This is a genomic window from Paenibacillus sp. EKM211P (assembly GCF_011066175.1).
In the GTDB taxonomy this organism is placed as follows: Bacteria; Bacillota; Bacilli; order Paenibacillales; family Paenibacillaceae; genus Paenibacillus; species Paenibacillus polymyxa.
The window spans coordinates 115,344-346,029 of the sequence record NZ_JAAMNS010000004.1 but is presented as its reverse complement, the minus strand read 5'-3'; the positions used below and the strand labels follow the sequence as shown (position 1 = coordinate 346,029).

The following is a 230,686-nucleotide window of genomic DNA, read 5'->3' as shown; positions in this document are numbered from 1 at the left end:
AACCACATCCGCTATTCCTGCTTCATGACGTGCACGATGATAGTAGCATTTGCGGAACCATGGACAAGAACGACCAAGACAGGACTCGGAATCACTAGCAACCGTTTCCCAAAAATCCCCTCCACGATTGCTCAGGTTTAGTTCCTCATCATCACCGGTTTCTGTCAGAGTCAGCCAGACAATCATTTGAGCCGCTGTAATCAAGTCTTCCTTTGGTGTCGCGAAGTCTCTTCTGTTTATTTTATGTTCAAACTTACGCAGACACAAATAATGCCCCCGTCCCTTAAAGATGGCAGCCCGGAACGGGAAGGGAATCACTTTGGTCAGCATCGGAATATCACGCTCTCGCAATTGCTCCTGCAGATTAATGGTATGCGTGCTTACGGTGACCCTCTGCCCATATTTTACACTGTGATACAGTGACGGAAGCAAATAGCCCAGGGACTTCCCTGTTCCTGTACCCGCCTCGATCAACAAATGCTTATCTTGACTCAGGGCTTGATTTACACTCTCAATCATTTGTATCTGCGCCTCGCGCTCCTCATATTGGCTCAAGGATGAACGCAAATTGTCCCGTACATCATTCATATACTGCTCAAAGGAAACGCCTGACAGTGGATTCGGATCATCTTCTCTGCGTGGAGCAGCCAGTTCAGTCCAATCTTCCACTTTAAGCGCAAGCTGACGAAAAAACTGATGTTTCTCCAAATCCTGAATAGGATCTAGCTCTTTCTCTTCTCGTATGCCGTCAAGAAACCAACCCAGGTCGCTGTCTTCCTCTGCGAACAAATCGCTAAGCCGCTGTATCGTTATCAGAGGCAGTGCTTGAAGCTCACCCAGACACTTTAAAAACACCTCAGCCGTAGCCAACGCGTCGCTGTCTGCTTGATGAGGGCGGTCATGCGCCAGCCCAAACTCTGAGGAAACAAAACCTAACTGATAAGAAGATAACGATGGAAACATAATTTTCAGAAAATCCATCGTATCCAAAATTCTACCGCTAAAAGGTAAATATCCACACCGGTCCAAAGCGCTTTGCAAAAAATTAAAATCAAACGCCACGTTATGACCGACGAGTACGACATCGTCCAGCATAGGCACGAGCTCCATCATCATTTCTTCGAGTGCAGGTGCATCCTTGACGTCATCGTCTGTAATTCCGGTCAATCCGGTGATAAAAGGTGGAATAGATCTGCCAGGGTTTACATAAGAGCCGTAAACACAGGAAATGCTGTTATCATGATCTATAATTGCAAGTCCGACTTGAATGATGTCATCCGCGGACTGGGTGCCTGTCGTTTCAAAATCCAATACCGCAAATTTCATTCGAGCTTAATCCTTTCTTATGACACATACAATGATAATAACTCTGTATAATAGCATAGCAGAAGATTGCGTGTTTGGAAATTAAGACAGCCAAAAAAGACGATGCACACGCCGCCTAAGGAGGTGGGCATGCATCGTCTTACTCGGTGTCTGACAACTACATCCAGGTCAACATGGAGCTGTCGTAGCGAAGCTTTTCGACACCGGACAAACAGGCTTGCATATTGTGCAGTGGCTCGGGCAACGTTGGATCGAACTGATGCGCGAGAGCAAAATATTTTTGCGCCTCTTTTACGTCAGCCTGCTTTGCCATCAAACAACCCAGCGCATTATAGATGACCGCTTTTAGCCCTGGCTGTTCAGTCAGGTGCAGCACCTTTTGAAACTGGCTTATAGCCTCTGCTGGATCATCCAGTTGAAAATGAGCCATTCCCATATACATGTGACTCTGCCAGCTGTTCGGAAAATGCTGTAGCACCTGCTCAAATTGCTGGATTGCCTCCGGGTACATAAGTAAGCGATAATACCCCTGCCCCCTGTTAAATGCCGGTAGCTCCTTTTCAGGCAGCTCAGCGTCAGACATGTCGGCCTCTGCAGAAAATCCTGCTGCACGCAGGTAAACCATTTTTTCCTCAAAGGCCAGCCACTCATCCATAATTCCGTCACTCATTCTCCGCAGCAGACTCCAGTGCTGTAGCAGCTCCTGTCTGCGGGGGCCCTGGGCTGATGGGTAATGCTTCACGATATCATCTAACATGCTGTTCATTTCTGCGAATACATGCTGGAACATGTGCATCCCGCCCTTACGAAAGATGGATTAATACACTCACATTTTTCGCTTAAAAGACGGGTTTCATCCGCATTCCCATTCATTACATGATCGTTGCATGTACTTCCTTGTTCATCGTTTGGGCTGGTTTATTATGTTCATCCACAAATACCACAGTTGGTTTGTATGTTTTGGCCTCTTCATTCGACATGGAAGCATAGGAAATAATAATGACTGTATCACCGGGCTGGACCAGACGGGCTGCCGCACCGTTGAGACAAATCACGCCGCTCCCACGCGGTCCGGGGATCACATAGGTTTCCAGTCGAGCTCCATTATTATTGTTTACAATTTGAACCTTTTCATTCTCCAGTAGATCCGATGTCTCCATTAAATCCTCATCTATGGTAATACTTCCCACGTAGTTCAGGTTAGCTTCGGTAACCGTCGCGCGGTGAATTTTTGATTTCATCATAGTTCTAAACATGGGAAAGTACCTCCACTTTCTGTATTCTTATATTATCAATCAGTCGGGTATTCCCAAATTTTACAGCCAGCGCAACAATGACGTCTTCTTGCACATCACATAGGCGCTGCTCAGGGCGAAGGGGCTCCAGGCCAGGAAATGTTAATATTTCAATATAGTCAATATCTGCCAAAGGAGATGAGGTAATGGTCGACTCCACCATTTGATGCAACTGCTCAATCGTAATAATGTTCTGTACAATATCTTCGCTCACTTCTTGCACCTTGCGCAGTGACTGGGACAGCACTAACGCCTGCTCTCGCTGTTCCGCACTTAAATAGACATTACGGGAGCTAAGGGCCAAACCATCGGCCTCTCTAACGATAGGACAAGGTATGAGGGTCACATTCATATTAAGATCAGCCACCATTTGTTGAAGCACAGCAACCTGTTGCGCATCCTTCATGCCAAAGAAGGCCAAATCAGGACCTACCATGTTGAAAAGCTTGGCTACCACTGTAGTCACACCATCAAAATGGCCAGGACGGGAAGCGCCGCACAAGCGGTCTGTCAAAGCGGATACGCGAATTTTGGTTTGAGTTGGCTGTGGATACATTTCTGCTACAGTCGGCAAAAAGACAATATCCACGCCTTCGCGCCGTGCTACTTCCAGATCACGAGCTTCATCGCGAGGATAGCTGTCCAAATCCTCGGTAGGTCCAAATTGAATCGGATTAACGAAAATACTAAGCACGACCGTATCTGCCATTTCACGCGCCTTTTGCATCAAGCTCGCGTGCCCTTCGTGCAGGTATCCCATTGTTGGTACAAAGCCGACTTTATGTTGTTGTACAGAGGCAGAATCGTGTACCATTTTTGCTCTATTGGCCCCAAGCTGCCGATGCTCGGCAATAACCTTACGCAGTTGAGCCACTTCTCTTACGATGATCATGACTGTGATTCCACCTTTTCCTTAGCTTGTTCCTGCGCTTGTCCTTTTGCCTGACCGTACAAGGACTCCAGGGACTCCACAACGCGATCATCCGCGCTGAACACATGCTCTGCGGCCGGGAATGCCCGCCCTTTCACATCGCTCACATACTGCTCAATGCTGCTGCGGATCAAGCCGCCAACATCGGCATAGGTTTTAACAAAACGTTTGCTGAAATATGGCGATGCATATTGAATTAGATCGTGATAAACAAGTACCTGACCGTCACATCCACGTCCTGCACCGATTCCAATGGTTGGAATGGAAAGTTCTTTAGAGATCGCCGTTGCCACTTCCTCAGTCACCAATTCCAGTACAATACCAAAGGCACCCGCCTGCTCTAACGCCTTGGCATCAGCCATTAACCGGCGTGCGTCTGCTTCGTCCTTACCTTGAATGCGATAACCGCCAATCTGATTAACCGATTGCGGAGTAAGTCCGATATGTCCTAGCACAGGTACACCTGCCTGAACAGTCGCTTTTACGACATCGGCAATTTCAGCTCCGCCTTCCAGTTTAACAGCATGCGCATGCCCTTCCTGCATCAAACGACGGATGCCTTGAAGGCTTTCGGATATGCTGCCGTGATATGTCATAAAAGGCATGTCCGCTACGATAAATGTATGCTCAGCGCCTCTTGCCACTGTCCGGGAATGGTACACCATATCATCCAAGGTCACAGGGATGGTTGAATCGTAACCAAGAACTACGTTACCCAGCGAGTCACCCACGAGAATGATATCAATTCCCGCCTCCTCGGCAATTTTAGCCGATGGATAATCATAGGCGGTCAGCATACTGAGCGGAATGCCCTCTTGCTTCATTTTTTTCATTTTTACAATATTCAGTGCTTGTTTTCCTGCCATTGCGAATGGCTCCCTTCCATCTTTTTTTGGCACAAAAAATAACCTTTTATGAACGCCTGTACATCTGCGTCATCAAAAGGTCCGAACAGCCAAAAAAGACACTCATTTTGAGATCGTCCCTTCTGTCTCGGTCCTGTTCGGCTCAGAGCAGAATCCAACGTAACCTTCAAATGAAGTTATGATGGTCTTACAAACTTACTAAAGTAGAGCATGTGCCCTTGGAGTGCAGCTCGGACCGTCCGATGCCGCCTCCTGCACAGTATAACAAAAAATATCAGCTTTTTCACGTGAAGTTTTACACAGGAAACAGAAAGATTGTGGTCTTATACTCAGCTAGGGGCGCTTCTACAAATGTATATCCCCTGAAATGACCTGAATTCGCTCACCCTGGTCCGTTTCTATTACAAGTGCTCCTGAAGGGTCCAAGCCAACCGCTGTACCTTCTACCGCCATCCCTTGTCCCGTATGTGCCCGTACGCTGCGGTTCATCGTCACGGATAATGCCTCCCACAGCATGGCTATGGGCTGGAACCCTTGCTCGGCATACAGCTTGCTTAGCTGCTCCATTTCTTCCAAAACAGCAGCAATCAGCGCAGTACGGTCAATTTCAAGCCCTGCCTCTATTTTCAAAGATGTCCCTACCTGGGATAACTCTTCCGGGTAATCTTCTACATTCAAATTAACGTCAATGCCAATCCCTGCAATGCAGTACCGAACCCGTTGATCCTCTGTTGCAGATTCCAGCAGAATACCGGATACCTTGCGACCATGAATCAGCAGATCGTTGGGCCATTTGATGCCTGCCTCTACACCCGTCAGTCGGCGAATAGCCCTACACACCGCCACGCCTGTTAACAGCGTTAGCTGGGGGGTAAAGGCCAAGGGCTGGGTGGGGCGCAATACAATGCTCATCCAGATACCTTTGCCGCGAGGGGAATACCATTTCCGCCCCAGACGTCCCCGACCTGCCGTTTGTTCCTCCGCAAGCACTAACGTTCCCTCCGGCGCACCCTCTTCTGCCAAACGCATTGCATCCTGCTGAGTGGATACCGTTGAGTCCAGAACAACGATACGCTGACCAAACGATTGAGTGGTTAACATACCTGCCAATTTGGAGACTTCCAGCCGGTCTGGCTGAGAGATCAGCCGATAGCCCCGACGTGAGGAGGCATCGATATTATAACCCAGCTCACGCAGTTTGTTGATCTGCTTCCATACCGCTGTACGACTAACCGACAATCGTCGGCTAATCTCCTCCCCGGATACGTAATTGGATGAACCCTCCTCCAGTATGCCTAACAATCTTTCATGATTATTCACTACTCATCACCCGTTTCACTTCCTGAAGCAATGTTTCTGTTTCATTCGGGATATCTCCGCAAGCGACCGCTTGTAAAAGCCGTTCCATCATCTGTCCCAGCCAAGGTCCACCTGGTCGATTCATTGCCTGAACCAGTTCATTTCCAGTAATATTTAAATCCTTGATACGAACGACGACAGCCTGCTGTGTCCACGAGTTTGCCAGTTCGGCAATTTTCTTCACATGCTTTTCTACCCATGGCGGTAATCCACGAAACGAAGAAGGCAGTGTCTTGTAAAGCTCCAGCCAGTCTGAAGCTGTGTCCTTTCCCAGCTTAATTAACAATCGAATCCAGCTACGACGTAATTCCTCATCGTTGATACGGTCAGGATCCCTCGAAACTGAGTTGCCAGCTATGGCAACAGCATGACCGATGAGCTCGTTTTCCCATTCCAATAAATGAACCAAACGTAGACGTACAGCGTTGGAGAAAGTCCAAGCTCTTAAAAGCTCGTCCGCTGCCTCTGAGCTAAGTCTACAAGACATAAGAAGCAAACCCCACCGCAGCTCTGCTGGCAGCTGCACGATCTCCTGGAGCGCCTGTGCGTCACATTGTTCCCAAGGAACCGGAACCTTCGTACAGCCCAGCAATCCGCTACGGCCCAGCATCTCCAGTCCACGTAATGGGTCAGGTCCCGCTAGCACCTTTTCTAACTCGACTCGCACCCGTTCCATGGCTATGTATTGAAGTCCCTCTCTGCGACGAATCATACCTTTCCAAGTATTGTAGGCCACTCGGAACCGAAATACAGAGGCAAAACGGATGCAGCGCAGCATTCGCAGCCCGTCCTCCTCAAAACGTTCCTCAGCTCGTCCCACACAACGAACGAGAGAGGCTCGCAAATCTGCTTCCCCTCCAAACGGGTCCACTCGCTCCCCATGTTCAGCCATCGCTATCGCGTTCATCGTGAAGTCCCGCCGCATCAGATCCTCACGGATGTCCTTCACAAAGGATACTTCCGTCGGACGGCGGTGATCGGTATAACCGCTTTCCGTACGAAAAGTGGTCACCTCGAACGCATGACCGTCCTGCATGACCGTTACCGTCCCATGCTGGATTCCTGTCGGAATAACATGAGGGAATAGCGCTAAGACCTCTTCAGGTTCAGCCGAGGTGGTCAGATCCATATCATGAATAGCACGTCCTAATAGCTCATCCCGCACACACCCACCGACCCAATAAGCTTCGTGGCCAGCTGTGGTTAGTGTATGTATGACCTCTCTGCCGCGAAGAGCCATTTCTGGATCAGCATGTTGCCAAGTATTTGTATTCACAGGGTTTCCCCCTTTGCAAGTATTCAATAAAAAAACGGACGCGAGTCCGCCTCCTTAAACGCTGATCGGTTTAAGATCCGGCACCTCGCGTCCCAACACACGGTAATAGATTTCTTCATATTGACGGGTAATCAGCTCATCGCAGAATACGGTACGTGCGCGTGTCAGGCACGCTTCACGGAAACGTTCCGCCATCGCTTCATCGGACAGCAGTTCTACTGCATAATCCGCCATCGCCTCGGTATTCCCGATTTCAGCAAGATACCCCGTACTTCCATGCACGACAAGTTCAGGTACTCCTCCTGCCTGGGAACCAATTGTTGGTACTCCACAGGCCATTGCTTCCAGTGCAACTAGACCAAAACTTTCTTTCTCCGAGGGAAGCAGCAGCACATCTGCCATAGAAATCACTTCTGCGATTTGATCCTGCTTACCTAAAAAGAAGACTTTGTCCTGCAAGCCTAAACTTTCGATTTTACAACGAATTTTTGGAAGATCAGGTCCTTCTCCCACCAACAGCAGCTTCGCAGGTATCTTTTGTTGCATTCTGTCGAATATATCCAGCACATCCCCCACCCTTTTGACAGGACGGAAATTGGAAATATGCATCATAATTTTTTCGTGCGGTTGGGCAAAATCTCTCCTAAGCGCAGCAGCATCTCGTGGATAATATACTCGTTTATCTACAAAGTTGTAAGTCAAATCAATAGGTCGTGTGATTTCCAACGCATCAATCGTCTCACGAATCAAATCCTTAGAGACCGCTGTCACAGCATCGCTTTTGTTAATAGCCAGTCGAATCAGATCCTTTAATGATTCATCCTGTGCCAACACTGTAATGTCTGTACCGTGCAGGGTGGTCACCACTTTCAAATGATCGCCCACCATTTCCTTCGCTAAATAAGCGCATACTGCATGCGGGACAGCATAATGGACATGGAGTACATCCAAATTCTTCATTTGTGCCACCTGGGCCATTTTTGTCGCTAGCGACAAATCATATGGCGGATATCTAAACACATAATAATCGTTAACCTCAACTTCATGATAAAAAATATTCTTCTGGAACGCCCCGCCTAATCTGAACGGAATGCTATTGGCAATAAAATGGACCTCATGCCCTTTTTCTGCCAGCAACTTACCCAACTCAGTAGCCACAACGCCAGAGCCACCCAGCGACGGATAACAGGTAATCCCAATTTTCAGTTTGTCATTCAAGCTAAGCTGCCTCCTTCCGTCCATCCGTAATCACTCGTATGCCCATGTATTTCAGCATTCTACAACATGCGTAAGTATAAAATCCTTATGTGAATAGCTTAACCAGATGTGGCGTTTTGGACGCAAATCCTTCTGCATATGAAATCAGCTTACGTTGACCCAACAACGAGTCCCGAGCTTTTACACGTTCCACGTACCCCTGATTCAGTGGTGTGGATACCATATCCTTCCCAGGCGCTGCCTGAAATTGCGAAGCATAACTCAACAACGACTGCTCCTTGGCTTCATAATGCTCGGTAATGTCCACGATCAAGTCCGTTCTGCCGATGTCATTAATAAAATAAAAATATAATTGCTCTACCTGTACCGCAGGACTTTCTGGCATAAAGCGTCTCAACTTGGCGTTAAACACAGCTTCCTCTACTAACTTGCTGCACATGACATGATCGGGATGCCGATCCTCCCAATAAGGGGCAAATACAACTTTTGGTGCATGGCGCCTGATTTCTGCTGTAACTGCAGCTACATGTTCAGGCGTTACATATAACCCACGATCAGGCAGACCCAAATTCGTCCGCACAGCCAGCCCGAGCACTTTCGAAGCGTGTTCAGCTTCTGCCATGCGAGTATCTACATCACCATTAGATGACATTTCAGCCCGTGTCAAATCGCACACCCCCACCTTTAACCCAGCGGTAGTATGCTTGGCAATCGTGCCTCCCATTCCTATTTCTGCATCGTCGGCATGAGCTCCGAAAATCAGGATGTCCAGCGTCATTTTACATCACCCTGCTGGTCAATGCCCGGTTTATATTTATGTACCAGCTCACGCCATGCAAAATCGCCACGATCCAGCGCTTTAACCAGTATTTCAGCAGTTGCAACGTTGGTTGCCAAAGGAATCCCCTGTACATCACACAGACGTAATAATGCGCTAATGTCCGGCTCATGCGGCTGTGCCATGAGTGGATCACGCAAAAATATAATCAAGTCCATGTCATTTTGCGCAACCATAGCCCCGATTTGCTGATCTCCACCAAGCGGCCCAGACATGAAGCGGTGAATTTGAAGCTTGGTTTGCTCCATAATGCGCTGACCTGTTGTACCTGTTGAATATAATTGGTGATCTGTAAAAACATGCTCATATGCCGTAATAAAATTAACCATTTCATCCTTTTTGCGATCATGCGCTATAAATGCAATCTTTAACATTCGAAATTCCTCCTGCCTCATTCTATAATTCCATTCATCAATTCATTCGTATATTCTTAATCAATGTAATGCTCAAAACCATATACAAGCCCCGGCTGCTCCATTACCTTCTGGATACCGATTTTAACACCAGGCATGTATCCAGCCCGTTCATATGAATCCTGACGAATTTTCAGAGATTGTCCAAATCCTCCAAATATGACTTCTTGCTGTGCGAACACACCGGGAAGACGGACACTGTGAATGCGGAAGCCTTGATAATAACCGCCACGCGATCCTTCTAGCGTTTCTTCCTCTTCCGGGTTGCCTTGTCGTAGCTCCTGACGCTGCTCGGCGATCAGTTCAGCAGTCTTAATGGCTGTACCTGAGGGCGCGTCCAATTTTTGGTCACCATGATATTCGATGATTTCCAGATGTGGGAAATACTTCGCTGCCTGAGCCGCAAACCGCATCATCAAAATGACGCCGATCGAAAAGTTGGGCGCAATTAGACCACCAATTTGTTGCTCACGACACTGCTTGTCCAGTTCATCAATTTGTTCAGGAGTAAACCCTGTCGTACCGATAACTGGACGAACTCCATGCTTAATAGCAAGCGCTGTATGTGCGTACGCAAAACGCGGCCCCGTAAAGTCAACCATGACATCGGCTCGGCTCTCCAGTAAAGCCTGCTCTACATCCTCCATAATAGCGATACCAGCTTCCGGTAGTCCAACGAGAAGGCCGGCATCACTGCCGGCGTGTGTTCTGTTCACTGCGGCTACAAGCTGTAGTTCCTCATCCTGAAGAACCAATTTGACCACCTCACGGCCCATACGTCCTGCTGCTCCAACGACAGCCACTTTTATTGGTTCTGACATATCCCTACAACTCCTTATGCATCCATTTGTGCTAGATTTGTTCATTCATCTGCTGGCATAATTTCTTCATGAGGTTGGCAAGCTGCACATTGTGAGGAAACAGCGCTGCAGCCTCACGAGCAGCCTGCACAGCCAGCTTATATTCATTCAATTCATCATAAATCAATGCGAGCAGCAAAAATGCGTCACCACATAACGGATCAAGGGAAATTGCCCGTTCTAGCAGCAAAATCGCATCCTGGTGTATCTGTGGTGTAGTTCTGTCGACCTCCAGCATTTTTCTGGCTTTTTCTGTATACTGCCTGGCTTCCTGCGCATGCAGATGGAGAACATATTCATCCTGCTGTGGAGCGAGACGGACCGCATGCTCTGCATATGCCAGGGCCTGCTCCAATCGTCCACTGCGAGCATAGGTAACCGAGCAACGGAAATAATGCTCCGCATGATCAGGCTGGGCTGAAATCGCTTTTTCAAACCATTCCACCGCCTGCTCAAAATCGTTCTGCAAAATGCACTGATAAGCTTTCTGAACGTATTCCTCCGCCTTCATGACACTGCACCTCCGGGTAACCGGTTTGGTACAGCATATGTACAAAACGCCTAATCGGTGTCCTTTTTGGTCCAGCGATTCGCGTCACGCGTGTTAAATTTATGCATAACCTTATCATGTGCCTCAGTCAAATTGATACCCAGTGAGTTCGCAAAGCAAACAGTGATGAACAAAATGTCCCCCAGTTCCAGCTCAATGGAATTGTCCGCCTCATCCGTTTTTTTCGGCTTCTCACCAAAGGAGTGATTGACCTCCCTTGCCAGTTCACCGACTTCCTCGGACATCCGGGCCAACATGGCCAAAGGACTGAAATACCCTTCCTTAAATTGAGAGATATACTGGTCTACCTCACGTTGAATTTCATCTAACGATTTTTCCATGAAACACGCAATCCCCCCATGTGCAGGTTTATTCATATGTTATCGTAAAGCACATTTTAAAACAAATTTTTTTTAATTGTGAACTAACGAACCCAATTTGCAGTCATCTGTCTTTTAAAGCTGTCGCAAAAAGGTATACTAAACATAAGGGGCTGCGATTTAGCAAAAATTGCATGTAGTCGCCATCCTTAAACTGCTACTGTGAGGGATCATATGAAAATATCCAAGTCCATGGAACAGCTTAAATTGATTTTGCCCATCGTATTTGGCACCGCCATCTATGCATTCGGTCTGCTTTATTTTATTATACCCAGTAAACTGATGGAAGGCGGTATTACAGGGATCACCCTGCTGCTAAATTATGCTTTTTCGATTTCACCTTCTCTCTCCACTTTGTTACTGAACATTCCATTATTTTTAATTGGATGGAAAATGCTTGGGGGCAAGCAGATTATATACACGGGGGTTGGTATCGGGTCGCTCACATTCTTTTTGTGGTTGTTTGAAAAAATGATTCATCTCGGATGGATGGGGACCTTTCAGACTGAACACGATTTTATACTTTCCTCATTATATGCAGGGGTTACGCTTGGGGCCGGGTTAGGTATTGTGTTTCGCTTTGGCGGCACTACTGGAGGCTCGGATATTATCGCTCGTATTTTAAACCGGAAGTTTGGCTGGAGTATGGGAAGGATTCTGCTGGTCATTGATATTGTCATTATCGGTGCTTCACTACTTTACATACCCAAAGAAAAAATTCTATATACATTAGTGGCTGTGTTCATCGCGTCTAAGATTATTGATTTTATACAAGAAGGGGCGTACTCTGCCAGAGCCTTTATGATTATCAGCGACCACACGATGGATATCGCAGATATTATTACCAGGGACATGGATCGCGGAGTTACCATTATTCCGGCTGTAGGTGCATTTTCCAAACAGGCCAAGCATGTTGCCTATTGTGTCGTGTCCCGTCAGGAAATAAGACGACTGCATCAAATTGTTAAATCAGTTGATCCACGGGCGTTTATCATCATTCAGGATGTGCATGATGTACATGGCGAGGGGTTCAAAGAGGAATAGCCCGGTAATCCGGGCAATGGGCTGACATCTATGAATGGCTCCACAGCCAACGACGCGAATGTTCAACTTTCATCATTACCCAGTGAAGCCAGCCCGATATTTACGATAACCTGCATAGGCCAGCGCCAACAGCACAATCATGCCGATAGTCAATTCAGCCCGGCGCTCACTCTCACGCGGGATAAATGGCGCCAGTGCGGTAGCATCTTTTTCACGTCCAAACAAGGCATTCAACGTCGGGTTGCCCTGGTCCAATGCTCCTCTAATCGCTGAGGCATCTGCATTTTGCTGATCCCCCAATCCTTTGACGTAGGAAATCCAGGAATCAGTCCGCACGACCTCGGTTGTTCTGCCATGGATCAATGCTGCTGTACGGATCGTTTCATAGTGGTCTTCCAGGACTTCGGTACCAGCTTTGAATCCCTTCATGTTCCCTTTAGCAAACTGGTTATTCAAACCGCTAATATCTTCTCTTAAAATCTTATAATACTGCTGCCATAAGGGCTGGCGTGGGTGTGCAATCGCATCTGTCGCAAGCCGTAAATTGGCCGCTGCCTTCACCCACTCATCCGGGGATGCTTGAACCGACTGTGTAGCTTGCTGCACCTCCAGGATGCTGCCGGATAGAGCATGAATGGCCTCTACAGATAACGTGGCCTGTACCTGTCCAGTGCTGAACCATCTGCTCACCTCGGCTACATCCGCACGCGCTTTTTCAATATTCCCGTCCATTACGTCACGGTACAGTGTCGCAGCTGCATGATCCAGTTCTTCAATTTCCTTGCTATTACCTTCGAGTTTTGACTGATCGCGCGCTTCTGCCATACCTGGAGGGACGCAGACGGACAGCAGCAAGACCATGGATAACACAATACTCGAAACCAAGCGTAACGTAATATGAACCCCCCGACCCCTAATCATGGGACATCCCTCCTCACCTTACTGTATGGCAAGGTTAACGGGACTAGAACTGGCTTTAGGTGAATCATTCGAAACCGGCTATGCTCTGGACAAAACAGGAAACATAAGTGGATTTTCATTACATCTGTTTGGGTGCTTAGTCATATAAAACAGTGTAGTATAAGGAATGTCGCCCGCTCCAAAAATATCGTAACAGTTCATCCTATCTCCTTCGAAACCTGCAACAACAATCGTATCGTATTGAGGTATGTGCCAAAAAAACTTGTCTTTAAAAAATAACGTACTATAAAATAAAACCAACCACTCATTGTTTTCCGCAGAAAAAAGTGAATACGGATTGAAGTCAGCACTCTTCATTTTCAACAACTGCAAATCCGGCATTTCTTCCATATTTAATTGATCAATCTTTATGTTTAGGTTGCTGGTAGGTGCCTTCCGACTACATTGATACTCAGGTGCCGAAGCGAAGCCCAATCTAGGATAAAAATCCTTCACACTATCATTTCCAAACAGATAGATACCGTCACAATTGCCATGCCAATCTTTCAGCGCTTGCTCTACTAAAAACCGACTCAAACCTTGATTCCTGTAGTTTGCAATCCCCCAATTGAAACCAGGTTTCAAAATCAAAACCAAAACTCTGTTTTGCTAAATAATTAAAGCTTACTTTTATTTTGTGATCATCACGGATGCCTTTTTGGAATACATATTCCTTCTGATTTATAACGATATGCATCTCTATTTCTCCATTCAAAAGACTCAAGCTAGCTCACGATAAGACGATACCTTTCGATTGCGTGCTAGCATGGCAAGCCATGCCGCTACAATACTAACAAGGGTCAGCATGTAGGTAAAAGTACGCACTTGCGTCACATCATCCGTTAGCGTCCTGGGAAGATAAGGGTATATGCCATAGGTATAATCCATCGTATCATTTAACAATGTCCAAAGTGCGGCTAAGCATAAAGCAATCCATTTGCAGCTAAAAAATCGTACAAACAGTAACGCTTCGACCGCCATTGCTGTGTGAGATGCTATCAGCATCCAATCCTGCCACACCATAGGCCCCCCCTGCGCAACTCCCCACAAAATAATAGCCGAAGCCCAAATGCCGTACTTTACACTCGTAACGACAGCCAACGCTTCCATGATCTGGCGAATGACCTTCAAGCTTTTGAAATGCGGAGGATAGAGCAAAAATGCTATAGAAATTGTAAAAAATAGGCTGGCCGTCGGACTATCAGGCACAAATACAATCTGCCACGCCGGGTGATAATTCAGTGTATATTCCAGCTGTCCCCCATACCATATGTACCCATACACCGTTCCAACTAAATTACACCAGAACAGCAGCCACAAAAAGGGCCGGCTCGTCAAGAACGACCGGCTCCACAAATAAGATAACGACACGTCCTTCATCCTCCGTTCATACGACAGTTGCCTTGTACAGGCACTATCCTACAATGACTATATCATATCCAAGCGTATCAAAAAAACCTGACCGCCGTTACAGTCAGGTTTGATGATATAATCTCGAACTGGCGCTTGGTCAAAATGACCACCTTAAGCTTACCAAAAGCGTTCTAACTCATTGCTTTCAGCTCATCCGTAAGATGACGAAAAGCTACTTCATCTCCGGAGGCTAACGCCTCATCAATATCCTTGTAGAGTTTTTCACTCCGGTGTTTACGTAATGCCTCGTCCAAAACCATCTCAGCAGACAGGCCCAACATTACCTCATAAGTAACCTTCATTTTATCCATAGGATGCACCTCCAACATGAGTTTAAGAGATCCTATATTCTTTTCCTTTCGCCACATAGCTGAGTGTCGTTCGTGACATCCGCTGTAAATCTGCATCTGTCAATTCGCGCACCACTTTGGCAGGTGTACCGATAGAAAGAGTATAGGGTGGTATTTTGGTATTTTCCGTAACGACCGACCCTGCTCCTATTAAAGCATATTCACCAAGCTCCGCTCCGTTGAGTACAATGGCCCCCATACCAATTAAAGTGCCTTTGCCTATCGTACAACCGTGGATAATGGCAGCATGTCCTACCGAAATATCATCCGCCAGCAACAGGGGCTGATTCGTGTTCACATGTCCCACGACACCGTCCTGAATATTGCAGCGTTCACCGATGATGATAGGCGCCATATCCCCGCGCAGTACGGCATTAAACCATACGGAGGAATCTTGGCCGATCGTTACTTTTCCGACAATTTTTACTCCTTCTGCCACATAGACAGATGAATGGAGTTGTGGCAAGTTTCCGTTGTAGTGAATTAGCATCAACTTCACCCTCTCATATTTTGGGTGAAATTCTATCAACATGTGTACTGCTTGTCAATGGAGCTGTATACCCGAGTCGTTTCGCCCAAGACGGCACTCTCCCGCCAACTTCTGCCCCCAGGCCGTCATTTGTACAGAGGGTCCTGTCGAATGTTCACCTTGTCGAAGCATACCCAAGTGAAGCATCATTCGTATAATCCTCTGATCAAAGACCGAACGGGAGGTATCATAGTAAAACGGTCGGATCAGTGGGCCGATATGCACAAAAATCGACTCTGAGGAAGTCCATGGCCTGGCACATTCTCCAATCCAGTAGACTAGTGAAAGCAGATTTGGTACGGCTCCTTTATACAATCTTAACCAAAACCTGAATAGCTGTATCATTTCATCCTCAATTGCGAGTTCCTGTTGTGCCTCCCCTTTTGCGGTCAGCTCAACCCGGTCTCCCTTCTCCTCAATATACTTGGAGTGCCGGGCGTAATCATACAGTAATGCCATTCGATCCGGATAAAACTTAAAAGAGGAACCATAGCCAAAACGCCATCCTCCTTTACCCAATAACGGCTCCGCAATGTGCAAATGCTCCATTAGTTGCTGCTGATTGCGACGGTACCAAGCTCCCTCAGGGTTAAGCAGAACCTCATGCTGCCTCATATATTGAAGGAAAAGCCGTAAATCCTCCGCCAGTAGATGCCCTTCATCCCGGTACGACGACGGTTCACTTACCCGGATCATTCCGTTTTGAAAGTCATGTACCATAACACGCCGAAAGCGCTCCTTCATATCCGAAGGAATTTGGTACAAATATCTCGTATTGTGCGTTGAACCATTGAACAACCAGCCGCTAGAACGTAGACGGGTCACAATATCTCGTGGTCGCTCACCAACATCTCCGTCCTGCTCGACAGACTGTTTGGCAATCGCAATCAATTCCTCCATACTGAAATAAGGTCGGTCATCGAACAATAGCGCATTCAAAAACCTTACCTCTGACAACCTCAGCTCCTTGACCTGCGTCTCAAAAAAACTACTACTGCCGAGCTTTGTCAAAATCCCTTGGATCAACTCATGCTTGGAATTAGGTTTGCAGTCACAATCGTAATACACTGCGATTCTGTTCAAATGCACAATATCCGCAAATGTCAGCATATCCGCCAGATTCATTGTTCCATCGCCTCGTCACTGGACTGTCATCCGGAAATGATTCTTACCTGTTGTACCCACAGCTTTGACGGAATCTTCAGACTCTAAACCTCTTTTTTTGCAAAGGTATAATTAAAAAACAAAAAGACCACGACTATACGATGAGTAGAAGCCGTGGTCTTTCACAAAGTATTGGAGTTGCAGTCACTTTTTCTCTTGCAAATGCTTCGTGCAATTATATAAAAGCGGTTCCCAGTCCGCATCCTCACGCTGGAGTACACTTAGTGACAAATTGCCAATTCGTTCTGTAAATTTTTCCTGATACAGAGCCTTATACAAATTAGCCAAAAAACCGCCGTGGGAAACGATCAACAGATTCTTGTCCCGATTTTCCGTCCAAAGAGCCTCCATAAAAGCTAGCGCACGAAGCTGAAGATCTGCATCGCTTTCCTGCCCTAAATCCAGCAGATGCCAGTCAACTCCCCACTTCTCTTCACGTTCGGCCTGTGTCATCCCCTCGACCTGACCATAAGCACGTTCTCTTAGTCGATCATCAGGTTCCAGCAATGGCAAATGCAGGGCAGAGGCAATAATATCCCCCGTCTCTTTCGCTCTGGAGAGACTACTTGTAATAAGCCCGTCCCATTGATAAGGCTCTTCCTTCAATCGTTCTGCCAGCAAGCGTGCCTGCCGACGCCCTTCCTCATTCAACGGAATATCACTGTGCCCCTGGATTTTACCTACCGCATTCCAATCCGTCAATCCATGTCTGATCAAGCCAATAAGCATTGTGTCAGTCCTCCGCTGTTGTGTTATTCAGGCATATAATGAATTTTATATGGAGCCCATCTGCCAGCTAATTTCTAACTCTTCTCGTCCGATGGATCCAGCCCAGAGAAAATAAAGCAAGCGCAAGTGCCAATACAGACAACAACATCCAGTATTGCGGGTAAGTAGGAACAATGCTTGCAACCAGCGGATCCATAATGCCACTATTCACATCTTTAATGTGGTATTGATACTGTGGAGATGTACTTGTAGTTTCCAGCAGGCCTGTCGGTAAAATACCCGTGTCCATGACAGGAGCCGCTTGGGGGAGATTTTCCTGAGAGGAGCTTCCATTCCAGTTCAAAAACAAAAAGCTGCACAAAAATACGGCCAAAAAGCCGGCGATCCATACAGACATATACTTACGGGCTGCTGGGTTCACACGCGCACGTCGATGCTCGCCCGGAACAAGCCACGGTGATTCTTCATAAATTCGATCCATGACTCTACGATTCATTGCCTCTAGCTTATCATCTGTTATTTCAAAGGAAATATCACGAATAGCCGATCGACTTTCTTTTGACAAATTCCAATCATTCTCTTCCGAACCATGCTCCCACCCGGCAGACGAGCTTTTGGCCCGTCTGCGCTCCGAGTCTTGTTTCGATACATTTTTGCCTGTAGCGAACAAATCCTCAGCGTCCCTGGATTTCATTGGCTGCTCATCCCTTCGTTTTCCTCATAGAGAGGCTCAAAAAAATAAGGCTCCAACTGCGTCTTCACACTGGTTCTTGCCCGGAAAAGCAATGACTTCACCGCACTGACCGTCTGTCCTAAAATAGTCGCAATCTCCTGATAATCTAATTGCTCATATTCACGCAAAATCAGCGCAGATCGCTGCTTCTCAGGCAATCTGTTGATTGCTTCACGAACCATCTCTACCTTCTCACCGCGAAGAACAGCCTGCTCCGGAATTACATCCGATGGAGCTACCGGTACATAACCGCTCTCTTCCAATGGAACCTGACCACTACGGTGCTTACGAAGCTCACTTAGCACCGTATTGCGTGCAATTGTATATAGCCAAGTGGAGAACGATGCATCTACCTCGCGAAAAGAATGCAGGCTCCGATACGCTTTATAAAACGTCTCCGAGCATAAGTCCTCAGCAATCATTTCCAGGTTCGAACTTTTCAGCATATGATAAACAAAAGCTAAAATTTTACGTTGGTGCCGCCTCATTAATTCTGAATAAACCTCAACATTACCTTGTTTGATTTCCTGAATCATCTGGGAATCTGTCATCATCCGAGTGAGACCCTCCTCGCCCATACATGTGCTGTTTTCCCGTCCGATTCTGTCTATATATACCGAACAGGCCAAAAAAAGTTGCGCCCTCTGCGCAAATGGATGAAACAGCATCATGGAACATTTGTTATTTTCTTACCCTATGTAGTGCCAACATTAACGGTGCTATCCCCAACAATATTCAATATCCAAAATGGACTTACCCATTGTACCACAAAATGGCCGCCAGTAAAAAAGTCCAAAATCCCCACGATTTCCATCAAAGGCTCCCTAACGCTGGCAGCTAATTCATTTAAACCGCTTTTCAATGGATTTTAAGTTTATTCAAGATAAATGACAAATCCAATTAAAGTGTTTCATTTAGAGCACCAATAAGGATAATTAAACAAAAAGAAAACGCTTTAAAAAAATATTGACAAAATGAAAACGTATACATATAATAAAAGTACAGTATGGTTTCTCTCCACTCCTATCCTACTCAGCTACTTTACTGAAAGTAGCTACCACCCGGGGCTTTACCCGGGTGGTCTTTTTTTTCTTTATTAATAAGTAGTAAAGGACCATTCCATCGACTCTTGAAATAACAAAAAAGCGGGAAGAGAACCTTCGCCCGCTTTAAATCTTTTCTTACTACTTCACTCCAGAAAGTATGATGCTTTTAAGGCGTCCGTAGCGGAGCGATTCATTTGAATCTGGAGAAGCGTAGCGCTCGCCTTTGCAGGGGGATTCTTTCCTTTAAAGATTTCAAATCGTCCAAAGAATCCCCCTGCAACAGCGATCGTAAGATCAAATGAATCGCGGAGCGGAGTATCTCCTTAACAAACACACATACTTTCTTCACCCTTTATACCACCACTTTATAGCCCATCGAATCCAGTAAGGTTTTGGCACGCTCCCAGTCCTGCTCTTGACGGAAGGAAAGCCTCATGATGCCAGGAACATCCTCCCGACTTTCAATGATTCGCATATTACTCAGATTAATGCTGTGATTTCCTAGTTCCATTGCAATTCTTCCGATAATCCCTGGGGTATCCGGTACATCAATATACAGATCAAACGTAGAGACAATAACTCCTTTACGACGCTCTGGCAGTTCACTACGGAAATGCCCTGCTGTCAAAAATTCGTCAGCAATTCCCTCTCCGTCTTGTGTTCTCAGCAAGTGAGTAAAACGCTCAATCTGCCCATTCCATTCTTCTAACAGGCCCAGTAAAACATCACGATTACTCAGCAAAATGTCCCGCCACACAACCGGATCACTAGAGGCTATCCGTGTAATATCACGAAACCCACCCGCAGCCAATGTACGGTACAACGGATTTTCATCATTGTGCTTTCGTACCTGATTCACCAGCGCTGCTGCAATAATATGTGGAAGATGGCTAATCGCACCGACAATATCGTCATGCATATCAGGTTGGACACGCACAACATGAGCACCGGTATATTTCAACAAGCGCTCCAGCGAGCTGTAAGCTTCCTCAGGCACACCCTCTGCAGGGGAAAGCACATAATATGCATTTTCAAACAACAACGCAGAAGCGGCCTTGACACCGGAACGCTCCGAGCCAGCCATCGGATGACCCCCGATAAAGTAAGCATTGTGCAAAGATATTTCTGATGCCTTTTTGGCAATCGCCGATTTCGTGCTACCTACGTCGGTAATAATACACCCCGCTTTAAGCGGTAACTTGCTTAACAATTCGAGATAATGCTCCAGTAAACCAACCGGTACGCATAAAAAAATAAAATCGGCATCCGTGACCGCCTCTTCAACCGAAAGAGTCGCGGTGTCCACGACACCACGGCTTAGCATCGGTTCTATCAGTTCAGGAAGATGAGCATGACCGACCACATTAATATCCGGCTTCCCTCTAAAACAAAGTGCGAGGGACCCGCCAATCAGTCCCACGCCGAAAATGGCAATCTTCATCTATTATCAAATCCCATCTGCGGAAATTATAGGCGTACTTTCGCCGCTTCCGCCCCCAGGACCTGTTCCAGCGCACGAATAAACAACTCATTTTGCGGCTGTGATCCAACCGACACCCTAATATATGTCGGATATTTGTGATGACCTGCGCGAATAATCACACCTTTACGAAGCAACTCCTGAAATACCTCACCGGATGGACGACGTACATCCAGCATAATAAAATTACCATGTGCGGGGAAAGACTCCAGGCCCAGACGCTTCAGCTCATTTTGCAAATAAGCTCTACCCTCTGCATTACGATCCCGACATTCTTGAACAAATTCCTGATCTTCCAAGGCAGCAATGGCCGCAGCCTGTGCAACCCGTGAAGTATTAAACGGCTCACGAACCTGATTGATCAAGCGAATGGTTGCCTCGGCTCCCATACCATATCCGATACGTAGCGAAGCCAGACCATAGATTTTGGAGAAGGTACGCAGTACAACCAAATTTTCATAAGCTGACAACAAGCGAATGCCGTCTGGATACGAACGATCTATTACAAACTCAGCGTAGGCTTCATCCAGCACCACCATGATATGCTTTGGCACTTGGTTCAGAAACGCAATCAGCTCAGCTTCGGGTACAATCGTTCCCGTCGGATTATTTGGATTACAGATCCAAATAATTTTTGTACGGTCATTGATATGAGACAGCATGGCATCCAAATCATGTACACCGTCACGCAAAGGCACCTCAACTGCAACTGCTCCCTCAATTTCCACGTTACTTTTATAGACGGAAAATGTCTGATCAGCCATGATACTTTCTTCCCCTGGAAGAAGGAATGCACGCGTAATCAACGCAATAATTTCGTCAGAGCCACAGCCATAGATAAATTGTTCTTCTTTTAATCCCGTCCGTTTAGCTAGTGCCTGTGTCAGAGCAACTGCACTTCCGTCAGGATATACACTGATGTTAGCAAACTCCTGCTGAATGGCCTGCAACACTTTGGGAGAGCTGCCATACGGATTCTCGTTTGAGGCGAGCTTGATTACTTCATCGAGTCCCAGCTCACGTTTCACATCCTCAATCGGTTTACCGGGCTGATATACTGGCAAATGTACAATATGCGGTTTAGGTTGCATGCCCCTTCCTCCTCTATCCAATCAGAACTAAATTAAATATTTTATATTTGACACCCATTACTGCTTTAATTGTGCCACAAAATCGCGAATTTGCAAAAGCCCTTCTTCTCTGCGTGCAGAATCCTCCAGCAATGGAATGGCTTCCTCCACCTGTCGCACAATGGCACTGCCAACCACAACTCCATCGCAAATGTCTGAAAACCGGACAACCTGCTCACGATTTGAAATACCAAAGCCTATCGCCACCGGAACATCCGTATGCCGTTTGACCTGCGCGATAAAGCCCTCTATACCTTCAAAAAAAGAAGCTCTTTCTCCGGTTACACCCAGCGAAGATACACAGTACACAAATCCTCGGGCCTGACGGGCAATTCGTTCGATCCGTTGTTCAGACGTTGGGGCTACCAGCGGAATCAGATGCACACCTACCTCTGCTGCCCGTCCTCCCAGTTCCTCTGCTTCTTCAAGCGGAAGATCCGGAATAATCAGACCACTGATACCGTGCTCCTGCAAGCCTGCAAAGAAAGCATCCATCCCCATCTGCAATACAGGATTATAATACGTGAACAGAATAAAAGGCAGGCTTGAACCTGCCGCCCTAGCCAGAGACGCTGTCTCCATACAGGTGCGGATTGAAATTTGCCGTTTCAGTGCACGTTCAGACGCACGCTGAATCACAGGGCCGTCAGCCAACGGGTCCGAATAAGGTACGCCTAGTTCCAATATATCGGCTCCGGCTGACTCTAACTGCCGAATGATCTCTATCGTGGTATCCACATCCGGGTCGCCTACCGTCAGAAAAGGAATTAATGCCGTTTTGCCTTCATGTTTAAGGCGTTCAAACGCCTGATCAATTAAATTCATGACGGATTTCCCCCTAAATACTTGATAATGGAGTCCACATCTTTATCCCCGCGCCCAGACAAACAAATAACGATAATATCATCTGAAGTCAACGTAGGTGCCAGCTTGGCGACCTGTGCAACGGCATGTGCCGACTCTAATGCAGGCAGTATTCCTTCGGTACGGCAAAGGAGCTGAAGTGCATCCAGCGCTTCCTGATCAGTAATCGGGACATATTTGGCCCGCTCAATATCTTTTAGGTATGAATGCTCCGGTCCAACACCTGGATAATCCAGTCCAGCCGAGATGGAATGCGCAGGCTGCACTTGTCCGTACTCATCCTGAAGTAGATAACTCATAGAGCCTTGGAAGACCCCTTGTGTTCCCTTGCTCATGGTAGCTGCATGGAATTCCGTCTCGACGCCTTTACCAGCAGCCTCCACGCCAATCAAAGCAACACCTTGATCCTCTATGAAAGGATAAAACATACCGATAGCATTGCTTCCGCCACCGATCGCTGCCACAACAACATCCGGAAGTCTGCCTTCCTTCTCCAAGATCTGACGGCGTGTTTCATCGCCTATCACACGCTGGAAATCCCGTACCATCATCGGATACGGATGCGGACCGACAGCCGAACCCAAAATATAGAACGTGTCATGAACATGGCTCACCCAATAACGTAAAGCTTCATTCCCGGCATCCTTAAGTGTACGTGTACCCGATGTCACCGGAATCACTTCCGCACCCAAAAGCTGCATCCGAAATACGTTCAACTGCTGGCGAACCGTATCCTCTTCGCCCATAAACACTTTGCATTCCAATCCGAGCAATGCAGCTACGGTAGCCGTTGCGACACCATGCTGTCCTGCACCTGTTTCGGCAATGACCTTCTGTTTTCCCATACGCTTCGCCAGCAATCCCTGGGCCAATGCATTATTAATTTTGTGGGCGCCAGTATGGTTTAAATCTTCGCGCTTCAAGTAAATTTTTGCCCCGCCCAGATGTTGGCTCAGACGCTCCGCATGATAAAGCGGAGTTTCCCGACCCGAATAGTCTTTTAGAAGTCCGTTCAACTCTGCTTTAAATTCAGGATCATCCGCGTATTTTCGGTAGGATTCCTCCAATTCAATCAGTGCGTTCATCAACGTTTCCGGTACAAAACGTCCGCCAAATGTTCCAAAACGTCCGTTGTTATCAGGTAATTGTGTCATGCCTGCTTCACCCTTTCTACGAATGCTGTGATTTTTGCAATGTCCTTGACTCCGTTCGTCTCTACACCGCTGGAAACATCCAGCCCGTCGGGATGATACTCGCTAATCAGCTTTTCTGCGTTATCGGCAGTCAGCCCCCCAGCTACAAACAGAGGGATTCCGTGTTGATGAGTCCAAGCCTGATAGGCGGGAATTCGATCCCACGCAAACGTTTTTCCAGAACCGCCGCCATACAGGGGATCGTATGTATCCAGCAGTAAAGCATCAATTGTTCCGACATAAGCCTCTAATTCGTCTGCTCGGTGTTCGGTCTTCCCCTGATCTGTCTGCCCTTGGCTGTCCACAGACCAAGCCTTGAATATCTGTATGCCAAAACGTTCCTTAAGCTCCCGACAGCGCTGTGGACTTTCCTGTCCATGCAACTGAATGACATCCAATGGTGCTTTCTCCATCACATCGTTTAACAGTGCATCGTCAGGGTTCACAAATACGCCCACGCTGCGCGGTCTGCTGCCCGAGGCCCATTCATCCAATACGCGAAGCAACTCTCCAGCATGTGCGCCGTCAATCCGGCGCTTGCTGTCAGCAAACACAAAACCTATATAATCGACCGGTAAGTTTACCATAGATTTTAGCACTTCAACGCTTTGAAGTCCACAAATTTTTACGCCCGTTTTGTTCATGCTTTAACCCCGTCCATCAATTCGACTACAGCCTGTCCTACATCTTCCTTACGCATCAGATGCTCCCCTACCAGAATGCCGTGCGCACCTACCGAATGCAGATACTTAACATCTTCCGGTCCTGCAATGCCGCTTTCGCTGATGAATGTAACCCCTTTTGGGATCAGTGAGATCAGCTCCTCTGTCGTCTGGAGACGGGTCTCAAATGTCCGAAGATTGCGATTGTTCACACCAACTAAGGTCGCTGTACCCAGATCCAGCACTGCTTTAAGTTCCTCACTGTCATGCACCTCTACCAACGCATCCAGCCCAAGATCCTTGGCGATTTGCAAGAATGACCCTAAAACATGGGGTTCCAATATCGCGGCAATCAACAGTACCGCATCCGCTCCCAATAGACGAGCTTCATAGATTTGCCGTTCATCAATGATAAAATCTTTTCGCAGCAGCGGAATTTTCACTTGATCGCGAATTTGCTGTAAATATTCAGGACTCCCCTGAAAATACGTAACATCTGTCAGTACAGAAATGCAATCGGCTCCTGCTCCCTCATATGCACACGCAATATCCACCGGATGGAAATTGGGTCGAATCAACCCTTTGGACGGAGAAGCCTTCTTTACTTCAGCAATCAGCCCGAGCGGACGGTTGCGTCCGCTGGCGATCGCATTTTCAAATCCTCTCGTCACAGGTAAATCTGCAATTAAGCGTTCGGCTTTATTAATCTCAAAATGCTGCTTAAGCTGCTCCACTTCTTGTCGCTTCGTCACCACAATTTTATCAAGATACATATTGATATTCCCCCGTTGCTTGTATTAATTGATCCAGCTTGGAAAGTGCCAGTCCAGAGTCGATGGCTTCTGCTGCTCGCGCTACTCCGTCTGTCAAGGTAGCTGCTGCGCCTGAGACATAAATACATGCTCCTGCGTTCGCTAACACAACATCACGATAGGCTCCATGCTCTCCGTTCAAAATTCGTCGTATGATATCTGCGTTAACCTGTGCATCGCCGCCTAACACCTGATCTAGAGAATGTGTCTGCAAACCCAGATCGGACGGATGAAGCTCGAACGTGTGAACCTTGCCGTCCTTGAGCTCAGATACTCGCGTCGCAGCCGAAATACTAATCTCATCTAGTCCATCCAAACTGCTGACAACCATGGCTCGTTTGGAGCCGAGCTGGTTCAATACCTCGGCAATCACTTCCGTTTTGCCGGCATCATAAATGCCCAACAGCTGTCGATCCGCACCAGCCGGATTCGTCAATGGACCGAGCATATTGAATACTGTCCGCACACCTAGCTCACGGCGCGGCGCGGCGGCATGCTTCATAGACGGATGATACAGCTGTGCGAATAAAAAGCAAATGCCAATGCGGTCCAGACACGATCGCGCCTGATCACTTGTCAAATGAATGTTGACTCCGAGTGCCTCCAGGACATCAGCGCTTCCGGCACGGCCACTTGCAGACCGGTTGCCATGCTTTGCTACCCGTACGGAAACCGAAGCCGCGATAATAGCAGATATCGTGGAAATATTAAACTTGTGAATACCCGAACCCCCGGTGCCGCATGTATCCAGTAGACGACTGTTCCCTTCTCCAGCTTGCACTGGACTAGCGTAATTGCGCATTGCTTCGGCAAAACCGGTGATTTCATCTACCGTCTCTCCCTTGAGGCGAAGAGCCGTCAGGAGCCCGCCGATTTGCGCCTGTGTAGCACTCCCACTCATAATCTGTTCCATCACGCTACGGGCCTCCGTACGCGAAAGATGCTGTCCCTCAATGATCCGGCTTAACCCTACTTGCATCATGTCATGTCGTTCCATTGTCGTCTCCTCCTCAGAATCAGATTTTTGTGTGTTACGGAGTGTACAAATAATCTTGGTTGATGACGCTGTTGTAAGGCTGTGTCGTTGCTGGGAACATCGCTTCCGCCGTGCGGATTGCTTTCAGCAGTGCCTTTGCTTTGTTCACCGTCTCCTGATACTCGCTTTCCGGTACGGAGTCCCACACAATTCCAGCCCCTGCCTGGACATAGGCCCGGTTCTTTTTAAACACAATTGTGCGAATCGTAATGCAAGCATCCATATTGCCTGAGAAGCCCAAATATCCAATTGCTCCTGCATAGGTTCCGCGTGCTTCCCGCTCCAGCTCAGCAATAATCTCCATCGCCCGTAGCTTTGGAGCTCCGGATACGGTGCCGGCCGGCAGGCAAGACAGGAAAGCATCGAAGAAATCTTTGTCCTCACGCAGTTCGCCCGACACATTCGATACAATGTGCATCACGTGGGAATAGCGTTCAATCTCCATGAATGTATCGCATTTTACGGTGCCAAACTGGGATACACGTCCCAGATCATTTCTTCCCAGATCTACCAACATCAGATGCTCTGCACGTTCTTTTTCATCCTTCAACAATTCTTCAGCAAGCGCCGCATCTTCGGTTTCCGTTACGCCACGCGGTCTCGTTCCTGCAATCGGTCGGGTCTCTACACGGCCGTTTTCCACCTTGACGAGTGCCTCCGGCGAAGTGCCTACGATGATCTCGTCATCCATTTTCAGATAATACATATATGGCGACGGGTTCATCGTGCGCAGCACGCGGTATACCTGTAGTGGAGAGGCCTCTGTATCGATGTGAAAACGCTGGGACAGTACAACCTGAAAAATATCACCGGAGCGGATATACTCCTTTGCCTGCTCCACGTTTGATATAAATTGTTCCTTTGTCACATTGGATTGGATCTCACCCAGTTCCACATCATCAGGAATGGAGGCAGAGCCTAATCGCTCCGGTGGGGACTGCTTGCGCAGATACTGCGCCGTGTTCTCCAACTTGCGTTCCACATCTGCATAAGCAGCACGAATGTCCTCCTCGCGGAACCCTTCACCTATATGAACATTGCCAACCAGCAAAATTTGCTGTTTCACATGATCAAAGACAATGACTTGATCGCAAAACATAAAACGAATATCATCCATATTCAAATCATCTACCGAGTGCTCTGGCAGCTTTTCGTAGTATTGAAGCAGGTCATATCCAAAAAATCCGATAGCCCCGCCTGTAAATGGAGGCATGTCTTTCAGTTTCGGACTACGGTATTTACGAAGTAATGCTTTGAGCGCTTCAATCGGCTTGTCGCTTAATATTTGCCGTTTACCGTGTTGTTCCAAAATCAATCGACCTTTTTTACCTGAGACCATCAGAAATGGGTCTGTTCCGATGAAGGAATGTCGCGCCCACTGCTCGCCTCCCTCTACACTCTCCAGCAGAAAGGCACGGTCCCGCTCAGCATACCGACGGAAAATCCGAATCGGCGTCTCCATATCAGCCAGCACTTTTTTGTACACAGGAATCAGGTTAAATTCATTCGCCATCGCTATCACTTGCTCCACATGCGGCGTTAACATGAGATCACTTCCTTTCCAAATTGGCGCAGAACCCAATGGAGAGAATAAAAAAGCCTCTACCCGTAAGGTAGAGGCTGTCAGTTATTGAAATTATAAGAATGCTCCATATGTAAAATGATCACAGCAAATAGAAAAGCATACACTTATCCCTTTTGCATAACCGCGCAGGTTACCCCAAATAAGCTTCTCTATAGAAGAAGGTCTCTTCATGGACAAAAGCTTACCCGCTACCGCTGGTCTCTGTAATCTCATATGGAATTGGCTAGACTACACTCTTCTCATCTCAACTCTGCTCTGGCTAACTCTACTCTACTCAACTCTGCTACACACACTATATCTCATGGAATGTTACTTTGGCAACCATCAACTTAAAAAATGGACGATTATTTCCCTTGGGAAGCCAGATCCGGTCTTAGCATCTGTGCTCCGTTCAAATATACATGTTTCATTTCACGCTGAGATTTATCGGTATTCACCTGTACCATCAAACGGATGCACTTGGGCAAGCTACCAGCCACAGGAATTTCTAATGCACACATGAGCGGAACCATGTCCCAGCCGTCAAGCTGACGGATGGCCATGGCTGGAAAGGCAGCATCCAGGTCATGGGTCACCGTTATCCATACATTACTAATATCCTCTGGCTGAATTTCATTGTAGGATACAATTTCCTCCAGTAGTTGGCTTGTTGCTTCCAAAATTTCGTTTGCTTCATTATTCGTCACGGTCGTCGCGCCACGAATTCCACGATTGTACATCGTTACGCCTCCTCTTTTAACTGTTCAATGACTTCCCGGATGTAAGAGACGGAAATATCCTTCACAACCTCCACACGCCCAATACTGCGTGGGACAACGAAAGTAATGCTGCCTTCTTTGAATTTTTTGTCATGCATCATCGCTTCGAGCAATCGATCTGTATCGAGATGTGACGGAAGAGAAGTCGGTAAGCGCAGCGATGACAGCATTTCCTTCGTTTCGTTTACCAAAGAAGGATCTGCCCCCAGCTTCACACCCAGTAGTGCCGAGCCAACCATACCAATAGAAATGGCTTCCCCGTGTAAAAACTCACCATACCCCGCAATCGCTTCAATCGCATGCCCAATCGTATGGCCTAAGTTTAAAATAGCGCGCAAATCATTTTCTCGTTCATCGCGTGATACAACTTCGGCTTTAATGGAGCATCCCTTCTCCAGCCCGTACTCCAGTGCCGTCGCATCCAGTCCGAGCAAATCCGTCGAATGTTCACGGCACCACTGAGCAAAATCAGCATCCCAGATCAAGCCATGCTTGATCATTTCAGCAAGCCCCGCAGATACCTCGCGAGAAGGTAATGTTGACAACGTATCTACGTCATACAGTACGAGTTCCGGTTGGTGAAAGGCTCCTATCATATTTTTCGCCAAAGGATGATTGATGCCGACCTTACCACCCACGCTGCTGTCATGGGCAAGGATAGTAGTTGGAACCTGTACGAACTTGATGCCTCTCATATAAGATGCCGCCACAAATCCAGCCAAATCACCCACCACACCACCACCAAGAGCGATAACAGCTGAATTGCGATCCAAACCGCCCTCAATGGCTGCTGTTATGACCTGCTCAAATACAGCAAGCGACTTGGATGTTTCACCTGGCTTAACGACAAATGATACCGTTCTGTATCCCGCCTCTTGAAGATTGCTTTCCACTGTTGCCAAGTAGAATCCCGCTACATTTTCGTCTGAAACAATCAATAATGGGCTTTTTTGTGCAATTCCTCGTTCCTTCAACGACTCTCCGGCTTGATGCAACAACCCACGTCCGATAAGAATAGGATAAGAACGTTCGCCAAGCTGTACCGTCAGCGTGCTCATCTTAGTACCGCTCCAGTTGTTGTTCATAGGATGCAATATTCGCGCGGATTTCTTCAATCGAATCCCCGCCGAATTTCTCTAGTAAAGCTTTGGCTATCTCCCAAGCTACCACATGCTCCATGACTACGCTTGCCGCTGGTACCGCACATGCATCCGAACGCTCAACCTGTGCAGTGAACGCTTCTTTCGTATCAATGTCAACGCTTTGCAGCGGCTTATAAAGTGTGGGAATTGGCTTCATAACGCCACGAACCACCACTGGCATTCCGTTGGTCATGCCACCCTCAAAACCACCCAAACGATTCGTACGACGGTGATATCCACGTTCCTCATCATATAAAATCTCGTCATGCACCTGTGAACCGCGCAATTCTCCTGCTTCAAACCCGATGCCGATTTCCACACCTTTAAATGCATTGATCGACATGACTCCTTGTGCGATACGTGCATCCAACTTCCGATCATACTGTACATGACTGCCCAGACCAATCGGAACACCTTCCACGATACATTCCACTACACCACCGACGGAGTCACCTTCTTGCTTGATCAGGTCAATGTAGGCTTCCATTTTCTTCTCCGTTTCCGGATCGGTTACTCTCACCGAAGAAGCTTCTGTTACAGCAATCAGTTCATCAATCGGCAAGTCGCGATAAGGAGCTTCGATTTCACCAATGCGGATGACCTGACCTGCCACCTTGATCCCGAACTCAGCCAGCAATTGACGAGCCAACCCGCCACATGCCACACGAATTGCTGTTTCCCGTGCACTGGAGCGTTCCAACACGTTGCGAAGATCCTTCAGGTTGTATTTCATTCCGCCATTCAAATCTGCATGGCCCGGACGCGGTCGATGAACCCGACGCTTTTCTTCATCACTGCCTTCAATAGGCTCAATATTCATAATATTCTGCCAGTGCTTCCAATCGTTATTTTCCACAACTAGTGCAATTGGTGCACCTGTGGTATATCCGTGACGTACGCCACCAGCAATCTTCGCCGTATCTTTTTCAATCTGCATACGCCGCCCCCGTCCATATCCTTTCTGACGACGGTGCAACTGAAAATTCAATTCCTCAAAATCCAATTTTAAATTACTCGGCATACCCTCTACAATGGCAGTTAGCTGGGGACCATGCGTTTCCCCCGCGGTTAAATAACGTAAACTCATGACGCGTTCCCCCTTTAAACTGTTAAACTGTGCATCGCTAAAATCTTTAACTGTGCTTCATTATAGTATACGCACCTTTCTTTGACAAGAAAAGCCACGTCTGAGGCAGATAAACAAAAAAACACGTCCCTCAGCCAGAAGAGCTAAAGGACGTGCGCTGTTGATAAGCCAGCCATCCATTACTTAAGAATAGAAATAAGTTCCTACGAAACGATGGATGATATGTACAGGCTTATGCTTTTTTGCGATAAAAAAAGGTTTCAGTCGATTCCAGCCCATATTGGTTAGGAGAAAAGATTTGCTCGGTACTGCCGACAAATAAAACACCGCCGGGACGAAGGCTGGCAGCAAACTTTTGATACAACGCATGTTTGGCCTCTTCTGTAAAATAAATCATAACATTTCGACAGATAATGAGATCATACCCATCCTCAAATCGATCCAGCAGCAAGTTTTGCTTTTGAAACTTCACAGCCTGTTTTAAACGGTCATCAATCCGATACATGGCACCGTCTGGTTTAAAATATTTGCTAGCTACCTGCTCAGGCACATCCTTGAGCGAACGCTCCAAATATTTACCTTCCTTGGCTTTAGCCAATGCACCATCATCAATGTCGGAAGCTGTAATAGAGCAATTCCCTAAAATCCCTTTACCGTCGAGAACCATAGCCAAGCTATAGGGCTCTTCACCAGTCGAGCAGGCCGCACTCCACAGCTTAAGCTTCTGCTTTCCCACAAGCAGCTGTGGCAAAATGATATCCCGCAGCACTTCCCACCGATTGGGATTTCGCCAAAACTCGGAAACATTGATCGTCATACGATCCAAGAATTCATAGAATAGAGGTTTTTCCTTCATCATGGCATCATAAAAAGAAACAAAACTGGGAAACCCGTTTTTGTTGCGAAGCGTCGTTAACCGCCTTTTCATCTGTGCTTCTTTGTATTGTGCAAGATCAATACCTGTGCTGTCCTTGATTTTGCGGATAAACGCTGTGTAATCGGGGTCCGTCTGACCCAGTTCCAGATCCGTCATGCTACCATCCTTCTTCATACGTAATTAAACTTACACCCAGGTCGCTACAGTTTTTTCATACCGAACCAATTCTTCTGGTGTGAAAAAATTTGCAATCTCGCGCTCTGCGCTCTCCGGTGAATCTGAACCATGAATGAGGTTAAACGGTGTATGTGCAGCAAAGTCTCCACGAATGGTGCCCGGAAGAGCCTCTGTTACTTGTGTTTTACCAATCAGCAAGCGGGAAAGCGTAACAATGTTATCCCCTTCCCAAACCATGGCAAATACAGGTCCTGATGTGATAAAGCCTACAAGCTCTTCAAAAAAAGGCTTGCCCACATGCTCCGCATAATGCCGCTCTGCTTGTTCTCTAGATACCTGCACAAGCTTGCCAGCCGCCATTTTGAAGCCCTTGTCTTCCAAACGACTGACAATACGTCCAATCAGTCCGCGTTGTACACCATCCGGTTTAACCATCAAAAACGTACGATCCATCGGCTCACTCCCAATCCAATCTAATGTATTTATACAGTACTAATCTGTATTGTAACAGAAAGATTGGAAACGGTTAAAGTATTTTGTCACAGCAAACCTAAAATACAACTTTAGTAGGAGCGGCGTGTCACAAAATGAGCAATATCGCGCAGCGTCTTTTTTGTTTTGACATCTGGTAGTAAGTCCAGCGCGTTCAGCGCTTTATTAATATATCGGTCGGCGAGAATTTCAGCTTTAGTGATTCCTTCACTTTTTTTGATCATATCCACCGCTTTACGGGCGTCTCCTTGCCCGTCCCCATCCTGAATTCGCCGAATTTCAGCCAGCAGATCATCTCGCAGTTCGGGTTGTTCAAGCGCATAAATGACCGGAAGCGTAATATTGCCCTGTCTCATATCGCTGCCTGGAGGCTTGCCGATCTTTTTTTCTGTTCCACACAGATCAAGCAAATCATCCTGAATTTGAAAAGCCATACCTACGTTATAGCCATAGCTGTACAACAGAGAGTTGACTCTTTCCCGTGCTCCTGCAGCCATAGCTCCCAACTGGCAACTGACCGCAATCAACAATGCCGTTTTGCGCCGAATGCGAAGCAAGTAATTGCGCACACTCTGATCCACATTAAAAAAATCACGTATTTGTTCCATTTCACCAATCGACATCTGCACCAACGCCTTAGACAGCACTCGGTGAATATCGGGATTCGGCAGCCCAGCAGCAATAGATAGTGCGCGTGCATATATGTAGTCTCCGGTGTACATAGCCACCCGATTGTCCCATTTGGACTTCACGGTGGGTTGGCCGCGTCTCATTTCCGCATCGTCAATCACATCGTCATGAACGAGAGAGGCAGAATGAATCAGTTCCAGAGGTACCGCTATGCGCTTGAGCTTGTCCAGATCATATTCTCCAAACTTGCCTCCCAGCAATACAAATACGGGACGCAAACGCTTGCCCCCTGCTTTAAGTAGATGAAGCGACGTATCATTAATCAACGGCTCCCTACTGTCAATGCTACGGTACAGCTCTTCTTCTATGAAGTTCATATCCTTTTTTAATAAACCGAACAAATCCAATCGTTTCATTCTTTCACCCGTGTCAGCGTATTGTCACTCCAGAGAAGCGGCTTCACTCGTCGGTCAAGCAGCCCCAGTTCATATGCATACTTAAAATAAAGCTCTAAACCTTGTTGTTGCTTCTCTCCAAAATCATAACACAGATTCGTAAAGTAGCGCTCCCAATAATCTTCTGAACCTCCAATTTCCTTGCAAGCTTCAGAAATAACAGGTGTCAGGTCAGACAGACTACGCTGCTTGCTTACGCGGAACGCATTCGCAATTTCAGCCACCGCAGCGGGATTCTGAGCAGCAACAGCACGTCGAACTGCCCATACAGCAAAAGTCATACTATAGCCCGTCCAGCGTTTCCACTCTTCCCCGAGGTCGGTTACGTACAGGCCCTCACTCCGCCAGGATGCCTTGATCGCGTGATCTCCAATCAGCAGCCCTGCATCTGCCTGTTCCAGCATCAAATCAAGATCCGGTTCACAATCAAAGTAAGTAGGCTGACCTTCCCATGCCTTTTGCATCAAAATTTTCAACAAGTTCACCGATGTGGCTGAAGTATTCGTCAGTGCAATGGTGCCGTTAATGATTTCATTTAGCGGCTTGCGTGAAAATAGTAAAATGGATTGGACTGGACCGTCTGCACTAACGGATAAATCGGGCAACAGCAGCATTTCCTCAGCACCTGATGCATACGCAAAGGAGGACATCGCACTCATATCCAAACTCCCTTTCAGCATGCCTCGATTCAATTCAGCCGGAACTTTGGAAACCATCTCCGCCGAATGGAGAAGCTCTGAAGGATTAAAGTAATGAAAAATAGGCCAGGCGTTTGTATATTTAATTTTTCCGATTGTGATTGTCTTGGTGTCCGGTATCGGCATCGGAATCCCCCCATCTCGTAAACAATTGATGTTCTATACGCAAGCTGTCTAATACTTTGCCTACGAGGAACAGTACAATATCATCCAGCGTCTTCGGATGAAAATAAAAAGCTGGCATGGCCGGAATCATTTTGACGCCGAGTCTCGCAAGCTTAAGCATATTTTCCAAATGAATGGCATGCAGCGGTGTCTCACGAGGCACAAGGATTAGCGGACGACCTTCCTTCATCATCACATCTGCTGCACGTGCCATGAGATTATCAGACGAACCGTGGGCTACTGCTGACAACGTCCCCATCGAGCACGGCATGATAATCATGGCATCTACTAAATAAGAGCCACTCGCTATTGAAGCTCCAATATCTGTGAACGGATGGTATACAAGAGAACCGGGACGGCCTCCGAATTGTTCATTCAAAGCTCCTTCCCGGTCGGTCACATTCCAGCCCAGCTCCTCTTTCAATACCCGCCAGCCAGCATTAGAAACAATCAGGTGAACTGTATACTGCAAGTCCAGCAGTGTCTCTACTAGTCGTACACCATAAATGCTTCCGCTCGCACCTGTAATGCCAATAACGATTCGTTTGCCTTGATGGTTGCTCACCTGATTATTCATTAGTATTGACGCACCACCAAATCAATCAGTGTAAAAGCAAATACGACAATGCTAAGTACACCGTTCATAGTAAAGAATGCTGTCTGCAAACGACTCAAATCTTTTGGAGATACGATATAGTGCTCATAAAATAAAATAATGTATGAAATAATCATGCCCGCCAGATACCACCAGCTTAAATCTGCGATAAAGAACAGCACAATAAATCCGATCGCCGTAATGACATGGAACACACGGGCGATGTTCAGAGCACCTGCTACACCAAAACGGGCAGGAATAGAATAAACCCCTTCGCTCTGGTCAAAATCAATATCCTGACAAGCATAAATAACATCAAATCCAGCGGTCCAAAATGCAATCGTGAGATAAAGTACGATAGCAGTTAAATCCATTTGTCCCGTCACTGCAACCCACGCGCCTAGCGGCGCCAAACCAATGGTCAAACCAAGTACAAAGTGGCACAGCCAAGTAAAACGCTTGGTGTAAGAGTAAAAAACAAGCATAAAAAAGGCCAGCGGGAACAGCTTGAACGCCAGCGGACTTAACTTGAATGAGGCCCAAAACAACAACAACAAGCTAACGATGATGAAAATCACCACTTCGCTCGATTTGAGCAGCCCTGCCGGAATAGCGCGTCCTGCTGTACGCGGATTTTTCCCGTCAATCACACGGTCAATCATACGATTGAAGCCGAAGGCTGCGCTACGTGCGCCAACCATAGCCAGCAAGATCCAACCGATCTGCGGCCATGAGGGAAGGTTGTCCGTCACGACAACTGACCCCAATACAGCCCCCATAAATGCAAATGGGAGCGCAAATAAAGTATGTTCAATTTTAATCATTTCCAAAAAAATGGCAATTTTCTTAAACATGCTGACTCTCCTTGATTCCAATATGCAATGCCGCAATGCCTCCGGTGAGAGAATGAGCCTGAACATCCTTCAATCCGACTTCACGAAAGATGTCAGCCAGTTCATCCCTTCCTGGAAAAAGCGCCAACGAATCAGGGAGCCATTTGTACTGCTCATAACGTTTGGCGAACAATTTGCCGAGCATGGGCAAGATGTGTTGAAAATATGCGTAGTAAATTCCCTTGAACGGCTGCCAAGTAGGTTTGGACAACTCCAAACATACGACCTGCCCACCAGGCTTGACGACACGTTGCATTTCCTGCAACACGCGGCGCAAATCAGGTACGTTGCGAAGACCGAAACCAATCGTCGCATAATCAAATGAATTGTCTTCAAAAGGTAGATCCATCGCGTTGCCTCGTACAAGCTTGATTTGCTTTTCGCGGGATTCTGATGTAATCTTGCGCTCGCCAACATTTAGCATGTTCTGGCTAAAATCCAATCCTACGATGTGACCACTTTCACTTGCACGCGCCATCGCAAGCGTCCAGTCACATGTCCCACAACAAAGGTCGATTGCCGTATCGCCGTGATGCATGTTCATTTTTTTCATTGTAAATTTCCGCCAAGCCTTATGTCTGCGAAAGCTCAGTATATCGTTCATCAAATCGTATTTACCGGCTATACTTTCAAACACGCCATGAACGAATTGCTCTTTCGGCTTGGTGTCGCTTGATCCCATGACGTTCACCTAACCTTCCCTCACAACCGGGTGCGAACTGTTTAGCAGCTTCAGGAAAGGCTCAAGCATGCATTCAAATTCCTCAATCCCCGTGTTTTGTTCATCTGACAGGGTCTGCCGGATGTGTGTAACAGCCGTGCGAAGCTTGTCCAGTATCGCATCCTCGGCTTTGTATTTCAGCACAAGCTTACGCCAAACTGCTGTTTCATTACCACCCTCTGAAAGCAGTGCCTGCTCATGCTGGTCTCCGTTACCGTAAATATGCCAGAACATATATCCGAAACGGGACTTGTCTGGTTCTGCCCGTTTCTCCCATTCCTCCACCAGCGTGTCACAGAGAGCGAATTCATTAAGAAGCTGCTTCCAGACTTCCTGATCCTGTTCTGCAATAAGTGAAGTCAATGATAAAAAAAGCTCCTGTTTGAAGCAAACCATCTGAGATAAATACTGAGCGGCATTCAATCGAAAATGCTTCATCTCCCAGTATAAGCTCATTTTCCCTGCGTTCACTTCACATACAGCGTCACTCAGCTTCGAAATGGCCTCGATTCGGCCTGCTAGTGCAAGTAGCTGATAAAAACGGCTACTGAAGTAGTCACCTGCTAACACTTTCAGCTGTCTGGATCGCATCTCTTCCGGACTTCGTATACCGGATAAAGTATCAATCATATCATGCGTATCCAGTCCCATCTGCACAAGTGATGTAACCAAAGCGTACAGTTCATCCTCACTGGCATGCAGCCCTTGCGCATTCCGGTTCAAAAACTCAAACAGCAAACGGGTACGGCTGTCAGGAAAAGCCGGCATTTCCGTATGTTGTTGAATCATGTCGTATTCCACATATTTCCTTACTAATTGAGGTACGCGATACGGTTTCATCCTAAGCCTCCGAGCCATGACTTTCTGGTATACTCAAATAATTGCAATGCCTTATATTATATCACAATTTAAAATGATTCGCGACTAAAGTACTGTAGGTCCAGCGGTAGAAACATCTAGTTTGTATATACACCGCTAAACCTGTTTTGCCACATAGGCGTTACTGTAATGCGGAAACGAGATTTCAAATCTTCTGGCAGTTCAGCGCCTTCCCGATTTCTAAGTTGTTCCAATGCCTCGTTCGTCCACTCGTTCCGGCGTATATCGGATGCCAGCAGCAAATGGCGTTCTCCTGACCATTCGTCCTGCGTCACCACCCGCAACAGCAATTGCCGTACATTCGTCGTTCCGTAAAAGCTAAAGGCGGCAAGCTCCGCCATGTTTTGATAAATCTCCAGAGGTGTGGTTTCTTCCTTGGACAGCTTAACATCCAGGGTCAGGACAGAATGTTCCCAGCTTGCACTTGCAATCGGTGTGGTCAATGGAAGCTCGTTTAGTGTATCTACCAGATTGTCATCCGTCAGCAACACTCGTTGCTGGGGCGAGATTGTTGCCTGTGTTTCACGAACTGCTGCGGTACCCGAGTCCAGCATCTGTAAGGACGGCAGCAATATTGCTGCTGCGGTGGTTATGAGAATGGAACCACCGAGTACAATCCAAGGTTTCATCAGAGCCTCCCCTGACCCCTACCCCATAATGTGGGTTTGCTACGGTAAAGGTCCTCACTCTCATTGTACAACAAAAAAAAGCAGGCTATGCCTGCATTTTACTCCTCCGTATCTACAACACCGTGCTTGGTCATCACCATGGCCTTGCCGCGAATTTTGATGGCAGAAGTATGATCCGTAAATTGAACGATCAGTATCTCACCCTTGTCCAATTTTTCTGAATGATGCAGGCGTGTATCCTGACCTCTGGTCAGACCAAAAACCTGACATCCGTTGCTTTTTGCTTTAATTACGACGTACTCACTGCTGCCCGTCACGTTATCTTCCATGTCCTTTTCCTCCCTGAGAGCCGAAGCTATATTTTTATGATGGAGATTTAAGATTGTTTTGTCAACTACATGCTTTCCTCGCGCCTGCAACAATTAGTGCTTCCTGTGCCATACTATCTGTGCAGTCCCATCTATTAACGAAAGGAACGGATCGGATGGAAAACTATCGTCCCGCCAATCTCAGTCCTGCTCAGATAGAGCAGCTTCAACGGCTGGAACATGAATTTGCCGAGCTGACAGGTGAACCCCTGGTGCTGATTGCTTATGCCTCGCGAAACGGCAAGACACCTTCCTCTTCTTCAGTCCATAGCACCTCTACCACAAAGTAAATAGGACAAAAAGAAAAGGCCGTGAATCAAATTCACGGTCCTTTCAGCGCATTGGGAATATGTAAGAAATCTTATTTAATTCCGTCTTTGAGCGCTTTACCCGGTTTGAATGCCGGAATTTTGCTCGCAGGGATTTCGATTTCTTCTCCTGTTTGCGGGTTACGTCCTTTACGTGCGGAACGTTCACGAACCTCAAAGTTCCCGAAACCTACCAGTTGTACCTTGTCTCCGTTTTGCAGTGCTCCAGCGATCGCTTCAAATACTGCATCGATTGCTTTGGTTACGTCCTTTTTGGACAATTCAGTGCTCTCAGAAACCTGATTGATCAAATCCGTTTTATTCAACATATTCACCTCCCAATTCAAGTGTAGTCCAGCATTAAGGTTATCGGTGTGCTCCACCGATAATGAAGTCGCCTGTATAAAATAACCCGGGCGGCATACTGCCTTCCATAATGTTATCATCTGTTTCCGTTTCGTCGTTAAATATACATAGAATATACCTAACCACCGCCATATAGGCCGAAACTGGCGTTTTATGGCACCCTTCTTGCGTGGAACAAGGTTTATAGTAATACAGTCGACAGACAATTTCAAGTACGACGACGGTTCAGTACGTAAAAAGTAACAGCCAGCGCAAGCACCAGCACTACTCCTTTGACAATGTCATGGGCAAAATATTGCACATTCATCATGGTCAGTCCATTAACTAATACGCCGATTAACACCGCACCAATAAATGTACCAATAACATTGGGTTTACCCGCACCAAACACTGAAAAACCGACGAATACTGCAGCTACTGCCTCCATAAGTAAGGGAGAGCCAGCGTCAATTTGACCCGAGCCTACACGCGAGGCATATAAAATACCGGCAATTGCCGCAAATACGCCTGAAGCGATATAGGCCAGTGTACGGACCTTTTTTACCCGTATACCTGACAGACGAGCAGCCTCCTCATTCCCGCCAGTTACATACATTTGACGCCCATGCTTTGTGTAGGTCAAGAAAACATGCACCGCTGCCACAGCTAGCAACAGTAAAATAACCGAAATCGGGATACCCAACCATTTACCCTGCCCCAGTAAAAGAAATGCTGGAGATATCTCGCCTGGCGCCTTGCTGCCATCAGGAAACTGCATATGATTGTAGATGGTATAGCCTTGTGCGTATGTTTGGTGAATCCCGCTAACGATATACATAATGGCTAGAGTTGCGAGCAAATCGGGGATACGCAGTTTAATAATCAAAAGTGAATTCAACAGCCCAACCAAAGCTCCAACAATCAGAGATACAATAATAACCACTGCAACAGGCTGTTCATACCAGACCATCAACGAGGCTGAGACGACCGTCGTCAAGGATACCGTTGCACCAACCGACAGGTCAAAACCGTCTACAATAAGTGATAACGTCACACCAATGGCCACGAAAGTCACAATCGCAATGGAGCCAAGAATATCCATCAAATTATCATACGTCCAGAAATAAGGTAATGTGGCTGAGAAAAACGCCAACACACCTATAATGACAACTACAGCACCGTAACGAAACGAGACATTTAACCATTTTTCCTTCATGAATGCACCTCTTCACCACCGCTGGCGTACAACAGAAGCTGTTCCTGTTCGACTTCGCCTCGCGCAAATTCCCTTATTATTTTACCGTCATACATGACTGCTATCCGATCACCAATGCCTATACCTTCCGCGAATTCACAGGTAAGATAAATGATTGCTTTTCCTTGTGCAGCCAATTCTCCGATGATACGGAAAATATCGCTTTTTGCCCCTATATCCACACCCTTGGTTGGCTCGTCAAAAACGAATACATCCGCACCGGAATGAAGCCATTTTCCTATCGCAACCTTTTGCTGATTCCCACCGCTCAAATACTTAACATTCTGGCGCAGTGAAGGCGTCTTAATACCAAGAGAGGCGACAACCCCATTACCGTTATTACGTTCTTTATGCCGACTGATGAAACCCAGGACACTCAGCTTGCCCAAGAGCGGAAGACTAAGGTTTCGTTCCACGCTCTCCTCAATCAAGACCCCCTGCTTACGCCGCTCCTCGGGTATGGACACAATTCCTTGAGCTACCGCGTCCGCTGGCTCACGCATACGAATGAAGCGCCCCTTGAAGGTCAGCTTCCCCACATCGGGCTTGTCTGCCCCTGTAAGTAGTCGTGACAACTCCGTCTTGCCCGCACCGACCAAACCCACAATAGAGAGAATTTCACCGCGTCTGACCTGCAAATCAACGCCGTGAACTCGCAATCCCTTACGGAGTCCTTTTGCTTCCAATACCGTTTCACCAATAGGTACCTCTGTTTTCGGAAATTCCTCATCAAATATTTTCCCAAGCATATACGTGATAATGTCGCCTACATTTAAATCAGAAGCAGGTCCCGAGAACACGCGCTCACCATCACGCATCACCGTAATACGGTCACTGTGCGCGATGACCTCCGGCAATCGGTGCGTGATGAGAATACATGCTACTCCCTCATCCTTGAGGGTATGAATGGTGCGGAACAAACGCCTCGTTTCTTCCTCGCTCAGCGGTGCCGTTGGCTCGTCAAAAATGATAGTATTCGCCTGCTGTGTCAAAATCCGTGCGATGAGTACAAGCTGCTTTTCTGCCAACGTCAATTCTGACACGTATCGTCGTACATCTATATCAACCTCCAGACGCGCTAATGCCTCACGTGCTCGCCTGCGCATGGACGCTGGTGCAGCCCACCATCGACCATCAGGTACAGACAAATCGTCCATTACAATATTTTCCGCGACGGTTAACTGAGGCACAAGTGCCGAATCGACTTCTTGATACACGCAGTGAATTCCGGCTCTTTTGGCTTCCCACGGTGAACGAATAATCAGCTCCTTGCCATCCACAACGATCGCTCCCTGATCGAAACGATACGCACCTGACAAGATTTTCATTAATGTGCTCTTCCCTGCCCCGTTGGCACCTAGCAGAGCGTGAATTTCGCCACCCTGCACCGTAAAATCCACGGCTCTCAGCGCATCTACACCAGCAAACCGTTTGCTGATCTTCTTCATCTCCAATGTATATACTTGTGTACTCATGAATGTCCCCTCACTCCCGCTTATGATAAAAGCGCGCCGAAGCGCGCCTTTGCATTTGCGTTATGCATCCATTTTATTTGGACGTTTCATATTCCTTCATCCAATCCTTGTAGCCCTGCTCACTCTTGCCCCATCCTTTCACAAATTGAGACAACTCGGATGTGGAAATTTGCTTATCTGGCAACTCTTCGCGCTGTACATATACTGCCTTCAGCACAACTTTCTCCTCAGGGTTATCCCCATGCAACTTCTGGTATGCATAGCGCACTTGTACGCGCCCGATATCTGTTGGATCTACGGCTGCTGAAGCCACCCACGGGTTTTTCGGGTCCTGAATCATTTGCAAATCTTCATCACTCATATCAATCCCATAAACTTTAATTTCCGTACGCCCAGCTTGTTGTATCGCACGAGCTGCACCTTTGGCAAATTCATCCCAAGCCGCCCAAACTGCTGTAATTTCACCCTTAGGATATTGCTTTAGCACAGCTTCCATTTTGGCTTGCGTATCCAAAGCAGGATTCTGAGCCGAACCAAAAGTTGCAATCTCTTTAATATCTGGATTGGCTTTCAAAAATGCGTCATAAGCAACCTGACGGCGCTCCATTGGTGCAAACCCAGCAACCCATACCTTCACAATGTTTCCTTTGCCACCGATGTCCTTTTTCATTTGCTCAAGCGTCAGCTCCGCCATGCTTTGATCATCCTGTGAAAGCACTACCGCACCCGGAACATTGACCGCAGCATCGAACACGATAACTGGAATATTGCGGGAAATTGCTTTTTTGAGTCCTGGCTCCAGCAATGCGTCACCGTGGTCAGTCAAAATAACATCAAACTGCTGGTTAATCGCACTATCTAGCAAAGAAGCCATTTTAGCCTTATCGTTATTGGCAACAAACTTGGTCAGCGTACCGCCAAATTTCTTAACCTCATCTTCCACACCTTGAACATACTGCTGCGAAAACGTACCTGTATTAAACTCCATGATCAAAGCAACCCGTTTACCCTTTAGATTCGAACTATCTGTTTTTCCATCTCCTGTATTCGTTCCTGCAGTGCCTGTCCCTTGAGCGCCGCTTTCTGTTTTCGGCGCGCCACATGCTGTGACCAGTATAATCAGCACCAGCAGCATGATGGCTCCGAGCCCTAGCTTCTTGTTTTTTTGGAGCCCTTTTTGGATATACATGATTTGTTTCCCCCTCGTTCCAAGCACTAATATGTTTTAAATTTGATACTTAATATATCGCGTTAAACCAAGTATGTAAATAGGTTTTATTAAATATAGAAAAATACCGCAAAGAGCAGTCAGCTCTCTACGGTATTTCCCTTACACATTTTTAGTTATAGCTTAGCCTTAAAGAATTATAGCAATAAGACCACCAGAACCTTCGTTAATAATGCGACCCAGCGTTTCTTGAAGCTTGTAGCGTGCATTGTCCGGCATCATGGCAATCTTGCCTTGAATACCTTCACGCACAATAGAATGCAGCGAACGTCCGAAAATGTCAGATTCCCATATTTTGATTGGATCATTCTCAAAATCTTGCATCAGGTAGCGTACGAGCTCCTCACTTTGCTTCTCTGTTCCGATAATCGGAGCAAATTCCGATTCCACATCGACACGAATCATGTGAATGGAAGGGGCTGTCGCTTTAAGCCTCACGCCAAATCTTGTACCTTGTCGAATCAACTGCGGTTCGTCCAGTGCCATCTCGGCCAGTGACGGAGCTGCAATACCATAACCTGTTGTCTTGACCATTTCCAGAGCCTCGGCAAAGCGGTCATATTCACGTTTAGCGTGGGCAAAATCCTGCATCATTTGTAGCAAATGATCCTTGCCACGAATCTCTACCCCAACGACTTCAACCAAAATCTGGTCATACAGCTCATCAGGCGCATACAAATCAATTTCCGCTACGCCCTGCCCCATATTCATACCGCTTAATCCGGCTCTATCGATGAACTCATACTCCATAAACTGGCTGACCACCCGATCTACATCACGCAGGCGTCGAATATCTTTAACCGTATCACGAACGGAATTTTCATAGTTGCTACGCAGCCAGTGATTTTCGTTCAATACCATAACCCAGCTCGGCAGGTTCACATTCACCTCATGCACCGGGAATTCATACAATACTTCACGAAGTACACCCGTAACATCATCTTCCGTCATGGTCGCCGCGCTGAGTGTCATGACTGGAATATCATACTTGGCAGCCAGTTCACTGCGAAGTTGGAGTGTTTCATCACTGCGTGGATGCGTGGAGTTGATAACCAGAACAAATGGCTTGCCAACTTCCTTCAACTCTTCAATGACGCGTTCCTCCGACTCTACATAAGAGCTACGCGGGATTTCAGCAATGGTGCCGTCTGTGGTGACTACCACACCGAGTGTCGAATGTTCTTGAATAACCTTACGTGTACCGATTTCTGCCGCTTCCTGAAAAGGAATGGGTTCTTCAAACCATGGTGTAGAGATCATCCTTGGACCATTTTCATCCTCGTAGCCTTTTGCACCTTCTACTGCATATCCCACACAGTCAACCAGACGTACATTCACGTCCAGTCCTTCCGTTACTTTGATCTGGACGGCATTATTCGGTACGAATTTAGGTTCCGTCGTCATGATCGTCTTCCCTGCCGCACTTTGCGGCAACTCGTCTACGGCGCGGGCACGGTCCGCCTCACTCGTAATGTTGGGCAGTACAATCGTTTCCATAAACCGCTTGATAAATGTTGATTTTCCTGTTCGGACTGCGCCGACGACCCCAAGATAGATGTCTCCTCCGGTGCGTTCGGCAATGTCTTTAAAAATGTCCACTTTCTCCAATGAAATCCCCTCCTCAAAAGTCTCCGAAGGAAAAATGCTTAAAGAGCATCCGCTTCGTGTTCAACCAACTGCTTGATCCCAGATGCGGCAGAACAGCCTTTAAAATGCCCGGAAGTCGTCCGCCGCCGAGATTCAGGAGACTGATGGAATCGGCGAAACGGCGTAAACTCGTACATGCATTTGGACTGATACCATCATATGTATCCCCTCCGTAAAATATGTTTAGTTTTTTAAAAATAGATTACGTCACAGCGATCATTGCAGAAACGATATTTTACGTTTGGGTCCACTCACCTAATATATGCGCAGCAAGATTTCCACATGACTTTGTTGCTAGACTTAAATAAAAAAAGGATATGTCTCTGACCGGTTCTAGCCGTCGAGAAATATCCTTTGTTTTTTGTTCTAATTATTAAAATCGATATTACCACAGTTCGTCATCCAGTGCCTGACGCTCCAGTTGCCGCCTAATAGCTGCCTTAAGTCTATCCTCCGGTATGGTTACCTCTACATCACCTTGAGCGCGGGCCTGACAGGATAAACGTATTCCTTCATTCAGTAAAGGTCCCAGCTTACGCTGTTCTGCATCATTAGGGTGACCTGCGAGCTCAGCCCGTTCCGGTGCTATCTGCACTTTACACATCAGACAGGCTGCTTTTCCATCACAACGAGTGGGAATATACACACCTGCTTTACGGGCAGCCTGGAGCAATGACGTGCCCTGACCGACTTGTACACGCTTGCCTGACGGCTGGAACGTAATCTGTACATTCATAAACGGTCCTCCATTCACCTTTCCTCATAATACGCACGCAACCTATATTTCATTACTCATCCCGATTAAGGAGTGAAGTTCTGGCCAAGGGAGAAGATCTATAAGCTTGCCCAACTGCTCCTTATTCCAAATGTTACGGACCAATAGCTGTGTTAGTATCCCTATGTGTTGTTGGGGGTCTCGCTTCATGACATCTGCAATCGCTTGATAGCGGTCAGGACGATTTCGCAACAGATTGAATAGCAACTCGTGACTGAGAGGCATCAAACGCAATGAGGTATTTTCCAGATCAAGCTGAATCCCAGCCGACCAGAGTAGCCGCTCGACCTCTAAACGATATAAAGCTCCATCACATAAAACCTCAAATCCTCCCACCAATTCGACTGGAAATCCCTCCAGTTCATAGTGGCTTAGCAATGAAACGTAAGATCCGCTACGGTCAACCTGCTGTGGGTCTATACTTACACCCGGCGAACGCGCGTGTAACAGCTTCGCTGCATGAATATCCGCATAAATATCAATGTCCCGAGGCAGACGATCCAGTTCAACTTCTTGCACAAGTAGTGCACAGCTCCCCCCCAGCATCCACGGAACCGACACCGCTGACCAGCTCTCAGTCAAGCTACCCAGCGCAACTGCCAGATCGTGAGGAAGCCTGTCCACTAACACTGATGATATTGCCTCCTTCAACATCGTTTCCTCCTTTGCTGTCTTTCCACCCGTTTCCTGATGGGCATCATTATAACATGTTCGACATGGCAGTTCGACATTTTGTGTACTGAAAAAGCACTTTACTGCCTCAAAATATAAAAAAAACCGCGAACCTTCCCGGTTCACGGTGAATAAAACGAACCATCATACGGCCAGTGTTTTATTTTTTCATCATCATTTTCATTAACGCTTCCATATTGGAAGGATTCATTCCACTCTTTTTGACGGCTCCGACAATATCCCTGACTGTATCTTCCGATACCGGAATGTTAGCCATCGCAGACACCTGTTTTATAAGCTGACGCAACTGCGCTTCACTTTGAAGCGTGTCCGGCTTTACCGTGCCTGCAAGCTTTTTCACTGCATTTTCGGATATGTTTTTGCCGCCTTTTTTGTTAATGGCCTTCAATGCATCTTTCGGAAAGTTTTTACTCACAATCTCCCCTCCTCCGCCATTGCTCAACTCAGTCTATGAGTGACGGAGACAAAAGGTGATTAAGCATACAAAAGACATGCCAAACGCCTAACTAAAAAAGGCTATCTCATCGTAGAAAGATCTACTCATGAGACAACCTTTATACTTTAGAAGCTCCTCTGTACTCTTATGAATGCCATTGCTCCCAAGTTTGAAGCGGCATGACTTCCATCTCGGTTTTCGGATCGCGACCCATTAATGCCTCAACGGCTTTGCGGACGTCACGTCCTTCAAACAGCACTCCATACAACACCTCTGTAATAGGCATTTGCACACCCAATTTTTGTGAGATAGCGTATGCTGCTTTTGTCGTACGAATCCCCTCTACGACCATTCCCATAGATTCCAATACGGCATCAAGCTGTTGGCCCTGTCCCAATAATGAACCTGCACGCCAGTTGCGGCTGTGACGACTCGTTGCAGTCACAACTAAATCGCCTATACCAGCGAGTCCGGCAAAGGTTAATGGATTAGCCCCCATCTCAACTCCGGCACGGGTAATCTCAGCCAATCCACGGGTCAACAAAGCCGCTTTGGCATTATCACCGAAGCCAAGTCCATCCGACATTCCCGCGCCCAGTGCAATAATATTTTTTAAAGCACCGGACAGTTCTACACCGAGTAAATCACGGTTTGTATAGACGCGGAAATAGGAGTTCATGAACAACCCCTGGGCAGCCTGAGCAGCCTTCTCATTGGAAGAAGCTACAACAACCGTTGTAGGACATTTCTTCACTACTTCCTCCGCATGACTCGGGCCTGACAGCACGGCAATATCATCCTCCGCGATTTCCAGCTCTTCCGAGATCACCGTGGACATACGCTTGAGTGTCTCTGTTTCAAAACCCTTAATGGCATGTACTACCAGCATATCCTTGGTGAAATGAGCCTTCAGACTACGTGCAACCTGCCGAGCGGCAGACGAAGGAGATACGATGATCACCGCTTTAGCTCCAGATACCGCAGTCTGCATATCCGTTGTAGCTGAAATGCGATCAGACAAAATAGAGCCTGGTAAATAATGCTCATTCGTATGCTTCTCATTGATCTCAGCAGCTTGTTGTTCGCTTCTCGTCCAGACAGAGACATCGTTGTTATTGGTCGCAAGTACGGAAGCTAAGGCTGTTCCCCAACTCCCTGCCACCAGCACAGCTATTTTCTCAGACAAGACGATCTCCTCCTTTGGAGCCAAGCTTATTCTCATTTCCCCGTGCCAACTTGACTATGTTAGTACGGTGTCTCCACACAGCGAACAGGCAAATGATTAGAGCCGTCCAAAATAACGGCCAAGCAAAACCAAGTACGAGTAATATCCAAGGGGTCAAAATGACAAAAATTAGTGATCCCAGGGATACATAACGCGTTATTACGATGGCAAGTATCGCAATGATTCCGGCATATAATGCCGGCAGCAAGGCAAGAGATGCCAATACACCAATGGCAGTCGCAATCCCTTTGCCTCCGCGAAAGTGAAAATATACCGGCCAGTTATGGCCCGCAATCGCCGCAATGCCACACAAACCCGGTAACCAGGATGATTCTCCACCCAACCAGTGCCCTATCAGCACCGCAATAACCCCTTTAAGTACGTCCAGCAGCAGTACCAGAATAGCTGGGCCTTTTCCAAGCACGCGCAGCGTATTCGTCGCACCGGCATTGCCGCTTCCATGCTGGCGAATGTCGATTCCTTTTAATTTTCCATACAGCAAACTAAAGCTGACAGAGCCAAGCAAGTAACTGAGTACGATGGCAACGATCTGTAAAATCAACCTATTCGCTCCTAACTTTCGTCAGACTTGCGCCGTGTAAATATACGAATTGGAGTTCCTTCAAAATTAAAGGCGGCGCGAATTTTGTTCTCCAGATAACGCTCATAAGAGAAGTGCATTATCTCTGGATCATTTACGAATACAACCATCGTAGGCGGTTTAACAGCAACCTGAGTCACATAGTTAATACGCAGACGACGGCCCTTGTCTGTTGGCGGTGGATTGATGGCAACCGCATCGGAAATGACATCGTTCAGCAGATGTGTCTGAATACGCATGACATGCTGCTGTGCCACATGCTGTACAACTGGAAGCAACTTTTGCAGACGTTGCTTTGTCTTTGCAGACAAGAACACAATCGGAGCATAGGTCATGAACAAAAAGTGGTCACGGATTTTCGTCTCAAACTGATGCATCGTTTTATCGTCTTTATCTACGACATCCCATTTATTAACGACAAACAACGAGGCTTTACCCGCTTCATAAGCATAGCCAGCAATGTGTTTATCCTGCTCAATGATGCCTTCCTCGCCGTTAATAACGACCAGTACAACATCTGCACGCTCAATCGCACGCATCGCACGCATTACACTATATTTTTCTGTCGTTTCGTATACTTTACCACGTTTACGCATACCTGCCGTATCAATCAGTACATACTTTTGACCGTCTTTTTCAAAAGGCGTGTCAATTGCATCACGCGTTGTACCAGCAATGTCACTAACGATAACCCGTTCTTCTCCTAGAATGGCATTAACGAGTGAAGATTTACCTACATTCGGACGTCCGATCAAAGCGACACGTATAACGTCTTCATCATAATGATCTTCTTCTAGTTCAGGTAAATTGGACGTAATTGCATCCAACAGATCACCGATCCCCGTACCATGACTACCAGAAACAGCAATTGGATCACCAAATCCATAAGAATAAAACTCATAGATCAGATCAGCGCGACTGAGATTGTCCACCTTGTTTACTGCTACGATGATCGGTTTACCCGAACGATACAGCATTTGAGCTACCTCTTCATCCGCTTGCGTTATTCCTGCTTTTGCATCGCTCATGAATACAATAACATCTGCTTCTTCTATTGCAAGTTCGGCCTGCATACGGATGGACTTCAAAATAACATCCTCACCATCAATCTCAATGCCGCCGGTGTCAATAATACTGAAGGACTTACCATTCCACTCTGATATACCGTAAATACGGTCACGAGTGATTCCCGGTTTATCTTCCACGATGGACAGACGATCCCCGATAATCCGATTAAAAATCGTGGACTTACCCACATTCGGACGACCAACGATAGCCACAACGGGTCTTGCCATAAATTCACTCCTCCTGTCAATTCTTCCGCTATCATCATAGCAAAAAACATACCTATTGGCGATATAGTGACGTAACAACAATCGGCGAACCCTCTGGGTCCGCCGATGGTGTACGTTATGCTTATTATAAAATGTATTGATTTAAACTCATTTAAATTTGTTCAGCTTATCACCAAAACGCTCGCCAAGCGTAATGCTCAGTCCGGAGTTGTTGAGGGAAACGTTAGGATTATTCAGTTCCTCACGAGGTGCGCGAGATGCACGTGGTGCTCTTTCTGCTTTTGGAGCAGCTTCAGGAGCTTCCTCAGTTTCTTTAATGCTCAGACTAACACGTTTTTCGGAAGGATTCATTTCAAGAATTTTAACTTTAACTTCTTGTCCTTCTTCCAGAACTTCTTGTGGAGTTCCAATGTGTTTGTGGGAAATTTGAGAAATATGAACCAAACCTTCCACACCAGGAGCGATTTCAACGAATGCGCCGAAGTTAACCAGACGTTTAACAACACCAGTTACGATGTCATTGTTATTGAATTGTCCAGCAGCCGATTCCCAAGGACCAGGCTGTGCAGCTTTCATGCTCAGGCTGATTTTTCCTTTTTCAGGATCTACTTTCAAGACTTTCACTTTCACTTGATCTCCTTCGGAAACAGCATCAGAAGGCTTATCAACATGAGTCCAAGCAATTTCAGATACGTGAACCAGACCATCTACTCCGCCAACATCTACGAAAGCACCAAACTGAGTAAGACGTTGAACCGTACCAACGATTTCTTGTCCTTCTTTCAGCTCAGCCATTACTTTAAGCTTGTTAGCTTCAAATTCTGCTTCCAGAACGTCTTTTTGGGAAAGGATCACTTTGTTGTTTTCACGATCCAGTTCTTTTACAACAACACGCAATGTGCGGCCTTTGTAATCACTGAAATCTTCAACAAAATGGCGTTCTACCATGGATGCAGGGATGAATCCGCGCAGACCCACGTCTACTACGATGCCGCCTTTAACAACATCATTCACAACAACTTCAAATACTTCTTTGCTTTCGAACAGTTGCTCCAACTTTTCCCAAGCATTTTCACTGTCGATTGCACGTTTGGACAGAACAAGTTTTTCCTTGCCGTCGTCGATGCTGATAATTCTAGCTTCAACTTCTTGGCCTACTTGTACTGCTTCTTCTGCATTGTCCAGACCAGAAGACAATTCGCGAATTGGAATAACTCCATCGTATTTATATCCAATGCTTACTACCGCTTGGTTATCTTCCAATTTCACAATTGTACCCTTAACGGTGTCACCTTTTTTCAGGGAAACGATTTGATCGAGCTCGTCTTGATTTGCCGCTTCAGCAGCTTCTTGATTTTTAATTTCTTCCGACATGTCAATACCCTCCTCAATTCAAAAAAACCATTTATTTAAACCTGCGCATAGCAGAGTTCAAAACAAAATACATTTTTGTTCTAGTTTTCCAAGCTTAGACACAATTCATGCAAGCCGTTCAATCATTCGTAGGCTTACCCGTTTCCTTCATTGTGCGAATACGTGACATAATTGCTTCTGTTGCCAGTTCAAGAGGATCTCCTTCGACATCGGTACCCTTTTGGTAAGCGTCCAAAATAACAGGTTTACCGTATATCACTTTCGTTTTACGGAAAAGCTTGTAATCACCAATAATGGCGACCGGAACGGCAGCCGCTCCACTACGCAGTGCAAAACTGGCAGCACCCTTTTTACCAATTCCCCCAGCTCCTCTGGAGCCTTCGGGAAAAATCCCCATAACCTTACCTTCACGCAAAATGTTCAATGCCAGCTTAATGGATTCCTTACTCACACCACCACGTTTGACTGGAAAAGCTCCCAGTTTGTCGATCAGTGGTCCCAGTACAGGAACATTAAACAGCTCTGCTTTGGCCATAAAGTGAACCTTGCGCTTCAGCAAAATGCCAACTGTAGGAGGGTCAAGATTACTAATATGATTAGAACACAACAGCACTCCACCCTCAGCAGGAACATTTTCCCTGCCTACCGCCTCAAGCCTAAACAGAACGCGGTAAATGAGACGCAAAATACTGGCGCATACAGTATATATCATTGGCTGATCTCTCCATCCTTCTCCGTTAAGCAATAAGATACGATCGTATCTACGACATCCTGAATGCCCATATGGGTCGTATCAAGCACGATGGCGTCTTCACTGCAACGAAGCGGGGATACCTCCCTCTCCTCATCAAACTTATCACGTGCCGCAATGTCACGTTCAAGCTGTTCCAGAGTGATATCATCAGTTTCGCTCAGTTCTTTAAAACGACGTGAGGCACGTTCCTGAACACTTGCGGTCATGAACACTTTGACTTCCGCATCGGGAAGCACAGTTGTTCCAATGTCGCGTCCGTCCATGACGACACCTTTACGCGCAGCCATTTCACGCTGGTATTCGGTCAAGCGTGTACGTAAACCAGCAATACTCGAATACTGTGACACATTGCTAGTCACTTCCATCGAACGAATCACAGTGGTTACATCTTCCCCGTTACAATAAACCTTTTGGCCTGTGGGGTCCGGTACTAATTCAATCACCAGCTCAGGTACATGCTGAAGCACTTTTTGTACATTTTCTGCAGGAATTTCTTTGCACATCATGTACCATGTTGCTGCTCGATACATGGCTCCGGTATCTACATATACATAGGAAAGTGCTTTCGCCACCAAGCGGGCCACTGTACTTTTCCCTGCGCCAGCAGGTCCATCAATGGCTACATTTATTTTGTTAATTGAAGATGCATGTTGCCTTGCCAACAGGGAATTCCTCCTAACCTAACCTCAAGAAAAAAGCAGGCATTGCCTGCGACGTGAAAATTATACCACACATTTATAGGCGATGCAAAATAAGCGACAGGTTTACTAAAAAAGAAAAGCTTCGGATGTTTACGATTTCCCCCGGAACTCCAACTGTCTTTCAAAACAATATTTAATCAGTTTTTGGCGCTCCTGGTCAGCGATTTTCTCATATTTCAACATAATGAGTTTGCGGCCATTTTCCATCTGCTGAATGCGTACAATTTCGGATTGGAACGGAACATGTTCTTGAGTGCCGTTTTTATATGGAACCAAAATCCAGCAAGACAATGATTCTCCTTCTTCAAGATGATGTGAACCCTGAGTCTGAAAAGATACGCCTCCACCTCCTACATCATGCGTCTCTGCTACAAATCTAGATTCGTTTGCACCATGTTTAACCGCAATTTCCAAGTTGGCCTTTACCCTGAGAAAGTTTCGACGCTGAATTTTGCTGATGCTGTCGGGAGCAGGCTTGTGAATGCGAACCATCCGGAGGACGTCTTCTTTAAAGCCTGTAACGTGGGTATTAAAATAGTTTTTAATCCCACCCTCGCTCATAAAAAATATAGACAGTTCTTCCCCAAGAAACAGCTTTTTCAAATGCCCGCTTGTTTGTGACATGGGAATTTCGATTAGAAAGTTCTGTGGGTCCTCTTCCGCAATACGTGACTTATATTCAAAAGATTCCTCCTTCTGATCGGTACCGGCAACTTGTATGTATAACACATCGTTAATTTTCGGAAACAAACGATTCACCATCCTTGTCCATTCAAAACTATAATTAAGGTATATAATACCACGACTTTGTGCCTATATTAAGCATTATATTTGCTAGAACCATGACTAAAGCACAAAAAACCTCCTTAATAAAGGAGGTTTAGAGTGACTATAGATTCATTTTAGTGTAATCAACTAGGCATTACTTGCCGTAACTTGTGGTTCATCTGAATCTTTTACCTGTTCAATCGTTTCTTCCATTCCCGTGTTCGCGTTAATGTAAATTCGATAAATGGAACCGTTGATTTTACCGCCAAATTCATAGCACAGAACTTCATTTGACAGTTCATTTTCAATTAGTGCTTTGCGGTGGTAAGTTTCGCGAAACTCAGGATTCAACTTCGCTCGTGCTTCATTCAAATTCAGTTTTGCCTGAGGAATGCGACGGAGGCGACTGTGCTCATAGACATAATCGCTGCATTGGAAACCAATCACTTGTCCGTTATCCAAGCCTGATCTGACTGTGATTTTTTCTGGATAGATAATCACATCCCCTTGTTGGCTTGCAAATGTAATGTTGGCTAAATTCCCGCTTTCATCATATGCTACGGGCTTCATTCCTTTGTAGCCCTTTTGTTCAAGATACTCACTTGCATAGCGAACCGCTTCATTACGAGTTGTTTTTTTAGGACCTACTGTTCTCATGTCATGATAAGAAATGAGCTTGCCGCCCTTTTTCGTAAAATCCATCGTGGCTACAGGCTGTTGCTTATTTAACAGCGTAGCCGTATAAGACGCCCATTCTGTTCCTTTGCCATTTTCGTTCACACGAATCTGACTTTCTGGTTTTCCTGTAAATTCAGCGGCATTACGCTTAATTTGTCCAGCATCCACCGCCGGGAGACTCAACTTTTTCACTGAGCGCTTATCATAAATGCTCGCAACAGACGGTCCCCAATCCAGTTCTTTGTAGTTCTCTACTTTTTTGTCCACGGTTTTGAAGCCATCAATAATGGTGTTGTCCTTCGGTCCAGTTTGAGAACCTGCCGCCATATCAACATCCATCCAGCGCAAGTTTTTGCTAATGACCTTTTGCTGCACCTCATGCATGTTTTTCGAAATTTCCTTGGAATTGTTATATAACGTTTTTAGATTCGAAATTTCTTTCTCGTTTAAAGGCTCGTGGTCCAGATCACGAACAGCGGTCTGATACGAGAATGCAGATAGATGTGACAGCAAATCTTTAGCATGATTAAAAGGCATTACATTGAGAGGCAACTGATTAACCTCGTTTTGGGCTTCACTTGCAATCCTCCACACGTTCATCAAGCATTTGCGGTGCATCGCGTGTGAAGTAGTATGGACAGCAACCGCGTTACCGAGTTGGGAATGCAGCTGATCCATATGAAACGACAAATCATGAAATGCACGCTGGTATTGATTTTCCGCTTTAATCGACATGCTATTTGCCTGAGAAGACACCTCTTTTCTCATCTGGTTTTGCTGATAACCCCACACAAATGCTCCTATCATAATCAGGGTAACCACCGGGAACAATACGGCACTAAGTCGTTTATACATATTGGGAGTCTCCTTTCTTCAAATACACTACCGATAGTGTGACAAGAAGAAAGCTCTCTTATGCATGGTTTTCCATGACTTCAACAATAAACTCACAGTTATCGCAAATACAGCGTTTAAAGCCGGTCTGAATCTGTCCTTGCTCCATTCGCCCTCTCAGTACAAAGCGTTCTCCGCATCTTTTACAATGAATTCTTACTTTTATACGCAAAAAAGACACCTCTTTCTCTAACAGGTTTGTCAGATCAGTGTGTCCCATTTCGTTACATATTAACCTTTTCTTCCCGTTTTAACATTCGAAAAGGAGAACGGTTATTCGCTCGACTGATTTTTGCCATCCCTCCATACCATAGAAATGCCATCAACGGAATGATAAACCAGATCCAGTCGTGTGAAAATTTCGTCAAAATTAAATCATACACTCCATGCCAAAACCATGGAAGCACTAATGACAGAAGCAGCATATATTTACTCTTCAGGTCTTTCGAAAACTTGGCTTTCCCCATATAGTAGCCCATCATAACGCCAAACATCGCATGACCGGATACCGGTAGCAACGATCTCATTAACATCATGCTGATCGAAGCATGCCCCGCCCAGGCATATAACAGATTTTCAACTGTGGCAAACCCGAGTGAGACTGCGGCTGCATACAATATACCATCATAAGGCTCGTCGAACTCCGTATGGTTATAGATGATGTGATACAGCAGGAACCATTTAAAAAACTCTTCCACTCCAGCGGAAATACCGAACACCTGAATTAAAGTGTCATCTCCTAGCCAAAGCAGCAACCCACGTTGAAAAATCATGACCGGAAGCACCACCAAAAAACCGAGCAAAAATACTTTAATAACCATGTGCAGAGGCTCCGAATCATATCGATCCTTTAAGTAAAAATACATCAATAAGGCGAGACCCGGCGCTGTAGCTGCCGCTAAAACAGAAAACAGAAGCACCGATCATCCCTCCATAAAAATGAGTCGGCTCTGCTTTCAGCGCAGAGCCGACAAATTAACTTCATTATCACTTTCTAAACCAAATCAAGAACGGCTGTCAAAATGGGTGCAGATGACAGCAACTGCCTGTTCAGGAATGATCAGCTTTCCATACTCTTCGAGCATAGCTGGTGTTACGGATGAACCTTCTCCAAATTCAGCCAGAATCGCGATTAAGGCCGCAAGCTTGGACTCTTCTACTTCTTCTGGCTCCAAATGCAAAATCCATTTTCCTCTATAATGATACAGCTTACCTGCTTCCGTAGTGTTGCTGCGGAGCATATGAGCCGCTTCTATGAGTACTTCGAAATCGCTAAACGCGTAAACGATGGAATCACTGTGCTCCATTGTGACTTCCATTTCGTAGACTTCCTCTGGAAGCTCCTCATCGGGACCCGAACCGTACTGCTGGTGATCGTATTTTCCCCGAGTGACGATAACAACCATTCCCTGAGCAGGAAGCGCAAAGACTTCAACAGCTAACGGTCCCGTGGCGTCGAAGCCCAGTTCGCTGTATGCCTGATCCATCATTTCAGTAAACAGCTCATGAACTCTTGGAATTTCTTGCCACATATCATCTTTTTGGATACCCCGTTCGCTCAAATCGTCAAAGGTAAGGAAAATCCGTATCTTGTCCTGACTTAATCTTTCTATTTTCATACTGGACCCTCCTCCTGGCAGCCGAGTGTTATTAGCAGATTATGATTCAAATATGATGCCTGTGATGAAAATGGTTCTATGTAATCATGTTATCATTTTATAATCGTAAATGCACGAATAAAAATGATAAAAAAAAGAATCATTTGAACGGCTTTAACAAAAAAGCCGCAAAATGATTCGGAATAGAGGTTTCGGGTTACAATCCCGGTACGGCTGTATGAGTTTCTTTCAGTATTTGCTCGACCTCACGTTTAACATCGGGACTTGTGCTAATAAACTCTTTAATCAACTTCATATTCTCTTCTTTGCTCTTGGCAGTTTGGGCGTTATGAACGGTTTTATCTGCTTGTGAACGATGATCATGATCCTTGTGGGTGTCTTGTGTATTCAGCGCAATATCACCCATGCCTGGAAATGCGGCGTCCATCATTTTTGTACGAGCTTTCTGTACCAAATTTCCGCTTTTTTTTCCGCCCATGTCCATGGATAAGCCCAACGCATTGCGGTTACGAGAGATCAGAGAGCTTGCGACAGCCCCCAAGACGATTCCCAGGAAAAATGAAGATGTTTTCACAATTAGAACCTCCCTTTGTGGTAGAATCAAGCATAGTGTTCGTCAGCAGAGACAAACTCATACGGTATAAATACAGGAAGGTGAGATGAATTAATGGGTACAAAAACAGCAGCCATCTTGCTAACAGCATGTCTGCTGCTTAGTGCTTGCACTGCGACGAAGCCGGAATCTGCGGATTCCAGTAACCATCAGGATTCAGTAACTTCTGACTTAAGTAACAGTGCCAAAGATCAGAGCAGTAAATCTTCCCCCAAAGGAAGCAGCAAGCAAGCAGACAGTGATGAGCAAAAATCAGTGAGTACAACAAATACGCAAAATGACAAAACCGCCGTTAAGAGCAACGAGACTACAGTTCCAACAACTGCGGTTACCACTAACAAGATGTATCACTTGGACAAAGCTTACAATGTTATTCCTAATCAACAAGGTGTCGAAAAAAAAGTGGTATTGCTGACTTTTGATGATGGCCCGAAAGAAGCGGTCATGATTAACAAAATCATAGATATATTGGATAAGCACAAAGCAAAAGCGATCTTCTTCGTAAACGGTTATCGTGTAAAAGAACATCCTGAGTTGCTCAAGCTTATCCATGACCGTGGACAGCCCATTGGCAACCATAGCTGGGACCACATCGTTCTCAAGAACAAGTCTGAGGCTGAGGTTAAAAAACAGATTGAAACAGTACAAAAAATCGTTAAAGACACTACAGGCCAAGCCCCCGTATTCTTCCGTCCGCCTCATGGTGCTGGTGGAGACGTAGGTCGCAAGGTAGCTAAGCAAAATGGGCTCTTGTATATGACATGGTCCGTAGGCTCTCTGGACTGGACCATGAAAAAAAACCAACCTCATAAAACGGAGACACTTCTCAAAAATGTAACAGAACAACTTCATCCAGGCAGCAATATTTTGATGCATGAACTGCCATGGACAGCGGAGGCACTGGACAGTCTATTGACGCGCCTTGAGCAGAAGGGCTATCAATTTGTCGATCCACAAAGCATTGAGATTCCTACCAGTTAATTATCACTTGCTCATAGGTCAAATGTAGATGATGTAAAATAAATGATGTAAAAAAGCCCCCCTCTCCGCATATTTTGTGGGAGTTGGAGGCTTTTTTAGCATAATATTGCACGCACGTACTAGACGCAAGCTATCACAATGCCTTTATATCACCAAAGCATTTCACTAATGGGTGGTGCACCCTTAATTCCCCACCATAGTAGTGCTGCTGTAATAAGCACAAAAAGAGTGCTTAAAAAATTCAAAAACCACTTACTCACCCGAATACGACGGGACGGAAACATCTCTGTCCGTGTTCGGTACTCACTGGCAGGAGTGTCCTCCTCCATTGTCACAGCAACTTCTGGTGCAGCGGCAACGTCTGCCAATTCTGGCATGGGCCGTGAAGCACGGGAGCGAACCGGTTTTGGCTTTGGCCTGTCCTCCTCCTTGCCTTTGCGGCCATTTCGGCGGCTACCATAGGTCTGCACCCTGCTAAGTTCCTGGTTCATTCTTCATACCTCCGAAAACGTAACGCTAAGCCAGATATAAGGTCAATCACAAAATGACAAATGATCGGTGCCCACAGGCTACCTGTCTGCACGTATATATATCCCAATCCATAACTGCTAAGGAAAACCCAGCCCGTGGGAATCCAGTGTCGTAAATATCGGATATGAATAACCGCAAACAAAATGCTTGTCCAATAAGGACCAAAGCTGTACTGAATCGCACCTCTAAACAAAAGTTCCTCACAGATGGAAACGATAGCAGCTATACAAATAATATGCCAAACCGGTCGATTTTGAAACAGCATTTGGTTAATACCACCGTCATCCATGGCATCCTCAGGCATGATCCGAGACAGCAGCAAATCCACTAATAGCATAGCGGCTGCCAAACCCAATCCCCACCATAAGACATGTAGCGTGTTGGGCAATGCAAACAGTTCAAACACATTTCTTTTCTGAAATATAATCCAGATTACGCCAATCAGCAGGGTCAGCCCCTGAGTTAGATACAAATTGTAAAGCAGCAAGCGGTCATTCAATTGATGAATTTGCGCTCTTTTCCATTTCACTTTAAGCTTTTTCATAGTTAGTTAGTCCTCTGCTTAGTCTTCTTTAGCATCATAGCCAAAAAGTCGGGCGGATTCAAGAAGACTTAAATCTTAATTTTTCCGCATTCAGTAGCTATGTTTCTAGTCGTCTATCCACACATGCCGCATGTCCTATTGACATGCCCATGTAAGCCATGATACATTATGAAAAAATTATTAGCGACAACAACAATGATGGAGAAAAGGTATTGATTTCGTCCTCAGAGAACCGGTGTTTGGGTGGAAGCCGGTGGCGAAGTAACTACTTTCAGCGCTCCTGAGTTATTGCATCGAGGTCTAGGTAATCATTTTCCGACATTAGATGCAATCGGCAGAAAACCGTTATCCTTTCGGTCATTATATGACCGCTGAAGGCAGTCCATTGCGAAATGGCTGCGAATTAGGGTGGTACCACGATAACTCTCGTCCCTTACTATGGAGATAGTATGTGATTCGGGAGTTTTTTTGATGCCCGAAAACCGTAAAGCAACTCCACATAAGGCCTTTGGTTATCAGTTTGGTGCAAAATACTATTTTATTCCTTTTCTGCGTCAATGCGTTATCACACTAGTATTTAGACCGCTCTCCTGTACTTTTTAGAAGCATTTCAAGTTTTTTTCATGTTCTTTATGGAATGTATTTCAGTTCGAAGTACATCCTGTCCATAAAAGAAGTTAACTTTGAGGAGGAAACCAAATGTTTAAAGTGTTAGTATCCGATCCAATCAGTGACCTGGGCATTCAGCAGCTGATGGATGCAGACGATGTCACGGTGGACAAGAACACAGGTCTCAGTGAGGATGAATTGGTTCAAATTATTGGTGACTATGACGCATTACTCGTCCGAAGCCAAACCCGGGTAACCGAACGCATCATGGCGGCAGGTAAAAACCTCAAGGTTGTCGGACGTGCCGGGGTCGGCGTGGACAACATCGACCTTGAAGCAGCAACACAACGCGGGATTATCGTTATTAATGCTCCTGACGGCAATACAATTACGACATGTGAACACACTTTTGCCATGATGATGGCACTGGCTCGCCATATTCCACAGGCTTACGCTAAAACCATCGGTGGTACATGGGATCGTAAAACATTCCTCGGTGTCGAACTACGTAACAAAACACTTGGAGTTCTCGGCATGGGACGTATCGGCAGTGAGGTGGCTAAACGCGCCAAAGCATTTGGCATGAGCATCCTTGGTTATGATCCGTTTCTGACTGAAGAACGCGCTGAGAAGCTGGGCATCAAGCTAGCCAGCGTGGACGAAATTATCCGCAATGCAGATTTCATGACCGTACACACGCCATTAACACCAGAAACCAAGCATATGATTGCTCGTCCGCAGTTTGAAGTGATGAAAAAAGGAATGCGCATCATCAACTGTGCCCGAGGCGGAGTTATCGATGAAACGGCTCTTGTTGAAGCCATCGATGAAGGTATCGTTGCCGGTGCAGCCTTTGACGTATTCGAGTCGGAACCACCAGCACCGGATCATCCGTTCCTGAGCCATCCAAAAATTATCGTTACACCACATCTGGGTGCATCGACCGTCGAAGCTCAGGAGAACGTGGCGATCGACGTGTCTGAGCAGGTGCTGCATATTTTACGTGATGAGCCGTTTAAAAATGCGGTCAACATGCCTCCAGTACCATCCAATGTCATGACGCAATTGCAGCCATATTTCTCGCTTGGAGAGAAGCTGGGCAGCTTTGCCGCCCAGATCACCAATCAGGCTGTACGTGAAATTCAGGTAGATTATGCTGGCGATTTGTCTTCTGTGGATACACAGCCGCTCACACGTTATATTTTGAAAGGTGTACTTAGCCGTCATCTGGGCAGCGATGTGAACATCGTGAACTCTGTGCATCTTGCCAAAACACGTGACGTCCATCTCATCGTCTCTCAGGCGCCTGCCACCAAGGGCTTCACTAACCTGATTACCGTTACGCTCAAAACACAAAGCGGCGAAGAACAACGTGTTTCCGGCACCCTGCTAGCAGGCTATGGTGAACGTATTGTTCGATTGAACCAGTTCCCGGTAGATGTGGCACCGGAGGCTCATTTCCTGCTTATCTCACACAATGATAAACCCGGCATTATCGGCCGTGTCGGCACCTTGCTTGGGGAGAACAGCGTCAACATTGCTTCTATGCAAGTAGGTCGTAAAATTGTTGGCGGTGAAGCCATCATGATCCTGACCGTTGACAAAGCTGTGCCTAAAGACGTGCTGATTCAACTCGTAGGCTTACCAGAACTGAATACTGCCCAAGAAGTAGTACTGGATTAGTTCCAGTCAGTGTTGAAAAATTCCTTGGTTTTATTTATAAAGAGAGGCGCCGGCTACCGAGGCGCCTTTTCTTATACCCTTATCTAACATAGAAGCATCCATCTTGAAACAGAATGTTCCACGTTGAACAAGATAAATGTTGATTTTTCAACAAAAAGCACCCTCTTCCGAGGATGCCTGCAAACTGGGATATATGAGCCGTCGTTATAAGCTTGTTACAGAGCTCAGCCTTGTTTTATTGGAGATCGGCAACAAAATAGTAAATTCCGTCCCTTCTCCCAGTACGCTAGAAGCTGAGACAGAGCCTCCGTGAGCCTCTACGATGTTTCTAACAATAGCAAGCCCCAGCCCAGTCCCTTTGTCTTCACCACGTACTCTCGCTTTGTCTGCCTTGTAGAAGCGGTCAAAAATATAAGGTAGATCCTCACTGGCAATGCCCACACCTTCATCCTTAATCCGAATGCGGATTAACTCATTCCGTTCTCCCAGAATTTGATCCGCCGCAATGGTAACTTTTTTCCCAGAGGGCGTATGTCTGAACGCATTATCCAGTAAATTGGTCAACACCTGCTCCAGTCTGTCTTCATCTGCCTCAGGCAACACTAAGCGTTGACCTGGCTCATAATAATCGAGTGTTAGTCCTCGTTCCTTGGAACGAACCGTAAATTTCCGGTGAACACGCTCGATCAGTTCATTCACATCCACTTCCTGACGGTACATATCTGTATGACCTGCCTCCATTCGGGCCAAGTCGAGCAGATCCTTGACTAACCTTCCCATACGTAATGATTCATCATGGATGACCTGTACTAGCTCCTCGGACTCTTCCGGTGAACCTGCCATGCCGTCCAGCAAAGCCTCACTGTATCCCTGCATCATAGATAAGGGTGTACGGATTTCATGGGATACGTTGGCTACAAAATCACTGCGCATCTTCTCAAGTTTTACTTCTTCCGTAATATCTCTAAGTACAGCTACTGCACCACGAATAGCGTTATCTGTATACAGCGGCGCCATTTGCACTGACCACGAGCCTTTCTTGACATGGATGTAGTCTCCGACATCCTCGCCTCTGTCCATAACCGTATGGAACAAAGGCAGCAAAGGCTCAGGCACAGAAGCTCCGAATTCCTCCAGATCACGTTCCTGCCACTCCAGCTTTTTCCAAATATCCAGCAAACTTTGTGCAGGCGGATTCGTCAAGATGATTTGTCCACTTCTGTCGAAGGTAATTACGGCATCAGACATACTTCGCAGTACACTGGATAAATGGTTTTTCTCCTCATTCAGACTGCGGATCGTCGCTTCCAGTTCCGTAGACATATGGTTAAAAGTTTTCGCCAGCTCTCCAATCTCATCGCTGGTCACCAGCGAAAGCCGAGTATCATACCTTCCCTCACGGATGGCATTCGCCGCCTGAATCAACAGCTGCATAGGCTGTGTGATTTTAGTAAAAAGAAATAGAGCAAAAAAGGTCGTCAATAAAAATCCGACGATACATGTATAGGTGAATAAATGCTTGATTTCCGTCGATTCATGCGCCGCAAAATTTCTATTGATATATGGCAATAAAAAAAGCCCCAGAAAAATAAGCACAGAACCAACAAGACAAATGATGGTGATCCACAGCTTACCTACCAGCGATCTCCAGAAGTTCACGTTATTTTGGAACCTCCAGCTTATAACCTACGCCCCATACGGTCGTAATCATAGCCGCTGCCTCTGGCGATACCTTATTCAGCTTTTCACGAAGCCGTTTCACATGCGTATCCACAGTGCGGAGATCACCAAAGAATTCGTAATTCCAAACATCTTTCAGCAGTTCTTCGCGTGAGAAGACTTTATCTGGCGACACCGCCAAATAATGCAATAGCTCGTACTCTTTAGGCGTTAGACTGATTTCAATTCCGCCTGCAGTTACCCGGTGGGCATCATGCTCAATAATAAGATTTGGAAAAACAATACTATTGCTTGGCACAGCCTCTTTCGTTAAAAAAGCCGTCTCCGACGATCGTCTTAAAATTGCCTTTACCCGGTAAATGACCTCTCGCGGGCTGAAGGGCTTGACCACATAATCATCAGCTCCAACTTCGAAGCCTTGCACGCGGTTCACTTCCTCACCTTTGGCTGTCAGCATAATCACAGGCGTAGATTTGGTTTGACGTAGACGTGTACACACTTCAATCCCGTCCATACCCGGAAGCATCACATCGAGCAAAATAATACTGTAATCGCTTGCAGTCGCTTTTTGGAGAGCAATCTCACCATCCTCAGCTTCTTCAATTTCGTATCCTTCTTTTTCCAGATACATCCGCAGAAGGCGGCGAATGCGTTCTTCATCATCTACAATTAATATGCGGTTGCTTTGTTCTGACATATTCCCAGCCCCTTCGCTAAAAAAAGCATTCTCTCTATTTTACTATTTTCCCGTGCTTGGTCAAACTTTACTCTCATCCAACAGCCTCTTTACACCAAAAAGGCCGGGGTTATGACCCCCGTCCTGTCCGTTTCTTTTTCGTGTTGTCTGATTTGGCAAGTTGAATGAGACGGTTGATTTCGTCCTTGGTTAGGGGTCTGGTGAGACCACGCTTCAAGTTTTGCAGCAATAGATCCCCAAAGGCAATCCGCTTGAGTCTGATAACTGGGTGCGAAATGGCCTCAAACATCCGTCTTACCTGGCGATTTCTGCCTTCATAAATGGTAATCTGGATCACAGATTCCTTACCGTCCGGATCTACATCCTTATATTCTACCTCGGCCGGTGCAGTAATGCCATCCTCCAGCACGATTCCTTTTTTCAGCTTATCCAGCTCAGTACCGTGCGGAACGCCTTTGACTGTAGCCACATACGTCTTCGGCACATGATGCTTGGGATGGGTGAGCAGATTGGCGAACTCTCCGTCATTGGTAAGCAACAGCAACCCTTCGGTGTCGTAATCGAGACGTCCGACCGGATATACGCGTTCCTTGACGCCTTTCAGATAGTCAGACACAATTTTGCGACCTTCCGGATCGGAAGCGCTTGTAATGACCCCTTTGGGTTTGTTCATCATCAAATAGATTTTTTTCTCAGTTTTGATCGGGCGTCCCTTTACTGTAATCATATCTTGATCAGGGTCTGCTTTCGTTCCCAGCTCAGTTACGGTAACCCCGTTAACTTCCACACTGCCCGCCTGAATAAGCTCCTCACATTTACGTCTGGAAGCTACACCGGCTTGGGCCAATATTTTCTGCAATCTTTCCATGTTCGCTAATTCACCTCATGCTAATGATACCCATCCATGAGCAAAATCACAACCCCCGTTCAAAAAACGATGCAAAATTCAAAATACAAGCAAACAAATGGCAATAGCCGCCACAAAACCAACCACATCTGAAAATAGTCCCACTTTCAAGGCATATCGTCCATTGCGGATACCTACCGCACCAAAGTATACAGTTAATACATACAGCGTCGTATCTGTGCTGCCCTGAATCGTTGAAGCAATCCGACCGATCATGGAATCGGGACCATAAGTGCGAATTAAATCCGTCGTGAACGCGAGTGAACCCGTGCCCGTCAATGGACGGAGCAAACCTAAAGGCAGCACCTCGCCAGGTACGCCCCAGTTTTTAATCCACGGGGTTACCCAGGATATTACATAGTCCAAAGCGCCGGATGCTCGAAAAATGCTAATCGCCACCATCATGCCTACAAGATGAGGAATAATGCTGATGGCGGTAGAAAAGCCGTCTTTGGCTCCATCTACAAAAGAATCGTAGACAGGGACCTTTTTGGCATATGCATATAAAGGAATAAAAGCGAGAATAACCGGGATGGCCCAAGTCGAAACGAGGTTAATAAAATTCAGCATGCCTCCCTCATCCTTTCCAAGTGGTGTCCCTGCCCTTAGTAGCTGTGATTCCCGTTCGCGGTACGGCAGGTGAAGATACGGGCGGTACATGTGAAGAAACTACAGATGTTGGTGCAGGCGAGGTACGTGGCGCCAAGGAAGTCTGGGACGGCGGATTCGCTGGAGGACGGCGACGCAATTCTCGACTACGATACCAACGATCCGCCGCAATGGCGGCAAAGGTAGCTATTGCAGTCGCCACCAGTGTCGTTCCGACGATTTCAGCCGGGTGTGCGGAGTGAAAATTTAGCCGAATGGCGATCAACGTTGTTGGAATAAGCGTAATGCTGGCTGTATTCAGCGCGAGCAGCGTACACATGGCGGGTGTAGCGGTTTGCTTATCAGGATTGAGTGTTTGTAACTCTTGCATCGCCTTGATCCCCATTGGTGTTGCTGCATTCCCCAGTCCGAGTAGATTGGCGCTCATATTGGACAAAATGTAGCCCATAGCGGGATGATTACGAGGAACATCAGGAAAGAGAAAGGCGACCAAAGGAGAAAGCAGCTTAGATATTTTCTGTAAGAGCCCACCGTCTTCAGCCAGCCGCATCATACCCATCCAGAATACCAGCACACTTATCAGTCCAAAGCATACTGTAACACCCGTAGTTGCCCCGTCAAAAGCTGCCTTCGTCACCACCTCTATATTTCCCTGTGCGGCTGCAAATACAAATCCTATACAAATCAAAGCCACCCATATGAGATGAATCATGACTGATTCCCCCTTTTCCCAATGATGTGACACCGCAGCTTTATAACATCAAGCCTACTTGCCTTATGCTCCGAACAGATTTTCAAGAATTTCATTCCATTTGCTCGTCCAACCTCGTTGTTGAGTATGGTTTGCAGGAACTTGTGCAGTCGGAGCCTCCTGCTGTGGCTGCACAATAGTTTGAGCAGGCAGCTTACTACCTTTTTCATATACAGGAACGGAACCGATCAATTTACCTTCCAGTAAAAATTCGATCCGTCCTCGTAAACCAAAAGACACGTCAGCTCTATCTGCCGAAGCGGAATTTTTAAACAATACCAGTCTTTTGTGCAATTGAGTCTTCTCACCCTCATGTAAAGGATAAGAAAAACTCGCACCTGTCAAGAGGGGGTAACCCTCAATAGGCTGCTGCTTGTCCGTAATCGGAATGAGGGGATAATAGCGGAAGCCGTAATCAAGCATACGGGCATGATCATTCCAATCGTCCCCGTCATTCAAGGTAACAGCAGCCAGCTGACGCCCCTCACGTGTGGCCGAGCTGACTAGACAGCGAAACGCTTTTTTAGTAAAGCCTGTTTTTACACCGTCAGCTCCCTCATACAGCCGCAGCATTTTGTTTTTATTATGCCATGAGTAGTCCCAGGAATCGTTGGGGTTCGGTGCTTTTTTCAGTTCTGTTTTTACGATACGGGCAAAAGTTGGATTATGCAGCGCATAAGCGGTGAGCCGGGCCATATCGTTGGCTGAGGAATAATGTCCGTCGGCATCCAGCCCATGAGGATTAGCAAAATGTGTATGGTTTAGCCCAAGCTGAACCGCTTTGTCATTCATTAAATGGACAAATCCCTCTTCTGTTCCACCCACATGCTCGGCAATGGCAGAAGCTGCATCATTACCAGAACGGAGCATTAAGCCATACAGCATATTTTCCAGCGTCATTTGTTCACCCATCTGCAAAAAAAGCGATGATCCTTCTTTGGCATACGCCGTTGAACTCACCTTTACTCGGTCCTGCAAGCGTCCATGTTCAATGGCTACAATCGCGGTCATAATTTTGGTTAGGCTAGCTATACGGAGCTCCCGGTCACCTTCGGCTGAATATATGATCCGTCCTGAAGTGACATCAATTAAAGAAGCAGCCTGGGCATGAGTTCCTAACGTGGGCGGTGTTGCTTCTGTTCTCATTGCTCCCAGAACAGGCTGTGGACTCAGCAATGTAAGCGGCAATGACAAAATAAGCATAAGCGCTAGGGGCAAAACAAATGCGCGTGCCTTATTCTTATAATAGATGTGGTCCGCATGGATATGTTGTTTTTTTTTAAACATTTGGATTCCTCCGGTTTTGAGCAAGTCTTGTACCATTCTATGTCCAAGCTGTTCAAAGTATGTCCACCTTTATAACAGAAAATTCCTTATACAGGACAGTCATTAGCCGCTCCTGTTTTGCTTTCTTTCTACGTTAACCAAGCAACTTGCAATCCTGAACACATATAATATTAGTTACTAACGTTAAATATGAAATCGAGGGGGGGTACAACATGCAGCGATTACAGTTTGAAATGATTTTAAGATCGCGGATTGTAGAGTCCGCACAAGCATTACATCAAAGTGGTGTATCCTTTGCCACTTTTGCTACCGCGCGTTGCAACCCGCAATTTTGGGAGTTAACGGAAAAAGGCGGTTTTCGGATCAAAGCAGGCGTCACTCCGGCGCAGGGGATCAGAGATATCTTTATAAATGGTCAACAATACGCTTTTGAATGTGCAACAGCAATGGTTATTGTGTTGTACAAAGGAGTACTGGATTCCATTCTGGAAAGTGAGTTTAATCAGATTTTTGCAGATATGCTGTTGTATGATTGGCAATATGACAGTGATCTCAGGCTTATACAACAGCAAGGCAGCCATAAAGCAGTACCTGGGGACATCCTGTATTTCAACAATCCAGATGTGTCGTCCGATTCATTGGAATGGAAGGGAGAAAATGTCGTCAAATTGAAGGAAGATTCATTCTATGGCCATGGGATTGGCATCTTGCCAGCTCAAGGTATTATTGATTCTCTTAATCGACATCGTCGCCCCGATGCCACGGTATCTGCTTATTTGACAAATGAAGTGATCTACCCAGACTTCGTTTACCTATCACAGTTCGCACCCGAAGAAAACCGAGAAAATGAACTATCAGTGAATACATTTTATTACCAAGAATTCAGTCACTGTATACATGCTGTCATTGGCGGAAGGCAGTATATTCAGGAATAGGGCTGAGTGCATACTAAAAAGAAGGTATTCCTAGGCCATTCTTTGGCTTGGGGATACCTTCTTAAGAGGACACTTTTAATTTCAATAACTTTTACAAGTAAGCCGGTCCAGATTGACTTTGATCCGTATTAGCATTTGCAGGTACCTGTGGAGGTGGAGTCTGCATGTTGCTGCCTGAATTCTGGAAGATAGACTGAACCTTATCGATCAGGTATGGTGTGGAGTCGATGATTTTCTCAAACAGATGCGTTTGATTGTCCAATGGAACGATTTGTGCTCCCTGTTTGCCGACAACTAGAAAGGCAATGGGATGTATAGATACACCACCACCGCTACCGCCACCAAAAGGATGTACTTCCTTCCCACTATGATTACCCGATGAGGAAGTATGAAGCGACTCTTCATCTACGTTAAAATCACTTCCGCCGGCTGCGAAGCCAAATCCTACCTTACTGATTGGCAAAATAACGGAACCATCGGGTGTTTCCACTGCGTCTCCCACAATCGTATTGACGTCCACCATGGCCTTGATGTTCTCCATCGCGGTTTGCATGAGCCCTTGAATCGGATGATCTGACATGTTTTATTCCTCCTCTGCTTATCTCAAGCGTAGACTGCTTTTCTTTCGCTATTGTGCGCAAAGGTTCAGGAAATATGTATGTCAATCCTCCACACTGTTTATTCTTTACTGTTGGCTTGATGATTCTCGGGAGCTTTGGAAATAACCCGCTTCCATGCCTCTAGGCCTCCCGGAACGCGCCATATGCGGAAAGCTAATCTGAGCATGGAAAAGATTAAATAACCGAACGATATTTTTGCTTCACAATTCAAAATGGTAGTAAAACGTAGCCGGTCCACCCAATAAGGCACCACAAACACCTTTGGGGTACATTCCATGCGCACAATGCTGGAGGCAAAACCGATCAAGCTCGTTTTTAATCCCCACAACATACCAGTTGAGGTCGCTGTATAAGCTGCATCAGCCAGACTAATATTGGTAGACCACTCCATTTTCGACACTGTTACATGGGCCAATGTATGTCTCAGCCATCGCTGTAAGGATTGTGTACCCTTGAGCAAAACCCGTATATCATGTATAAATTGCTTGATTTTTTCGGTGTCAATATTTCCGCTATCCACAGAAGCATCCGTTTTATGTATATTTTTATTGCGGTCAAGCCGATAGAGAAGCCCTTTTTTCAAACCTGTAATGAGAATGGCTGGAATATCGTAATCCATTTTGATCAACCCGTATAGAAATCTGATCTCTAAATGCGCCCGATCATCATTGTCATGCTTGGCAATTTCCAGCTTCAATCGAATACGAGAGAGCAGAATAGCCAGTACAATGAATATAACGATGATGATGGCGATACTGATCCATTTCCACACTGGCGAGTCCTCCCTACCTTTTTGCTATAGAATATCATGGCAAAAATAGTATGACCTTTCAGCGGGAAATCATGCATCTTAAAATGCCAAACAGCCAGCCCTCAACGACGTAAGGACTGGCTGTCTTTTGAATTTTTTGAATTTAAGATTCCGGATCCGAATCGTTCTCCGTAGGCTGGCTACTCTCCAGACGCTCGAACAATAGCTGTGTCTCTTCTTCTAAATTGTCTGAATCCTCGAACTGCTCCGGTTGCGGTAGATCTTCAAGAGAGCCTAGACCGAAATAATCCAAAAATGATTTCGTCGTTCCGTACAATATTGGTCGTCCGATGGCCTCAGCTCGACCTTTCTCTTCAATGAGCTCCTTGTTGACCAGTGTATGTATGGCCCGCTCGGATTTGACACCTCGAATCTCTTCGATTTCAACTCTTGTAATGGGCTGGCGGTAGGCCACAATGGCCAGTGTCTCCAAAGCAGCTTGAGACAATGAGGCACGTGCCGGAGAGTAGGCGAGCTTTTCAAAATAAGGTGCATGTTCGGATAAAGTTGCAAGCTGATAATGACCAGCAATACGGACAAGCTGCAGGCCTCTTCCTCCTTGCTCCATATCCTGTTTCATATCCTCCAGACACTTTTCAACCAGCTCTTGCTGCTGTTCTACAATGTCGGCGATCTGCTTGGTGGACAACCCTTCCTCTCCCGCGAGAAACAGCAGCCCCTCAATAATTGATTTCAGCTTCAGATAATCCATTAACCCGTAAATCCCCTCTCCACTCCATTACAATATCATCGAAAAGCTTCTCCTGATAACAGAAGATTTGCTTCATTTTCATCAATTCAAGGATAGCCAAAAAGGTTACAACCACCTCATGCCGATACATATCCTCATGCATCAGCTTGGAGAACAGCAGCCGTCCTCCATTCCCCACCTTCTCTAACGCCCCGATAACTTGCCGGATACGGTCCTTGACTGAAATTTCGTCCCGATGAACACGGGTTACCGTCGTACGTCGTTCAGCTTTGCGCAATGCACGCTGAAAGGCCGCGACCAAATCGCTCGCATGCAGCCCATGCACCGGATTTGCGGGTTCGGTTGGCAGGAATGCGCTCAAATCTTCCGGCTCCTTGCCATAAATCAGACTACGTTCCCACTCCCGTTCGCTCAGATGGCGAGCAATCCCTTTGTATTTACGATACTCCACCAGCTTGCGAACCAGTTCCTCGCGTGGATCATAGTCTTCTTCTTCATAAAAATCCAAATCGTCATATTCCATCACAGGTGGCTTGGGAAGCAACAATTTACTCTTAATGGATAAGAGCGTCGCCGCCATCACTAGAAACTCGCTTGTAATGTCCAGCTCCAGCTCCTGCATACTGTGCAAAAAAGCCATGTACTGATCAGTAATATCGCTAATCGGGATATCCTGAATGTCGATCTCGGCTTTATCAATCAGATGCAACAGTAGATCCAGCGGACCCTCGAATGTTTCCAGCTTGTAATTTACGACTGTCAATGTGCTTCCCCCTGCCTTACTCCAATCATCATTCAACAATACCTTTCCCCATTAGCACTTATGCTCTACGTTATCAATCCCTCTTTCTGTAGTATATACGTCATCGCCTTGCTTAACAATCTAATCCCTTTTCCACTTTGCAGTTTATGCCGTTCTTTCAGCCATTTATATCATTAGAACTGCTTACCGAGATTGGCCATTTCAATCGCAGCCAGCGCAGAATCCCAACCTTTATTACCAGCCTTTGTACCTGCCCGTTCTATGGCCTGCTCAATATTTTCCGTAGTCACTACACCAAAAATAATAGGGACACCCGTTTTCAGACTGCTTGCCGCCACACCCTTGGCCACTTCATTGCAGACGATATCATAGTGTGAAGTAGAACCACGGATAACCGTGCCAAGCGTAATGACAGCATCATACTTTCCACTTGCGGCCATTTTTTGTGCGATAAGCGAGATTTCAAATGCACCCGGCACCCACGCTACATCAATTTCATCTTCCTGTGCACCATGTCGTTGAAGTGCATCAAGTGCACCGCTCAACAGTTTGCTTGTAATAAATTCATTAAATCTGCCCACCACAATACCATACTTTAAACCATTCGATACGAGATTACCTTCCAGAAAACGTGCCATGCTTATCAACCTCTCTTTTTTTGAATTATTTACAATGACAAACGACGACGGTAGTCGATTAAATGCTGAATGCTAATCAGCTTCAATTGATGTCGCTTGGCGATCACGACCAAATCAGGTAAGCGGGCCATCGAACCATCTTCCTTTATAATTTCGCAAATGACCCCGGCAGGCTTAAAGCCGCTGAGTCGGGCCAGATCGACAGCCGCTTCAGTATGACCGGCACGCTGCAAGACCCCACCATCGCGAGCAATTAGCGGGAACATGTGACCAGGTTTGCGAAAATCGCTGCCCGTGATTGCTTCGTCGGCTAAGGCACGAACAGTCAAAGAGCGCTCGGCCGCTGAAATCCCCGTTGTTGTCTTCATATGATCTACCGATACCGTAAAGGCGGTACCGTGAAAATCTGTGTTTTGCTCTACCATAGGATGCAATTCCAATGCCTTGGCTCGGTGCTGTGTGATCGGCACACAGACCAATCCGCGACCTTCTGTAATCATGAAATTGATCACCTCGGGCGATGCTTTTTCAGCCAAAGCGATAAAGTCGCCTTCATTTTCCCGCTGTTCATCATCCACTACAATAACGACTTTGCCGTTCTTTAAATCCTCCAATGCTTCTTCGATGGAATCCAATCGAATCTCTTCGTCGTGGTGCAACTCATCCTGCTCCATGATGTTTGTCGTTGCACTTGTTTGGATGCCTCTATCCATAACCCTCTCCTCCTTATGTCTTGTGTCACGAATGCTCCTGAACCAATTTTTCTATTATTCTGTAACAGGCTGTATCAGGCAAAGCCGTGTTTCGCCAAATAGTCCAAACTAAGTGGGGCTTGATCGGCTCTCTCCATCGACGCTGAACCTCTGTAATGTAAAAGTTGCTCCACATATTTGCCCAATATATCGCATTCAATATTCACGGTATCTCCCTCACGTTTGGCTTGTAAGGCCGTTTCGGCTAAGGTGTGGGGGATAATAGATACAGCAAAGCTATTTCTCGTCCGCTGCGCGACTGTGAGGCTGATACCATCAATTGTAATTGACCCTTTGAGAAGAACATATTTAAATAATGCTTGATCAGAAGGCTCAACTTCGAACACTACCGCATTCTGCTCTGATGTCACTCCGCGAATCGTACCCGTCCCGTCCACATGTCCCTGTACGATATGTCCTCCGAATCTTCCACTCGCCGCCATCGCCCGCTCCAAATTGACTCGACTGCCGGATCTGAGTTCCCTTAGATTACTGCTGCGAAAAGTCTCAGGCATCACATCAACCTTAAAATCTTTAGTACCAATCTGTATTGCCGTCAGGCAAACACCATTCACCGAGACACTGTCGCCTATTTTCAAATCGTCCAATACCACAGAACCCGAAATACCCAGCACCATCGCTTCACCACTTTTGGAAATACTTTGAATGCGACCCACTTCCTCGACCAATCCGGTAAACATGCTTTCACTCCTTTCCACTACATTTCAGTTTATCCCTAATTCATCAGCTGTAAGCGCAAATAACCCCCAGTCAGGATTCAATCCGTCATGGGGGTGATGAGAGTCACATATGTAGTATACAAGCGCAGTTCATACATGTATTAAAATGACATGAAATCATAGGTCTGCCAAAAGAAAGCATGATGACAATACAGCCAATTACGCTCAGAACACTATCGAAAAGAAAGCTTAATAAAAGCTGTCGTCCGATGCTGTCCTACAACGAAATAAGCCGTACGTACTTTTACGTATGCTAAAAATTGGCACATGTCACGTCATGCACATGCGCTTCGTATCCTTCTCCCATCCAGACTATACTGTCGGTCCCGGAATTGCACCAGGTCCACCTTCTGCTGATTGTTCAGCATCCGGGTCACGGACTAAGCCATGCTGTGTTCGCAGAAGCGATTCACAAACATGTCATCACCGCCGGTGGGGAATTTCGCCCCGCCCCGAAGGATCTTGCTCTTATTTAATTGAATTAACATTAAACTTGTTACGTATATTAGCACCGACTTCTAAAAAAAGCAAGTTATCTAATCGAAGCCCCTGCTTTGCTTTTGACATATTGAGTGGAGAGTTCCTCAAACCAGGTTTTATCATTCATATGAAGCGCCAGGTCAATCAGATCGGCCAGTTCGTCGACTCCAAGCTGCGTATCATGATCAAAGGTAATGACAGCTGAAGCAACAGGTCCTCGCTCTCCCTCAGAACATGCTTCATAATCCAGTCTTACATCCACATGCCCATCAATAAACTCGCATTTTAGAAAATAAATAATTTCACACATTAAAATAGGGCGCACTTGTGTTTCTAACACGCAATCCATCACCTTGGCAGAATAATGCTGGTTCGTCAGCGTGAATTTGTGTTCTGTTGCCGCCAGCGATGCCCGTCCAAAATCATCCGTAAACTTGAGTTCCACTGGCGTGATGTTCATAACCTTGGGGATTTGCTTCTTTATAATTTCAATTATTTCAACTGTGTTCAGCTTAATCATTACCTGCACCTCATTGCATCTTAAAATTCAGAAGAAGACTTTATAACATACCTTCTATAGGCCTCCACTCCTATATCGGAAATCATTACCTGTTTTTTTATGCTTCAACCCATAAACGCAAAAAAAGATTCCTGGCGCAGCAAGCGCTAGGAATCTCAATCGAACCGGTGCCGAAACAGCGGCTAACAATGTTACACGATTATTATGCAAAAAACAGAATTATAACTCCGAAATTTCATGTTTCTTTTTCAGGATAGTCCAGCGACGCTCAATCTCCTGCTCAAAGGTAGCCAGCGTTGCTTCCTCTTTGAGAAGATGCTTCGTTTTACCCATTAATTTTAGCCATTCTGCGGCTGGAATCCGTTTTCCCTTGTCTTCCGGATTGTACGTAATCGTCGTGCTCCCTTGTTCGATTTCGTACAAAGGAAAGAAGCAAGACTCGACTGCGGCGCCCACGATGCTAGTACCCAATCTGTCTTCGGATTTCCAGTTGAGTGGGCAGGCGCACAAAATTTTACCATATGCCGTACCCACGTTGTTGGCGTACCATTGAGCCTTGGCGGCTTTGCGCAGCATATCCTGCGGATGACTTTCGGCTGCTGTAAAGGCATACGGGATGTTACAGGCGGCCATAATTTGCACAGTATCCTTATGATGCCCTTGTTTCCCTTTTTGCATTTTCCCTACACCCGACGTACTCGTCATATGCCCCATTGGAGTGGAGTACGATTGCTGAGAGCCTGTATTCATGTATCCCTCGTTATCATATTCCAGCATGATCAGTTTATGGTTACGCAGAGCCGCACCAATCGCAGAACCCATACCAATATCCATCCCGCCGTCACCACTGATCATGATAAAGGTCGGATCATCCGACATCTCAATTTCATTACGTCGCTTCATCTCCATGTAAGCTTCCAGCGCTCCTGAAAGGGTAGCGGCCCCGTTTTGAAAAAGATTATGGATCATCGGTTGCTTGTGTGATGTGTATGGGTACCCTGTCGTCACCACATATACGCAGCCAGTCTGGAACAGTACAACAATGTCGCCTTCAATCCCTTTAAAAAACAGTTCTAGTGCAGACAAGGCTCCACAACCAGGACAAGCCCCATGACCCGGAGTAAGACGGCGTGGTTTGGTTGTTAACGAACGCAGAGGTGGTACCTTGACTTTGAGCTTCCCGGTCGCCTCATCCGGCGTAACCTGAATCAGACCCGTACGGTATGCATTGCCACGTGGTGGCTGCATGACTTGCGGCATCACCTTGTCCGCTGAACCCGGATTAATCCCGTAATAATCAAAGGGCTTCTCCGCTCGTCCAGCCTCTACCGCCTCAATCGCAAGCTGGAAGAACGCCTCTGCATCTTCCGCATAAAAATCCTTTCCTCCCAAGCCAAAGATACGGCTCAATACGAGGGTTTGATTCAGTGGGTCCTCCTGCAACGCCGCCTTAATTTCGTGCGTCAAATTACCGCCATCTGATCCGTACGAATCTGCACGTTCACCCACCAACAACGCCTTGACATGGCGCAACGCCTCCCGCAGTTGTGCGGCTGGGAACGGCCGGATAATATTCGGACGAATCACACCAGCTTTAATGCCACGCGCACGGAGTTGATCCGCCACATCCTTGGCCGATTCAGCCGCCGAATTCAGCAGAAATACCGCAACCTCAGCATCCTCCATATGATACAGGTCCAAAATCGGATATTCCCGACCGGATAAAGCAGCATATTCTGCTGCTACCTGCTCATATACTCCTTCTGAAAGCTTCAACGCTTCGGACAGTTGAACGTGATTATTCGTCAGGTCATCACCGTTCATATGCGCACCCACAGTGACAGGATGATCAAAATCCGTAATATTCGGATAATTCAGGTTCGGATTGGGGCCTACAAAATCGCGCACGGTCTCTGCATCGGCAAAATATTGCACTTTACGTTTTTGATGAGATGTATAAAAACCGTCGTATGCGACCATTACAGGCAACCGTACATCGCTATGCTCTGCGATTTTGAGGGCCATGATGTTCATATCATACACAGCCTGTGGCGTACTTGCCGTCAAAATGACCCAGCCTGTATTCAAACCATAATACAGGTCCGAATGATCCCCCCGAATATCCAAGGGACCACTGACAGCTCTTGTCACCAGGTTCATAACCATAGGGAAACGGGTACCTGACTGAACAGGCAACTGCTCCAGCATGTACAGGAAACCTTGCGAACTGGTGGCGTTCACAACCCGCGCTCCAGCTGCCGCAGCTCCATAACAAATCCCTGCCGATCCGTGTTCTCCATCGGCTGCAACCAGTTTAATATTATGCTGACCACGCGTTTTCATTTGATCCAGATACTGCGCTACCTCGGTCGATGGAGTGATCGGGAAATATCCCATCATATGATAATTGATCTGCGCAGCCGCCGTAGCTGCCATTTCATTACCGGATTCGAACGTTGTCACTTGTGCGGCGCCCGTCTGTTTGAGTTCCTCCTCCAGTTTTGCCATTACGCACGCCCTCCTTCATATACCGGAAATTGGTGGGCAACACGATGCTGCTCCGCCCAGCCCCATTGCTCGCGACGCGAGCTTAACGCCCCCGATGGGCAAATATCTACACATTTCAGACATCCTTTGCAATACTGGTAATCAATCCCTTGCAAAAACGGCATCATTCTTCCGCGTTTGTCTGCTTGCTCTTCCCATACAAAACAGTAATCCGGGCAGATCGAATCACACTTGGCACAATGGGTACATTTATCAGCTTCATATTCAGGCACATAACCCTGACGTGAACCACTAACATCTTTCGTCATGCTGTTGCCCTGAGTTGCAATAACGCCCCCCAGCAATTGAGTTTCGTACCCTAGCAAAGGCTGCGGACGTTCAAAAACCCGATCCTGCGCATCAGCAGTAACCGGATATACATGTAGTTGCATTTCTTCAAAACCACGATTAAACGTACGCAGATTAGGTTCCACTAATTGTGGATTTTTCTTTTCAAAGGTACTGCGAATAACCGATCTCATTGCTTCCGGGTCCAGGAAATCACAGACACGGAACAAGGCACCTAGCATGGACGTATTTAGTTTGGTCCGCTCTTCCAGTGCGATCCCCATTGCATCGACCACTGCTAATGTACCAGATACCAGTCCCAAATCAGCCCGTATTTCTTCTGCCGGACGTGTGGAATTGACCACTACAATCCCATCCGCTGGCAGTCCGCTGATCACATTTACCGTTTTGTATAATGTTTCATGGAAAATGCCTACCACATGCGGTTGCTCAATCGGACTGTGATCCCGAATATCCACCTCCGGCTCACAAAAGCGAACAAAGCTTTTAACCGGGCTTCCCTTCTTTTCCGAACCATAGGATGAGAAATTTGAAGCATTCAGCCCTAGACCAAGCACCCCGGTTTCGGCTAACATTTTGCCAGCCAGATTAGCGCCGAGTCCACCAATGGATTCCAGCCGGATTTCAAAAAATCCGAGTCGATTTGTGCGCGTTAAAATAGACAATGTGATAAGCCCCCTTCTTTTCCAACTCTTACTGAGCTTGAATACTCATATAAAATAAATGGAAAATGCATTCTTATGAAAAGGCTATCACAACACTTACTTTTCGAATGTGATCTTACGCACTGTAATACCTACGTGATTGTAAAAATCAGCAAACCGTCAAACAAAAGACAACAAAAGCCGCCCTGTCCAAAGACAGAACGGCTTAAGTACAACACTATTTAAAGAAATTTAAATCATGCATGTAATGGTAAATTACACGTCAAATACTTTAACCTCTTTCATTTTGTCGCCTTGTTTTACAGCATCAATGAATTCCATACCTTTGGTTACTTTACCAAATACAGTATGTACTCCATCTAAATGCGGCTGTGGAGCGTAGCAAATAAAGAATTGGCTGCCACCTGTGTTGCGACCTGCATGAGCCATGGACAGAACGCCTTTGGCATGCTTGGTTGTATTCGTAGCTGTTTCACAGTCAATGGTGTAGCCAGGACCGCCTGTACCATTACCGATCGGACAACCACCTTGAGCAACAAAGCCCGGGATGACGCGGTGGAAGCTCAATCCGTTGTAGTAACCGCTGTTTGCCAGCTTTTCAAAGTTAGCAACGGTGTTTGGAGCTTCTTCTGGGAAAAAGTCAATTTCGACGATACCGCCGTTTTCAAGATCTATTCTACCTTTTTTCATTGTTTGTATCTCCTTTTCAACCTGTTTTGAGAACTAAATAACATCAAGTTCCAGTTTACTATGAATTGGCGCGCTTAGCAAAGCCTTGTCCAAAAAAAGGGGCCATTGTCCCCGGTTTATGATTACCGACGCAATGGCCTGCTTGATTTTAGAATTCCACAATCAGGACGAAACCGTAATCTTGGCATTGGGCTGAACCACTGAGCTGGCTTGATCACGAACCAAGCGCTGTGGCAAAACATCGTTGCGAACAATATCCTCGTAGGTTTCCCGACGCACTACCAGCTCAGCCTCACCGTTGTTAACAAATACAACTGCTGGTCGGCGTATCCGGTTATAATTGCTCGCCATGGAGTAATTATAAGCTCCGGTTGAGGCTACAGCGAGCAAGTCTCCGCTATTCGGGCGAGGCAGTTCTACATCCCAAATAAGCATATCGCCGCTTTCACAGCATTTGCCTGCAATAGACACTGTTTCTTCGTTCGCATCTTGTGCTCGATTAGCCAGCATCGCTTCATACTTGGCCTGATACAGTGCAGGACGTGGATTATCTGTCATTCCGCCGTCTACGGAAACATATTTACGAACCTGCGGAATATCCTTGATGCTTCCTACCGTATACAAGGTTGTACCTGAATCACCTACAATACTTCGTCCCGGCTCAATCCAAATTTCTGGAAGCTCATCGTAAAGTCCAGAAAAATGAGTTTTCACCGCTTCGCCGATAGCCTGTACATAGGTGGATAGTTTCAGCGGTGTGTCCTCCTCTGTATAACGGATGCCAAATCCACCACCAAGATTAATCACCTTGAAGGAAAACTGAAGCTGCTCCTTAATCTCTCTGCAAAAAGCTGCGACCCGCTCGGCAGCCATTTGGAAGCCATTGACTTCGAAGATTTGCGAACCGATATGAGAATGTACTCCCAGCAGATTAAGATGATCCAGCTTGATAGCCTGTTCCACCGCTTGACGGGCTGTACCATTCGCAATGTCAAAGCCAAATTTTGAATCTTCTTGACCTGTGGCCATATATTCATGCGTATGCGCTTCAACCCCCGGCGTAACCCGCAGTAAAATATTGACCTGTTGTCCTTTTTCAGAGGCGAGAGCCTGTAACAAATGCAATTCCATCTTGCTATCAACGACGAAGCAGCCAATGTGCGCCTCTAACGCCATTTCAATTTCTTCCGGCGTCTTGTTATTGCCATGAAAATGGATTCGTTCTGCCGGGAATCCTGCTTGCAGCGCTGTGAACAGCTCTCCGCTGGAAACAACGTCAAGCGACATTCCTTCTTCAGCAGCTAAAGCGCACATGGCCATAACACAAAATGCTTTGCTTGCATAAGCCACTTGAAACTTTAAACCGGTCTCACGAAATGCTTCTATAAATTCCCGGCAACGCCGGCGGACTAACTGTTCGTCTACAATATATAGCGGCGTGCCAAAACGCTCTTTCAAAAGCGTGGTATCACATCCACCAATCTCCAAATGTCCATTGCTGTTAATTTTACTGCTTCCATGCAAATACATGTTCTGGCGCCTCTCTTTCTGGAACAAGCTAGTCATATTCCATCGAATGTTTACACCAGTATAGCAAAAAAAACATCAAGAACAATGGATTTTTATGCAGATCATTTATATTAATGCTCCTGTCCATTGCCTGAGTTCGAATCTGTGTTGGCATCCGTATGGGGCATACGCGTATTGTCCCTCGTTTTATTAAATGACGGGCGGTTAGGCGCATCAAGCACAGGCATACGGAACAAGATGGAAGCTAACGCTTTAGCATTAAAAGGAATGAACGGCCACAAATACGAAGAATTATATGACCGATGCAGCGTCAGCATCAAAATGATCAGTGTCGTGCCGACGACAAAGCCTGGTACGTGAAAAATAGCAACAGCAACCAGCAGGAATAGTCGAATCAGTCTATTCGCCAGTCCCAACTCATAGCTCGGTGTTGCGAACATCCCTATGGCAGCAACAGCCATGTACAAGACGACCTCATTTACGAATAGTCCCGTTTGAACTGCTATATCGCCAACCAGAATGGCTGCGATCAAACCCATAGCGGAAGCCAGTGGTGTCGGGGTATGCACAGCTGCCATTCGCATAAGATCGACCCCTAGTTCCACAATGATAAATTGGGCAATCAGCGGAAGGTGAGCTTCCTTCTGAGGACCAATAAAATCGAGAAACGCCGGTTTTAACTCGGGATTGATGACCATTAGCAGCCACATCGGAAGCAGAAACATTGAGGCGAATATGCCTAAAAAACGCACCCAGCGTAAATAGCTACCCATAAAAGCGGTTTGCCGATTCTCTTCTGCATGCTGGCACAGGTCAAAAAAAGTGGTAGGCAAAATCATTACGCTGGGTGAGGTATCAACGAAAATAACTAGCCTTCCTTCCATAATATGCGAAGCCACAACATCTGGTCGCTCTGAATATCGTACTAATGGATATGGATTCCAACCTTTATTGATAATTGTCTCCTCTAATTGCTTATCGGCCAGAGGAATACCATCCAGATTAACATTTTTAATTTTGTCTCGTACCGTATCCACCATGACCTTATCCACAATATCATCAATGTAGCCTAAGCATACATCTGTTCGGGTTCGGCGTCCGACCTGCATAGCCTCAAATTTAAGTCCGGGGTCTCGCAAACGCCGACGCACTAAACCTACATTCGTAAGCATCGTTTCCGTAAAACCATCGCGTGCACCGCGCACGACTCTCTCCAAGGAAGGTTCTTCTGGACTCCGTACCGGGTAATTACGAGTATCCAGAATAACAGAAAAACGCTCGCCTTCCATGAAGAGAGCACTCATTCCCGTCAACACCTTGTTTATGACGACGGACATCTTATCCGTCTTCTCCACCTGTATATGTGGAATAAAATTTTCAAAATACGCTTGGAGTCCAGCTGAAGTCATGTCATCCGGCGTCAGATAGGTAAGCCGCTTTAGCACCTCAAGCATGATCTGATCCTTGGCAAAGGTATTCAGGAACAGATACCCAATATGGCGGCCACCTGTTGTCATTTCCCTGAACACAACATCAAAGGTCTCTCCCAAACCCAATACCATTTTAAGAGTTTCACGATTTTCCTTCATCTTTGGAGAAATATCATCCTCAACCTGCCAATAACGAATGGATTCCTCTACATTATCAGAACGCTCGCTTTCTTTTTTGTGCTTAAGACGAGCGGCTTCCTGCTCCTGCTTTTGCTTCCAGGAGCCCGAACTTTCCCCATCAGTCTTATTTTCCCTTCCTATTGCTCCGTCTCCATGATAATGCTCCTGCTGATCCTGATCCGTTCTGTGATCCATATCTCTTGCCCCCTTCTTCTTCGCTATTAACGGTTGTATACAAACCAATCAAATAAGGAACCCGTTACCTTGCCAAGCACCATTGCCATTAACAGACCGAACATGTATACAGTCATATGGAGTCGCTTGGCCAGTATGGGCAGGAGATTCAGCACCTCTGTCAGAGCCGCGGCGAGCAAGCCAATAAACACTCCGCAAAATAGCCCGGGTATCCATGTAAACATGCCCGGTAATGGCAAGCAAATGTTCCAAAAATCGGCCACGGTTCCCACCACTGAACCTAAAATCATCGCCTTTTCGTATGCACGTGATTTTTTATACGTCCGGGTGAGTTGTGCTAATCGCGGCATGATATCCAGCACAATAAAAAAAGCAATCACACCGCTACCTACCGCCAGCCCCCCAGCGATACCCAAAATAATCTGAAGTGCAGCCTGTACAAATATCATGGTTTCTTATCCTTTGTCTGCAAACGAGCCATCTTTTCATACTCCTCTGCCACAACATACTGATCCACATTTTCCTGATACAGATACATTTCCACCTCCAGGGGGGTCGGCTCCTCATTCCATTTTTTCTTGAACAAGTGATTAAAAAATACGATCATGCCAAAGCCGATGCCGATCGAGTAAGCAATTTGGAACAAGTACGGATGCTCATCCTTTTGTCCCGTAATCATCTCCACAATCCGAACCTGTACCTCCATCATGCTAACGTCAGCATGAAAGTTCATAATCGTCAGCGCAGAGCCAAAAAACAGCAGCAACCATACTAACACGAACAGTATTTTGGATGGCTTACGGGGTCTTTCCACGAGTTCCACAAGTACATGCGGTTTCCCGAGAGATTCAACTATGACTCCCGGAATATGATCTCTAATTTTTGATATGATCTGTAGCATGTCCACCAGTATCAGGTTACCGTCCTGCTTCTGCGGCCGCTTGAGAACAAGCTCAAGCAGATCCTTTTCCCATTCGGGCTCCGTCAGCAGGTGGGCTACATCGCCCAAATGTAAATCCTGCCCTTGGATCATACGCACACGGCTGCGGAGCCGCAAGTAGACAATAGGAGCCGGACTATGATTCATCCGATTCCCTCCTTATCCTCGTAATTACCGATTAGTATGGGGCGAAGCAAGCAAACCTATTCTGTGTATTGTCTTTTGTCACACGCAAAAAAGAGTACTCCTGGCCATTAAAATGGCTTTGGAATACTCTTTAGAATGCGTTAGTATAAGGATTTCACTCACTAAAATCCTGTCTTCATTATTGGGCAATCTGATCGCGGATCAGTTGTAAAATCTTTTTTTCCAATCGTGATACCTGCACCTGAGAAATGCCAAGACGACTTGCAACCTCTGACTGAGTCTGATCCCGGTAATAACGCAGGTACACAATCAATCGCTCCCGTTCAGATAATCCGTCAATGGCCTCATTCAGCGCCAGCTTGTCGAACCATCTTTCCTGCGATTCGTCGGCAATCTGATCCATAAGTGTAATCGGGTCTCCGTCATTTTCAAACACTGTTTCGTGAATCGAGGTAGGAGGCTTATTGGCCTCCTGCGCAAAAACAACATCCTCCGGTGTCACTCCCAGCTCATCAGCAACCTCCTTGACTGTAGGCAGGCGATTGAGCCGTTTGGACAGCTCGTCCTTCATTTTACGGACCTTATTGGCTGTTTCCTTCAAGGAACGGCTAACCTTGAGTGTACCATCGTCTCGAAGGAAGCGTTGAATCTCACCAATAATCATTGGTACTGCATATGTTGAAAATTTGACTTCGTAGCTGAGATCGAATTTATCCACCGATTTTAACAATCCGATGCAACCAATTTGAAAAAGATCGTCAGGTTCATACCCCCGGTTCATAAAGCGCTGCACGACAGACCAGACGAGCCGGATATTACTATTGACCAGTGTCTCACGAGCATCATTATCACCAGATTGACTCAGTGCAATAAGCCGCTTGACTTCTGTATCCTCCAAATAGCTGTGCGAAGTTTTTTTTCCTCCTGCTTCCATAGGATCAACTCCTAATTATATAAAGCTTTCTTGGATTCAATCCTTTTCTTCATCCGGACCGACGTGCCTCCGCCCGGCTCACTGACTGCTTCGAACTCATCCATGAAATTTTCCATAATCGTAAAGCCCATGCCGGAACGTTCCAATTCAGGCTTGGACGTATAGAGAGGCTGCTTGGCTAGCTCCAGATCCTCAATTCCCCGTCCTGCGTCCTCAACGACCAACGTGATCACGTCCGCTTCAATTCCGACCTTAATCGTTACGACACCTGACGGATCACTGTCATAGCCGTGAATAATACTGTTTGTCACCGCTTCAGACACAACGGTCTTCAAATCGCTAAGCTCATCCATTGTGGGATCAAGCCTGGAAATGAAGGCTGCCACAGCCACGCGGGCAAATGCTTCATTTTCCGATTTTGCGGCAAACTGCAAGCTCATGAAATTATTCCCCGTGCCTTCTCTCATGACACAACCTCCAGTTCCGTGAGCGCATTTACCTCGTTGTCATAAATGGGCATGATTTTAAACAAGCCTGACATATCCAGCAGTCGATGTACCGGCGGATTGACATCACAGACTGCCATTTTCCCGCCCTTTTGCTTGATCAGTTTGTATCGTCCCAAGATAACGCCAAGGCCGGAACTATCCATAAACTGAAGATTCTTCAGACTGAGCACGATATGCTCGCATTGCCGGCGCTGAATCGCCTCATCCATTTGCATACGGACCATATCCGACGTATGGTGATCAAGTTCACCAGACAGCCTTACAATAAGTACTCCCCGGTGATGCTCCATTTCAATTTGCAGGTTCATGCTTACTCACTCTCCTCCCGGTCTTGGACAAGGATTTCTACGTAGTCGCAGACGATTCCTGCCCTCCGACAAAACTAGAAGAAAACCCCGTTAAATCTACAAAGAAAATAGGTTCGACATGGTACGTTTAAACAATTTCCACCAGCCGGCCTTCTCGATAGCCACAGGCGAAGTGATATTAAACTCCTTAAGACGTTGTCCATTCTGATAGACGACCAGCTTACCAACGGGGTCACCCACCCGGACAGGAGCTTTAAGGCTTGGGGTCAACTGTAGCTCGTGACGCAGCGTTTGTTTGTTGCCGCCTTTTTTCACCAGCACACTGTAAGAACGGTCAGCCTGAATTTCCAGCTCTGGCAATACACCTTTTTCAACTTTTACACTGCCCAGCTTTTCGCCTGGCTTATATATGGATTTCATTGTATATTGAGAAAATGCATAGTCGAACATGGAAGAAACCTCATTATTGCGTATCTTCGTGTTCGGCTCACCGAGTACGACAGCTATGACACGTAAGCCATCACGCTTCGCCGTAGCGGAAAGACAGAACTTTGCTTCTGACGTATAGCCCGTTTTCAGACCATCTGCTCCGGTATAGAAGCGAACAAGCTTATTCGTATTCACCAGCCAAAAGGGCTTAACCGAGGATTTGCGCAAATAGTCCTGATAGGCTCCCGTATATTTCGTAATGTGCGGATATTTCAACAGTTCCCGGCTCATAACCGCAATATCATGCGCAGAGGAATAGTGATTTTCTACGGGTAAACCGTTGCAATTGGCAAAATGCGTATCTTTGAGTCCAAGCTGCTGCACCTTGGCGTTCATCATCTCGACAAAAGCCTGTTCAGAACCTGCAATTTTCTCAGCCATCGCTACAGAGGCGTCGTTGCCCGAAGCCATCGCAATTCCCTTCAGCATCTCATCAACCGTCATTTCTTCTCCCGGCTCTAAGAAAATTTGCGAGCCTCCCATTGAAGACGCATACTCACTGGCCCGTACTTTATCGGTCAGCTTGAGCTTGCCATCATGAATGGCCTCCATTGTTAGCAGCATCGTCATGATCTTAGTGATGCTTGCTGGAGGAAGCTTTTCACGACTGTTTTTTTCATAGATGACTGTGCCTGTATCTGCATCCATCAAGATCGCCGAAAGGGCCTCGGGAGCCAGCTCAGTTGCTGATCCTACTTTGGTTTTGCTTTCAGGTCTGCTTTCTTCGGCCCAACCGCCGACAGGGACGGCAGTCAAGGCTACCAGACAAGCCAGGATGAACGCCACCACTTTTTTCTTCACAATCGGTCCCCTCCTCAACATATTGGCGTAAAGAGCCGGAGCCCATTTACTGATCTCTCCGGTCTATTCGCGTGCTGCTAACCATTGTCGTCAGAATGAAAGAAAAATATTCCATATGAATAAAAACATCAAATAGCACCAAGCTGAGCCAGCATGGTGCGTATTTCCCGATATATATACGACACAACATCTATCGTCTGTAAAAATGACCTACAAAAATCGTCTAAATCCGGCTAACGGTAAGATATGTAATACCCCCACCCGGTAAAATATCCACTGCATTTTGACTAAATACCCGTATATCAATAAAAGAATTCGCTTCGAGTCTAAGTTCCATTGCTCCACTCAATGCACCATAGTTCAGTCCGCCAATCACCCTGTCATCGAGATAAGCATAGGCAGAACTTCCAGTTAGCTGCTCATCATTCAAGTGAAGTGCCAGCCGTGTCCGGTTACCATCTACTTGGGGATCGGTCGAAATGTAGACTTGTATTCTGTATTTCCCAGCTCGCTTGGCTCGCCATCGGCTATTCGAACCATCGAATTCGGTCAACTCATCATGATTGATTTGATTAAACCTTACTTTCTGCCAGCTACCTGCAGGGATATTTTGCCTTGAACCAAGATAGGCTTTGACAAAGGTTTCATTCAAATGTTCTATACCGTTATTCGAATATTTTTCTACGAGCAACAAAGCTTGCCCTGTCCCATGATTCTCGTCATAACGATGATTGCTATAGCTAAAATCCAAATGTGAGCGAAGTGTCACCTGTTGTGTGGAGGAGCTGCCAGAGAAACAAATAAGCTGTTTGAGATTACGGGGATATCCGCCCACCTCGTCCACCAAAACTTTTTTGCCAATGACCACATCCACAAAATAATTGCACACCGATTGGGTGTCATCGTATTTGTCTGCTATCGCCAAAATAGAGTCGCGCAGGGCAACATTTTTGGTTTCTTTCGTAGCACCAATTTGAATAAAAGAAGGTACTGTCATCTTGTGTTCTCTGCTTAGTCCTTCGAACCAGCAGCCTAAAAATTCTGCATTCATAAAATCATTTATTAAAATGGGAATATCACTGGAGCTCCCATCCTTAATGTGCTGACTAGCCATGAATCTCGCCCCGTTAGAACTATTCAGATCCAGCGCCGTATCGTTCCCGAGCGTAAAAAGCGCAATGCTTGTAAACTGTGAACTTCTATTCTGCAAGTGAATCCCTATTTTATTGTAATTTATCTCCGTGCATTTAAATAAGTTCACATCACTTTCATAGCCCCAAAAAGCCGTTTCAAAATGCTCAATCAACACGTTATCCAGGACAACGCCGCCGCCCTTCCAGTCCTGAATGCCCATAGTCCCTTTGCCATAATACCCGCGCTTCACTGACTGCGAAAACGGATTATTTAAGGTGGCTCTGTCGGTCCCTTCGTACCGGATCGATAAGTCATGGAACTGCACATTTTGAAAGCCACTAAACGATGGCAAACTTTCGTCTCCAATTTGGAAACAAGGACCCGTGCCATAATATTCAATCGAAGTAACTCCCTTACCCTGTCGGTATCTGCCCTTATGAATCCCAAAAATGCGCACACCCTGCTTGCGAATCTGAAGGGTAGATGTTATTTTGTATCGGCCACTGGGGATGTGAAGAATGGAGTAATCGGGAGTCTTGTTAATCAATTCTTGCAAAGCTGCCGTGTCGTCCTGAATACCATCACCAGCAGCTCCAAACCAGCTTACGTTTACACTGCGTTCCATGAATTCTTTTTCAATGGCTTTAAAATTGTCATTTAATTGCTGAGGCGTTAACTCTTTGCCCGTATCACTCAAATTCAACTTCAAACGGTCTGTAAAATCCGCCACCCAAACACCCCCATTGTTAAAAACGTGAAAATACTTTCAGACTATACCGAAGAATTCTTCATTTTCTTAGCATGGACTGAGTATATGCACAATAAGGCTTGCTCTAGGTCGCGAAAAATGAAAATAAATATTTTATTATGATTGTACAAGAAGATACATTTTGTATATTATAGATACATAACGTATCTAGGCGGTGAAACCGTGAAACACATACTCACAGTAGCCGGTTTACTGGCTTTCTCGATTCCCTTTGCCTGTCAGGGTTTGTCTCCCAGAGTGATCACGATTTCCCTGCTTATCTTGTTGTTCAGCTACACCATGCTTCTGCCTTCACTCAAGTCATTAATCGCAATCCTAGCTGATAATCCGTTGCTGACCTTACTTATGATGTACATCGCCGCTTCCTGTTTATGGGCTGAACAAGAGCAAACTTCTTCTGTACTAATGGTTGTTAAATTTCTTGCCTTCTCTACCTTTGGATTCTATCTGGTCACCCATTATACAGCACAGGGCTGCATACGCCTCTTAGTCGTTACATTAAGTATCCTGAGCGTACTCAATCTACTTGCCGTCGTACTCGTTCCTTCCTTTGCCATTCATGGCGGTGTAGAGCATACTGGACTGTGGAAGGGAATTTCTGGTCATAAAAATACACTTGGAACCCTCTCGCTGTTAAGTTTTGTTTCACATGTCATATATTTTTTCAGGGGCACACGCAAAGCCTTACATATTGGCTTCATCTTACTCAATGCCTTATTGCTCATCGAATGCCAGTCTACCACCTCATTGGTGCTGACATCTTCACTCTTCGTATTTATTTTATTTATATTGTTATTTAAAAGAATTCGAAGCATCGCGTTGCGGGGGTTCTTTGTTAGCTGTTCCTGCTTACTTGTTCTGTTGGGTTTGGCACTTACCTTTACCTATGGAGATGCGATTGCCTCGGAATTCGGAAAAACAACAACCTTAACCGGAAGAACGGAAATTTGGCAGGGAATTGATGGTGCTATTCAGAGCCACTACTGGTTCGGACATGGTTATGGCTCCTTCTGGGCAGCCCGGCCCAGCATTTATGCGAACGGCATCCGCTTTGATCTGACAAGCAGCCATAGCGGCTTTCGAGATCTGTGGATCGATGTGGGTCTTATAGGACTACTCGCAACGGTTATACTCGTCGTAACTACCTTATTTAAAATCAGAATCGGCAAAACAGATATGTATACATGGCTGACGGCAGCCGTTTTTTTCCTGTTCATCGTATTGAACAATATAACGGATAGCCGTTTTCTAAACTCATTAGCCATTTACTGGATTATTTTCATGGTCATTGTGATCAAAGTGCAAGAGCGACATAGACTAACTGTAGCAGAAAAAGCGAATACAGCTACTTGGAGCACACGCCCTCTTCACTAGGCGATCATACTCAGTTCAACCGCAGAATGTAAAAAGAACCCCGTATCCCACGCCATTAAAAGGCGCTCGGATATGGGGTTCTTTGGAGATGCCCACCGTTTCGAATGGAAAATTATACTCCATCTACATTTGTGGAATAATCGCCAGTACCAATTTCAAAAATTGTTCACGTACCTTCTCTGCCGTCTCCATCACTTCACCATGAGACAAAGGCTGGTCGAGAATGCCTGCAGCCATATTGGTGATACAGGAGAAGCCTAGTACCTCAATCCCCGCATGACGAGCTACAATAACTTCAGACACGGTCGACATCCCTACTGCGTCTGCTCCCAGTGTACGCAGCATAACGATTTCAGCAGGCGTCTCATAGTTGGGTCCCAGCAATCCGGCATATACACCTTCCTGCAGGCTGAAGCCTTGTTGGGTAGCCGTTTGTTTGGCAATTTCACGTAAGCGGCGGCTGTACGCCTCCGACATATCTGGGAAACGAACACCCAGAGCAGCATCGTTCGGGCCAATCAACGGATTTTGTCCGGTCAAATTCAGATGATCCGAGATGACCATCAGATCGCCTGCTTTGTAGGAAGTATTTACACCACCTGCGGCATTCGTCACCAGCAGGCTTTGAATCCCCAACTGCTTCATTACCCGAACAGGGAAAGCTGTCAGCTGTGGACCGTAGCCCTCATACATATGAAAGCGCCCCTTCATCATGACAACGGCGCGACCTTCAATTGTGCCTAACAGTAACTCCCCCTCGTGGCCTTCTACCGTTGATACGGGAAAATGGGGAATATCCTGATAAGGAATACTAACTCCATCTTGAATCAAATCGGCCAAAATACCGAGGCCCGATCCCAGAATAAGACCAATCTCTGGGCTTATTCCGCTCTTAGCACGGATATAGTCTGCTGCTTCCTGAATTGTAGCTTGGTTGGCTGTTGACATTCATATCTCTCCTGACTTGTACAATCGTAAAGTTATAGTCATTATCACATTTTCTATGACAGCAAAGCGACGTTACGTTTAATCATTGCTTTCATGAGAAGTGCGGTTACCGCCGTGCGGGTGATGCATTTCATATACTTCCTTCATGTTCCGTCTAGCTGTCTGCGCATATACCTGCGTCGTTGACAGATCAGCATGACCCAGCATTTCCTGTACAGAGCGTAAGTCCGCTCCGCCCTCCAGCATATGTACCGCAAAGGAGTGCCGCAGCGTATGGGGCGTGATATCCTTGCTTATGCCTGCTTCCTGAGCGTACTTCTTAATTATTTTCCAAAAGCCCTGTCTACTGAGCCGCTGACCCGATACATTCAAGAACAAGGCCTCCTGCTCTGCTAGAGCCTCTTCACCCTGCCCGGGTCGCAGCAACGCTGGACGCTGCTCGTCCAAGTAGGCTTGTGCCCACTGTGATGCCTCACGACTGATCGGTACAACGCGCTCCTTGCCCGCCTCGCCGCCACAGTGCACAAAGCGCAAATCGATGCGCACATCACAGACGTTCAGGGCAATCAGCTCTGATACGCGGATGCCCGTCGCGTACAGCAACTCTAGCATGGCTTTATCTCGTCCCCCTTGCGGGGCACTCACATCCGGCGCTGCCAGTAAACGCTCTATTTCATCCTGCGTTAACACCGAGGGCTTCTTTTTAGCGGCTTTGGGCAGTTCCACCAGAACGGAAGGATCATGGATCGCGATTCCCTCCCGAATGAGAAAATGAAAAAAGGAGCGTATAGAGGCGACGCTACGTGAAATTGTCGCCGCGGCTTTTCCCTGTTCCTTCAGACGCCCCAAATACAGCACTAGATGTGACCGCTGTACATTATCCGGCTGCTCAAGACCACAGCTTTCTGCAAACTCAGTAAACTGCTGTACGTCCCGTTGATACGCTTCCAATGTGCTGCGTGACAAACCCTTTTCCTCTTCCATATATTGAACGAAAGGTTGAATATACATTTTCATGAGTTCCAAAACTCTCCTTGTCCTGCATACAGCGATTCCGTTGTTGCGCCTGCTTCTTCGTGTGCGACTTCATATCATCATCTCATTAAGATGATTACATAAACTACTCACCATACCAATAAAAGAAACGTAAACGTTCCAACACCGCTACTCGTTGCTCGGACCCATCATTCACTGTTTGTCCGCCAAATACCTTAACTGCATGTCCTTCCGGTATTCGGTAATGATCTACAGGTGATATCCAATCTGTAAACAGCCTGAGGCTATAAAAGAACATACATGCCAACACCCCGAACAAGATCAGCAAGCGCAGCCATTGTAGTCCTCTCCGCAATGATAGTACCATGTGGATCAGCCGCCTTTTCCCAAAATGTAGTCCCTATTTAGGGCTCTCTATGGAAGGGTATGACAAGCTATTCTGTTTTATACCACATGATCCCATACAGCAAATTCCGAACCAAAAAAGCTCTCCCGAACGCGTCTTCGTCGGTGAGAGCTTGGGTAGTCAGCTTATTAATCCTGTGATTTGTTTTTCTTGGTTTTACCCAAGGATTTTTGGGCGGTCGTATCGTTCTTCGCCTTACAACGATAACAAATACCGTGGAAGTCCAAACGATGGTCCACTACAGTAAAATTATATTCCCGTTCCAAACGCTCCTCTAACGGTCCAAGCCAATCTTCCAGTATTTCATCTACACTGCCGCACTGCACACATATCAAATGGTGGTGGTGATGTTTGGTTGTATCGCCGCGCAAATCATACCGCGCAACGCCATCGCCAAAATTAATTTTCTCCACGACATGCAGTTCACTTAGCAGTTCTAGGGTACGGTATACGGTTGCCAGACCGATTTCGGGAGCTTTCTCTTTGACGAGCATAAATACATCTTCCGCACTCAGATGATCATCTTCGTTCTCAAGTAAAACTCTGACGGTGGCTTCCCGCTGAGGCGTTAGTTTGTAGCCCTGGGATTGCAGCTGCTGCTTAATTTTTTCGATCCGTGCTTCCATGTGTCTCCCTCCCCCTGCAAAGCTACTGCCTACTGCACTTTTTTTCACTCCTATTATTATAGGGGGTCTATACAAATAAAGTCAAACATTTTGAAATGAGATCAAGATGTCACGGAAGCCGTCAGCATAGGAGTGACCCATTGCATCATAACCGGGGTGACCCAAGTTTCAAAGGACGCGCTGCCGATAAGCAGCACCATCATCACAGCAGTCAATCCTGCGTAAGAAAGCAACGGACGCAACATCCCGTCTGATGGCCGAGTAGCAAGTATTTTGGTTTTGATCATATGGATGGAAAAAGTCATCGCAGCCACACTACAGACGAGCAGTATCGGAATCACGAGCAGGTTATGTGGGGCAACGGAAACCAATGAAAATAATAGTCCTTTCCACGAATATTGCCCTACCATATAACCTACAGAAAATCCGATCAGCACACCCTTGAGAAAATTCAGCACAAGAATACCTGGGAGTCCAATGACCGAAAGCCCGCATACCCAAATGAGGCCCACCCATTTAAGATGTAGAGATACGCTGTCCCAAAAGGTTGAGGCCGCCTGCGAATCAGCAAAGCCCTGCTTGTTTTGGTTGACCGTCACAAAAAAATCCTTCAGGTAACGGGACAAATCCTGTAACTGTTCTAGGGAGAGTGCATTTACCATGAGTGCGCCAAAAACAACTCCTACAAGAAACAGCACAGCCAAGAAAACGTAATATGACGTCTGGTCCTTTAACGTATGACGAAACCATTGCATCGAGTCCTGCCCCTTTCATCTGCTTGTTTGTCCAAAAAACAACCGTAATCCGACGGCTGATGGCTAGAATGGGGCAGCTTCCGCTGCAAATCTAACATCACGAATGATGCGCCAAGCCAACGGCAGAGATATTTTATGGTTATGAACAAGCAGACGCTGATATGCCTTTTACGGAGACAAGACTTGACTAGGACACTTTACTAGGATTTTGCTATTTTTCCGTATGTTCCACCACCACCGGATACAAGCGCCAGGCGTCCTTCGCGTGAAAGCACAATCTGCTCTGCCAACACTTTACCGACGACCCCTGACAGTTCCTCCTGCGTAACCTCATGTAAAATATTCATTTCTGTTCCGAAGGCTGCTAACAGCTGGTTCAGCTTGGCTTTACCCAAGCCTGGAATAAATTCCAGCGGAATCTGGTAAATGTACGGAGGACGGTGGGAGGGAATTACGGGCTGTTCACGGTCGGCGATGCTCCAGATTCGATCAAGCACACCCCGCACCAGCTTGGTATGGCCACAGTTAGGGCAACGTTCGTCCGCCATCTGTTGCTCATCAATAATCGTACCGCAACTCTGACAGTAAGAGCGATGGTATTTTCCAAGTTTGGGATTCAAACCGTAGTTGGCACACACCCGTCGTCCTTCACGTCGCTCCAAAGCCATCCTGAATTCATCAAAACTCGGCTTCGCCAGTGATAATTTGTTGTATTCTCGTCCAATTTTCCCAAGTGAATGGGCATCTGAATTCGTGAGGAAGCTGAAGCGATCCAGTTCCGAAATCAAGCCTGCCATAGATGAATCTGCGCTCAGCCCCAGTTCCACCCCACTAATGAGCTCCATATCCAGCAGTTCCTCCATACGGGCTGCAGAACTGCCATAAATGCCCTTATGCGGAGTGAACACGTGCGCAGGCACCATAATGCCTCCATGTCCGTAAATTTGCTGCTGCAACTCACGTGGCGGTGCGTAGATCCGTTGTGAGCTGAGATTGACATTTTTCATATGCTTCGTCAGCCATTGGGTAAAATCCTCCATCGCCGCCAGATCAGGAAAATAGGCCAGTACGTGTGCTTCGGGACGACCTTCAGCCCGTATTTCCAGCTCCGTGCCAAGTAGAATCACTGTATCCCTGTATGCGATACCACCACCGCTGATTTCTTCCATTTCACCTGTATGCAAATAGCGACGAATATCCTCCTGTACATTAGGCGCATGGCAGTCAATAATCCCAATGAGCCCAATCCCTTTGCGACCGGATGCTTCCTTGGCTATATTGGCAAACGTTAGGTCACGGCTACCACTAATTTTGACTGGAGCTCCTTTCTCCGTTCTGCCAATATGAATATGCAGGTCTGCAAAGTAGTTGTTAAGTTCTATTATATTGGTGTCCATCCGCTTAGAAGCTCCCTGTTTGTTGGCGAAGTTGCCACGCATAGACGGCCAGAATCGTTTTGGCATCACTAATGCGCCCTTCACGAATAAGTGTGTGTGCTTCTTCCAGCGTCACCTCAAATAGCTCCAGAAATTCATCCTCATCTGGTTCCATTTCACCTCGCTCCAGTTCTTCGGCCACATACAAATGTATGATTTCATCCGCAAAGCCAGGAGAAGTATAAAAAGAGTGAAGCAGCTTCAACGATTTGGCTGTATAGCCTGTTTCTTCTCTCAATTCACGTCCCGCTGCTTCCATCGGGTCTTCACCTCGCTCCAGCTTGCCTGCGGGGATTTCAACCTCACAGCGCCCCATAGCTTGTCTGTACTGGTCCACCACCAGCATTTTCCCCTCGTGCAGAGCCAAAATTGCCACTGCACCTGGATGCTTGACGATTTCACGCTTTCCAGTTGAGCCGTCGGGAAGCTCTACCGTGTCTACCTGTACCGTAATGACCTTTCCTTCAAAGATAGGCTGTGTGGATACGGTCTTTTCCTCCAGCGCAGGATTGGAATAAGGCTTGCGAATTGCATGGCTTGTTGGATTGTTCACTTGTTCGTTCGTTTGGTCGTTCATCAGGCATGTTTCCTCCTTCGTCTTCTATCTTTCTTTCATTATTAATTATCTCCAACATTAGTCTAACTTGTCCACTTGGAACATATGCTGGGGGTAGTATATCAAAACTTCTGTTATAAGGAGATTTCAGAACATGAAAAGCTACCGGACTGAAACCACTCTCCATATCGTCGGCAAAGCCTGGCAGATTCAAGCCCTCCTGCGTCAATGGCAAAAGGAATATGGACCTACAGCTACTATTGCTTCGCTAATTGTTCCAAAAAAGGTTCAGATCTAAAGGAGGAACACCGTTCCTTTCTTTAGCCTGAACCCTTTTTCGTATATTGTAAATGTAAAAAGTAAGTCTTACTTTGTAGTTTCTTGGATCAGAGCTACGACTACTTCAGCAACCTTCACTAGATCATCGGCCTTGATCTTTTCCTCTGTTGTGTGGATGTTCTGGTAGCCCACCGCCAAATTCACCGTTGGAATTCCAAGCCCGTTGAATACATTAGCATCTGAGCCGCCACCCGAATGGAAGATTGATGTTGCCAGTCCCAGCCCTTGAATAGCACGGTGAGCAACCTGTACAACTTCATCATGCTCTGTAAAGCTGAATGCTGGATAGATGACTTCACTACGGAACTCTCCCTGGGCACCAAATTCACGCGTAGTGGTTTCGAGCGCTTCACGCATATGCTGAATTTGATGATTAACCTTTTCCTGTACAATACTGCGAGCCTCCGCACGGATCAATACAAAATCGCAGACCACATTCGTCGCGCCGCCGCCTTCGAAACTGCCGATGTTAGCGGTCGTCTCCTTGTCAATGCGTCCCAATTTCATTTTAGAAATTGCTTTAGAAGCGACTTGAATGGCACTGATGCCGTCTTCAGGATTGACTCCCGCATGTGCAGACTTCCCAGTAATTCTCATCTCAATACGTGCCTGTGTGGGAGCAGCTATACAAATAGAACCCACCTCACCGTTCGAATCCAAAGCGTATCCGAAGTCAGAATCCAGCACTTCCGGCTTCATCGCCCGTGCACCCATTAAACCAGATTCCTCTCCAGCCGTAATCACGAACTGAATTTGACCATGGGGAATGTTCTGCTCGCGCACGACACGAATCGCCTCGAACAAAGCAGCAATCCCAGCCTTGTCGTCCGAACCCAAAATTGTTGAACCATCACTGCGAATCCAGCCATCCTCACCCAACTGCGGCTTGATACCCTTACCTGGAGTTACGGTATCCATGTGACAGGTAAAAAATATTTTGGGTGCTTGCTCCACACCTTCCGCTTTCCAGGTAACAATCAAATTACCCGAACCATGTCCCGTTCTTTCGCGGGAATCGTCTTCTACGACTTCCAGTCCAAGTGCATTAAACTTTTCTTTCAGAACACGTGATATTTCCTGTTCATGCTTTGTTTCACTGTCCACCTGTACGAGTTCCATAAATTCCTGTACGATTCGATCTTTTACTATCTCTACTGTCATTAAACTTTCCTCTCTTTCCCGATTACGTTACAATACGGATAGATGTTCTTATCTATGACTTAAACCTATCCTAAAGGAGTTACACATGTCTAACAAAAAATGGGTTCGTTTTTTCGTCTACGTTATGCTCGCAGCTATGATTGGTTCTACGCTGTTCATGGTGATTGAGCCGTTTATTATGCCACTATAACAACTACACCGCTCAAGCTTGGGCTACCCAAGATCCGTTACAAGCTATGTGTGGACGAGCTGCTGCACAAGCAAACAAACAGGCGGGCTCCCGTGTCAATCACACAATTGCCCGCCTGACCTTTTATTGGAAGGAATGCGTCTGCCATTGCGCAGCAAATGAAAATTGCTGTTCAAAGTACGGCACAATTTCCCTCGCAATCTGCTCTACCGAAAAAGACTGCTGTGTACAGTCCTCTAATGATGTCACACCGTATTCCTGAATTCCGCATGGAACAATGCCTTCAAAACCTTCATGCTGTATTCCTGACTTGATGTTAAAGGCAAAGCCATGGCTGGTTACGAAGCCCCGACGGTGCTTACACTTGTTAAATTTGACACCAATGGCCGCAATTTTAAGATTCCCGATCCATACCCCCGTATATTCAGGCTTACGACTCCCTTCAATCCCATAAGATGCCAGCAACTGAATGATCACTTCTTCCAAACTTCGTAGGTATCCGTGCAGATTTAACGCCTCTCGGTTGCCAAGCACAAGTAAGGGATATCCGACAAGTTGCCCTGGTCCATGATATGTAATGTCTCCCCCACGATCAATTTGAAAGACGCTGATGCCCTGCTCTTTCAGCTGCTCTGGTGTGAGGAGCAGATGCTCAGGATGCCTCTGGGAACCAATGGTGTAGGTTGGCGGATGCTGGAGAAGCATAAGCGTTTCTCTCGCCTCCCCCGCATCCAGCTTTCCCACAATCTCCTTCTGAACATCCCAAGCATGGGCATATTCCATCCTATTCGTATAGGTTACATCAAGCGGTCGTCTGTTCACGGCCTGTCACTTCCTCTCCGTCCATTTACCTAACTGTTCGGATGATTAGTACAGCTTCGTATCCAAGGTGTAGCCTTCTAGATTTTCTTTAACCCGTTGCAGGAATCGTCCGCAAATCACTCCGTCTAAAATACGATGATCCAGCGACAGGCACAGATTAGCCATCGAGCGCACCGCAATCATATCATCAATGACCACTGGTCTTTTGACAATGGATTCAAAGGTAAGAATTGCAGCCTGCGGATAGTTAATCACCGGATAAGATAAAATGGAACCAAAGGAACCGGTGTTGTTGACGGTGAACGTTCCACCCTGCATGTCGTCCAGTTTGAGTGTACCTTCGCGAGTTTTACGTGCCAAATCGTCAATTTCACGAGCTAAACCAGCAATATTTTTTTGGTCGGCTTTTTTAATAACAGGAGTAAGAACAGAGTCCTCCGTGCCTACGGCCAACGAAATATTGATGTCTCTTTTGATGATAATTTTATCGACTGCCCACACCGAATTCATGATCGGATATTCTTTGATTGCATTCACGACTGCTTTCATGAGAAAAGCCAGATACGTAATATTAATGCCTTCTTTTTGCTTGAACTCGTTTTTGATCTTGTTGCGGAGCATCACCAGGTTGGTCACATCCACTTCAATCGTCGTCCAGGCATGAGGAATCTCCGAAACACTTTGCCGCATATTACGGGCAATTGCACTACGAATAGGTGTAACATCAATAAAATATTCCGATCTGTTATTGTTATTACCTTCAACTTCGATCATAGGAACTTTCGGTGCTTCCGTTAAATGAATGCCGCTGTTGCGCACCGGAATTGTAGGGTCCATATTTTGAACAGGCGCACTATGCTGAGCGGCGGACTGCTGTATTCCTGCAAAAGGAGATCCTTGACCTTGGGTCGTCCCAGTCGTTTGGTCAGTCACTCCAGTTGGGGTGGAGCCGCCCTGCTGCACAAAATTCAGCACGTCTTTGCGAGTAATTCTTCCCCCCATGCCTGTTCCTGGCACTCTGCTTAAGTCCACATTGTGCTCAGCAGCCAGTGTTTGGACCGCTGGAGAAAAACGTCCGCGCATGGACTGATCCGATCCAGCACTCTGCTGGGATTGTGCTTGCACGTTGCTTTGAGATGCTGATGCCGCAGGTGTCGCTCCTGTTGATACTGTAGATGCAGCCGACTTCGTCTGGATACGGCAAATCAACTCGCCTACCGCTACCGTCTGACCTTCCTCCGCCAACAGGTCACCCATAATGCCATCCAATGTGGATGGGATTTCAGCGTTCACTTTATCTGTAATAACCTCGCAAATTGGCTCAAATTGCTCTACTGGGTCACCAGGTTGTTTCAGCCATTTGGCAATTGTTGCCGATACGAGCGATTCAGCCAATTGCGGCATGGTCACGTCGTTCCATTGTGTTTGGTCTGACATTTTTTTCAACTCCTTAACATCATAGAAGGGCGCGTTTTATCGCTGCCCCACTACTCTTTTGGAATACTTTCGCCCGAATCTGCTCTATATTAATACATGGCGAGACGGCGCATGGCTTCCTTCACTTTATCCTTGTTTAACATATAAAACTTCTCCATTGGTGGACTGATCGGCATGGCTGGCACATCAGGAGCGCACAGACGCTCAATCGGTGCATCCAGTTCGAACAGACACTCTTCATTAATAATAGCTGATACCTCGGCACCGATACCGCCCGTTTTGTTGTCCTCATGAACGATTAAGACCTTACCTGTATGTCGTGCAACCTCGATAATGGCTTCGCGATCCAATGGCTGGAGTGTGCGCAAATCCACAACATGTGCGGTAATGCCCTCTTCCTTCTCCAATTCCTCAGCTGCCTGCATAACAAAATGCAATGGCTGGCTATAACCGATGACCGTAATATCGTCACCCTCACGCAGTAGATTAGCCTTGCCGATTGGAACGATATAATCATCCTCAGGCACTTCACCCTTAATCAGCTTGTAGGATTTTTTATTTTCAAAAAACAGCACTGGGTCAGGGTCACGAATGGCTGCTTTCAGCAATCCTTTGGCGTCATAAGGTGTAAATGGAGCAACAATTTTTAGACCCGGTGTACCAAAAAAGATAGATTCCGGACACTGAGAGTGATACAAACCACCAAAAATACCGCCACCGATAGGTGCGCGGATCACCACAGGGCAATTCCAATCGTTGTTGGAGCGGTAGCGGATTTTAGCCGCTTCACTAATAATCTGATTCGTCGCTGGCAGCATGAAGTCCGAATATTGCATTTCGGCAATCGGCTTCATTCCGTACATTGCCGCACCAATTGCAACCCCTGCAATCGCCGACTCTGCCAATGGTGTATCCATGACACGTTGCTCACCGAATTGGTCCATGAGCCCCTTAGTCGTTGTAAAAACACCGCCTTTTACGCCGACGTCCTCACCTAATACAAAAACCGTTTCATCCTGCTCCATTTCTTCCTTCATAGCAAGACGTATCGCATCAATATATTCCATCATCGCCATAATTACCGACCCTCCCCATCGCTATCAGCATACACATGCAGTAGCGTATCTTCGGGCTTAGGAAAAGGCGCATTATCTGCATATTCAATGGCTTCCTTGACTTCGAGCAGCAGTTCGGCCGACAGATCTGCATCTTTGGCCTCATCCCAAATGCCGCATTCGATCAAGTAACTCTTCATGCGGGCTACGCCGTCCTTGGCCCAGTTCTCATCCACTTCCTCCTTGGTCCGGTAAGCCAGATCATTATCCGAAGTGGAGTGAGGGGACAGACGGTACATCATGGCTTCGATTAGCGTAGGACCTTCACCGCGGACAGCACGTTCACGTGCTTCCTTCACCGCGGCATATACGGCTAGCGCATCATTACCATCGACACGAATACCAGGGAATCCGTAACCCAATGCTCGGTCACTTACCTTGCCTGCCAACTGCTTATGAATCGGAACCGATATCGCATATTGATTGTTCTCGCACATAATGATGACTGGCAGCTTCTGTACACCCGCAAAGTTACAGCCTTCGTGAAAATCCCCCTGATTGCTGGAGCCTTCCCCAAACGTAACAAACGATACAAAATCCTTTTTCTGCATCTTGGCGGCCAGCGCTACACCGACTGCATGTGGAACCTGTGTGGTCACTGGGCTGGAGCCTGTCACAATACGCAGTCGTTTACTACCAAAATGCCCCGGCATCTGGCGACCGCCGCTATTAGGGTCATCTGCCTTGGCAAATGCCGACAACATCAATTCGCGCGGTGTCATGCCGACTGCAAGCACGAATCCGTAATCCCGGTAATAGGGAAGGAAATAGTCCTTTTCCCGATCTAAAGCGAAAGCTGCACCTACTTGTGCCGCCTCCTGCCCAATACCGGAAACGTGGAAGTTAATTTTTCCTGCCCGTTGCAGGAGCATGTTGCGCTCGTCAAATCTTCTTGCGAGCAACATATATCTGTACATATCAATTACTTGTCCGTGAGTAAGTCCCAGCTGTTCATGTCTGAAGCCAGCGTCTACAGCGCCTTTAGAACTCATTGAGGCACCTCCTTAAATGTCAAACATCCTACTTTCAGCACCTAGTACCATCTTGTCTTAAAACCTGGTACTAAACTCTGACTAACCCCATTATAATCCTTTTCGCCCCAAAAAGAAAAGTACCGATTTATTTGAAACGTTTATATGCCTATCGCTTGTCCATCAACGGCCAGCATCGCTTCTCCTAAAATCTCCGACAACGTTGGATGCGGATGAATAAGCTGTCCGACTTCCCACGGCGTAGCATCCAGCAATTGCGCAAGAGCGGCCTCGCTGATCAGATCCGTTACATGCGTACCGATCATATGTACACCGAGAATATCATTAGTTGTCTGGTCCGCCACCACTTTAACGAAGCCGTCCCGACTACCGTATACTAGCGATTTCCCGATCGCTTGGAAAGGGAACTTCCCTGTTTTCACCTGGTGTCCACGTTCACGGGCTTCTTGCTCCGTCAAGCCGACGCTTGCGGCTTCAGGACGTGTGTAAATACACCGCGGAATCATATAGTTGGGTACGCTGTGAAACTCTTCGCCCGCCAAATGATGAACTGCCTGCAAACCTTCATGACTTGCTGCATGGGCCAGTTGTAAGCCGCCGATGCAATCCCCGATGGCGTAGATATGTGGCTCATTTGTCTGCAAATGCTCATTAACCGAGATAAACCCACGCTCCACGCGGATATCTGTATTTTCCAGCCCAATATTTTCCACATTCGCCTGACGACCTACAGAAATGAGCAGTTTGGAAGCACTGAGAGTTTCGGTTTCTTCTCCTTTTTGCACGTCAATCTGTACGCCTTCCTCATCCTTGCCATAGGTTTCGGCCAACACTTGTGCCCCCGTCAGCACCTTGACACCACGCTTGGTTAACAAGCGCTGCATTTCACGCGAAACGTCCTCGTCCTCCGTAGGAATAAGTCGATTTGCGGCCTCAACCACTGTAACCTCCACGCCAAAATCATTCAGCATGGAAGCCCATTCCACGCCAATGACCCCACCACCCACGATAATCAGAGATGCTGGCAGCTTCTCCATAGTCAATGCTTCGTCACTGCTCAGAATAAATTCGCCATCTGGCTCTAATCCAGGCAGCACACGCGGACGTGATCCTGTTGCAATAATGAGATGTGCAGGAACAATCGTCTCCATCTCACCATCTTCTAGCTCCACAGCCACTGCTCCGCTTTTAGGAGAAAATATAGACGGTCCAATCACGCGTCCCTTACCGCTCAGCACCGTAATTTTATTTTTACGCATCAAAAATTGAACGCCCTGGTGTAACTGCTCCACAACGGCTTCCTTACGTTCCTGAACCTTGGGAAATACAAGCTGTGCTCCCGATGTCTCGATACCATATTGCGCACTTTCTTTAATCGTTGCATATACTTCCGCACTGCGCAGCAAAGCCTTGCTTGGTATACAACCTCGGTGCAGACAGGTTCCGCCAAGCTTGTCCTTTTCGATGATAACCACTTCCTTGCCGAGCTGAGCTGCGCGAATTGCTGCTACATATCCTCCGGTTCCTCCACCCAAAATAGCAACATCACAATGTATAGTCATGTTTCTCCTCCATTAACATTGATTATATATAGCTTATTGTACTCTCTTTATTTCACTGTACAAAATATAGCGTTTAGGCATAGGCTGCAAATCATCTACCTAATCTAGATATCTCTCCATATCATTCATACAGCGCATCTCGTAATTTGGTAGACATTCTTGGACTTTGTGCTGATTTGGCTCGTAACGCCTTGCGGAACGATTCATTTTGCTTGTTCAGAAGATCTAGCTCTGTCTCCAGCTCAATGATTAGCTCCAGAGCTTGCGGGCTGATCAGTCCTTGTTCCAGTAATGCTCTTCTTTTGGCACTATAATCCGTGTTTTTTTCGTCCATGCCTTCCACTCTTCCCTTCATTCCACTACGCTTCACCATATCATGCCCGCGGCGGCAGAGCAATGACGACCCACATTTACGTTTTAAGAATAGACATACAAAAACATGTCGAAAAACAATATATTTTCTCTAGTCTGTATGTGGCTCGTTATGGTAATCTATAATGGCGTTTTCTTTCGGAGATGAAGATTTACAGCGTAATGTACATGTTAAGAGAGGGGAATTCGCTTTGCCTACAGGACGAATTACGATAATTACAGGCCCCATGTTCAGTGAAAAATCCGGCGAATTAATTCGCCGTTGTCAGAAACTAATCCAATACGGGCATCGCAAGGTGGTCGCTTACAAACCAGCTGAAGATAACCGTTATGCCGAGGACGAAATTGTAAGTCGGATCGGATATCGGCTACCCGCTATCTCTATTCCAAGAAAACTTACGGATGAGCTCGTTCAGCATATTTTGCAAGAAACGAAAGATGCCGATGTGGTTGCCTTTGACGAAGTCCAGTTTTTCAGTCGACATATTATGTCGCTCATACAAGAGTTAGCTTATTGCGGAAAGCATGTCATTGCCGATGGGCTGAATCTGGATTACCGAGGCAAGGAGTTTGGCTATGTCGGTGGTCTGCTCGCTATGGCGGATGACATCGAAAAGCTGACTTCCTTCTGCGCTGTATGCGGCAGTTCGGAAGCAGTATTTACACAGCGTATGGTCAATGGGAAACCTTCCACTGTAGGACCTATCGTGATGATCGGTGACTCTGAGGCTTATGAGCCTCGTTGTCGTAAATGTTTTATACCTCCCCATAAAGTGAACTGCGATTAGTAAGCTACATGGGTCAGCAAACTCCATGCGCCTACTTGTTTTCCATTACTTTTTTCTTGCATTTTTTTGGAACGGTTTAAGCTATTTCCCCGTATATCCGGTTAAGCTGTACAGGTTTTTAGTTTTCGTGTGTTTACCATAACCATAAGATTATCGGGGGGACGGAATGATGAGTTTCTTTAACAAGATCTTAGCAAGTGCAGGAATCGGTTCAGCCAAAGTCGATACGTTAGTGGATCAAACTGTATATGTGCCTGGAGAAGAACTTAGCGGCATCATACGTATCAAGGGCGGTAAAATTGATCAGGAAATCGGCAAAATTGATATTGAGCTCAAGACTGAATATATCGTAGAGCACGATGATAAAAAAACCGTCACCACCTGCTGCATTGCGCGGATCAAGGTATCTGATGGCTTTCATCTAAAGCAAGGACAGGAGCTTGAAATCCCCTTTTCCTTCAGATTGCCTTTGGAAACCCCTGTTACTCATGCCAAACAGCCTGTCTGGCTGGAAACAGCATTGGATATTGGCATGGCTTTGGACCCGACCGATCGTGATTCACTTAAAATCGAGCCGCATCCTTATATGAGTACGGTGTTTGAGGCGGTTCACCTGTTAGGCTTCCGATTCCGTTCCTCCACCTGCGAACGTCACCCCAAGCTTGGACGCGGTGTTCCATTTGTGCAGGAGTTTGAGTTTACGCCTGGCTCGGAGTATGCACGGGATATCGAGGAGCTAGAGCTGATTATGCAGTTGGAACCCGAGGGAGTACATGTGCTTGTAGAAGTAGATCGTAGAGGCAGAGGCTTGTCCGGTTGGCTTGAGACTGCCTTCGATATGGATGAGCGTCATGCCTGGTTGAGCTTAAGCAGGGAAGAACTATCCTATGGACCAGATCATATAGCTGATGCGCTAGAGGAATTGATTGACAGGCAACTTCGCTAACAATGTAGTAAATATAGCAAAATACTAACAAAAAACTCCTAACCAATTTATTTACATATGGTTGGGAGTTTTTATGAATTATAAGAATTCTTTAATGATGGTCCTCAATAGTTTGCATAGACTAAAGTGGCAGCATATCCTGTCTTTCCGCCTTATGCTTACACTCTTTACATACTCCATATAGCGAACCATTATCATCAGCATAAAAGGTTAATTTTTCTTCTTTTTTACAAAAGGAGCATTTTTGCTTGCCTGTGCTCTGGATTGAGTCAGACAGTCCAAACCCAGCTTGAGTCTTAATATCTGCCACTTTTGTATTTGTGCGTGTCCCAGAAGACATTTTAGACTTCATTTCATTTGCGGTGCGGGATTGTCGGGCAGGCTTACGAGGACGAAATTCAATGACATTATTGCCCCGATGTTCATTCGCTTGTTTATTGCTGCTACGTCCACGCCATGCCATAACAATCCAACCCAACGCCACTAACAACACGCCGACGATCACCCAAGTTAGACTATTCCACATGCTCTCATCCCCGCCTTTGCTTTAGAATCTTTTGCATCCATACCACTAGCCCGTTCAATACGATGACTTAGCCTATAACATATGATTGTATATATCCGTGTATACAGCCTCTATGTTGGTCATTCGATTGCTACCCATGTAAAAATCTACCCTCCAGTGAAACATCCGACTCGCCTCTTAACGAGACATTGATCATGTTAGGTAAAACATGTTATGCAGAGGAGTAGTTTGAGCCTTTTTACAAATTGTACATCATCCTTTTGAAAAACGATAATATCCACTCTATGGACATCGTGCTCCTTATCATAATGCTTATCTACTTCCCGATAATGAGCACAAAAATGTCTCAGATGGCTAAATTACTCCCCTTGATAATAAAAATCAATGAATCTTTTCGTCAACGGATTAAATTTATCAAAACGTTTGCGATGTGGTAAAAAGCCTGACTTATGTACTTGTTCTGCTAGTGTTTCTACATGTTCAAATCGCTTGAAAAAGGGCAGCGCAAAAGTGTAGATATCTTCAGTAATCTCTTGGATCACTCGTTCTCTTTCTGCTTCTGTGGACACAAGATAATCCCTGTTGCCTGTATATTTCTTGGTTAAAGCGATCAACTCACTGTGAAAACAAGCCCCTGTACTATACTTCTTTTTTATACTTTTAGATTCCACGTTAATGTAAACTTTTAATGCACTATATTTGGTCGCGCCAAAACAAATTTCAAATATAAATTCCTTGTTTTCTTTTTTCAAAACTTTTCTGCTTTTCAGATATTTAAAATCATTCAAAAATGGTACAGCTATGATTTTGTCTATCGCTAACTGACGCAGGTCACTTGCTTTAAGTTCAGTCTTATTGTCCATGATATCACTCCAACTCAAAGAATTTCCCATCATTATATCATATCTTTCCAATTACAGACTCTGCATATCTCCACGATAAAATCGCAATATATTAATTAAAAATGAATAGGAAAAAAGCCCCTCACAATAGAGCGGCTTTTTCCCCTGAGATATAGAGACGGTATACGATTTATACCTTGAATTTACCAATTTGTCCTTGTAGGTCTTCTGCCATTTTGGACAGATTTCTTGCAGAGGAAGCAATTTCCTCCATCGATGCCAGTTGTTCTTGAGTCGCGGCAGATACGTGCTGTGTCCCGGCTGCAGCCTCTTCAGCAATCGCTGAAATTTGTTTAACAAAGCCAACAATCTCATCGGTACTTGCAGACATTTGCTCCGATCCAGCAGAGACCTCTTCAATTTCACTGGCCACTTTATTAACAGTTTCCTGAATAAGCTCAAAGGATGCACCTGCATTTTGCACGACTTCCCGACCTGTCATGACATCTCGCCCATTGGATGCTACCGCCTCAATAGCATGCGAGGTGTCCTTCTGTATTAATCCCACCAGCTCCGTAATTTGTTGAGCAGAATGAGCCGATTGTTCAGCCAGCTTACGCACTTCACCTGCAACTACAGCAAAGCCGCTACCGTGGTCTCCTGCGCGGGCTGCTTCAATGGCAGCGTTCAGGGCAAGAAGATTGGTCTGACTTGAAATATTGGTGATGACATCAATAATCTTCCCAATTTCATCTGAACGCTCTCCCAATCCAGCCATAAGATCAGCCAAGCTATTCATAGAGTCATTCACGCTATTCATCTGGACAACAGCCTGCTGGATCAACTGATTGCCTTCAGCTGATTTGTGAGCTGCATCCTGAGCTGATGCAAAAACATTTTGCGCACGGATTGCAATTTGTTCCACACCAATGGACATTTCCTCAATAGCCTGGGATGACTTGGTCACCATATCTACTTGATCGCCCGTCCCTGTAGCTACTTCTTGCACTGTTTCGGTGATTTGTGCAGTTGCTTGGCTATTTTGCTCTGCGCTGGCCGTCAATTCTTCCGAGGAAGTGGTAACCAACTCAGTCGTATTACTTACAGACTGAATCAGTTGACGAAGGTTTTCAACCATAGTATTAAAGGAATGCGTCAGCGTGCTAATCTCATCCTTGCCCTTCACGACAATAGCTTCCCCAGTAAGGTCACCGGACGCAATGCTTTCAGCAGCACGACTGATGCGCAAAATAGGCTTAGAAATAATTTGGGCTATAATGATCGCCATGATCAATGCTAGTATAACGGCTGCAATACTCAAAACGATAACTAATTGTCTGCCTGAAATAAAGTTGTCAACAGCTTCTTTCGTAATCAGTTTTGATCCATCTGCATTCAACTTAATGAGCTGACTGATCATATCGTTTGAACTATACCATAACTTATAGGATTCTTGGTGAAGGATGCTTGATTGAGTGTAATCATTAGCTCTCCCTGCTGCAATCATTTCTGGTAACTTAGTCAAATACTCCGTATAAGTTTTGGAGAATTGTTCATACATTTCACGTTCCTTAGGAGTAGCAATTAATTTTTCGTATGTTTTTCGGCCTTCTTCAACTTTCTTTAAAACCTTATCATATTCGGCCTGAACCTTCTCCATTTCCTCCGTGTCACGTTCTACAATAATGTTTAATGAGAGCCGCTCTACATCAGATATATCACCATTTAGTGTTCCGAGGATGGTCACACTTGGCATCCAATGGCTATCAATTTCCATTGAAGTATCGCCTAACTTTTTCATTCGCGAGATCGATACTGTACTAATCACAACCAACAGGATTATTACCGCAAGGAAACCCAATAACAATTTTGTTCGAATGTTAAATTTCATATATTCGCTCCTTGTTCTCTTTATAATAGATATTATATCGACAAGAATCGACACATTGTTTATATCAAAATTAAAGAGAATTTCAGAACTGTTTACAAAAGGAAAATTTCTCTTCGTGATCGTTATATAATGATTGACGCTTATTTTATAAACCGCGTGAGAGTATTATTTTTCGTCCATCCAATTCATCCGTTAAAGCATTGCAAGCAAAAAAGAGATATCCCAAAGCGGGTATCCCTTTATGTTTTACTTCCTAGCTATAATCATAAATCGTTCTGCATTTGTCCTAATTCCTTTTGGAGTTTGGTTGTCCAGAATGAATTGTTGGAGTATTTCAAAATCCATTTGTTTTTGTCCAAAGTCAGGAATAATGGGAGTGTGTTTTAAAAGGAAAACTAAGTCTGCAGGAGTCTGATAATATTCGGTTGCATTAAATTCGAATGACTGAATGTCGTTAAAGCCCGCTTCATTTAGTTCTGTAATACATTGAGTTTTCAACGAATCTTTCTTATTACCCAATGCCTGCCCTCTTCCAAACGCTTCTTTAATGTTTAATTTGTCATTTTCGCTTACTTGCTGTGTTAAAAATATACCACCCTTAACTAACACCTTAACTATTTCTTTTGCACAGAAGCACGAATGTCGAGAAGAGACTACATTAAAGAATTCCCTGGGAAAATTCAGATTTTCAGCATCCATCTGTAGAAAACGAACATTCGCTATATCAGATTTGATAGAGTTCTTTGTTGCCGTTTCAATCATTCCAGTAGATTGGTCAATCCCGACTAAAAGTAATGCAGAATTCGCCATTGCTAAAATAGCTTCCCCACCACCCGTGCCGATATCAAGCAATATGTCCGACTTCTCACACGTCTTTGATACTTCATTGTAGAAGTCCCATTTTACTCCTTCAGAGATATATTTCACATTACTGAAATCCCATCCGTTGGTTTTTCCAACCTTATCATAAAACTCTTTATATTCAATTGATTTCATTTTTATCCACCTTCAAATAAGATAATAAACTACAGAATGGCAAACCGAATTTATTCAAAATTTTAGTTTTGTAGTCAACAGGGTAGACTTCCCCCTTAACAGCTGGCACGCGTTTTTTTCCAGCCCGGAAACTAAATACTTCGAACAATATGGAAAGACATCCGATTCACCTCATTTGAAAGTTTGCTTTAATTATATTTCTAATCAGGCATACCAATCAAGAATGATTCGTCGCTAAACTTCTTTGCCCCCTTCTCCTATATGGAGTAGCGTATATCCACTAGAATTAAAGCCCTCCTTAGTGTTAGAGACTTAGTTTAAGGGTAGCAGACAGCAGTACAGGTAGAGGCAAATAGATTGTTAGGTTAAAATTCAAAATTGTTCGTAAAAAAATACCGCTTATTTATCGGTCTGGATGAACCAATAAACAAGCGGTATCCATTAATCATCCTGATCCTTTCAGGACACCTTATTCTCAATCCGCAATTTGTCTGCGACCATCGCTATAAATTCTGAGTTCGTTGGTTTGGACTTGCTGATATTAATAGTGTAGCCGAACAGGTGAGAGATGCTGTCGATATTTCCACGGGTCCATGCTACCTCAATAGCATGACGAATGGCGCGTTCTACGCGGGATGCCGTCGTTTTGAACTTTTCGGCAATTGCCGGATATAGGGTTTTGGTGATGGCTCCCAAAATTTCGATATTATTGTACACCATCGTAATGGCTTCGCGTAGATATTGATAACCCTTGATGTGAGCTGGTACACCAATCTCATGGATGATAGCCGTGATGCTGGCATCCAGGTTTTTCGTCTTACCCATAGGCACAACGTTGGACCGCATAGATGAAACGGTTACCGGACTGTTGCTGACTAATTGCGGTCCTACCAATTGGCGTATACGGTTCGCAAGCACTTCCATATCAAACGGCTTCAAAATATAATAAGATGCCCCGAGTTGAACGGCCCTTTGTGTAATATTTTCTTGACCGAATGCAGTCAGCATAATGATTTTCGGTTGTGGAGTCAGGTTCATTTCTCTCAAACGCTCCAATACACCGAGACCATCCAGATGAGGCATAATAATATCTAAAATAAGTACATCAGGTATGTTGCGGGATTCTGCGATGCGTTGGAGTACTTCTTCACCATTGAAGGCGATTCCTGTAACTTCCATATCCTCCTGATCGGAAATATATTCAGCAAGCAAATTCGTAAATTCCCGGTTGTCATCAGCCAACAATACCTCAATTTTTTGCAATGTACTTCCTCCTTAGTGAGTGTTATTCCATTGGGACATCTGTTTGCATTAAATAAATATTTCTTGTCGGAGTATATGATTTCGACATCGAATTATGAATTCCTTCTGTCGAAAATTATTTTTATTTATTTTTTTTATAAATTCAATTATAATTGAATTTTTATCTTGCAAATCTGAGTTATTCCTCTCCTTTTCGACAAAAAAATCTTAAGGCCACTAGCTCGCCTTAAGATTAGAGGATGACTTCAAGCTCAGTTTATTATGCATGATTCCTGCGTCACGCAACATCCATTCGATAAAACATCCGTAACCTGATTTAGGATCATTAACAAATACATGCGTTACAGCTCCGATCAGCTTACCATTTTGGATAATCGGACTCCCACTCATCCCTTGCACGATTCCGCCGGTCTTATCTAATAGCTTTGGATCTACAACCCGAATCACAAGCCCTTTGGTTGCTGGTTTATCCTGCTGAGAAATGTGTACAATTTCTGCCTGAAAACGCTGAATTTGTTGACCTTCCAGTACAGTCAAAATTTCTGCTGGTCCTTCTTTTACTTCATTCGCAAGTCCCACCGGAATGGGCGTCGAATACAATCCATTTTGCGGCTCATCTGACATTTTCCCAAATATTCCAAAGTTCGTATTTCGTTCAATATTTCCTAAGATCCGATGATCCTTGAGAAAATGAGCACGTTTCTCTCCGGGTTCCCCACTCTGGCTTTTCGCAATTGACGTCACATTGGATTGCACAATCTCTCCGCTGCCCACGACAATGGGAGTTTGAGTATTCATATCAGTAATTACATGACCCAAGGCCCCGTAAACCCCCTGATCCGGTGCATAAAACGTTAATGTACCTACGCCTGCAGCCGAGTCTCTAATATATAACCCGAGCCGCCACGCTTTATCCTCTTGATCATATGCTGGGGTTAACTTGGTGGAGATCGTCTGTTCGCCTCGACAAAGCGTGATGTCAAGCGGCTTTTTGTTTTTACCTGCCTCGTCCACGGCTTCCGCTACCCTGGCGAGACTATTGAGGGGTTTGCCGTTCATGTGTGTAATACGGTCCCCTAGACGAATACCAGCTGTCTCACCAGGTGACACCTTACGATCATTGCTTTCCTGAATGATATGGTGACCAACGACAAGCACTCCTGAAGATTTTACTTTGACCCCGATCGTCTGGCCCCCTGGGTATACTTTCAAATCGGGAACCACGCTTTCCTGGGTTGTTTTCATGCTTTTAGAGCCGAACAAATCCAAAGAAGCTTGTAGAGGCAGCGCTGCTTGCACATGCTGAGCGTTACCGAGAGAACACATAAGAAAAACAAGCAAAAGACCGAGCAATTTGATCCTGGAGAAAAAATTCAATGGCTGTCACGCTCCCTTTGCTTCTTTCGCTTGACGAGTAAAGGTGGTCGCCAATTGCGTACCTATAAGGTAACCTTGCCCCCAGGCTTTTATAACTGTTAATCATTACGCCAGCCGCTCTTTTCAGGCTTTCTTTCCTTCCGCCAAATTCAGCATTTCCTGTGCGTGATGCAATGTTTTCTCGGTAATTTCTACGCCGCCCAGCATCCGTGCCAATTCCTTGACCCGACCTTCCTCCGTTAGTCCCTCAATTTGAGTCATGGTTCGTCCGTCATGCACATTTTTTTCAATCAGGTACTGATGATCTGCCATACACGCCACCTGCGGCAAATGAGTAATGGAAAACACCTGACAAACGGAAGACAAACGATACAGCTTCTCGGCTATAGACTGAGCTGCACGACCACTTACCCCGGTATCCACCTCGTCAAAAATGAGCACCGGTATTTGATCATGACGCGCAAAAATACTTTTCATTGCCAACATAATACGTGATAACTCACCACCAGAAGCGATTTTACCGAGTGGGCGAAGTGGCTCACCTGGATTGGGCGAAATCAGAAATTCCGCATTATCTATCCCTTGCTTGGTAGGTCGTACCTTTAGACCCTTATATTCATATCCCCGTGGATCTTCAATTGGATCAATGCGTACCTTGAGTGACGTTCTTTCCATTTGAAGATCTTTTAATTCCTGCTCTACTTGCTCTGCAAGCTCTTCGGCACAAATTTCACGCGCTTCTGTAAGCTCTTCAGCAATCTCCAGCAAATCCGAAAGCAACTCATCCCGCTTTGCAATGAGCTGCTCCAGCCGCTCATCTTTATTTTCCAACAGATCGGTTTCCTGCTCAATACGGCTATAGTATTCCAAAATCTGTTCTATACTATCACCATATTTTCGCTGTAGTCCGGTAATTTGATTCAAACGTTGCTCCACCTCATGCAGCTTGCCCGGATTAAATTCAATATCCTCACGATAAGAACGTAATTGAAACGCTGCATCCTCCAACTGATAGAAAGCAGACTGAATCTGCTCCGCAATGGGCTGAAGACTTTTACTATCATAGCTCTGAACATCATTTAATCTGGACAACACGTTATTGACCGTATCCAGCCCGCCTCTGCCACTTAACAGCTCATATGCTCCTGATATTCCATCCATCATTTTCTCACTATGGGATAGCTTGACCCGTTCCTCTGCCAATAATTCATCTTCACCCAATTTTAATTCTGCCGCAGCGATCTCTTCCAATTGGAAACGATACATGTCCAATAGCTGATAAGCCTTTTGACTGGAGCTTTGCAATTCCCTTACTTCTTTTTCCGCTTTGACAAAAGCATTGTAGCGCTCCCTGTAAAGCGCTTTGACTGGACCGATGACTGAATCACCGAACGTATCCAGCAGCGCCAGATGTCGATCTGCACGCAGCAAGCTTTGATGCTCATGCTGCCCATGAATATTAACGAGTTGCTCACCTACCTCACGCAACATCGTTAAATTAACCATCTGACCGTTAATTCGAGATGAACTTTTCCCTTGAACCGTAAGTTCTCGACGAATCAGTAAATGCTCTTCTGGGTTAGCCTTAATCCCTTGTTCCTCCAACGTACTCCAAACGGGATGTTTGACCGGCAGTTCAAACAAGGCCTCCATTTCTGCTTTATCACAACCGTAACGCACAAGATCAGCAGAGCCCCTGCCGCCCGCAATCAGCCCAAGTGCGTCAATAATAATGGATTTACCAGCACCAGTTTCCCCGCTCAATACATGAAATCCTTTATAAAAATGAACATCGACAGCCTCTACGACTGCCAAATTCCGTATAGACAAAGTGACCAGCATCGTTCTTTCACCTCTATGATGTACAAATTAAAACGCCTAATATGCGTAGCCTTTATAATTAGGAAATGTAGCCCATAAGACGATTCACGATAGTTTCACTGTTTTCTTCCGATCGGCAAATAATCAAAATGGTGTCATCCCCGCTAATCGTACCCATGACTTCAGACCATTCAATATTATCTAATAAAGCAGCAATCGAGTTAGCTGTTCCTGGCAGGCACTTCATCACAATCAGATTGGTTGTGTAGTCAATATGCAAAAAGTTGTCAACCAATGTACGTTTCAGTTTCTGCGTCGGATTGTAACGCTGATCTGAAGGCATCGAATATTTATATCTGCCGTCGTCCATTGGGACCTTTATGAGCAGCAGTTCTTTGATATCCCGGGATACAGTGGCCTGGGTGACCTGAAAACCAGCCTCACGCAATGCTTCAACTAGATCATCCTGCGTTTCAATCTCATGTTGTGAAATAATTTCCCTGATTTTAATATGTCGTTGACCCTTCATATAATCCTCCTATGGATTAACCTTCATATTCCTCTTCTTCGAGGTCTTCCACTAATGTAATAAGGCGAATACTTTTCTCGTCCGTATCAACGTACAATACCCCCGCACAACCCGGATAGAGCAGCAAATAAGGCATAAGCCTGTCCCGTAAATCAGGACCGTTCCACTCCATAGGTTTCTTGCGGCGTGACGTTTTGACCATATATGTCGAACCGTTACGTACAGCTACGTAGTCAATAAACAAACGGCTATACACGGTATGTCCATTCACTTTAAAAGCAAGCGGTATTTTCATTTTCCCGCCCACCACCTCATATCCTGCTTCCTCCAGTTGGTCCACAGCAGGTCCTTCGTTCAAATCCTCATTAATCGGTATCGTTTTTAGCACAAGCGGTCCCGGCTCCTTTAACCAGGCACGCAGGCTATAAAAAGCCCATATCCCTAATATCACCCCGATCACAGTGATGATAACCGTATCGTATCGCGTGTCCATGAACCGATCACCTCATGGACATATTCTAGGACATGACGCAAAATTCCTTTTCATCTGTACATCCATTATAGGCGAACGTGAGTTCTACAAGCAATCCCTCACACCAAAAAGAGGTTCTCTTAAGTTCACAGAACTCATGGAGAACCCCTGAATGTCACTTACGCGATGGGCCATTATTAAAAGTCTGACCTGCTTCCTGAACAGTTCGTTCAATCAGTGGACTGTAATCCATCTTCTCCAGCTGCGATTCTGCGGCCGGGAGCCCATCCAAACGCCAATGCGCTAAAAATTCAATATTTCCTTCGCCGCCTGTAATCGGGGAAAAGGCCAAGCCTTGCAACGTAAGTCCAAGCTCATGTGCAAACATCAAGATGGTCTGCAACACTTCTTTATGCGTAGCAGGTTCTCGAACCACGCCAGATTTCCCAACCTTTTCGCGACCAGCTTCGAATTGAGGCTTGATTAGAGCTACAATATCAGCAGGTTGATGCAGCAATGCAAGCAATGGCGGCAAAATAATTCGTAACGAAATAAAAGAAACATCAATACTTGCGAAATTAGGCACAGGACCACTCAAATCCGCAGGTGTCATATATCTGAAATTCGTTTTCTCCATAACGCATACACGCTCATCATTACGAAGTGACCAATCCAGCTGATTATACCCCACGTCAATGGCATACACGTACTGAGCTCCATGTTGAAGCGCACAATCCGTAAAACCTCCGGTTGATGAACCGATATCTAGCATCGTCCTGCCCTTCATATCCAGCTCGAATTGACGGATGGCCTTTTCGAGCTTCAACCCTCCACGGCTTACATACGGATGCACCGAACCTTTAACTTTAAGCTCACTGGAACGTGGTACCTTCATTCCCGCTTTCTCGATCCGTTCACTGTCCGCCAACACTAAACCTGCCATGATCGCGGCTTTAGCTTTTTCGCGGCTTTCAAAAAAACCTTGTTCTACAAGCAATACATCAATGCGTTCCTTCGGAACAGACATGTTAATCTCCCTTTAGGCAGCCAGGCTGCTCTTGTCATACTTTTTATAAAATCATGTTGTTTACTTTAAGTTATCCTATACAGATTGCCCCATGCCATATGCTGGCTCAGCGGACCACTTACGCAGCTTTAAGCACACAGCTTCAACGGTAAGTCCCACTTCAGCGCGTTGCTCTTTGATGGAGCCGTGCTCCACAAACAGATCGGGAATCCCCATTAACCGCACCTGTGCATCTTGTATTTCTTCTTTGGCGTAAAATTCCAGTACAGCACTACCCAAACTTCCTGCTTCAGAAGCTTCTTCCAATACGATCAGCTTCGTATGCTGGCGGGCCAGCTCACGCAACATCTCCTCATCCAAAGGCTTGAGGAAGCGAGCATTTACAACGCCCACTTGCATACCCTCACGTTTCATCGCCTCCGCAGCCTCTGTCGCCACTTGGAGCATCGGTCCTGAAGCGATTACAGCGAAGCCCTCACCTTTACGCAGAAGCTCCCAACTGCCGATAGGAATAACCCGCAATTCTTTATCCAACGGCACGCCAACCACATTAACACGTGGGTAACGATAAGCAATTGGACCGTCTTCGTAGTCAAGTGCTGTTTTCATCATATGGCGGAGCTCATTTTCATCCTTTGGCATCATAAGCACAAGATTCGGGATATGACGCAAAAATGCTACATCAAACACGCCATGATGAGTTTCACCGTCAGCACCAACAAAACCAGCACGATCAATCGCGAACATCACGTTGGCATTATGACGACAAATATCGTGCACAATTTGGTCATATGCACGCTGCATAAAAGTGGAATACACCGCAAATATCGGCTTCATCCCTTCCATTGCTAACGCTGCACACATGGTTGCAGCATGCTGCTCAGCAATGCCGACGTCGATCATACGTGTAGGAAACTCTTTACTAAAAGGTACTAGTCCTGATCCACCAGGCATTGCAGGGGTGACCGCAATGATGCGCTCATCCTGTTCAGCCAGCTCAATCAGCGTTCTACCGAAAATTTCCGTATACATCGGATTGCCTACAGCTTTGAGTACCTGACCTGATTCAATTTTGTATGGACTGATGCCGTGCCACTTGTGTGAATCGGCCTCCGCAGGCTTATAGCCTTTACCCTTGGTGGTTACGACATGCACTAATACAGGGCCGGTCACGTTATCAGCCTGCTGAAAAGTCTCAATTAGCTTGGACAAATCATGTCCGTCCACCGGACCAAGATACGTAAATCCCAGCTCTTCAAACAGCACACCTGGAACCATCATATATTTAAGACTGTCCTTGACGCGGCCAGCCGATTTGGCAAGTTTACCGCCTATAGCGGGTATTTTTTTTAGCAAAACTTCCAGCTCATCCTTTGCCCGCAAATAGTGACGGTCCGAGCGAATTTTGCTCAAATAATTATGCATGGCTCCTACATTCGGGGCGATGGACATTTCATTATCATTCAGAATGACCATTAAATTTTTACGTTCATGACCAATATGGTTTAATGCTTCGAAGGCCATGCCCCCAGTCAACGCGCCGTCTCCGATCATTGCAATAACTTTATTGTCCTCGCCCTTCAAATCACGTGCCAAGGCCATCCCCATTGCAGCCGAAAGGGAAGTGCTGCTATGTCCAGCTTCCCAAACATCATGCTCGCTCTCGCTTCTTTTTACAAAACCACAAAGTCCATCACGCTGACGAAGTGTATCAAAACGATCCATTCGCCCTGTCAATATTTTGTGCACGTAGGCTTGGTGCCCAACGTCATAAATCATCTTGTCCTTTGGACTGTTATAGCAATAATGCAGGGCGATCGTGAGCTCAACCACTCCCAGATTCGATGCCAGATGCCCCCCAGTCACGGACAGCTTCTCAATCAAAAAGCTCCTGATTTCCTCGGCTAGAGAAGCCAACTCCTCAACCGACAGTGATTTCAGATCGCCTGGTTGCTTTATGTGTGGAAGCAGCACGCATATCTCCCCGCTTTCCTTCAAGTTTGTGTGTAAAGTTAACAAGTATTATATCACACTTTTGGACTGTGCTTAAACGCAGACAAGTCAAACCAGTTCTAACGCTACTAATGATCACGCTTCATCAGGTAATCCGCTATCTCCAGCAAGCGTGAATAATCGGGAATACCACCTTCTGCAATCACTTTTTTGGCAGATGCTGTGAGTTCCTCCACTTGTCGTAGAGATGCGTCCATACCAATGAAATACGGATAGGTAACCTTCTCCTGTTCAACATCACTCTGCGTTTTTTTCCCCATTTTGCTTTCATCGCCTATGAGATCCAATATATCGTCCTGAATTTGAAAGGCCAAGCCCAGATCTCGTCCAAAGCGGCGAAGTGCCTCTAGTTGACTCTTGTCTGCCCCACCAATCCGTCCACCTGCCAAGAGTGAGAAAATGATCAAATCAGCCGTTTTGTGAAGGTGGATATATTCTAGTTCCTCGATCCCCGTCATTCCCTGCTCGCCCGACATATCTGCGACCTGTCCACCTACCATGCCTCTGGCACCGCTCATTTCGGATAAATCCTCAACTATGGACAATAGCGCGTCGGAAGAAACCCCGTGACGACGACCCGCCTGCACGATGCTATAAAATGCATGGGTCAGCAAAGCATCGCCCGCAAGAACAGCAACCGCCTCGCCGTATACCTTATGATTCGTCAGCTTTCCTCGCCGATAATCATCATCATCCATCGCCGGCAAGTCATCGTGAATGAGGGAATACGTATGTACCATTTCTACCGCACATGCTACTGGCAACGCCGTTTCCCTGCTTCCACCAAATGCTTCCGCAGCGGCGATCACAAGCAGAGGCCGCAGCCGTTTACCGCCTGCGGTCAGTGAATAGTTCATAGATTCTCGAAGAACATCTGGAATGTCCCAATGCGCCGGAAACTGCTCGGTCAATGCAGACGAAACTGCATCCGCCGTCACAGTCAAATATTCCTTGAACGACAGTCTATTCAAGCCCTTCACCGCCGTTTTCATCCAATCCACCGCCGAAAGGCTTCTTGCGCAAATCTCCATCCTCTTCCACGATCATTTCAATTTTACGTTCGACCTGTTCCAGCTTCTGACTGCAAAGCTGAGACAGCTTCATCCCCCGCTGGAACAAATCAATGGCTTGCTCCAGAGGAACGTCTCCATGCTCCAGTTGTCCGACAATTTCTTCAAGAGCGGCCATGGCCGCTTCAAAATTCAATTCCGCTTCATTCGCCACCGTGCTTCGCGTCCTCCTTCATTCCCCATACTTGACAGTCTAACTGTCCGTCACTCACTTTTATCTTGATAGAATCTCCCGGTTGTACATCTTTGAGCGACTTGATTAGCCGTTTCTCCTGCTCATCGTATACCAAGCTGTAGCCTCGGGCCATGACTTTGAGCGGACTCAGCGCATCCAGCTGACGAATTCCGGTATGAAGCTGCTGCCGCCCCGTTTTTGTGATCGCACGCATCGCAGACTCCAGCTGACGTTGTGCCATATCCGTCTGCTTGCGCGCCGAACGAATTTGTTCACGCGGATTAAACCGCTCTAGTACCTGACGCATACGCGCGTTTTTCTCTGCGTTTAAGCGTGAACGGTTAGCCGCTGCGCGGATCAGACGCTGATGCAGCATGTCCATCCGCTCTGCATGCTGGAGCATGTAGCGGCGCGGATGCAGCAACACTGGCGAACGCCGAAGCCTCATCAAGCGTTCACGACTGGCTTCCAACCGCTGCCTAAGGGCATTACGCAACCGCTGCTCCCGCTGAAGCAGCTGATCCCGAAGCTCTCCCTGATGAGGCACAGCCAGCTCAGCTGCTGCGGTCGGCGTCGCTGCGCGTAAGTCAGCCACAAAATCGGCAATGGTAAAATCCGTTTCGTGTCCAACGGCCGAAATCACAGGAATGACCGATGCGTAAATGGCACGCGCAACCGCTTCCTCATTAAAGGCCCACAGTTCTTCTAAGGAGCCACCACCCCGTCCGACGATCATCACCTGAACCTCCTGCATACGATTCATGGCTTCAATTGCCTTAACGATCGAGGGGGCAGCACCTTTTCCTTGCACAAGAACTGGATACAACACGATTCCAGCCTGCGGGTATCGCCGTTGAAGTGTCGTGATAATATCACGCACAGCCGCTCCGGTCGGTGACGTAATTACGCCAATGGTCGCAGGGTGAGCAGGGAGATTCCGTTTGCGAGTGGTATCAAACAGCCCTTCTGCATCAAGCTTTTGTTTGAGTTGTTCATAAGCCAGATAAAGGCTGCCTATACCGTCAGGCTGCATTTGAGTCGCATAAAATTGATATTGACCATCCCGTTCATACACGGATACGTTTCCCCGGGCGATAACACGCGTACCTTCTTTCGGTACGAAAGGGAGCCGTCTATTATGAGTTGCAAACATAATCGAACGTATGCGGCTCCCCTCATCCTTGAGCGTAAAATACATGTGACCACTCGAATGATGCGTAAAGTTAGAAATTTCCCCGCGTATCCATACATCAGACAGCACCTGATCGGATTCCAGTTTCATCCGGATATAGCGATTCAGGTCCTGTATAGAATAAATACGTTGTTGTTCAGCCACAGGCAGCTGCCTTTATGCCAAACCGTGCGACCGCTTGGCCGCTACGAGCGTATTTTGCATCAGCATTGTAATCGTCATTGGGCCTACTCCGCCGGGAACAGGCGTAATCGGACCGGACACTTGCTTTACGCTCTCAAAATCAACGTCACCCGCCAGCTTTCCGTTCTCCAGACGATTCATTCCCACATCGATAACTACTGCACCCGGCTTTACATACGAAGCATCGATGAAATTGGCTTTGCCGATGGCAACGACCAAAATATCCGCTTGTTTACTGAGCTCGGCAATATTCGCTGTACGAGAGTGACACATCGTAACCGTAGCATTTTCACGCTGCAGCAATAATGATACAGGCTTGCCCACGATATTACTGCGACCAATAACAACTGCATGTTTACCAGCTATTTCTACTCCAGCGCGTTTGATTAACTCAATGACTCCAGCGGGAGTGCAAGGCAATAGGCTATCATCGCCGATGACCAGATTCCCTACGTTTACCGGATGAAATCCGTCAACATCTTTCTCCACTGCAATCGCGTCAATGACAGCTTTTTCCTGAATATGCTTTGGCAATGGCAGTTGCACCAAAATCCCATGGATATTACTTTGATGATTCAGCTTATCCACCAGTTTCAGTAATGCTTCTTGCGAAGTATCTGCCGCCAATCGATGAACCTCAGAGTAATAGCCGAGATCATGACACGCCTTTTCCTTATTTTTAACATACACCTGAGAAGCAGGATCTTCGCCTACCAGTACAACAGCCAGTCCGGGTTGAAAGCTGTGTTCTTTCAAACGAATGACCTCTTGCTGAATGCTTGCCCGAATATCCTGAGAGATTTGTTTACCATCAATGATCGGTGCTGACATGTTTAACCACTCCCCAACCTGATTCAGTAGTCTCTAATTAAAAACGTGCTTTCAATTGCTCCAGCTCTTGTATCACTCGTCCCAGCACACCATTAACAAATTTACCCGATTCCTCGGTACCAAAGTGCTTCGACAACTCAATTGCTTCATTGACTGCTACCTTGGCTGGAACATCCTCGCGGAAAATCATTTCATATACCGCAAGCCTCAAAATTTGACGATCTACACGTGAAAGTCGGCTGATCTGCCAGCCTTTCAGGTAATCCGCCAACAGCCCGTCAATCGCTTCCTTGTGCTCCCATGTGCCACGCACATGCTCCAAAACATACGCTCTTAACACTGCCGAGTTTTTAATTACGACTTCGGCTTCGTTTTCCTCAGCCGCTTCCTGAAGCAGCATGTCCACAGCTGCCGCCGCTTCCACTTCATTCATTTCCATATGGTACATACTCTGTACCGCTAATTCCCTCGCCAGACGTCTTTTCATGCCCTGCCTCCTACGCTTACCTATATCTATTTTTCATTCTAACCAATTTCCACAAAAAAACCTGTGAACGCATCCTCCAAAACCGTTGGGCGCAAATAAGCTACAGCTGTATTTTGGAGAACACGTATCACAGGGTTCATTTAAAAGGACGCCAACGCTGCGACAACCATTCGCTCCATTCTTTCCAAGGGAAGAATGGACCAAGCGCTGAATCGCTACGTCTTCCTAGCGTATATCCGATGAACACCATCAATGCAAAGAACAACATATTCCAAAAGCCTGCCCACAAGTAAATAAAACCGAAAAAAATACCGGCCGTGATCCCCATGATCCGGCCCTTGTAACTTCCCCATATTTCTTTCCAGGGCATCAGGGAAAATCACCTCTATTCCACACGACTCTTAAAGCTTGGTGACTGAGAAACATTAGCGATGTACACCGACACATTGGATACTGGAATTCCTGTAATCTCTTCCACATGGTCGTGTACCCCCTTTTGTACCTCGGAGGTTAACACCGGAATGGAGCTTTCCCCGTCAACAATCGCCCGAATCGTAATATCAAGTCCCGATTCCAACACACGAACGCGTGCTTTCAGATCCTGCATCCCGCGAAATCGGGAAGCCGCTTTGAGGCACAGGTTTTCGATGGTATCCACCGAAATCTGAATATCACCGTATTCGGTTCGCTGATCAATAGAATGCTGTACGGTTTGGTTCCGTCGAATAGAGATATAAAAAACCCGAAGACTCAATAACAACAGAACTCCTGCAATAATCAAGCTGGTAAACCACACCACTCGCTCATCCTCAATACTTAAAACATACGGAATGGCCCCGCTCAGGAGGAGGATGGCGAGAATGGAGATAATTCCGATACTTAAGCTGTACAAAAACAGCAGAAGTCTGTCCATAACTTTAGCCACGAAACGCACAGCCTCCTTAAATTAGAGTAAACCCTCGACCCATAAGGGTCGGGGGTTTGTACAAAGTATCGCTCTATTTAACCCGTCCGGCGCCCAGCACTTCCGGCTCTTCTACTTTTTCAGCATTTTTGAATTGAACATCGTGAATTTGCACGTTCACTTCTACCACGTTAAGACCTGTCATGTTTTCAATGGAACGCTTAACATTATGCTGAATAGCAGCAGCCACCTCAGGCAGACGGTTACCATACTCAATAATGACGGAGACGTCTACAGCAGCTTCACGCTGTCCGACTTCCACTTTTACACCTTTAGATAAATTTTTGCGGCCTAGCAGTTCGGCAAATCCGCCAGCAAATCCGCCACTCATTCCCGCAACGCCCGGCACCTCAACGGTAGCCAGTCCGGCAATGACTTCAATAACTTCCGGGGCAATTTGAATCTCCCCAATTTCTGTACGTTCGAATTCGGTTGGCACTGTGCTCATACCTTCAACACCTTTCGGTCAAAATAAGTTTCATTCCAGCTTTGGATATCAAAGCAGACATGCTCACTTATTATCCATACTATATCATTTGGCGTTCATTATGACAAACTGAGGAAATATACCGATTAAACTTCGTTTTCCTCCAAAAATTTAATATCAAAATCGCCTTCAATAAAGGTCGGATGCTCTAGTAAGCGCTGGTGAAAAGAAATCGTTGTGGGTATGCCCTCAATAGCAAACTCAGCTAAAGCCCGCTTCATTTTGGCAATCGCCTCCTGCCGTGTAGGCGCCCATACAATCAGCTTGGCAATCATAGAGTCATAATAAGGAGGAATGCTATAACCTGGATAAGCAGCGCTGTCTACCCGCACTCCAGGACCGCCCGGAGGCAGATAAAATCCGATTTTACCCGGTGCAGGCATAAAATTACGATCCGGGTCCTCAGCGTTAATACGGCATTCGATTGCCCACCCATTAATCGTGACTTCTTCCTGCGTAAAGGAAAGCGGATGCCCTTCAGCAACCGAAATCATTTCTTTAATCAGGTCTACACCGGTAATCATTTCTGTTACTGGGTGCTCCACCTGAATACGCGTGTTCATTTCCATGAAATAGAATTTATTGTCCGGACCAAGCAAAAATTCAAGCGTACCTGCGCCAGAGTATTGAACGGCCAAAGCTGCACGAACAGCTGCCTGTCCCATTTCTTCACGAACATCCTGTGAAAGTACTGGACATGGTGCTTCCTCCAACAACTTCTGACGACGACGCTGAACAGAGCAGTCCCGTTCACCCAAGTAGGCAACATTACCATGCTTGTCCGCTATGATCTGTATTTCCACGTGTTTCATACCTGTCAGATATTTTTCCAGATACACGCCCGCATTGCCAAAGGCCTTCTGCGCTTCCTGCTGAGCAGTCGTGATTTGCTGGATAAGATTATCCTCATCTTCAGCGATACGAATACCTTTACCACCACCACCTGCTGTGGCCTTGATAATGACCGGATATCCGATATCACGTGCGATACTGATTGCATCCTGTACATCCTCAACCAGTCCGTCTGAACCTGGAATAACCGGAACCCCGGCATCCTTCATGGTCTGCTTGGCTACAGCCTTATCTCCCATTTTGTTAATTGCTTCAGGAGAAGGTCCAATAAACGTAATATTGCATGATTCGCAAATTTCAGCGAAGTCTGCATTTTCCGCCAAAAATCCGTAACCTGGATGAATGGCATCACATTCAGTCAATGTAGCAACACTCATCAGGTTCGTAAAATTAAGATAGCTGTCCTTAGACAACGTCGGTCCGATACAGTAAGCCTCATCTGCGAGACGCACATGCAACGAATCCTTGTCAGCTTCCGAATAGACGGCAACTGTCGAAATATTCATTTCGCGGCAAGCGCGAATGATACGAACTGCAATTTCTCCACGGTTCGCGATTAATACTTTTTGAAATGTCATGACTTTATCCTCCCTGGGAGCAGTCTTGCCGAACCCTCAAAAAGGGGTCAAACAAGCTTTTTACTCCGGTTTCACAAGGAACAATGGCTGGCCATACTCAACCAACTGTCCGTTTTCGGCCAAAATTTCCACAATTTCGCCCTTCACTTCAGCTTCCAACTCGTTCATCAACTTCATCGCTTCAATGATACATACCGTTGTTTTATCGCCTACTTTACTGCCGATACTCACATACGGAGCCGTATCCGGGGATGAAGAACTATAGAAAGTGCCTACCATCGGAGATACGATTTTATGTAGATTGCTTGCATATTCCTTCGGTTCCCCAGCAGTTGCATGTCCAACATCGGACTGTACTTGTGGATTCGGAATTGCAGCTTGTGGCGCCACTGTATAAGCAGGTGCTGTTACAGGAGCCTGTACCGTAACGATCTCGCTTTTACCCGGTTTACGGATCATGAGGCGAGTTCCTTCATTTTCAATTTCAAGCTCATGCACAGACGTTTCATCCACCAGCTTGATCAATTCCTTAATCTCGCTTAATTTAAACATCTCTATTAATCACTCCTTCAGCATTTTGCCGGTTGCTGATAACATTTTTGAAACAGCTTTATGTATTATATCACAATCATTAAAAATAGAAAGAGCCCGGGATTGTGCAGAAATCCGGGCTTTTTCGCGTTTTTTGTCTTATTGTGTAACATACTGGACACTGATCTTGTCCTGCGTTACGTTTAATTCCTTCATGACTTTATCGACAATCGTTACCGCTTGCTTAGCATCCAATTTTTCACTCAGAACCACTACTTTGTATTTATCAGCATCTTCCTCGCGGACGACTGCATTGGCGAATTGCTGCTGCAGTTCTTCTTCGATGCCGGTAATTTTGGCCTGTTTATCTTCAAGTACATGCAATTCCTTTTGTGCCTCTGCAGCTTTCTGCGGTGTACTATCATTCATTGCCGTAGTCAGCTCGTCATTTTTCTTTTGATTTTCCACATCCCGCTCCAGTAAATAGTTGTCAATCACAGCTGCCGCTGTTGGTTGGGCTGCTTGTTCGTTTGCTACTTGATCAAGTACCTGCTTGTCGGTTTTGGCGCTAGAAGCTGCTTTGTCATCACTTTTAGCTGTCGTGCCTGTCTTAGCTGTAGTTGTGTTTTGATTGGATGCAGTCGATTCAGTAGCAGGGGCGGCGGCTGTGTCTTTATCACCTTTTGATGGTTCTGTTGCTGGATCAGTTGTAGAAGCTGTGTCCTTTGTGGAAGTCTCTGCCGTTCCGTCAGTTACTTCTCCATTGGTTACTACTTCATTTACTTTCAGTTCGTTCATTTGTTCTTCTGCCTTTGTCGTTGCTTCCTGTGCAGCATCCTGTTTAACCTTGCTCACCTGCTCGCTGTCCGCTACTGGCGGATTCACCGGACTTGAGTCCTCCGTAAACAAATAATATGCAGACAGTACCACCATTAAACTCAGCATGGACACCAGCCAAACGGTTTGTCTTTTATTATTCATGTTCTGTCCTCCATATTCATAAGTGGTTTGCAATATTAACTTCTTTGTTCCCCAATTCCATATTATCCCTGCTTACGCGGAACGACTGATATTTTGTATGAAGGTACGTTTAGTCCCTTCTGCACAGCATCCACAATGAGCTGCTTCACCGTAGGGTTTTCTGCCCCCATAGCCACAACAAGCACTCCCCTTACCTGTGGTTTTACTTTTTTGGTAACAATCGGGGTGTGCTGACCGCCCGATGATTCATAGGTGACAATCTCACCATCGCGTGTATATTGAGTAGTGTGCCTTTGTCCACCATTGGCGTCCGACTCGTTATTTTCTTCCTGCATGTCTTTCACATTCCGTTGAACGATCACTTCTTCGGTAGAATCTACCGTAACCATGACATCGACGGTTCCTACGCCAACAATCTGCTCCAGCATCTGTTTCATATTGTCCTCAAAAGCCTTCTCGATTCCGGCAAAGGAACTGTCCTCACCTACCGTTGTTTCTAACGCAGGCTCATTTTTCATTACGCCAGGCGGTTCTCTCCCTACGTTTTCCGGGTCGACTTTTTTCACATTAACGAATGAATTAAAGAGCATAATCGCTACACCGATAAGGCCAAGAATAAGTAGCCAACGAAATGAATTGAACCTTTTCGCTCCGTCCCCCCCTCCACCCATCCATTGCTCCAGCTTTTTCCTCCATTTGCCCATTTCGGTTCACCTCCTGTTACCATTCATGTGTTCCATCCTGCGAATTAATCACCTGAACATGTGTGCTGTCGATCCCCCATTTTTCACGTAGAATTCCTGTGATTAAACCAAAAGCTTTCTGATCCGCAGATTTGCCATTCTCTGTGGTTTCGTCAGGACTACGATCATCTTCTCGCGTTCCTTCATTATGATTAGAGGGTTTTGACTGTGTCGGCTCCACACGAATATTCACTGTCTTTTCAGCTACAGGCTCCACCATAATCGGCTTGACATCTGTACCCAGCGGGATGTTTGTGTTTTCTTCTTTTTCTGCCTTCTGCTCCGCCAATTTAACCACTACTGACTGAACACCCGTTCCTGCCTCTAGCCCCGATTCTTTCTGCTGAATCTGCGTAAGGGTCACCTGGACCGACTGAATTGCTAACCCAGTGTACTGCTCCAATTGCCCTTTCATTTCCTTAGCTACCTCTTTGCCTGCCCATTGCATGGAGCTTTGTTCCTGCTGTTGCTTTAGCTGTTTGCCTTTGGCTAAGATCTCTTCCAATGTCGGTTCCCTATTACCTGTCTCTGCCTGGCGTTGCAGATCCAATGCGCGCCCCAGAACCTCTGAGGGACTGCTGCTCAGCAAGCGCACAATCGGAGACAGCAATGTCAGCAATACAAGCAGGCTGAGTACGAGTTTGACATACCTTTCCATAGATCGGCTCGGTAAGATCATATCGACAAAAGAAGCCAGCAGCACGATTAGCACTAGTTCCTTGAGCCAGCCTCCCAGCCAGGTCACGTCACTCGCCTCCCTCTCGTTGGATTATGTGCATGTATTCACCTCATCATGACCGTCATGTTACCTGCTGCGAGCATGACGGTAATCGCAAGGAAGGACATTAATCCCACTGCCGCCAGTGCCGCAAAAACATAAATCATACTCTTGCCGATGGCATCCAGACATTCCACAATAGGCGTATCTCCCAAAGGCTGCATGATTGCTGCGGTCACTTTATAAATGAGAGCTAGTGTCAGAATTTTGAGAGCAGGAAAAGCACACAGGAACAAAATAATGATGACTCCCACAAGGCCGATGGCATTTTTAACGAGCAGTGATGCCGAAATGACCGTATCCGTCGCATCTGCCAGCGCCTTGCCTACCACCGGAACAAAGCTACCTGTAATATATTTAGCTGTACGGATTGTTAATCCGTCAGTAACCGAAGAGGTTAATCCCTGTACCGAAATGACTCCTAGAAAAATAGTCAGAAGCACTCCCAGCACGGCAACACCCGCGTTCCGCAGTAGATCAGCTAACTGGGTCAGCTTGTATTTGCCCGTGAGCGAGTTGACCAAGTACAGCACAGCCGAGAAGAACAGCAGCGGGAAAACAAGCGTATGAATAACTGTTCCGACCGTGTTGATCATAAATACAATCAGCGGGTGGGTCACCGAAACGGTGACAACGTTACCCATCGAGGCCAACATGGTAAACAGCAAGGGCAACATCGCCATCATGAAATGAATCATGCTGTCAATTGCTTCTTTGGCATAACCAATCGCTACACTAAAGCTATTAATCGCCAAAATGATAATGACCATGTACACGATAGCGTAGGCAACTTTGCTGACCTGCTTGCTTTCAAAAGCGCTTTGCAGCGTTTCCAGCACCATACTCATAATGCTAAGCATGACGATGGTGACGAGCAGCTTGGCATTCACCCGGATTTCATGGATGAAAAAATCAGCTATGGCCATCAACACACCTTTTATGCTGAATCCTTCACCACCCGGAAGCAGCATGTCCATGAAAGAAGGCGTTTTCTGGTCAGGGAAAAATCCGCCGTATTGCTTCATGAGTCCGTCCCAATAATGTTCAACATCATCTTTGGGCATTTGCTCCGCCTGTTGTCTGATCCATTCGTTTGTAGGTGTATCTGCGAAGAGGACCGCAGCCGAGGCGCACCAGAGACATAGCAGCAAAATCACAATAACTTTGAGATTCGGCATGCCCCCCAGCCGTTTCATGGCATCACCCCCTCAGGCGGGCATCAGCTTCAGAATGGTATCAATAATAATGCTGATAATCGGGATTGCGAGTACCATGATGAGTACCTTTCCAGTAAGCTCTATTTTGGAAGCTATGCCGTCTTGTCCCGCATCCCGTACGATCTGTGCTCCAAATTCAGCAATATAAGCGATACCGATTATTTTTAATACGGTTTTAAAATAAATCATGTCCATCCCTGAAGACCTGGCCAGTCGCTCCAGCACGGCAACCACAGATCCGATCTTGCCAATCAGCAGCAAAAAAATGACGATTCCCGCAGCTGTTGCAATCAAAAAGGCAAACATCGGCTTCTGTTCCTTGATAACTAAGATGAGGACTGTGGCAACGAGGGCGAAGCCCACCACTTGTATGATTTCCATGTGTTCACCTACTGAAAAAGAAAAATAGATTTGATCTCTTGCAGAAGGTTATCCAGCATTCGTACCACCATGAACAGCACGACAACGAAACCGATGACCGTCACCCAGTGTGCCATGTCTTCCTTGCCCATTTGCTTTAGTACGGTATGAATCATAGCGATAATAATGCCAATTCCGGCAATCTGGAAAATTGCGTTCACTTCTAAATTCATTCGAGCACCCCGCTAATAGATCAAAATGACGATCAATGCTCCGATCAGCAGTCCCAGGCTTCTGCTCATACGCTCGTATCTCACCTGATCTGCCTGCGCCTGCGCTTCTTCATGGGATAACTGCTGGATGGTCAGCGCAATGTGCTTGATCTGGTCTTCACGGTCGCTGGTTCCAAGGCTGTAAGCAAGCTGACGCATCGCTTCCTTCTCGGCCTGCTTCATAGAGGAACGGCTCCACGAGACTTCAATCGCTTTATGCAAGCTTTCTCTGGCGGTCAGGCCAAAAGAGGGGTGCATCCAGCGTGAGGCTTGCTGAAACAGAGAGCGCAGCGGCTCTCGCAAGGGCTCTCCAGTCTTGGCGAATGCATCTGGTAACGGAGACACCCCGTAAGAAACCTCGGTGGTCAGTCTTTGCAGTGCGAGAATTAACTCTCTGATTTGCCGCGGCCTCATGGCAAATTGTCTCGCCCGCTGCCAGCCTGCCAGTGTGGTGGCTAGTATAACCAAGACAGCTCCCAGCAGCTTAAGCATAGGAGATGCCCCCGTTCTGCCCTTCTCCAGGCAGTGTCAGCCTGCGCTGCTTGGCATCTGCCAGCCGAAAAGAGACGCCCCGGCTCGTCCGCTCCAGCATGACATAGAGCTGGAACAGCTCCTGTCCTGTAGCTAATCCGGCAAAGGCAGATCGGCTCGCCATTTCAGCCACATCACGACCATGTGCGGAAGCAATGACTGCGATGCCTGCATGAAGCGCTTCACATACCGCTTCCGCATCTTCTGGCCGCCCGATTTCATCCACAATCAGGACATCCGGTGACATCGAGCGAATCATCATCATCATACCCTCCGCTTTCGGACATCCGTCCAATACATCGGTGCGAGGTCCGACATCAAAGCCGGGGATGCCCTTGTGACTACCGGCGATCTCAGAACGTTCATCTATAATGCCCACCTTAAGTCCATTTCGTCGCCCTCCGTTGCTTTGCATCCCTCCGTAACTCAGTTGTCGAGCCAAGTCCCTAAGCAACGTCGTCTTGCCATGCTGAGGCGGTGACAAGATGAGCGTATGCCGTATCGTCCCGGATTTTTGATCCGCTACATAAGGCAATATCCGATCAGCTATGCCAGGAATGGCCCGAGCAATTCGTACATTAAAGCTGCTTATATCCCTCAAATGCTCTACTCGCCCTCGGTTAAGCACAGTTCTCCCTGCCAAGCCAACACGATGACCGCCAGGGATGGTAATAAACCCTTTGCGAAGCTCCTCTTCCATGGTGTACAGGGAATGATTACTGATAAAATCCAGCAATCGGTGGGCATCCTCGCGGTTAGGCTTATAGGCTTCAACAGGATTCAAAGTCAGCCGACCAGCAGTCGTTACAAAATGATGATCACCATTCGCATTAACTTCCAGCGGCCTTCCTTCCCGGACCCGAATTTCTTCCAGTTGCTTAAATACCGTTTCTGGAAGCCTTCCGAGTATACCGTGCAACGGTTCCGGAAATAACTCCAGCCATTCCATACCAGTGCCGCCTCCTCACAGTTGTCCTTTTTCTTTAAGACAAGTCTATGGCTGACTCTCGCTTTTTATGCCGAAAATATATTGAAAATCCAGTCGAACCTTTGATCACTCCTATCCATGCTCAGCGGACCTTTCCCCGCTCATTCAAGCACCTTTCCCTGCTTTGTATAATAAAAAAAGGCTCCCTCGATGCCTTGGTGGCTAAGGGATACCCTTAAATATAGAAGCTAGATTTACAGCAAAAAGAGGCTGTTCCACAGTCTGTCTCTCACTGATGGAACAACCTCTTAACCTACTGCTGTATTCTATGATTTATCAATCTATAAATAGGGAACGTATAATTTATCGACCTTTCCCCGTCATAGCATTTCTCTATATCAATTGATGTTATTAACGACGGTCTTTAGGGCCGCCTACAAACGCTTGCTCCTCGGTATCCAGATTATAAGCTGTATGCAACGCTTGGATAACCTCATGAAGCTTTCCAGCTTCAATTACACACGATACCTTGATTTCGGATGTGCTTACCATTTTAATGCTAACGCCTTGCTCGGCCAGCACGGCAAACATTTGTGCTGCAACACCCGGGTGGCTAACCATACCTGCACCTACTATGGAGACCTTCACCAAATTTTCCTCAGACGTTACTTCACGGTATGGAAGCTCCCCGCGAATACCTTCCAGCGTCTTAAGTGCAGCTTCACGATCCGTTAGAGCTACCGTAAAGGAGAAATCTGCTTTTCCAGCTTCAACCCCGCTCTGTACAATAATGTCTACATCAATTTTGGCTGCTGCCAGTGTTCCGAAAACTTTTGCCAGTACACCAGGGATATCTGCAACGCCCAAAATACTGATTCTTGCTACATTTTTATCATATGCAATTCCACTGACTACAACGCCTTGCTCCATTACTGCATCCTCCTTTACGACTGTTCCTTCATTATGGTTAAAACTGGACCGCACAATCAACGGTACCCGGTTATGTTTGGCATACTCTACCGCACGGGGATGTAAAACAGCCGCACCTAAATTGGCTAATTCCAGCATCTCATCATAAGAAATTTCTTTTAGCTTACGTGCCACCTTCACAATCCGTGGATCTGTTGAATATATGCCGTCCACATCCGTGTAAATTTCACAGGCATCCGCTTGAATTGCCGCCGCCAGCGCAACGGCCGTCGTATCAGAACCACCACGTCCCAGCGTCGTAATATCTCCATCTGCAGACATCCCCTGGAAACCTGCTACAACAACAATCTTGTTGCTACTCAGTGCATCCAGCACACGCTGAGGTTGAATATCCGTAATCCGAGCCCGACCAAAGTCAGATTCAGTACGGAAGCCTGCCTGCCATCCCGTAAACGATACCGCTTCATGACCCAGCTGCTGAATAGCCATCGACAACAATGCGATTGAAATTTGCTCGCCTGTCGTCATCAACATATCCAACTCACGTGCAGGCAACTGCTCATTTAATAATTTGGCCTGGTCAATCAATTCGTCTGTTGTGTCTCCCATTGCGGAAACGACCACTACACATTGATGCCCTTCACTCTGTTTCTCAACGACGCGTTTTGCCACGCGTTTCATGCGCTCCGTGTCACCGACGGAACTGCCTCCGAATTTCATGACATACAAAGACAACGATATTCACTCCCTCAGACTCAACAGTATGTAACCTTGAGATGGCACCAAACGATTTGAGCGTGACATCCTGCGGCATAACTTTAGTACAGTATAATACGAAAGTGCTGTGTGGAGCCAATGTTTTTTAATATTCGTACATATAAAAATATCCTCTGCCCTTAATAAGGACAGAGGATACCTGAAAATGTAAATTCTATGCGCGAGACATGTATTTGCCGTCACGAGTATCAATTAACAATACGTCATCTTGGTTAATAAACAGAGGAACTTGAACATTCAAGCCTGTTTCCAGTTTAGCATTTTTGGTTGCACCTGTAGCTGTATTCCCTTTAATACCTGGTTCTGTTTCAATTACTTTGAGTTCCACGCTGGTAGGCAGGTTGATACCCAGGATTTCTCCGTTGTAGCTTATGATATTTACATTCATGTTTTCTTTCAGGAAGTTAAGCTCCCATTTCAGCTGATCGCTGGACAATGTAAATTGATCATATGTTTCGTTGTCCATGAATGTATGATCGTCTGCACTAGCATACAGATAAGATACACCACGATTTTCGATTTGCGCCCGGCCGATTGTTTCACCCGCACGGAATGTACGTTCAACCGTATTACCATTACGCAGGTTTTTCAACTTGGAGCGTACGAATGCTGCGCCTTTACCTGGTTTTACGTGTTGAAAATCCAGAACTGTAAAAATATCTCCGTCTACCTCGACGGTCAAACCTGTTTTAAAATCATTAACGTTAATCACTAAAATACCCCTCCTACAGGACTGTTATCGTTATTAAACGACTGTAAATTCTTTGCTCGAATGCGTTAATACTTTGATGCCGTTATCTGTAATAACGATATCATCCTCGATCCGTACACCGCCCAATCCAGGCACATAGATACCTGGTTCGACCGTTACAACCATGCCCGGCTCCAGAATATCATCACTTGCCTTCGACAGACGTGTAGATTCATGCACTTCAAGACCCAGACCATGACCTGTACTGTGTCCGAAATTGTCTCCATACCCATGGCTAGCAATAATATCCCGGGTCAGCGCATCCGCTTCACGGCCTGTCATGCCCGGCTTAATATGTTCGAGTGCGTGAAGCTGCGCCTTAAGTACAATATCGTAGATCTCGCGCAACTGAGGCGCCAAATCCCCTTGTGTAGCCACTGTACGGGTCAAATCGGAGCAGTAGCCATCCAGCAACGCACCAAAATCAAACGTAATTAGCTCACCTGCTTGTACTAACTTTGCACTAGCTACTCCATGAGGCAATGCCGAACGAACTCCGGATGCCACAATCGTGTCAAATGAAGAAGAAGTAGCTCCCTGCTTGCGCATGAAGAATTCCATTTCCAGATCCAGCTCACGCTCGCTGACTCCTGGTTTGATGTAAGGTAAAATGTGTGCAAATGTAGCATCTGCCAAATCCGCTGCCCGTTGCATCACTTCGAGCTCTTCCGCATCCTTGTACACCCGCAGCTTTTCCACAATGCCCGATACCGGAACAAGCTTAATAGGTGACAGATCTTCGCTATAAGCTTTATGTGTCGCAACAGTTACATCATCCTGCTCAAAGCCTGTTTCGCTAATCTGATGGGAAGACAGCAATTCTCTTACTGTTTCCATGACCTGCGCAGCGTGCTGCACTACCGTAAAGCCTTGGGCTTGTTCGGTCGCTTGTGTCATATAACGAAAGTCAGTCAGCAAATAACTATGGGATTCTGTAATCAGCACATAGCCCGCTGAACCTGTGAAGCCTGTCAAATATCGACGATTGACAGGGCTAGTAATCAGCATAGCCCGCAGGTTATGCTCGCCCAGCGCCTGCCGCAACTTTAGCACCCGGTCATTCTTCATCTTCATTCCGCTCCCCTCTGTCAAATAACCAAATGCTATTTTAACACAGGGGATAGGCGCTTGAGAAGTTTTTGTTACGTTCTGTCCCCAGCCTTCTCAGGCTCGCGCATTCTTTCATCCGTATACTCGACAGCAACGGTATATCCGATAAATAGTCCCCACAGTATAAATACGCAAACTTCCGTATATATGGAATTCCATGTTAATCGATAAGGAGGGTTCATCATCCCTAACTTAGGGCCTGTTAACACAAATAAAATAACCCACCAAATCAGACCGTATATAATACCGGGGATTGGGCCATTAAACCTGCGCAAAATCAGGGTGTACACCAATGACGCTACCACGGACAATCCAATAAAAAACAGCAACCCCACCAAATGCCCTGCCATGGTGTTCATGAACGAATGCTTGAAAAACGGCTCTGCCAGAAAGCCAGGCGCCACTACTGTAAAGTGCAGCGTATAAAACAGCCAGCGCAGCAATCCCCAGAGCAAACCCGCAAAAAAACCCAGCTCAAGTGCAAAGGGAATGAGCGGTGTATGTACTTTGCCTGACTGTTGTCTGCCTCTGCTACTGTTGTCATTATGATTACGTTGATTTTGAGATTCACGGGACTGTTCCTGATCACGACCTATTTTCGGTATAGAGTAAGTTTCACTCATGTGGTTGGATCTCCTTTCAAAATGAATAAATTTTCTCATGGTAAGGACTCATTGTTATAAGGAAAAGCATGTGTACTTCCACCAAATTCGTGCCTATCCATTTTGAGAGGTAGTATGCTCCAATGGGGAGCAGTTTAACAATGAAGTCGAAGAGTGGATTTAATAATCTTTGCATTGACAAAATTTCAATCCTGTTTCATAATATATTGATGAAAATGATAATCATTATCATTTTATAATACGTTTATACAGGAGAACGCAATCTATGAAAAAGGGATTTATCGGATTCTTATTGTTACTGACTTTTATGCTCACACTGGCAGGTTGTGGAGCAACTGACAATGCAGCAGATAAAGGTCAGACAACTACGTCGGGTAGCAAACCCACTGAAGCAGCGACCGGTCCTGTGACAGTAAAGCATAATCGTGGTGAACTCACGCTTGACAAGCCCGCGCAGCGTGTCGTGGTGCTTGAATGGACATTTACGGAGGATTTGATTGCATTGGGCGTTCAGCCAGTTGGTAATGCGGACAATGCCAACTATAAGGTGTATGTGACTCCAGAGGCGGCTCTGGACAGTAACGTGGTCGATGTCGGTACACGCAACGAGCCTAATTTGGAGGCGATTGCTTCATTAAAGCCGGATCTCATCATATCCAATTTTGATGGGAATGAAGCAATCTATGAGCAACTCAAGGCCATCGCACCGACGATTGAATATAATCTGAACGATGGTAACGGCTACGACTATGATAAGATGGTGAAGATTTTTAATAGTATCGCAGTCGCTCTTGGAAAAGAGGATAAAGCTAAGCAGGTACTTGCCGATCTGGATCAGCATTATGCCGAAGCCAAACAAAAGCTCGCCGCTGCAAACAAATCGGATTTCCATTTTATACTGACACAGGCTTTTACTTCGCAAAATGCAGCCAGTCTGCGTATGTTTTCAGATAATTCAGTCGTTGTGGGAACACTGGCGAAGATCGGTTTGGTTAACGATTGGAAACCGAGCAAGGTTGAATCGTATGGCTTTTCAACGGTTGGCATTGAAGCTCTGTCAGCCGTTCAGGACAGCAACTTTATCTATATTGTGCAGCCAGACGATAATGTTTTCGGCTCATCTATGAAAAACAATTCTGTTTGGAACGGTTTGAAATTCGTCAAAGAAAAACGTACTTATCCGTTGGCCAGTACAACATGGACGTTTGGCGGCCCGGTCTCGTCAAAGGGACTGGTGGATGAGACTGTCGGGGCAATTACGCAATGAATTTGATCCGGCGATTCCGTCTGATTTTATAACTGGCGATAATAAGCATTTATGGGGGCAGTCTGACCGTTCTCATAAATGCTTTTTTAAACCTATGGCATGATATCTCCCCACACTACAAGGATTTCCATCTTCTCCGTTATGATTAAATTTCCTTTTCGGATGATAAAATTAGCAGGTCACTACATCCCATTTTCGTCTAACTAGATATTCCCTTCCAAATTCGATACAATATACAAAAAAGCATGTATTAAGAGAGGTGAGACGGTTGTCACAAGCATCCAAGCCTGTGAGCTACGGCGGTCAGGCAGTCATTGAAGGTGTCATGTTCGGCGGCAAGCGTGTCAATGTCACGGCAGTTCGCCGCAAATCTGGCGAAATCACATATTTGGAAGTACCACGTAAGGAGCAATCCTGGGTGTCCAAATTCCGCAGAATTCCGTTATTGCGGGGGATTGTCAGCATCATCGACTCCAGTGCCAAGGGCACCAAGCATTTGAACTATTCAGCCGATGCGTATGCTGATGATGAAGTAGATCCGGAAGAACGCGCTGAACAAAAGAAAAAAGAGGAATCCCGTTGGAGCCTGAGCATGATGATCGGCGTGGCTGCGGTCGGTATATTGTCCTTCCTCTTTGGCAAAATTGTATTAACCCTCGTTCCGGTTGTTGTGGAGAGTTTCCTGTTTGACGGCTTGTTTCACAACCAGATTTTGCATAATCTCGCTGAAGGAGCTATTAAGCTGATTTTGCTGCTCGCTTATTTATGGGGTATTTCCCAAACTCCGTTAATTAAGCGACTGTTTCAATATCACGGCGCGGAGCATAAAGTGATTACTGCATTTGAAGCTGGGGAAAAACTGACTCCAGCCAACGTACAAAAATATAGCCGACTGCATTATCGCTGCGGTAGCAGCTTTATTATGCTCACCGTGATTATCGGGGTACTCGTCTACTCCCTGTTTACCTACGATAATCTGTGGGAGCGTATGGGGCAACGTCTTTTACTGCTTCCGATCGTATTGGGTCTTTCTTTTGAATTTCTCAAGCTGACCAATGCACTTCGGGAAATTCCAGTGCTTCGTTATCTAGGTTACCCCGGCCTATGGCTGCAGTTGCTTACCACCAAAGAACCGACCGATGATCAAGTGGAGGTATCGATTGCCTCATTTAAGCGTATGCTTGAATTGGATGCTGAGTTAGAAAATGTACCTGTAAAGGAGACTCTCAACAGTCCGGTCCTTGATCCTGTGAAAGGATGAGTGAATGATGTACAGACATGCCGTTATTTTCTGGCTTACCCTTGCTTTGGGCGCATATGGAATTGTAGATATGCTATGGAAAGGTAGCTGGGGCTTTCTCATTAGTTTACTAATCCCCGTCTTTATTTTTGCAGTTATATTTCTGCTGTACAAATACCAGCCAGTACAACGCAAGCGAACTCCCAAAGTTAAGCCCTCTGTGCGCACCATGGCCAAAACAACCAGTGCACGTAAACAGCAGACTACAAGCAAACGCAAAACGTATCCTTTTCATGTCATTGAGGGTTCCAAGGGCAAAAATGAAGAGGAACAACCTAAATATCATTAATCATTATCAACCTTTAAAATGTAACACAAAGGAGCCATCACCCGTGTTTTGCAATATGACCGGGAAGAGGCTCCTTTTTTACTTTCTTTAAAATTACTTCAGCTGCCAGTAAGTGGTGCTTATTTCATGGCGTACATGGTATCTTTCATCAATTGATACTTACTATACTGCTGCTGGTAAGAAGTGATGCTCCATTTGTGGAAAAAAGCTTCTCCTGCCTGCACACCGGAAGCATACAACAAATCACTTTGCTCTGGTGAAATGCTGAATTGGGCAGTGCGGATACCCAAAGTTGGAATTTTAATGGTCCGATACCGATTCTCCTGCTCAATATACCGTTCATCATGTGCCGATAGCATGGTATCAAAAATAGCCTGCAGCATGGTCAATGGGCCTCGTATATAAGAAACCTTGGTCTCCGTCCCTGTTTTGCCCACCATTTGAAATCCTACCGTTGGAATCGTTTTGGCCTCACGTTCATTGACAGGCTCATCAAAAAGCCATAGAGGCAGATTGCTGAGTAAGGCTCCATCAACAACAAATACAAATTGCTGGGAAAAGGTTTTTCCCTTGGCAAGTGCAGAATCAAGTCTTAACATAACAGGATCAAAAAAATAAGGGATACTCGTGCTCATCCGAATGGCCTTGGCTACCTCTAGTGAAGAGGGGTTTATACCAAAACGTTTGATATCCTCAGGAAGCACCAAAATGCGTCCATTCGTAATATCTGATGCAATAATGCGCAGCTTGCCAGGAGGTAGATCCGCGAATGTACGCACTCCTTTAGCTCGTAACAACTCGCGTACCCAATGCTCCAGTGCCTCCCCTGAGTAGAGCCCTTTTTTAAGAAAGATACGTGCTGCTGGCCCAACCCACTTAATATTGAACACTGGAGAACGTCTTAACAACTTGACCAAGGGAGTTTTCTCAATTACGGCTTTCATTTCATCCGCCGTATATCCCGCAGCCAATAAAGCAGCTACAATAGCACCTGATGATGTACCAGCCAAACGATTGAATACAATATCATGCTCCTCCGCAGCCTTAACTGCACCCGCCAGCGATATTCCCTTAACCCCTCCACCCTGGAACACAGCATTGATCAGCATAGATCAAAAAACCTCCGTTCTCTTGGGAGTAAGCAGTTCTACTGCTTATGTATGAGAACGGAGGTCCATATAGAACCTAAATGATCCAATTTATATCATAATTGATAATAATTTTGAAGAAGTTGAATGAGTCCGTATGGATTTTTCCGCAAATGCTGTGCACTAAAATAAATATCCCCTTTGACCTGCTTATAATTCTCGTTCAGTTCAAGCTGCTTAATTAACTCTTGAGCGGATTGCCATCCTTTTTCAGGGGTGCCGATTTTATAAGGGGAATGGCCAATATACAGCTTAACATCTGAATTTTTGACCTCATTGGACCACCATGCGACAAGCTTGTCATATCCAGCTGCTGGGAAACCGATACTCCAGTAAATTTGTGGAGCTACATAATCAATCCATTCTTTGTTAATCCAGGTTCTTACATCTGCAAATGTCGTGTCATAAGCAGTAACGCCTGCCTTGGTGTCTGAACCCGTTAAGTCCTGAGACTTGTTGCGCCACACGCCAAAAGGACTAATCCCGAATTGAACTTTCGACTTGCTGGCATGAATGCTTTTGCCCAAATCGCGAACAAAACTATTTACATTATCTCTCCGCCAGTCACCTTTGTTAGAGATTTTGTTGGCGTTATATGCTTTGAAAGTCGCGTCATCATCAAAAGTCCCGCTGTAAGGATAAAAATAATCATCCAAATGGACACCGTCAATATCGTATCCGTTTACGACCTCCATAATCGCAGCAATGACATGCTGACGTGCAGCTGGAATTCCAGGATTGATGTACAACTGGCTACCATTCTTAACAATCCAATCCGGATGTTGATTAGCCACATGGTTTGCTGCCAAACCGCTAGTTGTTCCTGTAGAATTAGCACGGAACGGATTAAACCAGGCATGGAATTCCATCCCCCGCTTATGTGATTCACTAATCATAAATTTCAACGGATCATAGCCTGGATTTTTACCCTGGGTATTCGTTAAATACTTGCTCCATGGCACAAGATCAGACGGATAAAGCGCATCCCCGCTGGCACGAACCTGAACAAATACCGCGTTAATGCCCATACCCTGCAAATCATCGAGCATTTTTGTAAACTCCTGCTTTTGCTTCTCGGAACTGCTTCGTGCAGATGAAGAAGGCCAGTCTCCATTAATGGTGGAAATCCATGCTCCACGCATAGAGCTTGTAGCCTTCACCTGAGCCACATCCCCCTGTGAGGAACCTGAACCTTCCTCATTAGTAGAGGTTGACGGTGAGGTAACAGCGTCCTGTCCATCCTCCTTGGCTCCCTGATCGGTACTAACACTCTCCTGATTGCCAGATGCTGAGTTATTTGATGTTGAGCTGCTGTTTCCCACAGAAGTACTCCCACCAGTAGAGGCACCTTCTTTACCACTGCTTAACGTAATGACCCGCTCTGAGGCTTGCCAGTCTACTTTTAACCCCAACTCTTCCCCAACAAAACGCAGTGGTACCATGACTCTCCCACTTGACATACGCGCAGATGCGTCCAATCGAACCGACTTGCCATTCACAGTAGCGCTTTGTGCACCATTATCCATAGATATATTTTTGTTCTGTGCTGTAATCGTTACCGTACCAGACGATGCCGACCAGTTGACCTGTGCGCCTAATCCCTCACTAATCACTCGCAAAGGAACCATCGTGACATTCGCGCCCTGTACAATGTACGGTGATGCATCACTTTGCAGGGACTGTCCATCCAATATAATCTCAATCTCACCAGTTGATGCCGCTTGAACTCCAGGCACGATGGCAGTCTGTACTGCTAAGAGTAGACCCGCAGCCATGAGCCCTATTTTCTTCCGATTCATATCTTTATAATCCTCCGCTACCCCAGTTAATTTTAACCCCTATCTTGTCCTGCTATATAATGGATAGACGCTAATAACCGGATATTTGTTGCGGTCAGGAAAATAAAAAAAAGCATTGTCCGTAAGGACAGATGCTTTTAGGAATCTCCACTCAATTCCTTGTGTATGTCATGAAGCTGGCGCAAGCGATCTTCATCTCGGCGGAAATATTCAACCAATGTCTCGATACGTGTAATGGAATCCCAGCTCAAATGGTGTTCAATACCTTCCACATCTTTATATATTAGGTCCTTGTCAACCCCAATCATATCCAGAAATTGCTCTAGTAACTGGTGGCGGTCAACCAACCGTTTGCCGACCTTTTTCCCTTTCGGTGTCAAAATCAGTCCCCGATACTTCTCATATACAAGATAATCGTCCTTATCCAACTTCTGAATCATCTTGGTGACGGACGAAGGATGCACCTCCAAACCCTCTGCGATATCCGAGACACGAGCATATCCCTTCTCATCGATCAGTTGGTAAATGCGCTCCAAATAATCTTCCATGCTTGGCGTTGGCACTTGTTTCCCTCTTTTCTGTTATTGAACGGGCGCTTACCGCCTTCATTTCCTGCATTAAACCTACTATGTAATGATACATGTTATCATCGCTCATTGGCAAGTCTCGTCCCTCCACTCACATCTATTGCCACGATTTGTTCAATTTAAGCAGGGTACACTAATGTTGTCGCCCCTGTATCGTCGCTTTCTGCGGAGATGCTTTAGAGTTGGACACCAGAGCACAGAGGATTTATTTCGAAAGGAGCGTTAGCCATGTCTACGCTTGAGCGTACTCCTGTCCAAATCAGAGGAACCAAGCCATTCATGCCTGATCTGGTGTTTTTTGAACCAGACGCACTAAATTATCCCAAAGGCCAGCGTATTATGGATTGGGTCAAAGCCAAGGATATTCCGTATCGTATGACGACCTCTCACAACCGAATTACCAATTTACCAGGTGAAACTGAAGTTGAAAAATACCGAATGGCAAAAAAGACACTGGTTGTCGGCATCCGTAAAACATTAACTTTTGACCAATCCAAGCCCTCTGCCGAATATGCCATCCCTATTTCGACTGGTTGCATGGGGCACTGTCACTACTGTTATTTACAAACAACCTTAGGAGCAAAGCCGTATATTCGGATCTATGTCAATACTGACGATATCATATCAGCAGCTAAAGCCTATATCGAGGAGCGGGCGCCTGAAATTACTCGTTTTGAAGCAGCTTGTACCTCTGATCCGGTTGGTTTGGAGCATATCACTGGATCACTTGGAGACTTGATTCGTTTCATGGCAGATGAGGAATTTGGCCGACTTCGTTTTGTTACAAAATATCATCATGTTGATCCATTGCTGGATATTAAACATAATGGCCATACTCGCATCCGATTTAGCATTAATTCCGATTATGTTATTAAACAGTTTGAACCTGCAACTTCGCGCTTTGAGGAACGTATTGAAGCAGCGGGCAAAATCGCACGGGCCGGTTATCCGCTGGGGTTCATCATCGCACCCATCATTTGGTATGACGGCTGGGAAGAAGGATACGGAGAGCTGCTGCGTAGATTGGGAGAAACCTTGCCCCAGCATGCTACGAAGGATCTGACATTCGAATTAATTCAGCATCGCTTTACCAAAACATCCAAAGCTGTTATCGAGAAGCGTTACCCGAAAACCAAACTGGAAATGGACATAGAGAAACGTAAGAAAAAATGGGGCCGCTGGGGCCAGAATAAATATGTTTATCCCGATGAACAGCAAAATGCACTACGGGAGTTTATCACAGAACGCATTTTTGAACATTTCCCTTTAAGTCGTATCGAATATTTCACATAACCAGCATCCAATCCGGGGTAATCCGTTGTAAAAAAAGCGTAACATCTGTCATATGATCCGTTACCAGCAGACCGCCAGTGATCACAAGCAGCATGCCACCTATTTGGATAAGGATGGAAGTATAACGGGACGATAACTTAACAGAGCCTGCCAGCAAAGCCAATACAAAAAACGGAATCGCAAAACCAAGTGCGTAGCCAGTAATCAGCTTGAACCAAATGTGATGCTCTACTGCCGCCAAAGCGATAATAGCTGTTAGCATAGGACCGATACAGGGTGACCAGCCTGCCGCAAACCCAATTCCGATTACAAAGGAACCGGCGTAACCGGCAGGCTTCCATGTCCAGCGCAGCTTATGCTCTCTCATTAGAAATAATGGACGCACGAAACCAAGAGATACCAGACCCATGAGTATAATAAGTAGCCCCGCTACGACTCTTAGCGTATCCCCATAATTGGCAAACCATTCTCCAAGCAACCCGACACTTGCCCCCAGTGAATAAAAAACAACTGAAAAGCCTAATACAAAAGCAAGCGTGTGTCCCATCGTACGATAGCGAACCTCTGCCCTGTGCCGTCGTTCAGCCAGTTCACGTGCCGACATTCCTGTTATATACGATAAATAGGATGGATATAGTGGCAAGCAGCACGGTGAAAAAAAAGAAACCAGTCCAGCAACGATGGCCAACCCGGCGTTGACATCTGACATCATCATTTCCTCCCACCTGTCTTAGTGAACACGCAGAGCAAATACAAGCCCTACCTACTAAAACATACGTATAGACAGAGAAAAATATGATGCAAGCCAAAAAGCGTATGCCTGGGAGAATAATATCCAAGCATACGCTTTTTACGTTCTTTTATTTTATATAGCCTCTTATTTTACAATCGCACCATTTGGCATACCATCCGGTACAGTGGCCAATGTAAGCTGATCCCCATGTGATGCTGCCAAAATCATACCCTGCGACAGCTCACCCCGAAGTTTTACTGGCTTAAGATTGGTCACACAGATCACCTTACGCCCAATGATATCCTCAGGTGTATAAAACTTCGCAATTCCTGATACCACCTGTCGCTGCTCATAACCAAGATCGAGCTGAAGCTTCAATAGTTTATCGGCCTTCTTCACAGGCTCACAGGCGACAACCTGAGCAACGCGCAGTTCTACCTTGGCAAAATCCTCAATGCCAATCTCTTCTTTCGGCTCTGGTGCTTCCTGGCTCGCCTCAGATGCATTCAGCGGTTGAGCTTGTGTGGCAGCTTCCTCCGGTTTCTTACCTCCAGTCATTGCTTCTACGATAAAAGCAACCTCTTGCTCAGAGTCCAGACGAGGGAAGATCGGATTACCTTTTACCAACTGCGTTCCTTCTGGAATACGTCCAAATTGCTTGCCGCTATCCCATGTAGTCAGCTCTCCTTGACGAATACCGAGTTGTTCCCAAATTTGATGAGGTGCACGCGTCAAGAAAGGCTGAAGTAAAATGGAAGCAATACGTAAGCTTTCTACCAAATGCACCATAACAGATGCCAATTCGCGACGTTTTGCCTCATCCTTAGCCAGATTCCAAGGTTGCGTCTCGTCAATATACTTGTTGCTACGGCTAATAAACTGGCTAATCGCCGTTAAAGCCACGGAAAATTCCATGTTTTCCATAGCTTCTTCAACTTTACTATAAGTCGATGTTGCCATATCTACCAAAGCTGCGTCGAATGAGGTTACATTGGCTTCATAAGCGGGAACTTTGCCGTCTAAATATTTGTCTACCATCGCTACCGTACGATTCAACAAGTTGCCCAGATCATTGGCTAAATCCGAATTTACACGATCTACAAAACTTTCAGGTGTGAATGTTCCATCCGCTCCAAATGGCACCTCGCGCAGCAAGTAGTACCGAAGTTGATCCAGACCATAACGGTCAATCAACGTTACCGGGTCTACCACATTGCCTTTAGATTTCGACATTTTGCCATCTTTCATGAGTAACCAACCATGTGCAAATACTTTTTTAGGCAACGGAAGGTCCAGTGCCATCAGCATGATTGGCCAATATATCGTGTGGAATCGTACAATCTCTTTACCTACGATATGCACATTTGCTGGCCAAAATTTATCGTACAGCTCAGTATTAGAAGAGCCATACCCCAAGGCAGTGATGTAGTTAGAAAGTGCGTCAATCCACACGTATACGACATGCTTCGGGTCCCCCTTGACCTTAACACCCCAGTCAAAAGTTGTACGGGAAACAGCCAGATCTTCTAACCCCGGCTTGATGAAGTTGTTAATCATTTCTTTTTTCCGGGATTCCGGTTGGATAAACTGCGGGTTCTCTTCATAAAATTGCAGCAACCGATCAGCATACTTGCTCATGCGGAAAAAGTAACTCTCTTCCTTGACCAGTTCTACAGGGTGTCCACTATCCGGGCTCTTACCTCCAGTTACATTACCTTCAGCGTCCTTCACGACATCAACGAGCTGAGTTTCTGTGTAGTAAGTCTCGTCAGGAATGCTGTACCAACCTTCGTATTCTCCCTTATAAATATCGCCTTGTTTTAATAAACGATCAAAGATTTCCTGTACGACAGCCTTATGACGTTCCTCCGTAGTACGGATAAAATCGTCATTGGAAATGTCGAGCTTCCGCCACAGGTCTTGAATACCTGCCACAATGTCATCTACGAAACGTTGCGGCGTTTTGCCAGCTGCACTTGCCTTTTGCTCAATCTTCTGGCCATGCTCATCCGTTCCTGTCAAATAACGAACCTCATAGCCCCGTAGCCTCTTGTAGCGAGCCATCGCATCACCCGCTACCGTCGTGTAGGCATGTCCTATATGGAGCTTGTCACTGGGATAATAGATCGGTGTTGTAATGTAAAATGTGTTCTCACTAGACATGTATGTTCCTCCTGTTTTGTTCACGACAGCAAAAGATTTGCTACCATGATAGGTACTCCAATTCATGAATTCGACACAAATTGGGCACAAAAAAGACCCCCGTCCCTATGGGACGAGAGTCACCTCACGCGTTACCACCCAAATTCCCTGTACCCTCGCAGAATACAGGCTTCACCGGTCACATCTGACCGCCCATTAACGCTGGATCACGCCTCCTCCTTACGATTGCCTCTTGAACATAGCTTCTTCACTGTGGCAAATACGCTCGAAAAAGGTTCCTCCAGGACCATATTCAGGCTTCACTCCAGACCGGTTTTCAGCTAACTCCGGCTCTCTGTACTGGACGACTTACCTTACTCATCCCTTCACAGGAAAACAATATTAACCAAAATATAACCAAATCGGCATGGCGCTGTCAAGTCAGACCCTTCTCAGTTTGGGTAGCCAAACGATCTTTGTCAGACTGATCTAACCCCTTTTTTGCAGGAGGGACCAAATCTACACCGCCGGGATGAAATGGATGGCATTTAGCTATACGCTTTGCAGCTAGCCATGAGCCTCTGAGCGCACCATGCACTTCTACCGCTTCCAGCGCATACGCCGAACACGTCGGATAGAACCTGCAGGTAGCCGGCTTTAATGGTGAAATGTAAGCACGATAAAACTGAATCGGAGCCTGTACCACTCTGCGTGTGGTGATTTTCATTTCAGTAGCCCCCGTGGCTGTGAGTGTGACTGCTCGTCTGTTTGAAACCCCCATCCGAATTACTCTCAGTATGCCCATTCTTCTGCTGACAGTCTTTGCAATAACCAAAAATTTCAAACTTATGCTCGACAATTTGGAATTGATCTGTTGTATCTGTCATTTGCATTGGACAAAAAGAAATCGGCAATGTTTTCTGACAGCTCAAGCAAATCATATGGTGGTGGTGATGATGTTCATTACAGCTCACCTTGAACTTCATCCCATCCTCAAAAGATACCTGCTCCAGTACACCCAATTCCTGCATTACACGCAGATTGCGATATACTGTATCAAAGCTAAGTCCGCTGTACTTCTTACCCATATATTCATAAACGTCTTTAGGGGACAGATACCCTTCATTCTCGGAAAATAACGTGGCCAACGTCTTGCGTTGATCTGTAATACGCAGCCCCTGAGCGGACATCGTTGCGATAATCTCATCCTTTGTCAGCATGCGTTTCACCCTCCCCTGTCTATAGTTTCAGGTTTTCTGATGCAGGCTTAGGCTTGCATCTATTCATTATACCACGATTAAAGTCAATATTATAAGAGATATTCGCGCTACTCATAAGAAAAAGACGTTCTCCAGTGCTGCAACCAAGTTCGCAACGGGAGAACGCCTATATCCTGCAAGTAACATCGACTTTTAAAACGGTGAATGATGAGACTCAAGTGGTCTATACCGGTAAACAGCACCGATTATTTAAATTAGTTTTTAATAGCTGGTAAAGGCATAACTACTACGGAAACCGGCAGATTACTACCAGCAGCTGCAGTGAAATACATCTCTACACTTTCTTCGATATGACCTGTGCGATACAGCACACTCATCTCATTCGGAGCTTGCACAGAACCATTTGTTGGTATACCCACAACCTGATTGTTCACCATCGCATAGCCGGCGTATTCGCCTCCACGTGGGTTAAACGTAATCAGTGAATACGGCGCTACATGATCCAACTTAACCTTATATACAACACCAAAGTTGCCGGCATTGGAAGCAGAAGAGCCATCCAGACCGTCGGTACCAATCAGATTCGGGTCCACCTTATTATCACCAAGAACGATACGTTGAGCTGTTTTACCAACCTCTTCGGTATAATTGAGTGAAATATCCGAATTTGCGTACGTTCCACGGTTATGAATGCCGTCCTTAGGCAGTTTTGCCAGAGTAGGCAACGCAGTCAACGGATCTACATTAGCATCTAGCACAACTACCGTGTATTGAATAGGTTGATCCGTGTACAGATCGGATAACAAAGAAATAACTTGTTTTTGCTTGATTTTTTGCGCGTTCAAATCTTGTAAAATAACACGGCTCTCACCCGGATTTAGAACTGTGCTGGAATGCTTGCTTCCATCCAACATAGATTGAAAGTACCTTTGAATTGAAATTTTTCCCGCAGCTGTGGCAAATTCAGATGGTCCAGCAAAACCGGAATTTTCGACATTTATATTGGTTGGAGTGATATTGTTGTTGGTCGCAATCACGTACATCTTCACATCTCGACCCGTTTCATTGACATGATGGACAAGAATACGCGTACTGCCTGATCCGGTTTCCTGATACACGATACCATCCTGGAACACACGCTCTGGGCTGTTAGCACGGATCAATAGACGTGGGGAAGAAGTACTTGTCACTGGAATAGTAGCCATAGCAGGCACCTGACTGCCATCTACACTGTATTTATCACCATATGGCGTGAAAATTTTATTGAAATCATCTTCGTTGTACAGCAGTTCATTCGTAATTTTAATCGTTTCACTTTTGGTACCTGTTGCACCATGCTTATCAGTCACGGTCAGGGTAATGGTTACATCACCTGGCTGGAAGAAGGCAAGTTTCTTGTTCTCCCAATCACGCTTAGTGATCGCATTTTCGTCGTCAGTACTCAGGTCGGTAATGGTAATTTTTTCACCCATCTTGTACTCTTTTTTATCCGTTGTAAACAGAGCTACCGGCGGCTGGTTTGGCGGTCTTACTGTAATTGTTACTGAGTAAGGATCACTCCAGTTCCCAGCAGAGTCAAGAACGGAATAGGTAACTACATATGTACCCGGCTCCTGAAATACGTCCTGCTTACCTTCCCAACGTTGGTTCACAATCGGAAGACCTGTAGGAGAAGATTCCTTGGTCAAATACGTAACTTGAGTTTCACCCGCATAGATATCCTTTTGTTGAACCGTGAAAGAAGCTTTTGGCTTCTGATTCAAATCCATGATAACTTGTTTAGTTGTATTATTCACAGTATAAGGAATATTTAGGGCCTGTGTAATCGAAGTCAACGGTACCATAAATACGTTCTTTTGTTGGAAAGCAGGTCCCTTCATTTGTCTAGCTTCACCGTTAACCGTATAAACTTTGCTGTCTGTTTTGAAGCGCAGGACATTTGTTCCTTGGGTGATTACGGTTTCTTTGGTGGTAGTGTCATAACTAAACTGCAATCCGACACGGCTGACAAGAGAACGGATAGCTACATAGGAAACTCCGTCTTTGACTGTCATCGGCTGAGTTGCCGTATATACCTGTCCGTTTTGTTCCATTTTAGCACTGTTCAAATACAAAATCAGTTGATTCGCATTCATGGATGTTGGAGCTCCACCAGGATTGGTGATCGTTCCGTCTCCACCGTATACATCATTGGTTACGTTCGATCCGTTAGTGGTATCTGTAGGCAGCCCAGTCAATGGATCATTGGATACACCCGTGTTATCAGGTGTTACCGTATTAGCTGGTGTGCTTGTTCCATTTTGATCTCCGATACTATTCTGAACGCCGGAATCAGCAACATTGGTCGTCTGCTGGGCGCTAACCGAATCGGTGGATTGAACGCTTGTTGATGCTGCTTCTGCTCCTACAGGGGCTACTGCAGCCACCTGAGCTACCGCCAAGGCGGTGAGCATGGTCCATTTCTTGAAATTCATTGTCTGTCTCCTTCTATCCCCAAATTATTATCATTCCCGTGAAAAGTCATACTATTAGACGCGACAGTTGTCAAAAAGTTTCTGGAAATTTTGACGATCATGAAAAAAAGGTAACTTTCTCCTGTGACTGCAAAAATTCAACAACAAAAAAACCGCCGTCCATCTGATCTGATGTGACGGCGGCTTTATAACCTGAAAGTAGTTCTGATCCATTTACATTATGATGGACGGCAAGCAGTATTCGTTCCTGCAGTCTCCAGACGACCCTCTTCAATGAGTCGGTAAGCACGTTGAACTTCTTCATCTGTAGGAGACGGAACTCCCTCCAGCGGATATGCCTTACCGAGCATTTCCCATTTGTAAATACCCATTTGATGGTAAGGTAAAATTTCGAATTTCTCGACTCCGTTCAACGTTCCAATGAACCGTCCCAAATTGAGTAGATCTTGCTCGTCGTCATGGATACCCGGTACAAATACGTGTCTAATCCACATTTTTCGCCCTTGCTCAGACAACCAGCGGGCCGTACTTAGCATACGATCGTTGGATTTGCCTGTAAGCTTAATATGCTTGTCGTTATCAATGTGTTTAATATCTAGTAGTACCAAATCCGTTACGTCCAGTAGATCATGGATACGACCTGCATCATTAAAGCCGTTACTGTCCAATGTCGTGTGCAAATTCCAGCGACGTTTCACTTCTTTGAACAGCTCTGCTACAAAATGAGCTTGTAATGTCGGTTCTCCACCGGAAACTGTTAATCCGCCTCCCGAAGAACGGTAATAGGCTAAATATGGTTCAATCTCAGCCAATACTTCTTCTAACGTCATCGGATTACCTTCATTTAAGGCCCAAGTGTCCGGATTATGGCAATATTGACATTTCAACAAGCATCCTTGCATAAAGAGCACGAAGCGGATGCCGGGACCATCTACGGTCCCGAAGGTTTCCAATGAGTGTATGTGACCTTTCAACATGTTGCATCATCCTTCCCGCATCCGCTATGCGTGCGTCAGTGTATTATATGATACGTAAAACTTATTTACATTGTACCGTGGAAAGTACGGTTAATAACATCCAATTGTTGCTCACGAGTCAGCTTGATAAAGTTAACAGCATAACCGGAAACACGAATCGTAAGTTGTGGATAGTTTTCTGGGTGTTCCATTGCATCCAACAGTTGTTCACGAGCAAACACATTGACATTCAGATGATGTGCGTGGCTTCCAAAGTAGCCATCCATCATCGAAACAAGGTTTGTTTTGCGTGTTTCTTCTTCTTTACCCAGTGCTTTAGGCACGATGGAGAAGGTATTCGAGATACCATCTAAGCTGTGTTCATAAGGCAATTTGGCTACGGAACTCAGAGATGCCAGAGCGCCTTTTTTATCACGACCATGCATTGGGTTTGCACCTGGTGCGAACGGTTCGCCTGCTTTACGTCCATCAGGTGTTGTACCTGTTTTCTTACCGTATACCACGTTGGAAGTAATGGTCAGTACAGATTGAGTAGGAACCGCATTACGATAAGCTTTATGTTTGCGGATCATGCTCATGAAGCTTTCTACCAGTTCTACAGCGATAGTATCTACGCGGTCATCATTGTTACCGTAGCAAGGATATTCGCCTTCGATTTCAAAGTCAACAGCAATTCCTTTTTCGTTGCGAATTGGTTTAACTTTTGCATATTTAATGGCGCTCAAGGAGTCGGTAGCAACTGACAGACCCGCAATACCACAAGCCATGGTACGAAGAATATCACGGTCATGCAACGCCATTTCAATGCGTTCGTAGCTATATTTATCATGCATATAGTGAATAACATTCAAAGTGTTCATGTACAGTTTTGCCAGCCATTCCATCATAGGTTTGAAACGGCTTAACACTTCTTCGTAATCCAGCACTTCGCTTGTAATAGCTGGGAACTCAGGTCCTACTTGAACGCCGGATTTTTCATCCTTACCGCCGTTAATGGCATACAGTAGAGCTTTTGCCAAGTTGGCACGAGCGCCAAAGAATTGCATTTGTTTACCGATTCTCATAGCGGATACACAACAAGCAATACCATAATCATCGCCGTAGATTGGACGCATCAAATCGTCATTTTCATATTGAATGGAGCTAGTTTCAATAGAAACTTTTGCACAATATTTTTTAAAGCCCTCAGGCAGTTTTTCTGACCACAGTACAGTCAAGTTAGGTTCTGGAGCAGGTCCTAAGTTGTACAGTGTGTGCAAGAAACGGAAGCTGTTTTTGGTAACACGAGTTTCTCCAGTGACAGACATACCACCAATGGATTCTGTTACCCAAGTTGGGTCACCACTGAACAGTTCGTTGTAGTCAGGTGTACGCAGGAACTTAACAATACGCAGTTTCATAACAAAATGATCGACCAGTTCCTGAGCTTGTTCTTCGTTCATCGCACCTTCCTCAAGATCACGTTGAGTATAAATATCAAGGAATGAAGATACACGTCCCAAAGACATTGCTGCACCATTTTGTTCTTTAATCGCTGCAAGATATCCAAAATATACCCATTGGAAAGCTTCTTTTGCATTGTTAGCTGGTTTAGAAATATCAAAACCGTGCTCAGCAGCCATTTGTTTCAATTCATTCAAAGCACGAATTTGTTCAGAAATTTCTTCACGCAGACGGATTACGTCTTCTTCCATGGAATCAACTTCAAGGCTTTTCAATTGAAGTTTTTTATCTTGGATCAAGAAGTCTGCACCATACAGAGCTACGCGACGATAGTCACCGATTATACGACCACGACCGTATGCATCTGGCAGACCAGTAATGATGCCAGCTTTACGAGCTGCTCTCATTTCATCTGTATAAGCGTCAAATACACCTTGGTTGTGTGTTTTACGAATATGAGTGAAAATGTCAACAATGCTTTGTGGCACTTCAAAACCATAGGCTTTACAAGCATCGATCATCATCCGAATTCCACCAAACGGCTGCAAAGAACGTTTGAATGGAGCATCTGTTTGTACGCCGACAACTTGTTCTTTGTCCTTGTCCAAATAGCCTGGTTTATGTGAAATAATGGTGGATGGCGTATTTACGTCTACATCAAGAACGCCGCCGTTTGCCAACTCTTTTTTAGTAAGATCAGATACAATTTCCCACAATGCAGTTGTATTGGCGGTAGGACCAACCAAAAATTCTTCATTGCCAACATAAGGTGAGATATTTGTTTCAATAAAATCGTTGACGTTAACTTCTTTAGTCCATTTTCCTTTTTTAAAACCTCTCCAGCCAGATTGTTGCTCTTGTAATTCTCTCTCAATCACCGACATGTAAATCCCTCCAAATTGTTTGGTCTTCCGGACTTGTGATTTTTTTCACGTTTAAACTATTTCTTGAGCCCGGCCTTTTCACCGATGCCTTACGCTCAGTGTCGGGACCTTTCTTACACTCTTATTGTAGAATAATGATAGAGTGTAGTATGTGACAAAAATCACAATATGAGTGATTTTTGTCACTTTATTTTCCCTAGCTTCACGCGTATACCTCTAGCCTTGCCGTTCACCTCCCTTCCCAAACCAAGAGGCCCTCTATATAGAGAGCCTGCATTGGTATTGTATAGGAAAATGCTTAGTTACAAGCCTCTTCATACTATTATATTATTGATCAAAGCGTCCGTAGAAGGCATTACGGTATACATCAGCCAATTCAGTAACCAGCGGCAGCTTTGGATTTGCAGTTGTACATTGATCCTCAAAAGCGCGGTCAGCCAAATAATCTACACGTGATTCAAAGTCTTTTGGATCGAAACCAAGTTGTTGGAACGATTCCTCGATACCGAGTGTTTTGTTCAACTTACGGATCGCGTCAATTAAGCTGTTAACCCCTTCTTCAGTGGTACGTGCAGGCAGTCCCAGTATGCGTGCGATTTCTGCATAACGCTCATCTGCAACAAAGTGCGAATATTTAGGGAACGAAGCAAATTTTGTCGGTTTTTTTGCATTGTAGCGAATAACGTGCGGCAGCAAGATAGCATTCGTGCGGCCATGCGCTGTATGGTATTGTCCGCCCCATTTATGTGCAAGACTATGGTTAATACCCAAGAATGCATTAGCAAACGCCATACCTGCAAGTGTAGAAGCATTATGCATTTTTTCGCGAGCCAGCTTATCACCAGTCAGAGCCGATTGCTCCAGGTATTGGAATACCAGTTGAATAGCTTTAATTGCCAGACCATCTGTATAATCATTGGCCATTACAGACACATAAGCCTCGATAGCATGGGTCAGAACGTCCATACCCGTATCGGCTACAGCAGTTTTAGGCAGCGAATATACAAACACAGGGTCAATAATTGCCACATCAGGAGTCAACTCATAGTCAGCCAGCGGGTACTTCGTGTTGCCCAGGTTTTTGTCCGTAATAACTGCAAACGATGTAACTTCCGAACCTGTACCCGAAGTTGTAGGGATAGCCACAAATTGTGCTTTTTGACCCAGACGTGGGTACTTGTAAATCCGTTTACGGATATCCATGAATTTTTGTTTCAAGTTATTGAAATCAGTATCCGGATATTCATAGAACATCCACATGCCTTTAGCAGCATCCATTGGCGAACCGCCGCCGAGTGCGATGATGCAATCCGGTTGGAAACGTCTCATCATTTCAGTACCGCGCTCTACCGTAACTGTCGATGGATCTGGCTCTACTTCGGAGAACACTTCAATAGCAACCGGTGTTTGACGCTGGTGCAAATAATGGATGACACGGTCCACATATCCGAGTTTCACCATCATAGGGTCAGTGATAATGGCTACACGTGTGATATCAGGCATTTTAGCAAGATACTGTGTCGAATTTTTTTCAAAATAGATTTTGGAAGGTACTTTGAACCATTGCATATTCACCGTCCGTTTCGCCACCCTTTTCACATTAATCAAGTTAACTGCAGATACGTTCGACGAAGTCGAGTTACGACCGTACGAACCGCAACCAAGTGTCAACGAAGGAAGGTTGGTGTTGTAAATATCACCGATTGCGCCATGTGTGGAAGGTGCATTTACAATGATACGTCCTGTTTGCAAACGATCTGCGAAGCGAGCAATAACATCCTCATCTTGCGAATGGATTGCTGAAGAGTGACCCATACCGCCGAACTCTACGACTTCAGCAGCACGTTGGATACCTTGCTCTGCATTTTTCACTTTGTAGCAAGCCAATACCGGACTCAATTTTTCCGCAGATAATGGGAATTTGGTTCCTACTCCTTCAATTTCAGCGACCAAAATTTTGGTTCCTGCCGGTACTGTAATACCGCTCATTTCAGCAATTTTTACAGCAGACTGGCCGACAATGGCCGGGTTCACTGCACATTTTTCTACATTCATAGCTCCTTGAGTGAGCTTAGCTGCCTCTTCTTTATTTACAAAGTAGCAACCATTAGCAATCATCAATTTCTTCACTTGCTCGAAGATAGGCTCTTCAATAATTACAGCTTGTTCCGAAGCACAAATCATACCGTTATCAAAAGATTTAGAAAGGATAAGGTCGTTCACGGCCTGTTTGATATCGGCTGTTTTCTCAATAAAGCAAGGTACGTTACCAGGACCTACGCCAAGTGCAGGTTTACCACAGCTATAAGCTGCCTTAACCATGCCTGATCCACCAGTTGCCAAAATCAACGCTACATCAGAGTGGTTCATCAGTACATTTGTTTTATCCATCGAAGGTGCTTCAATCCATTGAATACAATCCGCTGGAGCACCATGTTTAACAGCTGCTTCAAGCAAGACGCGAGCTGCTTCCGCACTACACGATTGAGCAGATGGATGGAAGCCGAAAATGATTGGGTTACGTGTTTTAATGGCAATTAACGCTTTGAACATCGTAGTCGAAGTTGGGTTTGTTACTGGAGTAATCCCCATGATAATACCGACTGGTTCAGCTATCTTTTGAAAACTATCAAAGTCATTGTCTTCAATGACACCGACGGTTTTCTCATTTTTAATGCTATGGTAGACATATTCTGTTGCAAACATGTTTTTGGTGATTTTGTCCTCGTACACACCGCGTCCTGTTTCTTCAACAGCCAACTTCGCGAGGTGCATGTGCTTATCCATCCCTGCGAGTGCCATAGCTTGTACGATTTCGTCAATCTGCTCCTGATTCATACTCATGAAAGCTTGCTGTGCCCGGTTCGCCCGGTCAATCAGCGTTTGAATATACTGCTCTGCGCTTTGCTCTTTTTGGATAACCTCGTTTTTAACAGCCATTTCCCTCATCCTCCTGTTATCTCGTGTACTATCTCTTGTTCACGCACTGATCGTAACACAGCTTTCTAAGATATTTTGTGATTTTTTTCACAATCTATTTAAAATTTTATTTTATGAAGTGAATTAAATCACAAAGTTTGGAATTCTGCCACTTTTACCCCCTCATCTTGCCCCAAAAACGCATTGCACAGGTATATAATGAATTTGAATTGATCAAGTTGCAGATAAAATAACATAGGATACAAAGGGGAAATGGACGATGAGAAACCCTACAAATGTAATGGAAGCCCGCGGCAACACCTGTTGCTTCTCGGAGGCCAGCTTCAACCGGCTGCAAGTGATGATGAAAGATCGAGTTATGCCAGAAAGTTCGCATCTGTTCTGGGAAGGAGATACAGCGGATAAGCTGTTTTATATTAAGCGCGGACGCGTAAAAGTGACCAAAACAACGGATGAGGGTAAGGAACTTATTCTATATATGTATCAAAGCGGCGATCTTGTTGGTCAAGCTGATCCTTTCTTCGGCACTAAGCATTCCTTTTCTGCTGAGGTTCTGGAGGACAGTGATATTGGCGTAATCGATCATACAGATTTGGAGTTGCTTATTTGTCAGCATTGTGATTTTGCGATTGACTTTATGAAATGGATGGGATCGCATCACCGCATTACCCAGACCAAGTTCCGCGATTTGATGATGTACGGCAAGCCTGGCGCTCTATGTTCCACACTCATCCGACTATGCAACACCTATGGTGAGCCTCACGGCGACTATATTCTGATTCATAAAAAGATTACTCATACTGACTTATCAAATATGATCGGTGCTACCCGGGAAAGTGTAAATCGGATGCTCAGTGATCTGCGTAAGAAAAATGCAGTCGAATACGATAATGGTATGATTGTTGTCAAGGATTTGGAAATGCTGCAAGGTGTATGTCATTGTGAATTGTGCCCACGTGAGATTTGCCGGATATAATAAATTTTTTTAATGTAAAAGGGAGTGCTGTAAGCCATTATTAGCTTATAACACTCCCTAATTTTATTCCACTCCCCATTTTTTAGAGAACGGACGGGACAGTAACAAAGCACATAACTCGACCTTCTTCTGCCTACCCACTTTAAAACTGCAAACATAGATAACTTAAATTTCCCATCTCATAGCTTCTATGGATGACCTTAGCTTTGTTTGCAGGGTCGCCACTACCCATTGCAATAAACAACGGTACAAAGTGTTCTGCTCTAGGTACAGCCTGACGAGCATACGGCGCTTCGCTTTCATAGTGATCTAAAGCTTCTATATCTCCGCTTTGCACTTTTTCGATAATCCAGTCATCAAAATCAATTGCCCAACGTTCCGTTTTCGTTTCTCCCCATTTGACAATACGCAGATTATGGACAGTCACGCCACTGCCAATGACCAGAATATCTTGTTCTCCCAACTCACGCAGCACTTCACCAATGGCAAATTGTGCTTTGGGCGAGAGGTACGGATTTACGGAAATCTGAACTACCGGAATGTCTGCCTCAGGATACATACGATGCAACAATGTCCAGGAACCATGATCCAGTCCTCTCACATGATCAGTTTGTACCTCGATGCCGTTTTGTTCATATAACTTTTTCAACTTATTAGCTAGTTCAACAGAACCATGTGCTGGATATTTCACTTCGTACAGTTCCGGTGGGAAACCTCCAAAATCATAAATTGTATCGTATATGTCATCCATTGAACTAATCGTTAACATTTGTGTCTCCCAGTGAGCTGTAAAGATAACAATCGCCTTAGGATGAATGCTTTTCCCCAACTGCTCTAAAAATGCAGTATAGTCCGTCTGTTCAATAGCAAGCATAGGTGATCCGTGGGCTAAAAATAAAGATGGTATCATTAAATCTCCTTATCGTATAAAGTTTATTTTATTCATATAGTAACTTTATGTAAGTTATAATACATAAGTAATAGAGTAATGTCAATCTCGATGCCAGCATATACTCAAAGATCAGCAATTTCTTTAAATAAAGATTGATATAGGTACAAAGTCATAGTAATATGTAACTAATAAATTTTAAAATACTACTATATTTCGATACAAAGGACTGGTTTCTATGGAGATACATACTTCGAATTGCCCAAAATGCGGTTCCATTTTCCGTCAAAATCTTAGAAACCTGTGTAGCACTTGTATTCAAGAAGAAAATATATTCTTTGACCGCTGTTCTAACTATCTATGGAGGCATCCTTCTACTCATACCCGCCAACTCAGTGATGTGACTGGCACACCTATGGATTTGCTCACAGATTGGGTAAGAGCAGGCAAATTTCCCTCCACATACAGTCAGCTTGATTATCCTTGCGAGTCCTGCCGTTCTCCCATTTATGCAGGAAGACTTTGCCACTCGTGCTTAGGCACATTTCGTACAGCCGCACTGGATATTCAATCCCGTGTCCCCCGCCGTACAACAGCCGGAGTATTCTCAGTAGCAGGCCGTGCTAAAAGCTATTAAGCCGTACTGCCTATCACAAAATAAAAAAACAGCCTTTTTCCTAGGAAAAGGCTGTTTTGCTATGAAAAACACTTAATGAGTTTGGTGATCATCTAATCCATTCCTCAGCCCAAAATTGAATCTGCTCCATAACCGGCTGAAGTGCACGACCTTTGGTGGTCAGCTCATATTCAATGCGGACAGGAGTTTCCGGATATACATGGCGTGTAAGAATCCCTTCATTTTCCAGATCCTTCATCCGCTCTGATAACATTTTGTCACTCATTGTGGGAATCAGATTGGAAATATCCTTAAACCGCTTGGGACCGCTCATCATGGATTGAATAATCAATCCATTCCAGCGCTTACCCAGACATGAAAAGGCGGTTTCAAAACGCGGACACATTTTTGTAAATTGCGGTTGACTCTCCAAATTTTTCACCTTCTTTTGCATTTCGGTTTGATAAAGCTTTCCTTTTGTTAGTATATATCATTTTAGCATACTTTATCCCGAAAGAAAACACTTTCTTAAATTTAATTACCTGTGATGATAAAGTTGCCATGACCAAAACTGATTATACAACAAACCAATGCGGCAGGTATATGTCTAATTCGTTAAATACAAAAAGGCGGAATCCCAGAGGTTCCGCCTGTAAATCTGTTCTTTATAGAATTTATCATAATGTGATAATTGTAACTATACCAACACTCCACCAAGAGGCCTTACTGGTTCACTCCTACCATATATTGGTTTTTTATTACTTGTCGGAGAAGCCCAACGGATGCTGTTAGCAATGACCTTCAAAATATCAGGTTGGTAATAAGTTGGATAGGTTTCATGCCCTGGTCTGAAATAAAATATTTTACCACTGCCTCGATGGAAGGTGCATCCAGTTCTAAATACTTCGCCGCCTTCAAAGTTACTGATAAAGACCAGTTCATCCGGCGCAGGAATATCAAAGAACTCTCCATACATCTCTTCCTGCTCTAAGAGAATTTTGGCGTCTATCCCTTCTGCAATGGGATGTGACGGATTTACTGACCAGATAATCTCCTGCTCGCCTGCAACTCTCCATTTTAAATCACAACTGGTGCCCATCAGAGCTTTAAATGGCTTAGAAAAATGGCCTGAGTGCAGTACGATGAGGCCCATCCCTTCCTGCACACGCTTGACGACACGCGCTGTAACTTCATCGCTCACCTGGTCGTGGGCTTTATGTCCCCACCACAGCAGCACATCTGTGGAATTGAGGATTTCTTCTCCCAAACCATGCTCGGCATTATCACGCAGAGTAGCTGTTCGAGTGGCAAAACCTTCATCTGCCAAGCCGTCAGCCAATGCTTGGTGTATGCCGTTAGGATAAATCCGTTTGGCTTCTTCATTTAACTTCTCGTTCAGAAATTCATTCCAAATGGTGACGTTAATCATCACAGTTCCCCCTATTAGGTTAGACCCACCACATCTCGCTCAGCGGTTCTTCAATCAGGACCTGGCGAAGATTATGGACAGCCTTAGTAAAGCCTTCTTCTACAGACATCAGACCGTCTTCATGCTCAATACTTACTACATAATCGTATCCCACCAGACGCAGAGCACTGATAATATCTGCCCAGGTTTTTACATCATGACCATAGCCCACAGTACGGAACTGCCATGCACGATCTAACATATTCGTATACTCCTGCATATCAGTAAGTCCGTATTTATTAACATTGATCGGATCAATCGTCGTATCCTTGGCATGGAAATGGTGGATGGCTCCCTCTCGGCCCAAAATTTGAACCGCCTGTACGGGATCAATTCCCTGCCACCACATATGGCTCGGGTCCAAATTAGCACCAATGACCTCTCCTGCCGCTTCACGCAAACGAAGTAAGGTTGCTGGTGTATGCACGGAGAAGCCCCCGTGTAACTCCAGCCCTATTTTAACATGGTGATCTGCTGCAAATTTACCTGTCTCGGTCCAGTAAGGAATAATTTTATTTTCCCATTGCCACTTCAATACTTCTTGAAAATCATTAGGCCACGGAGCCACGGGCCAGTTTGGATACTTCGCGTCCTCGTGATCCCCCGGACAGCCTGAGAAAGTGTTCACAACAGGAACTTCCAGCTTTTCCGCCAAGCGGACGGTTTTCAAAAATGCATCATGATCAGCCTGTGCCAAATGCTTTTGCGGGTGAAGCGGATTGCCATGACAGCTAAGCGCGCTAATCGTTAGTCCGCGAGATTCTACTGCCTTTTTAAAATTTTTGAGCGCCGTATCGTTCTCCAGCAGCTCATCAGGCTTGCAATGCTTATCTCCCGGGTTGCCACCTGTTCCAATTTCTACAGCATCCAATCCCTGAGAAGCCACATAATCCAGCGCCTCCTCTAGCGAACGTCCACCAAACAGCACCATAAATACTCCAAGTTTCAAAAGAAATCCCTCCCTGTATCATATGTGAAAAAAGCTGCTTTCATTATAGTGATTGTCTATTCGGGATAATTACAGGCTTAGTCAAAGTAAACTGCTTTTCCCGTGCGGGCCGATTCATAGATGGCTTCCAAAATTTCAGTAACAACCAGTGCCTGCTCCGGCTTCACAAGAAGTTCTTTGTCGTCCAGAATAGATTCGATCCACAGACGGGCTTCACGGTCTGCTTCATTTTCCGTTTCACCGGAGTAAAAGGCAACTCCTCCTGCATTCAGATCTATTTTTGTATCAAACAAACGGCTATTTTTTTCTCCGTTAATGCGCAATCCATCCTGCATATCTGCTCCGCCTTCGGTACCGCATAACAACGTCTTGGCTTCACCAAACTCTACAACATTTAATGCCCAGCTGGATTCCAATACAATTGTAGCTCCATTTTGCATGGTGATGAATCCAAAAGCTGAGTCCTCTACTTTAAATTCATCAGGATTCCACGGTCCAAAAGCGTTTGCTGCATTTTTTCGGTCTCCCAGCTTATGGAAGGTTGAACCTAGTACGCTTTTAGGCTTGTAATTATCCATCAGCCAAAGTGTCAGGTCGAGTGCGTGTGTGCCGATATCAATAAGCGGGCCACCCCCCTGTTTCTCTTCATCCAAGAACACTCCCCAGGTTGGAACCGCACGGCGGCGTAGAGCAATGGCTTTACCCAGATAAATCTCACCAAGCTCTCCTTGCTCGACCAATTGCTTCAGATACAGACTGTCATCACGATAACGATTTTGATAAGCAATGGACAGCTTTTTGCCTGTACGGTTGGCCGCATCAAGCATTTCCCGTGCCTGCTCAGCAGTTTTAGCCATCGGCTTTTCACATAGCACATGCTTACCTGCCTCCAGCGCCGCTACTGTAATTTCTGAGTGCGAGTCGTTAGGGGTACATACATGTACAACTTCAATGTCTTTATTTTCTAGCAACTGACGGTAATCGCTATAAACTTGCGATCCTTCTGCACCATACTTTTCAGCAGCCTCTTCAGCACGTTCTGGTATAATGTCACAGAAAGCAATGATTTCTGCTCTCTTTTGCTTGGCAAGACTCGGCAAGTGTTTGCCGTTGGCAATGCCCCCACAACCGATAATCCCGATCTTGAGTGTTTTAGACATGAATATTTCCTCCTTGAGCTGCGTATTGTTGGAGCCACTTCATACTGGTTTCAATGCTTTCGATTGGAGGATTTGAGCTGAAATCCTGTTCCACGACAACCCAATCCACACCTGCTTCAATAGCGGCGTCTGTAATAGCCTGAAGCTGCACTTCTCCTTTGCCTAACTCTACAGTAATTGCTTTCTGCTGCTCGTCACGTGCCATATCCTTTAAGTGAATGATAGGTAGGCGTCCACGATATCGTCCGATGTATTCCACTGGATCATAGCCTCCATAGTATACCCAACAAGTATCCATTTCGACCTGTAACAAATCATCGGGAACCGCATCATATAGAGCATCGAATACCGGGCGATCATTGATTTTCTCTGTTAGTTCAAAATCATGATTGTGATAGGCGAGTATCAACCCATGCTCCTTTACTTTTTCACCAATATGATTCAGATTAACAAAAAGGTCATCCCACTCCCGCTCTTCTTCGGTTAAATAAGGAACAATGAGGTATTTATTGCCCAATTCTTTGTGATATGCAATTTCCTCATCCAAATGATGCAGCAAGCGGCTGTATTGTATATGGGTTCCGACAACCTCCAGATTCAGCTCATCCAAAAGCGCTCTGACATCCTTGGCACTACGTCCGAAAAAGTTATGAAACTCAACCCCTTTATAGCCCAGCTCAGCTACCTTGCGCAATGTACCTTCAAAATCCTGTTCAATCTCTTCCCTAACTGTGTATAATTGCAATCCTACTTTAGTCATTCTCCTTCACCTCTTTGTCAGGATGAATTTCCGTTATATCTGTTCCATTACACCTGCTTGCCCGCCTCTGGTATCGCACATCTGCAGTGCCTGGCAGCCAGGTACCGGCAGATAAATGCAAGCTCCATCTCAAGCCGAAGCATCGATCCTTCCACTTTGTATACGTTTTCAACACTCAATTTATCGACCCTCTCCTTGGCCCTTCCATTCAATAGATCACCAAAGGTCACTACTTCAAAGGGCGGGTTGGTTTGGAGAATTTTAAGATATACCGAGCTAGTGTTACCACAGCTGATAATCCCGGCCTTGATTCGTTTTACGTCTTCACACTCCTTGGCCTCTAACATGTACTTTCTCATCTAACATGTAAGCTTTACAGTTCACATGGTATTCTATTTTGCTTTCGTTTAAAATGAATAATATGATTAAAACATGAACAATCTGGTCAATATTTGAAACAGCCATATGCCCAAAGGAGTCATCATCATGTCTATCATTGAGCCTTGCCAGGTTCTTACCGCAGGCTATTCCTTCCACCGTAAGCCCTTTTATTCGAACCAGCCTGATGGAATCAAAAATTATTTATTCCGTCTGCAAACAGATGGACGCTGTCAAGCACGCATTGACGGGAAAATGACACGGATTGAGGCAGGTGATCTGCTGCTGTTCAATCCAACCGAGCCTTATGAACTGGATATTCACAGTGAGTTGAATCCCATGGGAGAACAGGTTGTTGAAAGTGGGGATTATCACATTTTTTTCGGTGGTCCGTGGGTAGATGAGTGGTGGAATCATCACAAACGTCCCAACCGAATTAAGGTTCAACTCACAGAAGCCCTGCTTGGTCTATTTCGTCAGCTCGTGTTGGAGCAGCGACGTATTTCTAATCCTTACCCGGAAATATCAAGCTATTACATACGCATTTTATGTTTGGAGTTTGACCGTATACTATCTGAGCAGCCCATTGCTACTCATCATAACTATCTTGCTTATCAGATAAAAAATTATATTGAAGAAAATGCATCATCTAATTTTAAGCTGGATGATGTCTCTTCACACGTTGGAATCAGCGTATCACGAGCGGTACACCTTTTTAAAGAAACGTTCGATACGAGCATTATGCAGTACACACTGGACATCAGGCTCAACATGGCAAGGGAGCGTATCATTTTCAGTCCCATGTCACTGGAACAAGCCGCCGAATCGTCAGGATTTGCGAACTACACATACTTTCATCGTGTATTTCGTTCCCGCTTTGGTATGTCGCCCAAGGAATTTAGGTTGATTCACCGCGAGCAATTGTAGGAAAAAGAGAGCGTTCAGGGGAACGCTCTCTCTTTTTTATAACAATATACCGATACTACTCACATACCACAATCTGTTTTTACGGAGCAATCGTCAGAATCACAACTGACATCGGTGGCAGTGTAACATCCAAATGCTGACCTTGCAGCTGATAAGATGTAAAAGCTTCCTTTTTCACCCGCTCTGGCTGATCAAATGTATTATGTGCCTGCATATCGTCACTGGCTAAGACAACACCATTGATCTCCTTAACCTCTTCGAGCCCTCTTAGCTCAAGGCTCAAATTTGCCGATTCACCTGGATGGACGTTGCATAAGCTTATATGAATAAAGCCATCTTGTGCCTTAGAGGCGGACACACTTACTTGTGGGATGGAATCTCCATCATACTCATAGTTGCCTACCTTCCCCTGAATAGCCAGTGCTTGTGCATCCTGATGCACTTTGAACATTTCAAATACATGGTATGTCGGCGTCAACAGCATAGCAGGGCCTTCTGTCAAAACCATCGCTTGCAAAACGTTGACCATTTGAGCAATGTTGGTCATTTGCACACGATCATGATGATTATGGAATATGTGCAGGTGTAGTCCGGCTACCAGCGCATCCCGCATCGTATTTTGCTGATAAAGGAAGCCAGGATTGGTACCCGGCTCGGTCAGGAACCAAGTTCCCCATTCATCGACGATCAGCCCGACCCGTTTGTCAGGATCATATTGGTCCATAATGGCAGAGTGACGAGTAATCAGTTCATCCATATGCAATGATTTTTTCATCGTCTCAAACCATTCTGCTTCATCAAAACCAACTGCGTGTCGTTTCCCTTCCCAACTCCCCGGAATTGTGTAGTTGTGTAGACTCAAACCGTCCATCAGATGCCCGGCTTCGCGCATCAGCACTTCGGTCCAACGGTAATCATCCACATTCGCCCCACCAGCTATTCGATAAATGCGATTCTCTCCATAGTTACGGACATATGTCTGATAGCGGCGATACAAGTCGGCATAATATTCAGGGCGCATGTTACCGCCACAGCCCCAGTTTTCGTTACCCACTCCAAAATATTTGAGCTTCCAAGGTTTTTCACGACCGTTTTCCTGACGCCATGCAGCCATAGGGGACTCCCCGTCAAAGGTCATGTACTCTACCCACTCCGACATTTCCTGCACTGTACCACTGCCTACATTCCCACAAATATACGGCTCTGCATTCAATAGCTCACACAGCTGGAAAAACTCATGTGTACCAAAATGGTTATTTTCAACCACACCGCCCCAGTGCGTATTTACCATTCTTTTGCGGTTTTCTTTCGGTCCAATCCCATCTTTCCAATGATATTCATCCGCAAAACAGCCCCCAGGCCAGCGCAGCACAGGAATGTTCAGCTGTTTCAGCGCTTCTACCACATCATTTCGAATTCCGTCAGTGTTAGGGATTGGAGAGTCCTGTCCCACCCATAAGCCTTCATAAATGCATCGTCCAAGATGCTCAGCAAATTGCCCATAAATATTTTTATTAATGACACCCTGTTCCCAATCGATATTTACAATAACAGAACCCTTCACAACAAACCCTCCCAAAACATTAAGATTGTTGGAACATCACACAAATGATTGCGCTTTCATAACGGTATAAATTACACTCTCACTACCGTTATCTTCTTGGAATCTAATGTTACACATTGTCATGCCTAATAACCTCTTTATTAATATAAATATTAATAATTAAACAAAAACATTTTACGTGTTTAATATATTTTATTGTCTACAATTTGTCAATTGCTAACAGCAAAGTCCAAGCAAACTAAAAAGGTCTGCCATTAAGGCAGACCAGGGGATGACTACTTTAGCCTGTAATCTCAGGTTTAACTGAGTCTGAGCTTTACATTTTTCAAGCTGATCCTTGCCAACGTGAACCGTGGTAACTGGGACAATTTTGAGTTGCTGCCAGGGCACGTATACGAACAATACTTCCGCTAATGCCACATGTATGCCCCGACATTAACTCCTCGCATTGTGCGCAGGCCAACAGTCTGGCTTCGTACACTTCATCGTTTACACATTCCATTTTGGGTCTCATATTGTTTAGAATTCTGGCAATTTGCTCTTCCGATAAAGCGATATCTCTTTCACAGCCTTTACAAGTACTTGGCATAGGTATATCTTCCATTATCAGCGCATCCTCCCGATCAACAATATACTCTAATAAAAACGGTTATTTCCACGATGCCCTAAATGATTTTACCAGATGCTTTATTTTAGCTGGACTTATTTCCGTTCCGACGGGAGCTGAGCGGCCGCCTCGGATACAACCATTGCCAAGTCCTCATTTCCGAACATAGACAGCACTCCTAATACTGTATCCAGCGGAATATCACCTGCTTCTTCGCGTGATACAGTCAGCTTGCGTATTCGTAGCAGACGCTCGTTGCTATCCTGCTGTGGATACGCTACACGATATAATTCCTCTGGCTCCAAGCCGTTATTAATGCACCATTGAGCAAACACAAGGATCATCATATCTTCTTCTTGCTTATAATTTTCAATAATGGCCTCTTCTAGCTGTTTACCGCGGTTGTCTTCTTCCATTGATACATTTCTCCTTCAACCTAATTCTTGATGTCTGGATCGTCATAGTTCGATATTAATCAAGCAAACGACTAATCAGTTCTTCCGCCAGCATATGGCTTTCCAACACTTTTCCAGCTTGTATAGCGCATTCCTCCGGACGATGAATATGCTCCAGAAAATGATTCACCATCCCGGTAAATCCCCGTCTTTCCAATATTGTCTCCCAACTTCCAAAAGTTTGAGTTTGTGATAAATTATTTTTTCGCATGAAAACAGCCTGTTCCATATTCGTTACCTCAACAGACCGTCCTGCCCCGTGAAGCTCCAGCTTCTCTATGTCAGCCCCTGCCTGTCTGCTCATACTGTATGTACCGGCAGCATTCCCCAAACGCAAAGTCCCAAATGCAGCGTCCATGTAACCTTCACTCGTTGTATCCAGACTACTATGCAGTAGCTCATAATTATCGCCACCCAGCCATAATAGCAAGTCAAGCATGTGAATTAAATCATCATAAACCGTCTGTGCCGCCGGTCTACGATCATATCCAGTTCGGTGTTTAATCGCCGCACATTGACTGAAACCGCCCACTTCCTCTAGCCAAGCTTTTGCAGCCACATAGTGCGGAGCAAAACGTCGATTAAAACCTACCGCCAGCAGTACAGCCTGTGCCTCCGCGAAAGCAGTCATTTCCAGATTCTGACGAACATCATAGGACAATGGTTTATCCACGTACACCGCTATCCCTTTTTCAATACACGCCATGACTAGGTCAAAATGAGCTTCGGTGGCCGCATGTATAAATATTGCTTCCGGCTCCCATGCCAGCATTTCCTTCACATCCGTCGTTCCTCTTGGTAGTCTATACTGCTCCATAATAGAACTGACCGGCTCCTGTGAACGGTTCATGACACCTACGATGTCTACACCTTGGTGTGCAGCCAGTAACGGCAGGTACACTTTACGAGCGATACCACCCAATCCTGCAATCGCTACTCTTGTCTTGATTTGCTTGTCCATATCGTTCCACCTCTAATCACTCATTTCATCTGTTGTCTAGTTTACATGGAAGTCCGCTGACAAGCAAAGAAAAGAGGCTACTCCCGATCCAGATGGACCTGACGGAACAGCCTCTAAGACTTGAGTATCCAGCTTCAGCCAGATTACTTCAATATAAGTCAGCTTATGCGTGCAATGCTTCCTTTTTTGTTTTCTCACTTTTTATTTTTTTAACACGCATCCCAATGGCTACAACCAAAACTACAACCAAGGCTTCGAAACCATATTTAACGACTCCATTTGCGAACCAGTGTGCAATTAATGGCTCAGCCACCACCATTTTAGCAGCGGTATACGCTAATACTGCGGCTCCAATCGTAATCACTACCGGGTAACGTTCTGTCAGTTTCAGAATAATCGTGCTTCCCCACACCATGATCGGAACGGAAATTGCCAGACCGAGAATAACAAGTAGCATATCTCCATGAGCGGCTCCCGCAACAGCAAGCACATTATCGAGTCCCATCATTGTATCCGCAATAATAATGGTGCGAATCGCTGCCCACATCTGATTTGTAGCTGAAATTTCATGTTTTTTCTCTTCGACCAACAACTTATAGGCGATATAGATAAGGGCGAGACCCCCAACCAAACGCAATCCATATATTTGCAGTAAGTATGTGACCAGCACGGTAGCAATCACACGAATGATGACTGCTCCCACCGTCCCCCAGATAATGACCTTCTTTTGATTGGCCTTATCAACATTCCGCGCCGCCAAGCCGATTACGATCGCATTGTCACCAGCTAGCACCAGATCAATGACAATGATGGACAATAATGCGGTTAAAAACTCAATTGACAAAAAATCCATACGTGTCTCCCACCTTCTTTATTTATTTGTTATACTGTACATAGTTCAGCGCTTTATACTAAAAAAGCGCCATTTCGCGGAATCCGGAAACGGCGCTTGACCCCATTTTGGCATCAAAAAAAGACCATTTACCCGGATTCCTAAAATCCTGGCAAAGGTCTCGCTTACAACATTACGTTGCCAATAAAGCCGGGGATTAAGAATCCCGTAATGACGACTTTACTCGCTGAGCTACTCCCCTTTGGGAACTATTCTGTTAGTGGCAGTATAGCATACATTTTTGGGAATGTGAACCCTATTTTTTCTGTATAAGCAAAAAGCCGAACAGGGATATTGAAAGAGGTATGTAAATGAAAAAATGGTTACTCCCCGCGGCTTATGTTTCGCTGCTCTGCATCGCGTTTATCTACAGATATGATTGGCTCGCATGGGCAGACAAGCAAACCTCCTTTCCGGTTCTGCTGCTGCTCGCATTTTTATTCGCGTTAATTCCGTTTATCCCTTACAAGCTGATTATCGCTTCCATTGCTTATGCAGCAGGCGCCTGGCAAGGTGCTCTGATCTGCTGGCTTGGCACTACTTTCGCTGCGTTGGTCGTATACAGTGCCGTACGTACCCTGTTTCGTGGCAAAGGACGTGCTTATTTGGAGCGTGTTCCCGCACTGGAGCGCTTCAATCAGGTCATGGAGAAAGAGCCTTTTACTGCTGTGCTACTGGCTCGCCTGATTCCAGTCATTCCTCAGGCAGCTGTAAATGTATATGCCGGAGTAGCAGGGTTTCCGTTCTGGAGCTTTATGCTAGGCACAGCGATCGGCAAGCTTCCCGCAATTGCAGTGTATGCTTATGCAGGCGGTACCTTTGCGGAACATCCAATCACGGGTTTGTTTATTTTACTGCTATATACTGCACTGGTAGGTGGCGGATTTGTACTTTACCGAAAAAGAGTTAGGCGCGCCAACAAAACATGATAGCAATGAGTTTGTACCGGTTCTGTAGAATGTTTGATTGCTTTTTTTGGGACACACTATACACCTACGCAGCTGAGTACTTTCTGATGTTTCGTTGGATTTTGCAAAAATCCCGTATATAATTTAATTGTAAGCTATTTAAATAACAACTAATTAAACATTCTCAGATTGGAGTGATAAAATATGAGCACCAACAATCCAAACACGGTAGAAAAGGCAACTTTTGCGGGCGGCTGCTTCTGGTGCATGGTCTCCCCTTTTGAGGAAATGCCCGGTATTTTGAAGGTTAGATCTGGATATACAGGGGGTCACACCGAAAATCCTACCTATGAAGAGGTATGCTCTGAAACAACGGGACATGTGGAAGCCGTACAGATTACATTCGACCCCCAAGTGTTCCCGTATGAAAAACTGTTGGAGCTATTTTGGCAACAGATTGATCCAACGGATGAAGGTGGACAATTTCACGATAGAGGTTCATCCTACCAAACGGCTATTTTCTATCATAATGATGAACAACGCATCAAGGCAGAGGCTTCCAAAGAAGCTCTTGCTCAAAGTGGCCGTTTTGACAAGCCCATTGCAACATCTATTCTGCCTGCCGCAACTTTTTATGAAGCAGAAGAATATCATCAGAACTATCATAAGAAAAACCCCGCTCACTACAAACGCTACCGCAAAGGGTCGGGACGTGAAGATTTTATTGAGCAAAATTGGGCTGCCAAGATTGATAAGTCCGGGCTCAAAGATCGGCTGACGCCTATTCAATACGAAGTAACACAAAAAAACGCGACCGAGCGCCCATTTCAAAATGAGTTTTGGGATCATGAAGCTGAAGGCATTTACGTGGATATCGTATCAGGAGAGCCTTTGTTTAGTTCACTAGACAAATATGATGCGGGTTGCGGCTGGCCTAGCTTTACCCGTCCGTTGCGCAGTTACAATGTCAAAGAAAAGACCGATCTCAGCCATTTCATGATTCGTACCGAGGTGCGAAGTCGCGAAGCAGACTCCCATTTAGGGCACGTATTCGATGATGGTCCAGGTCCAGAGGGTTTGCGTTATTGTATCAATTCTGCCGCGCTCCGCTTTGTGCCTCAGGAAGACTTGGAGCGTGAAGGATATGGAGCATATAAGTCATTATTTGAAAAGTAAGCAGCCGTAAAATCATTAAGGCTGACCCGGAATCATCTTTATTAGATGGTCACGGGTCAGCCTTTTTTGGATATGGCAGCACATCTTTACTGATCTAGCTCATCACCCACCCAAGCCAAATGGCTAGCGGTACCAGCAATAGCTGAGCTAATAAAGTTCCTGCCAAACGCGAGATGATCATCCAACCGTACACACTATTCATCCGAATTAGGGGTAGCTCCCCTCGTAGCGTTTTTTCTGACAACACCGCCAATCTTGGATCAATTAACAAGGTCAACAATACCGTTGCGACGCCATTGATTAAGCCTGACGACATTGACATTGCCGTACCTTGGGCGGGCCATAGAAATGACGCATACAAGGCAGATACCACTCCAGTTGTATAAATTGCGGTAACGGCAATATTTAAAATAATTAGACGCTTGGGGATCACTCCACTGATCAGGGAGGTAAGCATGGACCAGCTAGGGCGCTTTATGTAGTAGCCTGCATGCTTCCAGCGATTTCGACTCATTAAATGACGTATTAAAGCTGGAATAGATCCAGTATGCTCCAAATGCACAATCCATCTGGCTGACATGCGCACCACTGTTGGATACAGTAATATAGCAAACATAGTTCCAACGGTGGCGGCCAGCAATACCCCGTGCATATACAGTTCCAGTCTCGTATCCGTTCCGCCCAATTGGGCTGACTCTTTAGCCTGATCGACCATCCCTCCAAGTAAAGGCCCCTGCGCCATATTGGAGGTGCGTGAAACCAACAGCAGCATTCCGGCCACGGTTAAGGCCAATCCAATCCGACGTGCTCGCAAACCACCAAGCCGAAGAGCATAAGACAAGCTATCGGTAGTATGAATGATGATGGTTAGTAAAAAAACGAAACCCCAGGCAAGCAAATGTTCCACTCCTTTTTCTGGTATTCTGCACACCATTATACGCCTTTTCTCAAGATATATTTTACAATACATTCATTACCTTAATTTTTGTTTGTCTAAGCCAACAACGGGTAATACATAATACAACATCTGCTAAAAAGGAGTGTGCAACAATGCCTTGGAACAAACATGATTACCCGCCATCCATGAAAAATCTGGAACCCCGGGTGCGAGAAAAAGCCGTTGATATCGCTAACGCTCTACTCCGCGAGGGCTATGAAGAAGGGCGTGCTATTGCGATTGCCACTGCTCAAGCTGAAGAATGGAACGATAATCATCCAGTAGAAGAAAATAAGAAGTAGAAAAAATATAAAAACAGCATTCAAGTTACAATGGGTATGACCAAAATTTTGCTTTTTCTAATTCTAAAGAGTCCTTCATGTGCTGCTGAACGTGAATTGCCGAGCGATCAAAGAAGAGGGAGATGAAGCTGAATACAGCGAAAGGGTGTTACGTAAGAAGATTTCTCTCCTGACGTAACACCCTTTCCTTATTGACGAAGGCTGTGGACGACCGGCACTGTTTTGGCAACTACCTTTTTAGCGGGATTAGCCGCTGGCAGTACCTTTTTCACAGGTCGGTGCAATTGGAACGTGGTCGTCCATGTAATTATTTTTCCGGCAAGCCACACAGCCAGTATAGTAAACATTGTTTCCTTTACAGGCAGATACAACAGCGATAATCCTAGCACGATGATGTCACTGACAATAAACACGTTGCCGATTTTCCATCCGCGCCACTCGCTCACCAGCAGAGACAAAATATCATCGCCCCCGGTTGCTCCACCGAATCGCAGTACGATTCCGGCTCCTAAACCTGTGAGCACCCCACAAAGTAGAGCTGCTATCAGCAGATTTCCATGCAGATCTATAACCAGAGTCGAGTATTTCTCAAATCCTGCATAAAACAGTGAAAAGGCGACGGCTCCGATTAATGCTAGCATCATAAATCTTTTGCCCTTCAGTACCCATGCCAGCAATATGACAGGAACATCAAGCATCAGCATACTCCATGCTGGAGATATGCCAAACGCATAATGCCCCAGCAGAGCTAAGCCTGCAAATCCGCCCTCTGACAAATGATTCTGGGCGTTAATGTGATAGTACGTAAAAGCTAAAATGCATGTTCCGAGCAACATGACAGCAATCTGTCTCAGTGCTCCATTGTTCACGATAGATTCGTAAGTTTTCCTCATACAGGCTCCCTCGGTTTCTCGTAAGTTTGATGTGGATGAACCCACTCTTACGGAAGCAACCTGGTAAGATGTGCCTGGAGGACTTGGTCCTTCGCATGTACAATCCCCTCTTCCGCAGAGTTGGCTTTCGCAACTTGACGTTACTCCGCGGAAAAGCTAAGTATAAGACAGATCAAATCGTTTCCAAATCGTCCTTTGGGGAAGTATCCTTCGGGGACACATGGTATCCTGATCCTTTCTTTTGTGGAATAAAACTCCGACATTTCTGTGGTGCATATAATTCTATAATTTATTATACCACACCTTGTCACCTGCTAAACAGCTTGCTTTTTTGCTGCACCATATTTTATTTTATGTGTGAGCATGCTTTATTGTATGTGCGAGTTGACGCATTATACCAAAGGTTTGGCGAGTACACACTCAATGACCTGAGTGTGTTTTATTTTCACTTGGAGTTATTACCCTTAGTTTGGCTGTTCTGCGCTGATTGGCCATAAATACGCCCCCGAGTATAAGAACCAGACCGGTCAGCACGTTCCAGCCGATATGCTCATTCAGAAGTAAAAAGCCCCATACGATGGCACTCACTGGTACAAAATACGTTACCGAAGAAGCGAATTCCGCACTCCCCCGCAAAATCATATAGTTGAACAAGATATATGCTACCCCTGAACCCAAAACTCCTAGTCCTATTAGGGAACCTAATACTCCTGGAACAGAAACGATCGACAAATCTGGTCTCTCTACAATTACCATCATAATACCACCCCCTGCTGCCGCACCAAACAGTGTCGCAAAGGTAGCCTGATACATGGAAAGATTGGAGAGAAAACGTTTGGAGAGCTGTGTTCCAAATCCGTAGCAGAGAGTCGCAAGCAGCATACATCCAAAACCTACCGGATCAACAGAAATCATAGATGCAGGATTAATACCTAATAAAATAATAATTCCTATAAAAGCGAGCCCCATTCCTAACCACTGCAGGCGATGAAATATAGCTCCGAAGAAGACAAGGCCCACCAACATAGTCCATATTGGCGTGGTGGCATTCAATACAGAAGCCATGCTGCTAGCTATTCTGGTCTCACTAAAACCAATCAATGTCCATGGTAAAACCATGTTGACACATGCTACCAGAATAACCGATTTCCACGGAATGCTTTTGATTTTAAACGGCTTGCGTATAAGAAGCATTAATAAGATGATAAAAATAAGACCAAAACTGGATCGCAGAAATACAATGGTCCACGGTCCTACTTGATGTAGCAATAACACCTTAATAAACATAAAAGAACCGCCCCAAATAAGGCTCAACAATAATAAAGCTGCATATAACGAACGTGACAATATGTAAACCTTCTTTCTTGACTCTCTTATGTTAAATAGTAAAAACCGTCGCTATCAGAACGCTATCCCCTTCTATGTAAGTTTTTTATCCATTAGCTTAACATAAACTCTGTTTGACTGTCATCGGCCCTATACGCAAGAATCTTTACACAATGGCACATGGAAGTAGCGCTCCCCGCACTTTTCCAATAATTGATGATTGCTTTGGCAACAGAAAAATTCCTATGATGAAGTATATTCAGAACATACGTTCTATATGCTTATTGTATATTGTACTTTCACTCCGCGTAAAGGAGATATTTATGACAAACAAAAAGGTACTTGCTAACAAGCATAAAGCTCCTTTGCCTTCTGAAGAAGACGCAGGACTGATCAAGATGTGTGTACTTCTAACACTTGTACTGGATGTGCTGGAACGAGACATTCGCATTATGAATATCTCTCCTCTAAAAATGCCCGATTTGTATATTCGTAGCCTGACTGGAGTACAACAGCGCATAACTGTTCAATTAGCAGAAACAAAAGCACGAATGAAAAGACAGGGAGTGAAAATATACAGCGAAATCCGAAATCATGAAGGCGTAGAGGTTTTGTATGTATGCCGAGGTTACCAAAGACGATTTTTCATGCTTTCATCCTTTGCCCGCAGTGAGGTTCGGCGTAAACTCGGATACTACCTGGGAATTGATCTGACCCAAGACTATGCCCCCTTATAATCTCGCCTTGCCTACTTGCCTGAACAAAGAGAAAATTTTAAAGCCCATTGGTTACATGCAAATAATTTGGCTCGTATTTTCAAAAAGGAGAAATCTAAAATATGAAAAAAGAGCAGAGCCGCATAAAATGCTGGCTCTACTCATAATTACAACAGGCTGCTGGGATCAGGACAGCTTAAAGGATGCCAGATTGGCAAATGCATCGATTTATGATCTTACTCCTAAGGGCCTACTCCAGCAAACACTAGAAGTTGTAGATGAATCTCAAACCAATGAAGGTAAAGTACCAATGAAGTTTATTCAGGCACCGAGAATTCTGTCCGACAGATGTACCGGAGCCTGACTATCCAACTTCCCATTCAAGGTAGCCATTGTAATGGAATAGCGTTGGAATGAGGAGTATCCCCATGTCCGTTTTCATCCGCAGGTCACTGTCAATATTGTTGGAAACGGTGTTCTAAACTAGATCGTCCATGTTGCTTAGTTGTTGGATTGATCAGTCGTTGGTTTAGGATCGATAACCTCATCAGGCTGAGTTTTTGGAGCACCACTCTGGTTCTCTGATTCAGAAGGTGTCTCCGGCACGTTTTCAATAGAAGGTTGCGAAGTATCTGTTGATGGCACATCGTTATTCTCATCAGGCGGTTCGATCTCTGCGTCTGTGTCAGGAACAGAAGGAACTGTTTCCTCTGGTGGAACCTCCTCTTGATCTGTTGCTGGTACCTTGATCTCAGGGACATCTTCTTTCTTGATATCTGGTTTGGACGGAACTACTGGTCTAGCAGAACGTGGAAGCTGTTCTCTTCCGACTTCGGTCGGCACGTACTTTTGGTTAAACCAGTCAGTCACGAGGTGACCTGATTGGCGGGAATAGCGCCCTGGCAGCTTACCTGTAAGACTAGATACCGTAACTTTCACAACGCCTTCCGGCTGTATAAAATGCTTATTCTTAAAAAGCTCAGGCTGGTCCTTGACCGCCTCATTCATGATCAACGCCCACACCGACTGTGCTCTGGTGTGACCTTCTTGAGATAATGTATTAACCTGTTGACGATAACCAGCCCATACGCCTAGCGTAACGTCAGGTGTGTATCCCATAAACCACACATCACCAAAGTTCTGTGTCGTACCCGTTTTACCCGCAATATCAATGGTACCGTAGCTCTTAAAAGCTTTTTGCAGACGTTTGCCAGTTCCTCTTGGGTCTGATATAACGGTTCTGAGCATATCCGTCATCAAAAATGCGGTTTGCTGCGAATATACACGTTTCGTCTGTGGTTTAAATTCATATACAATCTTACCGTTGGCATCTGTAATTTTACTGATCAAGTGAGGTGCATTATACACGCCCATATTGGGAATTGTCCCATATGCTGCGGTCAGTTCCTCGACGGATACCCCCTTACTAAGTCCACCTAGAACTCCTGTTTGAGCATGTTCATCCTGCGGCTGAATCGTCGTAATTCCAAGAGAACGCACAAAATTCCAAGCGTTTGGAATTTTAACTTCATATAAAAACAGCCTCAGTGCAGGGATGTTAATTGACCGATTGAGTGCTTCACGGGCTGTCATAAGCCCCTCATACCTTCTGTTATAATTTTTAGGAATATGATAACCCTTTCGTCCGTCTTTCAATATGATTTGTGAATCATCAATAAGACCGGCGGGCTGAGTGTAGCCCTTCTCCAAAGCAGGTAAGTAAGCAGCAATAGGCTTCATGGCAGAACCGGGCTGACGTGTCATTTGAGTTGCATAGTTCATTTGCTCGGTATTAAAATCCCGGCCCTCGATCATACCGAGGATAGCCCCTGTTTTATGATCAATCATGATTGCCGCAATCTGTTCTAGTCCCTTCTTCTTACTGTATGGAGAAAAATTTTGTGGATTAGCTGCAATCTGTCGCATATTGCTATAAATTTTTTTGTTTATCGTTGTATAAATTCGATAGCCGGACCGTTGCAACTCTTCTCGCGTATTTTGAAGAAGTTCAGCATGCTCAGGCTTAGAAATCTCGGCTGCTGTGAGATTCGGATTTTGCTGGAGTGCTAACAGCTGTGCGGCCTCCCGCTCTGTTTCCAGCATCAAATAAGGGAATGTGTTATAGCTTTTTTCGCGATGGGGTGCAAGAGTCGCTCTCACATCAAATTGAAGCGCATCATTATATTCGGACAGTGTGAGCTTGCCTGTTTCCAGCATTCTTCCCAACACAACACGTTGGCGCTCCATCGCTTTGTTGAAACCTTCTTCATCAAAATTCCCTTTACCATCAAAAGCGGAATAAACAGATGGCAGCTGTGGAAGACCTGCCAAATAAGCCGCTTGAGCAATATGAAGCTTATGTAGATCACTTACATTAAAAATTCCTAACGAAGCAGACTTGATTCCATACAAATTGTAACCAGCGGAACCATTACCAAAAGGCATTTTATTTAAGTAAGCCGTTAATATTTTGTCTTTGCCCATAAAACGCTCCATACGTAGTGCCAGCAGCATTTCCTTCACCTTTCGGCTGTCCGTTTTATCCAGACTGAGGAAAACTCTTCGGGCTACCTGCTGCGTCAGTGTACTGCCGCCAGTTTGGCGGTTTTCATTCAAAAGTTTCTGTTTGACAGCACGAGCCGTCCCCTTTAAATCTACACCATGGTGCTCATAAAATTGGCTATCTTCTGTTGAAATGAGGGCATCCACAATGGACTGAGGGACATCCTTCAGGTCAACGAGCTGTCGGTCCTCTTCCATGCGCATTCTTCCAACCGGAGTTACCTGATCATTAAAAAATACAAAACTGGTCAGAGCATTCTCATTTACCTTTTCATATATCAATTGACGTGATCGTACAGGTTCATCATGAACCAGTGCCGCCACATAACCGGATATAAGACCTCCGGCAAACAGCACTCCAAGTACACCCGCAAGCGAGAACCACTTGATATTAATCAGCAAAACTCTGCCAAAAATGCGCCACCTACTGCGTTTTTGAGATGATGGTCGACGTTTTGGGTTCATAAAAATGGTTTTCTCCCCTCAATATTCATTCATTTCCACTTGTTTTTGTTCAAGATAATATGATACGCCATGCTAGGTTTCCCGTAAACTGTAATGTTCCAAAAAATACATTTGTATTAGGAACACTTGTTCTATATATAATACTACTATAAGGGTATATGTTCAAGAATATTCTGGAATATGATTAATCACATGCCAGGAGAGGAGATCAACATTGTGAAGGAGCGTGGAAGTAGAACCATATTTCTAGCGGACTGCCAAAGCTTTTACACCAGCGTCGAAAAAACGGATAATCCCGCATACCAACATAAGTCGCTCGTTGTGGCCGGTGACCCTGCACTTCGTTCAGGCGTTATTTTAGCCACGTGTCCGCTGGCCAAAAAACATGGTATATCCACTGCAGAACGTCTGGGGGAAGCTGTAAAAAATGTCCTGACCTTATCATTGTACGCCTGCGCATGCAGCATTATATCGATGTCTCATTAAAAATAACAGAAATCTATAATGAGTATACGGATTTGGTTGAGGTTTTCAGCATTGATGAACAATTTCTGGATATGAGCGGAAGTCTCTCCCTGTTCGGAGATCCGTTGAGTATTGCAAGTGAAATTCAGCGGAAAGTGCTGGGACAAACAGGAGTATGGACTCGAACCGAAGGAAAAGTATAAAACACAGCTAAAATACCAAATAGCATTGTAGTATTAACAAAGTCCAGCAATAATTTTCTAGACTTTAATTCAAAGATTAACAGTTTTTTAGTTTTACCTGTTTCCCAAGAACCCTTCAGACCAATATGTAGTGGGATCTGACCTTGCTCTAGTAATTCTAAATTACATCAGTATATCCCTTCATTTATTTATAATGCCCCCCGATTTTTAGGGATCTCTCCAGTGCCTGACCAGCTTGGGTCAAAGAGGACGCTCTTACGATAGCTGCGCTACCATAGCGTTCTTTAATTTTATCTGTTGCTTCTTCCAAGGAGCGGATACGCTCATGATCCTCAAAGAAGGAAAGTTGATAAGTTTGGTCGTCAACCAACCCACTTAAAGTGACACCTAAGCGTCGTATCGGCATACCGTTCCAAAAATTATAAAATATTTTTTTTGCTGCGTTGTACACTTTATTCGTATTGTTAGTCGGATCTGTAAGCTTCATTTGCCTGGAAAATCCGGTGGGAGCCTCATATGGGCTACATGTACAACTAACGGTCACGACAGAGCCCATGCACCCCTTACGACGACTGTCTCGACAAACTTCTTCCGAGAGTTCAAGCAGGATGGTCTCTACTTCATTTGGTTCCAAATAATCTTGGGGTAGGGTCATCATATGACTTATCGACTTTTGTGGAGAACTGAAGGTATACGGAGCTACAGGACTCTCATCTAGACCATTGGCTGTTTTCCACATGACCTCCGCCTGTATATCCGACTGTTTTCCAAAACGAGCGCGAAATTTAGACTTAAGGTCTGGTAGAGACGTTCTAGCGATATCACCAATGGTTGTCATACCAAGCCGCTCAAAATGGGACGACATCCGCGAACCTACCCCAAACATTTTATTAACTGGCTGTGGCCAGAGCAGCTGCTCTAATTCTGTCTTGGGCAACGTGAATATACCGCTTTTAATTTTTTTAGCCCAAATATCGGTTGCGCTTTTGGCAAGAACCTTATTGGAACTGATTCCTATTCGTACCCAAACCCCGGTTTGTAAAAGAACCTTCTTTTGAATTTCTCTTGCAACGGTTAAAGAATCTCCAAAAATTTTAAAACTACCCGAAATGTCCAGAAACTGCTCATCGATACTAAACACCTCTACCAGGTCGGTGTATTCCTTGTATATATCCGTAATTGCTAAAGAGACATCGATATAGTGTTTCATACGGGGACGGACGATCACAAGCTCAGGACACTTCTTGAGGGCTTCACCGAGCCGTTCTGCTGTAGACACCCCGAAACTTTTAGCCATAGGACATGCTGCTAAAATAATTCCAGACCTGCGTGCAGGATCGCCTGCTACCGCAAGCGGTTTATTTTTATACTCTGGGTAGGAAGCTTTTTCTACACTCGCATAAAAAGACTGGCAATCCGCCAAAAGAATTGTCCGCTCAGTTGTTTTAGTCATGCTGCACCCTCCAAAAAAACGATCATATACGTACGAACATGTATTCTTATTTATTATAATACCAAACATTAGTTCTGTATTCAGGTAATTTATAGGATTATGTAAATCAATCATCAAAGATTGGGTATCTGGTACGAGCGTGGATCATCACATTATTTCTGTGATCATAAAGGCCAAGAAAGCTTAATGTGCTCGTGGGGGATGAGGATCGGAACGGAATTCTGGTTGGCTGGGCTTCATCTTTTAAATGTCAACAAAAATAAAGAACCAATGTATAACATTTTATCTTGTCTTGAAAAAGCGGAAACTTGGTATACACATTTGAATTCATTAAAAAAAGGCTTTCTTCAACGATGTCGTAGGTACATTTCCGCTGTATGGACTGAATTCCATGACATTTATAGTTCCCAATGTACTTTTAATTTCTTGAAAAGCTCTAGTAAGCTGTGCTTTGTTAGTAATATCCGCAGCAAAACCTTGAGCCTCAATTTAGTTAATAGCTCAGTATACTGGTCTAGTTTCTCTTATGTTCTTGAAATCATAGCGATACGAAATCCGTGTTTACCAAACGTCTTAGCCAGTGAAAAGTCCAATCCGGGATCTGCTCCAATGTTATCAATGCAAATTCACTTCTTCTCTTTTTAAATTCTTATGAGTTAATTTACTAGCGTATTTATAAATTAGAAAAGCGGACGAGCAGCAATTCGTCCGCTCTATTGTAAGTCCTGTCTTTCAGATAAGTGCTTTTGATGATGTTTGTGTCTATTGAGTTATCCTCGAAAATACGACTTAAAAGGTAGATGTATCAATAACAAATCGATATCGTACATCATTTCGGATAAGTCGCTCAAAAGCTTCGTTGATTTGATTGGTGTGAATTACCTCAATTTCAGGGACGATACCATGCTCTGCGGAGAAATCAAGCATTTCTTGGGTTTCAAGAAGATCGCCTCCAGGCGTTGCTGCAATTCTGCGACGACCCATAAGCAAACTGAGCGTATTAAATTGGTTCGGCTTACCGGAATCACCGATGATAACAAACGTACCATTTATATTAAGCATGGATACGTAAGCATCTAAATTAAGACTTGCAGAGGTCGTGTTGAAAATCACATCAAATTGACTAGCTAGCGTCGAGAATGTGTCAGGATCGTTCGTTGCATAGTAATGATCGGCGCCAAAACTTAGCGCATCGCTTTTCTTATCCATTGTCTGACTCAAGGCCGTAACTTCAGCTCCTAATGCATGGGCATATTTGATAGCTAGGTGGCCGATACCTCCAATACCGACGATAGCGACTTTTTTGCCTGGACCTACTCCCCAATGTTTCAAAGGATAGTAAGCCGTAGCTCCTGCACAGAGTAGTGGGCTGGCAACATCTAAGCCCAAACTATCTGGGATCTGAAGTACGTAATTTTGCTTCACTACAATTTTTTGACTGTAACTACCGTAAGTAATATTTCCATCGTAGTCTACGGAATTATACATCATGACCATGCCCTTTTTACAGAACATATTCTCACCACGTAGACAATTCTCGCACTCTCCACAAGAGTTCACGAGAGGCCCTACTCCAACCCGGTCACCCACTACAAACTTAGTTACTTCCGTTCCAACCGCTTCTACAATTCCTGTCATTTCATGACCGGGAACCATTGGGAATTGAGAGTAACCTCCATCATTATGGACCATATGAACATCGGTGTGGCATACACCACTATACTTAATATCGATTAGAACATCATCTGGGCGCAGTTCCTTCCGTTCAATCATCGTCCGTTCAAATGGCGCATTCGCACTGGGAACACTCAATGCATGAACTTTACACATACTTGTTATACCCCTTTCATTTTTCATATTATATATTTCAGATATCAGCTAAATTGTTGTATTTGAATTGTATTCGTATCCCTATCTCATCCCCCTTCATACACTATTTACAGCCTACACTTAGGTACAGCGTGATAACGCATCTAAGGTTGTCTTAATGGATACTTATAGTTTAAAACTCCAGATCTATGGTTAACATAGCCTGATTACAGACAAAGTTGTCCCTATTACTGATTATTAGGAAAGAAAATGAATATAAAAAGCCCCTCAACTTCAGGAAAGCAGAGGGGCCATCGTAAACCTTATTATTGCTCCGTACTTATTTATTCATATAAGGGCTAATAACCTTTTGGCAGTAATCCCAAACTTTTATTTCGTTTTCTACAGAATAATATCGATCCCGTGGTTTTTCCTCCTTCATATTACCAAAGAATTTCCCATTAACCTTTTCTACTTCTTGTGATGTGGCCAAATATACGGTTGTAGCAGCTCCTTTTTCTGGCGTATTCATGAATGGAAGTGCCAACTTAAACACTATATTATTAATAAAACCTTTATCGTTGTCTTGTCCAAATCTAGTCGCAACAGCACCAGGATGTAACACGTTCGCAGTTATATTTTTCAGTCCCCTTCTCATTAGTTCAGCTGACCAGTGTCTTGTGATCCAAATCGTATACAATTTGGAGGATGCATACGCACCGGACGAGGTGTAGTCCTTTTCCAACTGTAAATCGCTGAAATCTGGTTTTTTGGCAATCCTATGTGTTGCGGAAGAGGTATTAATGATCCTTGCTGAGGGGCTTTTTGAAAGAACATCTAATAATAACTCTGTTAAGAGCAATGGTGAAAATACATTAAGGGTCTCTGTGCTTTGTTTTGATTCCGTCCATGAATGATCACAGTGTGTCCCTGCTTTGCCATGGTTTTCGCCGCAACTTTTCCGATTCCATCAGTAGCTCCAGTAATAAGGATGATTTTTGTAATCATCGTAATTCTCCTTTTCATTTAAGTAATATATTTATACTGCAACCCATTCGATTAGGTACATATCCAGGTTACTGATGATATTGTCCAGATTACTGATAAATAGTTCTGTAATTCAAACAAGTTTATCGTGGATTAGACTATGTCTTACTTGAAATTCAAAGGATATGATAAGAAGAGCTTTCTATTTGCGAGGAATTGTTTTGTTCATAAGGAGGGCAAATCATGTTAACGGTTGAATCAATATCTGACTTACATGAATTACTCGGATACAATAAACCTAAACATCCATTAATTACTGCGATGAATTTTGAAAATGCTAATCCATAGGAAACCATGTTTAACACTGACGTCATGTTGAATTTTTATGTGATATCTCTAAAAAGTGGTACTCAATGTGATTTTAAATACGGCAGAAAAAACTATGATTTTCGTGAAGGCAGCCTTGTTTTCACAGCTCCTGGTCAAATCATGATTTCTGAGGGCAATTATACACCTGAATATTCGGATGGCTGGATGCTTTGTGTTCATCCTGACATGATCAGAGGAACCACACTATGGTCAAAAATATCCGAGTACAGCTTTTTTGAATACGAAGCAAATGAAGCCTTGCAGCTCTCTGAACAAGAGAGAGAGACGATTGAACGTATAGTGAAGAACATTGAGAATGAATACAGCAAAAATATAGACCTTTACACGAAAGAACTCGTTGTGTCCAATTTGGAATTACTCTTAAACTACGCTAAACGCTTTTATGGCAGGCAATTTATCACTAGAGCAGTGGTTTATAAAGACGCCGTCACCAAGTTCGAAGAGCTTTTAAATGAACTGTGTACTGTGGATATTATTGAAAGATCAGGTACACCAAGTGTAAAAGGTCTTGCTCAAGCAATGGGGTATTCACCTAATTATCTTTCGGACATGCTAAAAAAAGAAACCGGTAGAACAGCTCAGGATTTTATCAAATCCAGGGTGCTGGAACTTGCAGAAAACTTGCTTTTAACGACTAAAGAGCCTATTCATCAAATTGCTGAGAAGCTTGGATTTGAACAGCCTTCTAGCTTCACAAAATTTATAAAAACGCACTTAGGTTTGAGTCCAATGGATTTCAGAAGACAGCATTTGGTATGAATAAAATTAAAAAAGGGTTTGTCTCTATGTTTATTTTGAGACAAGCCTTTTTCCTAATGTTCATCCTATCCATCGAAATAGAATAAAAACATTATATTGACACTTTTTGAGCCTCTCAAAACTGTAAAACATCATTGCATTTATTAATTATTATAAAATACAACTAAATAAGCTTGTCCGAATAACACACCTATCTTAAACACCTGTAATCAGGAAGTATGCGCAACGAAATTTCTGCCATGTACAAAGCTGGTCTGTCACATATATTAATGCACCACATTTATGACTGTAGTAAAGTACAGCAAACGGATAATCTTTCTATTATTTATAAAAATGCTTTTACAGCGGGAGATGTTATTTCAATCTCAAAAGCTACTCACCTGAAAACTACTTCCTTTGACAGTGATTGCGCGTCCTATGACCGCTGTTAAACACAAAATTCCAAAAAAACCCTATGCAATGGTTAAACCATTCACATAGAGTTTTCTCATTATCCGTTTACTTGCGAAAGCTAATATTTTTAATATTTCCGCCTCGGTCAGCCGCAATCTGTAGCTTGTAGCGCTGGACGAGAACGGGTACGCTACAAGCTATCTCAAAAGGTACGGGTTTGTAATCAGCGCATTCCGCTAATATTCAATTGCTAAATCTCAGAGCTTGACCAGGCTAATCAATCCCACTCCGACCATGATTACCGTAATGCCGGCCAGTAGACGAAGCCATTCGCCGGGACTCTTCTTTTCCCTGAAAATCAGAATACTGCCAACACAGGAGATGGCGATACTCGCCTGAGAGATCGGAAAACTGGCAGCGACTCCAATAAGTCCATTCGAAATGAATAGCGCCAAATTTGCCACGCTCCACGACAAACCCGTAGACAAATTGCGCAGCACCTGAACCAGATGAAGCTTCTGCCCTCCCTTACAGTTCATTAAAAGCGCAGAACACAGCATGCCAAGTGATTGCGGTAAGATGACCGACAGACCGGAGACATGAAAGATTTGATTAATAATAACATACAAGGTTAAGGCTATACCCGAACAAACCAACATGACAAGAATTTGAAGGGGCAAAGGCTTGGACAAACCACTTGATTTGCCCTGATAGCTCGTCAGCAAGATGCCAGACAAAATAAATATAAGCGCTGCTAATCCAATACCAAATTGGTACCCAGTCGTCCATTCGCCCAATATTAGTGCTGCAAAAAGCGTCGTTCCCATAAGTTGTAGCCCACAAATAATAGGAATGGCCGTTGAAACGCTTACTTTCTGGAAAGCTTGAAATTGAAGCAACTGTCCTACGGACCAAAACACACCTGAGACAAAGCTCACAATAAATGGTGTGATTTGAAAGTTAACAGGTGAGTACGAATACAGGCACAGTGCGAACAATACGGCACCGATGACCGTCCCCGTCAGTTGCTCGCGAGGACTGGCTTTTGTCATTTGCGCCAGTATGGGCATGAATCCCCAGCCTATGGCTGGAATAAAGGCAATGAGTGTATCCACATGCAGTTCCCCTCTCGTAAAGTGAGTTCTTCCGTGCAATCCTTTAAAATACCATGCAGGAAAAACCAACAGCTTTACGATATCAAAATACACCCACCTCAATCACCAGTATTTTTAGAAGATATATATAGCAAAATCAAAGAATATTTTCACGGTAAGTGCTGGGAGAAATGCCCATCATTTTTTTAAACGCCCGTGAAAAGGTCAGTTGATCCGAGTAACCGACCGAATTGGAGATTACTTGAATAGAGTAACTGGTATCCTGTAACAGCTCGCATGCCTTTTTAATCCGAATGTTCATTAAATATTGCTTTGGTGTTTCGCCTATTTCCTGCTTAAAAACAGAGGTTAAGTAATTGGGGTGAAGTCCGAGATACTCTGCCACCTCACTGATTTGAATGCCACCATTGTAGTTTTTCTCCATATAGTTGATAGCTTGAACTGAATAGGGAAGCTCTTGTTTCACAGGCATCGTTTCACCCGATTCATGCACCAGCTTGGCGAGAATATGGCACAAATACCCCTGAATAGCCAAGGATGAAGAAAGCGTATTATTCCCTATACGAAGCATTTCAAGAATGGTCGAATGAAAAAAAGTGATGTCTCCGATACTTACCACATACGGATTATCCTGAACAAGAGAGATGTTCTGCAAGTACATTTCGGATTTGATCCCCATAAACCCCACCCAGCTGTACTCCCATGGCTCGTACTCATCAGCTTGATAATAAGCGGCCTTATTGGCAGGGATTAAAAAAGCCTGTCCTTTCTCTATGTTATATGTTTCCTTATCTAATACCAGTTTGCCTCTCCCCTTTAATACAAAGTGGATAAGATTGAAATCCCTGGCGATAGGCCCAAAGTCCTGGTTGGGAGAACAAGGCTCGGAACCACAATTATATAGGATTAAATCTGTAATATTTTTATGTTTTGAACTGGTACGTGTATCTACAAATTGAATCATATTCTCACTCATTCCTAACCTCCACGTTTCAGAATTTAAAAGTTAACCAAGGGCGGTGTTCCCGTAACAAATATAGCATAAATTAAGAATTATGTTATAAGAGCTAAAAAGAAACCTCAACCTGCGAATATTTGCGACAATCTTTGTTTTTGCTATCATCTGCTTTAGAAAAATCATGTACTCCTCCTGCAGCTTTTGTTATTCTGTATCTCAAGATAACGCTTACAAGTTTGCGTTAAACGTATCATTACAGTTATGATCGTCAATTTTTGAAAGGGGTTAAAACATGTTTACTTCTGCATCTGCAAAAAATAACGACAAAGTCAGTTTAAAAACACTGATCTCTTACTCACTGAGTAGTTATGGGATGAATGTTATTTACAATTTAACCGCCGTTTATCTTATGTTCTTCTATACTGACAGCTTTGGACTGAATGCGCTTGCAGTCGGGACATTACTGATGGTGGCACGGGTGATTGACGCGGTAGTTGATATCTTTATCGGCATTGCAGTCGACAACACGAATACGCGTTGGGGGAAGTTTAGGCCTTACATGTTCATCGGGGCTTTCTTGGTAACACTCACCACCTTGGCGCTCTTCCTCAGTCCGGACCTTTCTTCCGCCGGGAAGCTGGTTTATGCCTATGTTACCTATATCGCTTGGAGCATTAGCTATTCCATATTGGATATTCCGTATTGGTCACTGTCCGCCGCTATAACCAAAGATGCTGCAGAACGAACCAAGGTCGTGACTGTTCCTCGTACGGTTGCAAGTGCCGGCTTGTGGACGGTCAATGTCGTAGCGCTTCCCCTCGTCCATTTCTTCAACGGCTGGGCTGGAGCGGTTGCTGTACTTTGTGGCCTGTTCTTCGTCTGCATGATGTTTACAGTGTTTGGCGTAAAAGAAAAACACGTAGTGCCTCGTCATGAAAAACAAACGTTAAAAGGAGTACTCCGCCTTTTCTTCATTGAAAACCGACCTTTACGGCTGTTGATCATCTCGTTTTTTATTATCGAAATGACTGCCAACATTCGTAATGCCTTTACTTTGTATTATTTCAAATACAACCTAAGTGCCGAAGCATTCATTCCACTGTTTATGGGACTAACCGTGGGATTTCAAATCGCAGGTAACGTCGCAGTTCCGTTCATTGCCAAGTGGATCGGCAAAAAAGGCACTAGCATAGCAGGGGTGCTAATCACCTCCATATCCATGATAGCTCTTTTCTTCTGCGGCAACTCTATTGTACTTGTCTTTATTCTCAGCTGTATCATTTCTTTCGGTGTGGGGCTGAACTATGTTGTCATGTCCACAATGCTAGCAGATTGCGTCGATTATGGAGAGTGGAAAACTGGAAACAGATCAGAGGGGATGGTTTTCTCAGCTAACGTTTTCCGGGCCAAATTGGCGGCCGCAATCGGCAGCGCCGTGGGTGGTTATGCGCTGGCGTTAGCGGGTTATCAGCCTAATATCGTCCAAACAAATACAACCCTTATTTGGCTCACACTACTATTTACAATTATTCCGGGGGTTCTGACATTTCTCTCCGTATTTCCAATGAAGAATTATGAGCTGACGGAAACAATGAACAGAAAAATTGTCCAGGAGGTTCGGGCAAGACGGGAACAAGGTGAACCATCCGCACAGTAACCGGATTCTGGTCCTTCGCGTGATGCGCTTACTGGAGCAGTCACCGTGCTAGCCTATACAATTTTCTGGGGCGGAGGCGTTCTCTGCACCGAACAACGGTACGTCCAGGTGTACAGGCCATGGAACGGTCTATCAAGATTGGTGGTTATTACGAATAGATTTTCACACTAAAAGACTACTGCCTATTGCCCGGGGAATGAAATACAAAAGCCTTAAATAAAGCCAAAAAGGATCGCCTAACATCAGGCAATCCTTTTTTTATCTATGCTTCACATAAAACATGGAAAGTGCTTTGAAGCACCCGTTCGAACAGCATCAACGGAACATTCCCCATAGCTTGATCAGATGGAACGTATTAGACGGATCAATTTTTTGTGCCAATACGAAGGCAGTCAGTTGCTCCTCCTGTGTAGCCGTCAATCGCTCGTTTAAAATAGCAGAAGTGGTCTTCACAAGATGACGCACCTTAGCTTTGTTTTGCAGATCTGCTTTGGTCACGCCCTCGATCTGCTGCTTGACCCGCTCCTTGAGCGCACGATTTTTCATTTTTAACTTAATCCGCTCCACCAATTGCGGACTAATTCCATATTGCTGATAGCTCAATGTTGCCACACCTCCCATATCATTCGGTCATTCCCAAATATATGACGGTCAGCCTGTCCATTGTACCTATCTGTTAGAAACGTTTAGAACATCCTCATCATTCATGGTGGGTCAGTCGATAAGATCCCCTTGGAAAATCTGCTCTTTTTGCAAATAACCGCGAAGTGCTTCATACTGCGGAGATGTCCAAAAAGAGGAGTCCTTGATTAGATCAGTTGCATCCTCACGTGCCTTTTCCAGCACCTCAAAGTCCGCTACCATATCTGCTAACCGAAACTCGGGCAACCCGCTCTGCTTGGTGCCAAAGAAATCCCCCGGCCCTCTCAAATCCAGATCGCGTCTAGCAACCTCAAAACCATCGTCCGTATCGGTCATTACCTTCATCCGCTCTTGACCAACCTCCGACTTAGGATCCGCGATCAGTACACAGTATGAGGCATGTGCGCCCCTTCCAACACGTCCACGTAACTGATGTAGCTGGGACAATCCAAAGCGATCTGCATCCATAATAATCATTAGCGTCGCATTGGGCACATCTACCCCCACCTCTACAACCGTGGTTGAAACGAGTAGCTGAACCTCATTTGCATAGAAGGAACGCATAACTTCTTCCTTTTCTGCAGGAGTCATTCGTCCGTGCAACAGCCCAACGCGATAATGTGGAAAAGCCTGCTGCATTTGGATATGCAGATCGATGGCATTCTGTACATCCAGCTTCTCTGACTCTTCAATCAACGGGCAGATTAGATAAGCCTGCCGTCCCTGATCTACCTCACGAGAAATAAAACCGAGCACTCGATCCATCAGTTCGTGCTTCACCCAATACGTAGAAATTGGAATCCGTCCTTTGGGCCGCTCTGATATCGTTGAAACATCCATATCGCCAAAAGCAGTAATCGCCAGCGTACGCGGGATCGGTGTGGCGGTCATGGTCAGCACATCGGGGTTGTAGCCCTTGCGGCGCAGTACACTACGCTGGTTGACTCCGAACCTGTGCTGCTCATCCGTTACAACTAGTCCAAGCTGGCGGAAATACACATCCTCCTGAATAAGGGCATGCGTGCCCACCACAATATCCAGCAGACCCATTTGAAGAGCGGCAAGCAACTCCTTACGCTTCTTCCCAGTTGTACTTCCTGTCAGTAACCCCACGCTGATTCCAAAGGGTTCAAACAGCTTGTGAAGCGACCGCATATGCTGCTCGGCCAATATTTCGGTTGGCACCATCAGTGCTCCCTGAAAACCGGAACGTACTGTTGCGAATAAACCGATGGCGGCAACCACAGTTTTCCCCGACCCAACATCCCCTTGGAGCAGACGGTTCATACAATAAGGTGAGCGTAGATCATACAGTATTTCAAGCTCAACCTTCTTCTGTGCATCCGTTAATTCAAAAGGCAAAGCCCTCACAAATTCACGGATCGTGGCGTTATCCACCGTATGCACCACCCCGTCCGCTCGACCACGATTTAACGCTCGGAATGCCTGCATTTTCAGCTGGAATAAAAAGAGTTCCTCATACACCATCCGTCGCCGAGCCTCTTGTCCCTCTCGATTGTCCTGAGGTTGGTGTATACCTGCAATGGCCTGCTTACGCGGCATCATACTATACTTGCGTACCAGCAGATCTGGCAATATCTCAGGAATCATTTCACCAAACTGCTGGAGCGTCTGATTCATTATTTTTCGCATCCAGCTCTGCGTAATCTTGCCACCTATAGAGTACACCGGTTGAAGTGTCCCCGAACGAGCCACTCCTTTATCAGGGAACTCAGAGTCTGCAACAGTCATCTGCATTCGCTTAAGATCCCATTTCCCAGTCACCACAATTTCACGACCTGATGTTAGCTGATCCTTCAAAAAATGCCGATTAAACCATGTTGCAGTAAACATCCAATCCTCAGCCATCAATTTACAAGTTAACCTTGATTTGCGTCCGTAACGCTGAAGCACCGGAATGCCCATAATTTTCGCCTGTACTGTAATCTTATCTCCGTCCTTCACTTCGCTTAGCGATCGCAGTCGGTAATCTTCATACCGAAACGGATAATATTCCAGCATATCTTGCACGTTAGAAATGCCAAAAGCGTGAAGCTCTCCTTCTTTGAGAGCACTCACGCCGTGTATTTGTTTTAATGGTATTTGATCCAATTGCAGCATATTACCTCTCATCTCCGGCCGGCCATGCAAAAATACCAATCGTTCCTGGTCCCACATGAGTTCCGATCACAGCGCCAAGTTCAGTATATATTTGATCGCCCAGTTCAAAATGCTCTGCCAGCTGAGCCACAAACGCTTCTGCCGCCGAGCGATCTGCCGTATGACCCACAGCAATATTAATTTTTTGGCCTTTTAAATCCCGCTCCAGCAGTTCAATAATTCGTGCTGTCGCTTTTTTATGCCCTCTCGCCTTATCAGCCGAATAAATAATACCTTCTTTGTCAATCGAAAGAATTGGCTTAATGTTAAGCAACGTACCAACCATAGCCGCTGCCTTGCCAATTCGTCCGCCTTTTTGCAAGTATTCCAGTGTATCCACCAGGAAATACAAACAACGACGTTCTCCAAGACGTTCCACACCCTGAATAATTTCAGCCGGGGATTGCCCGGCAGCTGCCAGCTCTGCGGCGTAAACCACGAGCATACCGTATCCGTACGAGGCCGACTTGGAATCCATAACGGTCACTCTATCTTCATGCTTCTCCAACATGGATTTACCCAGCAGAGCGGACTGGTACGTTCCGCTCACACCGGAGGATAAATGGATAGAGATAATCTGGCTCTCGGGGTATTGCTCCAACAGTTCCGTGTACGTCTCCAAAAAACGAGCTGGTGATGGCTGTGACGTTGTAGGTAGTTCATCAGCCCGTACCAGTTCGCTGTAAAACTGTGCAGCTGACATCTCAATACCGTCCAGGTAAGCTGTGCTGCCGAACATCACCGTCAATGGTACAATGACTATGCCGAGACGATCTGCTATTTCCTGTGGAATATCAGCCGTGCTATCTGTCAAAATGATAGTTCTCATCAGTCAGACCTCCTTTGTAGTGGACTACCATGGGTGTGCCAAAGCACATCAGGTTTCCACTGAGAACAGATAAGGATAAATCGGCTGACCACCTTCATGAACTTCCACTTCAACATCCGAATAATTTTCTTCAAGCCACGCAACAAGCTGATCTGTCTCTTCTTGTTTTGCGTCCGAACCTGTAAGAATCGTAACAATTTCATCGCCATTCACCAGCATTTTCGCCAGCAAAAGACGGGATGTTGCCATTAATTGCTCCTCAGTCGCCACGATCTTAGAATCCTGAATACCAATGTAGTGGCCCGCTGTAATATGCAGATCATCAAGTGTCGTATCCCGAACCGCATAGGTCACTTGTCCAGACTTCACACGGGTAACTGCGTCCCGCATATTATCTTGGTTTACCTCAAAGGCTTCTTCCTCTTGGTAAGCAAATGCTGCTGCAATGCCCTGAGGAATTGTTTTGCTTGGAATCACCGACACCAAACGTTCCACCTCTAGCAATTCACGCGCTTGTTCAGCAGCCAAGATTATATTGGAATTATTCGGCAGAATAAAAATATGTTGAGCCGCAATCGAGCGAGCCGCATTCACGAAATCTTCTGTGCTCGGATTCATCGTCTGACCACCCGAAAGGACAACATCAACACCCAAGCTTCTGAAAATATCAGCAATCCCTTCACCAGAAGCCACAGCTATAAAGCCAAAAGGTGCTAGCTCATGAGCTGGAGGCTCAGATGGCTCCTCCTCACGTGCAGGCTCTGTTGGTATTTCTGCAAACCATTCAGGCTCAGGAGCACCATCCATACCTGCAGACAGCAAATCACGATGCTGCTCGCGCATATTCAAAATTCGAATCTGTGTAATTTCCCCGTAACGCAGCGCAAGATTCAAGACTTCACCTGGAGCCTTAGAATGCACATGAACCTTGATGACATCATCATCCGAAATAACGATAATCGAATCACCATCTACTGACAACGCTTTCCGGAAAGCTTCCTCATCAAAATTTGTACCTTGCGCTTCGCCCAATTGTCGATTAATAAAAAACTCCATATCATACAAAAATTCAATATTCTCCGTTTCGAGCTTCGCCTGCGCAGAAATCGGCGCATCTGGAGAAGGAGCAACAAGCGCAGCTGTAGGTCTCTCCAATACATAAGGAGCAAAAACCGGGCGTACACTATCGCCTTTTGAAGTTGGAGATGTCACCAATCCGCTTCCAAGATGCTGCATAAATCCTTCATAAATATACACAAGTCCTTGTCCACCCGAGTCTACAACCCCTACTTGCTTCAGTACAGGGAGCATGTCCTGCGTCATGGCAAGCGTTTCCTTTGCTTTGGCAAGCACTTCTTCCATCAGTTCTGTGATGTCGTTCGTCCGGCGCGAGAAAAACACAGCATGTCTGGCCGCTTCCTTCGCCACGGTAAGAATTGTACCCTCCACCGGCTTAACCACCGCCTTGTAGGCCGCATCCACCCCGCTCTGCAATGCCGATGCGAACTGAAGGGTATTCAATTCCTCGTATGGGGCAGCGTAACGGCTGAAGCCACGGAACAACTGAGACAGGATAACCCCTGAATTGCCGCGGGCCCCCATCAGCAAGCCTTTGGATAAGATGCCGGACATGACACCGATGGAGGAAGAATCTCCCCTCTTCAATTCCGTTACGCCCGCGCTCATCGTCAGATTCATATTGGTTCCCGTATCACCATCTGGCACCGGGAATACATTTAGTGAATTGACATGCTCCGCATGCTGCTGTAATTGTTCCGCCCCGGCTAAAACCATCGCGGTAAAGTCTGTTCCATTCAAAGAACGATTACTCAAGAGAATTCCCCTTCCTAGCTTAATACAATTGTTTTACAATCCATCTTCACAACACATGTTCAAGGTTCAATTGAATTATACTAAAGCCAGACGACGAATACGAATGTCACCCTTTCGTAAGCTTCCGTAACCATCCTCTGGTTTCTTTCCACAGCTCATATAATATGAAAAACCAGTCAACTGCCCAACAAAAAATCATTGGCCGGAATGATGATTATGGTCCCGCCTCTGAACTGCCCGGCATGACTGGAATAAGAATTCACATTCCATTAAAAAACAAAATAGTCGCAGCAATAGCTATCCCATATTGTACTATAATGCGAAAGAGAAATAAATAAAGTTTTTGAATCAGTTGACGGAGCTTTTTTGACTATGATATTATATTTAAGTATTGTTTTGTTCAGGTTAGTGACTTATAAAGTCCGGCTGACCCAGTCGGCCTGAAGAGCGACCCATTCCATATGGAGTTTGGTTATTTTCAGAATAGGAGGTGGAATCATGTCTCGTAAATGTTCTGTAACAGGCAAAAAGCCTGGCAGCGGTAACCACGTATCTCACGCTAACAACCGTAATCGCCGTACTTGGGGCGTCAACGTACAAAAAGTTCGCATTCTCGTTAACGGTAAACCGAAACGCGTTTATGTCAGCACTCGTGCATTGAAAGCCGGTAAAGTGACTCGCGTGTAGTCGTAAAAAAATATCGTTATAAACAAAAGGCACCTCGTTTTAAACGGGTGCTTTTTTGATTATTCGAATAATATCCCACTGATTCAGGAGGACAAAATGTCAGGCAACTTCCCGCGCATTCTTGTCTTTTATTGCCGAGCTATCAATCTGCTGTGCCCGGGAAGCGTGCCTCCTGTGTACCTTTCGCCTTCATCCTACATCCTGTGTCAACGTTACTTTGATTTCAGTTCTTCTGGAATGTATTCAAAATGGCTTTGACGAATCCACCCAGAAATTTTGGCAGCTTGATTGTGTAAAACTTCATGCCTCACCCTCCCCATCATCCTCCTGCATCCGTTCTCTGTAGTTTATGCAACCTGTCAAGGGTTGTTGCCCCACAAAAAAAGGCTACATGAGAATCCCGCTCATGTAACCATATTTATGCACAACCATCCCAGGCTATACCATCAGACAAGTCCACGAACATAGAGATATGCTGAGAGTATAAAGATAAACAGGATATAATAAAGCACACTGCAGACCACAAAACCGATACGCAAACCACGCCGTTCATTTTTACGAAAATAAAACAGGACAATAAGAACAGCCAAAAGTGAAAGTATAGCATTCCAAGGCATCTTCACTAGCGAGAAACAACTGAGTGTCAAACCGGTCATCATACTCGCTAAGGTCATCCACAGTGCTTCAGTTAGCTTCACTTGGACAAATGAGCGACACTATCCCGAATAGCAGTAATAGCCGCTGCACGGTCTGCTCTGCCGTATACTGCACTACCTGCCACTAATACGTCAGCACCTGCTTCAAATACGGCTGGTGCCGTCTCCTCCGCAATACCTCCGTCCACCTCGATATGTACGTCTGGACGACCCAATTCGTTCAACCAAGCACGGATTTGTCTGATTTTATTCAACGTCTCTGGAATGAAGGACTGGCCCCCAAAACCAGGATTAACCGTCATCACAAGAATCATATCTACATTGGGCAGCACTTCCTTGATCGCGTATGGTGAAGTCCCCGGATTGAGAGCCACTCCCGCCAGAGCGCCTTGCTGCTTGATCATGTGAAGGACACCATGCAAATGAACACAGGCCTCCGCATGGACCGTGATGATATTAGCTCCTGCCTTTACAAAATCACTAATATAACGTTCAGGCTGCTCAATCATCAGATGAACGTCCAGTGGGAGAGTTGTATGCGGCCGAATAGCCTGAACGATAGGGGGGCCCAGTGTAATATTGGATACAAAATGACCATCCATAACATCCACATGAATCCAGTCTGCCCCCGCTGCTTGGACTTCCGCGACTTCACTGCCCAAACGAGCAAAATCAGCGGATAAAATCGACGGTGCTATTTTTAACATATGCTCAATACCTCCGTTTTTTTTCTTTTAATTCCTGATAAAATTGCAGATAGCTATCATAGCGTCCCTGTGAAATATGTCCCTCTTCCAAGGCCTCTCTTACTTTACAGCCAGGTTCGTGAATATGCGTACAACCCCGAAATTTGCATCCTTCCGCATATTGTTGGAATTCTCGAAAACAAGGCGATAACTCATCCACGCCCAGCTCTAAAAAATCCAGTTGGCTAAACCCCGGCGTATCTGCTACAAACCCACCGTTGTCTAAAGGAATTAGCTCCACATGGCGAGTCGTATGTCTTCCTCGTCCCAGCTTATTGCTTATGGCGCTCGTCTCCAGCGTTAAGCCAGGCTCCAAAGCATTAAGCATGGAGGACTTCCCTACACCTGACTGACCGGAAAACACGCTGATTTGGCCGGCCAACAGCTTCTTGAGCTCAGCCGTACCCTCTCCAGTACGGGCGCTGGTTACCAGCACCTCGTAACCAATCTTCCGATACATTTCCTGAACCATCAGCACCTTATCATCCTCTGAAGGGCTGCCTTCATACAAATCGCGCTTGGTCAGACAGATAATCGTATCCAGCCCGGCGTGCTCAATATGGACTAAAAATTTGTCCAGTAAAGGCAGGTTTAAATCCGGCTCACGCAGGGAAAACAGCAGCACGGCCAGCGTGGTATTAGCTACTGGAGGGCGAATTAGCTCCGTCGTACGCTTTCTAATCTCCTTGACCATACCTTCCCCGTTTTCAGTTAGTTCGTAAACGACCCGATCACCAACAAGGGGCGTAATCTCTTTTTTCTTGAAAAGGCCACGTGCTCTGCATTGTACCGTAGCTTCGCCGGATACCGGACGCCCATCCTGATCCAGGCTGGAGACATAATAATATCCGCTAAGCGCCTTGACGATCAGACCTTCAGGCATGTGTAAGATGTCCTCCTTCATAATGTTCAAGTTTCATTGTGTGGAACAGGTTAAGCTTCTTTCTCTAGTAAGTTTACTGATGCTGCACAGCCTCGATCACTTTGTCCTTCTTTTTGCGAGAACCGTGACCGGGGTTGTTTTTTTTGCTAACCGCCAACTCACTGCGCGTAACTCCTGAGGAATCGGTTCCTGGGGCAAAAGCAGAAGGATCACCATCGCCTTCTGTCCCCTCCTGGTTGTTAGAGTCGCCTCCACCATTACCACTATCGTTAGAAGATTCCCCGCTGTTTCCTTCCTCACCGTTTCCACTTCCATTCGGCGAGGAAGTACCACCAGATGTATCAGTCGGTGATGTTCCTGCAGGTGGAGCAATTTGAGGCATCGTCACCGTTCCATTTTTTGCATCAATATAAGAAACAGGATACGTGTCAACAAAAGCACCATCTCTAAATACGGAGACGACACTGTCTTTGTTAGGGGCCATCAGCAGGTTGATCGTAAACACCTGTGTCGTATTAATCGTACGGCTGCCCCACTCCTGATTTTCTCCACGTGCATCTGTATAAGTGATGCGAATTTTACTGTTTTTGCCCTCTTCCTTCGGCGCCACAGGTACATTAAACGGTAACGTAATCGCTTCTGGCGGGTAACCCGTACTTACATAAAACGTAATTTCCGTATTTGGGGGCAGATCACTGCCCGCCTCTGAAGGCCATTGTTTGGTTACTTTTCCTTTATCCTGCTCATAGCTAAATTCCTCTTTAATTGAGCCAACCTTCAGCCCCGCCTTTTTGACCTCATTTTCCGCCTGGCTCTGCGTCATCCCTACAAGATTCGGCATTTTAACAGTGGCAGCGCCTTTGCTGACGGTGAGCACTACCTGAACCGAATCCTTATCAAATGGCTCATTTGCAGCAGGTGTCTGACTAATGACGGTTCCTTCAGCCTGATCACTGAACTGCTCATTTTGCTGAATCTGCGTTTCCTTAATCTGCTGGGCGGTCAGTAGCTTGACAGCATTCTCGTAGCTTTGCCCTTTGACATCTGGCATCGGGGTGAGCGGCTTGGCAATCCCGACTTTCAGACTAATCTCCGTTCCTTCCTTGACTAAAGAACCTTCAGGGTAGCTTTGATAAAAAACAACTCCCGGTGCAATCCCCTCTTTATATTCATGCTGGATTGGATCATCAATGACTAGTCCTGCTTTACTTAGAGTGACCTTCGCTTGGTCTTCTGTTTGTGTCAGTACACTTGGTACTTTCACCTCAGGTACGACAAGCACACTTTGCACATAGTACACCACGCCGCCCATGCACAAAAGTAGTACCAACACTAGTGTTACCCAGAATATCGTTTTTTTTCTATTTTTCTTGGACGTTTGCTTGTTCGGAAGCTGTTCAGACTCCCGAGGTTGGACAGGCACATCGTCACCACTGGAAGACACACCTAATTGTTGAGGCTTAATAGCTGGGATAACCCGCGTTTGGTCCTCATCATCCAAATGTGTAAACTCCAGCTTGGATTCATTGCGCCGCCCCGGTAGCAGACAAGTCTCCAAATCCCTTAGCATTTCGTCTGCTGATTGGTAACGTTCCTCCGGATTTTTACGCATCGATTTTAGAATGACATTTTCTACACTTTGCGGAATCAACGGATTAATTTTACGCGGTTCCTCAAATTCCTCTTGCAAATGCTTGAGTGCCACACTAATTGGGCTTTCTCCCAGAAAAGGAAGCTGTGCCGTTAGCATTTGATATAAGACAATACCTAAAGAATATAAGTCCGATTTTTCGCCAGTAATGACACCCTTTGCATGCTCAGGTGAAAAATAATGAACAGAACCCACAACAGAACCTGTCTGAGTAATTGTCGTTGACGTAACAGCTCGAGCAATCCCAAAATCGGTTACCTTAACCCGTCCATTACGTCCAATTAAGATATTATGAGGCTTAATGTCCCGGTGAATAATCTGATTTTGGTGGGCATGTTCCAGCGCATCACAAATCTGGGAAGCAATCCGCACTGCTTCATCCACTTGTAATGGCGCACGTTCTTTAATAATTTCATTCAAATTTTTGCCTTCAACGCACTCCATTACAATATAATGGATTTCATCCTCTTGGCCGACATCATAAATACTGACCACGTTCGAATGAGAAAGCGAGGCCGCTGACTGTGCCTCACGCCGAAACCGGCGAATAAATTCCTCATCATGAACAAATTGCTGACGCAACACTTTTACCGCGACATTGCGATTCAGCAAAATGTCTTGAGCCTTATACACCAGCGCCATACCGCCGCCACCGATGCGCTCAATAATTTCGTACCTTCCCCCAAGCAGGTGCCCGATCATGCTTCACACCCCTTTTCACTCAATGAAACCGTGTTGTCGGGCAATTCAAACAAAGCTACAGTAATGTTATCGTCTCCACCGGCAAGCAGCGCCAGATGTAGCAGACGATCCGCACGTTCCTCCAAAGGATTTTCTGCGGCACCTACTACCTTACTGATCTGTTCTTCTGTTACCAAATTGCTTAATCCGTCACTGCATAGTAATAGTACATCGCCTTTTTCCAGCGTAATGGTGTCAATGTCCACCTTCACCTCGGAATCAGTGCCCAATGCCCGTGTCAGCACATTGCGACGGGGATGGTTCTCCCGCTCTTCCTTACTAATCTGACCGTTTTTGAACAACTCATTAACCAAAGTATGGTCTTCTGTAAGCTGACGTACCGTTCCTTTGGATATGACATAGGCGCGACTGTCACCAATATGTCCGATAATTCCAGATGCATCATTGAGCAACACGGCAACAACCGTCGTTCCCATATTATGATACTGGTCATCGCGCGCAGCCGTTTGGAAGATGACTTCATTGGCATGCAAAATAGCGTCGCTGAGCGCCGCTGTCAAAGAATGTGCGGATAATCCGCTCTCCAGCGTCGCCAAATCAGCGGCAAGTGTCTCTACCGCAAGGCGGCTGGCCGTATCTCCGGCCAGATGCCCTCCCATACCATCGGCAACAATTCCAAGAATATAGCCTTGCTCCAAGTGCCTGATCCAGGCAGAATCCTCATTTACCGAACGCACACGTCCGACATGGCTGACATGAACTGTTTTGATCAAATGGTTTCACCCCAACTCCATATGCTTTGCACGCAACTGACCGCAGGCAGCGGCAATATCGTGACCCTGTTCACGCCGGATCGTCACATTGACGCCTTTTTCGGCAAGAATACGTTGAAAATTAAAAATATCGCTGCGCGATGTGCGCACATACTTGCGCTCAGGCACATGGTTGACTGGAATCAAATTGACGTGACACAGCATGTCCTTCAACACATCCGCAAGCTCTTCAGCATGTTCTGCCTGGTCGTTTACTCCACCGATCAAGGCATATTCGAACGAAATTCTCCGCCCCGTCTTAGCAAGATAATAACGAAGAGAATCCATAACATCCTTAAAAGGATAACGCCGATTTACAGGCATCAGCTTCGAACGCAACGCATCATTGGGCGCATGAATGGATATTGCCAGATTAATCTGTGTATCCTCGTCAGCAAATTTATAAATATTGGGCACAATGCCGCTGGTTGACACCGTAATATGACGTTGACCAATATTCAGGCCCTTTTCATGAATCATTGTACGCAAAAACGTCATTGTCGCTTCATAGTTCTCAAAAGGCTCACCCGAGCCCATAATCACAATACTGCTCACTCGTTCATTCGTTTTATCCAGAATTTTCTGAGCCTGCACCACCTGTGCCGTAATTTCGCCAGCCGTCAGGTTTCTTTTGAGACCCCCAAGCGTCGAGGCACAAAAAGTACAGCCAATCCGGCAACCCACTTGAGTCGTTACACAAATACTGTTTCCGTAATTATGTCTCATGATAACCGTCTCAATAGCATGGTCATCGTGTAAGCCAAACAGAAATTTAACAGTCCCATCTTTCGATTCCAACTTTGTTATTTCGTGAAGCGTCACAAAACTGAATTGCTCCTCCAGCTTTTCTCTCAGCCCCTTGGACAAATTCGTCATCTCACTGAAATTATTGACCCGCTTTACATACAGCCAGTCAAAAATTTGTCCTCCCCGAAAGGCAGGCTCACCGTTGTTTTTGGCCCAGTCCTGAAGCTCTTCCAGTGTTAAATCATATATAAAAGGTTTCATCAATATTTGCACCCGTTCCTTCTTCATTAAGTTCTGTTTAATCGCAGACAGTGTTTTTCATTCTTCCTATTTTAGCACAAATCCCTGAGGGGGTAAAAATTTTTCATCTTCATGCAAAAAACCGCCGGAAGTGTCCGGCGGATTGTGGAAATACTGGTGGGCAGCTACCTGGAATTCTCTTCCGAGCTACTTTACCCGGCGCAGACGCGCAATATAAAATCCGTCACTGTGAAAATGCTGCGGTAACAGCTGTACCGAGCCTTTCTGTATACCATCCATTTCATGACTCACGGCTGGAAAAGAATGATCCTTTGCCAACTCATACTCTGGATGTTCGCTTAAAAACCGAGCCAATTGTCCTTCATTTTCGTCAGGCTCAATCGTGCAAGTACTGTATACCAGAATACCACCCGGCTTTAACAGTCCGGCCACACTATCCAGCAACTCGTGCTGCAGTTGAGTAATGTCGCGAACATCCTGCGCAGTTTTGCTCCAACGCAGATCAGGTTTACGGCGAATCACCCCAAAGCCCGAGCATGGCGCATCCAGCAAAATACGGTCAAAAGAAGCCGGAGCATATCGTTCCTTTAGATCCAACGCATCACCAGTAACCGTCTCAACAGCATCCAGGCCAAGCCGATTCGCTTGCTCACGGATTAGTTGATGCTTATGGGCATGCAGATCGTTTGCAACGATCCGGCCGCGATCCTTCATCAACTCAGCCATATGAGCTGTTTTGCCACCTGGAGCTGCGCAGCAGTCCAGCACCGCCATGCCAGGCTCAGGAGCGACCGCTTCAGCAACAAGCATGGAGCTTTCATCCTGTACAGACAACAATCCGTCCGTATACCACGAGGTAAGCGCCATATTTCCGCCGCTACGAACAACAATCCCATAGGGGCTAACGGCCGAAGGAACGGCATCAATCCCTTTTGCAATCATCTCGTCCAGCAGCTGATCACGACTGGTCATCGTCGTATTCACTCGCACGCTGACTGCAGGGGGCTCGTTATTAGCCTTGCAGATAGCCTCAGCTGTATCGGTACCGTATTGCTTGATCCAGCGCTTAACTAGCCACTGTGGATGGGAATGTTCTAACGAAATCCGTTCCTCTGCTGACAAACCGTCAGGAATACGCAGCTTGTCCGACTCACGCAGCATGCTGCGAAGCACACCATTGACCATACCGGAAATCCCCTGATGCCCGCGCCGCTTGGCAATGGTCACTGCTTCACTAACAACTGCATGATCTGGAACTCGATCCAGATACACCAGCTGATATACGCTCATCCGCAGCAACGAACGTACCCAAGGCTGAAGCTTGGCCGTTCCTTTTTGAACAAATTTATTCAAAAAATAATCCAGTGTATTTCGGCGTGCCACTGTACCGTATACAAGTTCCGTCGTCAAACCAACATCACTTGCAGATAAACCTGCCTGCTGAAGCCGGCGATTGAGCTCAAGATTGCTATACGCGCCCTCTTGCTCCACACCGGTCAGCACGTCAAGTGCAACTTCCCGCGCCGTCTGTTTGCGAGTTTTGTCGGATCTGGTCCCCACTCCCTTGCGTTGGTCTCCCTGACGGGAGTGTCCCCCGCTCATCCGAGCACCGTGCCGGGCTTCATCTGTCCGCCGCGCGCAAAGGTTCCGGCTTCCATAACCTTCTTACCTGCCGGTTGAACCTGGGTCAGCCAGAGAGTGCCTTCGCCTGTCTGCACCTCAATGCCACGGGCGGTTAATTGAAGAACCGTGCCGGGTGCTGGAGCATTTGAGCCACTCGCTTCATTATTTATGGAAGGCTGCTCCGCAGCCCATATTTTAAAAACATTGTTCTCCCAAAGTGTAAACGCGCCAGAAAAAGGAACCAGACCCCGAACCCGGTTGTATATTTGCTCTGCATTATCACTCCATGTAATGCGCTCATCATCACGGTTCAGGTTCGGGGCATAGGTCGCCTCGTCCTCATTTTGCGGCGTACGGTCTGATTGCCCTGCCAGCAACTTGGGCAGCTCGTCCTGCAAAAGTCTAGCTCCGGCTACACTTAGCTTTTCAAAAATTGTGCCCGATGTATCCTCCGGCTCTATAGCCACCTCAACCCGCGATATCATATCTCCGGTGTCCAGCCCTTCCGCCATATACATTAGCGTCACACCTGTCACAGTTTCACCGTTAATAATCGCACGCTGGATCGGTGCACCTCCCCGATATCGGGGAAGTAACGAACCATGCACATTCAGACAGCCGAAACGAGGCAGGTCTAATACGGACTTAGGCAAAATTTGGCCATAAGCTGCGGTTACAATCAGGTCGGGACGCAATTCCGCCACCTGAGCTACCGCTTCCGGTTGACGCAGGCGTGTCGGTTGCAGCACAGGCAATCCGCGCTTCTCAGCCGCTTCCTTGACTGGTGTAGGCGTCAATATTTTTTTCCGTCCCTGTGGCTTATCCGGCTGAGTAATTACACCGACCACGTTATATCCGTTGTCCAGCAACATGTTCAGCGATGGGACTGCAAATTCAGGTGTACCCATAAAGATAATACGAATGTCTTGGCTCATCGAACCTCACTCCCCTGTCTGACGGTTCGGTCCTGGCTGTTCCAGAGCAACCTCATATACTTTTTCTGCAATATCCGTGAACAATACTCCATTTAGATGATCAATTTCATGCTGAAAAGCACGAGAAAGCAACCCTGTCGCTGTAACGGTAATAGCCTTACCCTCGCGATCCAGTCCCTTGACTGTAACCTTCTCGGCACGACGTACATCCCCGTTTAACCCTGGAATACTTAGGCAGCCTTCAGGTCCCAATTGCTCTCCTTCTTCGGCCACAATTTCTGGATTGATCATTTTTATCAAGCCATGCTCATCTCCAGCATCTACGACGATGAGCCGCTTCAAAATACCTACTTGTGGAGCAGCTAGGCCTACTCCTTCCGCTTCATACATCGTATCTGCCATATCGTCCAGCAGCTTTTGCACATTAGGCGTAACTTTAGTAACTTCCTTTGCTACTTTGTGCAATACGTCATCCGGCTCCAACACTATAATTCTAATTGACATGACAACAGAACACCTTCCTCTTTTTCCTTCATTTAGGTTTTACTGTATTCATCACAAAAGCGACTGCTACATTATCCTATGTACGGACGGCTTGTCCGCATCAATTGTGCGAATAACTTTAGTGTTAACACTCTACATCAGCATCTGCGGATCAACATCCAGACTAATCAGCAACTTTTGTGCCTGCGCAGATTCGGCCATTTCATCAGCCACTTGCTGAGCCAAACCAATCGCGTCAATATTTCCACGCCATTTTATCATACATTGAAATCGGTATCTATTCTTGATTCTCGAAATGGGTGAAGCTACTGGCCCCAAAATGTCCAATACATCCGATGTAAGCCGGTCCATATTCCCGAACCAGCCCCGTTGTCTGGCTCGTCCCTGTAGTGTCGCTGAATAATTTTCAGCCAATCGGACTAGCACTGGAAGCTGTTCATGAGAAAAGGTCACCAAAATAAGTCGGCAATATGGCGGGTAGTGCAAATTACGGCGGTGTTTCAACTCTTCCCTCACAAAAGATGAATAATCATGACGGCTTGCATGAACCACCGAATAATGCTCTGGAGTGTAGGATTGTACGAATACTTCCCCCGGCAATTGATGCCTTCCAGCACGCCCGGCTACTTGTGTTAACAGCTGAAAGGTCTTTTCCGCAGCCCGAAAATCCGGTAAATTAAGAGCAGAATCCGCAGTAATGACACCTACCAGCGTTACATCGGGAAAATCCAGCCCTTTGGCTACCATTTGAGTACCCAGTAGTACGTCTGCTTTTTTATCACGAAATTGCTTAAGCAGCTTTTCATGAGCGTTTTTTTCAGTCGTTGTATCAACATCCATTCGGACAACACGTATACCAGGGAATAGCTTAGCCAACTCTTCTTCCACTCGCTGAGTACCTGTACCGAAGTAACGAATATGCTCACTACCGCATTCCGGGCAAGTCTGAGGTACAGGCTCGGAATATCCGCAATAATGACAACGTAAATTGTTCGACCGCTGATGATAGGTAAGCGAAATATCACAATCCGGACATCCCGCCACATAGCCGCAGCTCCGGCACATGACGAACGTGGAGTGACCACGCCGGTTCAACAGTAATACCGTCTGCTCGTTACGCTCTAATCGCTCTGCTATTCCATTATGCAACGCACGGCTGAACATGGAGCGGTTGCCGGCCCGTAGCTCCTCACGCATGTCCATGATATGGACTTCGGGTAACGTGTTCCCCAATGCGCGGGTCGGCATTTCAAGCAGCAGCGGCGCAAACTCGTCATTGCTTTGGGAGCGGGCAGCATAATAGCTTTCCAGTGACGGTGTAGCTGAACCGAGAATAACGACAGCCCCGTGCTGGTGCGCTCTGCGAATGGCTACATCACGCGCATGGTATTTGGGCGTCTCTTCCTGCTTATAGGACGTTTCGTGCTCCTCATCCATAATAATGAGCCCTAGCTCACGAAAAGGGGCAAATACCGCTGAACGAGCGCCAATCGCTACTTTTACACGGCCTTCGCGTATTTTGCGCCACTCATCGTACCGTTCTCCCCCGGACAATCTACTGTGCATCACTGCGACCTGGTCGCCAAAACGTCCTTTGAAACGTTCGACCATTTGTGGAGTTAATGATATTTCAGGTACGAGCACAATCGCCTGGCGATTCTGCTCGATACAGCGCTGAATGGTCTGCAGATAGATTTCCGTCTTACCGCTTCCTGTGACTCCATGCAGCAAATAAGCTCCTTGCTCACGCATGTCCAGCTGACGAACAATCCGTTCATACACCGACTGCTGCTCTGCCGTAAGAGGGAGTGGGTCTGTAGGCTTGAAGTGTCTGCCCCGGTAGGGATCGCGGAACACTTCAACATCTTCCTGTAACACATAGCCCTTATCTTCCAGTGCCTTAACCGTCGCAGCTGATACACCTAACGAGGTCATAACTTCCTTCAGCGGCAGAGGCAGAAACTCGCTACGTTCCAGCAAAAAAGCAAGTACCTCCCGCTGACGCTGCGCCTTGGCAGAAAATTGCTCCAGTGCCATGGATGCTTCATCTATGCTGATAGCCAGATCAACAGCTTTCATCGTCTTTTTGCCAAGCTTGTCTTTAATAACCTGGCTTTCCTGAAGCACTCCGCGGCGTAACAGCGATTTAATAACCTCCGCCTCCTCGGGGAAACGTCTACTAAGTTGCTGCAACGGGACTTGCTCCTTATTCTGAATGAAGCTGACAATCTGACGCTCCGCCGGGTCGCTCATACCGTCGTCAGTCAGAAGGGCCCATTCGATCTCATCCCCCTGATTAGACAGCATAGACCGCTGTGGATTCGTAGACTCTTGCTGTTCGGCAATGGAGATATAACGTTCCGCCTTGCCCTTAAGCGCGGTAGGAATCATCACTTGCAGTGCCATAATTTGATTACAAGCATAACGCTCGCTCATCCATTTGCCCAGTTCAACCAAATCGGGAGATAAGGGCGGTACCAGATCCAGCAACTCCTGAATCGCCCTCATCCTGTATTTCGGCGGCTCTTCAGCTGGAACTACCGAGATAACAAAAGCCTGCACCGTCCGTTTGCCAAATGGCACAGCTACCCGACTACCTGGCTCAATCCAAGGTCTCATGGAATCTGGGATCAGATAATCGAAGGTACGATCTGTATCCTTGGCAGGTACATCGACAATGACCTTGGCAACTAAATTGCCTGTCTCCATTAATGCAGCACCCCACCCATGCGTCCCGCGGCTAGAGTAAGCAATTTACGCGCAACCTCTTCCTTTGACTGTACAGGAATCTGCTCCACCATCCCGCTTCGGTCATATATTTGAACAGCATTTGTATCGACGCCAAAACCTGCACCATCCACAGTTACATCGTTTGCCGCAAGCAAATCACAATTTTTACGTTCTAATTTATCTATTGCATACGTCTCCAAATTTCCCGTTTCTGCTGCAAAACCAATTAAAAATTGATGTTTCTTGCTGCGTCCGAGTGATTCCAGAATATCGACGTTCTTCACTAACTCCAGTGTAAATACACTATCTTTTTTCTTGATCTTGGTCTGTGCCACCTCACGTGGTCGATAATCTGCAACGGCAGCAGCCATAACGACCATATCACTCGTTTCCCATTGTTTTAGCACAGCCTGGTACATGTCTTCAGCTGACCGGACCCTTTCAAGCGAAATACCTAAAGGCGGTTCCGCACTGGTATTGGCAGCAATCAAATGCACCTCTGCCCCCATCTCCTGAGCCACTTTCGCAATGGCAAAGCCCATTTTACCAGATGAATCATTCGTAATATAACGGACAGGATCAATTCGCTCAATCGTGCCTCCAGCCGTGACAATGACTTTTTTTCCCGAAAGCGCTAATTCATTCTTATCTACAAGTCGCTCGGTTACTTGTTTCTCCGTAGATTTTTCTCCAAACCACCGTGCTTCAGACTTGATTGTGGCTTCAGGCTCCTGAGCTTGCTGATCAAAAAAGCGCTCAATCGTTTGCACAATAGTTTCTGGCTCTTCCAAACGTCCTTTGCCAACATAACCACAAGCCAGTAATCCTTCACCAGGCTCAATCATCTTCACACCACGGGATACCAGTGTCTCCATATTTTGCATGACTGCAGGATGAGTGTACATATGTACATTCATCGCAGGGGCCACCATAATAGGCGCTGTCGTAGCCAGCAACGTTGTCGATAACATATCATCAGCAAGACCATGCGCCATTTTCCCGATGATATTCGCCGTTGCAGGAGCAACTAGCACCAGATCAGCCGCATCCGCCAGATGAATATGGGATACGATAGACGGCTCTCTTTCATCAAATGTATCACTGTACACCGGATTGCGAGAGAGTGACTGCAGCGTAAGTTCGGTAATAAACTCCTTGGCAGAAGCCGTCATAATCACATGTACATCGGCTCCCTTTTGCGTCAACTTACTGCAGAGCGCAGCCCCTTTATAGGCAGCAATTCCGCCGGTTATACCAAGAATAATAACTTTCCCCTTCAACATCGTTAACTCCCCCTGACCGAAAAAAATAACAACCTTGCGGTTGTCAAAGGAATTGGCATTGCGCCTGGTTATAATGATTGTCTATAATTCTTATTCTTCTTCGCCGCTTTCAAGCAAAAGATGATCTGCATAGATCTCTTCCAGAGCTACTCCAACCTGTTTGTGAGATTTAGGACTCTTCAAGCTCGTCTTCTCGCCCTCACGCAACTGTCTAGCACGGCGTGATGCCGCTACAACCAGCGAATATTTACTATCTACCTTTTTCATCATTTCATCAATGGAAGGATACAGCACGAATAGACACCTCTTCATGTAGTTTTAAGCTGTATAAGCTGAACTCCAGTGTACACCTTCAAGCTCAGCTTATACAGTATTATTTCTCTTTTGGTACGCTTGGCATATGTAAAGCCCTCGCTTAAGGTCGAACCTTACAATGTTCGGCGATAATAATGGATTCTATTCGTTTACAAGCGAAATCAATCTCATCATTGACAACCGCATAATCATAGTGACGCAACAGGTTCATCTCGTCCACAGCTACCGACATACGGTGATCAATGGTTGCTTGAGTTTCTGTGCCACGTCCCCGAATTCTATCCTTCAACTCATCCAGCGAAGGTGGAAGCAAGAATATAAATATGCCTTCTGGAAATTTTTCTTTAACCTTTAGCGCGCCCTGAACTTCGATTTCCAGAAAGATATCTTTACCCTGCGCAAGCGTCTGGTCTACAAAATCACGTGGAGTGCCATAGTAGTTACCTACATACTCTGCGTACTCCAACAATTCATCCCGTTCAATCATCCCTAAAAAATCTTCACGCGTTTTGAAAAAATAGGTCACTCCATCTTGCTCGCCCGAACGAGGTGTTCGAGTTGTAGCAGAAACAGAATACGTTATCTCAGGTAGCTTTTCGCGCAATGCATTGCCTACCGTTCCTTTACCGACCCCCGAAGGTCCGGATATTACAAATAATAATCCCTTAGCCATAGTACACTCCATTTTTATTCGTCATTGTCATCATCTTTAGTGGATAGGCGATGAGCGACCGTCTCCGGCTGCACCGCAGACAGGATTACATGATCACTGTCTGTAATAATAACAGCCCGTGTCCGGCGGCCATAGGTAGCATCAATTAGCATATGACGGTCCCTGGCTTCCTGTATAATCCGCTTGATCGGAGCAGACTCCGGACTGACGATGGAGATTATTCGGTTGGCCGACACGATATTGCCAAAGCCAATATTGATCAATTTGATTGCCATATTCAGGTCTTTCCCCCTATACATGTGACTATTGCAGCCGTGCCGCTACCAGGTAGCTACTCAATATTTGCAGCCTGCTCACGAATTTTTTCGAGCTCTGCTTTCATCTCAACGACCAAGTTAACTAATGTGAGATGATTAGCCTTAGAGCCGATCGTGTTGACTTCCCTGTTCATTTCCTGGATTAAAAAATCTAATTTGCGACCGGCCGGCTCGTCCGACAGCAGCAACCTTTTGCACTGTCCAAAATGACTTTGAAGCCGGGTAAGCTCCTCATCAATATTGCTGCGATCCGCGAATAACGCAATCTCCATTCCGAACTTATGTTCATCAAGCGTAAATGAACCGTCCTGAAGCTCTTTAAGCCTGTTCTTCAGCCTGTTACGGTAGTCGCTCACAACATGAGGAGCCAACACCGCCATTTCATGATGAAAGGATTCCAAACGTAAAATGCGGGATTCCACATCTTGTACCAAATGCCCGCCTTCTCGCCTTCTCATCTCCAGCAAACCTTGCAAAGCTTTATTCAAAGCTCGCTGTAGTTGCTCTTCCCAGTCATCTTCGTCTCCATTGCAAGCCTCTCCAGGCTCACCCAGAACATCAGGCAAAGCAAGGATATCACTTATACCTAACGTTCCTTTAACGCCATAACGATCCGCCAGCTGCTCCGCTGCACGCAGGTAAGCCTGCACCACAGTGTCATTCAACCGTGCGGCGGGTATCTGTTCTTCATCACGTTCCCTGTGGATGAAAACATCGATACGACCGCGTTTAATCTGCTGTTGAACCGTTCTTCTCAAGCCATCTTCATAACGAGTCCATTCACGTGGAATTCTCATCATCACTTCGCAATAGCGGTGATTGACCGATTTCAATTCCAAGCGCACTTTATACCCCTCATGATGAAGGATGGCTTGACCGTATCCGGTCATACTCAATGACATCGGCATCACATCCATTATACTATTGTAATTGATTATTATAGTCGAAACAAGGGGGCCTGTACTCGGCCTGATTTTTCCCATACATATGAAGTCAGCTCAGCTGTCATTTCATAGAACATAAAAGGAGTCATGAAATAGATCCCATTAAAATGTTCCATGGCCGTATCAAGCAGCTCCTTGGCAATAGACACGCCCATTGCTCGTCCTTCCGAGCCCTCCAGTCCCGACATACGTGCACGCACCTCATCGGATAACTGAATGCCTGGCACTTCATTGTGCAAGTATTCTGCATTGCGGCCACTAGCCAGCGGCATAATACCGATAAAAATCGGTATTTCCAAATGCCGTGTCTCTTCTGCAATGGCTATAATCAGCTCAGGATCGTAAACAGGCTGGGTCATAATATAATCGGCCCCGGAGGCAATTTTCTTTTCCAACCGCTGTACGGCTTTACCCAAATGCTTAACATTCGGATTAAAAGCAGCTCCCACCACAAAATTAGCTTTCTGCTTGAGTGGTTTACCGGAAAATGCGACGCCATCATTTAGCTGCTTGATCATGCGTATGATTTCAAAAGATGTCATATCATACACCGAACTGGCGCCTGGTAAATCACCAAACCGCGCCGGATCACCAGTAACCGCCAGTACATGGTCAATACCCAGTGCGTCAAAACCCATCATGTGGGATTGAGTACCAATCAGATTACGGTCACGACATGCGATATGAATTAATGGACGCAAGCCTGTTTCAATACTAACCAGATGCCCAAGCGCCATGTTGCTCATACGAGTGACTGCGAGCGAATTGTCAGCAAGTGTAAGTGCATCGGCTCCGGCTTTCTTCAAGGCATGCGCACCTTGCATAAACCGGGTAATGTCCAGATCTCGCGGAGGATCCAGCTCTACAATGACCGTATGCCGTTCCTTAACCAGATCCACAATGTTGGGTTCGCTGGCATGTCTGCCATTGCCTCGTCCCCCTTCATTTGCTGTCTGCTCCACCACATGAATGGACTCTGTCGACAAAGCTTCTTTTGGAGCCAACGGGGGCGGTTGCAAATTTTTTAAAGCTTTGGAAATAGCAGCAATATGGTCTGGCGTAGTTCCGCAACAACCACCAATCAGCCTGGTCCCGAGATCTACAAAGGACGCGGCACATTCTCCGAAATATTCAGGTGATGCACCGTATACATAGTGACCGTCCACATAATCTGCCAGTCCCGCATTTGGATATACAGACAGCGGTACAGACAAAGGACCATCCAGCTGCTCCATTACACTCATAATTCCCTGCGGACCGGAGTGACAGTTAAACCCGAGGATGTCAGCTCCTTCACTACGCAGTGTTGAAAAAGCTTCTGACACTAGAAAACCATCTTGGGTACGACCAACCTGATCGACCGCAAATTGACAAATTACCGGAATGTCACTGTATTTACGTACACTGTGAAGCGCAATGCGCATTTCGTCCAGTGAATAAAACGTTTCGCATAAAATGCCGTCAACCCCTTCGGAAAGAAGGGCATCGATCTGCTGCTCGTAGTTTCTTGACAGCTCCAGCTTGGATATGTTAAGACGTTTGCCTCCGCATATGGAACCGACCGCACCTACTACATAATGTTCAGGTCCGGCAGCAGCCTTGGCAATTCGCACACCAGCACGATTAATCTCTTCCACCTTAGATTCCAGTCCAAAGCGAGCTAACTTATAATCATTTGCAGAGAATGTATTCGTCTCCAGCAATCGTGCTCCTGCATTTAAATACTGACCATGTACGTCTGATATAACATCAGGCGAAGTAATGTTCAGTTCTTCGTAAGACGTATTTACTGGAAATCCTAGCTGGTACAAAAAAGTCCCCATAGCGCCGTCTCCGACAATAATTTCACGATTCAGCACAGTACGCAAATCCGGTTTCATGTCCTCTGCTCCACCCCGCTCTTTATTTTCATACTAATGTAACATAAAGAGACTACAAACATAAGCCAAAAACAAAAAAAGCCGCCTCACGCCCCGACAAAATGATACCAGGAGTAAGGCAACTTGAGTTATCATTTTCTATTTACCACTACATTTTCATAGCATTTTCCCATCAGAAGAATGGAGAGAAAACTCGTAAAAAGTCCCTTTTTTATTTACTTTAGCCACAATAGAATCCGTCCCCTTTTGCTGCTTGGAGAACGTATATTGATTTCCTTGAACATTCACTTTATAGCCGGACACATTGATATTGAACAATAGTTGAACCTTAGGCTTGACCAGCTTCAATGCTTCGGCGGCGGTATATTTTGGACTTGCAAAAGATTTTTTGAAATCTGCGTTATCATTCCAGTCCATCCCAGAGGTGGATACAGCTAGCACTTTTCCAGTTACCGCTCCAATTTTGACCTCATTCGCCTCGCTTGCATCCTCGAACGACCAATAAGAAAGCCCATTTTTCTCATCCTTGTAGCGTGAGGCATGCTGCACTGTGATTCGCTGTCCACTCACTCGCTTAAATGTGTTCATTGCACGGTTCAATAATACTGGGTCCACCTGTCTCAGCGCATAGTCCGCATTGACGGTAATAGCATTACCTTGATCCACATCAACATACAATGAGGAAGCTTTTTCTCCTGCCCCCCAGAATACCCAGTAATTCGAAGGCTTGTTGGACTGATAGGGGGATTTGACCCGCCAGAATGCTTCAAATTGTAAGGGACGCTTGCTGTCAAACGCTTTGGCGCTGTTTAATACTTTTGCCTTGAGTGGCGCGTTCATCGCCTTTCCCAAACTACTTATTTTATATCGTATAGTTGTAGAATCTACTCTGTTTTTCTCTTTATTATATTCTGTCTGCAACGTAGCTGTTCCGTCTTCCAATTCACCCTCGACAATCCAGGTTTTCCCCATATCCGTTACATCGTCAAATTGAAATGCAGTTTTTGAACCGATAAGTTCTTGTACTGCTTTTTCTAAACGGCTTACGACTGTCGGAGTTAGCGAGCCCACCTGCTTGTCCGTCGTTCCCGTGGCAGCAGGAATAGTCGCCGCTTGAACCGGAAGCGCGGTGGCTACAAGTATGAGGACTGCAACTGCTGAAATCCAACGAAATTTCCGCACTATGAACGACCTCCTTATCGTTTTCTCATTTTCTATATTATACATTGTTCAGACGTCAAAAAAAGACAGAATATCGCTTGGTTCACCATTTCCCCAGTAAACAGCGGCATAAAAGGACAAAAAAAGAAGACCTACTCAGGTCTTCTTCCCCTTCACTTCTATATATTCTTAGGTCATTTAGGGGCTATTCTTATCATTCACATCAATTCAGAATAGACGACCTTCGAATACAATCTCAGCCGGACCTGTCATATAAATGTGATTATCATCCTCGCTCCATTCAATATCCAGATCGCCGCCTTTTAGGCTTACCATGGCGCGGCGGTCGCTGTATCCATTTAGTACAGAAGCAACAAGCGTAGCACAGGCTCCAGTTCCACAGGCTAGCGTAGGTCCTGCTCCCCTCTCCCATACCCTCATATCTATACGCTTCCGACTCCGTACCGTGGCGAACTCAACATTTGTTTTTTTAGGGAACAATGGATGACACTCCAGCTTTGGCCCCCAGGCCTCCAGATCAAAGCTAGGCGCATCCTCAACATAAATGACACAGTGCGGATTTCCCATAGAAACAGCCGTAAAGCGAAAACCACTTCCTCCAGCTTCAATGGGCTCATCTATTACGTTAGTCAAATCGAGTGTAGTTGGAATTTTCAATCCTTCCAGAATCGGCTCTCCCATATCTACCTTTACCATTCGTACAGTTCCGTTTTCCACAGTCAGTTCAACCTGCTGCACACCTGCACCCAGCGTCTCAATTGTGATCTGTTCACAGTTGATATGCTTACGGTCATACACATATTTGGCAGCACAACGAATAGCGTTACCGCATTGCTCGGCCTCCGAGCCGTCTGAGTTAATGATGCGCATGCGAAAATCTGCTTTTTCAGACGGCAATATATATACCAATCCATCGGCGCCAATACCAAAATGTCGATCACATAGCCGAACAGCTAATTCCGAGGCGTCAGACGGCAATTCCTGATGCCCGTACCAAACGATAAAATCATTACCCAGACCATTCATTTTAGTGAATTCCATAGCTTCCCCCCGCCGTTGCTGCTGATGTCATGCTCCTCTTGAAACTTTGATCCCATAATATCATACAGGGCAAAAGCGGGAAAGCGATGCGATATGCAAGACCCGAATTCTAGGCTGAGAACTTTGTACGTCCCGCTGAAAATCGTGTATTTCCGCCGTGACGACGGTTACGTCGACCGCCCCATACACTTCCCGCTCCCATCAGGAACGTAGGAATTCCAGCTGCGACAATAGATAGTGCCCATTCACGTAAACCAAGGGGTACCGTTTTGAAAATAGGTTGCAGCACAGGCACATACATTACAACCAGCATCAGTACAATGGAGGACAGTACGGCAAGCACGAGATAACTATTTTGAAACGGATTACGATGGAAAACGGAGCGGGAGCTACGGCAATCAAATACATGAATTAACTGCGCCAGCACTAACGTAGCAAATGCAACCGACTGCGCTTTGATCAATTGCCCTGCATCATTCGGAGCAATCCGTAATGTCAACCAAAAGGCCGCAAGTGTACATAAGCCAATCAACAGACCGCGACTAATAATTTTCCAGCCCAGTCGACGTGCAAAAATATTTTCCTTTGCGCCACGAGGCTTATGCTCCATAAGATCCTTTTCCGGCTGATCCACACCCAGAGCCATCGCTGGCAAACCGTCAGTTACCAGGTTCACCCACAAAATCTGAATGGGTAACAAAGGTAGCGGCAGCCCAGCCATCATGGCAAAGAACATCGTCAAAATTTCGCCAACATTGGAGGCGAGTAGATAACGAATGAATTTACGGATGTTCTCGTAAATATTTCGTCCTTCCTCAATTGCCGCTACAATCGTTGAGAAATTATCGTCACTCAGTACAAGTGCAGCTGCTTCTTTGGTCACGTCTGTTCCTGTAATGCCCATGGCAATACCGATATCCGATGCCTTGATCGCAGGTGCGTCATTGACGCCATCTCCGGTCATAGCTACGACGTGTCCGCGTCTTTGCAGCGACTTGACAATTCTCAGCTTGTGTTCCGGCGACACCCGCGCATACACAGAGACGGTATCAACAACGTTATCCAACGCCGCATCATCCATGAGAGACAGTTGCTGTCCTGTCAATACATTTGAGCCGCGTTGGAGAATGCCCAGCTGCTGTGCAATGGCCTCCGCAGTTGTACCATGATCGCCCGTAATCATCACCGTGCGAATGCCGGCACGACGGCACTTGCCAATGGCCTCGCGAACCTCGCGGCGTGGCGGATCAATCATGCCGGTCAGGCCGATAAAAATCAGCTGTGTTTCAGCCTCCTCAACCGTAGAGACACGCTCATGCGAGCGGATATCACGGTAAGCGACGCCAAGTACACGCAGCGCCTCCGATGCCATACCTTCATTGGCTGCCAATACCTTTTGGCGCAGCGTACCCGTTAACGGAACGACATTCCCTTCCCATAAAATGTAAGAGCACTGACCCAGTAGCACGTCTGGCGCTCCTTTGGCAAATACAATATGTCCTCCCTGGTGGCGTACGAGTACCGACATCCGCTTCCGATCTGAGTCAAAAGGAAATTCTCGCTCCCGTGTGTACAGTTCGTATAGCCCTTGTCGCGTGACTCCGCCTTTGGCAGCTAACGTGACCAGCGCTCCTTCTGTCGGATCACCTTTCAGCTCCCAAACAGCGGAAGGCGTCGGCTCTTTGGTTTTCTTTTTTGAACGCAGCTCATCTATGTCAGCTTGAACAATCTCCGCATTATTACAAAGTACACTAGCTTGCAGCAATCTACGCAAGGATTGTCCGTTTTTTAGGTCGGCCGGAAGATCCCTGTCCATAATATGACCGTGTGGATCATAACCTTCCCCGGTAACTCCCCAGAAACGACCATCCAGCCACAGCTTGGTGACTGTCATTTTATTTTGGGTCAGTGTGCCCGTTTTGTCAGAGCAAATGACAGACGCACAGCCGAGCGTCTCAACGGAAGGCAGCTTGCGCACAATGGCCTTGCGTTTGATCATACGCTGTACACCCAAAGCGAGTGCAATGGTTACAATCGCGGGCAATCCTTCTGGTATGGCTGCCACAGCCAAGCTCACGCCGGCCAAAAACATGCTCATGGCTGGCTGACCATGCAAAATACCCGCTATGACCACGAGCACGGTTAGCGCTAACGCCACAATAATCAAAATTTTGCCCAACTGTTCCAGTCTGTGCTGTAACGGTGTCTCCTGCGACTCCGTATTTTCGATCAAGTCTGCGATCTTTCCCATTTCGGTACTCATGCCTGTGCGAATGACCACGCCTTGTGCGGTGCCTCTGGTCATCATGGTGCCCATAAAACCGATGTTCTTTTGGTCCCCAAGAGGTACTTCGGCGGCATGAATAGGACGGGAATGCTTACTCACCGGAACCGATTCACCTGTCAGGGCAGACTCTTCCACATCACAGCCGTTTGTACTCAACCACCTTACATCTGCAGGGATACGATCACCACTTTCCAGCAGCACGATATCGCCCGGCACCAGTTCTCTGGCCTGAACATGTATTCGTTTGCCGCCTCGCAGCACCTTGGCGGTTGGAGCCGAAAGCTGTCTTAAAGCTCGCAATGAACGTTCAGCTCTGAATTCCTGCACAAAGCCGAGAATTCCATTTAGTACAACGATAGCAATAATGGTAATCGCATCCAGATACTCGCCGAGTAGGCCAGAGATCAGGGTCGCTCCCATCAATACAAGCATCATAAAATCCTTGAACTGGTTGAGCAGCAGCAAAATTGCCGAAACACGCTTGCCCTCGCTCAGCTCATTCCAACCCGTCCTTTCTCTTCGTTCCGCAATCTGTTCCTCCGAAAGACCCTGCTTCGGGTCGACTTCCAGACTAGTTGAAAGCTGTTCATTGCTTAATTGGTGCCAGTGTGCTTGTTCCATTCTCCCCAATTCCCTCCCGGTCAGATAGTCCGTTTCCGTCGGTTGTGCGTAGGATGGCTGCCCGTTATTCTATTTTTGTGCCACGATTGCTGATATGCTGGACAGACTTTCTTGATTCAATCTATTCGGACAGGACTCGAAATATCACAAAGCCGCTTAAGTTTTGTCCCAAAGTTATGTATCATAGAAGGAAGGCGAAAATACATTTGCTTCAAAGGAGAACATACATTATGGCATTGGACGGAATCGTAACCCGCGCTATCGTACACGAACTGCAAGCCATCCGGGGCGGGCGCATTAATAAAATACATCAGCCAAACGAACGCGATATCGTGCTGAACCTGCGGGCACAAGGCGGGAGTGTAAAGCTGTTGCTGTCGGCTAATCCGACATTTCCGCGCGTACATTTTACAGAGCAAAGCTTTCTCAATCCGACAGAAGCTCCCATGTTTTGTATGCTTCTTCGCAAACATTGCGAAGGAGGCATTATTGAGAACATTACGCAGGTGGGCATGGAGCGCATTATTCATATGGATATACGTCAGCGTGATGAGCTGGGGGATATTTCATTGAAGCGCATTATTATTGAAGTTATGGGTAGACATAGCAATATTATTTTGCTTGACCCGGAAACAGGTATGATGCTGGATGGCATTCATCATGTCACACCCTCTATCAGCAGCTATCGGGTCGTTATGCCAGGCTTTCAATACACAGAGCCTCCTGAACAAAATAAGCTGAATCCACTAGAAGTCGAAGAAGCAGCCTTCATCTCCTCGTATCAAGCAGCCCTTGAGGCCGAAGAAGCTCCCAAACGCTGGCTCGTGAACACTTTTACCGGACTTAGTCCCCTTATTGCTGAAGAGATACTAATCCGAGCATCTAACGAAGAAGCATCTGGTGACAAGGATCGTCGACTGTGGAGGACATTCAGTGACATTATGGATGACGTGCGGAATCATCGTTTTCAGCCAGTATCTGGACTGAACGCACAAGATAAAGTAATATTTTCAGCCATTCCACTGACGCTGATCGAAGGAGAACGTAAGGAATACGCTACCATCAGTGAGTGTATGGAGGACTTTTTCGGTGAAAAAGCAGAAAGGGACACGGTTAAGCAAAAGGTTAGCGACCTACTGCGGTTTCTACAAAACGAGCGGAGCAAAAACGTAAAAAAACTCGATCATCTCCATCAAGATTTGGCCGAAGCGGAAGATGCCGATCAATTTCGGATTTACGGAGAGCTGCTGTTCGCTTCACTGCATGAGGTAAAAAAGGGAGACAAGGAAGTAACACTCACTAACTTTTATGACGAGGAACAGGGTGCGATCACCATTCCATTGGACCCGCTACTCAACCCTTCAGATAATGCACAACGTTATTTTAAAAAGTACAACAAATATAAAAACAGCCTGGCTGTCATTGACGAACAACTAGCAAAAACACACGAAGAAATTCGTTATATGGACAATCTTCTTCAGCAGCTAGCCCATGCCTCTATTAACGACATTGAGGAAATACGTGAAGAGCTGGTTCAGCAGGGCTATCTCAGAGATCGGGTTAAAAAAGGAAAGAAAAAGAAGAAAAATGACCGCCCGACCTTGCACGTATATACATCATCCGAAGGCATCGAGCTGCTGGTCGGCAAAAATAACTTGCAGAATGAATATGTGACCAACCGACTGGCCGGACCCAATGACACGTGGCTGCACACAAAGGATATTCCAGGGTCACACGTCGTTATTCGTGCCGAGAAATTCGGAGACGCAACGTTGGAGGAAGCTGCTCAACTGGCTGCCTATTTCAGCCAAGCCAAGCAGTCTAGCAGCGTACCCGTAGATGCCACCTTGATTCGGCATGTACGCAAACCAAGCGGTGCGAAGCCCGGCTTTGTCATCTACGATCATCAGCGTACGCTCTTTATCACACCTGATGAGGAACTGGTCAAAAAGCTGCCGAACCGCATCAAAAACGGCTAAGTTCCACCAGCATATGGAATCTACAAAAAAAGCCCTTTGCCCGTTGCACGTACACTTCTAGTGTTCCATGCGGTAGGCAAGGGGCTTTTTCTCATTTACTTTTGTCCAACAGCAGCCTTTCTCAATTCCTCGACAACCTGACCTTCCACACTACGGCTACCCAGATCACCGTGGAAAATCACACCTTGGCGTGCACCGTGAAAATCCGAGCCGCCTGTTGCGATAAGCCCATAGTGCAGCGCCATTGCAGTATATCGGCTCTCAGCCTCAGCATCATGGTCTGAATGGCTCACCTCCAACCCTACAGGCTTCGCTGCCTCTATAATGGAGCGCACCAGTTCATCATTTCCATACAAGCCAGGGTGGGCCACTACAGGCACACCTCCTGCTTCACGAATCCAGCTTATAGCCTCCGCAGGCTCTACACGGGGTACAGATACGTATCCGGGCGCGCCTTCTGCCAAGTAACGGTCAAACGCATCACGCATGTCCTTCGCGTAACCTTTTTGAACCAGGGTATCTGCCATATGCGGACGTCCAATGCTTTCATCTGGCGCTAATGGTCTGCCCATTGTAGCCACCACCTCATCTAGCGTGATTTCCACGCCCAAGCTACGCAATCGACTCAAAATCAAATCATTACGGGTATCCCGCGCCTGTCTCAGCTTTTCCAACCGTTCCAAAAATATTTTATTACGGTAATCCATAAAATAACCTAATATATGAATATCTTTGCCACCAGCACGTGTACTGATTTCCACACCCGGCACCACGGTCATTCCAATGCGTCTTCCCTCCTCCAAGGCTTCCTCCAAACCGGCCACCGTATCATGATCTGTAATAGCCACACCGGCCAACCCTTTTTCCTTCGCCCAGCGCACATTATCAGCAGGTGATTGCATACCGTCAGATGCTTGGGTGTGTGTATGTAGATCATATCGTTGTGAATTAATCTGTTCCTTCATTACGCAATTGCTCCTCCTCTTTCATCACTACAAGTTTGTCCTGCGAGTCCTCGAATACGTCCAATCCCTGATCATGACGACGCAAGTAAGATAAAAAAGTTACTACCGGGATTGGCAACAAAGCTGATTTCAGATGAATCGCATAAAACTCTCGTTTGAAGGTAATATCTGAAATATTTACAATTTCCAACAACCCGAGCGCAACCTCGTGTTTGACTGAAGAAGGTGACAGCATGGTAATCCCCAGTCCTGCCTCTACCGCTGATTTGACCGCTCCAGTGCTGCCCATCTCCATTACAATATCAAGTCGAGAGGCATCCGCACCACGATTTTTGAGCCCATCTTCTATGACTTGTCGTGTACCAGAACCTTTTTCTCTAGCTACAAAAGGATGCTTGAATACATCTTCTAAAACTACTTTTTTGGCCTTGGCTAACACATGCCCCGAAGGAACAATCAGCTTCAGTTCGTCCTGCATCACAGATTCCACCACAATATCTGGGTGTTGAACCGGGGCCTCAATCAGCCCTAAATTCAACTGATGCTTTAGTATATCATCCATAATTTGAGTCGTATTCATTACATTCATTGCCATGCGTATGTGAGGGTACTCCTGACCAAACGGGCCCAACATTCTTGGCACAATATATTCACCAATCGTTAGGCTGGCGCCAATATGCAATCTTCCCTCCAGCATGTGAGTAAAAGCAGACATTGCCTCGTCAGCTTCCCTGATCAGTTGCATACTTCTTTTTGCAAAAGGAAGTAATGTCGCTCCTGCCTCCGAAAGCTCAATTTTTTTAGTCGATCGGTGCAGTAGCTTCGTGCCAAAGTAATCTTCCAAAGATTGAATTTGCATCGTCACCGCAGGTTGCGTCATATGCAGCGCTTGCGCCGCCGCCGAGAAGCTTCCGCGCTCCGCTACGGTATAAAAAATGTGCAGCTGATGAAAGTTCATATTGACAGCCCTCTCCCCTCTGATCTCCTTATTTTAGCATAAGAAAAACGTCTGCGAACAATTTCCGAGTAAACTTACCGAAATGAAGAGTATATGCTTGCAAAATAAAAAAGCATGCAGCTGATAACTGCATACTTTTACTCAAACTCGACGGTGTCAATGAGCGCGGTTTCTAATGGAACCGTTCGCCAAATCACCGTCTATTTTTGCTTACGAGTGCTTTTCATCAGTGTCATGCGCCGCGAATGGCGCAGCCATGAATAGTAAGATTTTAAGTCCCTCAATTCGATAGTCTCTGACATCCGACCCAAAAAGGTAATGATAATCATCTTATGAAGCGGATTTCCCGCAATGTCCATCTCACCTGGCAACTCACCAAATTCGGCGACAACGACCAGATCACCATCAATTAAATATACATCCTCTTCATTATGATAGTAGGACTCCATCCTGTTTTGCTTCAGGCACTCCCAAAGCCAGGCGGCGATATGATTCGTCTCGGACTGTTTCTGCTCTACCCGATCTAAATAACGTGTTTTCGCATGATTTGTAATCACGATATCGGCGACTTTCTTATCGCCCATCTCCACGTAGAACGGTTCGTATGTACTCCATCGCTGCATTGCCTTGTCACGCACGGGATCACTCTCCCCACCAGATAGGTCTTTATATCTACCAATATATTCATATGTTACCTCAACAGACCCGGGACTACAAGTTACAAAATTGAAGTTTATGGGTGTTTTTTAAAGATTTTTTAGGTCTAACAGCATTAAGATTAGTATGCAAAAGTCCTGGCTTCACAAAAAAAAGCCAGCCCGTAGGCTGACCTTTTTTAAGAATTCTGAATGTATAGACAATCAAAGCTTATATTTCATATTCTTTCATCTTTTCCTTATCGTCGTTGTACTCCGTCCTAATCTCATTTCGGAAAGAGCGCTCAACCTTACGTACATAGGAAAGTCTGCGAATATTTTTAACGGTGTCCTCTGCCCGATCCGCATTCATATAAATAACTACATAATGCATACGCTTTGAAATATAGTGGACATTTCCGTATTTCTCCAGATTGCGGGCAGCCTTGATATCGCTTACCCAAATGATGTACCCTGTCCGCTCGGCAAACATTCGCTTCATCTCCCCTCCGTATCATTCCTATGGCCTATCCGCAGGAGCATTTCCCTCCGCTGCCGCATCCGCCCTTTTTCACATTCGGGTCGTTGCTCGGCACCTTAATGGTCTCGGACACGGAATATGCAATCGTTTCAGACATGGCATGAAGCATATCATCCAGCGCCTTTTCGGCCCGTTTGAACTCCTTAACAGCCTCAAATTGTTCTAGCTCCAGTTCAACGACCTGCACTGCGTCCTTCGCTTCATGATAGTTGGGATGAAAATGCCCAAAACGCTCCGTTTCAGCGAAAAGCTCCTTTTTGGCATCCAGCTTGCGTACACACGCCTGAATAGACGGATTCAATTCCACACGCTGCTTCCAATATAAATAATCCGATACCTCAAAGGACCGGTTGACCATATCGCCCAATTCATAGGCGTTAATAAGCACTTCTGCCATATTGACCGTGTTCAATTCGGCTACGCTCATGAATGTCATCTCACTTTATATAAAGTTCTACCCAATAAAAGTAGACTCATTTATCATACCACATCCTTCTTTTGAGAAGAAGGAGTTTCATGCACTTCCTGACACGACTATGTAAAAGGAACCAACAACCTCATCTCGGACCAATCCCTTGGCTGCAAGGTTGCACGAGAAGGTGTTTCCTCATCCATTCCTGAGGCGTACCAGCCTGTGACACTCCAGGGATCGCCCGAAACCACCGATTCCGGTATCCATTTAACCTCTTTCCCACTAATGCGCAATCCCACCGCCGCCTGCCAACGGATCGCTTGCTCCATCAACTGCCTGGAAGTGGACGTATGGTAACTCCTCCATTCTTTTGTCCATGAAGAGGGTACTGTAGATCTTTCTGGAAAATAGTCGGACGGATTAGGCAGGGTGTGCTCTTGTTCATAGAAATGCAACGTACGCCCTGTGTAAACCAGACCAGCTCTTCCCTCTTGTGAAAATAGGGGACGGCCTGCTTCTAGGTTCTCTGTCTCCGTCAAAAGTGGATAATGATGAGCTGGCTCATCCGCACCTTTTGGCTCAAGACGCGGACTTAATCCAATTGCAGCGAGCGCTTTTCTTATTTTGTCAGCAGAGCGCACCGGGATAATAAAATCTTTGTCACCGAGTCGCTCCAGTGATCCTTCCAGTGCAGGATGACGCGCAACTATGTCCGCATCATCCTGAGTACCGCATCGCAAAAGTGTTACCGTCGCAAAAGCCGTTCGTCCGACATCGCCTGCCCACTGCTCTACTGCCAGCCGTGCATGTTCTGGCACCCCTGTCCGACTGTACTTGTCCAAAAGAGCAGGAATCGCCTTAGCCTCCATGCCCAGCTCGATTGCCTCTGTAATACTCTCTCTGGTAATCCGATATACTACCATCCGGTCTCCTGTCACACGTTCACAGCAGCATTCCAATCGCCAGCGCACATCATATGCGACATCTGGCGGCACTAATATTTCAAAATCAGGCTGCACATAAAAGGCACCTTGCTCTTGATGTGTATCCTCGTCATGATAGGGACGAAGCAGATCTGTCACAGAGACATTCCAGCGAAAACACAATTCACCTGATGTGGTCTGACCCCAATCCCCCATTCCAAAAGCCGTCAGGGCCTTCAACCACCCCTTTATATCTTCCATAAAAGGTCCATTAAAATTAAAATCAGATACTGTTTCCTCCGCAAGCCCATTGAGAGTTGCGTTTGTAGGAACAATATCTATAAGGGTACTGTTTGTGGAATCATCTCCCTTTAAACGATTTTGCGGCATTAAGCCTACCTGAAGCATCCATTGCAGCAGACACTGAATAGATATCCATCCGTCTGTTCCTACATACTGCGAGACGGCACACAGCATATAGCGAAAATGCTGTATGGGCGCTTCAGCCTTGCCGTATCTTTCCATGAGGGTGGCAAAAATATGCTTGCGCATTTGCCCAGCAGACAAGCGAATCCATGTCGCCAGTTCCGCTTCCTGAATGCGGAAAGACACAGTTTCTTTCACAAGCAGGCCCAAACTAAGTAATAAATCGATCATGACCACCGTTTGTACTGGATACAGCTCGGCATGTGCATAATGCAACCCAAGTCCTTCCAGGTCCTCTGGACGAAAGGGGGTCAGTTCATTTAATTTTTGCAATGACCGCTTATGTATGGTTCCTTTGGCCGTCAAAGGAACCCCCTGTATTGCAATACGTGACAACACATGCAGCAACTCCGACTCCAGTCCTGTCATTGCTTCATGTACTGTTATCGGATGATCCGTATGTATCCCGTTCATTGGAGTTTGCTTTAACAGCATATCGTACAGAGCGGGTAGTCGATCAATCGGAATATATAAAATCCGCTCACCCCACGATTTGGTGACTGCCTCCAGCCACCCCCGGGTGCGAAGCCCATGCAGGACCAGTTTTGTTTCGACTCCGCTTAAGGCACCTTGGGTAAGCTGCACAGGCTCCTCTTCCCTCATAGGTTGTGCAGCATGCCGGATAAAGCATCGTTTAAGCACCAGCAGTTCATCCGCTGAAAGCTCATTCCAGCTGCCTTGCGTATTCGTTACGCCCATCCTTGATTAGGCCTCCTTTTTCTTTCCGCCATCTTCTGTCTCATCCTCCTGGCTTCTGCTAGCCATTGTCCTATCAAACCTGCGAACCGCATATTCATAGCCCTGCTCAATCAGAAACAGCTGACGACGTGCTGCAAAATCCGTCTCCTTACTGTTCTCTGTCACTAATGCATAAAAATAAGCTTTATTCTCGCCTGGCTTTGGTCGTAAAATGCGGCCAAGTCGCTGCGCTTCTTCCTGACGTGAGCCAAAGCTACCCGATACTTCTATGGCCACCGCTGCATCCGGCAAATCCACCGCAAAGTTCGCCACCTTGGATACCAACAGGGTTTGAATACTGCTCTTGCGAAACGCATCGAACCAACGCACCCGCTCACTCTGAGTCATGGATCCCGTAATCAGTGGAACGTCCAGCTCCTGAGCTAATTTACGTAACTGGTCTAAATATTGACCAATAATAAGCGTGGGTAGACCCTTGTGTTTCTCCATTAGACTGCGTACTGCCTCCAGCTTAGCCGGATTTTCGGCTGCAATTCGGTATTGCTGTCTGCCTTCAGCGCGCATACTTCGCTCCAAAAGGTCAGCGGTCATGGGCAAACGCAGCTCTACACAATCGACCTGAGCAATCCAGCCCTGTCGTTCCAGTTCCTTCCACGGCATATCGTACCGTTTGGGTCCAATTAAAGAGAACACATCCCGCTCACACCCGTCCTCTCGAACTAACGTAGCTGTTAATCCCAAACGACGGGTAGCCTGAATATCAGCCGTCGCTCGAAATACTGGCGCAGGCAGCAAATGTACCTCATCATATATAATGAGTCCCCACTTCCGCTCACTCAGTAGCTTCATATGTTCAAACTCTCCGTCTTTGGTGCGACGATGCGTCAAAATCTGGTAGGTTGCCACCGTTATCGGTCGCACCTCCTTTTTCTGACCACTGTATTCCCCGATAGAATCGACAGGAATATTCGTCTTTTGCTTCAATTCTTCGATCCATTGCCGCACGGAGATAGTATTAGAAGTTAAAATAAGCACCTCACACTGAAGGCGATTCATCACTGCCATACCGATCACTGTTTTTCCGGCTCCACATGGGAGGACCAGTACTCCACTACCCCCTAAGCCGTCTGCACCTTCAAATGCATCAGCGGCTTTCACCTGGTAATCACGAAGCTGCAGCTCCGTTTGTCCCTTTCCCAAGGTAAAACGAAGCAGATTACCCTCAAGATAACCTGCCGTATCCACAACAGGATATCCCAAGCGAGTTAATTCCTGCTTGAGCAAGCCACGATTTTCGGGCGGTACGGATGCACTTGTCTCATTGGTGCGAAGCAAACCAAGCTGTTTTAGCTCTTTCTTGTTTAATAGCTCATCCAGTAAAGCTGGGGTCTCTGCCGTCAAGATCAAGTGATCCCCTATTGTGTATGTGTTGGTTTTACTCGCCTTTGTATCTCTGTCTGACTCTTGCTCATCACGATTCGCGTCAATCGTATCAGTGCCGTAAATTTGTTCTTCTTTTGCACTTGCCCGTGACAGCGTCAACGTCCCGTAACGTGATACAAGCTGTTCAATATCTCTCAACAAATCACGCGGAATATCCCAACGGGACATAGAGTGCAAACTTTTTTGAATATCCTCAGCACTCCACCCGAGAGCGGCCGCATTCCAGAGCGACAATGGAGTGATGTGATATGTATGAAAAGCGGACGGACTTTTTACCAGTTCTGCATAAACCTGTAACTGTGAACGGGCCCATTCCGAATCGGGCAAACCCATTTCCAGCAGAACGGTAAAATCACGTTGTACAATACAAGGATGATCTGGGTTCATGACTACCTCCTGACACTCAAAAGTTCTATAATAAATAGCTTATCCGTTTATTCGCATATCAACCGGAATAGCAAGGAGTCCAACCCACACTCGGGTTGAACTCCTGATCAGAAGCTCGGGATAATGACCGTCCCAAACTGGTACCTGCTATATTATCCTTCTAGTGAACCTGCTCGGAAATTTGGCTAAGCGCCTCTCCAGCGTTGTCTGCAAAAATATTACGAACCGCTAAATCCCCAATCGAAACAATCCCGATCAGACGGTCTCCTTCCGTCACGGGCAAACGACGGATTTGCTGTTCTGCCATCAGTTCAGCTGCTTGGTCCACTGACATGTCAGCACTGGCTGTACGAATACCTGTTGTCATTACCGTATCCACCGAACCAGAACCAGAATTTTTAGCTGCGTAGCCGCGAATCACAAGGTCACGGTCTGTTACCACACCGATCAACTTATCACTGCCTTCGCTTTCCACAACTGGGATAAAACCAGTATCATTGTCTTTCATTTTGACCGCTATTTCGTAAATATTGTCCTGCGGGGTAACCGTTACACATTTTTTAGTCATAACTTCCTGAACCTTTTTCATGGGTACTCCCTCCTTTTCAAGAGTAGGGTACCCCATTTCATTCAGCTCATACTCCAGATTGGACCCTTCCCAATTTAGCTCGTATTAGCCGTTAATTGCCCCTTCTTTTCGTCCAGCAACATATCCGGTAGACATGGCAATAAACAGACGAACTGCGTTGATCATGGCATCCTCATCAAAATCAAATTTTGGATGGTGATGCGGATAAATTGCTCCTTTGGCCGGATTACCCGCCCCGACGAACATAAAACAACCTGGCACACGTTCCAAATAATACGCAAAATCTTCGGCAGGCATCAACTTTGGCGCTTCCTGTACATTCCCCTCGCCGAACACAGGCTTTGCTTCCTTAAAAAAGCGGGATGCTTCCTGGGCATCGTTAACAACTGGCGGGTATCCCATAATGTAACGAATTTTTGCTGATGTCCCATATGTTGCTGCTGTAAGCTCAGTTACCTCATGCAATCGCTCTTTCATGACCGTCCGGGTCTGCTCATCAAACGTACGAATGGTTCCACTCAAGCGGCAGGTTTCTGCAATTATATTTTGCGCAGAGCCCCCTTGGATCGTTCCCACCGTCAACACAGCAGGCTTTAACGGGTCGACTGAACGGCTTACGATACTCTGCAGTTGCATAACAAGAGCTGAGCCTGCCACCACACTATCATTAGTGGACTGGGGCATACCGCCATGCCCACCCTTACCTGCAATTTCAATATAAAAATCGTCGGCAGCCGCCATCAACGGCCCTGCACAACTCGCAGCGGTCCCGACCGAGAAGGGTGTCCATAAATGGATGCCATAAATAACATCCACACCTTCCAGTACGCCATCTTTGATGACATTAACCGCACCCCCAGGCAGCAATTCCTCCGCAGGCTGGAACAAAAACCGGATTTCTCCCTCCAGCTCATCACGGTTCAGACTGTAATAGTATGCTGTCCCAAGCAAAACAGACGTATGTCCGTCATGTCCGCAAGCATGCATGGCCCCATCCACACTGGAGCGATATTCACATTCCTTTTCATCCTGAATAGGAAGAGCGTCCATATCGGCGCGCAACATAACCACAGGTCCAGGTTTGGCACCACGAATGGTACCTACAACACCGTGTCCCCCTACCTGTCGGCGAACATCTAATCCCCAGCTCTCTAGCTTATCCGCTACAAAAGCGGCAGTTTTACTTTCCTGAAAAGAAATTTCGGGATTCTTATGTAAATGTCTACGCCACTCCACCATGTTTTGTTGTAATTGATTAAACCAGGTTTGGTCCATCGCCTGTTGTGTCATTATGTTCCACCTCTCCTTTTAAAACATCGGGACAGCTTCCGATAAATCATGCAGCTTTACCCCATACGCGCCGTTTCTCTCAAGTCTTTATTTTTATCCTATTGTAGCAGATATGGAATTGTTGTGATATCTGTTGCTCCAGATGGTTGCAGAAGCCTATCAAACATACTATGATAAAATGGATAAACGATAAAATGATAAACGTCTGCGAGGAATATACCTTGCGGCGAATACCGGGGGAAGCTGATATGAGAAATACGAAGCCGGAGACTCGAAGAAGAGGGACACCGGATTTCCAATTGCTGATCCTCACTTTGTTGCTGGTTGGATTCGGTGTAATCATGGTATTTAGCTCCAGCTCCAGCGTAGCTCTGCTGAATAAAGAATACAATTTTGACTCTTTATATTTTGTAAAGCGCCAGTCCGCATTTGCTATACTTGGACTTTTTATTATGCTGGTAGCTATGAATATTAAGATGGAAAAATATAAAAAGCTTTTTGTACCTTTATTTTTCATAACCATATTACTGCTAATCATCGTACTTTTTACAGGCTCTCTGAATGGTGCAAAAAGCTGGCTCAGATTTGGTAGTATTGGCTTCCAGCCAACAGAACTCGCAAAGATATCCATCATCCTTTACTTATCCGCACTGATTGTCAAAAAAGGAGATCGATTTAGAGATTTGCGGACTGGCTACATACCTGTAACTGTCATTGTAGGCTCTGTCGCAGGACTCATCATGCTTCAACCGGATTTAGGCTCCTGCTTTATTTTGGTAGCCACCAGCGGCCTGATTATTTATGCCGGGGGGGCCAGCGTCAAACACATTACAGCATCAATCATCCTGCTCGTGCTAGGCGCTTCCATCGTATTTGGTATTGGATCGTTGTTTGGAGGAGATTCCGACAGCGCAAATGGACAAGCTACTGCTGCCAAGCAAGATTATAAAATCGGACGCTTTCAAGCCTTTCTTAATCCCGAGAAGTATAGACAAGGCACAGGATACAATCTGGTGCAGTCCCTGCAAGCAATTGGCGAAGGCGGCTTAAACGGATCAGGATTTGGTAAAGGCATTATCAAGCTTCATTATCTGCCCAACTCGTTTAATGATTTTATCTTTTCAGTTATTGGTGAAGAATTCGGATTTATCGGAACAGCCATTTTCCTAATGCTATATTTGTATTTCATTTGGCGAGGCATGATCATTGCTCTGCGTTGCCATGATCCGTTCGGAACGTTGGTGGGCACTGGCATCATGGGTTTGATCGCCATTCAGGCCTTCATTAATATCGGCGGGGTAACCCAAACGATTCCAATCACTGGCGTAACTCTTCCGTTTATTAGCTTTGGTGGTTCCTCCCTGCTTGTCATGATGTTTTCTATGGGCATCATGCTCAGTATTTCTCGTGAGAACACCAAACAAGCAGTGCAAGAACGCACTACAGGAGTGACGGTCCGTAATGAAGTTCCCACTCGCTTTCAAACTCGTAGAACCAACCGTTACCGCTAAAAAAAGAACTTCCATATGACCACTAATCACGGTGGCATTGGAAGTTCTTTTTTGTATATGTATATAACTACAGGTCCGTCTGCAAAATGTTAACTAGCAGATTCACAAAACGAAAACTGGCGTTTTATAACCACCAGTTTTCGTGTTCTTATGCGGATTATCGCACGGAATTCCCGGCATCTATACCATTGGTGAAAAATGTCCATTTAGCATGAAGTGGTTCTATTACACTGCGTCGTCCTTGAACGCGACACCTTCCACTTTTACGTTCACTTCCACGACCCGCAGCCCCGTCATGCTTTCGACGGCTTCTCGCACATTTTGCTGAAGAATTCGGGACACCTCATGAATAGGTGTTTCGTAGAGCACGATAATACGTAGATCAATGGCAGCTTCCAGTTGTCCAACCTCCACTGATACGCCCTTTTGCACATTTTTACCGCTCAGCCTTTTAGCCCAGCCTTCCGATAAGCCGCCTGACATTGCAGCAATGCCTGGTGTCTCTAATGCGGCCATCCCGGCAATTTTTCCTACGACATCGTTGGAAATCTTGATGTTTCCTGCTTCCAGTTGTTGAATTTGCTCTGCCATGACCTATGTCCCCCTTCATCCATCCTTTATTTGTATTGTAAAGCCTCAGCCACTCCAAATGCAAACCTTACGTATAAAAACATCGTTCGTTTACAACCTATATCATTTTGGGTATATTAATTTAGAAAAATCCATACAAGTGACAGTATTCACCAAACTTGTACACATCTATTGATATCGAGGTGCTCTTCATTGAAAAAATGGTTATCTCCCGCTTTGCTTATAGCGACATTTGCTCTTAGTGCAGTCGCTCATTACACACATTGGAATGCCATAGCCCAATTTGTCATTTGTGCGATTTCTGTTGTATTCGTAGCCGGTTTTCTCGGTAGGGCGACTGAAAGTGTTGCTCATTATGCTGGTCAACGTTTAGGTGGATTCTTAAATGCCACCTTTGGTAACGCAGCCGAGCTGATCATCGCCATTTTTCTCGTCAAAGAAGGTCTTTACGATATGGTAAAGGCCAGTCTTACGGGTTCGATCATCGGCAATCTGCTGCTGGTGCTCGGAGCGAGTCTGTTCGCTGGCGGATTGAAATATAAAGTGCAAAATTTCAATATATCGCTGGCTGGATTAAGTGGCTCACTGATGATTGTGGCTGTTATTGCCTTGTTCGTTCCAGCTGTCTTTCTGAACACACATGTGATCACGGATAGCGAGTCAGATACACTCAGTCTCATTGTTGCAGGCACGCTCATTGTCGCGTATATTGC

Annotated in this window: 229 protein-coding genes, 1 pseudogene, 1 riboswitch and 1 other annotated feature (2 of these 232 only partly in view); of the genes and pseudogenes, 27 read left to right on the top strand and 203 right to left on the bottom strand. The window is 45.8% G+C overall.

Annotated elements, in window-relative coordinates:
• The 13 genes from dinG to G9G57_RS09860 all read right to left on the bottom strand — a co-directional run.
• A protein-coding gene (gene dinG / locus G9G57_RS09920) for an ATP-dependent DNA helicase DinG (RefSeq protein WP_164964888.1) crosses the window boundary here: on the bottom strand, positions 1–1,326 show its start. 1,557 nt of this gene lie to the left of the window's left edge; the window shows 1,326 of its 2,883 coding nt (coding positions 1–1,326); its start codon is at positions 1,324–1,326; its stop codon lies off the left edge, out of view.
• Positions 1,327–1,483: 157 nt separating this feature from the next.
• Positions 1,484–2,116 carry a tetratricopeptide repeat protein gene (locus tag G9G57_RS09915; protein ID WP_016822180.1) on the bottom strand — a complete coding sequence of 211 codons (633 nt, stop codon included), beginning with the start codon at positions 2,114–2,116 and terminating at the stop codon, positions 1,484–1,486.
• Between the two features lie 82 nt (positions 2,117–2,198).
• Complete coding sequence (gene panD / locus G9G57_RS09910) at positions 2,199–2,582, bottom strand: aspartate 1-decarboxylase (RefSeq protein WP_013371641.1); 384 nt, start codon at positions 2,580–2,582, stop codon at positions 2,199–2,201.
• Positions 2,575–3,513 carry a pantoate--beta-alanine ligase gene (panC, locus tag G9G57_RS09905; RefSeq protein ID WP_164964887.1) on the bottom strand — a complete coding sequence of 313 codons (939 nt, stop codon included), beginning with the start codon at positions 3,511–3,513 and terminating at the stop codon, positions 2,575–2,577. The genes panD and panC overlap by 8 nt, the downstream gene beginning before the upstream one ends.
• Positions 3,510–4,418, bottom strand: coding sequence for a 3-methyl-2-oxobutanoate hydroxymethyltransferase (gene panB / locus G9G57_RS09900; protein WP_016822182.1), 909 nt, complete (start codon positions 4,416–4,418; stop codon positions 3,510–3,512). The genes panC and panB overlap by 4 nt, the downstream gene beginning before the upstream one ends.
• Before the next feature lie 345 nt (positions 4,419–4,763).
• Entirely contained in the window at positions 4,764–5,738 is a 975-nt protein-coding gene (locus tag G9G57_RS09895; protein ID WP_164964886.1) for a biotin--[acetyl-CoA-carboxylase] ligase, read from the bottom strand.
• Positions 5,731–7,053 carry a CCA tRNA nucleotidyltransferase gene (locus G9G57_RS09890; protein ID WP_164964885.1) on the bottom strand — a complete coding sequence of 441 codons (1,323 nt, stop codon included), beginning with the start codon at positions 7,051–7,053 and terminating at the stop codon, positions 5,731–5,733. The genes G9G57_RS09895 and G9G57_RS09890 overlap by 8 nt, the downstream gene beginning before the upstream one ends.
• Positions 7,054–7,107: 54 nt before the next feature.
• Positions 7,108–8,271 carry an N-acetyl-alpha-D-glucosaminyl L-malate synthase BshA gene (gene bshA, locus G9G57_RS09885; RefSeq protein ID WP_164964884.1) on the bottom strand — a complete coding sequence of 388 codons (1,164 nt, stop codon included), beginning with the start codon at positions 8,269–8,271 and terminating at the stop codon, positions 7,108–7,110.
• Between the two features lie 85 nt (positions 8,272–8,356).
• Complete coding sequence (bshB1, locus tag G9G57_RS09880) at positions 8,357–9,049, bottom strand: bacillithiol biosynthesis deacetylase BshB1 (protein WP_164964883.1); 693 nt, start codon at positions 9,047–9,049, stop codon at positions 8,357–8,359.
• Entirely contained in the window at positions 9,046–9,483 is a 438-nt protein-coding gene (gene mgsA / locus G9G57_RS09875; protein WP_013371648.1) for a methylglyoxal synthase, read from the bottom strand. Before mgsA ends, bshB1 begins: the two co-directional genes overlap by 4 nt.
• 56 nt (positions 9,484–9,539) lie before the next feature.
• A complete protein-coding gene (gene dapB, locus G9G57_RS09870; protein ID WP_016822187.1) occupies positions 9,540–10,343 on the bottom strand; it encodes a 4-hydroxy-tetrahydrodipicolinate reductase in 804 nt (267 codons plus the stop codon).
• A 31-nt stretch (positions 10,344–10,374) separates the two neighbouring features.
• Positions 10,375–10,893, bottom strand: coding sequence for a tetratricopeptide repeat protein (locus tag G9G57_RS09865; RefSeq protein WP_025365117.1), 519 nt, complete (start codon positions 10,891–10,893; stop codon positions 10,375–10,377).
• Between the two features lie 50 nt (positions 10,894–10,943).
• A complete protein-coding gene (locus tag G9G57_RS09860; RefSeq protein ID WP_007430805.1) occupies positions 10,944–11,273 on the bottom strand; it encodes a nucleotide pyrophosphohydrolase in 330 nt (109 codons plus the stop codon).
• Between the two features lie 213 nt (positions 11,274–11,486).
• On the opposite strand from G9G57_RS09860, the gene G9G57_RS09855 reads away from it, so the two are divergent.
• Entirely contained in the window at positions 11,487–12,356 is an 870-nt protein-coding gene (locus G9G57_RS09855) for a YitT family protein (RefSeq protein ID WP_016822189.1), read from the top strand.
• 75 nt (positions 12,357–12,431) lie between these two features.
• Here G9G57_RS09855 and G9G57_RS09850 read toward each other — a convergent pair whose 3' ends face one another.
• The 30 genes from G9G57_RS09850 to mtrB all read right to left on the bottom strand — a co-directional run bounded on the left by G9G57_RS09850 (position 12,432) and on the right by mtrB (position 38,569).
• Positions 12,432–13,277 (bottom strand): sporulation protein YpjB, encoded by an 846-nt coding sequence (locus G9G57_RS09850; RefSeq protein ID WP_113050326.1) that lies wholly within the window; start codon positions 13,275–13,277, stop codon positions 12,432–12,434.
• 78 nt (positions 13,278–13,355) lie between these two features.
• A complete protein-coding gene (locus G9G57_RS09845) occupies positions 13,356–13,907 on the bottom strand; it encodes a GNAT family N-acetyltransferase (RefSeq protein WP_228552582.1) in 552 nt (183 codons plus the stop codon).
• Between the two features lie 129 nt (positions 13,908–14,036).
• On the bottom strand, positions 14,037–14,687 hold the full coding sequence (locus tag G9G57_RS09835) for a DUF1405 domain-containing protein (RefSeq protein WP_025365122.1): 651 nt from the start codon (positions 14,685–14,687) through the stop codon (positions 14,037–14,039).
• A 173-nt stretch (positions 14,688–14,860) separates the two neighbouring features.
• Entirely contained in the window at positions 14,861–15,040 is a 180-nt protein-coding gene (locus tag G9G57_RS09830) for an IDEAL domain-containing protein (protein WP_013371655.1), read from the bottom strand.
• A gap of 22 nt (positions 15,041–15,062) precedes the next feature.
• Entirely contained in the window at positions 15,063–15,569 is a 507-nt protein-coding gene (locus G9G57_RS09825) for a gamma carbonic anhydrase family protein (RefSeq protein ID WP_090890187.1), read from the bottom strand.
• A 54-nt stretch (positions 15,570–15,623) separates the two neighbouring features.
• Positions 15,624–16,733: a hypothetical protein gene (locus tag G9G57_RS09820; RefSeq protein WP_153795351.1), complete on the bottom strand. Its 1,110-nt coding sequence runs from the start codon at positions 16,731–16,733 to the stop codon at positions 15,624–15,626.
• Between the two features lie 183 nt (positions 16,734–16,916).
• Positions 16,917–17,501 (bottom strand): histidine phosphatase family protein, encoded by a 585-nt coding sequence (locus G9G57_RS09815; protein WP_025365124.1) that lies wholly within the window; start codon positions 17,499–17,501, stop codon positions 16,917–16,919.
• Between the two features lie 67 nt (positions 17,502–17,568).
• A complete protein-coding gene (locus tag G9G57_RS09810; protein ID WP_090890182.1) occupies positions 17,569–18,195 on the bottom strand; it encodes an anti-sigma factor in 627 nt (208 codons plus the stop codon).
• The gene (locus tag G9G57_RS09805) at positions 18,192–18,788 is read right to left on the bottom strand and encodes an RNA polymerase sigma factor (protein ID WP_013310707.1); all 597 of its coding nucleotides are present in this window, start codon (positions 18,786–18,788) and stop codon (positions 18,192–18,194) included. Before G9G57_RS09805 ends, G9G57_RS09810 begins: the two co-directional genes overlap by 4 nt.
• 844 nt (positions 18,789–19,632) lie before the next feature.
• Positions 19,633–20,721, bottom strand: a complete 1,089-nt coding sequence (locus G9G57_RS09800; protein WP_017427554.1) for a prephenate dehydrogenase — start codon at positions 20,719–20,721, stop codon at positions 19,633–19,635.
• Between the two features lie 26 nt (positions 20,722–20,747).
• Positions 20,748–21,851: a histidinol-phosphate transaminase gene (hisC, locus tag G9G57_RS09795; protein ID WP_017427553.1), complete on the bottom strand. Its 1,104-nt coding sequence runs from the start codon at positions 21,849–21,851 to the stop codon at positions 20,748–20,750.
• Positions 21,852–21,908: 57 nt separating this feature from the next.
• Entirely contained in the window at positions 21,909–22,715 is an 807-nt protein-coding gene (trpA, locus tag G9G57_RS09790; RefSeq protein ID WP_016822199.1) for a tryptophan synthase subunit alpha, read from the bottom strand.
• Positions 22,712–23,908 (bottom strand): tryptophan synthase subunit beta, encoded by a 1,197-nt coding sequence (trpB, locus tag G9G57_RS09785; RefSeq protein ID WP_019687859.1) that lies wholly within the window; start codon positions 23,906–23,908, stop codon positions 22,712–22,714. Before trpB ends, trpA begins: the two co-directional genes overlap by 4 nt.
• Positions 23,905–24,591, bottom strand: coding sequence for a phosphoribosylanthranilate isomerase (locus G9G57_RS09780; protein ID WP_019687860.1), 687 nt, complete (start codon positions 24,589–24,591; stop codon positions 23,905–23,907). Before G9G57_RS09780 ends, trpB begins: the two co-directional genes overlap by 4 nt.
• Complete coding sequence (gene trpC, locus G9G57_RS09775) at positions 24,588–25,382, bottom strand: indole-3-glycerol phosphate synthase TrpC (protein ID WP_019687861.1); 795 nt, start codon at positions 25,380–25,382, stop codon at positions 24,588–24,590. Before trpC ends, G9G57_RS09780 begins: the two co-directional genes overlap by 4 nt.
• Positions 25,372–26,418, bottom strand: coding sequence for an anthranilate phosphoribosyltransferase (gene trpD, locus G9G57_RS09770; RefSeq protein ID WP_019687862.1), 1,047 nt, complete (start codon positions 26,416–26,418; stop codon positions 25,372–25,374). Before trpD ends, trpC begins: the two co-directional genes overlap by 11 nt.
• Positions 26,419–26,452: 34 nt before the next feature.
• Positions 26,453–28,003 (bottom strand): anthranilate synthase component I, encoded by a 1,551-nt coding sequence (gene trpE / locus G9G57_RS09765; protein ID WP_016822204.1) that lies wholly within the window; start codon positions 28,001–28,003, stop codon positions 26,453–26,455.
• A gap of 383 nt (positions 28,004–28,386) precedes the next feature.
• The gene (gene aroH, locus G9G57_RS09760) at positions 28,387–28,761 is read right to left on the bottom strand and encodes a chorismate mutase (RefSeq protein ID WP_016822205.1); all 375 of its coding nucleotides are present in this window, start codon (positions 28,759–28,761) and stop codon (positions 28,387–28,389) included.
• Positions 28,762–28,763: 2 nt separating this feature from the next.
• Positions 28,764–29,858, bottom strand: a complete 1,095-nt coding sequence (gene aroB, locus G9G57_RS09755; RefSeq protein WP_019687863.1) for a 3-dehydroquinate synthase — start codon at positions 29,856–29,858, stop codon at positions 28,764–28,766.
• Position 29,859: 1 nt separating this feature from the next.
• A complete protein-coding gene (aroC, locus tag G9G57_RS09750) occupies positions 29,860–31,029 on the bottom strand; it encodes a chorismate synthase (protein ID WP_017427548.1) in 1,170 nt (389 codons plus the stop codon).
• Positions 31,030–31,261: 232 nt separating this feature from the next.
• Positions 31,262–32,062, bottom strand: a complete 801-nt coding sequence (locus G9G57_RS09745; protein WP_013371673.1) for a CheR family methyltransferase — start codon at positions 32,060–32,062, stop codon at positions 31,262–31,264.
• Between the two features lie 30 nt (positions 32,063–32,092).
• The gene (gene ndk / locus G9G57_RS09740; protein WP_013371674.1) at positions 32,093–32,536 is read right to left on the bottom strand and encodes a nucleoside-diphosphate kinase; all 444 of its coding nucleotides are present in this window, start codon (positions 32,534–32,536) and stop codon (positions 32,093–32,095) included.
• A gap of 110 nt (positions 32,537–32,646) precedes the next feature.
• Entirely contained in the window at positions 32,647–33,621 is a 975-nt protein-coding gene (locus G9G57_RS09735) for a polyprenyl synthetase family protein (protein ID WP_019687865.1), read from the bottom strand.
• Entirely contained in the window at positions 33,618–34,484 is an 867-nt protein-coding gene (locus G9G57_RS09730; protein ID WP_017427547.1) for a menaquinone biosynthetic enzyme MqnA/MqnD family protein, read from the bottom strand. The genes G9G57_RS09735 and G9G57_RS09730 overlap by 4 nt, the downstream gene beginning before the upstream one ends.
• Positions 34,441–35,100, bottom strand: coding sequence for a UbiX family flavin prenyltransferase (locus G9G57_RS09725; RefSeq protein WP_016822210.1), 660 nt, complete (start codon positions 35,098–35,100; stop codon positions 34,441–34,443). Before G9G57_RS09725 ends, G9G57_RS09730 begins: the two co-directional genes overlap by 44 nt.
• A complete protein-coding gene (locus G9G57_RS09720; RefSeq protein ID WP_016822211.1) occupies positions 35,100–35,972 on the bottom strand; it encodes a UbiA-like polyprenyltransferase in 873 nt (290 codons plus the stop codon). Before G9G57_RS09720 ends, G9G57_RS09725 begins: the two co-directional genes overlap by 1 nt.
• Positions 35,965–36,693: a demethylmenaquinone methyltransferase gene (locus tag G9G57_RS09715; RefSeq protein WP_017427546.1), complete on the bottom strand. Its 729-nt coding sequence runs from the start codon at positions 36,691–36,693 to the stop codon at positions 35,965–35,967. The genes G9G57_RS09720 and G9G57_RS09715 overlap by 8 nt, the downstream gene beginning before the upstream one ends.
• Before the next feature lie 9 nt (positions 36,694–36,702).
• Positions 36,703–37,572 (bottom strand): heptaprenyl diphosphate synthase component 1, encoded by an 870-nt coding sequence (locus G9G57_RS09710; RefSeq protein ID WP_017427545.1) that lies wholly within the window; start codon positions 37,570–37,572, stop codon positions 36,703–36,705.
• Positions 37,573–37,688: 116 nt separating this feature from the next.
• A complete protein-coding gene (locus tag G9G57_RS09705; RefSeq protein ID WP_017427544.1) occupies positions 37,689–38,240 on the bottom strand; it encodes a hypothetical protein in 552 nt (183 codons plus the stop codon).
• Between the two features lie 98 nt (positions 38,241–38,338).
• Complete coding sequence (gene mtrB, locus G9G57_RS09700; RefSeq protein WP_017427543.1) at positions 38,339–38,569, bottom strand: trp RNA-binding attenuation protein MtrB; 231 nt, start codon at positions 38,567–38,569, stop codon at positions 38,339–38,341.
• 53 nt (positions 38,570–38,622) lie between these two features.
• Between mtrB and G9G57_RS09695 the strand changes: the two genes are divergently transcribed.
• The gene (locus G9G57_RS09695; protein ID WP_128574142.1) at positions 38,623–38,898 is read left to right on the top strand and encodes a hypothetical protein; all 276 of its coding nucleotides are present in this window, start codon (positions 38,623–38,625) and stop codon (positions 38,896–38,898) included.
• A 71-nt stretch (positions 38,899–38,969) separates the two neighbouring features.
• Here the strand turns inward: G9G57_RS09695 and G9G57_RS09690 are convergent, their stop codons facing one another.
• The 19 genes from G9G57_RS09690 to G9G57_RS09600 all read right to left on the bottom strand — a co-directional run bounded on the left by G9G57_RS09690 (position 38,970) and on the right by G9G57_RS09600 (position 57,253).
• Positions 38,970–39,242, bottom strand: coding sequence for an HU family DNA-binding protein (locus G9G57_RS09690; RefSeq protein ID WP_014599981.1), 273 nt, complete (start codon positions 39,240–39,242; stop codon positions 38,970–38,972).
• Between the two features lie 248 nt (positions 39,243–39,490).
• The gene (locus tag G9G57_RS09685; RefSeq protein WP_016822216.1) at positions 39,491–40,477 is read right to left on the bottom strand and encodes an ABC transporter permease; all 987 of its coding nucleotides are present in this window, start codon (positions 40,475–40,477) and stop codon (positions 39,491–39,493) included.
• Positions 40,474–41,991, bottom strand: a complete 1,518-nt coding sequence (locus G9G57_RS09680) for a sugar ABC transporter ATP-binding protein (protein ID WP_017427542.1) — start codon at positions 41,989–41,991, stop codon at positions 40,474–40,476. The genes G9G57_RS09685 and G9G57_RS09680 overlap by 4 nt, the downstream gene beginning before the upstream one ends.
• Positions 41,992–42,064: 73 nt before the next feature.
• A complete protein-coding gene (locus tag G9G57_RS09675; protein ID WP_017427541.1) occupies positions 42,065–43,180 on the bottom strand; it encodes a sugar ABC transporter substrate-binding protein in 1,116 nt (371 codons plus the stop codon).
• Positions 43,181–43,348: 168 nt separating this feature from the next.
• Positions 43,349–44,827: a stage IV sporulation protein A gene (gene spoIVA / locus G9G57_RS09670; protein WP_017427540.1), complete on the bottom strand. Its 1,479-nt coding sequence runs from the start codon at positions 44,825–44,827 to the stop codon at positions 43,349–43,351.
• 424 nt (positions 44,828–45,251) lie between these two features.
• The gene (locus G9G57_RS09665) at positions 45,252–45,602 is read right to left on the bottom strand and encodes a 2Fe-2S iron-sulfur cluster-binding protein (protein WP_017427539.1); all 351 of its coding nucleotides are present in this window, start codon (positions 45,600–45,602) and stop codon (positions 45,252–45,254) included.
• Between the two features lie 42 nt (positions 45,603–45,644).
• Complete coding sequence (locus G9G57_RS09660) at positions 45,645–46,295, bottom strand: hypothetical protein (RefSeq protein ID WP_017427538.1); 651 nt, start codon at positions 46,293–46,295, stop codon at positions 45,645–45,647.
• Between the two features lie 178 nt (positions 46,296–46,473).
• A complete protein-coding gene (locus tag G9G57_RS09655) occupies positions 46,474–46,749 on the bottom strand; it encodes a stage VI sporulation protein F (RefSeq protein WP_016822222.1) in 276 nt (91 codons plus the stop codon).
• Between the two features lie 166 nt (positions 46,750–46,915).
• The gene (locus G9G57_RS09650) at positions 46,916–47,956 is read right to left on the bottom strand and encodes an NAD(P)H-dependent glycerol-3-phosphate dehydrogenase (RefSeq protein ID WP_013371696.1); all 1,041 of its coding nucleotides are present in this window, start codon (positions 47,954–47,956) and stop codon (positions 46,916–46,918) included.
• Positions 47,949–48,557, bottom strand: coding sequence for a glycerol-3-phosphate 1-O-acyltransferase PlsY (gene plsY, locus G9G57_RS09645; protein ID WP_016822223.1), 609 nt, complete (start codon positions 48,555–48,557; stop codon positions 47,949–47,951). Before plsY ends, G9G57_RS09650 begins: the two co-directional genes overlap by 8 nt.
• Before the next feature lie 11 nt (positions 48,558–48,568).
• Positions 48,569–49,891, bottom strand: a complete 1,323-nt coding sequence (der, locus tag G9G57_RS09640) for a ribosome biogenesis GTPase Der (protein ID WP_013371698.1) — start codon at positions 49,889–49,891, stop codon at positions 48,569–48,571.
• A 147-nt stretch (positions 49,892–50,038) separates the two neighbouring features.
• Entirely contained in the window at positions 50,039–51,265 is a 1,227-nt protein-coding gene (gene rpsA / locus G9G57_RS09635; protein ID WP_013371699.1) for a 30S ribosomal protein S1, read from the bottom strand.
• A 118-nt stretch (positions 51,266–51,383) separates the two neighbouring features.
• Complete coding sequence (locus G9G57_RS09630; RefSeq protein ID WP_164964882.1) at positions 51,384–51,977, bottom strand: lysophospholipid acyltransferase family protein; 594 nt, start codon at positions 51,975–51,977, stop codon at positions 51,384–51,386.
• Entirely contained in the window at positions 51,974–52,681 is a 708-nt protein-coding gene (gene cmk, locus G9G57_RS09625; RefSeq protein WP_017427536.1) for a (d)CMP kinase, read from the bottom strand. The genes G9G57_RS09630 and cmk overlap by 4 nt, the downstream gene beginning before the upstream one ends.
• Positions 52,682–52,810: 129 nt before the next feature.
• Positions 52,811–53,470 carry a flagellar brake protein gene (locus G9G57_RS09620; protein ID WP_019687873.1) on the bottom strand — a complete coding sequence of 220 codons (660 nt, stop codon included), beginning with the start codon at positions 53,468–53,470 and terminating at the stop codon, positions 52,811–52,813.
• Positions 53,471–53,635: 165 nt separating this feature from the next.
• Positions 53,636–55,021 (bottom strand): germination protein YpeB, encoded by a 1,386-nt coding sequence (ypeB, locus tag G9G57_RS09615; protein WP_019687874.1) that lies wholly within the window; start codon positions 55,019–55,021, stop codon positions 53,636–53,638.
• 263 nt (positions 55,022–55,284) lie between these two features.
• Positions 55,285–55,980: a glutamic-type intramembrane protease PrsW gene (prsW, locus tag G9G57_RS09610; RefSeq protein WP_016822228.1), complete on the bottom strand. Its 696-nt coding sequence runs from the start codon at positions 55,978–55,980 to the stop codon at positions 55,285–55,287.
• Positions 55,981–56,064: 84 nt separating this feature from the next.
• Positions 56,065–56,679 carry a genetic competence negative regulator gene (locus G9G57_RS09605; protein WP_016822229.1) on the bottom strand — a complete coding sequence of 205 codons (615 nt, stop codon included), beginning with the start codon at positions 56,677–56,679 and terminating at the stop codon, positions 56,065–56,067.
• Positions 56,680–56,875: 196 nt separating this feature from the next.
• Positions 56,876–57,253: a hypothetical protein gene (locus tag G9G57_RS09600; protein ID WP_129549512.1), complete on the bottom strand. Its 378-nt coding sequence runs from the start codon at positions 57,251–57,253 to the stop codon at positions 56,876–56,878.
• 93 nt (positions 57,254–57,346) lie between these two features.
• Here G9G57_RS09600 and G9G57_RS09595 point away from each other — a divergent pair, with 93 nt between their 5' ends.
• The gene (locus G9G57_RS09595) at positions 57,347–58,273 is read left to right on the top strand and encodes a polysaccharide deacetylase family protein (RefSeq protein WP_164964881.1); all 927 of its coding nucleotides are present in this window, start codon (positions 57,347–57,349) and stop codon (positions 58,271–58,273) included.
• A 149-nt stretch (positions 58,274–58,422) separates the two neighbouring features.
• On the opposite strand, the gene G9G57_RS09590 is transcribed toward G9G57_RS09595, so the two are convergent.
• Together G9G57_RS09590 and G9G57_RS09585 are read right to left on the bottom strand one after the other, a co-directional pair.
• Positions 58,423–58,764, bottom strand: a complete 342-nt coding sequence (locus tag G9G57_RS09590) for a hypothetical protein (protein WP_017427534.1) — start codon at positions 58,762–58,764, stop codon at positions 58,423–58,425.
• On the bottom strand, positions 58,761–59,348 hold the full coding sequence (locus tag G9G57_RS09585; RefSeq protein ID WP_017427533.1) for a type II CAAX endopeptidase family protein: 588 nt from the start codon (positions 59,346–59,348) through the stop codon (positions 58,761–58,763). Before G9G57_RS09585 ends, G9G57_RS09590 begins: the two co-directional genes overlap by 4 nt.
• Positions 59,349–59,534: 186 nt before the next feature.
• Positions 59,535–59,785: a binding site (T-box leader), on the top strand.
• A gap of 262 nt (positions 59,786–60,047) precedes the next feature.
• Here G9G57_RS09585 and serA point away from each other — a divergent pair.
• Positions 60,048–61,640, top strand: a complete 1,593-nt coding sequence (gene serA, locus G9G57_RS09580; RefSeq protein WP_164964880.1) for a phosphoglycerate dehydrogenase — start codon at positions 60,048–60,050, stop codon at positions 61,638–61,640.
• A 204-nt stretch (positions 61,641–61,844) separates the two neighbouring features.
• Here the strand turns inward: serA and G9G57_RS09575 are convergent, their stop codons facing one another.
• From G9G57_RS09575 to G9G57_RS09550, 6 genes are all read right to left on the bottom strand, one after another.
• On the bottom strand, positions 61,845–63,299 hold the full coding sequence (locus tag G9G57_RS09575; protein ID WP_164964879.1) for an ATP-binding protein: 1,455 nt from the start codon (positions 63,297–63,299) through the stop codon (positions 61,845–61,847).
• A gap of 1 nt (position 63,300) precedes the next feature.
• Positions 63,301–64,017, bottom strand: a complete 717-nt coding sequence (locus G9G57_RS09570; RefSeq protein ID WP_013371713.1) for a response regulator transcription factor — start codon at positions 64,015–64,017, stop codon at positions 63,301–63,303.
• 109 nt (positions 64,018–64,126) lie between these two features.
• On the bottom strand, positions 64,127–64,885 hold the full coding sequence (locus G9G57_RS09565; protein WP_013371714.1) for a pseudouridine synthase: 759 nt from the start codon (positions 64,883–64,885) through the stop codon (positions 64,127–64,129).
• Positions 64,886–64,963: 78 nt separating this feature from the next.
• A complete protein-coding gene (locus G9G57_RS09560; RefSeq protein WP_014599983.1) occupies positions 64,964–65,494 on the bottom strand; it encodes a spore maturation protein in 531 nt (176 codons plus the stop codon).
• Between the two features lie 7 nt (positions 65,495–65,501).
• Positions 65,502–66,245 carry a nucleoside recognition domain-containing protein gene (locus tag G9G57_RS09555; protein WP_044785216.1) on the bottom strand — a complete coding sequence of 248 codons (744 nt, stop codon included), beginning with the start codon at positions 66,243–66,245 and terminating at the stop codon, positions 65,502–65,504.
• Between the two features lie 63 nt (positions 66,246–66,308).
• Complete coding sequence (locus G9G57_RS09550) at positions 66,309–67,571, bottom strand: D-alanyl-D-alanine carboxypeptidase family protein (RefSeq protein ID WP_102999121.1); 1,263 nt, start codon at positions 67,569–67,571, stop codon at positions 66,309–66,311.
• A 212-nt stretch (positions 67,572–67,783) separates the two neighbouring features.
• Here G9G57_RS09550 and G9G57_RS09545 point away from each other — a divergent pair, with 212 nt between their 5' ends.
• Entirely contained in the window at positions 67,784–68,506 is a 723-nt protein-coding gene (locus tag G9G57_RS09545; RefSeq protein WP_044785218.1) for a hypothetical protein, read from the top strand.
• A 91-nt stretch (positions 68,507–68,597) separates the two neighbouring features.
• Here G9G57_RS09545 and ytfJ read toward each other — a convergent pair whose 3' ends face one another.
• From ytfJ to G9G57_RS09445, 20 genes are all read right to left on the bottom strand, one after another.
• Positions 68,598–69,086, bottom strand: a complete 489-nt coding sequence (ytfJ, locus tag G9G57_RS09540; RefSeq protein WP_016822238.1) for a GerW family sporulation protein — start codon at positions 69,084–69,086, stop codon at positions 68,598–68,600.
• Between the two features lie 98 nt (positions 69,087–69,184).
• The gene (locus tag G9G57_RS09535) at positions 69,185–69,898 is read right to left on the bottom strand and encodes a DUF2953 domain-containing protein (protein WP_102999122.1); all 714 of its coding nucleotides are present in this window, start codon (positions 69,896–69,898) and stop codon (positions 69,185–69,187) included.
• A 142-nt stretch (positions 69,899–70,040) separates the two neighbouring features.
• On the bottom strand, positions 70,041–70,649 hold the full coding sequence (gene scpB / locus G9G57_RS09530; protein ID WP_019687880.1) for an SMC-Scp complex subunit ScpB: 609 nt from the start codon (positions 70,647–70,649) through the stop codon (positions 70,041–70,043).
• Entirely contained in the window at positions 70,618–71,412 is a 795-nt protein-coding gene (locus tag G9G57_RS09525; RefSeq protein ID WP_017427525.1) for a segregation and condensation protein A, read from the bottom strand. The genes scpB and G9G57_RS09525 overlap by 32 nt, the downstream gene beginning before the upstream one ends.
• Positions 71,413–71,585: 173 nt before the next feature.
• Entirely contained in the window at positions 71,586–72,050 is a 465-nt protein-coding gene (gene ribH, locus G9G57_RS09520; RefSeq protein ID WP_025366264.1) for a 6,7-dimethyl-8-ribityllumazine synthase, read from the bottom strand.
• Positions 72,051–72,079: 29 nt separating this feature from the next.
• Complete coding sequence (gene ribB, locus G9G57_RS09515; protein ID WP_016822243.1) at positions 72,080–72,763, bottom strand: 3,4-dihydroxy-2-butanone-4-phosphate synthase; 684 nt, start codon at positions 72,761–72,763, stop codon at positions 72,080–72,082.
• A gap of 74 nt (positions 72,764–72,837) precedes the next feature.
• Positions 72,838–73,503, bottom strand: a complete 666-nt coding sequence (gene ribE / locus G9G57_RS09510; RefSeq protein WP_016822244.1) for a riboflavin synthase — start codon at positions 73,501–73,503, stop codon at positions 72,838–72,840.
• A 330-nt stretch (positions 73,504–73,833) separates the two neighbouring features.
• A riboswitch (FMN riboswitch) is annotated at positions 73,834–74,006 on the bottom strand.
• Positions 74,007–74,074: 68 nt separating this feature from the next.
• Positions 74,075–74,542: an IDEAL domain-containing protein gene (locus tag G9G57_RS09505; protein WP_016822245.1), complete on the bottom strand. Its 468-nt coding sequence runs from the start codon at positions 74,540–74,542 to the stop codon at positions 74,075–74,077.
• A 219-nt stretch (positions 74,543–74,761) separates the two neighbouring features.
• A complete protein-coding gene (locus G9G57_RS09500; protein ID WP_016822246.1) occupies positions 74,762–77,050 on the bottom strand; it encodes a thiamine pyrophosphate-dependent enzyme in 2,289 nt (762 codons plus the stop codon).
• Positions 77,050–78,063 carry a 2-oxoacid:acceptor oxidoreductase family protein gene (locus tag G9G57_RS09495; RefSeq protein WP_016822248.1) on the bottom strand — a complete coding sequence of 338 codons (1,014 nt, stop codon included), beginning with the start codon at positions 78,061–78,063 and terminating at the stop codon, positions 77,050–77,052. Before G9G57_RS09495 ends, G9G57_RS09500 begins: the two co-directional genes overlap by 1 nt.
• A gap of 255 nt (positions 78,064–78,318) precedes the next feature.
• Complete coding sequence (locus G9G57_RS09490; RefSeq protein ID WP_013310775.1) at positions 78,319–78,753, bottom strand: peptidylprolyl isomerase; 435 nt, start codon at positions 78,751–78,753, stop codon at positions 78,319–78,321.
• A gap of 162 nt (positions 78,754–78,915) precedes the next feature.
• Positions 78,916–80,283 (bottom strand): diaminopimelate decarboxylase, encoded by a 1,368-nt coding sequence (gene lysA, locus G9G57_RS09485; RefSeq protein ID WP_016822250.1) that lies wholly within the window; start codon positions 80,281–80,283, stop codon positions 78,916–78,918.
• A gap of 110 nt (positions 80,284–80,393) precedes the next feature.
• Positions 80,394–82,088, bottom strand: coding sequence for a spore germination protein (locus G9G57_RS09480; RefSeq protein ID WP_016822251.1), 1,695 nt, complete (start codon positions 82,086–82,088; stop codon positions 80,394–80,396).
• A 26-nt stretch (positions 82,089–82,114) separates the two neighbouring features.
• Positions 82,115–82,537 carry a stage V sporulation protein AB gene (locus G9G57_RS09475; protein ID WP_016822252.1) on the bottom strand — a complete coding sequence of 141 codons (423 nt, stop codon included), beginning with the start codon at positions 82,535–82,537 and terminating at the stop codon, positions 82,115–82,117.
• Positions 82,534–83,175, bottom strand: a complete 642-nt coding sequence (locus G9G57_RS09470; protein WP_164964878.1) for a stage V sporulation protein AA — start codon at positions 83,173–83,175, stop codon at positions 82,534–82,536. The genes G9G57_RS09475 and G9G57_RS09470 overlap by 4 nt, the downstream gene beginning before the upstream one ends.
• Before the next feature lie 178 nt (positions 83,176–83,353).
• A complete protein-coding gene (gene sigF, locus G9G57_RS09465) occupies positions 83,354–84,109 on the bottom strand; it encodes an RNA polymerase sporulation sigma factor SigF (RefSeq protein WP_013371734.1) in 756 nt (251 codons plus the stop codon).
• A gap of 11 nt (positions 84,110–84,120) precedes the next feature.
• On the bottom strand, positions 84,121–84,576 hold the full coding sequence (gene spoIIAB, locus G9G57_RS09460) for an anti-sigma F factor (RefSeq protein WP_013310781.1): 456 nt from the start codon (positions 84,574–84,576) through the stop codon (positions 84,121–84,123).
• Positions 84,573–84,926, bottom strand: a complete 354-nt coding sequence (spoIIAA, locus tag G9G57_RS09455) for an anti-sigma F factor antagonist (RefSeq protein ID WP_016822255.1) — start codon at positions 84,924–84,926, stop codon at positions 84,573–84,575. Before spoIIAA ends, spoIIAB begins: the two co-directional genes overlap by 4 nt.
• A 96-nt stretch (positions 84,927–85,022) precedes the next feature.
• Positions 85,023–86,216, bottom strand: a complete 1,194-nt coding sequence (locus G9G57_RS09450) for a D-alanyl-D-alanine carboxypeptidase family protein (protein WP_031461680.1) — start codon at positions 86,214–86,216, stop codon at positions 85,023–85,025.
• Positions 86,217–86,439: 223 nt separating this feature from the next.
• Positions 86,440–88,080, bottom strand: a complete 1,641-nt coding sequence (locus G9G57_RS09445) for a glycosyl hydrolase family 28-related protein (protein WP_090890153.1) — start codon at positions 88,078–88,080, stop codon at positions 86,440–86,442.
• 201 nt (positions 88,081–88,281) lie between these two features.
• On the opposite strand from G9G57_RS09445, the gene G9G57_RS09440 reads away from it, so the two are divergent.
• Complete coding sequence (locus G9G57_RS09440) at positions 88,282–89,493, top strand: O-antigen ligase family protein (RefSeq protein ID WP_090890150.1); 1,212 nt, start codon at positions 88,282–88,284, stop codon at positions 89,491–89,493.
• A 123-nt stretch (positions 89,494–89,616) separates the two neighbouring features.
• Here the strand turns inward: G9G57_RS09440 and G9G57_RS09435 are convergent, their stop codons facing one another.
• The 7 genes from G9G57_RS09435 to G9G57_RS09405 all read right to left on the bottom strand — a co-directional run bounded on the left by G9G57_RS09435 (position 89,617) and on the right by G9G57_RS09405 (position 95,237).
• Complete coding sequence (locus G9G57_RS09435) at positions 89,617–90,441, bottom strand: purine-nucleoside phosphorylase (protein WP_016822259.1); 825 nt, start codon at positions 90,439–90,441, stop codon at positions 89,617–89,619.
• 78 nt (positions 90,442–90,519) lie between these two features.
• Positions 90,520–91,458, bottom strand: a complete 939-nt coding sequence (gene xerD / locus G9G57_RS09430) for a site-specific tyrosine recombinase XerD (protein WP_019687887.1) — start codon at positions 91,456–91,458, stop codon at positions 90,520–90,522.
• Between the two features lie 103 nt (positions 91,459–91,561).
• Entirely contained in the window at positions 91,562–91,804 is a 243-nt protein-coding gene (locus G9G57_RS09425; protein WP_017427515.1) for a YqzK family protein, read from the bottom strand.
• A 167-nt stretch (positions 91,805–91,971) separates the two neighbouring features.
• Positions 91,972–92,469 carry a ferric iron uptake transcriptional regulator gene (gene fur, locus G9G57_RS09420; protein WP_016822262.1) on the bottom strand — a complete coding sequence of 166 codons (498 nt, stop codon included), beginning with the start codon at positions 92,467–92,469 and terminating at the stop codon, positions 91,972–91,974.
• A 101-nt stretch (positions 92,470–92,570) separates the two neighbouring features.
• Complete coding sequence (gene spoIIM, locus G9G57_RS09415; RefSeq protein ID WP_016822263.1) at positions 92,571–93,224, bottom strand: stage II sporulation protein M; 654 nt, start codon at positions 93,222–93,224, stop codon at positions 92,571–92,573.
• 200 nt (positions 93,225–93,424) lie between these two features.
• Positions 93,425–94,621 (bottom strand): endonuclease Q family protein, encoded by a 1,197-nt coding sequence (locus G9G57_RS09410; RefSeq protein WP_164964877.1) that lies wholly within the window; start codon positions 94,619–94,621, stop codon positions 93,425–93,427.
• Between the two features lie 4 nt (positions 94,622–94,625).
• Positions 94,626–95,237: an NUDIX domain-containing protein gene (locus G9G57_RS09405; protein ID WP_164964876.1), complete on the bottom strand. Its 612-nt coding sequence runs from the start codon at positions 95,235–95,237 to the stop codon at positions 94,626–94,628.
• Positions 95,238–95,370: 133 nt separating this feature from the next.
• Here G9G57_RS09405 and mciZ point away from each other — a divergent pair, with 133 nt between their 5' ends.
• Complete coding sequence (gene mciZ, locus G9G57_RS09400) at positions 95,371–95,514, top strand: Z-ring formation inhibitor MciZ (protein WP_016822266.1); 144 nt, start codon at positions 95,371–95,373, stop codon at positions 95,512–95,514.
• A 68-nt stretch (positions 95,515–95,582) separates the two neighbouring features.
• Here mciZ and G9G57_RS09395 read toward each other — a convergent pair whose 3' ends face one another.
• On the bottom strand, positions 95,583–96,716 hold the full coding sequence (locus tag G9G57_RS09395) for a tripeptidase T (RefSeq protein ID WP_164964875.1): 1,134 nt from the start codon (positions 96,714–96,716) through the stop codon (positions 95,583–95,585).
• 85 nt (positions 96,717–96,801) lie between these two features.
• Between G9G57_RS09395 and prli42 the strand changes: the two genes are divergently transcribed.
• A complete protein-coding gene (prli42, locus tag G9G57_RS09390) occupies positions 96,802–96,906 on the top strand; it encodes a stressosome-associated protein Prli42 (protein ID WP_016822268.1) in 105 nt (34 codons plus the stop codon).
• A 123-nt stretch (positions 96,907–97,029) separates the two neighbouring features.
• On the opposite strand, the gene lipB is transcribed toward prli42, so the two are convergent.
• From lipB to G9G57_RS09360, 6 genes are all read right to left on the bottom strand, one after another.
• Positions 97,030–97,728 (bottom strand): lipoyl(octanoyl) transferase LipB, encoded by a 699-nt coding sequence (gene lipB / locus G9G57_RS09385; protein WP_016822269.1) that lies wholly within the window; start codon positions 97,726–97,728, stop codon positions 97,030–97,032.
• A 45-nt stretch (positions 97,729–97,773) separates the two neighbouring features.
• Positions 97,774–99,165, bottom strand: a complete 1,392-nt coding sequence (locus G9G57_RS09380; protein ID WP_164964874.1) for a dihydrolipoamide acetyltransferase family protein — start codon at positions 99,163–99,165, stop codon at positions 97,774–97,776.
• A gap of 89 nt (positions 99,166–99,254) precedes the next feature.
• Positions 99,255–100,241 carry an alpha-ketoacid dehydrogenase subunit beta gene (locus G9G57_RS09375; RefSeq protein ID WP_164964873.1) on the bottom strand — a complete coding sequence of 329 codons (987 nt, stop codon included), beginning with the start codon at positions 100,239–100,241 and terminating at the stop codon, positions 99,255–99,257.
• Between the two features lie 2 nt (positions 100,242–100,243).
• Positions 100,244–101,272, bottom strand: a complete 1,029-nt coding sequence (locus G9G57_RS09370; protein WP_013371751.1) for a thiamine pyrophosphate-dependent dehydrogenase E1 component subunit alpha — start codon at positions 101,270–101,272, stop codon at positions 100,244–100,246.
• 140 nt (positions 101,273–101,412) lie between these two features.
• A complete protein-coding gene (gene lpdA, locus G9G57_RS09365; protein WP_016822272.1) occupies positions 101,413–102,834 on the bottom strand; it encodes a dihydrolipoyl dehydrogenase in 1,422 nt (473 codons plus the stop codon).
• A gap of 121 nt (positions 102,835–102,955) precedes the next feature.
• Complete coding sequence (locus tag G9G57_RS09360) at positions 102,956–103,189, bottom strand: hypothetical protein (RefSeq protein WP_017427510.1); 234 nt, start codon at positions 103,187–103,189, stop codon at positions 102,956–102,958.
• Positions 103,190–103,397: 208 nt separating this feature from the next.
• Here G9G57_RS09360 and G9G57_RS09355 point away from each other — a divergent pair, with 208 nt between their 5' ends.
• A complete protein-coding gene (locus tag G9G57_RS09355; protein WP_026065459.1) occupies positions 103,398–103,994 on the top strand; it encodes a thymidine kinase in 597 nt (198 codons plus the stop codon).
• 169 nt (positions 103,995–104,163) lie between these two features.
• Positions 104,164–104,940 (top strand): sporulation protein, encoded by a 777-nt coding sequence (locus G9G57_RS09350; protein WP_031461691.1) that lies wholly within the window; start codon positions 104,164–104,166, stop codon positions 104,938–104,940.
• 121 nt (positions 104,941–105,061) lie between these two features.
• Here G9G57_RS09350 and G9G57_RS09345 read toward each other — a convergent pair whose 3' ends face one another.
• From G9G57_RS09345 to G9G57_RS09185, 33 genes are all read right to left on the bottom strand, one after another.
• Positions 105,062–105,466, bottom strand: a complete 405-nt coding sequence (locus G9G57_RS09345) for a hypothetical protein (protein WP_045244451.1) — start codon at positions 105,464–105,466, stop codon at positions 105,062–105,064.
• A 359-nt stretch (positions 105,467–105,825) separates the two neighbouring features.
• Positions 105,826–106,329 (bottom strand): hypothetical protein, encoded by a 504-nt coding sequence (locus G9G57_RS09340; RefSeq protein ID WP_016822277.1) that lies wholly within the window; start codon positions 106,327–106,329, stop codon positions 105,826–105,828.
• A gap of 169 nt (positions 106,330–106,498) precedes the next feature.
• Complete coding sequence (locus tag G9G57_RS09335; RefSeq protein ID WP_164964872.1) at positions 106,499–108,199, bottom strand: methyl-accepting chemotaxis protein; 1,701 nt, start codon at positions 108,197–108,199, stop codon at positions 106,499–106,501.
• Between the two features lie 246 nt (positions 108,200–108,445).
• Positions 108,446–109,195 (bottom strand): class I SAM-dependent methyltransferase, encoded by a 750-nt coding sequence (locus tag G9G57_RS09330; protein WP_017427504.1) that lies wholly within the window; start codon positions 109,193–109,195, stop codon positions 108,446–108,448.
• A gap of 459 nt (positions 109,196–109,654) precedes the next feature.
• Complete coding sequence (gene spo0A / locus G9G57_RS09325; protein ID WP_013371763.1) at positions 109,655–110,458, bottom strand: sporulation transcription factor Spo0A; 804 nt, start codon at positions 110,456–110,458, stop codon at positions 109,655–109,657.
• A gap of 216 nt (positions 110,459–110,674) precedes the next feature.
• Entirely contained in the window at positions 110,675–111,835 is a 1,161-nt protein-coding gene (gene spoIVB / locus G9G57_RS09320) for a SpoIVB peptidase (RefSeq protein WP_164964871.1), read from the bottom strand.
• Positions 111,836–111,958: 123 nt separating this feature from the next.
• Positions 111,959–113,677: a DNA repair protein RecN gene (gene recN, locus G9G57_RS09315; protein WP_017427503.1), complete on the bottom strand. Its 1,719-nt coding sequence runs from the start codon at positions 113,675–113,677 to the stop codon at positions 111,959–111,961.
• Positions 113,678–113,735: 58 nt separating this feature from the next.
• Complete coding sequence (gene ahrC, locus G9G57_RS09310) at positions 113,736–114,185, bottom strand: transcriptional regulator AhrC/ArgR (RefSeq protein ID WP_013371768.1); 450 nt, start codon at positions 114,183–114,185, stop codon at positions 113,736–113,738.
• A gap of 16 nt (positions 114,186–114,201) precedes the next feature.
• Positions 114,202–114,678: a hypothetical protein gene (locus G9G57_RS09305; RefSeq protein WP_016822282.1), complete on the bottom strand. Its 477-nt coding sequence runs from the start codon at positions 114,676–114,678 to the stop codon at positions 114,202–114,204.
• 154 nt (positions 114,679–114,832) lie between these two features.
• Positions 114,833–115,684: a TlyA family RNA methyltransferase gene (locus G9G57_RS09300; protein WP_016822283.1), complete on the bottom strand. Its 852-nt coding sequence runs from the start codon at positions 115,682–115,684 to the stop codon at positions 114,833–114,835.
• A gap of 75 nt (positions 115,685–115,759) precedes the next feature.
• Positions 115,760–117,658, bottom strand: a complete 1,899-nt coding sequence (dxs, locus tag G9G57_RS09295) for a 1-deoxy-D-xylulose-5-phosphate synthase (RefSeq protein WP_038978033.1) — start codon at positions 117,656–117,658, stop codon at positions 115,760–115,762.
• A 107-nt stretch (positions 117,659–117,765) separates the two neighbouring features.
• On the bottom strand, positions 117,766–118,689 hold the full coding sequence (locus G9G57_RS09290; protein ID WP_017427502.1) for a polyprenyl synthetase family protein: 924 nt from the start codon (positions 118,687–118,689) through the stop codon (positions 117,766–117,768).
• Entirely contained in the window at positions 118,661–118,921 is a 261-nt protein-coding gene (gene xseB, locus G9G57_RS09285) for an exodeoxyribonuclease VII small subunit (protein WP_013371773.1), read from the bottom strand. The genes G9G57_RS09290 and xseB overlap by 29 nt, the downstream gene beginning before the upstream one ends.
• Positions 118,911–120,224 (bottom strand): exodeoxyribonuclease VII large subunit, encoded by a 1,314-nt coding sequence (gene xseA / locus G9G57_RS09280; RefSeq protein ID WP_049800037.1) that lies wholly within the window; start codon positions 120,222–120,224, stop codon positions 118,911–118,913. The genes xseB and xseA overlap by 11 nt, the downstream gene beginning before the upstream one ends.
• Positions 120,225–120,290: 66 nt before the next feature.
• Complete coding sequence (folD, locus tag G9G57_RS09275) at positions 120,291–121,148, bottom strand: bifunctional methylenetetrahydrofolate dehydrogenase/methenyltetrahydrofolate cyclohydrolase FolD (RefSeq protein WP_016822287.1); 858 nt, start codon at positions 121,146–121,148, stop codon at positions 120,291–120,293.
• Between the two features lie 37 nt (positions 121,149–121,185).
• Positions 121,186–121,635, bottom strand: a complete 450-nt coding sequence (gene nusB / locus G9G57_RS09270) for a transcription antitermination factor NusB (protein WP_016822288.1) — start codon at positions 121,633–121,635, stop codon at positions 121,186–121,188.
• 136 nt (positions 121,636–121,771) lie between these two features.
• Positions 121,772–122,005 (bottom strand): DUF2273 domain-containing protein, encoded by a 234-nt coding sequence (locus G9G57_RS09265; protein WP_016822290.1) that lies wholly within the window; start codon positions 122,003–122,005, stop codon positions 121,772–121,774.
• 15 nt (positions 122,006–122,020) lie between these two features.
• Positions 122,021–122,560: an alkaline shock response membrane anchor protein AmaP gene (gene amaP / locus G9G57_RS09260; RefSeq protein WP_013371778.1), complete on the bottom strand. Its 540-nt coding sequence runs from the start codon at positions 122,558–122,560 to the stop codon at positions 122,021–122,023.
• A 73-nt stretch (positions 122,561–122,633) separates the two neighbouring features.
• On the bottom strand, positions 122,634–123,047 hold the full coding sequence (locus tag G9G57_RS09255; protein ID WP_013310820.1) for an Asp23/Gls24 family envelope stress response protein: 414 nt from the start codon (positions 123,045–123,047) through the stop codon (positions 122,634–122,636).
• Positions 123,048–123,172: 125 nt separating this feature from the next.
• Positions 123,173–124,516 carry an acetyl-CoA carboxylase biotin carboxylase subunit gene (gene accC, locus G9G57_RS09250; protein WP_013371779.1) on the bottom strand — a complete coding sequence of 448 codons (1,344 nt, stop codon included), beginning with the start codon at positions 124,514–124,516 and terminating at the stop codon, positions 123,173–123,175.
• 60 nt (positions 124,517–124,576) lie between these two features.
• Positions 124,577–125,068 carry an acetyl-CoA carboxylase biotin carboxyl carrier protein gene (gene accB, locus G9G57_RS09245; protein WP_016822291.1) on the bottom strand — a complete coding sequence of 164 codons (492 nt, stop codon included), beginning with the start codon at positions 125,066–125,068 and terminating at the stop codon, positions 124,577–124,579.
• A 138-nt stretch (positions 125,069–125,206) separates the two neighbouring features.
• On the bottom strand, positions 125,207–126,028 hold the full coding sequence (locus G9G57_RS09240; protein ID WP_164964870.1) for a SpoIIIAH-like family protein: 822 nt from the start codon (positions 126,026–126,028) through the stop codon (positions 125,207–125,209).
• A gap of 62 nt (positions 126,029–126,090) precedes the next feature.
• Complete coding sequence (gene spoIIIAG, locus G9G57_RS09235) at positions 126,091–126,732, bottom strand: stage III sporulation protein AG (protein ID WP_016822293.1); 642 nt, start codon at positions 126,730–126,732, stop codon at positions 126,091–126,093.
• A gap of 16 nt (positions 126,733–126,748) precedes the next feature.
• Positions 126,749–127,516, bottom strand: a complete 768-nt coding sequence (spoIIIAF, locus tag G9G57_RS09230; protein ID WP_044785233.1) for a stage III sporulation protein AF — start codon at positions 127,514–127,516, stop codon at positions 126,749–126,751.
• A gap of 38 nt (positions 127,517–127,554) precedes the next feature.
• Positions 127,555–128,745: a stage III sporulation protein AE gene (gene spoIIIAE, locus G9G57_RS09225; protein WP_017427498.1), complete on the bottom strand. Its 1,191-nt coding sequence runs from the start codon at positions 128,743–128,745 to the stop codon at positions 127,555–127,557.
• Positions 128,746–128,757: 12 nt separating this feature from the next.
• Positions 128,758–129,147 carry a stage III sporulation protein AD gene (spoIIIAD, locus tag G9G57_RS09220; RefSeq protein WP_013371785.1) on the bottom strand — a complete coding sequence of 130 codons (390 nt, stop codon included), beginning with the start codon at positions 129,145–129,147 and terminating at the stop codon, positions 128,758–128,760.
• An 8-nt stretch (positions 129,148–129,155) separates the two neighbouring features.
• On the bottom strand, positions 129,156–129,359 hold the full coding sequence (gene spoIIIAC / locus G9G57_RS09215; protein WP_010345636.1) for a stage III sporulation protein AC: 204 nt from the start codon (positions 129,357–129,359) through the stop codon (positions 129,156–129,158).
• Between the two features lie 12 nt (positions 129,360–129,371).
• A complete protein-coding gene (gene spoIIIAB / locus G9G57_RS09210) occupies positions 129,372–129,890 on the bottom strand; it encodes a stage III sporulation protein SpoIIIAB (protein WP_013371786.1) in 519 nt (172 codons plus the stop codon).
• Positions 129,883–130,878: a stage III sporulation protein AA gene (gene spoIIIAA, locus G9G57_RS09205; RefSeq protein ID WP_164964869.1), complete on the bottom strand. Its 996-nt coding sequence runs from the start codon at positions 130,876–130,878 to the stop codon at positions 129,883–129,885. The genes spoIIIAB and spoIIIAA overlap by 8 nt, the downstream gene beginning before the upstream one ends.
• Positions 130,879–131,268: 390 nt before the next feature.
• On the bottom strand, positions 131,269–132,522 hold the full coding sequence (locus G9G57_RS09200) for an aspartate kinase (protein WP_013371788.1): 1,254 nt from the start codon (positions 132,520–132,522) through the stop codon (positions 131,269–131,271).
• A 196-nt stretch (positions 132,523–132,718) separates the two neighbouring features.
• On the bottom strand, positions 132,719–133,276 hold the full coding sequence (gene efp, locus G9G57_RS09195; protein WP_013371789.1) for an elongation factor P: 558 nt from the start codon (positions 133,274–133,276) through the stop codon (positions 132,719–132,721).
• 33 nt (positions 133,277–133,309) lie between these two features.
• Positions 133,310–134,383, bottom strand: a complete 1,074-nt coding sequence (locus G9G57_RS09190) for a M24 family metallopeptidase (protein ID WP_039269268.1) — start codon at positions 134,381–134,383, stop codon at positions 133,310–133,312.
• A gap of 74 nt (positions 134,384–134,457) precedes the next feature.
• Positions 134,458–135,048, bottom strand: a complete 591-nt coding sequence (locus G9G57_RS09185; RefSeq protein WP_164964868.1) for a YqhR family membrane protein — start codon at positions 135,046–135,048, stop codon at positions 134,458–134,460.
• Positions 135,049–135,313: 265 nt separating this feature from the next.
• Between G9G57_RS09185 and G9G57_RS09180 the strand changes: the two genes are divergently transcribed.
• From G9G57_RS09180 to G9G57_RS09170, 3 genes are all read left to right on the top strand, one after another.
• Complete coding sequence (locus G9G57_RS09180) at positions 135,314–136,315, top strand: ABC transporter substrate-binding protein (RefSeq protein WP_016822300.1); 1,002 nt, start codon at positions 135,314–135,316, stop codon at positions 136,313–136,315.
• A 268-nt stretch (positions 136,316–136,583) separates the two neighbouring features.
• Positions 136,584–137,576 carry a DUF1385 domain-containing protein gene (locus G9G57_RS09175; RefSeq protein WP_164964867.1) on the top strand — a complete coding sequence of 331 codons (993 nt, stop codon included), beginning with the start codon at positions 136,584–136,586 and terminating at the stop codon, positions 137,574–137,576.
• 7 nt (positions 137,577–137,583) lie between these two features.
• Complete coding sequence (locus G9G57_RS09170) at positions 137,584–137,904, top strand: hypothetical protein (protein ID WP_185156680.1); 321 nt, start codon at positions 137,584–137,586, stop codon at positions 137,902–137,904.
• A 119-nt stretch (positions 137,905–138,023) separates the two neighbouring features.
• Here G9G57_RS09170 and G9G57_RS09165 read toward each other — a convergent pair whose 3' ends face one another.
• The 3 genes from G9G57_RS09165 to mntR all read right to left on the bottom strand — a co-directional run bounded on the left by G9G57_RS09165 (position 138,024) and on the right by mntR (position 141,414).
• Entirely contained in the window at positions 138,024–139,013 is a 990-nt protein-coding gene (locus tag G9G57_RS09165; protein ID WP_090890111.1) for a patatin-like phospholipase family protein, read from the bottom strand.
• 95 nt (positions 139,014–139,108) lie between these two features.
• Positions 139,109–140,851, bottom strand: coding sequence for a family 10 glycosylhydrolase (locus tag G9G57_RS09160; protein WP_090890109.1), 1,743 nt, complete (start codon positions 140,849–140,851; stop codon positions 139,109–139,111).
• A gap of 137 nt (positions 140,852–140,988) precedes the next feature.
• Positions 140,989–141,414, bottom strand: a complete 426-nt coding sequence (mntR, locus tag G9G57_RS09155) for a transcriptional regulator MntR (RefSeq protein WP_007430946.1) — start codon at positions 141,412–141,414, stop codon at positions 140,989–140,991.
• A gap of 252 nt (positions 141,415–141,666) precedes the next feature.
• Between mntR and splB the strand changes: the two genes are divergently transcribed.
• Positions 141,667–142,731, top strand: coding sequence for a spore photoproduct lyase (splB, locus tag G9G57_RS09150; RefSeq protein WP_017427491.1), 1,065 nt, complete (start codon positions 141,667–141,669; stop codon positions 142,729–142,731).
• Here splB and G9G57_RS09145 read toward each other — a convergent pair.
• The 8 genes from G9G57_RS09145 to adhE all read right to left on the bottom strand — a co-directional run bounded on the left by G9G57_RS09145 (position 142,724) and on the right by adhE (position 155,544).
• Positions 142,724–143,440: a cytochrome c biogenesis CcdA family protein gene (locus tag G9G57_RS09145; RefSeq protein ID WP_164964913.1), complete on the bottom strand. Its 717-nt coding sequence runs from the start codon at positions 143,438–143,440 to the stop codon at positions 142,724–142,726. The genes splB and G9G57_RS09145 overlap by 8 nt on opposite strands.
• Before the next feature lie 168 nt (positions 143,441–143,608).
• Positions 143,609–145,627, bottom strand: coding sequence for a methionine--tRNA ligase (gene metG / locus G9G57_RS09140; RefSeq protein WP_164964865.1), 2,019 nt, complete (start codon positions 145,625–145,627; stop codon positions 143,609–143,611).
• A gap of 415 nt (positions 145,628–146,042) precedes the next feature.
• Positions 146,043–146,333 carry a membrane protein insertion efficiency factor YidD gene (gene yidD / locus G9G57_RS09135; RefSeq protein WP_164964864.1) on the bottom strand — a complete coding sequence of 97 codons (291 nt, stop codon included), beginning with the start codon at positions 146,331–146,333 and terminating at the stop codon, positions 146,043–146,045.
• A gap of 1 nt (position 146,334) precedes the next feature.
• Positions 146,335–146,826, bottom strand: coding sequence for a Fur family transcriptional regulator (locus G9G57_RS09130; RefSeq protein WP_016822309.1), 492 nt, complete (start codon positions 146,824–146,826; stop codon positions 146,335–146,337).
• Between the two features lie 254 nt (positions 146,827–147,080).
• Positions 147,081–149,300 (bottom strand): copper amine oxidase N-terminal domain-containing protein, encoded by a 2,220-nt coding sequence (locus tag G9G57_RS09125; RefSeq protein ID WP_164964863.1) that lies wholly within the window; start codon positions 149,298–149,300, stop codon positions 147,081–147,083.
• 218 nt (positions 149,301–149,518) lie between these two features.
• Positions 149,519–150,277 carry a pyruvate formate-lyase-activating protein gene (gene pflA, locus G9G57_RS09120; protein ID WP_164964862.1) on the bottom strand — a complete coding sequence of 253 codons (759 nt, stop codon included), beginning with the start codon at positions 150,275–150,277 and terminating at the stop codon, positions 149,519–149,521.
• A gap of 65 nt (positions 150,278–150,342) precedes the next feature.
• Positions 150,343–152,604, bottom strand: coding sequence for a formate C-acetyltransferase (gene pflB, locus G9G57_RS09115; RefSeq protein ID WP_016822312.1), 2,262 nt, complete (start codon positions 152,602–152,604; stop codon positions 150,343–150,345).
• A 327-nt stretch (positions 152,605–152,931) separates the two neighbouring features.
• Positions 152,932–155,544: a bifunctional acetaldehyde-CoA/alcohol dehydrogenase gene (gene adhE, locus G9G57_RS09110; RefSeq protein ID WP_016822313.1), complete on the bottom strand. Its 2,613-nt coding sequence runs from the start codon at positions 155,542–155,544 to the stop codon at positions 152,932–152,934.
• 259 nt (positions 155,545–155,803) lie between these two features.
• Between adhE and G9G57_RS09105 the strand changes: the two genes are divergently transcribed.
• The gene (locus G9G57_RS09105; protein WP_014599995.1) at positions 155,804–156,520 is read left to right on the top strand and encodes a Crp/Fnr family transcriptional regulator; all 717 of its coding nucleotides are present in this window, start codon (positions 155,804–155,806) and stop codon (positions 156,518–156,520) included.
• A gap of 142 nt (positions 156,521–156,662) precedes the next feature.
• On the opposite strand, the gene G9G57_RS09100 is transcribed toward G9G57_RS09105, so the two are convergent.
• The 7 genes from G9G57_RS09100 to G9G57_RS09070 all read right to left on the bottom strand — a co-directional run bounded on the left by G9G57_RS09100 (position 156,663) and on the right by G9G57_RS09070 (position 162,709).
• Complete coding sequence (locus G9G57_RS09100) at positions 156,663–157,430, bottom strand: dioxygenase family protein (RefSeq protein ID WP_016822314.1); 768 nt, start codon at positions 157,428–157,430, stop codon at positions 156,663–156,665.
• A gap of 704 nt (positions 157,431–158,134) precedes the next feature.
• Positions 158,135–158,479 carry a winged helix-turn-helix transcriptional regulator gene (locus G9G57_RS09095; RefSeq protein WP_013371810.1) on the bottom strand — a complete coding sequence of 115 codons (345 nt, stop codon included), beginning with the start codon at positions 158,477–158,479 and terminating at the stop codon, positions 158,135–158,137.
• Between the two features lie 243 nt (positions 158,480–158,722).
• Positions 158,723–159,454, bottom strand: coding sequence for a ThuA domain-containing protein (locus G9G57_RS09090; protein WP_117289665.1), 732 nt, complete (start codon positions 159,452–159,454; stop codon positions 158,723–158,725).
• 19 nt (positions 159,455–159,473) lie between these two features.
• Entirely contained in the window at positions 159,474–160,442 is a 969-nt protein-coding gene (locus G9G57_RS09085; RefSeq protein ID WP_016822316.1) for a sugar phosphate isomerase/epimerase family protein, read from the bottom strand.
• A 77-nt stretch (positions 160,443–160,519) separates the two neighbouring features.
• Complete coding sequence (locus G9G57_RS09080) at positions 160,520–161,602, bottom strand: Gfo/Idh/MocA family protein (RefSeq protein WP_016822317.1); 1,083 nt, start codon at positions 161,600–161,602, stop codon at positions 160,520–160,522.
• The gene (locus G9G57_RS09075) at positions 161,595–162,362 is read right to left on the bottom strand and encodes a sugar phosphate isomerase/epimerase family protein (protein ID WP_019687921.1); all 768 of its coding nucleotides are present in this window, start codon (positions 162,360–162,362) and stop codon (positions 161,595–161,597) included. Before G9G57_RS09075 ends, G9G57_RS09080 begins: the two co-directional genes overlap by 8 nt.
• 47 nt (positions 162,363–162,409) lie before the next feature.
• The gene (locus G9G57_RS09070; protein ID WP_019687922.1) at positions 162,410–162,709 is read right to left on the bottom strand and encodes a hypothetical protein; all 300 of its coding nucleotides are present in this window, start codon (positions 162,707–162,709) and stop codon (positions 162,410–162,412) included.
• 139 nt (positions 162,710–162,848) lie between these two features.
• On the opposite strand from G9G57_RS09070, the gene G9G57_RS09065 reads away from it, so the two are divergent.
• Positions 162,849–163,667 (top strand): AraC family transcriptional regulator, encoded by an 819-nt coding sequence (locus tag G9G57_RS09065; protein ID WP_013371816.1) that lies wholly within the window; start codon positions 162,849–162,851, stop codon positions 163,665–163,667.
• A 79-nt stretch (positions 163,668–163,746) separates the two neighbouring features.
• Here the strand turns inward: G9G57_RS09065 and G9G57_RS09060 are convergent, their stop codons facing one another.
• The 5 genes from G9G57_RS09060 to G9G57_RS09040 all read right to left on the bottom strand — a co-directional run bounded on the left by G9G57_RS09060 (position 163,747) and on the right by G9G57_RS09040 (position 168,107).
• Complete coding sequence (locus tag G9G57_RS09060) at positions 163,747–165,231, bottom strand: alpha-N-arabinofuranosidase (protein WP_117289667.1); 1,485 nt, start codon at positions 165,229–165,231, stop codon at positions 163,747–163,749.
• Positions 165,232–165,556: 325 nt separating this feature from the next.
• The gene (locus G9G57_RS09055; protein WP_117289669.1) at positions 165,557–165,835 is read right to left on the bottom strand and encodes a hypothetical protein; all 279 of its coding nucleotides are present in this window, start codon (positions 165,833–165,835) and stop codon (positions 165,557–165,559) included.
• 98 nt (positions 165,836–165,933) lie between these two features.
• Complete coding sequence (locus tag G9G57_RS09050) at positions 165,934–166,254, bottom strand: hypothetical protein (protein ID WP_113050346.1); 321 nt, start codon at positions 166,252–166,254, stop codon at positions 165,934–165,936.
• Positions 166,255–166,309: 55 nt separating this feature from the next.
• Complete coding sequence (locus tag G9G57_RS09045) at positions 166,310–167,254, bottom strand: Gfo/Idh/MocA family protein (protein WP_164964861.1); 945 nt, start codon at positions 167,252–167,254, stop codon at positions 166,310–166,312.
• 163 nt (positions 167,255–167,417) lie between these two features.
• On the bottom strand, positions 167,418–168,107 hold the full coding sequence (locus tag G9G57_RS09040) for a TerC family protein (protein ID WP_019687926.1): 690 nt from the start codon (positions 168,105–168,107) through the stop codon (positions 167,418–167,420).
• 350 nt (positions 168,108–168,457) lie between these two features.
• Here G9G57_RS09040 and G9G57_RS09035 point away from each other — a divergent pair, with 350 nt between their 5' ends.
• Both G9G57_RS09035 and msrA read left to right on the top strand, forming a co-directional pair.
• Positions 168,458–169,075 (top strand): TVP38/TMEM64 family protein, encoded by a 618-nt coding sequence (locus tag G9G57_RS09035; protein WP_164964860.1) that lies wholly within the window; start codon positions 168,458–168,460, stop codon positions 169,073–169,075.
• Between the two features lie 183 nt (positions 169,076–169,258).
• Entirely contained in the window at positions 169,259–170,230 is a 972-nt protein-coding gene (msrA, locus tag G9G57_RS09030; RefSeq protein WP_164964859.1) for a peptide-methionine (S)-S-oxide reductase MsrA, read from the top strand.
• A 94-nt stretch (positions 170,231–170,324) separates the two neighbouring features.
• Here the strand turns inward: msrA and G9G57_RS09025 are convergent, their stop codons facing one another.
• Positions 170,325–171,128: a lipid II flippase Amj family protein gene (locus G9G57_RS09025; RefSeq protein ID WP_017427474.1), complete on the bottom strand. Its 804-nt coding sequence runs from the start codon at positions 171,126–171,128 to the stop codon at positions 170,325–170,327.
• Between the two features lie 152 nt (positions 171,129–171,280).
• On the opposite strand from G9G57_RS09025, the gene G9G57_RS09020 reads away from it, so the two are divergent.
• Entirely contained in the window at positions 171,281–171,469 is a 189-nt protein-coding gene (locus tag G9G57_RS09020) for a hypothetical protein (RefSeq protein ID WP_017427473.1), read from the top strand.
• 188 nt (positions 171,470–171,657) lie between these two features.
• Here the strand turns inward: G9G57_RS09020 and G9G57_RS09015 are convergent, their stop codons facing one another.
• Complete coding sequence (locus G9G57_RS09015; protein WP_017427472.1) at positions 171,658–172,362, bottom strand: YitT family protein; 705 nt, start codon at positions 172,360–172,362, stop codon at positions 171,658–171,660.
• 420 nt (positions 172,363–172,782) lie between these two features.
• A complete protein-coding gene (locus G9G57_RS09010) occupies positions 172,783–173,709 on the bottom strand; it encodes a DMT family transporter (RefSeq protein WP_164964858.1) in 927 nt (308 codons plus the stop codon).
• A gap of 302 nt (positions 173,710–174,011) precedes the next feature.
• Between G9G57_RS09010 and G9G57_RS09005 the strand changes: the two genes are divergently transcribed.
• Positions 174,012–174,425: a hypothetical protein gene (locus tag G9G57_RS09005; protein WP_117288940.1), complete on the top strand. Its 414-nt coding sequence runs from the start codon at positions 174,012–174,014 to the stop codon at positions 174,423–174,425.
• 480 nt (positions 174,426–174,905) lie between these two features.
• Here the strand turns inward: G9G57_RS09005 and G9G57_RS09000 are convergent, their stop codons facing one another.
• Positions 174,906–177,431: a transglycosylase domain-containing protein gene (locus G9G57_RS09000; RefSeq protein ID WP_117288942.1), complete on the bottom strand. Its 2,526-nt coding sequence runs from the start codon at positions 177,429–177,431 to the stop codon at positions 174,906–174,908.
• Positions 177,432–177,623: 192 nt separating this feature from the next.
• On the opposite strand from G9G57_RS09000, the pseudogene G9G57_RS08995 reads away from it, so the two are divergent.
• Positions 177,624–178,081, top strand: a pseudogene (locus tag G9G57_RS08995) (Y-family DNA polymerase); the annotation flags it as partial.
• 202 nt (positions 178,082–178,283) lie between these two features.
• Here G9G57_RS08995 and G9G57_RS08990 read toward each other — a convergent pair.
• The 4 genes from G9G57_RS08990 to G9G57_RS08975 all read right to left on the bottom strand — a co-directional run bounded on the left by G9G57_RS08990 (position 178,284) and on the right by G9G57_RS08975 (position 182,369).
• Complete coding sequence (locus tag G9G57_RS08990) at positions 178,284–179,552, bottom strand: DNA polymerase IV (protein WP_044785255.1); 1,269 nt, start codon at positions 179,550–179,552, stop codon at positions 178,284–178,286.
• A 789-nt stretch (positions 179,553–180,341) separates the two neighbouring features.
• Positions 180,342–181,382 carry an NAD(P)-dependent alcohol dehydrogenase gene (locus G9G57_RS08985; protein WP_164964857.1) on the bottom strand — a complete coding sequence of 347 codons (1,041 nt, stop codon included), beginning with the start codon at positions 181,380–181,382 and terminating at the stop codon, positions 180,342–180,344.
• Between the two features lie 319 nt (positions 181,383–181,701).
• Entirely contained in the window at positions 181,702–182,223 is a 522-nt protein-coding gene (locus G9G57_RS08980) for a hypothetical protein (protein WP_164964856.1), read from the bottom strand.
• Positions 182,214–182,369: an SDR family NAD(P)-dependent oxidoreductase gene (locus tag G9G57_RS08975; protein WP_019687935.1), complete on the bottom strand. Its 156-nt coding sequence runs from the start codon at positions 182,367–182,369 to the stop codon at positions 182,214–182,216. The genes G9G57_RS08980 and G9G57_RS08975 overlap by 10 nt, the downstream gene beginning before the upstream one ends.
• Positions 182,370–182,702: 333 nt before the next feature.
• On the opposite strand from G9G57_RS08975, the gene G9G57_RS08970 reads away from it, so the two are divergent.
• Positions 182,703–183,497 carry a helix-turn-helix domain-containing protein gene (locus G9G57_RS08970; protein WP_238799277.1) on the top strand — a complete coding sequence of 265 codons (795 nt, stop codon included), beginning with the start codon at positions 182,703–182,705 and terminating at the stop codon, positions 183,495–183,497.
• A 650-nt stretch (positions 183,498–184,147) separates the two neighbouring features.
• On the opposite strand, the gene G9G57_RS08965 is transcribed toward G9G57_RS08970, so the two are convergent.
• Together G9G57_RS08965 and G9G57_RS08960 are read right to left on the bottom strand one after the other, a co-directional pair.
• Positions 184,148–185,005, bottom strand: a complete 858-nt coding sequence (locus G9G57_RS08965; RefSeq protein WP_029515122.1) for a GRP family sugar transporter — start codon at positions 185,003–185,005, stop codon at positions 184,148–184,150.
• 136 nt (positions 185,006–185,141) lie between these two features.
• Entirely contained in the window at positions 185,142–185,981 is an 840-nt protein-coding gene (locus tag G9G57_RS08960) for an AraC family transcriptional regulator (protein ID WP_164964855.1), read from the bottom strand.
• Between the two features lie 274 nt (positions 185,982–186,255).
• Here G9G57_RS08960 and G9G57_RS08955 point away from each other — a divergent pair, with 274 nt between their 5' ends.
• Positions 186,256–187,620, top strand: coding sequence for a glycoside-pentoside-hexuronide (GPH):cation symporter (locus tag G9G57_RS08955; protein ID WP_164964854.1), 1,365 nt, complete (start codon positions 186,256–186,258; stop codon positions 187,618–187,620).
• A gap of 315 nt (positions 187,621–187,935) precedes the next feature.
• On the opposite strand, the gene G9G57_RS08950 is transcribed toward G9G57_RS08955, so the two are convergent.
• The 4 genes from G9G57_RS08950 to G9G57_RS08935 form a co-directional block, all read right to left on the bottom strand.
• The gene (locus tag G9G57_RS08950) at positions 187,936–188,223 is read right to left on the bottom strand and encodes a stage VI sporulation protein F (protein WP_016822341.1); all 288 of its coding nucleotides are present in this window, start codon (positions 188,221–188,223) and stop codon (positions 187,936–187,938) included.
• 111 nt (positions 188,224–188,334) lie between these two features.
• Positions 188,335–190,383, bottom strand: a complete 2,049-nt coding sequence (gene recG, locus G9G57_RS08945; RefSeq protein WP_025365192.1) for an ATP-dependent DNA helicase RecG — start codon at positions 190,381–190,383, stop codon at positions 188,335–188,337.
• Position 190,384: 1 nt separating this feature from the next.
• Complete coding sequence (locus tag G9G57_RS08940; protein ID WP_164964853.1) at positions 190,385–191,251, bottom strand: DegV family protein; 867 nt, start codon at positions 191,249–191,251, stop codon at positions 190,385–190,387.
• A gap of 48 nt (positions 191,252–191,299) precedes the next feature.
• The gene (locus G9G57_RS08935; protein ID WP_164964852.1) at positions 191,300–193,084 is read right to left on the bottom strand and encodes a DAK2 domain-containing protein; all 1,785 of its coding nucleotides are present in this window, start codon (positions 193,082–193,084) and stop codon (positions 191,300–191,302) included.
• A gap of 498 nt (positions 193,085–193,582) precedes the next feature.
• Here G9G57_RS08935 and rpmB point away from each other — a divergent pair, with 498 nt between their 5' ends.
• Positions 193,583–193,771: a 50S ribosomal protein L28 gene (gene rpmB, locus G9G57_RS08930; RefSeq protein ID WP_013310881.1), complete on the top strand. Its 189-nt coding sequence runs from the start codon at positions 193,583–193,585 to the stop codon at positions 193,769–193,771.
• A gap of 223 nt (positions 193,772–193,994) precedes the next feature.
• On the opposite strand, the gene spoVM is transcribed toward rpmB, so the two are convergent.
• The 19 genes from spoVM to G9G57_RS08835 all read right to left on the bottom strand — a co-directional run bounded on the left by spoVM (position 193,995) and on the right by G9G57_RS08835 (position 216,564).
• On the bottom strand, positions 193,995–194,075 hold the full coding sequence (spoVM, locus tag G9G57_RS08925; RefSeq protein WP_010345573.1) for a stage V sporulation protein SpoVM: 81 nt from the start codon (positions 194,073–194,075) through the stop codon (positions 193,995–193,997).
• Positions 194,076–194,465: 390 nt separating this feature from the next.
• Positions 194,466–195,134: a ribulose-phosphate 3-epimerase gene (gene rpe, locus G9G57_RS08920; RefSeq protein WP_019687943.1), complete on the bottom strand. Its 669-nt coding sequence runs from the start codon at positions 195,132–195,134 to the stop codon at positions 194,466–194,468.
• Positions 195,135–195,138: 4 nt separating this feature from the next.
• Positions 195,139–196,056, bottom strand: coding sequence for a ribosome small subunit-dependent GTPase A (rsgA, locus tag G9G57_RS08915; RefSeq protein WP_016822346.1), 918 nt, complete (start codon positions 196,054–196,056; stop codon positions 195,139–195,141).
• Between the two features lie 73 nt (positions 196,057–196,129).
• Positions 196,130–198,409: a Stk1 family PASTA domain-containing Ser/Thr kinase gene (gene pknB / locus G9G57_RS08910; protein ID WP_016822347.1), complete on the bottom strand. Its 2,280-nt coding sequence runs from the start codon at positions 198,407–198,409 to the stop codon at positions 196,130–196,132.
• Positions 198,406–199,182 (bottom strand): Stp1/IreP family PP2C-type Ser/Thr phosphatase, encoded by a 777-nt coding sequence (locus G9G57_RS08905; RefSeq protein ID WP_016822348.1) that lies wholly within the window; start codon positions 199,180–199,182, stop codon positions 198,406–198,408. Before G9G57_RS08905 ends, pknB begins: the two co-directional genes overlap by 4 nt.
• Positions 199,183–199,188: 6 nt before the next feature.
• Positions 199,189–200,229: a 23S rRNA (adenine(2503)-C(2))-methyltransferase RlmN gene (gene rlmN / locus G9G57_RS08900; protein ID WP_025365198.1), complete on the bottom strand. Its 1,041-nt coding sequence runs from the start codon at positions 200,227–200,229 to the stop codon at positions 199,189–199,191.
• 186 nt (positions 200,230–200,415) lie between these two features.
• Positions 200,416–201,831, bottom strand: coding sequence for a 16S rRNA (cytosine(967)-C(5))-methyltransferase RsmB (rsmB, locus tag G9G57_RS08895; protein ID WP_026065454.1), 1,416 nt, complete (start codon positions 201,829–201,831; stop codon positions 200,416–200,418).
• Positions 201,828–202,787 (bottom strand): methionyl-tRNA formyltransferase, encoded by a 960-nt coding sequence (gene fmt / locus G9G57_RS08890; protein ID WP_025365200.1) that lies wholly within the window; start codon positions 202,785–202,787, stop codon positions 201,828–201,830. The genes rsmB and fmt overlap by 4 nt, the downstream gene beginning before the upstream one ends.
• 6 nt (positions 202,788–202,793) lie before the next feature.
• Positions 202,794–203,291 carry a peptide deformylase gene (gene def, locus G9G57_RS08885; RefSeq protein ID WP_016822352.1) on the bottom strand — a complete coding sequence of 166 codons (498 nt, stop codon included), beginning with the start codon at positions 203,289–203,291 and terminating at the stop codon, positions 202,794–202,796.
• A 132-nt stretch (positions 203,292–203,423) separates the two neighbouring features.
• Positions 203,424–206,000 carry a primosomal protein N' gene (priA, locus tag G9G57_RS08880; RefSeq protein WP_016822353.1) on the bottom strand — a complete coding sequence of 859 codons (2,577 nt, stop codon included), beginning with the start codon at positions 205,998–206,000 and terminating at the stop codon, positions 203,424–203,426.
• Positions 206,000–207,304 carry a bifunctional phosphopantothenoylcysteine decarboxylase/phosphopantothenate--cysteine ligase CoaBC gene (gene coaBC, locus G9G57_RS08875; RefSeq protein ID WP_164964851.1) on the bottom strand — a complete coding sequence of 435 codons (1,305 nt, stop codon included), beginning with the start codon at positions 207,302–207,304 and terminating at the stop codon, positions 206,000–206,002. Before coaBC ends, priA begins: the two co-directional genes overlap by 1 nt.
• Positions 207,305–207,394: 90 nt before the next feature.
• Entirely contained in the window at positions 207,395–207,598 is a 204-nt protein-coding gene (gene rpoZ, locus G9G57_RS08870) for a DNA-directed RNA polymerase subunit omega (protein WP_013371850.1), read from the bottom strand.
• A gap of 121 nt (positions 207,599–207,719) precedes the next feature.
• Complete coding sequence (gene gmk / locus G9G57_RS08865; RefSeq protein WP_016822355.1) at positions 207,720–208,292, bottom strand: guanylate kinase; 573 nt, start codon at positions 208,290–208,292, stop codon at positions 207,720–207,722.
• 14 nt (positions 208,293–208,306) lie between these two features.
• Complete coding sequence (gene remA / locus G9G57_RS08860) at positions 208,307–208,567, bottom strand: extracellular matrix/biofilm regulator RemA (protein ID WP_005548256.1); 261 nt, start codon at positions 208,565–208,567, stop codon at positions 208,307–208,309.
• A 56-nt stretch (positions 208,568–208,623) separates the two neighbouring features.
• Complete coding sequence (locus G9G57_RS08855; protein WP_107733364.1) at positions 208,624–209,511, bottom strand: YicC/YloC family endoribonuclease; 888 nt, start codon at positions 209,509–209,511, stop codon at positions 208,624–208,626.
• 35 nt (positions 209,512–209,546) lie between these two features.
• A complete protein-coding gene (locus tag G9G57_RS08850) occupies positions 209,547–211,433 on the bottom strand; it encodes a bifunctional homocysteine S-methyltransferase/methylenetetrahydrofolate reductase (protein ID WP_107733363.1) in 1,887 nt (628 codons plus the stop codon).
• 156 nt (positions 211,434–211,589) lie between these two features.
• The gene (locus tag G9G57_RS08845; RefSeq protein WP_164964850.1) at positions 211,590–212,615 is read right to left on the bottom strand and encodes a hypothetical protein; all 1,026 of its coding nucleotides are present in this window, start codon (positions 212,613–212,615) and stop codon (positions 211,590–211,592) included.
• A 207-nt stretch (positions 212,616–212,822) separates the two neighbouring features.
• Positions 212,823–213,656: a diaminopimelate epimerase gene (gene dapF, locus G9G57_RS08840; RefSeq protein ID WP_164964849.1), complete on the bottom strand. Its 834-nt coding sequence runs from the start codon at positions 213,654–213,656 to the stop codon at positions 212,823–212,825.
• A 109-nt stretch (positions 213,657–213,765) separates the two neighbouring features.
• Positions 213,766–216,564 carry a calcium-translocating P-type ATPase, SERCA-type gene (locus G9G57_RS08835; protein ID WP_019687953.1) on the bottom strand — a complete coding sequence of 933 codons (2,799 nt, stop codon included), beginning with the start codon at positions 216,562–216,564 and terminating at the stop codon, positions 213,766–213,768.
• Between the two features lie 230 nt (positions 216,565–216,794).
• Between G9G57_RS08835 and G9G57_RS08830 the strand changes: the two genes are divergently transcribed.
• Complete coding sequence (locus G9G57_RS08830; RefSeq protein ID WP_164964848.1) at positions 216,795–218,543, top strand: Rqc2 family fibronectin-binding protein; 1,749 nt, start codon at positions 216,795–216,797, stop codon at positions 218,541–218,543.
• Positions 218,544–218,638: 95 nt separating this feature from the next.
• On the opposite strand, the gene G9G57_RS08825 is transcribed toward G9G57_RS08830, so the two are convergent.
• The 9 genes from G9G57_RS08825 to G9G57_RS08785 form a co-directional block, all read right to left on the bottom strand.
• Complete coding sequence (locus G9G57_RS08825; protein WP_031461723.1) at positions 218,639–219,508, bottom strand: PHP domain-containing protein; 870 nt, start codon at positions 219,506–219,508, stop codon at positions 218,639–218,641.
• Positions 219,492–220,466, bottom strand: coding sequence for a selenium metabolism-associated LysR family transcriptional regulator (locus G9G57_RS08820; RefSeq protein WP_164964847.1), 975 nt, complete (start codon positions 220,464–220,466; stop codon positions 219,492–219,494). The genes G9G57_RS08825 and G9G57_RS08820 overlap by 17 nt, the downstream gene beginning before the upstream one ends.
• 200 nt (positions 220,467–220,666) lie before the next feature.
• Positions 220,667–221,104, bottom strand: coding sequence for a hypothetical protein (locus G9G57_RS08815; RefSeq protein WP_013371860.1), 438 nt, complete (start codon positions 221,102–221,104; stop codon positions 220,667–220,669).
• Between the two features lie 229 nt (positions 221,105–221,333).
• Positions 221,334–221,594 carry a YlbG family protein gene (locus G9G57_RS08810; RefSeq protein WP_017427798.1) on the bottom strand — a complete coding sequence of 87 codons (261 nt, stop codon included), beginning with the start codon at positions 221,592–221,594 and terminating at the stop codon, positions 221,334–221,336.
• Positions 221,595–221,628: 34 nt separating this feature from the next.
• Positions 221,629–222,069 (bottom strand): YlbF family regulator, encoded by a 441-nt coding sequence (locus G9G57_RS08805; protein WP_016822365.1) that lies wholly within the window; start codon positions 222,067–222,069, stop codon positions 221,629–221,631.
• Between the two features lie 107 nt (positions 222,070–222,176).
• Positions 222,177–224,162 (bottom strand): helicase-associated domain-containing protein, encoded by a 1,986-nt coding sequence (locus G9G57_RS08800; protein WP_164964846.1) that lies wholly within the window; start codon positions 224,160–224,162, stop codon positions 222,177–222,179.
• A 6-nt stretch (positions 224,163–224,168) separates the two neighbouring features.
• Positions 224,169–225,992, bottom strand: coding sequence for a DNA repair helicase XPB (locus G9G57_RS08795; RefSeq protein ID WP_153794758.1), 1,824 nt, complete (start codon positions 225,990–225,992; stop codon positions 224,169–224,171).
• A gap of 160 nt (positions 225,993–226,152) precedes the next feature.
• A complete protein-coding gene (locus G9G57_RS08790) occupies positions 226,153–226,581 on the bottom strand; it encodes a CBS domain-containing protein (protein ID WP_013371865.1) in 429 nt (142 codons plus the stop codon).
• Between the two features lie 84 nt (positions 226,582–226,665).
• Positions 226,666–227,871, bottom strand: coding sequence for a M20 family metallopeptidase (locus G9G57_RS08785; RefSeq protein WP_016822368.1), 1,206 nt, complete (start codon positions 227,869–227,871; stop codon positions 226,666–226,668).
• 248 nt (positions 227,872–228,119) lie between these two features.
• Here G9G57_RS08785 and ftsW point away from each other — a divergent pair, with 248 nt between their 5' ends.
• Complete coding sequence (ftsW, locus tag G9G57_RS08780; protein ID WP_016822369.1) at positions 228,120–229,382, top strand: putative lipid II flippase FtsW; 1,263 nt, start codon at positions 228,120–228,122, stop codon at positions 229,380–229,382.
• Between the two features lie 225 nt (positions 229,383–229,607).
• Here ftsW and G9G57_RS08775 read toward each other — a convergent pair whose 3' ends face one another.
• The gene (locus G9G57_RS08775) at positions 229,608–229,973 is read right to left on the bottom strand and encodes an Asp23/Gls24 family envelope stress response protein (RefSeq protein ID WP_013310912.1); all 366 of its coding nucleotides are present in this window, start codon (positions 229,971–229,973) and stop codon (positions 229,608–229,610) included.
• A gap of 192 nt (positions 229,974–230,165) precedes the next feature.
• Between G9G57_RS08775 and cax the strand changes: the two genes are divergently transcribed.
• Positions 230,166–230,686 carry the 5' portion of a calcium/proton exchanger gene (gene cax / locus G9G57_RS08770; RefSeq protein ID WP_013371868.1) on the top strand. The gene runs 550 nt beyond the window's last position, so 521 of the gene's 1,071 nt are visible here — the first part of the coding sequence; its start codon is at positions 230,166–230,168; the stop codon falls past the right edge of the window.

Coding starts and splice junctions, on each gene's coding strand:
- G9G57_RS09480 (WP_016822251.1), bottom strand. CDS start 82,088: ATGGATCACAGAACGGATCAGGATCAGCAGGAGCATTATCATGGAGAC.
- coaBC (WP_164964851.1), bottom strand. CDS start 207,304: ATGTTGAAGGGGAAAGTTATTATTCTTGGTATAACCGGCGGAATTGCT.
- mciZ (WP_016822266.1), top strand. CDS start 95,371: ATGAAAAGCTACCGGACTGAAACCACTCTCCATATCGTCGGCAAAGCC.
- G9G57_RS09380 (WP_164964874.1), bottom strand. CDS start 99,165: ATGTCAGACCAAACACAATGGAACGACGTGACCATGCCGCAATTGGCT.
- sigF (WP_013371734.1), bottom strand. CDS start 84,109: ATGGAAGCAGGAGGAAAAAAAACTTCGCACAGCTATTTGGAGGATACA.
- G9G57_RS09020 (WP_017427473.1), top strand. CDS start 171,281: ATGCCTTGGAACAAACATGATTACCCGCCATCCATGAAAAATCTGGAA.
- G9G57_RS09055 (WP_117289669.1), bottom strand. CDS start 165,835: ATGGAAGATATACCTATGCCAAGTACTTGTAAAGGCTGTGAAAGAGAT.
- ribH (WP_025366264.1), bottom strand. CDS start 72,050: ATGGCACGTTTTCTGGAAGGTAATCTCGTATCGAATGGTTTAAAGTAT.
- G9G57_RS09265 (WP_016822290.1), bottom strand. CDS start 122,005: ATGCCCTGGAAAGAAATATGGGGAAGTTACAAGGGCCGGATCATGGGG.
- G9G57_RS08990 (WP_044785255.1), bottom strand. CDS start 179,552: ATGACTAAAACAACTGAGCGGACAATTCTTTTGGCGGATTGCCAGTCT.
- trpB (WP_019687859.1), bottom strand. CDS start 23,908: ATGACACAATTACCTGATAACAACGGACGTTTTGGAACATTTGGCGGA.
- G9G57_RS09335 (WP_164964872.1), bottom strand. CDS start 108,199: ATGAAATTTAACATTCGAACAAAATTGTTATTGGGTTTCCTTGCGGTA.
- G9G57_RS09605 (WP_016822229.1), bottom strand. CDS start 56,679: ATGAAAATAGAAAGATTAAGTCAGGACAAGATACGGATTTTCCTTACC.
- fur (WP_016822262.1), bottom strand. CDS start 92,469: ATGGAAGCACGGATCGAAAAAATTAAGCAGCAGCTGCAATCCCAGGGC.
- trpD (WP_019687862.1), bottom strand. CDS start 26,418: ATGGAACGACATGACATGATGCAAGTAGGGTTAAGCCGGATCATTGAG.
- rsgA (WP_016822346.1), bottom strand. CDS start 196,056: ATGCCTGAAGGTCTGATCGTCAAGGCGCTTAGCGGATATTATTATGTC.
- G9G57_RS09820 (WP_153795351.1), bottom strand. CDS start 16,733: ATGAATCTGGCGGATATGCTGACATTTGCGGATATTGTGCATTTGAAC.
- recG (WP_025365192.1), bottom strand. CDS start 190,383: ATGCTGCAATTGGATCAAATACCATTAAAACAAATACACGGCGTGAGT.
- G9G57_RS09240 (WP_164964870.1), bottom strand. CDS start 126,028: ATGAATAATAAAAGACAAACCGTTTGGCTGGTGTCCATGCTGAGTTTA.
- xseA (WP_049800037.1), bottom strand. CDS start 120,224: ATGAAACTGGAATCCGATCAGGTGCTGTCTGATGTATGGATACGCGGG.
- G9G57_RS09780 (WP_019687860.1), bottom strand. CDS start 24,591: ATGAACAAAACGGGCGTAAAAATTTGTGGACTTCAAAGCGTTGAAGTG.
- G9G57_RS09340 (WP_016822277.1), bottom strand. CDS start 106,329: ATGGACAATAAGACTGAACTTAAAGCAAGTGACCTGCGTCAGTTAGCG.
- G9G57_RS09330 (WP_017427504.1), bottom strand. CDS start 109,195: ATGAAATCAATTGAATATAAAGAGTTTTATGATAAGGTTGGAAAAACC.
- G9G57_RS09100 (WP_016822314.1), bottom strand. CDS start 157,430: ATGATACCATCTTTATTTTTAGCCCACGGATCACCTATGCTTGCTATT.
- bshB1 (WP_164964883.1), bottom strand. CDS start 9,049: ATGACGCTGGACATCCTGATTTTCGGAGCTCATGCCGACGATGCAGAA.
- aroC (WP_017427548.1), bottom strand. CDS start 31,029: ATGAGTTTACGTTATTTAACCGCGGGGGAAACGCATGGTCCCCAGCTA.
- G9G57_RS08805 (WP_016822365.1), bottom strand. CDS start 222,069: ATGAGCGTAGCCGAATTGAACACGGTCAATATGGCAGAAGTGCTTATT.
- G9G57_RS09125 (WP_164964863.1), bottom strand. CDS start 149,300: ATGAATTTCAAGAAATGGACCATGCTCACCGCCTTGGCGGTAGCTCAG.
- ribE (WP_016822244.1), bottom strand. CDS start 73,503: ATGTTTACCGGATTGGTCGAGGAAGTGGGTCGCATTCAAAGTATTTCC.
- G9G57_RS09830 (WP_013371655.1), bottom strand. CDS start 15,040: ATGGATAAAATGAAGGTTACTTATGAGGTAATGTTGGGCCTGTCTGCT.
- G9G57_RS09505 (WP_016822245.1), bottom strand. CDS start 74,542: ATGATTAAGCTGAACACAGTTGAAATAATTGAAATTATAAAGAAGCAA.
- G9G57_RS09470 (WP_164964878.1), bottom strand. CDS start 83,175: ATGAATCATAGTCCGGCTCCTATTGTCTACTTGCGGCTCCGCAGCCGT.
- ftsW (WP_016822369.1), top strand. CDS start 228,120: ATGAGAAATACGAAGCCGGAGACTCGAAGAAGAGGGACACCGGATTTC.
- panC (WP_164964887.1), bottom strand. CDS start 3,513: ATGATCATCGTAAGAGAAGTGGCTCAACTGCGTAAGGTTATTGCCGAG.
- ytfJ (WP_016822238.1), bottom strand. CDS start 69,086: ATGTCAGATCATCCGATTCAAGGGCTCATGCAAACCGCGATGGAGAAC.
- G9G57_RS09590 (WP_017427534.1), bottom strand. CDS start 58,764: ATGAACCAGGAACTTAGCAGGGTGCAGACCTATGGTAGCCGCCGAAAT.
- pflA (WP_164964862.1), bottom strand. CDS start 150,277: ATGTTGAAAGGTCACATACACTCATTGGAAACCTTCGGGACCGTAGAT.
- trpC (WP_019687861.1), bottom strand. CDS start 25,382: ATGTATCTTGATAAAATTGTGGTGACGAAGCGACAAGAAGTGGAGCAG.
- G9G57_RS09190 (WP_039269268.1), bottom strand. CDS start 134,383: ATGAAGAATGACCGGGTGCTAAAGTTGCGGCAGGCGCTGGGCGAGCAT.
- G9G57_RS09145 (WP_164964913.1), bottom strand. CDS start 143,440: ATGTCAGATGTCAACGCCGGGTTGGCCATCGTTGCTGGACTGGTTTCT.
- G9G57_RS09180 (WP_016822300.1), top strand. CDS start 135,314: ATGAAAAAGGGATTTATCGGATTCTTATTGTTACTGACTTTTATGCTC.
- G9G57_RS09425 (WP_017427515.1), bottom strand. CDS start 91,804: ATGGTACTATCATTGCGGAGAGGACTACAATGGCTGCGCTTGCTGATC.
- gmk (WP_016822355.1), bottom strand. CDS start 208,292: ATGGCTAAGGGATTATTATTTGTAATATCCGGACCTTCGGGGGTCGGT.
- ndk (WP_013371674.1), bottom strand. CDS start 32,536: ATGGATCGTACGTTTTTGATGGTTAAACCGGATGGTGTACAACGCGGA.
- trpA (WP_016822199.1), bottom strand. CDS start 22,715: ATGAATTTAATTGATCAGGCGTTTGAACGCCTTAAACATGAAGGCAAA.
- G9G57_RS09000 (WP_117288942.1), bottom strand. CDS start 177,431: ATGAACCCAAAACGTCGACCATCATCTCAAAAACGCAGTAGGTGGCGC.
- G9G57_RS08850 (WP_107733363.1), bottom strand. CDS start 211,433: ATGAAACCGGATTTGCGTACTGTGCTGAATCGTGAAATTATTGTCGGA.
- G9G57_RS09500 (WP_016822246.1), bottom strand. CDS start 77,050: ATGGCAAAACTGGAGGAGGAACTCAAACAGACGGGCGCCGCACAAGTG.
- prli42 (WP_016822268.1), top strand. CDS start 96,802: ATGTCTAACAAAAAATGGGTTCGTTTTTTCGTCTACGTTATGCTCGCA.
- accC (WP_013371779.1), bottom strand. CDS start 124,516: ATGACATTTCAAAAAGTATTAATCGCGAACCGTGGAGAAATTGCAGTT.
- G9G57_RS09370 (WP_013371751.1), bottom strand. CDS start 101,272: ATGAGTTCTAAAGGCGCTGTAGACGCTGGCTTCAGACATGAACAGCTG.
- splB (WP_017427491.1), top strand. CDS start 141,667: ATGTCTACGCTTGAGCGTACTCCTGTCCAAATCAGAGGAACCAAGCCA.
- G9G57_RS09405 (WP_164964876.1), bottom strand. CDS start 95,237: ATGAACGACCAAACGAACGAACAAGTGAACAATCCAACAAGCCATGCA.
- G9G57_RS09550 (WP_102999121.1), bottom strand. CDS start 67,571: ATGTTTAAAAAAAAACAACATATCCATGCGGACCACATCTATTATAAG.
- G9G57_RS08830 (WP_164964848.1), top strand. CDS start 216,795: ATGGCATTGGACGGAATCGTAACCCGCGCTATCGTACACGAACTGCAA.
- G9G57_RS09130 (WP_016822309.1), bottom strand. CDS start 146,826: ATGCTGACAAAGGATGAGATTATCGCAACGATGTCCGCTCAGGGGCTG.
- G9G57_RS08785 (WP_016822368.1), bottom strand. CDS start 227,871: ATGACACAACAGGCGATGGACCAAACCTGGTTTAATCAATTACAACAA.
- G9G57_RS09040 (WP_019687926.1), bottom strand. CDS start 168,107: ATGGATTTTTTGTCAATTGAGTTTTTAACCGCATTATTGTCCATCATT.
- aroH (WP_016822205.1), bottom strand. CDS start 28,761: ATGTACAATCGTGGAATTCGTGGCGCGACGACCGTGACGAATAATGAA.
- G9G57_RS09680 (WP_017427542.1), bottom strand. CDS start 41,991: ATGAGTACACAAGTATATACATTGGAGATGAAGAAGATCAGCAAACGG.
- G9G57_RS09585 (WP_017427533.1), bottom strand. CDS start 59,348: ATGAAAAAGCTTAAAGTGAAATGGAAAAGAGCGCAAATTCATCAATTG.
- G9G57_RS09395 (WP_164964875.1), bottom strand. CDS start 96,716: ATGACAGTAGAGATAGTAAAAGATCGAATCGTACAGGAATTTATGGAA.
- G9G57_RS08855 (WP_107733364.1), bottom strand. CDS start 209,511: ATGTCATTGAGTATGACCGGATACGGTCAAGCCATCCTTCATCATGAG.
- G9G57_RS08810 (WP_017427798.1), bottom strand. CDS start 221,594: ATGTTTGCCGAGCGGACAGGGTACATCATTTGGGTAAGCGATATCAAG.
- G9G57_RS08775 (WP_013310912.1), bottom strand. CDS start 229,973: ATGGCAGAGCAAATTCAACAACTGGAAGCAGGAAACATCAAGATTTCC.
- panB (WP_016822182.1), bottom strand. CDS start 4,418: ATGGCAGGAAAACAAGCACTGAATATTGTAAAAATGAAAAAAATGAAG.
- spoIIAA (WP_016822255.1), bottom strand. CDS start 84,926: ATGAACCTGCAAATTGAAATGGAGCATCACCGGGGAGTACTTATTGTA.
- G9G57_RS09300 (WP_016822283.1), bottom strand. CDS start 115,684: ATGTCTGTTCCGAAGGAACGCATTGATGTATTGCTTGTAGAACAAGGT.
- lpdA (WP_016822272.1), bottom strand. CDS start 102,834: ATGACTATACATTGTGATGTTGCTATTTTGGGTGGAGGAACCGGAGGA.
- G9G57_RS09675 (WP_017427541.1), bottom strand. CDS start 43,180: ATGTATATCCAAAAAGGGCTCCAAAAAAACAAGAAGCTAGGGCTCGGA.
- G9G57_RS09915 (WP_016822180.1), bottom strand. CDS start 2,116: ATGTTCCAGCATGTATTCGCAGAAATGAACAGCATGTTAGATGATATC.
- G9G57_RS08985 (WP_164964857.1), bottom strand. CDS start 181,382: ATGTGTAAAGTTCATGCATTGAGTGTTCCCAGTGCGAATGCGCCATTT.
- G9G57_RS09410 (WP_164964877.1), bottom strand. CDS start 94,621: ATGGACACCAATATAATAGAACTTAACAACTACTTTGCAGACCTGCAT.
- spoIIM (WP_016822263.1), bottom strand. CDS start 93,224: ATGCAATGGTTTCGTCATACGTTAAAGGACCAGACGTCATATTACGTT.
- accB (WP_016822291.1), bottom strand. CDS start 125,068: ATGTTTAAATTAAGCGAGATTAAGGAATTGATCAAGCTGGTGGATGAA.
- rpe (WP_019687943.1), bottom strand. CDS start 195,134: ATGTTAAAAATAGCACCGTCGATTTTATCCGCTGATTTTGCTCGTTTG.
- G9G57_RS09080 (WP_016822317.1), bottom strand. CDS start 161,602: ATGTCTAAAACACTCAAGATCGGGATTATCGGTTGTGGGGGCATTGCC.
- G9G57_RS09035 (WP_164964860.1), top strand. CDS start 168,458: ATGAAAAAATGGTTACTCCCCGCGGCTTATGTTTCGCTGCTCTGCATC.
- G9G57_RS08800 (WP_164964846.1), bottom strand. CDS start 224,162: ATGGGCGTAACGAATACGCAAGGCAGCTGGAATGAGCTTTCAGCGGAT.
- G9G57_RS09570 (WP_013371713.1), bottom strand. CDS start 64,017: ATGTCAGAACAAAGCAACCGCATATTAATTGTAGATGATGAAGAACGC.
- G9G57_RS09745 (WP_013371673.1), bottom strand. CDS start 32,062: ATGACGGATCTGGAACTGGGTCAGACGGACCCCGATTACACAGCGTTT.
- spoIIAB (WP_013310781.1), bottom strand. CDS start 84,576: ATGAGAGAAGGCACGGGGAATAATTTCATGAGCTTGCAGTTTGCCGCA.
- G9G57_RS09660 (WP_017427538.1), bottom strand. CDS start 46,295: ATGTTGAAGGAGGCAATATCATCAGTGTTAGTGGACAGGCTTCCTCAC.
- G9G57_RS09305 (WP_016822282.1), bottom strand. CDS start 114,678: ATGGACACGCGATACGATACGGTTATCATCACTGTGATCGGGGTGATA.
- G9G57_RS09490 (WP_013310775.1), bottom strand. CDS start 78,753: ATGAAAAAAGGTAGAATAGATCTTGAAAACGGCGGTATCGTCGAAATT.
- G9G57_RS09090 (WP_117289665.1), bottom strand. CDS start 159,454: ATGATTAACGTCACCATTTGGAATGAATTTCTGAACGAGAAGTTAAAT.
- G9G57_RS08970 (WP_238799277.1), top strand. CDS start 182,703: ATGTTTAACACTGACGTCATGTTGAATTTTTATGTGATATCTCTAAAA.
- xerD (WP_019687887.1), bottom strand. CDS start 91,458: ATGAAAATGTATATTCAACCTTTCGTTCAATATATGGAAGAGGAAAAG.
- G9G57_RS09105 (WP_014599995.1), top strand. CDS start 155,804: ATGAGAAACCCTACAAATGTAATGGAAGCCCGCGGCAACACCTGTTGC.
- spoIIIAB (WP_013371786.1), bottom strand. CDS start 129,890: ATGCTTAAGCTGCTGGGAGCTGTCTTGGTTATACTAGCCACCACACTG.
- fmt (WP_025365200.1), bottom strand. CDS start 202,787: ATGAGCCAAGACATTCGTATTATCTTTATGGGTACACCTGAATTTGCA.
- G9G57_RS09165 (WP_090890111.1), bottom strand. CDS start 139,013: ATGCTGATCAATGCTGTGTTCCAGGGTGGAGGGGTTAAGGGAATATCG.
- rpmB (WP_013310881.1), top strand. CDS start 193,583: ATGTCTCGTAAATGTTCTGTAACAGGCAAAAAGCCTGGCAGCGGTAAC.
- G9G57_RS09855 (WP_016822189.1), top strand. CDS start 11,487: ATGAAAATATCCAAGTCCATGGAACAGCTTAAATTGATTTTGCCCATC.
- pknB (WP_016822347.1), bottom strand. CDS start 198,409: ATGATCGGGCACCTGCTTGGGGGAAGGTACGAAATTATTGAGCGCATC.
- scpB (WP_019687880.1), bottom strand. CDS start 70,649: ATGGATTATCTGAAGCTGAAATCAATTATTGAGGGGCTGCTGTTTCTC.
- pflB (WP_016822312.1), bottom strand. CDS start 152,604: ATGTCGGTGATTGAGAGAGAATTACAAGAGCAACAATCTGGCTGGAGA.
- ahrC (WP_013371768.1), bottom strand. CDS start 114,185: ATGAAGGGTCAACGACATATTAAAATCAGGGAAATTATTTCACAACAT.
- ypeB (WP_019687874.1), bottom strand. CDS start 55,021: ATGTATAAACGACTTAGTGCCGTATTGTTCCCGGTGGTTACCCTGATT.
- yidD (WP_164964864.1), bottom strand. CDS start 146,333: ATGAAAATCACCACACGCAGAGTGGTACAGGCTCCGATTCAGTTTTAT.
- dapB (WP_016822187.1), bottom strand. CDS start 10,343: ATGTCAGAACCAATAAAAGTGGCTGTCGTTGGAGCAGCAGGACGTATG.
- mtrB (WP_017427543.1), bottom strand. CDS start 38,569: ATGGAAGATAACGTGACGGGCAGCAGTGAGTACGTCGTAATTAAAGCA.
- rsmB (WP_026065454.1), bottom strand. CDS start 201,831: ATGAGCGGGGGACACTCCCGTCAGGGAGACCAACGCAAGGGAGTGGGG.
- G9G57_RS08960 (WP_164964855.1), bottom strand. CDS start 185,981: ATGAGTGAGAATATGATTCAATTTGTAGATACACGTACCAGTTCAAAA.
- G9G57_RS09710 (WP_017427545.1), bottom strand. CDS start 37,572: ATGAAACCGTATCGCGTACCTCAATTAGTAAGGAAATATGTGGAATAC.
- spoIIIAC (WP_010345636.1), bottom strand. CDS start 129,359: ATGAATTTAGAAGTGAACGCAATTTTCCAGATTGCCGGAATTGGCATT.
- G9G57_RS09815 (WP_025365124.1), bottom strand. CDS start 17,501: ATGCTTATTGGCTTGATCAGACATGGATTGACGGATTGGAATGCGGTA.
- G9G57_RS09375 (WP_164964873.1), bottom strand. CDS start 100,241: ATGGCGATGATGGAATATATTGATGCGATACGTCTTGCTATGAAGGAA.
- G9G57_RS08825 (WP_031461723.1), bottom strand. CDS start 219,508: ATGAAGGAACAGATTAATTCACAACGATATGATCTACATACACACACC.
- folD (WP_016822287.1), bottom strand. CDS start 121,148: ATGTCAGCACCGATCATTGATGGTAAACAAATCTCTCAGGATATTCGG.
- priA (WP_016822353.1), bottom strand. CDS start 206,000: ATGGAGACAGGCAATTTAGTTGCCAAGGTCATTGTCGATGTACCTGCC.
- spoIIIAE (WP_017427498.1), bottom strand. CDS start 128,745: ATGAAACGGCTGGGGGGCATGCCGAATCTCAAAGTTATTGTGATTTTG.
- der (WP_013371698.1), bottom strand. CDS start 49,891: ATGGCAAGACCCGTTGTGGCTATCGTTGGTCGTCCGAATGTGGGTAAG.
- rpsA (WP_013371699.1), bottom strand. CDS start 51,265: ATGTCGGAAGAAATTAAAAATCAAGAAGCTGCTGAAGCGGCAAATCAA.
- G9G57_RS09800 (WP_017427554.1), bottom strand. CDS start 20,721: ATGAAGATTGCCATTTTCGGCGTGGGACTGATTGGCGGGTCCCTCGCA.
- ribB (WP_016822243.1), bottom strand. CDS start 72,763: ATGGATAGAGGCATCCAAACAAGTGCAACGACAAACATCATGGAGCAG.
- G9G57_RS09015 (WP_017427472.1), bottom strand. CDS start 172,362: ATGAGGAAAACTTACGAATCTATCGTGAACAATGGAGCACTGAGACAG.
- G9G57_RS08835 (WP_019687953.1), bottom strand. CDS start 216,564: ATGGAACAAGCACACTGGCACCAATTAAGCAATGAACAGCTTTCAACT.
- G9G57_RS09070 (WP_019687922.1), bottom strand. CDS start 162,709: ATGTTAGAGGCCAAGGAGTGTGAAGACGTAAAACGAATCAAGGCCGGG.
- G9G57_RS09665 (WP_017427539.1), bottom strand. CDS start 45,602: ATGAATGTACAGATTACGTTCCAGCCGTCAGGCAAGCGTGTACAAGTC.
- trpE (WP_016822204.1), bottom strand. CDS start 28,003: ATGTTAACGCCGCATGTGGAGCAAGTGATAGCGATGGCGAATGAATTT.
- G9G57_RS09850 (WP_113050326.1), bottom strand. CDS start 13,277: ATGATTAGGGGTCGGGGGGTTCATATTACGTTACGCTTGGTTTCGAGT.
- G9G57_RS09475 (WP_016822252.1), bottom strand. CDS start 82,537: ATGATATTTGTACAGGCTGCACTTCAGATTATTTTGGGTATCGCTGGG.
- G9G57_RS08795 (WP_153794758.1), bottom strand. CDS start 225,992: ATGAACCCAGATCATCCTTGTATTGTACAACGTGATTTTACCGTTCTG.
- G9G57_RS09095 (WP_013371810.1), bottom strand. CDS start 158,479: ATGCAAAAGAAGGTGAAAAATTTGGAGAGTCAACCGCAATTTACAAAA.
- G9G57_RS09705 (WP_017427544.1), bottom strand. CDS start 38,240: ATGAAACCTTGGATTGTACTCGGTGGTTCCATTCTCATAACCACCGCA.
- serA (WP_164964880.1), top strand. CDS start 60,048: ATGTTTAAAGTGTTAGTATCCGATCCAATCAGTGACCTGGGCATTCAG.
- G9G57_RS09735 (WP_019687865.1), bottom strand. CDS start 33,621: ATGAAACGATTGGATTTGTTCGGTTTATTAAAAAAGGATATGAACTTC.
- def (WP_016822352.1), bottom strand. CDS start 203,291: ATGTCAATTAGAATTATAGTGTTGGAGCCGGATGACGTATTGCACAAA.
- G9G57_RS09065 (WP_013371816.1), top strand. CDS start 162,849: ATGTCTATCATTGAGCCTTGCCAGGTTCTTACCGCAGGCTATTCCTTC.
- G9G57_RS09075 (WP_019687921.1), bottom strand. CDS start 162,362: ATGACTAAAGTAGGATTGCAATTATACACAGTTAGGGAAGAGATTGAA.
- G9G57_RS09345 (WP_045244451.1), bottom strand. CDS start 105,466: ATGTGGAATAGTCTAACTTGGGTGATCGTCGGCGTGTTGTTAGTGGCG.
- G9G57_RS09810 (WP_090890182.1), bottom strand. CDS start 18,195: ATGAAATCCAGGGACGCTGAGGATTTGTTCGCTACAGGCAAAAATGTA.
- lysA (WP_016822250.1), bottom strand. CDS start 80,283: ATGTATTTGCATGGAAGCAGTAAAATTAACAGCAATGGACATTTGGAG.
- rlmN (WP_025365198.1), bottom strand. CDS start 200,229: ATGAAACCTTTTATATATGATTTAACACTGGAAGAGCTTCAGGACTGG.
- G9G57_RS09860 (WP_007430805.1), bottom strand. CDS start 11,273: ATGGAAAAATCGTTAGATGAAATTCAACGTGAGGTAGACCAGTATATC.
- G9G57_RS09865 (WP_025365117.1), bottom strand. CDS start 10,893: ATGAAGGCGGAGGAATACGTTCAGAAAGCTTATCAGTGCATTTTGCAG.
- G9G57_RS09255 (WP_013310820.1), bottom strand. CDS start 123,047: ATGAGCACAGTGCCAACCGAATTCGAACGTACAGAAATTGGGGAGATT.
- recN (WP_017427503.1), bottom strand. CDS start 113,677: ATGCTGGTCACTTTGTCTATACGGAATTTGGCAGTCGTAGAGGCTGTC.
- G9G57_RS09685 (WP_016822216.1), bottom strand. CDS start 40,477: ATGAAGGAAAAATGGTTAAATGTCTCGTTTCGTTACGGTGCTGTAGTT.
- G9G57_RS09560 (WP_014599983.1), bottom strand. CDS start 65,494: ATGCTGAATTTTATTAACCTCGTTTCGACTTGGGCCATCCCGGTTATT.
- msrA (WP_164964859.1), top strand. CDS start 169,259: ATGAGCACCAACAATCCAAACACGGTAGAAAAGGCAACTTTTGCGGGC.
- spoIIIAA (WP_164964869.1), bottom strand. CDS start 130,878: ATGGAATGGCTGGAGTTATTTCCGGAACCGTTGCACGGTATACTCGGA.
- G9G57_RS09045 (WP_164964861.1), bottom strand. CDS start 167,254: ATGGACAAGCAAATCAAGACAAGAGTAGCGATTGCAGGATTGGGTGGT.
- G9G57_RS09170 (WP_185156680.1), top strand. CDS start 137,584: ATGTACAGACATGCCGTTATTTTCTGGCTTACCCTTGCTTTGGGCGCA.
- G9G57_RS09050 (WP_113050346.1), bottom strand. CDS start 166,254: ATGGAAGAAGACAACCGCGGTAAACAGCTAGAAGAGGCCATTATTGAA.
- spoIIIAD (WP_013371785.1), bottom strand. CDS start 129,147: ATGGAAATCATACAAGTGGTGGGCTTCGCCCTCGTTGCCACAGTCCTC.
- G9G57_RS09730 (WP_017427547.1), bottom strand. CDS start 34,484: ATGCCGATACCGGACACCAAGACAATCACAATCGGAAAAATTAAATAT.
- G9G57_RS09185 (WP_164964868.1), bottom strand. CDS start 135,048: ATGAGTGAAACTTACTCTATACCGAAAATAGGTCGTGATCAGGAACAG.
- G9G57_RS09360 (WP_017427510.1), bottom strand. CDS start 103,189: ATGAAGGGAAGAGTGGAAGGCATGGACGAAAAAAACACGGATTATAGT.
- nusB (WP_016822288.1), bottom strand. CDS start 121,635: ATGAAAAGACGTCTGGCGAGGGAATTAGCGGTACAGAGTATGTACCAT.
- metG (WP_164964865.1), bottom strand. CDS start 145,627: ATGTCTAGTGAGAACACATTTTACATTACAACACCGATCTATTATCCC.
- G9G57_RS08955 (WP_164964854.1), top strand. CDS start 186,256: ATGTTTACTTCTGCATCTGCAAAAAATAACGACAAAGTCAGTTTAAAA.
- spoVM (WP_010345573.1), bottom strand. CDS start 194,075: ATGAAGTTTTACACAATCAAGCTGCCAAAATTTCTGGGTGGATTCGTC.
- G9G57_RS08975 (WP_019687935.1), bottom strand. CDS start 182,369: ATGATTACAAAAATCATCCTTATTACTGGAGCTACTGATGGAATCGGA.
- G9G57_RS09595 (WP_164964881.1), top strand. CDS start 57,347: ATGGGTACAAAAACAGCAGCCATCTTGCTAACAGCATGTCTGCTGCTT.
- G9G57_RS09720 (WP_016822211.1), bottom strand. CDS start 35,972: ATGTTTAAGAAAATTGCCATTTTTTTGGAAATGATTAAAATTGAACAT.
- mgsA (WP_013371648.1), bottom strand. CDS start 9,483: ATGTTAAAGATTGCATTTATAGCGCATGATCGCAAAAAGGATGAAATG.
- G9G57_RS08790 (WP_013371865.1), bottom strand. CDS start 226,581: ATGAAAAAGGTTCAGGAAGTTATGACTAAAAAATGTGTAACGGTTACC.
- G9G57_RS09565 (WP_013371714.1), bottom strand. CDS start 64,885: ATGGAAAGATTGCAGAAAATATTGGCCCAAGCCGGTGTAGCTTCCAGA.
- spoIIIAG (WP_016822293.1), bottom strand. CDS start 126,732: ATGGGCAAATGGAGGAAAAAGCTGGAGCAATGGATGGGTGGAGGGGGG.
- adhE (WP_016822313.1), bottom strand. CDS start 155,544: ATGGCTGTTAAAAACGAGGTTATCCAAAAAGAGCAAAGCGCAGAGCAG.
- G9G57_RS09715 (WP_017427546.1), bottom strand. CDS start 36,693: ATGGGATCAAGCGACACCAAGCCGAAAGAGCAATTCGTTCATGGCGTG.
- G9G57_RS08940 (WP_164964853.1), bottom strand. CDS start 191,251: ATGAGAACTATCATTTTGACAGATAGCACGGCTGATATTCCACAGGAA.
- G9G57_RS09350 (WP_031461691.1), top strand. CDS start 104,164: ATGAGTTTCTTTAACAAGATCTTAGCAAGTGCAGGAATCGGTTCAGCC.
- G9G57_RS09725 (WP_016822210.1), bottom strand. CDS start 35,100: ATGAATAATCAGGTGAGCAACCATCAAGGCAAACGAATCGTTATTGGC.
- G9G57_RS09290 (WP_017427502.1), bottom strand. CDS start 118,689: ATGAAAACGGCGGTGAAGGGCTTGAATAGACTGTCGTTCAAGGAATAT.
- G9G57_RS09435 (WP_016822259.1), bottom strand. CDS start 90,441: ATGTCAACAGCCAACCAAGCTACAATTCAGGAAGCAGCAGACTATATC.
- G9G57_RS09630 (WP_164964882.1), bottom strand. CDS start 51,977: ATGATATATACTGTATGCGCCAGTATTTTGCGTCTCATTTACCGCGTT.
- dapF (WP_164964849.1), bottom strand. CDS start 213,656: ATGGAATTCACTAAAATGAATGGTCTGGGTAATGATTTTATCGTTTGG.
- G9G57_RS09545 (WP_044785218.1), top strand. CDS start 67,784: ATGCAGCGATTACAGTTTGAAATGATTTTAAGATCGCGGATTGTAGAG.
- remA (WP_005548256.1), bottom strand. CDS start 208,567: ATGGCAATCAAATTGATCAATATTGGCTTTGGCAATATCGTGTCGGCC.
- G9G57_RS09805 (WP_013310707.1), bottom strand. CDS start 18,788: ATGATGACAGATTCCCAGATGATTCAGGAAATCAAACAAGGTAATGTT.
- G9G57_RS08820 (WP_164964847.1), bottom strand. CDS start 220,466: ATGAACTTTCATCAGCTGCACATTTTTTATACCGTAGCGGAGCGCGGA.
- G9G57_RS09160 (WP_090890109.1), bottom strand. CDS start 140,851: ATGAATCGGAAGAAAATAGGGCTCATGGCTGCGGGTCTACTCTTAGCA.
- panD (WP_013371641.1), bottom strand. CDS start 2,582: ATGTTTAGAACTATGATGAAATCAAAAATTCACCGCGCGACGGTTACC.
- G9G57_RS09825 (WP_090890187.1), bottom strand. CDS start 15,569: ATGCTAATTCACTACAACGGAAACTTGCCACAACTCCATTCATCTGTC.
- G9G57_RS09555 (WP_044785216.1), bottom strand. CDS start 66,245: ATGATTCATCTCATATGGGTGGCTTTGATTTGTATAGGATTTGTATTT.
- G9G57_RS09005 (WP_117288940.1), top strand. CDS start 174,012: ATGACAAACAAAAAGGTACTTGCTAACAAGCATAAAGCTCCTTTGCCT.
- hisC (WP_017427553.1), bottom strand. CDS start 21,851: ATGCAACCTAAACCGCATATTGTACATTTGCCAGTATATCAGCCCGGT.
- aroB (WP_019687863.1), bottom strand. CDS start 29,858: ATGAGCACGCTGACGGTACAGCTTGGCGAACGTTCTTATCCTATTCTT.